This is a genomic window from Microbacterium testaceum (genome assembly GCF_020781835.1).
Classification (GTDB): domain Bacteria; phylum Actinomycetota; class Actinomycetes; order Actinomycetales; family Microbacteriaceae; genus Microbacterium; species Microbacterium testaceum_H.
The window spans coordinates 53,866-281,443 of record NZ_JAJGNJ010000001.1; the positions used below are offsets into that span (position 1 = coordinate 53,866).

At 71.4% G+C, this 227,578-nt stretch carries 206 protein-coding genes, 3 tRNA genes and 2 riboswitches (2 of these 211 running past the window's edge); of the genes, 87 read left to right on the forward strand and 122 right to left on the reverse strand.

Annotation, left to right across the window (positions count from 1 at the left end; all coding sequences use genetic code 11):
- Positions 1-279, forward strand: partial view of a DnaJ family domain-containing protein gene (locus LL239_RS00320; protein ID WP_228161442.1) — the 3' portion only. 282 nt of this gene lie to the left of the window's left edge; only the last 279 of its 561 coding nucleotides appear in the window; its start codon lies off the left edge, out of view; the stop codon is at positions 277-279.
- Positions 280-325: 46 nt separating this feature from the next.
- Here the strand turns inward: LL239_RS00320 and LL239_RS00325 are convergent, their stop codons facing one another.
- Positions 326-1,156, reverse strand: coding sequence for an aldolase/citrate lyase family protein (locus LL239_RS00325; RefSeq protein WP_228161443.1), 831 nt, complete (start codon positions 1,154-1,156; stop codon positions 326-328).
- Complete coding sequence (locus LL239_RS00330; protein ID WP_228161444.1) at positions 1,153-2,601, reverse strand: cation:dicarboxylate symporter family transporter; 1,449 nt, start codon at positions 2,599-2,601, stop codon at positions 1,153-1,155. Before LL239_RS00330 ends, LL239_RS00325 begins: the two co-directional genes overlap by 4 nt.
- A gap of 146 nt (positions 2,602-2,747) precedes the next feature.
- Here LL239_RS00330 and LL239_RS00335 point away from each other — a divergent pair, with 146 nt between their 5' ends.
- A complete protein-coding gene (locus LL239_RS00335; protein WP_228161445.1) occupies positions 2,748-4,340 on the forward strand; it encodes a sensor histidine kinase in 1,593 nt (530 codons plus the stop codon).
- Positions 4,337-5,017: a response regulator gene (locus tag LL239_RS00340; protein WP_228161446.1), complete on the forward strand. Its 681-nt coding sequence runs from the start codon at positions 4,337-4,339 to the stop codon at positions 5,015-5,017. Before LL239_RS00335 ends, LL239_RS00340 begins: the two co-directional genes overlap by 4 nt.
- 16 nt (positions 5,018-5,033) lie before the next feature.
- On the opposite strand, the gene ald is transcribed toward LL239_RS00340, so the two are convergent.
- Positions 5,034-6,119: an alanine dehydrogenase gene (gene ald / locus LL239_RS00345; protein ID WP_228161447.1), complete on the reverse strand. Its 1,086-nt coding sequence runs from the start codon at positions 6,117-6,119 to the stop codon at positions 5,034-5,036.
- A gap of 152 nt (positions 6,120-6,271) precedes the next feature.
- Here ald and LL239_RS00350 point away from each other — a divergent pair, with 152 nt between their 5' ends.
- A complete protein-coding gene (locus tag LL239_RS00350) occupies positions 6,272-6,745 on the forward strand; it encodes an Lrp/AsnC family transcriptional regulator (protein WP_228161448.1) in 474 nt (157 codons plus the stop codon).
- A gap of 65 nt (positions 6,746-6,810) precedes the next feature.
- On the forward strand, positions 6,811-7,734 hold the full coding sequence (locus LL239_RS00355) for a hypothetical protein (RefSeq protein ID WP_228161449.1): 924 nt from the start codon (positions 6,811-6,813) through the stop codon (positions 7,732-7,734).
- 19 nt (positions 7,735-7,753) lie between these two features.
- On the opposite strand, the gene mmuM is transcribed toward LL239_RS00355, so the two are convergent.
- The 4 genes from mmuM to LL239_RS00375 form a co-directional block, all read right to left on the reverse strand.
- On the reverse strand, positions 7,754-8,596 hold the full coding sequence (mmuM, locus tag LL239_RS00360) for a homocysteine S-methyltransferase (RefSeq protein ID WP_228161450.1): 843 nt from the start codon (positions 8,594-8,596) through the stop codon (positions 7,754-7,756).
- Complete coding sequence (locus tag LL239_RS00365; RefSeq protein WP_228161451.1) at positions 8,593-9,102, reverse strand: MarR family winged helix-turn-helix transcriptional regulator; 510 nt, start codon at positions 9,100-9,102, stop codon at positions 8,593-8,595. Before LL239_RS00365 ends, mmuM begins: the two co-directional genes overlap by 4 nt.
- A gap of 142 nt (positions 9,103-9,244) precedes the next feature.
- On the reverse strand, positions 9,245-10,357 hold the full coding sequence (locus LL239_RS00370) for a glycerate kinase family protein (protein WP_228161452.1): 1,113 nt from the start codon (positions 10,355-10,357) through the stop codon (positions 9,245-9,247).
- Between the two features lie 126 nt (positions 10,358-10,483).
- Entirely contained in the window at positions 10,484-11,485 is a 1,002-nt protein-coding gene (locus tag LL239_RS00375; RefSeq protein ID WP_228161453.1) for a LacI family DNA-binding transcriptional regulator, read from the reverse strand.
- Between the two features lie 171 nt (positions 11,486-11,656).
- On the opposite strand from LL239_RS00375, the gene LL239_RS00380 reads away from it, so the two are divergent.
- The 6 genes from LL239_RS00380 (at position 11,657) to LL239_RS00405 (ending at position 19,241) form a co-directional block, all read left to right on the forward strand.
- Positions 11,657-12,943, forward strand: coding sequence for an extracellular solute-binding protein (locus LL239_RS00380; RefSeq protein WP_228161454.1), 1,287 nt, complete (start codon positions 11,657-11,659; stop codon positions 12,941-12,943).
- Between the two features lie 10 nt (positions 12,944-12,953).
- On the forward strand, positions 12,954-13,976 hold the full coding sequence (locus LL239_RS00385; RefSeq protein ID WP_228161455.1) for a carbohydrate ABC transporter permease: 1,023 nt from the start codon (positions 12,954-12,956) through the stop codon (positions 13,974-13,976).
- Positions 13,973-14,857, forward strand: coding sequence for a carbohydrate ABC transporter permease (locus LL239_RS00390; RefSeq protein WP_228161456.1), 885 nt, complete (start codon positions 13,973-13,975; stop codon positions 14,855-14,857). Before LL239_RS00385 ends, LL239_RS00390 begins: the two co-directional genes overlap by 4 nt.
- A gap of 5 nt (positions 14,858-14,862) precedes the next feature.
- The gene (locus LL239_RS00395) at positions 14,863-17,160 is read left to right on the forward strand and encodes a beta-xylosidase/alpha-l-arabinosidase (RefSeq protein ID WP_228161457.1); all 2,298 of its coding nucleotides are present in this window, start codon (positions 14,863-14,865) and stop codon (positions 17,158-17,160) included.
- A 106-nt stretch (positions 17,161-17,266) separates the two neighbouring features.
- Positions 17,267-18,751 carry a deoxyguanosinetriphosphate triphosphohydrolase family protein gene (locus tag LL239_RS00400; RefSeq protein ID WP_228161458.1) on the forward strand — a complete coding sequence of 495 codons (1,485 nt, stop codon included), beginning with the start codon at positions 17,267-17,269 and terminating at the stop codon, positions 18,749-18,751.
- 76 nt (positions 18,752-18,827) lie between these two features.
- Positions 18,828-19,241, forward strand: coding sequence for a hypothetical protein (locus tag LL239_RS00405; RefSeq protein WP_228161459.1), 414 nt, complete (start codon positions 18,828-18,830; stop codon positions 19,239-19,241).
- Between the two features lie 614 nt (positions 19,242-19,855).
- Here the strand turns inward: LL239_RS00405 and araA are convergent.
- The 4 genes from araA to LL239_RS00425 form a co-directional block, all read right to left on the reverse strand.
- On the reverse strand, positions 19,856-21,367 hold the full coding sequence (gene araA, locus LL239_RS00410) for an L-arabinose isomerase (protein WP_228161460.1): 1,512 nt from the start codon (positions 21,365-21,367) through the stop codon (positions 19,856-19,858).
- A 20-nt stretch (positions 21,368-21,387) separates the two neighbouring features.
- On the reverse strand, positions 21,388-22,989 hold the full coding sequence (locus LL239_RS00415) for a xylulokinase (RefSeq protein WP_228161461.1): 1,602 nt from the start codon (positions 22,987-22,989) through the stop codon (positions 21,388-21,390).
- Entirely contained in the window at positions 22,986-23,702 is a 717-nt protein-coding gene (locus LL239_RS00420; protein ID WP_228161462.1) for an L-ribulose-5-phosphate 4-epimerase, read from the reverse strand. The genes LL239_RS00415 and LL239_RS00420 overlap by 4 nt, the downstream gene beginning before the upstream one ends.
- Positions 23,703-23,971: 269 nt before the next feature.
- Complete coding sequence (locus tag LL239_RS00425; RefSeq protein WP_228161463.1) at positions 23,972-24,940, reverse strand: LacI family DNA-binding transcriptional regulator; 969 nt, start codon at positions 24,938-24,940, stop codon at positions 23,972-23,974.
- Positions 24,941-25,006: 66 nt separating this feature from the next.
- Here LL239_RS00425 and LL239_RS00430 point away from each other — a divergent pair, with 66 nt between their 5' ends.
- The gene (locus tag LL239_RS00430; RefSeq protein WP_228161464.1) at positions 25,007-25,825 is read left to right on the forward strand and encodes a hypothetical protein; all 819 of its coding nucleotides are present in this window, start codon (positions 25,007-25,009) and stop codon (positions 25,823-25,825) included.
- Here the strand turns inward: LL239_RS00430 and xylB are convergent.
- The 4 genes from xylB to LL239_RS00450 form a co-directional block, all read right to left on the reverse strand.
- Positions 25,789-27,180, reverse strand: coding sequence for a xylulokinase (xylB, locus tag LL239_RS00435; protein ID WP_228161465.1), 1,392 nt, complete (start codon positions 27,178-27,180; stop codon positions 25,789-25,791). The genes LL239_RS00430 and xylB overlap by 37 nt on opposite strands.
- Before the next feature lie 168 nt (positions 27,181-27,348).
- Entirely contained in the window at positions 27,349-28,536 is a 1,188-nt protein-coding gene (gene xylA / locus LL239_RS00440; protein ID WP_228161466.1) for a xylose isomerase, read from the reverse strand.
- 104 nt (positions 28,537-28,640) lie between these two features.
- A complete protein-coding gene (locus LL239_RS00445) occupies positions 28,641-29,537 on the reverse strand; it encodes an esterase/lipase family protein (protein WP_228161467.1) in 897 nt (298 codons plus the stop codon).
- A gap of 119 nt (positions 29,538-29,656) precedes the next feature.
- Positions 29,657-30,142, reverse strand: a complete 486-nt coding sequence (locus tag LL239_RS00450) for a glutathione peroxidase (RefSeq protein WP_228161468.1) — start codon at positions 30,140-30,142, stop codon at positions 29,657-29,659.
- A 223-nt stretch (positions 30,143-30,365) separates the two neighbouring features.
- Here LL239_RS00450 and LL239_RS00455 point away from each other — a divergent pair, with 223 nt between their 5' ends.
- The 3 genes from LL239_RS00455 (at position 30,366) to LL239_RS00465 (ending at position 34,132) form a co-directional block, all read left to right on the forward strand.
- Positions 30,366-31,496, forward strand: a complete 1,131-nt coding sequence (locus tag LL239_RS00455) for an ROK family transcriptional regulator (RefSeq protein ID WP_228161469.1) — start codon at positions 30,366-30,368, stop codon at positions 31,494-31,496.
- 59 nt (positions 31,497-31,555) lie between these two features.
- The gene (locus LL239_RS00460) at positions 31,556-32,809 is read left to right on the forward strand and encodes a D-arabinono-1,4-lactone oxidase (protein WP_228161470.1); all 1,254 of its coding nucleotides are present in this window, start codon (positions 31,556-31,558) and stop codon (positions 32,807-32,809) included.
- 174 nt (positions 32,810-32,983) lie between these two features.
- Positions 32,984-34,132, forward strand: coding sequence for a nucleotidyltransferase family protein (locus LL239_RS00465; protein WP_228161471.1), 1,149 nt, complete (start codon positions 32,984-32,986; stop codon positions 34,130-34,132).
- 6 nt (positions 34,133-34,138) lie between these two features.
- Here the strand turns inward: LL239_RS00465 and LL239_RS17940 are convergent, their stop codons facing one another.
- Positions 34,139-35,458 carry an O-antigen ligase family protein gene (locus LL239_RS17940; RefSeq protein ID WP_228161472.1) on the reverse strand — a complete coding sequence of 440 codons (1,320 nt, stop codon included), beginning with the start codon at positions 35,456-35,458 and terminating at the stop codon, positions 34,139-34,141.
- 31 nt (positions 35,459-35,489) lie between these two features.
- Here LL239_RS17940 and LL239_RS00475 point away from each other — a divergent pair, with 31 nt between their 5' ends.
- The 8 genes from LL239_RS00475 to LL239_RS00510 all read left to right on the forward strand — a co-directional run bounded on the left by LL239_RS00475 (position 35,490) and on the right by LL239_RS00510 (position 44,762).
- Complete coding sequence (locus tag LL239_RS00475) at positions 35,490-36,929, forward strand: lipopolysaccharide biosynthesis protein (RefSeq protein ID WP_228161473.1); 1,440 nt, start codon at positions 35,490-35,492, stop codon at positions 36,927-36,929.
- Positions 36,930-37,001: 72 nt separating this feature from the next.
- Entirely contained in the window at positions 37,002-37,922 is a 921-nt protein-coding gene (locus LL239_RS00480) for an NAD-dependent epimerase/dehydratase family protein (RefSeq protein ID WP_228161474.1), read from the forward strand.
- The gene (locus LL239_RS00485) at positions 37,919-39,022 is read left to right on the forward strand and encodes a glycosyltransferase family 4 protein (RefSeq protein WP_228161475.1); all 1,104 of its coding nucleotides are present in this window, start codon (positions 37,919-37,921) and stop codon (positions 39,020-39,022) included. Before LL239_RS00480 ends, LL239_RS00485 begins: the two co-directional genes overlap by 4 nt.
- Positions 39,019-40,089 carry a glycosyltransferase family 4 protein gene (locus LL239_RS00490; protein WP_228161476.1) on the forward strand — a complete coding sequence of 357 codons (1,071 nt, stop codon included), beginning with the start codon at positions 39,019-39,021 and terminating at the stop codon, positions 40,087-40,089. The genes LL239_RS00485 and LL239_RS00490 overlap by 4 nt, the downstream gene beginning before the upstream one ends.
- 60 nt (positions 40,090-40,149) lie before the next feature.
- A complete protein-coding gene (locus LL239_RS00495; protein ID WP_228161477.1) occupies positions 40,150-41,052 on the forward strand; it encodes an SDR family oxidoreductase in 903 nt (300 codons plus the stop codon).
- A gap of 267 nt (positions 41,053-41,319) precedes the next feature.
- Positions 41,320-42,699, forward strand: a complete 1,380-nt coding sequence (locus tag LL239_RS00500; RefSeq protein WP_228161478.1) for an alpha/beta fold hydrolase — start codon at positions 41,320-41,322, stop codon at positions 42,697-42,699.
- Entirely contained in the window at positions 42,696-44,240 is a 1,545-nt protein-coding gene (locus LL239_RS00505) for a GMC family oxidoreductase (RefSeq protein ID WP_228161479.1), read from the forward strand. The genes LL239_RS00500 and LL239_RS00505 overlap by 4 nt, the downstream gene beginning before the upstream one ends.
- 177 nt (positions 44,241-44,417) lie before the next feature.
- Positions 44,418-44,762, forward strand: a complete 345-nt coding sequence (locus LL239_RS00510) for a LysR family transcriptional regulator (protein ID WP_228161480.1) — start codon at positions 44,418-44,420, stop codon at positions 44,760-44,762.
- 626 nt (positions 44,763-45,388) lie between these two features.
- On the opposite strand, the gene LL239_RS00515 is transcribed toward LL239_RS00510, so the two are convergent.
- The 4 genes from LL239_RS00515 to LL239_RS00530 all read right to left on the reverse strand — a co-directional run bounded on the left by LL239_RS00515 (position 45,389) and on the right by LL239_RS00530 (position 51,578).
- Positions 45,389-47,029, reverse strand: a complete 1,641-nt coding sequence (locus LL239_RS00515) for an ABC-F family ATP-binding cassette domain-containing protein (protein ID WP_228161481.1) — start codon at positions 47,027-47,029, stop codon at positions 45,389-45,391.
- A 55-nt stretch (positions 47,030-47,084) separates the two neighbouring features.
- Positions 47,085-48,122 carry a class I mannose-6-phosphate isomerase gene (locus LL239_RS00520; RefSeq protein ID WP_228161482.1) on the reverse strand — a complete coding sequence of 346 codons (1,038 nt, stop codon included), beginning with the start codon at positions 48,120-48,122 and terminating at the stop codon, positions 47,085-47,087.
- Between the two features lie 106 nt (positions 48,123-48,228).
- Entirely contained in the window at positions 48,229-50,643 is a 2,415-nt protein-coding gene (locus tag LL239_RS00525) for a glycosyltransferase (protein WP_228161483.1), read from the reverse strand.
- Positions 50,640-51,578, reverse strand: a complete 939-nt coding sequence (locus LL239_RS00530) for a WcbI family polysaccharide biosynthesis putative acetyltransferase (protein WP_228161484.1) — start codon at positions 51,576-51,578, stop codon at positions 50,640-50,642. The genes LL239_RS00525 and LL239_RS00530 overlap by 4 nt, the downstream gene beginning before the upstream one ends.
- Before the next feature lie 149 nt (positions 51,579-51,727).
- On the opposite strand from LL239_RS00530, the gene LL239_RS00535 reads away from it, so the two are divergent.
- The 4 genes from LL239_RS00535 to LL239_RS00550 are packed head-to-tail and all read left to right on the forward strand — an operon-like array spanning position 51,728 to position 55,711.
- Positions 51,728-52,780, forward strand: a complete 1,053-nt coding sequence (locus LL239_RS00535; protein ID WP_228161485.1) for a glycosyltransferase — start codon at positions 51,728-51,730, stop codon at positions 52,778-52,780.
- The gene (locus LL239_RS00540; RefSeq protein WP_228161486.1) at positions 52,777-53,913 is read left to right on the forward strand and encodes a glycosyltransferase; all 1,137 of its coding nucleotides are present in this window, start codon (positions 52,777-52,779) and stop codon (positions 53,911-53,913) included. Before LL239_RS00535 ends, LL239_RS00540 begins: the two co-directional genes overlap by 4 nt.
- Positions 53,910-54,908 carry a glycosyltransferase gene (locus LL239_RS00545; RefSeq protein ID WP_228161487.1) on the forward strand — a complete coding sequence of 333 codons (999 nt, stop codon included), beginning with the start codon at positions 53,910-53,912 and terminating at the stop codon, positions 54,906-54,908. Before LL239_RS00540 ends, LL239_RS00545 begins: the two co-directional genes overlap by 4 nt.
- Complete coding sequence (locus LL239_RS00550) at positions 54,905-55,711, forward strand: galactosyltransferase-related protein (RefSeq protein ID WP_228161488.1); 807 nt, start codon at positions 54,905-54,907, stop codon at positions 55,709-55,711. Before LL239_RS00545 ends, LL239_RS00550 begins: the two co-directional genes overlap by 4 nt.
- A gap of 130 nt (positions 55,712-55,841) precedes the next feature.
- Here LL239_RS00550 and LL239_RS00555 read toward each other — a convergent pair whose 3' ends face one another.
- From LL239_RS00555 to LL239_RS00570, 4 genes are read right to left on the reverse strand one after another with little or no spacing between them, the layout of a single operon-like run.
- Entirely contained in the window at positions 55,842-57,521 is a 1,680-nt protein-coding gene (locus LL239_RS00555) for a glycoside hydrolase family 13 protein (protein WP_228161489.1), read from the reverse strand.
- A 29-nt stretch (positions 57,522-57,550) separates the two neighbouring features.
- Complete coding sequence (locus LL239_RS00560; RefSeq protein ID WP_228161490.1) at positions 57,551-58,468, reverse strand: carbohydrate ABC transporter permease; 918 nt, start codon at positions 58,466-58,468, stop codon at positions 57,551-57,553.
- Entirely contained in the window at positions 58,465-59,379 is a 915-nt protein-coding gene (locus tag LL239_RS00565) for a carbohydrate ABC transporter permease (RefSeq protein WP_228161491.1), read from the reverse strand. The genes LL239_RS00560 and LL239_RS00565 overlap by 4 nt, the downstream gene beginning before the upstream one ends.
- Positions 59,376-60,620, reverse strand: a complete 1,245-nt coding sequence (locus LL239_RS00570) for an ABC transporter substrate-binding protein (RefSeq protein ID WP_267188799.1) — start codon at positions 60,618-60,620, stop codon at positions 59,376-59,378. Before LL239_RS00570 ends, LL239_RS00565 begins: the two co-directional genes overlap by 4 nt.
- A gap of 175 nt (positions 60,621-60,795) precedes the next feature.
- Here LL239_RS00570 and LL239_RS00575 point away from each other — a divergent pair, with 175 nt between their 5' ends.
- The 3 genes from LL239_RS00575 to LL239_RS00585 all read left to right on the forward strand — a co-directional run bounded on the left by LL239_RS00575 (position 60,796) and on the right by LL239_RS00585 (position 64,088).
- Positions 60,796-62,025: an ROK family protein gene (locus LL239_RS00575; RefSeq protein ID WP_228161493.1), complete on the forward strand. Its 1,230-nt coding sequence runs from the start codon at positions 60,796-60,798 to the stop codon at positions 62,023-62,025.
- A 140-nt stretch (positions 62,026-62,165) separates the two neighbouring features.
- A complete protein-coding gene (locus LL239_RS00580; protein WP_228161494.1) occupies positions 62,166-63,455 on the forward strand; it encodes an alpha-amylase family protein in 1,290 nt (429 codons plus the stop codon).
- A gap of 72 nt (positions 63,456-63,527) precedes the next feature.
- Positions 63,528-64,088, forward strand: coding sequence for a flavin reductase family protein (locus LL239_RS00585; RefSeq protein WP_228161495.1), 561 nt, complete (start codon positions 63,528-63,530; stop codon positions 64,086-64,088).
- A gap of 42 nt (positions 64,089-64,130) precedes the next feature.
- Here LL239_RS00585 and LL239_RS00590 read toward each other — a convergent pair whose 3' ends face one another.
- The gene (locus tag LL239_RS00590; protein ID WP_228161496.1) at positions 64,131-65,024 is read right to left on the reverse strand and encodes a DUF808 domain-containing protein; all 894 of its coding nucleotides are present in this window, start codon (positions 65,022-65,024) and stop codon (positions 64,131-64,133) included.
- A 169-nt stretch (positions 65,025-65,193) separates the two neighbouring features.
- Here LL239_RS00590 and LL239_RS00595 point away from each other — a divergent pair, with 169 nt between their 5' ends.
- The 4 genes from LL239_RS00595 (at position 65,194) to LL239_RS00610 (ending at position 67,854) form a co-directional block, all read left to right on the forward strand.
- Entirely contained in the window at positions 65,194-66,168 is a 975-nt protein-coding gene (locus tag LL239_RS00595) for a MauE/DoxX family redox-associated membrane protein (RefSeq protein ID WP_228161497.1), read from the forward strand.
- A gap of 98 nt (positions 66,169-66,266) precedes the next feature.
- Entirely contained in the window at positions 66,267-66,857 is a 591-nt protein-coding gene (locus LL239_RS00600; RefSeq protein WP_228161498.1) for a molybdopterin-dependent oxidoreductase, read from the forward strand.
- Entirely contained in the window at positions 66,854-67,594 is a 741-nt protein-coding gene (locus LL239_RS00605; protein WP_228161499.1) for an FAD-binding oxidoreductase, read from the forward strand. The genes LL239_RS00600 and LL239_RS00605 overlap by 4 nt, the downstream gene beginning before the upstream one ends.
- The gene (locus LL239_RS00610) at positions 67,594-67,854 is read left to right on the forward strand and encodes a DUF6510 family protein (protein WP_228161500.1); all 261 of its coding nucleotides are present in this window, start codon (positions 67,594-67,596) and stop codon (positions 67,852-67,854) included. The genes LL239_RS00605 and LL239_RS00610 overlap by 1 nt, the downstream gene beginning before the upstream one ends.
- A 22-nt stretch (positions 67,855-67,876) precedes the next feature.
- On the opposite strand, the gene LL239_RS00615 is transcribed toward LL239_RS00610, so the two are convergent.
- The 12 genes from LL239_RS00615 to LL239_RS00670 all read right to left on the reverse strand — a co-directional run bounded on the left by LL239_RS00615 (position 67,877) and on the right by LL239_RS00670 (position 80,538).
- Positions 67,877-68,767, reverse strand: coding sequence for an SMP-30/gluconolactonase/LRE family protein (locus tag LL239_RS00615; RefSeq protein WP_228161501.1), 891 nt, complete (start codon positions 68,765-68,767; stop codon positions 67,877-67,879).
- Positions 68,754-69,506, reverse strand: coding sequence for an SDR family NAD(P)-dependent oxidoreductase (locus LL239_RS00620; protein WP_228161502.1), 753 nt, complete (start codon positions 69,504-69,506; stop codon positions 68,754-68,756). The genes LL239_RS00615 and LL239_RS00620 overlap by 14 nt, the downstream gene beginning before the upstream one ends.
- Positions 69,503-70,627, reverse strand: a complete 1,125-nt coding sequence (locus tag LL239_RS00625; RefSeq protein WP_228161503.1) for a zinc-binding dehydrogenase — start codon at positions 70,625-70,627, stop codon at positions 69,503-69,505. The genes LL239_RS00620 and LL239_RS00625 overlap by 4 nt, the downstream gene beginning before the upstream one ends.
- A gap of 16 nt (positions 70,628-70,643) precedes the next feature.
- Positions 70,644-72,371, reverse strand: coding sequence for an IlvD/Edd family dehydratase (locus LL239_RS00630; RefSeq protein WP_228161504.1), 1,728 nt, complete (start codon positions 72,369-72,371; stop codon positions 70,644-70,646).
- The gene (locus LL239_RS00635) at positions 72,368-73,813 is read right to left on the reverse strand and encodes an aldehyde dehydrogenase (NADP(+)) (protein WP_228161505.1); all 1,446 of its coding nucleotides are present in this window, start codon (positions 73,811-73,813) and stop codon (positions 72,368-72,370) included. Before LL239_RS00635 ends, LL239_RS00630 begins: the two co-directional genes overlap by 4 nt.
- 31 nt (positions 73,814-73,844) lie before the next feature.
- Positions 73,845-75,116 carry an endo-1,4-beta-xylanase gene (locus LL239_RS00640; RefSeq protein ID WP_228161506.1) on the reverse strand — a complete coding sequence of 424 codons (1,272 nt, stop codon included), beginning with the start codon at positions 75,114-75,116 and terminating at the stop codon, positions 73,845-73,847.
- Complete coding sequence (locus LL239_RS00645; RefSeq protein WP_228161507.1) at positions 75,109-75,489, reverse strand: tautomerase family protein; 381 nt, start codon at positions 75,487-75,489, stop codon at positions 75,109-75,111. The genes LL239_RS00640 and LL239_RS00645 overlap by 8 nt, the downstream gene beginning before the upstream one ends.
- Entirely contained in the window at positions 75,489-76,562 is a 1,074-nt protein-coding gene (locus LL239_RS00650; RefSeq protein ID WP_228161508.1) for a Gfo/Idh/MocA family protein, read from the reverse strand. Before LL239_RS00650 ends, LL239_RS00645 begins: the two co-directional genes overlap by 1 nt.
- Before the next feature lie 49 nt (positions 76,563-76,611).
- A complete protein-coding gene (locus LL239_RS00655; protein WP_228161509.1) occupies positions 76,612-77,361 on the reverse strand; it encodes an SDR family NAD(P)-dependent oxidoreductase in 750 nt (249 codons plus the stop codon).
- On the reverse strand, positions 77,358-78,146 hold the full coding sequence (locus LL239_RS00660) for a carbohydrate ABC transporter permease (RefSeq protein WP_228161510.1): 789 nt from the start codon (positions 78,144-78,146) through the stop codon (positions 77,358-77,360). Before LL239_RS00660 ends, LL239_RS00655 begins: the two co-directional genes overlap by 4 nt.
- 2 nt (positions 78,147-78,148) lie before the next feature.
- Entirely contained in the window at positions 78,149-79,099 is a 951-nt protein-coding gene (locus LL239_RS00665) for a carbohydrate ABC transporter permease (RefSeq protein ID WP_228161511.1), read from the reverse strand.
- 74 nt (positions 79,100-79,173) lie between these two features.
- On the reverse strand, positions 79,174-80,538 hold the full coding sequence (locus LL239_RS00670) for an extracellular solute-binding protein (protein WP_228161512.1): 1,365 nt from the start codon (positions 80,536-80,538) through the stop codon (positions 79,174-79,176).
- Positions 80,539-80,713: 175 nt separating this feature from the next.
- Between LL239_RS00670 and LL239_RS00675 the strand changes: the two genes are divergently transcribed.
- Complete coding sequence (locus LL239_RS00675; protein ID WP_228161513.1) at positions 80,714-81,721, forward strand: LacI family DNA-binding transcriptional regulator; 1,008 nt, start codon at positions 80,714-80,716, stop codon at positions 81,719-81,721.
- Between the two features lie 264 nt (positions 81,722-81,985).
- Here the strand turns inward: LL239_RS00675 and LL239_RS00680 are convergent, their stop codons facing one another.
- Positions 81,986-82,297, reverse strand: a complete 312-nt coding sequence (locus tag LL239_RS00680; RefSeq protein WP_228161514.1) for a helix-turn-helix domain-containing protein — start codon at positions 82,295-82,297, stop codon at positions 81,986-81,988.
- A gap of 76 nt (positions 82,298-82,373) precedes the next feature.
- Here LL239_RS00680 and LL239_RS00685 point away from each other — a divergent pair, with 76 nt between their 5' ends.
- Entirely contained in the window at positions 82,374-82,574 is a 201-nt protein-coding gene (locus LL239_RS00685) for a helix-turn-helix domain-containing protein (protein WP_228161515.1), read from the forward strand.
- A 228-nt stretch (positions 82,575-82,802) separates the two neighbouring features.
- Entirely contained in the window at positions 82,803-83,603 is an 801-nt protein-coding gene (locus LL239_RS00690; RefSeq protein WP_228161516.1) for a hypothetical protein, read from the forward strand.
- A gap of 268 nt (positions 83,604-83,871) precedes the next feature.
- On the opposite strand, the gene LL239_RS00695 is transcribed toward LL239_RS00690, so the two are convergent.
- From LL239_RS00695 to LL239_RS00750, 13 genes are all read right to left on the reverse strand, one after another.
- On the reverse strand, positions 83,872-84,816 hold the full coding sequence (locus LL239_RS00695; protein WP_228161517.1) for an Abi family protein: 945 nt from the start codon (positions 84,814-84,816) through the stop codon (positions 83,872-83,874).
- A gap of 271 nt (positions 84,817-85,087) precedes the next feature.
- Positions 85,088-85,474, reverse strand: coding sequence for a hypothetical protein (locus tag LL239_RS00700; protein WP_228161518.1), 387 nt, complete (start codon positions 85,472-85,474; stop codon positions 85,088-85,090).
- Positions 85,471-85,923: a hypothetical protein gene (locus LL239_RS00705; RefSeq protein ID WP_228161519.1), complete on the reverse strand. Its 453-nt coding sequence runs from the start codon at positions 85,921-85,923 to the stop codon at positions 85,471-85,473. Before LL239_RS00705 ends, LL239_RS00700 begins: the two co-directional genes overlap by 4 nt.
- A 344-nt stretch (positions 85,924-86,267) precedes the next feature.
- Positions 86,268-87,038, reverse strand: a complete 771-nt coding sequence (locus LL239_RS00710; RefSeq protein WP_228161520.1) for a hypothetical protein — start codon at positions 87,036-87,038, stop codon at positions 86,268-86,270.
- A 16-nt stretch (positions 87,039-87,054) separates the two neighbouring features.
- Entirely contained in the window at positions 87,055-87,204 is a 150-nt protein-coding gene (locus tag LL239_RS00715) for a hypothetical protein (RefSeq protein WP_228161521.1), read from the reverse strand.
- On the reverse strand, positions 87,201-87,458 hold the full coding sequence (locus LL239_RS00720; protein ID WP_228161522.1) for a hypothetical protein: 258 nt from the start codon (positions 87,456-87,458) through the stop codon (positions 87,201-87,203). The genes LL239_RS00715 and LL239_RS00720 overlap by 4 nt, the downstream gene beginning before the upstream one ends.
- Positions 87,459-87,491: 33 nt before the next feature.
- Positions 87,492-87,564: transfer RNA gene (locus tag LL239_RS00725), tRNA-Arg, on the reverse strand.
- A gap of 7 nt (positions 87,565-87,571) precedes the next feature.
- Complete coding sequence (locus tag LL239_RS18115) at positions 87,572-87,838, reverse strand: WhiB family transcriptional regulator (RefSeq protein ID WP_374197600.1); 267 nt, start codon at positions 87,836-87,838, stop codon at positions 87,572-87,574.
- Positions 87,835-87,999, reverse strand: a complete 165-nt coding sequence (locus LL239_RS00730) for a hypothetical protein (RefSeq protein ID WP_228161523.1) — start codon at positions 87,997-87,999, stop codon at positions 87,835-87,837. The genes LL239_RS18115 and LL239_RS00730 overlap by 4 nt, the downstream gene beginning before the upstream one ends.
- Positions 87,996-88,664, reverse strand: coding sequence for a hypothetical protein (locus LL239_RS00735; protein WP_228161524.1), 669 nt, complete (start codon positions 88,662-88,664; stop codon positions 87,996-87,998). Before LL239_RS00735 ends, LL239_RS00730 begins: the two co-directional genes overlap by 4 nt.
- Positions 88,665-88,739: 75 nt before the next feature.
- Entirely contained in the window at positions 88,740-89,231 is a 492-nt protein-coding gene (locus LL239_RS00740) for a hypothetical protein (RefSeq protein WP_228161525.1), read from the reverse strand.
- Entirely contained in the window at positions 89,228-89,581 is a 354-nt protein-coding gene (locus tag LL239_RS00745; RefSeq protein WP_228161526.1) for a hypothetical protein, read from the reverse strand. Before LL239_RS00745 ends, LL239_RS00740 begins: the two co-directional genes overlap by 4 nt.
- Before the next feature lie 92 nt (positions 89,582-89,673).
- On the reverse strand, positions 89,674-89,871 hold the full coding sequence (locus LL239_RS00750) for a helix-turn-helix transcriptional regulator (protein ID WP_228161527.1): 198 nt from the start codon (positions 89,869-89,871) through the stop codon (positions 89,674-89,676).
- Between the two features lie 102 nt (positions 89,872-89,973).
- On the opposite strand from LL239_RS00750, the gene LL239_RS00755 reads away from it, so the two are divergent.
- Together LL239_RS00755 and LL239_RS00760 are read left to right on the forward strand one after the other, a co-directional pair.
- Entirely contained in the window at positions 89,974-90,522 is a 549-nt protein-coding gene (locus LL239_RS00755; RefSeq protein ID WP_228161528.1) for a helix-turn-helix domain-containing protein, read from the forward strand.
- Positions 90,523-91,632, forward strand: coding sequence for a site-specific integrase (locus LL239_RS00760; protein ID WP_228161529.1), 1,110 nt, complete (start codon positions 90,523-90,525; stop codon positions 91,630-91,632).
- A gap of 58 nt (positions 91,633-91,690) precedes the next feature.
- On the opposite strand, the gene LL239_RS00765 is transcribed toward LL239_RS00760, so the two are convergent.
- The 3 genes from LL239_RS00765 to LL239_RS00775 form a co-directional block, all read right to left on the reverse strand.
- Positions 91,691-91,782, reverse strand: a tRNA-Ser gene (locus tag LL239_RS00765).
- A 93-nt stretch (positions 91,783-91,875) separates the two neighbouring features.
- Positions 91,876-93,144: an LCP family protein gene (locus tag LL239_RS00770; RefSeq protein WP_228161530.1), complete on the reverse strand. Its 1,269-nt coding sequence runs from the start codon at positions 93,142-93,144 to the stop codon at positions 91,876-91,878.
- 247 nt (positions 93,145-93,391) lie between these two features.
- Positions 93,392-93,479, reverse strand: a tRNA-Ser gene (locus LL239_RS00775).
- A 160-nt stretch (positions 93,480-93,639) separates the two neighbouring features.
- On the opposite strand from LL239_RS00775, the gene LL239_RS00780 reads away from it, so the two are divergent.
- Complete coding sequence (locus LL239_RS00780; protein ID WP_228161531.1) at positions 93,640-94,893, forward strand: DUF2254 domain-containing protein; 1,254 nt, start codon at positions 93,640-93,642, stop codon at positions 94,891-94,893.
- On the opposite strand, the gene LL239_RS00785 is transcribed toward LL239_RS00780, so the two are convergent.
- Together LL239_RS00785 and serS are read right to left on the reverse strand one after the other, a co-directional pair.
- Positions 94,890-95,789 (reverse strand): HAD family hydrolase, encoded by a 900-nt coding sequence (locus tag LL239_RS00785; protein ID WP_228161532.1) that lies wholly within the window; start codon positions 95,787-95,789, stop codon positions 94,890-94,892. The two genes, LL239_RS00780 and LL239_RS00785, sit on opposite strands and share 4 nt — an antisense overlap.
- Complete coding sequence (gene serS / locus LL239_RS00790) at positions 95,786-97,054, reverse strand: serine--tRNA ligase (protein WP_228161533.1); 1,269 nt, start codon at positions 97,052-97,054, stop codon at positions 95,786-95,788. The genes LL239_RS00785 and serS overlap by 4 nt, the downstream gene beginning before the upstream one ends.
- A 117-nt stretch (positions 97,055-97,171) precedes the next feature.
- Here serS and LL239_RS00795 point away from each other — a divergent pair, with 117 nt between their 5' ends.
- Both LL239_RS00795 and LL239_RS00800 read left to right on the forward strand, forming a co-directional pair.
- Positions 97,172-98,458: a diacylglycerol kinase family protein gene (locus LL239_RS00795; protein WP_228161534.1), complete on the forward strand. Its 1,287-nt coding sequence runs from the start codon at positions 97,172-97,174 to the stop codon at positions 98,456-98,458.
- A gap of 188 nt (positions 98,459-98,646) precedes the next feature.
- Positions 98,647-100,017, forward strand: coding sequence for a cryptochrome/photolyase family protein (locus tag LL239_RS00800; protein ID WP_228161535.1), 1,371 nt, complete (start codon positions 98,647-98,649; stop codon positions 100,015-100,017).
- Positions 100,018-100,072: 55 nt separating this feature from the next.
- On the opposite strand, the gene LL239_RS00805 is transcribed toward LL239_RS00800, so the two are convergent.
- The gene (locus tag LL239_RS00805) at positions 100,073-100,501 is read right to left on the reverse strand and encodes an Asp23/Gls24 family envelope stress response protein (protein WP_228161536.1); all 429 of its coding nucleotides are present in this window, start codon (positions 100,499-100,501) and stop codon (positions 100,073-100,075) included.
- Between the two features lie 122 nt (positions 100,502-100,623).
- The gene (locus LL239_RS00810; protein ID WP_228161537.1) at positions 100,624-100,902 is read right to left on the reverse strand and encodes a hypothetical protein; all 279 of its coding nucleotides are present in this window, start codon (positions 100,900-100,902) and stop codon (positions 100,624-100,626) included.
- Positions 100,903-101,010: 108 nt separating this feature from the next.
- Between LL239_RS00810 and LL239_RS00815 the strand changes: the two genes are divergently transcribed.
- Positions 101,011-102,057 carry an LLM class flavin-dependent oxidoreductase gene (locus LL239_RS00815; protein WP_228161538.1) on the forward strand — a complete coding sequence of 349 codons (1,047 nt, stop codon included), beginning with the start codon at positions 101,011-101,013 and terminating at the stop codon, positions 102,055-102,057.
- Positions 102,058-102,190: 133 nt separating this feature from the next.
- On the opposite strand, the gene pheA is transcribed toward LL239_RS00815, so the two are convergent.
- A complete protein-coding gene (pheA, locus tag LL239_RS00820) occupies positions 102,191-103,153 on the reverse strand; it encodes a prephenate dehydratase (RefSeq protein WP_228161539.1) in 963 nt (320 codons plus the stop codon).
- A 323-nt stretch (positions 103,154-103,476) separates the two neighbouring features.
- Here pheA and LL239_RS00825 point away from each other — a divergent pair, with 323 nt between their 5' ends.
- Both LL239_RS00825 and LL239_RS00830 read left to right on the forward strand, forming a co-directional pair.
- Entirely contained in the window at positions 103,477-105,546 is a 2,070-nt protein-coding gene (locus LL239_RS00825; RefSeq protein WP_228161540.1) for a glycosyltransferase family 2 protein, read from the forward strand.
- A gap of 35 nt (positions 105,547-105,581) precedes the next feature.
- A complete protein-coding gene (locus LL239_RS00830; protein ID WP_228161541.1) occupies positions 105,582-107,111 on the forward strand; it encodes a chitinase in 1,530 nt (509 codons plus the stop codon).
- Here the strand turns inward: LL239_RS00830 and LL239_RS00835 are convergent.
- The 3 genes from LL239_RS00835 to LL239_RS00845 are packed head-to-tail and all read right to left on the reverse strand — an operon-like array spanning position 107,036 to position 110,781.
- Positions 107,036-109,225 (reverse strand): sensor histidine kinase, encoded by a 2,190-nt coding sequence (locus LL239_RS00835; protein ID WP_228161542.1) that lies wholly within the window; start codon positions 109,223-109,225, stop codon positions 107,036-107,038. The genes LL239_RS00830 and LL239_RS00835 overlap by 76 nt on opposite strands.
- Complete coding sequence (locus LL239_RS00840; protein WP_228161543.1) at positions 109,218-109,856, reverse strand: LuxR C-terminal-related transcriptional regulator; 639 nt, start codon at positions 109,854-109,856, stop codon at positions 109,218-109,220. Before LL239_RS00840 ends, LL239_RS00835 begins: the two co-directional genes overlap by 8 nt.
- A gap of 19 nt (positions 109,857-109,875) precedes the next feature.
- Positions 109,876-110,781, reverse strand: coding sequence for an EamA family transporter (locus LL239_RS00845; RefSeq protein ID WP_228161544.1), 906 nt, complete (start codon positions 110,779-110,781; stop codon positions 109,876-109,878).
- Positions 110,782-110,853: 72 nt separating this feature from the next.
- On the opposite strand from LL239_RS00845, the gene LL239_RS00850 reads away from it, so the two are divergent.
- Both LL239_RS00850 and pgm read left to right on the forward strand, forming a co-directional pair.
- Complete coding sequence (locus LL239_RS00850) at positions 110,854-111,771, forward strand: LysR family transcriptional regulator (RefSeq protein WP_228161545.1); 918 nt, start codon at positions 110,854-110,856, stop codon at positions 111,769-111,771.
- 128 nt (positions 111,772-111,899) lie between these two features.
- Entirely contained in the window at positions 111,900-113,546 is a 1,647-nt protein-coding gene (gene pgm, locus LL239_RS00855; RefSeq protein WP_228161546.1) for a phosphoglucomutase (alpha-D-glucose-1,6-bisphosphate-dependent), read from the forward strand.
- Between the two features lie 562 nt (positions 113,547-114,108).
- Here the strand turns inward: pgm and LL239_RS00860 are convergent.
- Both LL239_RS00860 and LL239_RS00865 read right to left on the reverse strand, forming a co-directional pair.
- Entirely contained in the window at positions 114,109-115,149 is a 1,041-nt protein-coding gene (locus LL239_RS00860; RefSeq protein WP_228161547.1) for an NAD(P)-dependent alcohol dehydrogenase, read from the reverse strand.
- A gap of 98 nt (positions 115,150-115,247) precedes the next feature.
- The gene (locus LL239_RS00865) at positions 115,248-116,231 is read right to left on the reverse strand and encodes a LacI family DNA-binding transcriptional regulator (protein WP_228161877.1); all 984 of its coding nucleotides are present in this window, start codon (positions 116,229-116,231) and stop codon (positions 115,248-115,250) included.
- A 174-nt stretch (positions 116,232-116,405) separates the two neighbouring features.
- Here LL239_RS00865 and LL239_RS00870 point away from each other — a divergent pair, with 174 nt between their 5' ends.
- From LL239_RS00870 to LL239_RS00900, 7 genes are all read left to right on the forward strand, one after another.
- Positions 116,406-117,329, forward strand: a complete 924-nt coding sequence (locus LL239_RS00870; RefSeq protein WP_228161548.1) for a carbohydrate ABC transporter permease — start codon at positions 116,406-116,408, stop codon at positions 117,327-117,329.
- Positions 117,326-118,261 (forward strand): carbohydrate ABC transporter permease, encoded by a 936-nt coding sequence (locus LL239_RS00875; RefSeq protein WP_374197601.1) that lies wholly within the window; start codon positions 117,326-117,328, stop codon positions 118,259-118,261. The genes LL239_RS00870 and LL239_RS00875 overlap by 4 nt, the downstream gene beginning before the upstream one ends.
- A gap of 90 nt (positions 118,262-118,351) precedes the next feature.
- Complete coding sequence (locus LL239_RS00880; RefSeq protein WP_228161879.1) at positions 118,352-119,695, forward strand: ABC transporter substrate-binding protein; 1,344 nt, start codon at positions 118,352-118,354, stop codon at positions 119,693-119,695.
- 72 nt (positions 119,696-119,767) lie between these two features.
- Entirely contained in the window at positions 119,768-121,285 is a 1,518-nt protein-coding gene (locus tag LL239_RS00885) for an alpha-N-arabinofuranosidase (RefSeq protein ID WP_228161549.1), read from the forward strand.
- Between the two features lie 13 nt (positions 121,286-121,298).
- Positions 121,299-123,020 carry a glycoside hydrolase family 35 protein gene (locus LL239_RS00890; RefSeq protein ID WP_228161550.1) on the forward strand — a complete coding sequence of 574 codons (1,722 nt, stop codon included), beginning with the start codon at positions 121,299-121,301 and terminating at the stop codon, positions 123,018-123,020.
- Positions 123,021-123,173: 153 nt separating this feature from the next.
- Complete coding sequence (locus LL239_RS00895; RefSeq protein WP_308218554.1) at positions 123,174-123,878, forward strand: pyridoxamine 5'-phosphate oxidase family protein; 705 nt, start codon at positions 123,174-123,176, stop codon at positions 123,876-123,878.
- Positions 123,860-124,171 (forward strand): cupin domain-containing protein, encoded by a 312-nt coding sequence (locus LL239_RS00900; protein ID WP_228161551.1) that lies wholly within the window; start codon positions 123,860-123,862, stop codon positions 124,169-124,171. The genes LL239_RS00895 and LL239_RS00900 overlap by 19 nt, the downstream gene beginning before the upstream one ends.
- Positions 124,172-124,259: 88 nt before the next feature.
- Here the strand turns inward: LL239_RS00900 and LL239_RS00905 are convergent, their stop codons facing one another.
- Complete coding sequence (locus tag LL239_RS00905; protein ID WP_228161552.1) at positions 124,260-125,225, reverse strand: LacI family DNA-binding transcriptional regulator; 966 nt, start codon at positions 125,223-125,225, stop codon at positions 124,260-124,262.
- Between the two features lie 50 nt (positions 125,226-125,275).
- On the opposite strand from LL239_RS00905, the gene galT reads away from it, so the two are divergent.
- The 4 genes from galT (at position 125,276) to LL239_RS00925 (ending at position 130,483) form a co-directional block, all read left to right on the forward strand.
- A complete protein-coding gene (gene galT / locus LL239_RS00910) occupies positions 125,276-126,451 on the forward strand; it encodes a galactose-1-phosphate uridylyltransferase (protein WP_228161553.1) in 1,176 nt (391 codons plus the stop codon).
- Positions 126,448-127,611 (forward strand): galactokinase, encoded by a 1,164-nt coding sequence (galK, locus tag LL239_RS00915; protein WP_228161554.1) that lies wholly within the window; start codon positions 126,448-126,450, stop codon positions 127,609-127,611. The genes galT and galK overlap by 4 nt, the downstream gene beginning before the upstream one ends.
- 467 nt (positions 127,612-128,078) lie before the next feature.
- Positions 128,079-129,029, forward strand: a complete 951-nt coding sequence (locus LL239_RS00920; protein ID WP_228161555.1) for a squalene cyclase — start codon at positions 128,079-128,081, stop codon at positions 129,027-129,029.
- The gene (locus LL239_RS00925; protein ID WP_228161556.1) at positions 129,026-130,483 is read left to right on the forward strand and encodes a carboxylesterase/lipase family protein; all 1,458 of its coding nucleotides are present in this window, start codon (positions 129,026-129,028) and stop codon (positions 130,481-130,483) included. The genes LL239_RS00920 and LL239_RS00925 overlap by 4 nt, the downstream gene beginning before the upstream one ends.
- 131 nt (positions 130,484-130,614) lie before the next feature.
- Here the strand turns inward: LL239_RS00925 and LL239_RS00930 are convergent, their stop codons facing one another.
- From LL239_RS00930 to LL239_RS00955, 6 genes are read right to left on the reverse strand one after another with little or no spacing between them, the layout of a single operon-like run.
- Positions 130,615-131,598, reverse strand: coding sequence for an LLM class F420-dependent oxidoreductase (locus LL239_RS00930; protein WP_228161557.1), 984 nt, complete (start codon positions 131,596-131,598; stop codon positions 130,615-130,617).
- Between the two features lie 5 nt (positions 131,599-131,603).
- Complete coding sequence (locus LL239_RS00935) at positions 131,604-132,986, reverse strand: hypothetical protein (RefSeq protein ID WP_228161558.1); 1,383 nt, start codon at positions 132,984-132,986, stop codon at positions 131,604-131,606.
- Positions 132,987-132,997: 11 nt separating this feature from the next.
- Positions 132,998-134,197, reverse strand: coding sequence for a hypothetical protein (locus LL239_RS00940; RefSeq protein ID WP_228161559.1), 1,200 nt, complete (start codon positions 134,195-134,197; stop codon positions 132,998-133,000).
- Positions 134,194-135,000, reverse strand: coding sequence for a heme ABC transporter ATP-binding protein (locus tag LL239_RS00945; protein ID WP_228161560.1), 807 nt, complete (start codon positions 134,998-135,000; stop codon positions 134,194-134,196). The genes LL239_RS00940 and LL239_RS00945 overlap by 4 nt, the downstream gene beginning before the upstream one ends.
- Entirely contained in the window at positions 134,997-136,124 is a 1,128-nt protein-coding gene (locus LL239_RS00950; RefSeq protein ID WP_374197602.1) for a FecCD family ABC transporter permease, read from the reverse strand. The genes LL239_RS00945 and LL239_RS00950 overlap by 4 nt, the downstream gene beginning before the upstream one ends.
- Positions 136,121-137,218, reverse strand: a complete 1,098-nt coding sequence (locus LL239_RS00955) for a heme/hemin ABC transporter substrate-binding protein (protein ID WP_228161561.1) — start codon at positions 137,216-137,218, stop codon at positions 136,121-136,123. The genes LL239_RS00950 and LL239_RS00955 overlap by 4 nt, the downstream gene beginning before the upstream one ends.
- Before the next feature lie 152 nt (positions 137,219-137,370).
- Here LL239_RS00955 and LL239_RS00960 point away from each other — a divergent pair, with 152 nt between their 5' ends.
- Positions 137,371-139,185: a hypothetical protein gene (locus LL239_RS00960; RefSeq protein ID WP_228161562.1), complete on the forward strand. Its 1,815-nt coding sequence runs from the start codon at positions 137,371-137,373 to the stop codon at positions 139,183-139,185.
- 67 nt (positions 139,186-139,252) lie between these two features.
- Positions 139,253-140,248 (forward strand): DUF916 domain-containing protein, encoded by a 996-nt coding sequence (locus tag LL239_RS00965; RefSeq protein WP_228161563.1) that lies wholly within the window; start codon positions 139,253-139,255, stop codon positions 140,246-140,248.
- Here LL239_RS00965 and LL239_RS00970 read toward each other — a convergent pair.
- The 5 genes from LL239_RS00970 to LL239_RS00990 form a co-directional block, all read right to left on the reverse strand.
- Positions 140,236-140,889 (reverse strand): biliverdin-producing heme oxygenase, encoded by a 654-nt coding sequence (locus LL239_RS00970; protein WP_228161564.1) that lies wholly within the window; start codon positions 140,887-140,889, stop codon positions 140,236-140,238. The two genes, LL239_RS00965 and LL239_RS00970, sit on opposite strands and share 13 nt — an antisense overlap.
- A 49-nt stretch (positions 140,890-140,938) precedes the next feature.
- Complete coding sequence (locus LL239_RS00975) at positions 140,939-141,238, reverse strand: DUF2470 domain-containing protein (RefSeq protein WP_228161565.1); 300 nt, start codon at positions 141,236-141,238, stop codon at positions 140,939-140,941.
- Between the two features lie 108 nt (positions 141,239-141,346).
- On the reverse strand, positions 141,347-142,303 hold the full coding sequence (locus LL239_RS00980) for a DNA-methyltransferase (protein ID WP_228161881.1): 957 nt from the start codon (positions 142,301-142,303) through the stop codon (positions 141,347-141,349).
- A gap of 8 nt (positions 142,304-142,311) precedes the next feature.
- The gene (locus LL239_RS00985) at positions 142,312-143,361 is read right to left on the reverse strand and encodes a lipoate--protein ligase family protein (RefSeq protein ID WP_228161566.1); all 1,050 of its coding nucleotides are present in this window, start codon (positions 143,359-143,361) and stop codon (positions 142,312-142,314) included.
- Between the two features lie 68 nt (positions 143,362-143,429).
- The gene (locus LL239_RS00990) at positions 143,430-144,278 is read right to left on the reverse strand and encodes an alpha/beta fold hydrolase (RefSeq protein WP_228161567.1); all 849 of its coding nucleotides are present in this window, start codon (positions 144,276-144,278) and stop codon (positions 143,430-143,432) included.
- Positions 144,279-144,366: 88 nt separating this feature from the next.
- On the opposite strand from LL239_RS00990, the gene LL239_RS00995 reads away from it, so the two are divergent.
- Positions 144,367-144,828 (forward strand): MarR family winged helix-turn-helix transcriptional regulator, encoded by a 462-nt coding sequence (locus LL239_RS00995; protein WP_228161568.1) that lies wholly within the window; start codon positions 144,367-144,369, stop codon positions 144,826-144,828.
- Positions 144,825-146,210, forward strand: coding sequence for an MFS transporter (locus tag LL239_RS01000; RefSeq protein WP_228161569.1), 1,386 nt, complete (start codon positions 144,825-144,827; stop codon positions 146,208-146,210). Before LL239_RS00995 ends, LL239_RS01000 begins: the two co-directional genes overlap by 4 nt.
- Before the next feature lie 15 nt (positions 146,211-146,225).
- Here the strand turns inward: LL239_RS01000 and LL239_RS17945 are convergent, their stop codons facing one another.
- The 5 genes from LL239_RS17945 to rhaI all read right to left on the reverse strand — a co-directional run bounded on the left by LL239_RS17945 (position 146,226) and on the right by rhaI (position 153,748).
- Positions 146,226-147,659, reverse strand: a complete 1,434-nt coding sequence (locus LL239_RS17945) for a helix-turn-helix transcriptional regulator (protein ID WP_228161570.1) — start codon at positions 147,657-147,659, stop codon at positions 146,226-146,228.
- A 163-nt stretch (positions 147,660-147,822) separates the two neighbouring features.
- Positions 147,823-149,058, reverse strand: coding sequence for an alpha-hydroxy acid oxidase (locus tag LL239_RS01010; RefSeq protein ID WP_228161571.1), 1,236 nt, complete (start codon positions 149,056-149,058; stop codon positions 147,823-147,825).
- A 64-nt stretch (positions 149,059-149,122) separates the two neighbouring features.
- Complete coding sequence (locus LL239_RS01015) at positions 149,123-150,523, reverse strand: rhamnulokinase (RefSeq protein WP_228161572.1); 1,401 nt, start codon at positions 150,521-150,523, stop codon at positions 149,123-149,125.
- Complete coding sequence (locus tag LL239_RS01020; RefSeq protein ID WP_228161573.1) at positions 150,520-152,556, reverse strand: bifunctional aldolase/short-chain dehydrogenase; 2,037 nt, start codon at positions 152,554-152,556, stop codon at positions 150,520-150,522. Before LL239_RS01020 ends, LL239_RS01015 begins: the two co-directional genes overlap by 4 nt.
- A gap of 25 nt (positions 152,557-152,581) precedes the next feature.
- Positions 152,582-153,748: an L-rhamnose isomerase gene (gene rhaI, locus LL239_RS01025; RefSeq protein WP_228161574.1), complete on the reverse strand. Its 1,167-nt coding sequence runs from the start codon at positions 153,746-153,748 to the stop codon at positions 152,582-152,584.
- A 120-nt stretch (positions 153,749-153,868) separates the two neighbouring features.
- On the opposite strand from rhaI, the gene LL239_RS01030 reads away from it, so the two are divergent.
- Complete coding sequence (locus LL239_RS01030) at positions 153,869-154,864, forward strand: LacI family DNA-binding transcriptional regulator (RefSeq protein WP_228161575.1); 996 nt, start codon at positions 153,869-153,871, stop codon at positions 154,862-154,864.
- Between the two features lie 19 nt (positions 154,865-154,883).
- Here LL239_RS01030 and LL239_RS01035 read toward each other — a convergent pair whose 3' ends face one another.
- Genes LL239_RS01035 through LL239_RS01045 form a run of 3 tightly spaced genes read right to left on the reverse strand, consistent with a single transcriptional unit; the run spans position 154,884 to position 158,379 of the window.
- Positions 154,884-155,729, reverse strand: a complete 846-nt coding sequence (locus tag LL239_RS01035; RefSeq protein ID WP_228161576.1) for a transglutaminase family protein — start codon at positions 155,727-155,729, stop codon at positions 154,884-154,886.
- On the reverse strand, positions 155,726-156,658 hold the full coding sequence (locus LL239_RS01040) for an alpha-E domain-containing protein (protein WP_228161577.1): 933 nt from the start codon (positions 156,656-156,658) through the stop codon (positions 155,726-155,728). Before LL239_RS01040 ends, LL239_RS01035 begins: the two co-directional genes overlap by 4 nt.
- Positions 156,652-158,379, reverse strand: coding sequence for a circularly permuted type 2 ATP-grasp protein (locus tag LL239_RS01045; RefSeq protein WP_228161578.1), 1,728 nt, complete (start codon positions 158,377-158,379; stop codon positions 156,652-156,654). Before LL239_RS01045 ends, LL239_RS01040 begins: the two co-directional genes overlap by 7 nt.
- A gap of 104 nt (positions 158,380-158,483) precedes the next feature.
- On the opposite strand from LL239_RS01045, the gene LL239_RS01050 reads away from it, so the two are divergent.
- The gene (locus LL239_RS01050; RefSeq protein ID WP_228161579.1) at positions 158,484-159,707 is read left to right on the forward strand and encodes a carbamoyl-phosphate synthase large subunit; all 1,224 of its coding nucleotides are present in this window, start codon (positions 158,484-158,486) and stop codon (positions 159,705-159,707) included.
- A gap of 85 nt (positions 159,708-159,792) precedes the next feature.
- Here the strand turns inward: LL239_RS01050 and LL239_RS01055 are convergent, their stop codons facing one another.
- From LL239_RS01055 to LL239_RS01080, 6 genes are all read right to left on the reverse strand, one after another.
- On the reverse strand, positions 159,793-160,974 hold the full coding sequence (locus tag LL239_RS01055) for a zinc-dependent alcohol dehydrogenase (protein WP_228161580.1): 1,182 nt from the start codon (positions 160,972-160,974) through the stop codon (positions 159,793-159,795).
- 97 nt (positions 160,975-161,071) lie between these two features.
- Positions 161,072-161,797 carry a glycosyltransferase gene (locus LL239_RS01060; protein ID WP_228161581.1) on the reverse strand — a complete coding sequence of 242 codons (726 nt, stop codon included), beginning with the start codon at positions 161,795-161,797 and terminating at the stop codon, positions 161,072-161,074.
- Positions 161,794-163,203 carry a bifunctional PIG-L family deacetylase/class I SAM-dependent methyltransferase gene (locus tag LL239_RS01065; RefSeq protein WP_228161582.1) on the reverse strand — a complete coding sequence of 470 codons (1,410 nt, stop codon included), beginning with the start codon at positions 163,201-163,203 and terminating at the stop codon, positions 161,794-161,796. Before LL239_RS01065 ends, LL239_RS01060 begins: the two co-directional genes overlap by 4 nt.
- Positions 163,197-164,243 (reverse strand): acyl-CoA dehydrogenase, encoded by a 1,047-nt coding sequence (locus LL239_RS01070; RefSeq protein WP_228161583.1) that lies wholly within the window; start codon positions 164,241-164,243, stop codon positions 163,197-163,199. The genes LL239_RS01065 and LL239_RS01070 overlap by 7 nt, the downstream gene beginning before the upstream one ends.
- Before the next feature lie 107 nt (positions 164,244-164,350).
- A complete protein-coding gene (locus LL239_RS01075) occupies positions 164,351-165,517 on the reverse strand; it encodes an alpha/beta fold hydrolase (protein WP_228161584.1) in 1,167 nt (388 codons plus the stop codon).
- Positions 165,518-165,610: 93 nt separating this feature from the next.
- Complete coding sequence (locus LL239_RS01080; protein WP_228161585.1) at positions 165,611-166,450, reverse strand: helix-turn-helix transcriptional regulator; 840 nt, start codon at positions 166,448-166,450, stop codon at positions 165,611-165,613.
- Between the two features lie 150 nt (positions 166,451-166,600).
- Between LL239_RS01080 and LL239_RS01085 the strand changes: the two genes are divergently transcribed.
- On the forward strand, positions 166,601-167,536 hold the full coding sequence (locus LL239_RS01085) for an SDR family oxidoreductase (RefSeq protein WP_228161586.1): 936 nt from the start codon (positions 166,601-166,603) through the stop codon (positions 167,534-167,536).
- A gap of 6 nt (positions 167,537-167,542) precedes the next feature.
- Here LL239_RS01085 and rocD read toward each other — a convergent pair whose 3' ends face one another.
- Positions 167,543-168,760, reverse strand: coding sequence for an ornithine--oxo-acid transaminase (rocD, locus tag LL239_RS01090; protein WP_228161587.1), 1,218 nt, complete (start codon positions 168,758-168,760; stop codon positions 167,543-167,545).
- Complete coding sequence (ddaH, locus tag LL239_RS01095) at positions 168,757-169,641, reverse strand: dimethylargininase (protein WP_228161588.1); 885 nt, start codon at positions 169,639-169,641, stop codon at positions 168,757-168,759. The genes rocD and ddaH overlap by 4 nt, the downstream gene beginning before the upstream one ends.
- A 289-nt stretch (positions 169,642-169,930) precedes the next feature.
- On the opposite strand from ddaH, the gene LL239_RS01100 reads away from it, so the two are divergent.
- The 3 genes from LL239_RS01100 to mtnB are packed head-to-tail and all read left to right on the forward strand — an operon-like array spanning position 169,931 to position 172,433.
- Complete coding sequence (locus LL239_RS01100; protein WP_228161589.1) at positions 169,931-171,106, forward strand: hypothetical protein; 1,176 nt, start codon at positions 169,931-169,933, stop codon at positions 171,104-171,106.
- Positions 171,103-171,804 (forward strand): acireductone synthase, encoded by a 702-nt coding sequence (mtnC, locus tag LL239_RS01105; protein WP_228161590.1) that lies wholly within the window; start codon positions 171,103-171,105, stop codon positions 171,802-171,804. Before LL239_RS01100 ends, mtnC begins: the two co-directional genes overlap by 4 nt.
- On the forward strand, positions 171,801-172,433 hold the full coding sequence (gene mtnB / locus LL239_RS01110; RefSeq protein WP_228161591.1) for a methylthioribulose 1-phosphate dehydratase: 633 nt from the start codon (positions 171,801-171,803) through the stop codon (positions 172,431-172,433). The genes mtnC and mtnB overlap by 4 nt, the downstream gene beginning before the upstream one ends.
- A gap of 98 nt (positions 172,434-172,531) precedes the next feature.
- On the opposite strand, the gene LL239_RS01115 is transcribed toward mtnB, so the two are convergent.
- Both LL239_RS01115 and LL239_RS01120 read right to left on the reverse strand, forming a co-directional pair.
- A complete protein-coding gene (locus LL239_RS01115; protein WP_228161592.1) occupies positions 172,532-173,917 on the reverse strand; it encodes an FAD-dependent oxidoreductase in 1,386 nt (461 codons plus the stop codon).
- A gap of 9 nt (positions 173,918-173,926) precedes the next feature.
- The gene (locus LL239_RS01120; protein WP_228161593.1) at positions 173,927-174,685 is read right to left on the reverse strand and encodes an aquaporin; all 759 of its coding nucleotides are present in this window, start codon (positions 174,683-174,685) and stop codon (positions 173,927-173,929) included.
- A 46-nt stretch (positions 174,686-174,731) separates the two neighbouring features.
- Between LL239_RS01120 and LL239_RS01125 the strand changes: the two genes are divergently transcribed.
- Positions 174,732-175,406 carry an arsenate reductase/protein-tyrosine-phosphatase family protein gene (locus LL239_RS01125; protein WP_228161594.1) on the forward strand — a complete coding sequence of 225 codons (675 nt, stop codon included), beginning with the start codon at positions 174,732-174,734 and terminating at the stop codon, positions 175,404-175,406.
- Positions 175,407-175,423: 17 nt separating this feature from the next.
- A complete protein-coding gene (locus LL239_RS01130) occupies positions 175,424-175,825 on the forward strand; it encodes an arsenate-mycothiol transferase ArsC (RefSeq protein WP_228161595.1) in 402 nt (133 codons plus the stop codon).
- A 28-nt stretch (positions 175,826-175,853) separates the two neighbouring features.
- Here LL239_RS01130 and mtnK read toward each other — a convergent pair whose 3' ends face one another.
- Genes mtnK through LL239_RS01150 form a run of 4 tightly spaced genes read right to left on the reverse strand, consistent with a single transcriptional unit; the run spans position 175,854 to position 180,740 of the window.
- Positions 175,854-177,050, reverse strand: a complete 1,197-nt coding sequence (gene mtnK / locus LL239_RS01135) for an S-methyl-5-thioribose kinase (RefSeq protein ID WP_228161596.1) — start codon at positions 177,048-177,050, stop codon at positions 175,854-175,856.
- Entirely contained in the window at positions 177,047-178,093 is a 1,047-nt protein-coding gene (locus LL239_RS01140) for an ABC transporter permease (protein ID WP_228161597.1), read from the reverse strand. Before LL239_RS01140 ends, mtnK begins: the two co-directional genes overlap by 4 nt.
- Entirely contained in the window at positions 178,090-179,649 is a 1,560-nt protein-coding gene (locus LL239_RS01145) for a sugar ABC transporter ATP-binding protein (RefSeq protein WP_228161598.1), read from the reverse strand. The genes LL239_RS01140 and LL239_RS01145 overlap by 4 nt, the downstream gene beginning before the upstream one ends.
- Positions 179,646-180,740: a substrate-binding domain-containing protein gene (locus tag LL239_RS01150; RefSeq protein WP_228161599.1), complete on the reverse strand. Its 1,095-nt coding sequence runs from the start codon at positions 180,738-180,740 to the stop codon at positions 179,646-179,648. The genes LL239_RS01145 and LL239_RS01150 overlap by 4 nt, the downstream gene beginning before the upstream one ends.
- Positions 180,741-180,947: 207 nt before the next feature.
- On the opposite strand from LL239_RS01150, the gene LL239_RS01155 reads away from it, so the two are divergent.
- The gene (locus LL239_RS01155) at positions 180,948-181,529 is read left to right on the forward strand and encodes a 1,2-dihydroxy-3-keto-5-methylthiopentene dioxygenase (protein WP_228161600.1); all 582 of its coding nucleotides are present in this window, start codon (positions 180,948-180,950) and stop codon (positions 181,527-181,529) included.
- 88 nt (positions 181,530-181,617) lie between these two features.
- On the opposite strand, the gene arfA is transcribed toward LL239_RS01155, so the two are convergent.
- The gene (gene arfA, locus LL239_RS01160; RefSeq protein ID WP_228161601.1) at positions 181,618-183,135 is read right to left on the reverse strand and encodes an arabinosylfuranosidase ArfA; all 1,518 of its coding nucleotides are present in this window, start codon (positions 183,133-183,135) and stop codon (positions 181,618-181,620) included.
- Between the two features lie 222 nt (positions 183,136-183,357).
- Positions 183,358-186,987, reverse strand: a complete 3,630-nt coding sequence (locus tag LL239_RS01165; RefSeq protein WP_228161602.1) for an aldehyde dehydrogenase family protein — start codon at positions 186,985-186,987, stop codon at positions 183,358-183,360.
- A gap of 209 nt (positions 186,988-187,196) precedes the next feature.
- Between LL239_RS01165 and LL239_RS01170 the strand changes: the two genes are divergently transcribed.
- Together LL239_RS01170 and LL239_RS01175 are read left to right on the forward strand one after the other, a co-directional pair.
- Entirely contained in the window at positions 187,197-188,315 is a 1,119-nt protein-coding gene (locus tag LL239_RS01170; protein WP_228161603.1) for a S1 family peptidase, read from the forward strand.
- Positions 188,316-188,544: 229 nt separating this feature from the next.
- Positions 188,545-189,525, forward strand: coding sequence for an acetylxylan esterase (locus LL239_RS01175; protein WP_228161604.1), 981 nt, complete (start codon positions 188,545-188,547; stop codon positions 189,523-189,525).
- Between the two features lie 57 nt (positions 189,526-189,582).
- Here the strand turns inward: LL239_RS01175 and LL239_RS01180 are convergent, their stop codons facing one another.
- Together LL239_RS01180 and LL239_RS01185 are read right to left on the reverse strand one after the other, a co-directional pair.
- Positions 189,583-190,143, reverse strand: coding sequence for a thioesterase family protein (locus LL239_RS01180; protein WP_228161605.1), 561 nt, complete (start codon positions 190,141-190,143; stop codon positions 189,583-189,585).
- Positions 190,144-190,166: 23 nt separating this feature from the next.
- A complete protein-coding gene (locus LL239_RS01185) occupies positions 190,167-191,066 on the reverse strand; it encodes a DUF817 domain-containing protein (RefSeq protein WP_228161606.1) in 900 nt (299 codons plus the stop codon).
- 107 nt (positions 191,067-191,173) lie between these two features.
- Between LL239_RS01185 and LL239_RS01190 the strand changes: the two genes are divergently transcribed.
- Both LL239_RS01190 and cofE read left to right on the forward strand, forming a co-directional pair.
- Complete coding sequence (locus tag LL239_RS01190) at positions 191,174-191,680, forward strand: GNAT family N-acetyltransferase (protein ID WP_228161607.1); 507 nt, start codon at positions 191,174-191,176, stop codon at positions 191,678-191,680.
- A gap of 1 nt (position 191,681) precedes the next feature.
- Entirely contained in the window at positions 191,682-192,476 is a 795-nt protein-coding gene (gene cofE, locus LL239_RS01195; protein WP_228161608.1) for a coenzyme F420-0:L-glutamate ligase, read from the forward strand.
- Positions 192,477-193,020: 544 nt separating this feature from the next.
- On the opposite strand, the gene LL239_RS01200 is transcribed toward cofE, so the two are convergent.
- The 3 genes from LL239_RS01200 to LL239_RS01210 are packed head-to-tail and all read right to left on the reverse strand — an operon-like array spanning position 193,021 to position 194,905.
- Positions 193,021-193,617, reverse strand: a complete 597-nt coding sequence (locus LL239_RS01200; protein WP_228161609.1) for an energy-coupling factor transporter transmembrane component T — start codon at positions 193,615-193,617, stop codon at positions 193,021-193,023.
- Positions 193,611-194,294: an energy-coupling factor ABC transporter ATP-binding protein gene (locus LL239_RS01205; RefSeq protein WP_228161610.1), complete on the reverse strand. Its 684-nt coding sequence runs from the start codon at positions 194,292-194,294 to the stop codon at positions 193,611-193,613. The genes LL239_RS01200 and LL239_RS01205 overlap by 7 nt, the downstream gene beginning before the upstream one ends.
- Positions 194,291-194,905, reverse strand: coding sequence for a biotin transporter BioY (locus LL239_RS01210; RefSeq protein WP_228161611.1), 615 nt, complete (start codon positions 194,903-194,905; stop codon positions 194,291-194,293). Before LL239_RS01210 ends, LL239_RS01205 begins: the two co-directional genes overlap by 4 nt.
- A 54-nt stretch (positions 194,906-194,959) precedes the next feature.
- Between LL239_RS01210 and LL239_RS01215 the strand changes: the two genes are divergently transcribed.
- A complete protein-coding gene (locus LL239_RS01215) occupies positions 194,960-195,547 on the forward strand; it encodes a TetR/AcrR family transcriptional regulator C-terminal domain-containing protein (RefSeq protein WP_228161612.1) in 588 nt (195 codons plus the stop codon).
- 223 nt (positions 195,548-195,770) lie between these two features.
- Here LL239_RS01215 and LL239_RS01220 read toward each other — a convergent pair whose 3' ends face one another.
- Positions 195,771-196,736 (reverse strand): cytochrome b/b6 domain-containing protein, encoded by a 966-nt coding sequence (locus LL239_RS01220; RefSeq protein WP_228161613.1) that lies wholly within the window; start codon positions 196,734-196,736, stop codon positions 195,771-195,773.
- A gap of 134 nt (positions 196,737-196,870) precedes the next feature.
- Here LL239_RS01220 and LL239_RS01225 point away from each other — a divergent pair, with 134 nt between their 5' ends.
- Complete coding sequence (locus tag LL239_RS01225) at positions 196,871-197,398, forward strand: MarR family winged helix-turn-helix transcriptional regulator (RefSeq protein ID WP_228161614.1); 528 nt, start codon at positions 196,871-196,873, stop codon at positions 197,396-197,398.
- 66 nt (positions 197,399-197,464) lie between these two features.
- On the opposite strand, the gene LL239_RS01230 is transcribed toward LL239_RS01225, so the two are convergent.
- The 3 genes from LL239_RS01230 to LL239_RS01240 form a co-directional block, all read right to left on the reverse strand.
- A complete protein-coding gene (locus LL239_RS01230) occupies positions 197,465-198,268 on the reverse strand; it encodes an enoyl-CoA hydratase-related protein (RefSeq protein ID WP_228161615.1) in 804 nt (267 codons plus the stop codon).
- Between the two features lie 74 nt (positions 198,269-198,342).
- Positions 198,343-199,506, reverse strand: coding sequence for an acyl-CoA dehydrogenase family protein (locus tag LL239_RS01235; RefSeq protein ID WP_228161616.1), 1,164 nt, complete (start codon positions 199,504-199,506; stop codon positions 198,343-198,345).
- An 81-nt stretch (positions 199,507-199,587) separates the two neighbouring features.
- Complete coding sequence (locus tag LL239_RS01240; protein ID WP_228161617.1) at positions 199,588-200,310, reverse strand: VIT1/CCC1 transporter family protein; 723 nt, start codon at positions 200,308-200,310, stop codon at positions 199,588-199,590.
- A gap of 186 nt (positions 200,311-200,496) precedes the next feature.
- Between LL239_RS01240 and LL239_RS01245 the strand changes: the two genes are divergently transcribed.
- Positions 200,497-203,994, forward strand: coding sequence for a choice-of-anchor I family protein (locus LL239_RS01245; protein ID WP_228161618.1), 3,498 nt, complete (start codon positions 200,497-200,499; stop codon positions 203,992-203,994).
- Positions 203,995-204,200: 206 nt separating this feature from the next.
- Here LL239_RS01245 and LL239_RS01250 read toward each other — a convergent pair whose 3' ends face one another.
- A complete protein-coding gene (locus tag LL239_RS01250) occupies positions 204,201-205,385 on the reverse strand; it encodes a thiolase family protein (RefSeq protein ID WP_228161619.1) in 1,185 nt (394 codons plus the stop codon).
- 117 nt (positions 205,386-205,502) lie between these two features.
- On the opposite strand from LL239_RS01250, the gene LL239_RS01255 reads away from it, so the two are divergent.
- Positions 205,503-205,817: a YbjQ family protein gene (locus LL239_RS01255; RefSeq protein WP_128218063.1), complete on the forward strand. Its 315-nt coding sequence runs from the start codon at positions 205,503-205,505 to the stop codon at positions 205,815-205,817.
- Between the two features lie 118 nt (positions 205,818-205,935).
- Here the strand turns inward: LL239_RS01255 and LL239_RS01260 are convergent, their stop codons facing one another.
- On the reverse strand, positions 205,936-206,505 hold the full coding sequence (locus LL239_RS01260) for a TetR/AcrR family transcriptional regulator (RefSeq protein ID WP_228161620.1): 570 nt from the start codon (positions 206,503-206,505) through the stop codon (positions 205,936-205,938).
- 77 nt (positions 206,506-206,582) lie between these two features.
- Between LL239_RS01260 and LL239_RS01265 the strand changes: the two genes are divergently transcribed.
- Positions 206,583-207,557 carry a zinc-binding dehydrogenase gene (locus LL239_RS01265; RefSeq protein ID WP_228161621.1) on the forward strand — a complete coding sequence of 325 codons (975 nt, stop codon included), beginning with the start codon at positions 206,583-206,585 and terminating at the stop codon, positions 207,555-207,557.
- Positions 207,558-207,681: 124 nt separating this feature from the next.
- Here LL239_RS01265 and LL239_RS01270 read toward each other — a convergent pair whose 3' ends face one another.
- From LL239_RS01270 to rlmN, 4 genes are all read right to left on the reverse strand, one after another.
- Positions 207,682-208,146 (reverse strand): NUDIX domain-containing protein, encoded by a 465-nt coding sequence (locus tag LL239_RS01270; protein ID WP_228161622.1) that lies wholly within the window; start codon positions 208,144-208,146, stop codon positions 207,682-207,684.
- On the reverse strand, positions 208,146-209,825 hold the full coding sequence (locus tag LL239_RS01275) for a DUF4407 domain-containing protein (protein WP_228161623.1): 1,680 nt from the start codon (positions 209,823-209,825) through the stop codon (positions 208,146-208,148). The genes LL239_RS01270 and LL239_RS01275 overlap by 1 nt, the downstream gene beginning before the upstream one ends.
- Positions 209,826-209,903: 78 nt before the next feature.
- Positions 209,904-210,917 carry an aldo/keto reductase family protein gene (locus LL239_RS01280; RefSeq protein ID WP_228161624.1) on the reverse strand — a complete coding sequence of 338 codons (1,014 nt, stop codon included), beginning with the start codon at positions 210,915-210,917 and terminating at the stop codon, positions 209,904-209,906.
- A 300-nt stretch (positions 210,918-211,217) separates the two neighbouring features.
- Entirely contained in the window at positions 211,218-212,501 is a 1,284-nt protein-coding gene (gene rlmN / locus LL239_RS01285) for a 23S rRNA (adenine(2503)-C(2))-methyltransferase RlmN (RefSeq protein ID WP_228161625.1), read from the reverse strand.
- A gap of 90 nt (positions 212,502-212,591) precedes the next feature.
- Here rlmN and LL239_RS01290 point away from each other — a divergent pair, with 90 nt between their 5' ends.
- From LL239_RS01290 to LL239_RS01305, 4 genes are all read left to right on the forward strand, one after another.
- On the forward strand, positions 212,592-213,500 hold the full coding sequence (locus LL239_RS01290; RefSeq protein WP_228161626.1) for a PRD domain-containing protein: 909 nt from the start codon (positions 212,592-212,594) through the stop codon (positions 213,498-213,500).
- Positions 213,501-213,691: 191 nt separating this feature from the next.
- On the forward strand, positions 213,692-215,548 hold the full coding sequence (locus LL239_RS01295) for a beta-glucoside-specific PTS transporter subunit IIABC (protein ID WP_228161627.1): 1,857 nt from the start codon (positions 213,692-213,694) through the stop codon (positions 215,546-215,548).
- A gap of 30 nt (positions 215,549-215,578) precedes the next feature.
- The gene (locus LL239_RS01300) at positions 215,579-216,994 is read left to right on the forward strand and encodes a glycoside hydrolase family 1 protein (protein ID WP_228161628.1); all 1,416 of its coding nucleotides are present in this window, start codon (positions 215,579-215,581) and stop codon (positions 216,992-216,994) included.
- Positions 216,995-217,118: 124 nt separating this feature from the next.
- Positions 217,119-217,964 carry a Cof-type HAD-IIB family hydrolase gene (locus LL239_RS01305; protein ID WP_228161629.1) on the forward strand — a complete coding sequence of 282 codons (846 nt, stop codon included), beginning with the start codon at positions 217,119-217,121 and terminating at the stop codon, positions 217,962-217,964.
- A gap of 341 nt (positions 217,965-218,305) precedes the next feature.
- On the opposite strand, the gene LL239_RS01310 is transcribed toward LL239_RS01305, so the two are convergent.
- Genes LL239_RS01310 through LL239_RS01325 form a run of 4 tightly spaced genes read right to left on the reverse strand, consistent with a single transcriptional unit; the run spans position 218,306 to position 221,684 of the window.
- Positions 218,306-219,136 (reverse strand): SDR family oxidoreductase, encoded by an 831-nt coding sequence (locus LL239_RS01310; protein WP_228161630.1) that lies wholly within the window; start codon positions 219,134-219,136, stop codon positions 218,306-218,308.
- A complete protein-coding gene (locus LL239_RS01315; RefSeq protein WP_228161631.1) occupies positions 219,133-219,909 on the reverse strand; it encodes an enoyl-CoA hydratase/isomerase family protein in 777 nt (258 codons plus the stop codon). The genes LL239_RS01310 and LL239_RS01315 overlap by 4 nt, the downstream gene beginning before the upstream one ends.
- A complete protein-coding gene (locus LL239_RS01320; protein WP_228161632.1) occupies positions 219,906-220,667 on the reverse strand; it encodes an SDR family NAD(P)-dependent oxidoreductase in 762 nt (253 codons plus the stop codon). The genes LL239_RS01315 and LL239_RS01320 overlap by 4 nt, the downstream gene beginning before the upstream one ends.
- A 45-nt stretch (positions 220,668-220,712) precedes the next feature.
- Entirely contained in the window at positions 220,713-221,684 is a 972-nt protein-coding gene (locus LL239_RS01325) for a hypothetical protein (RefSeq protein WP_228161633.1), read from the reverse strand.
- A 130-nt stretch (positions 221,685-221,814) separates the two neighbouring features.
- On the opposite strand from LL239_RS01325, the gene LL239_RS01330 reads away from it, so the two are divergent.
- A complete protein-coding gene (locus LL239_RS01330) occupies positions 221,815-222,300 on the forward strand; it encodes a GNAT family N-acetyltransferase (RefSeq protein WP_228161634.1) in 486 nt (161 codons plus the stop codon).
- A 3-nt stretch (positions 222,301-222,303) separates the two neighbouring features.
- On the opposite strand, the gene LL239_RS01335 is transcribed toward LL239_RS01330, so the two are convergent.
- The 3 genes from LL239_RS01335 to LL239_RS01345 form a co-directional block, all read right to left on the reverse strand.
- Entirely contained in the window at positions 222,304-223,059 is a 756-nt protein-coding gene (locus tag LL239_RS01335; protein WP_228161882.1) for an energy-coupling factor transporter transmembrane component T family protein, read from the reverse strand.
- 29 nt (positions 223,060-223,088) lie between these two features.
- Complete coding sequence (locus LL239_RS01340) at positions 223,089-224,540, reverse strand: ABC transporter ATP-binding protein (protein ID WP_228161635.1); 1,452 nt, start codon at positions 224,538-224,540, stop codon at positions 223,089-223,091.
- Complete coding sequence (locus tag LL239_RS01345) at positions 224,540-225,169, reverse strand: ECF transporter S component (RefSeq protein WP_228161636.1); 630 nt, start codon at positions 225,167-225,169, stop codon at positions 224,540-224,542. The genes LL239_RS01340 and LL239_RS01345 overlap by 1 nt, the downstream gene beginning before the upstream one ends.
- Positions 225,162-225,271, reverse strand: a riboswitch (TPP riboswitch). It overlaps the preceding gene by 8 nt.
- A gap of 37 nt (positions 225,272-225,308) precedes the next feature.
- On the opposite strand from LL239_RS01345, the gene LL239_RS01350 reads away from it, so the two are divergent.
- Complete coding sequence (locus tag LL239_RS01350) at positions 225,309-226,796, forward strand: D-alanyl-D-alanine carboxypeptidase family protein (RefSeq protein ID WP_228161637.1); 1,488 nt, start codon at positions 225,309-225,311, stop codon at positions 226,794-226,796.
- Between the two features lie 31 nt (positions 226,797-226,827).
- Positions 226,828-226,919: riboswitch (TPP riboswitch) on the forward strand.
- Positions 226,911-227,578 carry the 5' portion of a hydroxyethylthiazole kinase gene (gene thiM, locus LL239_RS01355; protein ID WP_228161638.1) on the forward strand. 115 nt of this gene lie beyond the right edge of the window, so the window shows 668 of its 783 coding nt (coding positions 1-668); the start codon lies at positions 226,911-226,913; the stop codon falls past the right edge of the window. It overlaps the preceding riboswitch by 9 nt.

Here is a 227,578-nt window from a genome sequence, read left to right on the forward strand (position 1 = left end):
GGTCCGCCCGCGTTGACGCTGCGCGTCGAGCACGCCGAACTCGCCGATCGCATGGACGCGTTCTCGCGCGAGGCGGACGTTCGCGAGGCTCTGGAGGACTTCAACCGTCGCGTCGTCGAGGCCCGCCGACAGCTGCTCGGCGGCCCGCCGGTGGTGACGCCGACGGTCGACGTGGATGCCGAACTGGCGGCGTGGTCCGCCCGTCGCCGCGCGCGCGAGGCTGCGGCCTCGCCGCCGCCGCCCATGCGGCGGCGCCTCCGGTGGTTCCGGTCGCGGTGACCTCCGCCGCACCGCCCCGTGCGCAGCGCGAGGTGGTCCGCCGGGATCAAAGCGTTGCGAGGGCCTCGGCGCGCGAGACGAGCGCGCGGGCACGCGCCAGGGTCGGCGCGTAGGAACCGTCGACGGGGCCGTCGGGCACGGCGGCCAGCGCGGCTCGGGCCGCCTCGACCTCGGCGGCGGTGGGGGTGAAGCCGGCGTGCGCGCCCGGGATCGCGGCATCCCGCAGCGCCAGTGTGCCGGTGAACCCCATCGCCGCCGCATGCTCGGCGGCATCCTGAGCCTGCTCGATCTGCCCGCACGGTCCGTCGATCGGCCCGGGGATGCCGGCCGCCGCCGACGCGACGACCAGCTGCGCCCGCGGCCATGCCAGGGCGATGCGTTCGGCGGACATCCCGGTGTCGCGGCGGAAGTCCCCCGTGCCGAACGCCAGGCGACGTGTCGCGGGGTGCGCGGCGATCGCGGGGGCCGACAGCAGGGCGGCGGCCGACTCGATCATCGCGACGATCGGGATACCCGTCGGGAGGGATGCCGCGACGTGGGCCACATCGGCAGGCCCCGCGCACATGGCCAGGACGACGCCCGCGAGCCGATCGCCCAGCTCTCGGCACAGGGCCAGGTCGGCCTCGCCGTCACGCGTGCCGGCGGCGCTGATGCGCAGCCACGCCGGCGACGCCTCGGCCGCACGGCGGGCGCGCTCGCGCCCCTCGGCCTTGCGTCCGGCCGGCAGCCCGTCCTCGAGGTCGAGCACCAGCACGTCGGCGGCGGTGTCGCCGCCCGCGGCCAGCGGCGAACGCAGCAGCCACGTGCGAGCGACGTCGACGCGCGCGGGGGCGGGGACGGCCGAAGCCGCCCCCGCCGAGAGATGCGTGAGGCTCACGAACGGCTCCGGGCCGCCGCCTCCGCCTCCGCCTGGGCGCGGAAGGCGTTCAAAGCCTGCGTGTCGACCCGGGCGGGTCCGGTGCTCGCCTCGGCCGAGGCCTCCTCCTTGGCATCCGCCGCGGGGGTGGCCGAGTGATCGTGCCCGGTGAGGAGCGTCTCATCGAAGGGGATGCGGCCCGCGAGAACTTCGCCGACGCGCTCCCGGTCGTACTGCTTCGTCCACGCGCCGATGAGCAGGGTCGCCACGGCGTTGCCGGTGAAGTTCGTCACCGCACGGGCCTCGGACATGAAGCGGTCGATGCCGACGATGACGCCGACGCCGTTGACCAGGTCGGGGCGGTAGGCGGAGAGACCGCCGGCCAGGGTCGCCAGGCCCGCACCGGTGACTCCGGCCGCGCCCTTGGACGCGATGATCATGAAGATCAGCAGACCGATCTGCTCCGGGATCGACATGGGCGCGCCCATGGCCGTCGCGATGAACAGCGATGCCATCGTGAGGTAGATCGCCGTGCCGTCGAGGTTGAACGAGTAACCCGTCGGGACGGTGATGCCCACGACGGGCTTGGAGACGCCCAGGTGCTCCATCTTGGCGATCAGGCGGGGCAGCGCGGCCTCGGACGACGAGGTGCCGACGATGAGGAGGTACTCGCGGCCGAGGTACTTCATGAGCGAGAAGATGTTCACCCGGGTGACGACGTAGAGCAGGACGCCCAGGACCACCGCGATGAAGAGGAAGCACGTCAGGTAGAAGGCGCCCATCAGGATGCCGAGACTGATGACCGCGCCGAAGCCGGTCTTGCCGACGACCGCGGCGATGGCACCGAAGGCACCGATCGGGGCGAGCCACAGGATCATGCCGAGGATGCGGAACACGAGCGCCTGGAAGTTGCGGATGCCCTCGACCATGCGCGCGCCGCGCTCGCCCATGCCCTGGAGGGCGAAGCCGACGAGGAGGGCGATGAACAGCACCTGGAGGATGCTGCCGCCGGTGAACGCCGAGAAGAACGTCGTCGGAATGATGCCCAGGATGAAGTCCTGCGTCGTGGTGGCCTCGGGGGCCGCCTCGTACGTCGCACCGGCGATGTTCAGGCCCTCGCCGGGGTGGATGATGTTGCCGACGAGCAGGCCGATGCCGAGGGCGAAGGTCGACATGACGAGGAAGTAGACCAGGGCCAGGCCGCCGATCTTGCCGACCGTCGAGGCCTTCGCGATCGATCCGATGCCGACGACGATCGTGCAGAAGATGACCGGCGCGATCATCATCTTGATGAGGCTGACGAAGCCCTTGCCGAGGGGTTCCAGGGCGGTGGCGAACTGCGGCGCGGTCAGACCGACGACGATGCCGGCGACGACGGCGACGATGACGGCGATGTAGAGCCAGTGGTTGCGGTCGATCTTCCTGCGCGGACGACCGTCGCGCGTGGTACGGAGTGAGAGAGACATCTGCGACTTCCCCTTTTTCCTAACGTCTTCGTTGAGTCCGGCGGGGTCGCCGGCGACGTCCTGACTTTGGCCGAGCGCCGCGTCCGGGGCGATTTGTGGTCGTATTGTTCACGGCAGACCGGAAAGGGCACGGCGTGCGATTGAGCGTGGGCGGACGGCTGGCGATGGTGTCGCTGGGCGTCGTCGTACTGGTCGCGGGCGTGCTCGCGGCACTCATGTCGGCGCAGCTGTCGGAATCCGGACAGCGCCAGGCCCAGCAGGTCACGCGCTCCGTGGCCGAGACCCTCGCGCACGAACCCGAGGTCGCGGCATTGGTGCGCGCCCGCGACTCCGACACCCTGCAGCCGATGGTCGAGGCGATCCTCTCCGACGCCGACCTGTCGTTCGTGACGATCATGACCCCCGACGGCATCCGGCTGACCCACCGCAACCGCTCCGAGATCGGCGAGCCGTACCTGGGCTCGCGGGAGGAGGCGCTCGCCGGGCGCACGTTCACCGAGGTGTACGGCGGCACTCTGGGGCCCTCGGTCCGCACGATCGTCCCGATCCGCGCGGACGGCGCCGACGACGGCGAGATCGTCGGACTCGTCTCCGTCGGAGTCACCCTCACCGCGGTGCAGGCCGATCTCGCCGCGCGCGTGCCCCTCATCGTGGTGGCCGCGGCCGGCATCGTGGGCATCGGCATCCTCGGTGCGCTCTACGTCCGTCGCAGCGCCCGCCGCGTGACCGGGTCGTACACACCGCGCGAACTCGCCCGACTCGTCGAGAGCTACGAGACGGTCCTGCATTCCCTGCGCGAGGGCCTCGTCGTGACCGATGGCGGCGGTCGCATCGTGCTCTACAACGACGAGGCCGCCGACCTCCTCGGTCTCCCGCCCGCCACGCGCGGGCAGGTGAGCCTCGACCCGCGGGGGATCGACATGGATGCCGGGCTCGCCGACGCCATCGCCACGGGTCGGCGGATGGTCGAGGAGACGGTCGTCACCGGAGACCGCGTGCTGCTGGTGAACCAGGAGGAGGCGCGCGACCTGGCGGGGCGTCGCGCCCCCGAGCGCGGACGCGTCATGACCCTGCGCGACCGTTCCGAGCTGCAGGCGCTGCTCGGCGAGCTCGAGGGAGTGCGCACCCTGAGCGAGACCCTCCGGTCGCAGACGCACGAGCACGGCAACCGCCTCCACGCGCTGCTGGCCCTGCTCGAGCTCGGCCGCATCGACGACGCGCGGCAGCTCATCGCGGCATCCACGGAGGGTCGACAGGATCTCGCCGACCGCCTCGTGTCGGGCAACGACGGCGCCGTCGTCGTGGCACTGCTGCTCGGCAAGCTCGACGAGGCCGCGGAGCGCGGCGTCACCCTGGACCTCGATGTCGACGAGCCCACTCCCCCGCTGCCGCTGGCTGCGGCCGAAGCGGTGACGGTGGTGGGCAACCTCGTCGACAACGCGATGGATGCCGCGGCGTCCGGCACCGACGGGCACTGGGTTCGCGTGTCGTTGACGCGCACGGGGCCGGACGTCGCGATCGAGGTCAGCGACAGCGGAGCGGGCTTCGATCCCTCGCTCACGGATCCGTTCGCGTTCGGCGCCTCGACCAAGCCGGCGGCGTCCCCCGGCGGCCGCGGCGTGGGGCTCGCCCTCGTGCGCGACATCGTCGCGGCCCACGGGGGGACCCTCCACGTCACCGGCACACCCACCACCGTGCGCGTCATGCTCCCGGCAGCCGTCGAGGCGGTGACGACATGATCCGGGTCCTCGTCGTGGACGACGACGCCCTCGCCCTCGAGCTGCACACCGCGTACGTGGGGCGCGTCCCCGGGTTCGAGGTCGTCGGCCAGGCCGCGGGGGCCCGCGCCGCGCTCACCGCGATCGCCGACCCCCACCGCCCGATCGACCTCGTGCTGCTGGACATGACCATGCCCGACGGCGGAGGACTCGACGTGGCCCGGCGCGTGCGCGCGATGGGCGCGGGTGTCGACATCATCGCCGTGACGGCGGTGCGGGATGCCGCGACGGTGCGCGCCGCGGTGTCGACCGGCGTCGTGCAGTACCTCATCAAGCCGTTCACGTTCGCCGCGTTCTGCGAGCGCCTGGAGGCGTACCGCACGTACGTCGAGGGACTGGACCGGGCAGCGGGGGACGCCACCCAGTCGGAGGTCGATGCGCTGCTCGGATCGCTGCGCACGGTGGCGCCGTCGCTGCCGAAAGGTCTCAGCGACGAGACGCTGCAGGCCGTCGCCGACCACGTGCGCACGGCACCGGGCGCGGTGTCGTCGACGGAGGTCGGTGAACGCGAGGGCATGTCGCGCGTCACCGCGCGGCGGTACCTCGAGCACCTGGCCGACGCGGGCCGGGTACGCCGTGAGCCGCGCTACGGCGGCCCCGGGCGCCCCGAGATCACCTACGCCTGGGTGCGCGCCTGACGCATCGCAGCCCGCGTCAGAGGTCGAAGGCGGCGCGGACGCCCTCGTTCACCACGACGCCGGCCCGGACGTTCACCCCCTTCGCGAGAGCGGGATCCGCGGATGCCGCGGCCTCCCAGCCGGCGTCGGCGATGCGGGTGATGTACGGGAGCGTGGCGTTGGAGAGGGCGCGCGTGGAGGTGTCGGGCACCGCACCCGGCATGTTCGCGACGCAGTAGTAGAGCGAGTCGTGGACGCGGAAGGTGGGGGCGTCGTGCGTGGTCGGTCGGGAGCCCTCGAAGCAGCCGCCCTGGTCGATCGCGATGTCGACCAGCACCGAGCCGGGCTTCATGGCCGCGACCATGTCGTCGGTGACGAGCTTGGGCGCCGCGGCCCCCGGGATGAGCACGGAGCCGATCACCAGGTCGGCGTCGGCGAGCTGCTCGGCGATCTCGAGACGCGTCGACGCGCGGGTCTGGATCGCGCCGCCGAAGCGTTCCTCGATCAGGCGCAGCTTGGGCAGCGAGATGTCGATGACGGTGACGTGCGCGCCGAGCCCCAGGGCGTTGGCCGCGGCGTGCTCGCCGGCGACACCGCCGCCGATGACGACGACCTTCGCCTTTGGAGTCCCGGGAACGCCACCGGGCAGCAGGCCGCGACCGCCGGACGCGCGCAGCAGGTGGTGCGCGCCCTCGATGATCGACAGGCGCCCGGCGACCTCGCTCATGGGTGCCAGGAGCGGCAGCGCGCGATCCGCGGTCTGCACGGTCTCGTACGCGACGGCCGTCGTCCCCGCGGCCATGAGGGCATCGGTGAGCGGCCGATCCGCCGCCAGGTGCAGGTAGGTGAAGAGCGTGAGGTCGGAGCGGAGGTGCCCGTACTCCGGGGCGATCGGCTCCTTGACCTTGACCAGGAGTTCGGCACGCGCCCAGGTCTCCTCGGCCGAGGCGACGATCTCCGCGCCCGCCGCACGGTACTGCTCGTCGGAGAATCCGCTCCCCTCGCCGGCACCGGCCTGAACCAGGACGTCATGACCGCGGCGGGCGAGCGCGTCGACACCGGCGGGCGTCATCGCGACACGGTTCTCGTTGTTCTTGATCTCGGTGGGCACGGCGATGCGCATCGGTCTCTCCTCGGACTGGTCGTGGCAGGAAGAATCGCAGGAAACAATGTTTCCGCGACGTAACTCCGCAGATCCTTCGGCATGAATCGCGATCGCGGCGGTATCGTCGAGCGTGACGCCCTTCTCTCGATCGTCGAACCGAAGGATCTGCGATGCCCGACGACGACCTGCACCCGCTGGACGCGCGCATCATCGAGCTGCTCTCCGCGGACGCCCGGATGACCAACGCCGCTCTCGCCGACGCTCTCGGGGTCGCTGCCTCCACCGCCCACGCCCGGGTGAGGGGTCTCGTCGAGCGCGGCCTCATCACCGGCTTCCACGCCGCGGTCGACCAGAGCCGGTTGGGCCGCGGACTGCAGGCGATCGTCGGGGTCACCCTCCGGCCCGGGCAGCGGCACGAGAGCATCCGCGCGTTCGCGCAGGAGATCCGGCGGCATCCCGACGTCATCCAGCTGTTCTTCCTCGGCGGCGCGGACGACTTCCTCGTGCACATCGCCGTCGACGACTCCTCGGCCGTACGCCGTTTCGTCGTCGATCAGCTGTCGGCGCGGCACAGCGTGGCATCCACCCGCACGAGCATCATCTTCGAGTACCACCGCAACGCCCTCGCCGCAGATTTCGACTGAACGGCGCGTCCCGGCCGATATGGTGACGTGACCGCGAACCACCGCACCGGCGAGGGGGCAGAGCAGTGTTGCTGACGATCGGGCTCGCCGCGATGTCCATCGGCGTCGCCATCGCCGTCGTGGGCATCGCCCTTCCGAAGGCCTCGGCGCCCGTGCCCTTCACCACTTTCGTCCGGTACGCCACCATGGCGGGGATCTTCTCGATCGGATCGACGGTGATGTATGTCGTGCACCGGTACGACGGCGCGCGACCGGCGTTGGTCGTCGCGGACGCCGGCATGGTGCTCGCCTCCGGCACGATGGCCGTCGCCGTCGCCGCGCTGTCCGTGCGCCGCCGCCGTGCCGCCCTCGGGCTGGTGGCGGCGACCGCGGTCGCGACCGGAGCGTCCACGGCGATCACGAGCGAGGACGTGTCACTCATCGTCAAGGCTGCGATCCTCGCCGTGGTGTGCGGCGTCTGCGCGATCGCTGCCGCCCGCTCCCGCGTGGCACCCCGACGACCCGCACGACTCCTCGCCGTGGCCATGGGAGCGTACGCCGCCTACTCGACGGCCCGCGCCGTGGTGGGCGCGACGACCGGGTGGGTCGGGCCGGTGGGAGCGGTGTTCCGTTCCCTCGAGATCGGCTCCGCGGTCGCCATCCTCATCGTCCTGGCCTGCGGGCTCGCCATCATCCTGTCGCTGCGCTCGTCCGGCCGGACGTCGGACAGCGACACCCGCGAGCTGTCGGTGATCGTGGTCGGCGACGCGCAGCTCGTCGCGAGGGCCTACGGCGTCGATCGCCTGAGATCGCTCGTGAACGAGATGCGGGTGGCGGCCCACGCCCTCGACGATCGCGCCGTCGACGTCCGAAACGGCGTCGCCACCGCGCTGCCGTCGGCGCTCTCCACGCTGGGCGATCAGTTGCAGAACGGCTTCGGCTGGAGCTCCGAGGAGATCGCGCTCCTGGCCGAGCGCACCGCCCCGCGCGGCCGGACCGAGCCCGGCTGACCCGCCATCGGCACCGGGATCACCTGACCGCGGCGGCGATCGCGGCGATGTCGGCAGGGGTCGAGCGGCAGCAGCCGCCCACGAGCCGCGCGCCCGCGGCCACCCACGAGGGGGCGGCCTCGGCCAGCGGCTCCGCGCCGCCGCGCCACCCGCGGGTCGCGGCATCCCACCGCTCCCCCGTGTTGGGGTAAGCCACGAGCGGCACGGCGGGCGCCTCGGCCAGCGCCGGAACGACGCTCGCGGGGCGGCAGCAGTTGACCCCGACGGCGACGACACCTCGAACGGATGCCGCGGTGCGCAGAGCGCCGGCCAGAGCGCCGGGGGCGACGAACCCGGTGCTGTCGGCGGACAGGCTCACGAACGCCGGCACGCCGAGGCCCTCGAGCTCGAGCGCGACCGCCTCGACCTCGAGGGCGGAGGGAAGGGTCTCGACCGCGAGCAGATCGGCGCCGGCGTCGGCGAGGACGGCCAGGCGGCGTCGGTGCAACGCCCGCAGCCGGCCCAGGTCGAGACCGTCGTCGCCCGTGTACTCGCTGCCGTCCGCCCGTAGCGCGCCGACCGGACCGACGGATGCCGCGACCAGCGCCCGGCCCGCCTCACGCGCGAGCGACACCGAGCGCCGCAGGAGCGCGTCGACGTCGGCATCCGGGATCTCGCCGCCGAACCCGACCTGATACGAGGCGGTGATCAGGACATCCGCGCCCGCGGCGGCGAACTCCGCGTGCGCGGCGCGCACCTCGTCGGGGTCGTCGCGCAGGACCCGCGCCGACCAGAGCGAGGACGACACGTCGTTGCCGCGGCTCTCGAGCAGCGTGCCCAGACCCCCGTCCAGAACGAGGGGGCGCGTGACGAGATCGATCACGCCTCGTGGGTCTCGCCGGCGGCGAGGACCCGGAGCACCCGCGCGAGCAGACCCTGGTCGGCGCGGCTGACATCGCGCAGGGCCTCCGCCTCGAGACGGACGAGTTCGGTCATGGCGGCGTCCACGCGCTCGATGCCCTCGGGGGTGATGGCGACGAGGATCGCGCGCCCGTCCGAGGGGTTGGGGCGACGGTTGACGAGGCCGCGGTCGGCGAGCTTGTCGAGGCGGTTCGTCATGGCCGCGCTGCCGATCATGGTCGCCGAGATCAGGCGGGTGGCGCTGAGCTCGGTCCCGGCCCGGCGGAGCACCGCGAGGACGTCGAACTCCCACACCGCGATGTCGGCGCTGGCGAAGGCCCGGGCGCGGAGCTTGGACAGGTGGAACGCGGCGCGACGCAGCCGCGACATCACGTCGAGCGGGGTCAGGTCGACATCGGGCAGCAGCTGCGACCAGGCGTCGATGAGGAGATCGACCTCGTCGTCTTTGCTGCTGGAGACAGGGGACACACCACGACGGTACCGGAGCGGCGGGGCGTGTCGGCCCCGGTCCGGGCGTTTCGGGCCCCGATTGTGGGTTCGGGGCTCGGCATACCCGCCCCGATCTCCGGATCGCGCGACCCGACGGGGACGACTGACCCGCCGCGCGGGATCACCCCCAGCGCCGCGCGAGCTCCGCGCCCGCGGCGGTGAGCCAGCGGCCCGGGTCGCCGAGCGCCGCCCCGGCCGACCCCGCCAGATCGACGAGCGCGACGGCCGCGGCGAAGCCCGACGTGTCGGCATCCGGTGTGATCCGCCCCGCGACGAGTCCCGCGGAACGCCCCTTCGCTCGGGCCAGCGCCCCCACCCGCGCCGGGGCTTTGCCCGTGGCGGAACTGGCGTCGAACGCCCCCTCCCCGGTCACCACGACGTCGGCGGCGGCCACCGCGTCGGCCAGGCCGAGAAGGTCGGCGACCCGCTCGGCGCCCGGGACCAGCTCGGCACCCCAGGCCCGCAGGGCGGCGCCGGTGCCACCGGCCGCTCCCGCGCCGGGCAGGGTGGCGTCGATGCCGAGCAGGGAAGCCGCCCGCGCGAGCGCCGCGTCCGCGTCGGCGATGTCGGCCGGCCCGAGGCCCTTCTGCGGCCCGAAGACCCGCGCCGCACCCGCCGCGCCGGTGAGGGGGCTGCGCACGTCGGTGAGGACGACGGCACCGCCCGGCGGCAGGGCGCGCAGCCCCGAGCGATCGAGGCGCACGGCGGTGCGCAGGCCGCGGAGGCCGGCCACGATGTCGCGGCCCTCGGCATCCGTGATCCGGGCGCCGAGGGCCGTGAGGGCGCCGAACCCGGCATCGGTGGACGCGCTGGATCCGATCGCGAGGACGAGCCGCGAGACGCCGTGGTCGAGCGCCGCCGCGATCGCCTGACCGAACCCGCCGGTACCGGCGTCGAACGGGCGCCGCGCGCCGCCAAGCAGTTCGATTCCCGAGGTCGACGCGAGCTCCACGACCCCGGTGCCGTCCGGCGCGTCCGCCGCGGGAGGGAGCAGGACCCAGGATGCCGCGACCTCCCGGTCGTGCGGACCCGTCACGGTCAGCGGCATCCGTCGCGCGCCGGGCACGGCGCTGAGGAACGAGCGGAGGGTTCCCTCTCCGCCGTCGGCCATCGGCAGCTCCACGATGTCGTCGCCGCCGCGCACGGAGCGCCACCCCGCGGCGAGCGCGGTCGTCGCGTCGGCGGCGGAGATCGACCCCTTGAACCCGTCCGGGGCGAACAGCACGCGCGTCACGCACCGACCCTACTCGGCGACTTTTCACGACAGACGTCGATGGCGCACACCGACGAGTGTCCAGGACACGCCGATACGGACGGCCACGGACGGCGTGTCCTGGACACTCGGCCGGAAGCGAACGCGTCAGCGCGGCGGAGGCGGCGCTGTCGTGGCGCGGATGACCAGGCGCGTGGGCAGCTGTACGTGCGTCTCGGGCAGCTCTTCGCCCGAGAGGAGGGCCAGCACGATGCGCACCGCCTCGGCTCCGAGCCGTTTCATCGGCTGTCGGATGGTCGAGAGGCCGGGCTGGGCACGGGCGGCCTCGGGCACGTCGTCGAAGCCCACGACGGAGAGATCCTCGGGGACGCGCAGGCCTCTTTCGGCCGCGACCTCGATGATCGACAGGGCCGAGAGGTCGTTCGCGGCGAAGACGGCGGTGGGGCGGTCAGGCAGGGCGAGCATCGCGTGCGCGGCCTCGCGGGCGACGTCCTGCTCGTATCGGCCGACGCCGACCAGCGCGGGATCGAACGGGATGCCGGCCGCCGACAGACCCGCGCGGTACCCCGAGGCGCGCGCCACCGCCGACCGCAGGTCCGGGCGACCGGCGATGAAGCCGATGCGGCGGTGGCCGAGTTGCGCGAGGTAGTGCACGGCCTGCTGCGCCCCGGTGTAGCTGTCGGATTCGACCGTGGGCAGGTCGGCACGGCCGGTGTGCGGGTCGACGGCGACGATGGGCACCTCGCTGACGACGTTCACGACCGTGGGCGTCACCAGGATCGCCGCGTCGATGAGCGTGCCGCTCAGACGACTGAGCGAGCGCCGCTCCCATCCCTCGCCGTCGCGGCGAGCACCGGTGTAGGCCAGGAGGTCGTAACCGGTGTCGGAGAGGGCCCCGCCTACTCCCTTGAGGATCTCCGCGGAGAACGGCTCGATGTCCGCCACGAGGACGCCGATGACCCCGGTACGGCGCGCGCGCATGCTGCTCGCCACCAGGCTGGACTCGTAGCCGAGCGCTTCCACGGCGTCGAGCACGCGCGCCACCGTCTCGGGCGACACCCCGTACCGGCCGTTGACGGCCTTGGAGACCGTGGCCACCGACACCCCCGCGGCGGCGGCGACGTCGTGGATGGTCGCGCGTCTGTTCACGCGTCGACACTAGTCGTAGAAATCATTTTCGAAAACGTTTGACGACGCACGCCCCCCGGGTGACACTTCTGGAACTCGGGCCGCACACCCGGGTGTGAACGATCGGCATCGCAGCCGAACACCGGAGCATCCCGTGAGGGACGCACCTCGACGAAGAGAAACGGGAATCACATGAACAAGAGGAAGATCCTCGCCGCCTCGGCCATCGCCGTGGCCGGCACCCTCGCCCTCGGCGGCTGCGCCGGAGGCGGTGGAGGAGAGAACGCCGACGGCAGCGTCACGCTGACGTTCTGGCACAACTCCACCACCGGCGACGGCAAGAAGTACTGGGAAGACACCGCGGCGGCCTTCGAGGAGGCCAACCCCGGCGTGACCATCGAGATCCAGGCCGTGCAGAACGAGGAGATGGACGGCAAGCTCCAGACCGCGCTGAACTCCGGCGACGCCCCCGACATCTTCATGGCACGCGGCGGCGGCAAGCTCGCCGACATCGTCGAGGCCGGCCAGGCGATGGACCTCACCGACAAGATCTCCGACGACGTCAAGACGGCACTCGGCGGGTCGCTCGGTGCCTTCGAGGTCGACGGCAAGAACTACGGCATGCCCGTCGCCGTGCTGCCCTCCGGCATCTTCACCTCGCAGGACCTGCTCACCGCGGCCGGCGTCACCGAGGCCCCCGCCACGATCGAGGACCTCGAGGCCGCCGACGAGAAGATCAAGGCGACCGGCGTCGCCCCGATCGCCGTCGGCGCCAAGGACGCCTGGCCCGCCGCGCACTGGTACTACAACTTCGCCCTGCGCGCCTGCGCCAAGGACGTGCTCGACGCCGCCGCCGAGAGCCGCAACTTCGACGACCCGTGCTGGCTGGAGGCCGGGGAGAACCTGCAGTCGTTCCTGGCGACGGAGCCGTTCAACGAGGGCTTCCTCACCACCGCGGCCCAGCAGGGCGCCGGCTCCTCGGCCGGACTCCTGGCCAACCACCAGGCAGCGATGGAGCTCATGGGCGCCTGGAACCCCGGCGTCATCGCCTCGCTGACCCCCGACCAGCAGCCGCTCGCGGACCTCGGCTGGTTCCCGTTCCCCGAGGTCCCCGGTGGTGACGGCGAGCCCGGCGCCATCATGGGCGGCGTCGACGGCTACTCGTGCTGGGTGAACGCTCCCGAGCAGTGCGCCGACTTCCTCAACTTCATGGTGACCAAGGAGAACCAGGAGTACTACGCCGAGGCGTTCCAGACGATCCCCGCCTCCAGCGAGGCGACGGATGCCGTCACGACCCCCGCTCTGCAGTCGGCCCTGGCCGCCTACACCGACGCCCCCTACGTGTCGGTGTGGCTGGACACCCTGTACGGCCAGAACGTCGGCAACGCGCTGAACGTCGCCGTGGTCGACATGTTCGCCGGCAAGGGCAGCCCGCAGGGCATCGTCGACGCCGTCAACGCGGCCGCGTCGCGCTCCTGAGGATCCGGACATGACCACCGTGCGTCACCCCGTCGCCACCGCGTCGGATGACGCCGCCGGTCGCCGCCTGGCCGAGGAGGGAGCCACCCGCTCCTCCTCGGCCGGGCGGTCGCCCGTGCGGCGGCGCCGCGAGAACTGGCGCATCCGCGGCGAACTCGCGATCCTCCTGGGCCCGGCCCTGGTGGTCTTCGTCTCGTTCGTCATCCTGCCGGTGGCCCTGGCCGCCTTCTACGGCTTCTACAGCTGGTCGGGTTTCGGCACCCCCACCGAGTTCGTCGGGTTCCGCAACTACCTCACGATCGTCACCGACCCCGCCTTCCACGAGGCGCTCGGGCACAACGCCTTCATCGTCATCGGCTCGCTCGTGCTGCAGGGACCGCTGGCTCTCGGACTCGCCCTTCTGCTGAACCGGAAGATGCGCGCGCAATCGCTCATCCGCGTGCTGATCTTCGTGCCCTACGTCATCTCCGAGGTCGTCGTCGGCCTCGGCTGGGGCCTGATGCTCCAGTCCGGCGGTGCGCTCAACGGCGCGCTGGAGAAGATCGGGCTCGGTTCGCTCCGCGCCGACTGGATCTCCGACCCGGCGCTGGCGATCTGGACGCTGCTGATCATCATCACGTGGAAGTACATCGGCTTCGCCGTCATCCTCTTCCTCGCCGGGCTCCAGGGCATCCCCGAGGAGCTCTCCGAAGCAGCGGCGATCGACGGCGCCTCGTTCTGGCAGATCCAGCGCCACATCGTGCTCCCCCTCATGGGTCCCACGATCCGGATCTGGGCGTTCCTGTCGATCATCGGATCGCTCCAGTTGTTCGATCTCGTCTGGATCATCTGGGGTCAGTACGTCGCCTCGACGGCCGGGACGTCGACCATGGCCACCTACATGGTCGCCAACGGTCGAAACGCGGGCAGCTTCGGCTACGGCAGCGCCGTCGCCGTGGTGATGTTCCTGATCTCCCTGTCCGTCGCCCTCATCTACCAGCGCTTCGTGCTCCGTCGTGACACGGCCGGCGCTCTCACGGGAGGCACCAAGTGACCGCCACCGCCACCCTCGTCGCGCCCAAGGCGCCCCGCTCGGCCCGCCGCGCCCCGGTCGGCACCAAGCGCTCGAGCTCGGTCATCGTGGGCTTCGTCGCCCTCCTGCTGATCGGCATGATGCTCGCCCCGGTGGTGTACATCATCCTCGGCGGCTTCCGCTCGAACGCCGAGATCACCGTCGATCCGTCGGGCTTTCCCACCCGGTGGAACTGGGAGAACTACGCCGATGTCCTCGGCAGCGGAGTGTTCTGGGGTCAGGTCGGCAATTCCGCCATCGCCGCGATCGCCACGACGGTGTTCGTCGTGGCGCTGGGCCTGATGGCCGCGTATGCGCTGTCTCGCTACCGTTTCCGCGGACGCGGAGCGGTGTACGCGCTCTTCACCGCCGGGCTCATGTTCCCCATGACGGTCGCCATCACGCCGCTGTACATCCTCGTGCGCAACCTGGGGCTGACGAACTCGTTGACGGGCGTCATCGTGCCGCAGATCGCCTTCGCGCTGCCGCTGACGATCATCATCCTCTCGCCGTTCCTCGCGGCGATCCCGAAGGAGCTGCAGGAGGCCTCGTCGATCGACGGGCTCGGTCGTCTCGGGTTCTTCTGGCGCATGGTGCTGCCGCTGGCCGTTCCCGCGGTCGTGACCGTCGGCATCCTGGCCTTCGTCAACAGTTGGAACTCCTACATGCTGCCGCTGTTCATCCTCAACAACGAGGCCTCCTACACGCTGCCGCTGGGCACGCAGGCCTTCGCTTCCCAGTACTCCGTCGACACCGCTCGCGTGCTCGCATTCACCTCGCTGTCGATGATTCCCGCCCTGCTGTTCTTCAGCGTCTTCGAGCGGCGGATCGTCGGCGGTCTCACCGGCGCCGTGAAGGGCTGATCCACATGACGATCCACAAGACCGATGTCGCCGCGCCCCTGGCCCCCGGCGTCTCGCCCCGGGTGCAGGCGCTCGTGTCCGAGATGACGCTCGACGAGAAGCTCGCGCAGCTCGTGGGCTACTGGGTCGACCAGGGCGACGAGGTCGTCGCCCCCCTGTCCGGCGAGAAGGTGACCTCGACCGGTTACGCCGATGCCACGGTCCACGGCCTGGGTCACCTGACGCGCGTCTACGGCACCCGGCCGGTCGACCCGGTCGAGCGTGCCGCGTGGCTCTGGGGCGAGCAGCGGCGGCTGAAGACCGAGACGCGTCTGGGCATCCCCGCCCTCGTGCACGAGGAGTGCCTCACCGGCTTCGCCGCGTGGAAGGCGGCGACCTTCCCCACCCCGCTCGCGTGGGGCGCGTCGTTCGATCCGGAGACCGTCGAGCTCGTGGCATCCGCGATCGGACGCTCGATGCGCGAGGTCGGAGTGCATCAGGGCCTCGCGCCCGTGCTCGACGTGGTCCGCGACCCGCGGTGGGGACGGGTCGACGAGTGCATCGCGGAAGACCCCTACGTGGTCGGCACCATCGGCACCGCGTACGTCCGCGGCCTGCAGTCCGCCGGGGTGCACGCGACCCTCAAGCACTTCGTGGGGTACTCGGGCTCGCGCGCGGGTCGCAATCACGCCCCCGTGCACGCCGGTCCGCGCGAGTTGCAGGACGTGTTCCTGCCGCCGTTCGAGATGGCCGTGCGCGACGGCGGGGTGCGTTCGGTCATGAACTCCTACGCCGAGATCGACGGCATCCCGGTCGCCGCCTCTCCCGAGCTCCTCACCGATCTTCTGCGCCGCCGGTGGGGCTTTGACGGCACGGTGGTCTCCGACTACTTCGCGGTGGAGTTCCTCCGCTCGATGCACGGGGTCGCGGGCACGCACGGCGAGGCGGCACAGCTCGCCCTCGAGGCCGGGATCGATGTCGAACTCCCCGGCCCCGACGCCTTCCCCCACCTGGCACGGCGGGTGGCATCCGGGGAGCTCCCCGAGGCCGTCATCGACCGGGCCGTCGCGCGCGTGCTGGCCGAGAAGGAGGACCTCGGTCTGCTGGATGCCTCCTTCGACGACGCCCCGACCGCGGTCGACCTCGACGACGCCGAGCACCGGGCGCTGGCATACCGCCTGGCGCTGGAGAGCGCCGTGCTGCTGCGCAACGACGAGGTGCTGCCGCTGTCCACCCCCGGTCGCATCGCCGTGATCGGCCCGAACGGCGACAGCGCCGAGGCCCTCATGGGCTGCTACTCCTTCGCCAACCACGTGCTCGCGCACCACCCCGGCACGCCGATGGGGTTCGAGATCCCCACGGTGCGCGAGGCGCTGTCCGCGCGATTCCCCGACGTCGTCGCCGCGGAGGGATGCACGGTGGAGGGGACGGATGCCGCGGGCATCGCCGCCGCGGTGGAGTTGGCGCGCACGGCAGAGGTCGCCGTGGTCGTCGTCGGGGACCGCGCGGGCCTGTTCGGCCGCGGCACCGTCGGCGAGGGCAACGACGCCGACTCCCTCGAGCTGCCGGGCCTGCAGCGCCGGCTCGTCGAGGAGGTCGTCGCGACCGGAACCCCCGTCGTCATGGTGCTGCTCACCGGACGCCCGTACGCGCTCGGCTGGGCGCTCGACGACCCGTCCGGGCCTGCCGCCGTCGTGCAGGCGTTCTTCCCGGGCGAGGAGGGCGGGCCTGCCCTGGCCGCCCTGCTGGCCGGGGATGCCACGCCCTCGGGTCGACTGCCCGTCTCGCTCCCCCGCTCCGCCGGCGCACAGCCGTACTCGTACCTGCACCCGATCCTCGGCGGTCGCAGCGACGTCACGAGCACCGACCCGACGCCGGTCCGTCCGTTCGGCTTCGGGCTGTCGTACACGACGTTCCGGCGCGAGGACCTGAAGGCGGATGCCGAGGTGCGGGCCGGCGACGCCTTCGCCGCGAGCGTCCGCGTGACCAACACCGGCGAGCGCCGCGGTGCCGACGTCGTGCAGCTGTACGCGCACCGCGCGGTGGCGAGCGTGACCCGACCGGTCGCGCAGCTCGTCGCCTACGCCCGCGTGGAGCTGGAGCCGGGAGAGAGCGCCGAGGTGCGGTTCACGATCCCGGCATCCCGCCTGGCCTTCAGCGACCGGACGCTGCGCCGGGTCGTCGAACCCGGCGAGGTGGAGCTGCGCGTGGGAGCGTCGTGCGCCGAGGTGGACGAGGCCGTGTCGCTGCGCCTGACCGGCCCGACGTACGAGCTGGGCCCCGACGATGCCCGCGTCGTCGCCGTCGAGGTGCGCCGGGCCTGAGGGCGCGAGCCCGCGAGACGTCATCGCGCCGACGGCGGCCCCGCGATGCGGGCGGTGGTCGGCGCGATGCGGTCTCGCGACTGTCGACGGCAGATAGCGTGGACGGATGACGCTCTCCGACGAGCCCACGGCCGCCTCGCGCGTGTACGACGACCGCGACGCCGCCGGTGCCGACCCCTGGTCGATCGACCTCGAGCGCATCCAGTTCTCGCCGTACTTCTCACGCCTCTCGGCGGTGACCCAGGTGGTGTCGCCCTCGATCTCGGGCGCCCCGGTGCACAACCGCCTCACTCACACGCTGAAGGTCAGCGCGATCGCTCGGGTCGTCGCGCTGCAGTTGAACACCCGCGCCGGCGTCGACGTGTGCAACCCGACGGTGGTCGAGGCGGCCGCGTACGCGCACGATCTGGGCCACCCGCCGTTCGGTCACCTCGGGGAGTCGACGCTCGACCGCCTGGCCCGCACCGAGCTGGGACTCACCGACGGGTTCGAGGGCAACGCCCAGACCTACCGGATCCTCGCCGCCCTCGACGTCGTCGAGAACGCGCCCCGCGGGCTGAACCTCACCGCCGCCGTGCGCGCGGCGTCGGCGAAGTACCCGTGGTCGCCGTCGGTGTCCGCGGCCGAGATCGAGCGCATCGGCCCGCCCCGTGGCATCCGTCGCGCTCCTGACGGCGCTTACCGCGTGCACAAGTACTCGGTGTACGACCTGGATGCCGCCGACCTCGACCGGGCGCGTGAGGGCGTGGATGCCGAGCCCCTCCGGCAGACGATCGAGGGCGCCGTCATGGATCTCGCCGACGACATCGCGTACTCGGTGCACGACGTCGACGACTTCTACCGCGCGGGCATCCTCGATCACGCCCCCATCGCGGCGGAGTTCCGGGGCTGGCTCGACGAGGTGATCGAGTGGCGCTCCCGCGAGGACGCCGAGGTGCGCGCCGAGCTCGCGCCCGGCGCGGGGCTCGAGCGGCTCCGCCGGAAGATGCGCCGCGACGACCCGTGGATCGCGGACGATGAGGCGTTCCTCGCTGCGGTCAGCGACGTGGATGCCGAGATGGTCACCGACCTGCTCGCCCGTCCGTTCGACGGGTCGCTGACGGCGGAGCGGCGGCTGGCCGCGTTCACCGACCGCTGGATCCGACGTTTCCAAGAGTCCGCGCAGCTGCGGCCGCTGGACACCCCGAGGTCCGGACCCGTCGCCCTGTCGCCCTCCGCCTGGCACCACGTCGAGGTGCTGAAGTTCGTCCACAAGCGCTTCGTCCTGAGCCGCCCCGACCTGGCGATCCAGCAGCGCGGCATGAGCCGCATCCTCGCGCGATCGGTGCGTGCGCTCGGCGAGTGGCTCGAGGACGACCTCGACCGCTCGCGCACGCCACGGCGTCTGCGCGAGCTCATCGCGCTCGCGCAGGAGCAGTACGCCGCTCTTCCCACCGAACGTCGACCGACGGATGCCGAGGCCGAGGCGCTCGCGCGCTCCCGCGGGATCGTGGACTACGTGGCATCCCTCACCGACGCCCAGGCGTTCACGCTGTCCGAGGCGATCTCGGGCCGCGCGGACCGCCTCTGGTCGCTGGGCCAGCGGCTGTGACGGGCACGGCGTCCCGGGACGCCGAAGGGCTCGGCGATCCTTGCCGCCCCGCGGACGCGCCCCCTACCGTGGGGGGATGAGACGCCGCTGGACCGTCGCCCTCGTCGCCGTCACGGCATCCGTCCTCGCGGGATGCACGGCGGGCGGTCCCACGACGCCCTCCCGGCCGGCGATCTTCGACCGCGCTCAGGTTCCCGCCGACGTCCTCCCGGCGGAGGTCCTCGGGACGGAAGACCCGTCGACGAGCCGGTACGTCGGTGAGGACTCCGCGGGCGACCGCTACTGGGCCGTGTGGGGGCCGGCGGACACCGCGTGCATCGTGCAGCTGCCCGCCACGAAACCGGGGAACTACTTCTCGTTCTGCGGCGGACTGGGCATATCCGGCAGCGACGCGTCGGGCGTCGTCATGGAGTTCGCCTCCGCGCCCCGCCGCCTCGACCCGTCGTCGTCGGAACTGATCGGCGACACTCTGCTCGTGCAGCGGCCGTAGCTGCCCGCGGCGCTGCAGCCCCGAGCCATGCGGCCGACAGCTTCGGCATCCATGTCCCACTTCTTGCAGCCTGCCAGGCCCCGAGGCCGCACACTTCGGGACACGCACCGCCAATAGTGGGACGACAGCCGATGCCGATGCCGGATGCCGACGCCGACGCCGGATGCCGACGCCGATGCCCAATGCCGATGCCGGTTGCCCAATGCCCAATGCCCAATGCCCAATGCCCAATGCCCAATGCCCAAGCATCCATGTCCCACTTATGGCTGGTTAGGGCAGCCTGAGGCGACACCTTTTGGGACACGCACCCGCCACAAGTGGGACGAGGGGGCGACGCCGCACGCCGCGCGCAAAGGGGCGACGCCGCACCGCCGCACCCAAGGGGGCGACGCCGCACAGCCGCACCCGAGGGGGCGACGCCGCACCGCCGCGCGGCACCCCACACGGGACGAATGCCCCGGATCCGCGGTGGCCCACCACCGGCGCGGATCCGGGGCACGGTTCGTGCACCGGGGCGCGCGATGGCAACCCCGGTGCACGAGACGCGCCCCGAACGAGACGCGTACGTGCCGCACCACCCCGGGGCCGGCGAAGGGCAGCCCGGGGCGGCGGGGTCAGATGCCCTGGGCCAGGCGGTAGTACGCCTGGTTCCAGCGCAGTTCGCTCTGGAAGCCGCGGACCGTGGTGTCCTCGTCGATGACGACGAGCTCGGTCTTGGCGATCTCGGCGAAGTCGCGGAACACCTCGATGCCCACGGCCGTCGTCATGACGGTGTGGTGGGCGGCGCCGGCGGCGAGCCAGCACGCGGCCGAGGTCGCGAAGTCCGGCGCGGGCTTCCACACGGCGCGCCCGACGGGGAGCTTCGGCAGGTCGGGGGCCTCGACGTTCTCGACGACGTTCGCGGTGAGGCGGAAGCGGTCGCGCATGTCGCTCAGCGCCACGACGAGCGCGGGTCCGGGGTCGGCGGTGAAGACCAGGCGCACCGGGTCGTCCTTGCCGCCGATGCCGAGCTCGTGGATCTCCAGGCGCGGCTTGGACGTGGTGAGCGAGGGCGAGACCTCGAGCATGTGCGCGCCGAGGATCCGCTCGTTGCCGGGGACGAGGTCGTAGGTGTAGTCCTCCATGAGCGAGGCGCCGCCGGGAAGACCCGCACCCATGACGTTCGCGACGCGCACGAGGATCGCGGTCTTCCAGTCGCCCTCGGCGCCGAAGCCGTAGCCCTCGGCCATGAGGCGCTGCACCGCGAGACCGGGCAGCTGCTTCAGCGCGCCGAGGTCTTCGAACGACGTCGTGAAGGCGCCGAAGCCGCCCTCCTCGAGGAACGACCGCAGACCGAGCTCGATCGCGGCGCCGTCGCGCAGCGACTGGTGGCGCGCGCCGCCGGGGAGGAGCTCGTCCACGACGTCGTAACTGTCGATGTACTCCTGCACGAGCGCGTCGATGTCGGCATCCGTGGCCTGCTCGACGGCCTCGACGAGCTCGTTGACGCCCCACGTGTTGACCTGCACGCCGAAGCGCAGCTCGGCCTCGGTCTTGTCGCCCTCGGTCACGGCGACGAAACGCATGTTGTCACCGAAGCGGGCGAGCTTGAGGGTGCGGGCGGCGGTCCAGCCGGCGGCGGCGCGCTCCCAGTCCTCGATCTGCTGGCGCACGGCGGGGTTCGACACGTGACCGACGACCGTCTTGCGCGCGACGCCCAGGCGCGTCTGGATGTACCCGAACTCGCGGTCGCCGTGGGCGGCCTGGTTGAGGTTCATGAAGTCGAAGTCGATGTCGTTCCACGGCAGCTCGACGTTGGCCTGCGTGTGCAGGTGCAGCAGCGGCTTCTGCAGCGCGTCGAGACCTGCGATCCACATCTTCGCGGGGCTGAACGTGTGCATCCACGCGATGACGCCGATGACGTCGTCGCGGCCGTTCACCTCGAGGGCCATGCGGCGGATGCTGTCGGAGTCTTTCAGCACCGGCTTCCAGACGACTTTCACCGGCAGCCCGGCGAGGCCCTCGACGACGCCCTGCGACTGCTCGGCGACCTGCTTCAGGGTCTCCTCGCCGTAGAGGTTCTGGCTGCCGGTGACGAACCAGACCTCGTAGCCGTCGAGGTCGTTCTTGAGCTTCGTGCGGGTCATGACTGTTCCTTTTCGAGTGATCAGAGGGATGCCACGGCGGCCGCCTCGACGGCGAGTCCGGCGCGGTAGCGGTCGAGGTAGGCCGAGAACCCGGCGACGTCCGCCGGGTCGGGGGCGGCGGTGGTGATCGGGGCGTCGGCGAAGACGGCCTCGGCGAGATACGTGTCCAGGTCGCGGCCCGCGCCGTCGGCGACGTACGCCGCGAGCACGGCCATGCCCCACGCGCCGCCCTCGGAGGCGGTCTCGGCGACGGCGACGGGGGCGTCGAGCGCCGCCGCGAGGAAGCGCTGGGCGACCCCGGCGGTGCGGAACATGCCGCCGTGCGCGTACATCTTGTCGAGGCCGACGCCCTCGCGGTGCAGCACGTCCATGCCGAGCGCGAGCGTCCCGAAGACGCCGTAGAGCTGCGCGCGCATGAAGTTCGGCAGCGTGAGGCGGCTGTCGGGCGTGCGCACGACGAGCGGGCGGCCCTCGTCGAGCCCGGCGATCGGCTCACCGGCGAGGTGGTTGTACGCCAGCAGCCCGCCGGCGTCGGTCTCGCCTTCCAGCGCCGCAGCGAAGAGCGCGGAGTACGTGGCATCCGGGGTCACAGGGGTCCCCGCCGCGGCGGCGAACGCGGTGAACATGTTCGCCCACGCGGCCAGCTCGCTCGCGCCGTTGTTGCAGTGCACCATCGCAACCGCGTCCCCCGACGGGGTCGTGACGAGGTCGAGCTCGTGGTGCACCTCGGTGAGCGGCCGCTCGAGCACGACCATCGCGAAGATGCTCGTGCCGGCACTGACGTTGCCCGTGCGCGGGGCGACCGCGCCGGTCGCGACCATACCGGTCCCGGCGTCGCCCTCGGGAGGGCAGAACGGGATGCCGGGCTGCAGCGTCCCGCTCGGGTCCAGCAGCGCGGCGCCCGCCGTGGTGAGCTCCCCCGCCTGGGCGCCGGCGATCAGCACGCGCGGCAGCAGGTCGACGAGGGGCGGAACGCGTCCGGCCGCGAGGCCGTCGTAGCGCGAGACGAGCTCGGCGTCGTAGTCACGGGTGGCGGAGTCGATGGGGAACATGCCCGAGGCGTCGCCGACGCCGAGCACCTTCTCGCCCGTGAGCTTCCAGTGGACGTACCCGGCGAGCGTGGTGAGGAAGCGGATCTCGGGCACGTGGGGCTCGGCATCCACGACCGCTTGGTGGAGGTGCGCGATCGACCACCGCAGCGGGATGTTCACACCCAGCAACTCGGTGAGCTCGGCCGCGGCGACACCGGTGTTGGTGTTGCGCCACGTGCGGAAGGGGGCGAGCAGCTCCGCGTCGGCGTCGAACGCGAGGTAGCCGTGCATCATCGCCGACACACCCATCGCGGCGAACCGCCCGGGAGCGACGCCGAAACGCTGCCGCACGTCGGCGACGAGGTCGGCGTAGGCGGCCTGGAGGCCCGACCACACGGCATCCAGCGAGTAGGTCCACAGCTTGTCGGCGTAGACGTTCTCCCACTCGTGCGACCCGACCGCGAGCACCTCGGCGTTCGGTCCGATGAGGCACGCCTTGATGCGGGTGGAGCCGAGCTCGATGCCGAGCGACGCGCGGCCTTCGGCGATGACGGATGCGCCGGCAGCGGATACGGGGGTCTGCGTGGTCATCGGCGGTCGTCCGTGCTCTGTCCGTAGACGTTCTGGTAGCGGTTGTAGAGGGCGTCGATCTTGTCCTGCGGGATGGGGATGAGGGGGCCCGCCTCGCGCGCGATGTGCACGGTGCGGGCGACGTCCTCGAGCATGACGGCGGCCTTCACGGCATCCTTCGCGCTCGTCCCGATCGTGAAGGGACCGTGGTTCTGCATGATCACGCCGCGGGAGCGGTGTCCGCGGAGGGTCTCGACGATGCCGCGGCCGATCGAGTCGTCGCCGATGATCGCGAAGGGACCGACGGGGATGGGGCCGCCGAACTCGTCGGCCATGGCCGTGATGACGCAGGGGATCTCTTCGCCCCGGGCCGCCCACGCGACGCCGTAGGTGGAGTGCGTGTGCACGACGCCGCCGACCTCGGGCATGTGGCGGTAGACGTACGCGTGCGCGGCGGTGTCGCTCGAGGGGCTGCGCTCGCTGCCGGGGCTGCCGGGGATGGCGTTGCCGTCGAGGTCGCAGAGGATCATGTTCTCGGGCGCGAGATCGTCGTACGAGACGCCGGACGGCTTGATGACGAACAGGTCGGCACCCGGGACGCGGCCCGAGACGTTGCCGCCGGTCCAGACGATGAGGTTGTAGCGCACGAGCTCGGCGTGCAGTTTCGCGACGTCGGCACGGACGGCGTCGATCGCCTCCTGCACCTCGGGCGTGAACGTGGGAGCGTCGGTCACGCGGGTCTCCTTCGACTCGGTCGGTGGCGGGTTCACTGCCCATGTTACCGGTAACATCCACCGCGCGCGAGGGGCGGATGTCTCGGTTTCCGCACGTCGGCCGTTCCGGGCTCCGGAGTTACTGCCCTCGGCGCCGCTCGCGCCGCGGTTTCCGCCCGGTTGGGTTGTTTTTCTCCGGAGAGCGGCACCGCGCCAGGGCCCGCGGCCGCGCGGCACCGCGGCCGGGCCTGCCGCGCGGCACCGCGCCGGGGCCTGCCGCCGCGCGGAGCTCAGCGCGGCGCGGACGTCGAGGCCCGTGGAACGAGCACCGGCTGCGCCGGGAGCACGGGCTCGTCGCCGAGCACCCGCGCCACGGCCTCGGCGGCCTCGCCCTCGACGTCGAGCCGCACCGTGGTCAGTGCGGGTGTGTAGAAGGCGGCATCCGGGTTGTCGTCGAAGCCGGCCACCGAGACGTCGCCCGGGATCTCGAGCCCGCGCGCGGCGAGCCCGGCCGCGAGTCCGAGGGCCATCTGGTCATTCGCGACCGCGACGGCGGTGGCCCCCGCGTGCACGTACGCGGCGACGGCGTCGGCCGCCGCCGCACCCGACGCGGCACTCCAGTCCCCCGCCACCCGCCCGACGTGCGCGAGTCCGCGACGTTCCATGGCATCGGCGACACCGGCCGCCCGCGCCAGCGCTTCGCGCCAATCGGACGGTCCGGCGACCTCGACGATGCGGCGATGTCCGAGGTCGGCGAGATGCTCCACGACGAGGGCGGCCGCGGCGCGCTGACGGCTGCCGGTCTCGCCGTACAGCGGCACGATCGGAACGTCGTACCCCTCGAGCGGGGTCGCGCCGTGCGCCGCGACGAGCACGATCCCGTCGACGCCCTGGTCGAGCAGATGGCGGACGGCGGCGTCGATGTCGGCGGGGTCGTCCGAGTCGGTGTAAGCGGTCGAGATCCACCGCCCGCGCGCCCGCGCCGCCCGCTCCAGCGCCGCGATGCCCGCCGAAGGTCCGTGCAGGACGGCATCGGATGCCACGACGCCCACGGTGCGCGTGAGGCTCGTGCCCAGCGCCCGGGCGGCGTTGTTGACGCGGTAGTCGAGCGCGGCGACCGCCGCGAGGACCCGTTCGCGGGTGGCATCCCGGATGCCGGGATACCCGTTCAACACCCGCGAGACGGTCTGCGTCGACACGCCGGCGGCGTCGGCCACGTCGCGCATGCCGGTGCGCTTCCCTCCGCCGTCGCCGCTCATGGTCCCTCACAGTAGCGGCGCGCAACCCCCTCGGCCCACGCCGGGCCGACGCGGTGCGATGGTCGCATGACCCCGGCCACCGGCATCCCGAGACCGTCCCGCGCGCCGATCGCCCGCACGATCGGGACGGGCCTGGAGCTCGCGTTCGCGCTCGCGCAGCGTCTGCGTCGCCCGCGGCCAATCCACAGCCGCGGGGTTGTGCTGCGCGGTGAGGTGCGCTGGATCCCGGATGCCGTGCCCGCGGGCATCTCCTGGATCGACGACGCGCCGGCCGACACCCGTGCGGTCCTCGCCCGCGTCTCGCGCTCGCTCGGGCTGCCCGATCCGCTGCCCGACATCCTCGGTCTCGCTCTCCGCGTCGACACGGACGGCGGCGTCGCGGACGTCGAGTTCGCCTCGACCGGGTGGCGCATGCCCCAGCGCTTCGCCCTCCTCCCTCACCGCCGCGCCGAACGCGCGCGCTTCGGCATCCTGCTCCCGTATCGCGGTGATCGCGGCCCCGTGCTGCTAGGGGCGCGCACGGTATCGGGCCGACCTCCCGCGACCGATCCGCGGGCGCTCACCGGCGCCGACGTCGCGACGACGTGGACGCTCGAGCTCTGCCATGCGGCGCCGTGGGGATCGTGGCATCCGTTCGCTCTGATCGACCTTCGGCTCGACCCCGATCCGGACGACCGCGGCCTCCGCTTCGACGCCGTGCGACGCCCGCTGCCCGGCGCGCGGGCCTACGCGTGGGTGCGGGCCGCGCGGCAACCGTCCTACGTCCGCGTCCAGGCCCCCGCCCCACCGCTTCGACGCCCCGCTGGCGCCGAGCCTCGCCGCAGCCAGGGAGCGGGGGAGCGCCGACGCTACTCGCGCGCGCGGAGCGCGGCGACCTCGTCGTAGCGGGCGCGGATGGCGGGGCGGTGATCGGGGTCGACCGCGCGGGTGGTCGCGACGGTCCAGTCCACCGGTCCGCCGGCGAGCACCCCCGCCGCCTGGCGCGCGGCGCCGAGCGCGACGTACTCGCCCGCGGCCGGAACGACGATCTCGGCGTCGAACACCTGCGCCGCGATGCGCGCGACGGCCTCGTTCGCGGCAGCGCCGCCGATGAGCAGCACGCGGCGCACCTCGACGCCCTGGGCCTGGATGGCCTCGAGCCCCACGGCCAGGCCGCTCAGCATGCCCTCGATCGCCGCTCGGGCGAGGGTCGGACGGGTCGTGGATGCCAGGGTCAGGCCCGTCAGCGACGCCTGCGCGTGCGGCAGATTCGGGGTGCGCTCTCCCTCGAACCAGGGCACGAGCACGACGCCGTCGGCGCCCGGCTCGGCCTGGAGCGCGAGGGCACCGAGCTCGTCGTGCGAGACGCCGAGGAGCCCCGCGAACGCGTCGAGGACGCGGGCGGCATTGAGCGTCGCCACGAGCGGCAGGAAACGGCCGGTGGCGTCCGCGAATCCGGCGACCGCGCCCGAGGTGTCGCGCACGACGTGATCGGTGACGGCGAAGACGGTGCCCGACGTTCCGAGCGAGACGACGACGTCGCCGACCCCTGCGCCGAGCCCCAGCGCGGCCCCGGCGTTGTCCCCGGCTCCCGGGCCGACGAGCGCCCCGCCGGGAAGCGTCCCAACGCTCTCCCACGGCCCGAGAACCCGCGGGAGAATCGCGTCGTGCCCGAGCGCGCGCACCAGCAGCTCGCGGTCGTAGCCGTCGGCGCCCCAGTACGCGGTACCCGAGGCGTCCGAACGGTCGGTGGTCAGTTCCGAGAGGTCGGCGTTGCCGGGCCCGAATCCGCGCAGCCGCCACGTGAGCCAGTCGTGCGGCAGCGCGACGGCGGCGACGCGCGCCGCGTTGTCGGGTTCGGCATCCCGCAGCCACCGGAGCTTCGTCGCGGTGAACGAGGCCACGGGCACGACCCCCGTGCGGTCGGCGTACACGTCGGCACCGACCTCGGCGATGAGATCGCGCGCCGCCTGCGCCGAACGGGTGTCGTTCCACAACAGGGCGTCGCGGATGACGCGCCCCTCGGCGTCGAGCGCGACCATGCCGTGCTGCTGGCCCGCGATCGAGACGGCCGCGACGTCGTCGAGTCCACCCGCCTGTGCGATGGCATCCTGCAGAGCGATCCACCACGCCTCGGGGTCGACGGACGTCCCGGCGGGATGTGACGCGCGCCCCTCGCGGATCACCCGCCCCGTCTCGGCGTCGACCACGACGACCTTGCACGACTGCGTCGACGAATCGACCCCCATGACGAGCGCCATGCTCACTCCTTCTGTTCGTGCCGCAGCGGTGCGGCATCCCGTTCAGTGTCCAAGACACGCCGTCTCACGCGAGGGCAATGCGGCGTGTCTTGGACACTCGACGGAAAGAGGAAAGAGGAAAGAGGAAAGAGGGGCCCGGATGCCGTGGCATCCAGGCCCCTCTCGGAATCAGCGTGCGCCGAGCAGGTGCTCGGTGGCGAGCTGCTGCAGACGGACGAAGCCGAAGCCCTTGCCGCCGAGGTACGCGTCGGTGTCGAAGTCCTCGTAGGCCGAGCGGTCGGCGAGGAGGTCGTCGTACGACTCGCCCTCGTCCAGCGTCGGCTGCGCGAGCTCGAGCACCTTGGCGGCCTCGAGCGCCTCCTGCACCTCGGGGTCGGCGCGGAAGGCCGCGGCACGCTCCTTGAGCAGCAGGTAGGTGTTCATGTTCGCCGAGACCGAGTCCCACACGCCGGACTCGTCCTCGGTGCGCGAGGGCTTGTAGTCGAAGTGGCGAGGGCCGTCGTACGCGGGCACGCCACCGGGGCCGCCGTTCTCGAGCAGGTCGACGAGCGCGAACGCGTTGTGCAGGTCGCCGTGGCCGAACACGAGGTCCTGGTCGTACTTGATGCCGCGCTGACCGTTGAGGTCGATGTGGAAGAGCTTGCCGTGGTACAGCGCCTGCGCGATACCGGCGGCGAAGTTGAGCCCCGCCATCTGCTCGTGCCCGACCTCGGGGTTCAGGCCCACGAGCTCGGGGCGCTCGAGCGAGTCGATGAACGCGATCGCGTGGCCGAGCGTGGGCAGCAGGATGTCGCCGCGCGGCTCGTTCGGCTTCGGCTCGATGGCGAAGCGGATGTCGTAGCCCTTGTCGGTGACGTAGTCGCCGAGAAGGTTCACGGCCTCGCGGTAGCGCTCGAGCGCCTGGCGGATGTCCTTGGCGGAGTCGTACTCGGCGCCCTCGCGGCCGCCCCACATGACGAACGTCTTCGCACCGAGCTCGGCGGCGAGGTCGAGGTTGCGCAGGACCTTCCGCAGCGCGAAGCGACGCACCTGGCGGTCGTTGGAGGTGAAGCCGCCGTCCTTGAAGACGGGGGCCGAGAAGAGGTTGGTCGTGACCATCGGCGTGATGATGCCCGTGGCATCCATCGCGCCCTTCAGACGGTCGATCTGGGTCTGCCGCTCGGCGTCGGTCGAGCCGAAGGCGAACAGGTCGTCGTCGTGGAAGGTCAGACCGTAGGCGCCGAGTTCGGCGAGCTTCTCGACGACGTGCACGACATCGAGCGGCTTGCGGGTGGGCCCGCCGAACGGGTCGGTGCCGTTGTATCCGACGGTCCACAGACCGAAGGAGAACTTGTCGTCACGGGTGGGGGTGGGCATTCCTGCTCCTTCGCATGGATGCGCACGGTCGTTCGCCGACGCACGAGGTTTTGTTGGTTCTCACAACATATACCCCGGATGCCGCCGCGTCCAGCCCCCGCGGGTCAGAGCCCGAGCGCCTCGTCGACGACCGCGAACACCTCGGGGTCCCACGTCAGGGCGCGCTCCCACGGGAGGCCGAAGCCTTCGGCGAAGAAGATGCTGTGCACGTGGTCGGGGAACGAGTGCCGCGCCACGTCCGGCAGGACCGTCGCGGGGACCTCGTCGGCGCGCCCGCTCGTCAGCGACACCAGACCGTCGTGCGGCCACAACTGCACCGGCTCGGTTTCCGCGGCGAAGTACCCCGCACCGATCGCCGTGACCGGGATGCCGTCGAGCACCCCGGCCTGCGCGTCGTTCCAGCCGCGCAGGAACCGGCGCGACACCTCGGCGGCGGCGCCCTGCGAGTTCGCGTCGGCATAGGGACGAACCTCCGCGAAGATCTGCAGCGTCGCGGGATCGCCGTGGGCATCGGCCTCGGAGATCTCCCCGTCGAGGAAGTCGCCCAGCACCGAGCCGTCCCACGGCGTGCCGAGGGTCACGAGGCGCTCGACACGGGGGCCGTCGCCGCGCAGCTCGCGGATCGCGGCGCGCGAGAACAGCCCGCCCATCGAGTGACCGACCAGAGCGACGCTCGCCACGCCCTCCTCGGCAGCGAGGTGCCGCAGGAATCCGGCGAGCGCGACTCCGGCGTCGTCGACGTGGCCGACCGCGTTGATCGTCACCTCGGCCGGGAGCACGACCGGCACATCCGAGAAGCCCTGCCACCCGGCATCCTCGTGCACCTCCCCCGCACCGATACGGGCCGGAGCCGTGAAGACCCGGATGCCGCGATCGAGGAAGTGGGAGCGCAGGGCGGTCATCGTGTTGCCCGCCGCGAGCCCCGTCGCCGCGGCGCGCTCGGGATCGGTGTAGGGCGTGACGGCGGCTCCGCCGGAGACGAGGACGACGGCATCGGTCATGGCGCTCAGGATATCCAGCCGCGGCGGCGACTCGCCGCGGGAGCGCGTCAGCGCGGGAGCGCGTCAGCGCCGCCGCGGGCGCGTCAGCGCGGGAGCGCGGGAGCGCCGCCGCGGGAGGGTCAGTGCGGGAGCGCGTCCTCGATCGCGGCGACGACCTCGGGGGCGTCGGGCTGCGTGCGCGGGCTGAAGCGCACGACGCGACCGTCGGGCGAGACGACGAACTTCTCGAAGTTCCACGAGATGCGGCCCGTCTTGCCCTCGGCATCCGGGGTCTGCGTGAGCTCCCGGTAGAGCGGGTGAGCGTGTCGGCCGTTGACCTTGACCTTCTCGGACATGGGGAAGGTCACGCCCCACGTCGCCGAGCAGTATTCGGCGATCTTGTCTTCGTCGCTGAGCTCCTGCAGGAACTGGTTGCTGGGGAAGCCGATCACGGTGAAGCCCCGGTCGGCGTACTTCTTGTGCAGCGCCTCGAGCGCTTCGTACTGGGGCGCGAGCCCGCAGCGGGAGGCGACGTTGACCACGAGCGCCGCTCTGCCCTCGGTGAGGGCGCCGAAGGTGGTCTGCTCGCCGCGAATGGTGGTGACCGGGATGCCGGAGAGGTCCATGTTCTGATCTTCGCACCGGGTGCTCATGCGTGGCGTGGATCGCCCATAAACGCGATTCGCGCGCAGAAACGCGGTGTCGTCGCGTTTCTGCGCGCGCATGGCGTTTATGCCTGCGGCGCGGGCGGCGGCCACCGCTCGGGAACGGCGCGGCCCGCGAGGCACAACACCCACCCCGCCGCCGTGGCACAGTGGTCGGGTGGTCACGGCGAGCAGGGGCGACGGCATGCGTCGCGCGAACCTCGCGCTCGTGCTGCGCACCGTGCACCGCGAGGGTCCGCGCTCGCGCGCCGCTCTCACCGAGGCGACGGGTCTGAACCGCTCGACGATCGCCGACCTGGTGGGCGAGCTCGTCGGCGACGGACTCGTCGTCGAGCGTGCCCCCGACCCGGTCGGACGGGTCGGTCGCCCCTCACCGACGGTGGCCCCCGATCCGCGCGTCGTGGCGATCGGCGTCAACCCCGAGGTGGACGCGCTGGACATCGGCGCCTTCGCCCTGGACGGCACGCCGATGGCGCGCGAGCGCCTCCCTCAGACGCGACTGCTGACACCGGAGCGCACCGCCGAGCTGGTCGGCGAGCGCCTCACCGCCTGGGCCCGGGGGCCCCTGCGCGGCTGCCGCACGGTCGGCGTGGGCGTGGCCGTGCCCGGACCGGTACGCGCCGCCGACGGCCTCGTCCGCACCGCGCCGCACCTGGACTGGACGGATGCCGCGATCGGCGACCTCGTGTCCGATGCCACGGGGCTGCCCGCCCGGGTGGGCAACGATGCCGCGCTCGGCGCGCTGGCCGAGTACCTCTTCGGGGCCGCGAGGGGCGCGCACGACGTCGTCTACCTCAACGGCGGTGCCAGCGGCATCGGTGGTGCCGTCATCGTCGGCGGAGTGCCGCTGGGCGGGGCCGGCGGCTACGCCGGGGAGTTCGGGCAGAACCGGCCGGGCATCGTCGACGCCGCCGATCGCCGCGCCGCCGACGGAGTGCTCGAGGACGAGGTCAGTCGCGCGCGGCTCCTCGCCGCTCTGCGGTTGGAGGCGGCCGACGACGCCGCTCTCGCCGATGCGCTGTCCTCCGCCACCGCCCCCGGGGTACGAGCCGAGACGGAGCGCCAGCGCCGCATCCTGGCGACGGCGCTCGCGAACGCCGCGAACGTCCTCAACCCGGCGGTGATCGTCCTCGGCGGCTTCCTCGCCGCCCTCGCGACGCTCGACCTCGACGGCCTCGACGCCGCCGTGCGCGCCCAGACCATGCCCGCGTGCGCCGAAGACCTCCGCCTGCGCGTGGCGGAGCTCGGCGAGAACCGGCTGCTGGTCGGGGCCGCCGAGGCCGTGTTCGAGGCGGAACTGTTCCCCGCGCCCTGATCACGGCCCGGTCCCAGGCCGGACCGGGAGAGGATGGACCCCGACCCACGGAGGACGCCATGATCCACACTCGCCCCTCCGGCACGAACTGGTCGGGAAACCACCGCTACCGTGCCGCCGAGACCCTGCTGCCCACCGACCTCGGCGACCTCGCCGCGTCGGTCTCGCGCACGCCGTCGATCCGCGTTCAGGCGACGCGGCACACCTTCAACGACATCGGCGACACCGACGCCGCACTGCTCTCGCTCGAGCGCATGCCCACGCGGATCGAGGTCCGGGGCGACCGCGCGCGTGTCGAGGGCCTCGTGACGTTCGCGCAGCTCGCGCCCGTGCTCGAGGCGGAGGGGCGGGCGCTGCACAACCTCGGCTCCCTCCCGCACATCTCGGTCGCCGGTGCCGCCGCGACCGGAACCCACGGTTCCGGAACCGCCAACGGCAACCTCTCCAGCGCCGTGACCGCGGTGGAGATCATGGATGCCGACGGCCACACGCACCGCATCGACGACGCGCACCCGTGGTTCCCGGCGGCGGCCCTGGGTCTCGGCGCGTTCGGGGTCGTCACGGCCGTGGAGCTGCGCACCGTTGCGAGCTACACCGTCACGGCCGAGGCCTACACCGCCGTCCCGTGGGACGCCGTCATCGCCGACCCGCGCCGCCTGTTCGCCAGCGCCCGCAGCGTCAGTGTCTTCACCACGTGGGGCGACCCCGCCCACGACCTGGTCTGGATCAAAGCGACGGATGCCGACACCGAGCCGGGCTACGTGATGGACCTCGGCGGACATCCGATCGGCGCAGAGCTGCACCTCGGTCGGATCCGCACCGTGGGCAACACCACCGAACGCGGAACGCCCGGCCCCTGGCACACGCGCCTCCCCCACTTCCGCGCCGAGGCGCTCCCCAGCGACGGCGACGAGATCCAGTCCGAGTACTTCGTCCCCCTGGATGCCGCGTCCGAAGCCCTGGCGGCGGTGCGGTCGCTGGCATCCGTGGTCGATCCGGTGCTGCTGGTGTCGGAGCTGCGCACGGTCGCGGCCGACGACCTGTGGCTCAGTCCCGCGTATCGGCGCGACGTGCTCGCGATCCACTTCACCTGGCGCAACGACAACGCGGGCGTCGCGGCGGTCCTCCCCGCCGTGGAGGCGGCACTCGCCCCGTTCGATCCGCGCCCGCACTGGGGCAAGGCGTTCACGATGCCCGGCGAGCGGATCCGCGCGACCCTGCCGCGCGCCGAGGCGTTCGTGGCCGCGGCTCGGGAGGCCGACCCGCGCGGGGTGTTCCGCAACGACTTCCTCCGGCGCACGCTCGCGCTGTGATCCCGTCGAACGGAGCCGATGCCCCCGCGCGCCGGTATGAGCAAGCGACGCGCACCGGGCGACCGCTCGGGTGAAGGAGCCGGGCCGGAACCGGTGCGAGGCACGGCATGCGGTCGCCGCCCTCTGTGCGGGGGACCAGAGTGGTCGGCGCCCGTCCCGCACCCGAGAGGCCCCATGACCGCTGCGCCGCCCCCCTCGGTCGGCTGGGTCGCGATCGCCTCCGGCGCTCTCGACGTCGGCGCGTCCGACCTCTTCGCCGACGGCCTGGACATCCTCGTCCTTCCCGCCGAGCCTGGCGAGCCGTTCTGCCTCACCGGCGCCGGCGCTCTCCTCTGGCGCCGGCTGGTGACGCACAGCCCGGTATCGCCGGCGGGCGCCGAGGAGCGGGAGATGCTCGAGGCGATGACCGCGCTCGGCATCGCCTCCGACGATCCGGCGCACCCCGCCCGCATCACGCGGCTGGATCCGCCGGTGCTGTCGTCACCGTTCCACGAACTCGCCTACGCCCTCACCGCCCGGGTCGCCGCAGCCCGCGGCATCCCCTGCGTGTTCGTCAAGGGACCGGCACTGCACCACCAGGGGCTGCGCGAGCGCGAACACTCCGGCGACGTCGACGTGTGGTGCCCGCCCGCCCGGTGGGATGCGCTCGCGGACGCCCTCGCCGCGTGGGGCTGGAGCCGGGAGCCCGACCCGTGGCGTGGCACCTCTGTGCACCACACCGCCACGATGACGCCGGGCGGCTGGGGATGCGAGATCGACGTGCACCGCCGCATCCCGGGTCTCGCCCTCGATGACGCAGAGGCCTTCGACGCCGTCGCGCGTCGCTCCGAGACGGTCGTGTACGCCGGCGTCGAATTGTCGATCCCCCGCGCCGACGTGCACGCGGTGCTGGCTGCCGTCCACGCCGTGCGCCCCGAGATCGGGGCGGGGCCGCGCTCGGCCGTGGCATCGGCGACCGCCGTCGCGCTCCTCGCCGCAGCGGTCGGCAGCGGCGAGCGCGCGTGCGAGCTGGGAGCTGTGCCGGTGCTCGCGACCGAGCTCGCGGGTCTGCTGCCCGCCGACACGATCGCCCGCCATCGTGACGGCCTCCCCCGCGACTGGGCATGGCGCGCCGCACCCGACCGCGTCCGCGCGTACTGGCGAGCCCTGCAGGGCGAGGATCTCCCGAAGCGCATTCGCGTGCTGTGGCGGTTCGTGTGGCCGCCGGATGACATCGCCCTCGCCTCCGCGCGGCACGCGGGCGAGACCGGGCTCTCCCCCGCTCTCGCGCGCTGGCGTCGACTCCGACGGGGACTTTGCAGTCTGAGGCCCGCCTCGCGCTGAGACGGGTCAGGCCCAACGGCCGCGACGCGCGGCGCGGGTCGCCGGAGCCGGGGGCTGCGAGCTCACCTGCTCCCGGTCGAGGCGGTGGCGCGTGGCGAAGACGAACAGCGGTACCAGAGCGGATGCCGAAAGCGGCCCCCACCCCAAGAGAGGGAACGGCGTCTCGGTCGCGCCCATGGCGAGCAGACCGACGACGAAGGCGATGCCGGCGACCGACGACGAGCGGATCGGGTCGGTCACCGAGCCGATGAGGGCGAAGGCGATGACGACGAGCCAGGCCACGAGCACGACGGCACCGCCCTGCACGAGGGTGGTCAGGACGAGATTGTGCGCGTGGCTGGCCGCACTGGAGAGCACCGTGCGCAGCACCGCGTAGTTGTCGGCGTACCAGTGGGCCCCCAGACCGAACAGGCCGTGGTCGCCGAGCGCGTCGCGGTTGTACATCCAGATCGCACCGCGATACGTGAAGGCTTCGGGATCTGTCTCGGCGAAGGGGATGCGGATCACCGCGATGAGCGCACCCACCGCGCCGACGACGCTGACGACGACGAACCCGGCACGCGGGAGCAGGCGCGAGAGCACCACGACCGCGAGCATGGCACCCGCGCCGACCAGCGCGGTGCGCGAGGAACTGAGCAGCAGAGCCCAACCGACCAGGAGGAGAAGCGGCCACCGCACGAACGCGCGGCGCACGAGGAAGATGCACGGTAACGACAGCGCCAGGAACATCCCGAAGGTGTTCGAATGCGTGAAGATCCCCGCCAGCAGCGGGGCACCCGTGAGGGACTTGTCGAACGTGCCGGTCCCCCCGGAGATGACGACCGTCGCGGGTGCCGCGTACATCGCCACGATGGACCCGGCCGCGACGGCACCGGCCACGTAGCCGAGGATCACGAGATCCCCCGGTTTCACCCGCACGCTCACCAGCAGGGCGCCGGCCGCGGCGGTCAGGAACAGGCCGAACGTCGGGGTACGGCCGTGCACGAACTCGTCGGCCGCGAGGACGAGGGCGGGCAGAACGACCAGCAGCAGGCTGGGTCCGGACATCCGCGCGAACAGCACGACGAGCAGAACGGTTGCGGCCGCGACGGCAGGCACCAGCACGCTGCCGACGTCATCGATGGCCGCCACCGCGGGGTTCGTGGCGGTGGTCCCCTCTTTGTAGTGCGAACGGTCGGTGAGCACGGTCTCGATGAGCGGCCCCAGCAGGGAGAAGACGGCCAGCATCAACACCACGACCCGTCGTGCGACCGGGGAGTCCACTAACCCGGCCTCGGATGCCGACGGCACGACGGAGTGCTCGCGGGGACTGGCTAGCGTGCTCACGGCCGACACCGTACAACTCCCGGGGAGCGTGATGACCACGACCACCGTCGTCACGCCCCGACGCCGCGGGGCGGTTCTGCTGCTCGGGGCGCAGTGGGTGCGCTACCTCTCGCAGATCGGCGGGATGATCGTGCTGGCCCGTCTGGTGGGGCCCGCCGAGACCGGCGTCGTCGCCCTGGCGGCGACCCTGGCCGGGTTCGCCGCCGTGCTCGGCGATTTCGGGCTCAGCATGGCGGCGCTGCGGGCCCCGACGCTCACGGACGCCCAGCGCACGACGCTCTTCTGGGCGAACGCCCTCATCGGCGTCCTGGCCACGGGTCTCGTCCTCGCCCTCGCCCCGCCGTTCGCCGCGCTGTTCGGAAATGCGTTCCTCGTGCCGGTGCTCGCGCTGCTGGCCCCGGCTTTCGCGCTGCGCTCGATCAGCGCCCAGTTCCGCGTCGAACTGAACCGATCGGGGCGGCTCGGCCGCCTCGCCGCAGCCGAACTCGCCGGCGACCTCACCGGTCTGGTCGTCGCCATCGTGCTCGCGGTCCTCGGCGGTGGTGCACTCGCCCTCGCCTCGCAGGGCACCGTCGCGGCGGGCATCACGCTCGCGCTCGTCGTGGTTCTGACGCCCTGGCACCCGGGACGCCCCCGCCGCGGATCCGAGATGCGGGGCCTGCTCACTTTCGGCGGCCACACCTTCGTCGTGCACGCGCTGAACTACGCCTCGAGCGTGACCGGCACCCTCGCCGTGGGCACGGTGGCGAACGATCGCGCGGTCGGTCTGTTCAGCCGGGCGACTCAACTGGTGAATCTTCCGATCGACCAGCTCCTCACGCCGCTCACGCGCGTGGTGATCCCTGCGCTGGCGGATGCCGCCGACGCCACGTCGCTCGGACATCGGCTGGCGAGATACCAGACGCAGCTGAGCTACCCCGTCCTGGCCTACCTCAGTCTCTTCGCGGTGACCGCCGAACCAGCCATCCACGTCGTCCTCGGCGGGCGATGGGATGCGGCGGCCGCGTACGTCCCGGTGCTCGCCGTCGGCGCGGTGTTCCAGACCCTCGGCTACCCGCAGTACTGGGCCTTGGTCGCGACGGGACGGTCCGGTCTGCTGCTGTGGTGCGAGTCGATCGGCCGGATCCTCACGATCGTCCTCGTCGTCGCGGCAGCGGGACTCGGGCCCTTCGCGATCGTCGTGGCGATGGCCATCGGACAGGCCGTGCTCTGGGTCGCCGCATTCCTGGCCCTGCCCCGGACGGGGGTGTCGTCCGCCGTCCTGCTGTCCGCGTCCGCGCGCCCCGTGGTGGTGTTCGCGATCGCGGCCGCCGTGGCCGCCGTCGCCGACGCGTCGTTCTTCACCCCGCTCGATGCGATCGGGCGCCTGCTGGCGACCGGCGGCGTGTGGGCGATCGTCGGGGGCGCGGCACTCGGTCTCGTGGCCCGCCGCGACCTCCGATCCCTGTGGGGCGCGATGCGCCGGCGGTGAGCCGCGAGTCCCGCCCCCGACCCGACGAGAAGGCTCCATGGCGCCCACCCCGCGACTCCCGGACGGCCGCTGATGGCCCGCTGCCTCGTGATCGGTGCCAACGGCTTCCTCGGCTCGCGGCTGGCCGACGCGCTCGCGCGGACAGGGCATGAGGTGACCGGCTTCGATCGCTACAGCCGTCGCATCCGCGCCTTCGAGTCGCCCGACGTCGTCCCGCTGAGGGGCGACTTCCTCGACCCCCGCGACGTGGCGGCGGCGGTCTCGGGCGCCGAGTACGTCTTCCACTTCCTCTCGACCACGACACCGGCCAGCGCCGACCGTGAGCCCACCGTCGACCTGCGCACCAACGTCAGCGCGAGCGTCGAGCTGCTGTCGCTGTGCGTCACTGCCGGGGTGCGACGCGTGTTCTTCGCGTCCAGCGGCGGCGCCATCTACGGGCCCCAACCCCGTCGGACGTTCGCGGAGGACGCTCCTGCGCTCCCGGTCTCGCCGTACGGCATCGGCAAGCTCACGATCGAGCGCTACCTCGACTATTACGCCACGACCGCGGGATTGGACTCCGTCGCCCTGCGCATCTCCAACCCCTACGGGCCGCGGGCGACGCCGGCCAAGGGGCAGGGGATCATTCCGATCACCCTCGACCGGCTCCGACGTGGCGAACCTGCGGTGCAGGTGGGTGACGGCTCGATGATCCGCGATTACATCCACGTCGACGATCTCGTCGCCCGGATCCTGCGCATGGTCGAGCGCGCGCCCCGTCACCGCGCCTACAACCTCGGCAGCGGTCGCGGTCACTCCGTCGCCGAGGTGCTCGCCGCCATCCGCGCGGTGGTCGGCCGCGACTTCGAGATCGTTCGCGCACCCCAGCCGGCCACCTTCGTCGACCACGTGGTCCTGGATGTCGCGCGTTTCCGCGACGAGTACGGACCCGCCCGTGACCTGTCCCTCATCGAGGGCATCGCCGACACCTGGACGAGGATGACGACCCGATGACGCGAGTTCTGCACGTGACCGAGGCGATGGGAAGCGGCGTGCTGAGCCTCGTCGACAGCATCAGCCGCCGCCAGGCCGAGGAGGGCGCCGACGTGCAGGTGCTCTTCATGCCCCGACCGGAGACCCCGACCGACGCGGCGCTGCGTGCGCGTTTCGACCGACGGGTGGCTCTGCGGCGCGTGTCGACCGGGTCCCGCCACGGCGACCTGCGTGCACTGTGGCGCGCCGTGTCCCGGACCGCCGGCGAGGTCGACGCGGTCCACGCGCACTCGAGCATCGCGGGCGCCATCGTGCGGCTCGCGATGAATCGGCGGCTCCCCGCCGATCGCGTCTTCTTCTCGCCGCACGGTTTCGCCTTCCTGCGGCTCGACCTGCCCGCACCGGCGCGGCTCGGCATCCGTCGCCTCGAGCGGGCCCTGGCGCGGCGGTCCACCCTCGTCCTCACCTCGCCCTCCGAGTTCGCCGTGGCCTCCGAGGCGCTGCGTCCCGCCCGCGCGCACCTCCTCCAGACCGGCATCCCGTCGGAGTCCGTCTCGCGGCTCCCGCGCGTCGCCGATCCCGCCCGCCGCCCCGTCGTCGCGATGATCGGCCGGCTCGTGCACCAGAAGGCGCCCTGGCGCTTCGCGGCCGCCGCCCGCGCTCTGGGCGCGCGGGCCGACTTCGTCTGGATCGGCGGTGGGTCGCCCGAGGACGAGCGCCGGTGGCTCGGCGACGCACGGGTCCGCGTGACCGGCTGGGTGTCACCGACGGAGCTGTCCGCCCTCATCGACACCGTGGACGTGCTGCTGTTCCCCTCGCTGTGGGAGGGGATGTCGCTCTCCCTCGTCCAGGCGCAGGCCCAGGGCATCCCGGCGGTCGTCTCGGACGTGGTCGGCAACCGCGACAGCGTCGAGGACGGTGTGACCGGATTCGTGTGCGCCGACGACGACGCCTTGATCGCCGCGACGGCGCGCCTGCTCGACGACCCGGGGCTACGGGAACGGATGTCGGCGGCGGCGCTGGACTGGGCGCGCCGCGCGCTCACCGACGACGCGCTGGGCCGGGACTCGCTCGCGGTGTACCGGCTCGCGGCGGAGCGTGCGGGAAGCAGCGCCCGATGATCGTCGTCAACGCCCGGTTCCTCACTCAGCACGTCACCGGCATCCAGCGGTTCGCCGCCGAGATCACCCGGGAACTGCTCACCTTGCGCGCCGACACGGTGCTCGCCGTCCCCCGCGGGCCGATCGACACCCGCGGGCTCGACGCCAGCCGCATCGTGCGCGTGGGACGTCTGAGCGGACACGCGTGGGAGCAGCTCGAATTGCCGTTGTTCGCGCGTGGCCGCGGCGCGGTGCTGCTCGATCTGACGAGCACGGGCCCGGTCTGGTACCGCCCCCAGGTCTCCACGCACCACGACGTCACGTGGCTCCGGCATCCCGACAGCTTCGGTCGGCGCTTCCGAACGCTGTACGCCCTGGTGGTCCCCCGGCTCATCGCGCGCAGCGACCACCTGCTCACCGTCAGCGCGTTCTCCAGGGGCGAGATCTCGGCCCACTTCGGAACCTCGCCCGACAGGTTCACGGTCGTCCCGAACGCCGCCGACGCCCGCTTCCGCCCCTCGGGCGAGGGCGCACCGGCCGCGGATGGACGGTACCTGTTGGCGGTGTCGTCGCCCAACGCGCACAAGAACTTCGGGCGGATGCTGGAAGCCTTCGCCCGCTTCTCGCCCCGGCATCCCGATGTCGAGCTCCGTGTCGTCGGCAGTCAGACGCGCGCGTTCGCCCGGCAGGAGTACGGCGCGCCCGGCGAGCGCGTGCGTTTCCTCGGACGGGTCGGCGACGACGACCTCACCGCCCTGTACCGGGGAGCTCTGGCCTTCGTCTTCCCGTCGCTGTACGAGGGCTTCGGCATCCCTCCCCTCGAAGCGCAGCAGTGCGGATGCCCGGTGATCGCCGCGCGGGCGGCGTCGCTGCCGGAAGTGCTCGGCGACAGCGCGGTGTTCGTCGACCCGTACGACACCGGCGACATCGCCGGCGCGATGGCCCGCGTCGTCGACGATGCGGCGTTGCGGGAGCGCCTGCGGCGCGACGGCCTGCGCAACGCGCGACGCTTCTCATGGCGCACGTCGGCGGAGCTCGTGTCGCGGGTACTCGACGATGTCGCGGCGAGGACTGCCGCCCGAGTATGACGCGACGGCGCGCCCGTCAAGGCCGGGCGCCGCAGGCGGCGCCGTGCCTAACGTCGCCCCATGACCACCGAACGCGACCAGTTCACTTTCGACAACCCCGTCACGCGTTACGCCCGCGTCGAGCCGCCCGTCCAGCATCAGCCGGAACCCGGCGTGCAGGCGGACATGACCCCCGTTCCCGACCTGGGCGAGAAGACCTACCGCGGACTGGGGCGCCTCATCGGACGCAAGGCCCTCATCACCGGAGGAGACTCCGGCATCGGCGGGGCCGTGGCGATCGCGTTCGCGCGCGAGGGCGCCGACGTCGCCATCGTGCACCTGCCCGACGAGCAGCGCGACGCCGATCACGTGCTCGCCCAGATCCGGGATGCCGGCCGCACCGGCGTCTCGATCGCGGCCGACATCACCGACCCCGGTGCGTGCCGCGCTCTCGTCGCCGACGCCGTCGAGGCGCTCGGGGGCCTGGACATCGTGGTGAACAACGCCGGGAAGCAGGTGATGGTCGAGAAGGTCGACGACCTGTCGGACGAGCAGTTCGAGCAGACCTTCCGCACGAACGTGTTCGCGCCGTTCTGGATCACCAAGGCCGCGCTCGCTCACCTTCCCGAAGGCGCCGCGATCATCAACACCGCGTCCCTCGAGGCGTACGTCCCGGCCCCCGACCGGCTGGACTACGCCGCCACCAAGGCAGCGATCAACAACCTGTCCAAAGGCCTCGCGCAGCAGTTGGCCTCGCGCGGCATCCGGGTCAACGTCGTCGCCCCCGGACCGACGTGGTCGGCGCTGCAGGTGAGCCAGGGCGTCTCGGACGAGCAGATGGAGCACTTCGACGACGAGAGCACGTACCAGCGTGCCGGTCAGCCGGCCGAGATCGCGCCGGCCTTCGTGTTCCTGGCCTCGGCGGAGGCCAGCTACGTCTCGGGCGAGACCCTCAACGTCAACGGCGGCATGGTCACGCCGTAGGCCCGGGCCGTGGCATCCACCGGCCCGCACAACTCCGGCGGATTGCGCGAGCCGTCGACCCGGGCCGCCCGTTCACCGGATCTGCCGGAGCTGTGCCCCCGGCACGCGGCCGAGCGGGCACGCCGCCCGCGTGGCACACGCGGTGTCGGCGGACCGACGGAGCGGAACATCGACGCCGCACCGGATCAGCGGCGACACCTCCTTGCGCAAAACGTCCCGGAGCGCAAGCGGCCCGCTCCGACCACCGGTGTAGGAAAACGTGAAGGAATGCCCTCCGACGACGCCATCCCCACGCTGTACCTGCTGCACGCCCTCGGGTCGAGCAGTGGGTCGTTCGACCGGCTCGGTGCGACCCTCGCCGGTCGGGTCGACGTCCAGGGCATCGACCTCCCCGGGTTCGGCTCCGTCCCCGCGGCACCCGACACGTCGCTGGAGGCGACGGTCTCGTACGTGATCGGCATCCTGAACGAACGGGTCCGCGGCCGGTGGATGCTCGGCGGTCACAGCATGGGCGGCAAGGTCGCCACGCTCGTCGCCGCGCGCGTGCTCAGCGGCACCGCGCCCCTCACAGGCCTGGCCGGGATGGTGCTCCTGTCCCCGTCTCCGCCCCGGCCCGAGCCGATGGACGAGGAGCGCCGCACGCGGATGCTGTCGTGGGTCGACCACGGGGCGATCTCGCCACAGGATGCCGAGACCTTCATCGCGCAGAACACGGCGCGCCCGCTCGACCCCGGCGCGCAGAGCGTCGCGCTGCCCGATCTGGCCCGCACGTCCCCGGCCGCGTGGCGCGCATGGCTGGAGACGGGCAGCCGCGTGGATGCACGGGACGAGGTGGGCACGCTGGACCTCCCCGTGCTCGTGCTGGCCGGAGACGACGACGCCGATCTCGGCGCCGCCGCACAACCCGGACTCCTCGCCGGTGTGTACCCGCGGGCCCGGTTCCACACGCTGGCCGACACCGGCCACATGATCCCCCTCGAGCGGGCGGCCGAGACCGCCGCCGCCATCGCCGACTTCGTCGCGGACGAGGTGCTGGCCGGCCCCACGGTGCCCGAGGACTGGGCCCGGCTGATCGCCGGCGACCGCGTGGACCCCCGGACGCGCGGCATCCTGAACCGCCGAGCCGTGCCCGACGACCGCGGGTACGCTCCCCGCGCACTCGATCTCGCGCAGTTGACGCTCCTGCGCGAGATCAGCGACCTCGTCGTGCCGCAGGAGGGCCCCGCGATCGACATCGCCGCGCGCGTGGACGCGCAGCTCGCCGGCGGCGCGGGCGACGGCTGGCGACCCGAGGGCCTTCCGCCGGACCCCGAGGCGTACCGGCGCGGGCTGGACACGCTCGCCGAGGGATGGCCGACCGATCCGGTCGCGCGCGAGGACGTCCTGCGCGCAGCGATCGAGGGGAACGGCCCCGCCGACGGGCCCCTGGATGCCGACCTGCTGGCCGCGTGGCTCGAAGACGTCCGCGTCGACCTCGTGCGGCAGTGGCTGGCGCATCCGGCGAGCATGGCGCGCACCGGGTACGACGGCTTCGCCACGGGCGGCCGCAAACCGCTGCGGGGCTACGTCCATCTCGAGCTCGGGCGGCGCGAGGACTGGGAGCCCGCCGGAGTCGGCGGCACGATCGCGACAGGAGACGCCGCGTGAACCTCGCCGACATGCGCACGCACCCCACCGACGACATCGTCGACGTCGTGGTGGTCGGCACGGGGGCCGGGGGCGCGCCGCTGACGGCCGCACTCGCCCGGCGCGGGCTGTCGGTCGTCGCCCTGGAGGCGGGGCGGAACTTCGACCTCGACGACTTCACCCCGGACGAGACGGAGGCGGTGGAGATCAACTGGATGTCGGAGCGCCTCAGCGGCGGCGGCGACGCCACGGCGTTCGGTCCGAACAACAGCGGCCGGGGCGTCGGCGGCTCGACGTTGCACTGGGGAGCCTTCAGCCCCCGTCCCGACGCGCGCGATCTGCGCCTGCGCAGCGAGACCGGGGAGGGCAGGGACTGGCCCCTCGACCCCGAGGAGCTCCTGTCGTACGTGGCTCGCGTGGAGGGCGACATCGGCGTGTCCGGCCCGATGCCGTACCCGTGGGATGCCGCGCGCGAGTACGCCTACTCCCCACCGGCCCGCAACGCCCCGGCGAACCTCGTCGCCCGCGGGTGCGAGGCCCTCGGCATCCGGTGGGCCGACGCGCCCGCCGCGGTGCTCACCCGCGCACGCCTCCAGGACCATCACGGCGAACGCCGCGCGTGCATCAATTGCGGCGCCTGCCACCAGGGGTGCCGGGTGGATGCCAAGGCCACCACCGCCAACACCTACCTCCCGGCCGCGGTGGCCCACGGAGCCGAGATCCGCAGCGACGCGATGGTGCACGACATCGAGCTCGACGCCGGCGGACACGTCGCCGCGGTCGTCTACCGCCAGAACGGCGTCGACGTGCGCCAGCGGTGCCGTGCGCTCGTGCTCGCGGCCGGCGGCATCGAGACGCCGCGTCTGCTGCTTCACACCGGCATCGCCAACGGCAGCGGACAGGTGGGCCGCAACTTCCTCGCGCACGGCGCGACCCAGGTGTGGGGCCGCTTCGACGAACCCGTCCGCGGCCATCGCGGCTACCCGTCGTCGCTCATCACCGAAGACATGCTGCGCCCCGCCGACGCGGACTTCGTCGGCGGCTACCTCGTGCAGAGCCTCGGTGTCATGCCGCTGACCTTCGCCACGACGCTCGCGCGCGGCGGCGGGCTGTGGGGGCGGGAGCTGATGCAGCGGCTCGATCAGGCGCAGCACATGGCGGGCATCGGCATCAACGGCGAGTGCCTGCCGTCGGACCAGAACCTCCTGGAGCTTTCCGACGAGACCGACGAGTTCGGCATCCCGCGCGCCCGGGTGACCTTCACGGCGGGGCCGAACGAGGCGGCGTTGACACGGCACGCGACGGTGTTCCTGCAGCGGGTGATGGAGGCGGCCGGGGCGCGCGAGACGTTGGTGCTCGCCCGGTCGGCGCACACCGTCGGCACGTGCCGGATGTCCACCGACCCGGCGGACGGGGTGGTGGACGGCGACGGCCGCTCGCACGAGATCCCCAACCTGTGGATCTGCGACAACAGCGTCTTCCCCTCGGCGCTGGCCGCGAACCCCGCGCTGACCATCATGGCGCTGTCGCTGCGTACGGCCGACCGCTTCCTCGCGGCCTGAGGCGTGGCATCCACGGCCGCCGAACGCACACGATCGGGTCGAGCGCACACGTTCGGGACGAGCGCACACGTTCGGGTCGAGCGCACACGTTCGGGACGCCTCCAGCGTGTGCGTTCGACCCGAACGTGTGCGTTGGGCCGCGGCGGGAGGCGGGTGGGGCGGGAGAGAATGGATGCCATGAAGCTCGCGCACCTCGTCCGGTTCGCCGCCCTCGCCGAGGAGCTGCACTTCCCGCGCGCCGCCGAGAAACTCGGCATCCCGCTCGCGTCGCTGTACACCACGGTCGACAAGCTCGAGGAGGAGGTGGGGCAGCCGCTGGTGTCGCGCACCCCTCCCACGCGCCTGACCCCGGCCGGCACCCTGCTGCTCGAGGAGGCCCGCGTCCGCATCGCCGATGCCCCGCCGCAGGCCGCGGCGGCGCCGAAGGCTCGGGGCGGCAAGGCCAAGGCATCCAAGGGCACGGGCCGAGCCCCCATCGTCAAGGGCCAGCCCAAGCCGTACAAGAAGCGCCAGGGGCGCTGACGCGGGCCGCGCCCCGCCGACGCGGCCCAGGCTCACCGACGCGGCCCGGGCCCACCGACGCTGCCCCGACCCGCCGACGCTGCCCCGACCCGCCGACGCGACCCCGGCCCGCCGACGCGACCCCGGCCCGCGGACGCTGCCCAGGCCCGCGCATAAACGCTTTTGGCGCGCAAAAACGCTCTGCCACCGCGTTTACGCGCGCGAATCGCGTTTATGCGTGACACCCCGCCGTGACGCGGCGCCGGCTCACCGACGCGGCCCCGGCCCGCCGACGCGACCCCGGCCCGCGCATAAACGCTTTCGGCGCGCAAAAACGCTCTGCCACCGCGTTTACGCGCGCGAATCGCGTTTATGCGTGACACCCCGCCGTGACGCTGCCCCGGCCCACCGACGCGGCCCCGGCTCACCGACGCGACCCCGGCCCGCGCATAAACGCTCTTGGCGCGCAAAACGCTCTGCCACCGCGTTTATGCGCGCGGATCGCGTTTATGCGTGGCGCCCGCCACCGTGACGCGGCCCCGCGACCCGCGCCCCGACGCCGCCACCGCGGCACAGCGCCCGCGACCCGCGCCCCGGCGCCGCCACCGCGGCACAGCGCCCGCTACCGCGCCCCGGGCGGGCGCGCCCTAGAGCTCCGACACCTGACCGGCCTCGACGCGCCAGTGGCGATCGGTGTGGACGGCGGCCAGCATCCGGCGGTCGTGCGTGACCAGCAGCAGCGTGCCGGTGTAGGACTCCAGAGCCTGCTCGAGCTGCTCGATAGCGGGCAGGTCGAGGTGGTTGGTCGGCTCGTCGAGCACGAGGACGTTGACCCCGCGCGCCTGCAGCAGGGCGAGCCCCGCGCGGGTGCGCTCCCCCGGCGACAGGCCGTCGACGGGCCGCGTGACGTGGTCGGCCTTGAGCCCGAACTTCGCCAGCAGCGTGCGCACGTCCGCCGAGGTCATCTCGGGCACGAGCGCCTCGAACGTCTCCGCCAGCGGGCGCTCCCCCACAAGCAGTGACCGGGCCTGATCGATCTCGCCGACCGCGACGCTGCTTCCGAGGGACGCGCTGCCCTCGTCGGGGACCTGACGGCCCAGGATGCCACGCAGCAGCGTCGTCTTCCCGGCACCGTTCGGCCCGGTGATTCCGATGCGCTCGCCCGCGTTCACCTGCAACGACACCGGTCCGAGCGCGAACGTTCCCTGCCGGAACACCGCCCCGGACAGCGTCGAGACGACCGAGCTCGACCGTGGCGCGGCACCGATCGTGAACTCGAGCTTCCACTCCTTGCGCGGCTCCTCGACCTCGTCGAGCCGGGCGATGCGGCTCTCCATCTGCCGCACCTTCTGGGCCTGCTTCTCGCTGGACTCCATCGACGCCTTGCGGCGGATCTTGTCGTTGTCGGGCGACTTCTTCATCGCGTTGCGCACGCCCTGGCTCGACCACTCGCGCTGCGTGCGCGCACGGGCGACGAGGTCGGCCTTGGTCTCGGCGAACTCCTCGTACTTCTCCCGCGCCTGTCGGCGCAGCGTCGCCCGCTCCTCGAGGTAGGCGTCGTAGCCGCCGCCGTACACGCGATGGGAGTTCTGCGCGAGGTCGAGCTCGAGCACGCGCGTCACCGACCGCGCGAGGAACTCGCGGTCATGGCTCACGAGCACGACCCCGCCGCGCAGGCCCCTCACGAAGGCCTCGAGCCGCTCGAGGCCGTCGAGGTCGAGATCGTTCGTGGGCTCGTCCAGGAGCGCGATGTCGAAGCGCGACAGCAGGAGCGCCGCGAGGCCCACGCGCGCGGCCTGCCCTCCGGAGAGCCCCGTCATCAGCGCCTCCGCGCCGACGTCCAGGCCCAGGTCGGCGAGCACGATCGGCATCCGCTCGTCGAGGTCCGCCGCCCCGCTCGCGAGCCAGCGATCCAGGGCCGTGGCGTAGGCGTCCTCGGCTCCCGCGGCATCCGGGTCGCTCAGAGCCGCCGCCGTGGCATCCATCTCCCTCGTCGCTGCGGCGCAACCGGTGCGCCGTGCGATGTACCCCGCCACCGTCTCGGCCGGCACGCGCTCGTGCTCCTGCGGCAGCCATCCGACGAACGCGTCGGCCGGGGCGAGCGCGATCGTGCCGGCCTGCGGCTCGTCGACCCCGGCGAGGAGCCGCAGGAGCGTCGACTTGCCGGCACCGTTCGCGCCCACCACGCCGATGACGTCACCCGGCGCCACCGTGAGGTCGACCCCCTCGAACAGTGTGCGGTGGCCGTATCCCCCGGCGAGTCCCTGGGTGACGAGCGTGGCGGTCATCCCACGATTCTCCCAGGGCGCGGCGAGCGGTGATCCCGGCCGTCGCCGGGCTCGGCTAGCGCACGCTCCCACCCCGGAGCGTCATCGGCCAGCCCGCACCGGGGGCGGCCACGAGCACCTCGGCGTCACCGGTGAGCCGCCACGCGCCGAACGCATGCGGCACGGCGTACACCTGCCCGCGCTCGATCTCGACGCGTCCGGCATCGGAGACGAGCGCGCCGGATCCCCGGGACACCAGGACGACCGCGAAGCCGGCCTCGTGCGCGGCGGTCTCGCCGCCGGCATCGAACAGGCGGAAGTACGGGTCGGCCGCGGCCGGCAGCAGCGGGCGGAAGCGGGATCCCGCGGGGGTGGTGCCCGCGGTGCTGATCAGCGCATCCACGGCGGCGGCATCCAGCGCGTCGGTGGAGACCGCGGGCATGACGGCGTCGAACCCGAGGTCGAGGTGGGACTCCTCGCGCGTCGACGTCGTCACCGACCACTCCAGCAGGATCGAGAAGTCGGTGGGTTCCTGCACTTCCGCCAGGAAGATGCCCCCGTCGATCGCGTGCACCGTCCCCGCGGGCACGAGCACCCCCATCCCCGGACGCACCACCACGCGGTTCATGTGCGCGAGCATCCACTCGCTGTCCTGCGCGTCGCGGCGACGGTCGAGCTCGTCGCGGTCGACCGGCCGGCTCCAGCCGACGTAGACCGCGCAGTCCTCCTCGGTCTCGAGCACGTACCAGGCCTCGGTCTTGCCGTAGGGGCAGTCGAGGTGGCTCGCGGCGAAACCGCGGTCGGGGTGCACGTGGACGGGGAGACGCTGACGCGCGTCGAGGAGCTTCACCAGGATGCCGAGGTCGGTGGCATCCCGCCCTCCCCGCGCGCCCACCCACGCGGCGCGGTCCGCGGCCACCAGGTCGCGGAGGAACGCGCCGTCACCGGTGACGGCCAGACCGACCCCGTCGGAACCGAAACGGGACACGGTCGAGGCGAGCCACTCCTCGGGCTGGCGGTCGGTGCGGGGTTCGATTCCGCGGAGGGCGGCGATGCGGTCGCCGCCGCGGTAGAAGTGCTGCACCGGATTCGGTGGCAGGAGGACGGGTTTCACCGGGGCTCCGATCGGGCGGGGGATGACGCGGCGACGATGCCGGCCGCTTCCACATCTACACCATGCCCAGCGGGGAGGAGCGGCGGGGCCCGCGCCCGCCCGTCGCTCACACGAACCGGTCGAGACCGCCCCAACCGCCCACCCAGGCCTCGAGGTGCGGTTCGTCGCGCAGGACGTGGACCCCGGATGCCACGATCCCGCCGGTCTCGAACCCGACCTGCGCACCCCACCGCTCCGCGCGACGGCGGGCGCGGCGCGCGCTCGCGGTGCCGACGGGGGTGCCGTCGGCGGCGCGAATCTCGAGCCACCCCTCGTCGCCCTGACCGAGGGCGGCCAACCGGGGCGCGAGATCGTCGGCGACGTCCACCAGAACGGGCCGGTCGAGCCTGCAGATCACGCGCGCGTCCGGAACGATGCCGGCGCGCACGCGCGGATCCGCGGCGAGCGCGCGGCTCGTCGGCGGCGCGTCGAGGATCACGGCCGCGCGGGGGAAGGCGGCCAGCAGCGCATCGACGCACAGGAACACGGCCGGCTCGGGATGCTCGCCCGCCAGATGCACCACGAGGTCGGGCTGAGCAGGCAGCAGGCCGCGCCCGGCGGAGCCGGCGACGGGGATGTCGGCCGCGAGGCGGAGGGTCTGGCGGTTGCCCTCGCGCGCGCGATCGATGTCGCGGCCCGACCAGTCGGGGCCGTCGTGCCACGCCACCGCCTCGGGCACGTGGGCGAGGACGGCGCCGCTCTGCCACGCGCGGTGCACCCACTCCCAGTCCTCGCCGCCATAGGAGGTGTACGTCTCATCGAAGCCGCCGACCTCGTCGAAGAGGGTGCGCGAGCATGCCGACACCGCCCCGATCACGAAGCGGTAGGCGCGGTCGTCGGCGTGCAGGAGGTTCTGCGTACGCGCATACTCCTCGCGCAGCCACCCCGGTTCGGGCAGTTCCCGTTCGGGCCCCGCTACGGCAACGGGGACGTCGGGCGCGAGCCCGGACAGGTCGGCGTGCCGCCGTCGCCCCACCGTGACGGCCTCGGGCAGCAGGGCGGGCAGGCGCGTGAGCGCCCGGACGTATCCCGGTTCGGGGGTGGTGTCGGCATCCAGGAAGCACAGGATGTCACCCGTGCTCGCCGCGACGCCGAGGTTGCGCGCCGCCGCGGCCCGGAAGCCCCGGTCGGCCTGGCGGACGAGCGTGACGCCGTCCGGCACGACCGGCGCGTCGGGCGAGCCGTCGTCCGTGACGACGATCTCGATCCGGTCGCGGGGGTGGTCCTGCCGCGCGAGCGCCGCGAGGGTGCGGGCGAGCTCGTCGGGCTGAGCGTAGTGCGTGACGATGACGCTCACCCGCGGCGGCTCGGGCTCCTTCCCGGCGACGAGATCCCATCGGTTCCCGACGACCCAGCGTGCGCCGTCCGGCGTCGAGTGTCCAAGACACGCCGCACCGGGGTGGGGCTCAACGGCGTGTCTTGGACACTCAACCTGAGGGGCGGGGGCGGAGGCGGGGGCGGGGGCGGGGGCGGGGGCGGGGGGCGTGGGGGCGGGAGTGGGGAGCGTGGGGGTGGGGAGCGCGTGCCACCAGGCCAGGTAGGCGCGGGCGACGTCGGCGGGGCCGACGGGGACGGGACGGATGCCGTGCCAGGTGGCATCCGGGTCGTCCGCCGCCGTGCGCACCGCTGCAGAGAGCTCGGACGGCTCGACGGTCAGGAGCGTCCCGGGCCGCAGCACGTCCATCTCGTCGACGTAGCGGTTGCGGACCGCGATCGGGCGGCGGCCCCACCCGATCCACGACGCCAACGACCCCGACGCGGAGACGTGCCGGTGGGCGATGACGGGGACCGAGACCGCGCGAGCCCGTTGCGCCATCTCGGCGTCGTCGAGCCAGCCGGTCACCTCGACGCCGACGCCCGCGTCGGCGGCGCGGCGGACGAACGCCTCGAGGTCGGCGGCGTGCCCGTCCGATGCGCGCCCGAGGACGGTGAGCCGCCCGATCCCCGCCTCCGCCGCGGCGGCGAGCGCTTCATCGTGCCCCTTCCCGGGGTAGAAGTAGCCGAGTACCCCGACGGTGCCGTCGGGGTGCGGTCGGGCGCCCTCCGCGAACGCGGGCACGGGCAGCGGCACGACCTCGACGGGGCCGTGCCACACGTCCTCCTCCACGAGGAGGGCTCGCTCGTGCGCGCTGTTGACGGCGACGGCGTGCGCGGCGCGCCCGACGGCGGCGTAGAACGCACGGCGCCGCGGGCGATTGCGTTCCCCGTCGGAGGCCTGGGGCACGTCGTGCAGCGTGACGGTCAGCGGATGCCGCTGCGCCAGCGACGTGAGACGCGCGGTCGCCTCCTCGGGCGAGGTGCCCCACAGGCGGTCGGTGACGTGGACGTGCACGGGCGTCCCGCCCGGCAGCCCGGGCAGGTCGTCGGGGGTCACCAGGCGCAGAGCGGGATCGAGCGTCCGCACGTCCTCCGCGACAGCGCGCGCGTACGCGGCGACGCCGTGCGGGCCGGGCGGGGCGAGCAGGACGGGGCGTACGCTCACGCGGCCCGCCAGCGACGAAGAAGCGGCGCGAGGCGCTGCACCGCGGCCGCGACGAACGCGGGGTGCTCGGCGTACCACCGGCGGTGGGCGTCGACCACGACGTCGGCGTCGAGGCGCTCCTCGGAGACGATCCAGTCGCGCCGGGGCTCGGCATCCAGGTCCCACGCCTCGACCACGGCCCGTTCGAGCGGTGCCCGCACCCCGGCGAGGATCGGACGCCCGGGGTCGACCGCGCTGCCGGGGGCGCCGAGCGCGGCGACGATGCGTTCCCCCAGCGGCAGGAACACGGCGTTGCCGGGGTGGTTCACGGTCCGCGCGAGGTCGGCCACGACCGTGTCGTACAGATCGGATGCCACGACGTCGACGCCGAGCTCTTCGCGGCGCCGCAACTCGGCGACGGAGTCCTCGGCCACCGCGCGCACGGCCGCGGTCGGGAGCTCGGCCGCGACGGGGAGTCCCGCGGCTTCGGCGAGGGTGCGCACGTCGTGGTACGCCACGAGCGGCGGGTCCTCCTCGACGCCGGGGACGCGGATCGCGGCCTGGAAGGGGTGGAGTCCGCCGAAGCGCAGCGAGGGCACGACCACGGTCCGCGCGCCCGCCGGCAGCGCGGCGCGCAGCTGCGACGTCCCCAGGGGCAGACCACGGTAGTCATCGCGGATGGGCTGGACGATCAGGAACGCCGCCCCGGCCAGCAGACGGTGGAGGCGTTCGGCATCCGCGGCATCCATCTCGTGCACCGCGGGCACACGCACGCCGGGGTGGCCGTCGTTCGAGACGACGAGGCGGATCGACTCCGCCTGGCAGTTGCCGACGACGACGCCATAGCCCTCGGGGGCGGGGGTGTCGCCGTAGAACTCGGCGTAATGGCGCCGCCGCGCTATCACCGCCGCGGTGTCGTCCGCAAGCGTCCCCGACCCGTCATACCCGCCGCTCATGATGTGAACGTACGCCGTCGCCGCCGTCGCCCGGGAACCGATCGCGCCGACTTGCGGCGGCCCTGGCGATGCGATACGCGACACGACCGCCGCACCCAGGAGGCCCCCCGATCGACACCGCAGCCCCTCGCCGGATCCGGGTCGCCGCCGTGCCCGCCGGTCACCCGTACACCCGGGCCGTCACCGACGAGCGCTTCGTCGACCTCCGGGTCGACCCGCCCCCGCCCGGCGCCGCGCCGGGGCAGTGGTGGCCACCGCAGGTGCTGCTGCCGGCCTGGCTCGAGGAGCACGCCGCCGAGATCGACCTCGTGCACGTGCACTTCGGGAGCGAGTCGTACACGGCCGACGAGCTGGCTGCGACCGTGGAGACACTGCGACGCCTGGGCCTGCCCCTCATCTACACGGTGCACGACCTCGAGAACCCGCAGCTGAGCGACCAGGCCGCGCACCGTGCAGCCCTCGACACGCTGGTGGCGGGCGCTGACGAGCTGACGACACTGACCGCCGCGACCGCGACCGAGGTGGAGCGCGACCACGGCCGCACCAGCACCGTCATCCCCCACCCCACGCTCATCGAGGGGGAGGCCCTCCCCACCGGGCGCGGCCACTCCGCGACCCGGATCGGCGTGCACCTGCGCGACCTGCGCCCCAACATCGACGGCGTCGGCACCACGGCGACCCTCGTCCGCGCCGTCGCCGACCTGCGAGCCCGGGGCACGGACGTCGAAGCGGTGGTGCGCCTGAACGAGAACGTCCGCGACGCCGAGGCCGCGGCATCCATCGAGGCGCTCACGCGCAACGCCGACGGGGTGACGCTCGCGCGATCCGCGCGGCTCGACGACGACGCCCTCGCCGGGTGGCTCGCCGACCTCGACGCGTGCGTGCTGCCGTACGGGCACGGTACGCACTCGGGCTGGGCCGAGCTCTGCTACGACCTCGCCGTCCCCGTCCTCGGCACCCGCGTGGGTCACATCGCCGCGCAGCACCCCGGCGACTTCCACGCCTTCCGTGTCGGCGACCCGGTGTCGCTGGAGCGGGCGATCGTGGAGGCCGCCGCACCGGGCTGGTCCGTCCCGGGCACCGCCGCGCGCGCAGCCGAGGTCGTCCGCCGACGGGCGGAGCGACTCGACGAGCGGGACCGGGTGCGGCAGGCGCACGTCGCGTTGTACCGACGATCGCTGCGGACGGAGCACGCGGCGTGACCCGGGCGCTGAACCGGATGCGCGTGCTCGTGGTGGCGCCCTCGCGGTATCCGCTGCGTCAACCGCACGCGGGAGGTCTCGAGGCGACGGTGTGGGACCGCGTGCGATGGTTGCGCCAGCGTGGGCACGACGTCACCCTCTGCGCCGCGGAGGGGTCGGACTTCCTGGAGGAGTCCCCCCGATTCGCGCTGCCCGCTCCCGAGTGGTCGCGCATCGAGGACGCCTCCGACACGGGGTATCCGGACGGCTATGCCGCGGCCACCGAGGCCGCGCACGAGGTGCTTCTGGAACGCCTGCGTGCCGAGGCGCACCGCTTCGACGTGATCGACAACCACAGCCTGCACCCGGCCCCGATCCGGTGGAGCCGGGATGCCGGCATCCCGGTCGTGACGACGCTGCACACGCCGCCGCTCGATCCCCTCCTCGAAGCGGCCGCCTACGTCCGCGGCAGCGCGCACCGCTTCGTCGCCGTCAGCCAGGCGACCGCGCGCGCGTGGTCGGTGGAGGGCGTCGACGCTTTCGTCTTCCCCAACGGCATCGACACGGAACGTTGGACCCGTGGCCCCGGCGGCTCGCGCTGGGTGTGGTCCGGACGCATCGTCCCCGAGAAGGCGCCGCACCTCGCGATCGAGGCGGCACGGACCGCGGGCGCGGAGATTGTCGTGGCGGGCCGGATCGGCGACGTCGACTACTTCCAGCAGGAGGTCGCCCCGCGCCTGAGCGCCCACGCCCGTTACGTCGGCGCCCTGCACCAGGGCGACCTGTGCCGACTGGTCGGCGCGTCGGCGGTCGCTCTCGTGACGCCGATGTGGGAGGAGCCGTTCGGCCTCGTCATCGCCGAAGCCCTCGTCACCGGGACGCCCGTGGCGGCCTTCGACATCGGCGGGGTCTCCGAGGTGCTCGCCGGGATGCCGGGCACGGCAGCCGTCACCGCCGGCGACGTCACCGCCCTCGCCCACGCCGCCCGCGACCTCGCGCTGCGGGGCGAGCGCGAGCCGCTCACCCGCACGTGGACGCGCCGTGCCGCCGTCCGCGAGCACGCCCTGAGTCGGCGTTACCGCGACGTCGAGCGCGTCCTCGCGCACACGGCGCAGCGGGCGGCGGAGCAGCGGATCCCGGCGGTGTCGTGGTGATCGGCTGGTACGTGCACCACCACGGGTACGGGCACGTCGCCCGCTTCCTCGCCGTGCACCCCCACCTGCGCACACCGGTGCGTGCCTTCTCGTCGCTCCCCCGGCCGGCCGGACTGGGCGCCGAGGTCGAGTGGATCGCGCTCCCCGACGACGCCGACACCGTCGAGCACGACGACGGAACGATCTGCGACCCGCGCGAGGGCGATCCCACGGTGCGCGGTTCGCTGCACTGGGCACCGCACGATCACCCCGGACACCGCGCGCGTCTCACGCGGATCGCGTCGCAGTCGGCGGACCTGCGCGCGATGGTCGTCGACGTCAGCGCCGAGGTCGTGGCCTTCGCCCGGCTGCTGGGGCTGCGCACCCTTGCCGTCACGCAGCCCGGGGAGCGCACCGACGCCGCCCACGCGCTCGCCTACGACCTGGCCGACCGCATCCTCGCCCCGTGGGCGCACGGCGCCGTCCCGGTCGGGGCCCTCTCGACACGCACCGATCGGGTGGTGTGGACCGGCGGCATCTCGCGGTACGACGGAAGGTCGTCCCCGGACGCGGATGCCGAACGTTCGGTGCTCTTCCTCGGCCGGGTCCTCGACGACGAGGTGCGCCGCGAGGCCGAGGAGCGTCTGTCCGCGGCCGGCTGGCGCACGCGCGCGGTCGGGCACGACCCGGACTCCCGCATCGAGGACCCGTGGCCGCTCGTGACCTCGCACACCGTCGTGGTCAGCGCGGCCGGACAGAACAGTGTCGCCGACCTCGCCGCCGCGGGTGCCCGCGCCGTCGTCGTCGCCCAGGACCGCCCCTTCGACGAACAGCGCCACACCGCGTGCGCCCTGCATCGGTGGGGCCTTGCCCGCGTGGCGCCCGAGGACGTCGACGGCGCGGGGATCGTCGCGCTCGTCGAGGCCGCGGCGACCGACGCGCCCGACTGGTCCCAGTGGCAGGTGGCGGGGGCCGCCGAGCGCGCCGCCGAGGCCGTCGAGGCGATGCTGCCGTGAGGGTCGCGGTCCTCACGGTCGCCTCCGCCGCCCGCCGCGCGCACCTCGAGCGCCAGCGCGAGGTCCTCGCCGTCGTCGCCCCCGACGTCGTGCGGGTGGAGGTCTTCCTCGACGAGACGGTGGCGCCCGGCATCCGGGATGCCGGCGTCCGCACGCTCCACGTGCCGCCCGGGCGGCACGGGCTGCGCGTGGGGGCCGGGCGGAACGCCGCGGCCGCGGCCGCGATCGCGGACGGCGCCGAGTTGCTCGTGTTCCTGGACGTGGACTGTCTGCCCGGCCCCGACCTGGTCCCCCGCTATGCGGCTGCCGCGCGCCTGCACCCCGAGGCAGTGCTCGCCGGCCCGGTGACGTACCTCGCGAGCGTGCAACGCCCGGAGACCGACGACCTGCCGCACGTGACCCGCCCGCACGCGGCACGCCCCGCCCTGCCTGCCGGGACGACACGCGCGGCGGAGGCGGGCGAGTACGACCTCTTCTGGTCGCTGTCGTTCGCTGTCACCGCGGCGACCTGGGAGCGCCTCGGCGGCTTCCACGACGCGTACGAGGGCTACGGCGCGGAGGACACCGACCTGGCGTGGACGGCGCGCGCAGCCGGCGTCCCCCTGAGGTGGACGGGCGGGGCGGATGCCTACCACCAGTGGCATCCGGTCTCCTCCCCGCCGTGGCGCCACCTCGACGACATTCTGCGCAACGGCACCACATTCCACCGACGCTGGGGCGTCTGGCCGATGCGCGGGTGGCTCGACGCCTTCGCCGCCGCCGGCGCGGTCGAACGCCGCGGCGACTCCTGGCTGCGCACCTGACCCCGCCCCGCCCGCCCGCCCCGCCCCGCCCCCGCCCCGCCCCCTCAAACGCCGAGTGTCCAAGACACGCCGCATGCCACGAGGGCGATACGGCGTGTCTTGGACACTCACGAACCAGGGATGCCGCGGCCTACGCGCGCAACCAGACCGACGCCTCGCCGGGGAGCGTTCCCGCCTCGACGGGGACGCTCGAGAGGAGCACCTCGCCCGCGGGCAGCGCGATCGGCTCGGTGCCGAAGTTCGTCACCACGATCCAGCCGTCGGGGCGGGCGAAGCCCACCGCGTCCTCACGCCCGAGGTCCAGCCACTCGAGCTGCTCGGCGGTCTGCAGCTCGTGCCGCAGGTCGAGCGCGCGGCGGTACATCGACAGGGTCGACGCGGGGTCGCCGTCCTGGCGGTCGACGGCGTACGCGGCGAACCAGTCGGGCTGCGGCAGATGCGCCGCGGCGTCGCCGAAGCCGAACGCGGGCCCTTCGGCCGTCCACGGCAGGGGCACGCGGCATCCGTCGCGCCCCTGGTCGACACCCGGGCTGCGGAAGAACGTCGGGTCCTGACGCGCGGAGTCGGGGATGTCGGCGACCTCGTGGAGGCCCAGCTCCTCACCCTGATACAGGTAGGCCGACCCGGGCAGCCCCAGGACGAACAGCGCCGCGGCACGGGCCCGCCGCTGCCCGCGCTCGGCATCCAGCGCCGGCTCGGTGCCGCCCGAGAGCAGCCACCGATTGCCGTGTTTGAGCGTCGGGCGCCCGTCGGCGCCGCGCTCGGCGTCGGGAAGGCCGTAGCGCGTGGCGTGGCGGACGACGTCGTGGTTGGAGAGCACCCAGGTCGTCGACGAGCCCGATCGCGCGGCGAGCGCGAGGTTGTCGGTGACGATGCGACGGAACTGGCGCGCGTCGAAATCGGCCTCGAGCAAGTCGAAGTTGAACGCCTGGCCGAGGCTGTCGATGCTGGCGTACAGGGGCACGCGCGAGGGGTGCACCCACGCCTCGGCGACGGCGGTGCGCGGCGGGTCGTAGGAATTGAAGACGGCGCGCCACTCGGCGTACACCTCGTGCACGTCGTCGCGATCGAGGAGCGGGTGGTTCCCGTCCTGCGGCAGCGCCGCGAGCTCGGCGGCCGAGGGCAGCGGTTCGGTGAGGTCCTTGGTGAGCATGTGGGCCACGTCGATGCGGAAGCCGTCCACACCGCGGTCGCTCCAGAAGCGCAGGGTCTTCACGAAGTCGGCGCGCACCTCGGGGTTCGCCCAGTTCAGGTCGGGTTGCGAGACGTCGAAGTTGTGGAAGTACCACTGCCCGTCCGCGACGCGCTCCCACGCCGAACCGCCGAAAACGGACTGCCAGTCCGTCGGCGGCTCGCTGCCGTCGGGCCCGGTCCCCTCGCGGAAGATGTAGCGGTCGCGCGCAGCGGAGCCGCGGCCGGCGGCGAGCGCCTCCTGGAACCAGGCGTGATCGTTCGAGGTGTGGTTGGGCACGATGTCGACGACGACCCGGATGCCGTGGGCGTGCAGCTCTGCGATGAGCTCGTCCATGTCGGCCAGGGACCCCAGGCGCGGGTCGACGTCGCGATAGTCGGCGACGTCGTACCCGCCGTCGGCGAGCGCGGAGGGGTAGAAGGGGCTCAGCCAGATGGCATCCACCCCCAGCTGGGCGAGGTAGGGAACGCGCGAGGTGATGCCGGGGATGTCGCCGAGTCCGTCGCCGTTGCTGTCGGCGAAGCTGCGCGGATACACCTGGTACACCACGGCCTGACGCCACCAGTCGGGGGCGTCGGAGAGCTCGCGGGGGTGCACGGAGGGTGCGGCGGTGGTCACGGAGGGGTCCTTTCGGGTGAGGTGGCGGGTCAGCCCTTGACGGCGCCCTGGGTGACGCCGGCCATCACCCATCGCTGGGTGAAGAGGTAGGCGACGATGGCGGGAGCCATGGCCATGAGGTAGGAGGCGAAGGCGACGTTGTAGTTGTTGCTGAACTGCGTCTGGAACAGGTTCTGCCGCACGGGGAGCGTCTGCAAGGCCGGATCGCTGATGATGAGCGACGGCATCATGAAGTCGTTCCACGCGTACAGGAACGCGAAGATGCCGACGGTGGCGCTCATCGGGGCGAGCAGCGGAAAGATCAGCCGCCAGAACGTCTGCCACGTCGTCGCGCCGTCGATGCGCGCGCTCTCCTCGAGTTCCAGCGGGATCGAGCGGAGGAACGCGGTGAACAGCAGCACGCTGAAACTCAGCTGGAACATCGTGGCGAGGATGATCACGCCGAACGGGTTGTCGAGGCCGACCCGGCCGGTGAGCTGGATCTGCGGCAGCGCCACGACGGGGAACGGGATGAACATCGCCGCGAGCAGGTAGAAGAACGAGTACCGGAAGAGCTTGCGGTCCCAGTTGCGGGCGATCGCGTAGGACGCGAAGGCGGCCAGCACGATCGTCGCGACGACCGTGCCCGCCGTGACGAGCAGCGAGATCGCGAGTCCGACGGGGAACTTCGTCAGGGTCCACGCCTGCACGAATCCGTCGAAGCTGATCGGGGCGGGGAACGAGAAGGCGTTGCCGTCGACGACCTGCGCCCCGCTCTTGAGCGCCATCGTGACGGTGACGTAGAGCGGCAGAAGCACGGTCACGGCGCACAGGACGAGGATCGTCGTCGTCGACCAGCTGATGCGTTCGGTGCCGACGCGGCGGATCCGGCCGCCGGTGCGTCGACGCGAAGGGACGGAGAGTTCTGCCTGCTCGAAAGCGAGCGCGGGCTGGTTCACGGCGGTCATGAGAGGGTGTTCCTTCCGCGGGTCAGCGAGAGCTGCAGGAGCGAGATGACGACGGCGACGATGAAGAAGAGGGCCGCGTTGGCCATCTGGTAGGCGTAGTCGCCGCCGTTGAAACCGAAGATGATCGACATCGCGACGCTGCGGGTCGCGGTGCCGGGACCGCCGTTGGTGAGACCGACGATGATGTCGTAGGCGTTGAGGAATCCCTTGAAGCCGAGGATGACGTTGATGACGACGTACCCGGCGACGAGCGGCAGCGTGATGCGCAGCAGCTGCTGGACCTTGCCGGCCCCATCGAGCCCGGCCGCTTCGTACACGTCGCCGGGCACCGAGAGGAGGCCGGCGATGTAGATCAGGAGCGTCCCCGGAATCGCCTGCCACGCGGTGACGATCACGATCGCCACCCACGCCAGGTCGGGGTTGGCGAGAAGACTGGATTCGAGCCACGGGATGCCGAGGGCGGCCCCCGCCTGAGGGAGGGAGTTGCTGAAGAGGAAGTTGAAGACGAAGGCGATGATGATGCCGGAGATCACCATGGGGATGACGAACACCGTCCGCAGCGCCCTCTTGAAGCGGATCTGGGCGGTGAGGCCGACGGCCAGCAGGAACGCCGCGACGTTGACGACGATCACGGTCGCGACCGAGAAACCGAAGGTGAACAGGTACGCCTGCAGGATCGCCGGGTCGCTGAAGAGCGCGATGTAGTTCGTCAGCCCCGTGAAGTTCCACTCGCCGATGCCGATGGAGTCGGTGAAGCTGAAGAAGATGCCGATGATGCCCGGCACCGTGATCGCCAGCGTGAACAGCACGAGCGTCGGGACGAGGAAGAAGTAGTAGATCGGCTCGACGCGGCGGGTGCTGCGGCGTGCGGCCGCTTTCCCGCCGGTGACGATGGTCGTGGTGGTGGTCATCGCACGTCTCCTTCGGCGGCGGAATCGGTGGTCGACGCGGCGGGCTGCCGGAAGGCCAGGCGTGCCCAGTCCTCGTCCATGGTGGCGAGCGTCCGCTGCGGCGAGGCGCCGAGGATCATCGCCTGGGAATAGTTGAAGACGGGGATCGTCTTGGGCACGAGCACCGACGCGCCCTGGTAGATCCGCCCCTCCTCGTAGTAGGGGATCATCCCCGCCACGCGCGGATCGCTCGGGGCAGGGGCATCCTCGGTCGGCGCGAATCCGAGCTGCGACTCGTTGTAGGCCTCGATGATCTCGGGCTGGTAGAGGTACTCGAGGAAGTCGCGCGCGGCATCCTGATGGCGCGACCCCTCCGGGATGATGGCGGCGAGGTCCATGTTGACGCGGACGGCGAGGTCGTCCGCGTCGTCCGTCATGGGCAGGGGAAAGGTTCCGACCCGCAGATCGGGCGAGGTCTTGGCGATCTCGCCGAGAGCCCACGGCCCCTGCAGGTACATCGCTGCCTGCCCCTGAGCGAATGCGAGATTGCCGTCGCCGTACGCCCGACTGTTGGCATCCGGGTTCGTGTAGGTCGAGGCGAGCTCGGTCATGCGGTCCATCGCCGCGGCGAAGTCCTTCTCGAACGACACGGCCGAGCCCGGGCCGACCGCGTCGCCCTCGGCGGCGAGGGCGTCGAAGAAGTCGATCACGTCGAGGGATCCGCCCACGGCGTAGTCGTACCAGCCCTGGCCGACGGTCCAGTCGTCCTTGAACGTGCCGTAGAACGGCGTCACGCCGTTGGCCTGCAAGGTCTCGGCGGTCTCTCTCAGCTCACCCCATGTGGTGGGCACGTCGAGCCCGAGGTCCTCGAAGATCTGCACGTTGTAGATGACGGACGACGCCATCACCGAGTACGGCAGGGCGCTGGTGCGACCCGCGCAGACGCCGTACTGGTCCATCAGCGGTTGCAGGTCCTCACGGACGGTCGCCGCCGCGTCGGTGTCCGACAGGTCGGTCAGGGCGCAGCGCTGAACGAACCGGGCGACCTCGTAGTTGTAATTGGCGAGCATGATGTCGGGCGGGTTGCCGCGGACGAAGCTCGCCGAGACGACGTCCACACCCGAGGTGTCCATCTCGACGCGGACGCGATCCTGCGAGGCGTTGTAGTCCGCGACCACCTGGTCCATGAACGCCAGGGCCTCACGTTTGCTGAAGGTGAAGCGGATGGTCTCACGACCGTCCGCGGAGCACCCGGCGAGCATCGCTGCCCCCAGCACCGTCACCGCCAGCGCCGCGACACCACGTCGCACCGTTGCCGTCTCCGTCGACACGTTTCCTCCTCGCACCGTTGCGATCTTGAATCGGATATTAAATCTACTCGCCAAATCAATATCGTGAGGGCAGTATTGCATCAGGCACGAGAGGGGTCAAGAACCGATGACGGATGCCACACCCTCGGTGCCCTCGCTCCGACGCCACAGCCTCGACGCCGTGCTCGCCTACGCGTGGGACGCCGAGGTCTTCACCGCGAGCGACGTGATGTCTGCCGTCGCGCTGACGCGGTCGACGACGATCGACGTGATCGACGAACTCGTCGCCCGCGGGCTCCTGGTCGAGCTGCCGAACGCGCGCGCGGTCGGCGAGTACTCCAAGGGGCGCCCGGCTCGGCGCTTCGAGCTGCGCACCGACGCCGCCCTCGTCGTCGGAGTGGATGCCGGCCGCGGGCACGTGACCGCGACGGTCGCGGACCTGCGCGGAACCCCCGTCGCGTCCTCGCGCGTGTCGATCGACCCCGAACGCGACTCCCCCGAACGTCGACGCCGGGCGGCGGAGAAGGTCGTCGAGGCGACGCTCACGCGAGCGCACGCGTCGCGCGACGACCTCGTCGCGATCTGCGTGGGCGTGCCCGCGCCCGTCGATCGCTCGGGCCGCTCCCCCGTGCACCACGACGGCTTCTGGCAGCGGATGAACCCGGACTTCGTCGATACGTTCGCGTCGTGGGCGCCGGTGGTCCGCGTGGAGAACGACGCCTCGCTCGCCGCCGTCGCCGAGCACGCGCAGGGCGCGGCCGTCGGCTACGACGATTTCGTGGCGCTCCTGGCCGGCGAGCGCTTCGGCGCCGGGATCTGGATGGACGGGAGACTCGTGCGGGGCGCGCACGGCGGCGCCGGCGAGACCATCGCGTTCGACCGGGTCGAGGGCGTCGGCAGCGCCTACGGTCTCGCGCCGCGGTGCGTGGATGCCGCTCGCGCGGCGATCGCGGCGGGCACGCTGCCGGCCGGCAGCGTGCTGGCGCAGGTGCCGGCGGACGACCTGGATGCCAAGCAGGTGCTCGACCTCGCCGGCGCCGGCGACCCGGGGGCCCTGGCCGTCGCCGCCGAGGTCGGCGGGCAGCTCGCCATCGTGACGGGCCTGCTCGGCAGCCTGTTCGACGTCCGCAGGGTCGTAATCTCCGGCGCGATCGCCGCCGGCGCGGCGCCGATCATCGACGCGGCCTCCGAGGTCGTCCCGACGACCCTGCACCTCCCTCCGCCCGAGATCGTCGCCTCCCCGTTGGGGGCGGACATCGTCTCGACGGGCGCCGTGGCCGCCGCGATCGAGGCGACCCGCGCGCGCGCGATCGACCTCGCCCCCTTCGCCCTCCCCGCCGAACGGGCGCGGGCCTGACGGTGCTGATCGGCCGGAGCGTCGGGCGCGGCAACGCACCGCGCCACGCGCCTTAGCACGACCGGCGCCTCTCGCCGAGCCGATCCGGCGCGGCGCGCGCGTCGGGTAGCGTCGCCCCGAGCGACCCGCGAAGGAGCACCATGCCGACCTGGCCCGAGCACGTCTTCTGGTGGCACGTCTACCCGCTGGGGTTCGTCGGCGCCCCGATCCGCGACGGCGTCGACCCGAACGCGGCACCCGTGCATCGCCTCGACCGCCTCGAGCCCTGGCTCGATCACGTGATCGAGCTGGGGCTGAACGGCCTGCTCCTCGGTCCGGTCTTCGCATCCGAGACGCACGGATACGACACCGTCGATCACTTCCGCGTCGATCCGCGGCTCGGCGACGACGCCGACATGGACCGGCTCATTTCCGCGGCGAAGGCTCGTGGCATCCGGGTGCTCTTCGACGGCGTCTTCAACCACGTCGGCCGCGCCCATCCTGCGTTCCGGGCGGTGCTCGACGGGGGCGACGCGACGCTGTTCCGCGGTGCATGGGTCGACGGCCGGTTCGAGCCCGAGGTCTTCGAGGGGCACGGCGCTCTCGTGGCGCTGGACCACTCCGCCGACACCACCGTCGACCTCGTCGTCGACGTCATGAGCCACTGGCTCGCGCGCGGAATCGACGGCTGGAGACTGGATGCCGCCTACGCGGTGCCGCCGGAGTTCTGGGCGCGGGTGCTCCCCCGCGTGCGCGAGCGGTTCCCCGAGGCGTGGTTCGTCGGCGAGGTCATCCACGGAGACGGGCCGGCCATCGTGAACGCCTCGACCATGGACTCCCTCACGCAGTACGAGCTGTGGCAGGGGATCTGGCACGGAATCGCCGACGGCAACTTCTTCGAGCTGAGTCACGCGATCGAGCGCCACGACGAGCTGCTCGCGACCTACGTTCCGCAGACGTTCGTCGGCAACCACGACGTCACCCGCATCGCCTCCGCGGTGGGGCCGGACCTCGTCCCGCACGCCCTCGCCGTGCTGTTCGCGGTGGGCGGCACACCGTCGGTGTACGCCGGCGACGAGTTCGGCTGGACCGCCGTGAAGGAGGAGCGGCTCGGCGGCGACGACGCCGTACGGCCGGAGTTCCCCGCGGCCCCGGGTGAGGTGGCCGACGTCGACGAGCGCATCCTCGACGCGCATCGCGCGCTCATCGCGCTGCGTCGGCGGCATCCGTGGCTCTGGCGCGCGCGCACCGACGTGGTCGAGGTGGCCAACGACACGCTCGTCCTGCGCACCGCGGTGGACGCCGAGGCGATCGTTGTGGCTCTGAGTCTCCGGGATGCGCCCGTGTCCCTGCCCGCCGCCGACGCGGCGGCCGTGGTCGCCGGCGACGGCCCCCTCCGGAACGGTCGCGTCGATCTCCCCGCCCGCGGCTGGGCGGTGCTCGAGGGCTGACCCGTCGGTGTGTGTGTCGCCGGGTTTCGCGCTCGGGAGCCGTGCACGCCGACGTGGCATTACCGTCGAGGTATGACTTCCCTCCCGCAGGAGCGATCCGAGAGCACCCCCAGCATCGGCACCGGGGTCACCGCCGACGACTTCAAGCGCGCGTTCCGCGGCCACCCCGGCGGTATCGCCGTCATCACCGCCTACGGCGAGCACGGCCCCGTGGCGCTCACCGCGTCATCGGTGTCGTCGGTCTCGGCCGACCCGCCGCTGCTGATCTTCTCGGTCTCGAGCCTGTCGTCCGCGACGCCCACGATCGTGGCGGCGTCCACGATCGTAGTGCACCTGCTCGACGCCGAGGACATCTCCCTCGCGCGCGCCGGCGCCACGAGCGGCCTCGACCGCTTCGCCGACACCTCGGCCTGGACGCGCCTGTCCACCGGGGAGCCGGTGTACCACGGCGTCCGCGCGTGGCTGCGGTGCGCGGTGGTCAGCCGGATGGATGCCGGCGGCTCGACGGTCATCGCCGCCCAGGCCCTGCAGGTCAACGTCGAGCGCGACCTCGAGCCCGGCGAGACGGGCGCCGCCCTGGTGTATCACAACCGCACGTGGCACCGTCTGGGCGACCACTCGCGCCTCGACTGACACCGCCGGGCCGTCACTGCCCCACGCGATCCGGGTACCGGGTCAGTGCGCGGCATCCGCCTTCTCGTCGCGCGAGAGCACGCGTCGGACGCCGGTGATCACACCGACGATGATCAGGCCGAGGACGAGCCCGAAGACCGCCGAGATCGCGGTGTCGACGATCCACTCCACGACGGGTCCGGCGGCCTCGACGAGGTGCGTGAGGGCGTGCACGAGATCAAGGGGCCCGTGCCACAGGGTCTCGGCGAGATTCGCGACGACCAGGTGGCCGCCGACCCACAGCATCGCGACGGTTCCGACCACGCTGATGACGCGGAAGACGGCGGGCATGGATGCCACGACCCGGGCGCCGAACCGCCGGACCCCCCTCGCCGGGCTCTTCATGAAGCGCAACCCGATGTCGTCGATCTTGACCAGGAGCGCAACGGCACCGTAGACCAGCACCGTCATGCCGAGGCCGATGACCAGCAGCGCCCCGAGCGTCATCCAGATGCTGAAATCCGGGTCGAGGCTCGTCAGCGCGATGAGCATGATCTCCGTGCTGAGGATCAGGTCGGTCCGGACAGCCCCGAACACGAGCTTGCGCTCATCCCGCGGGCCGTCGTCGGCGTGCTCGTGCGACACTCCGAACCACTCGAGCACCTTCTCCGCGCCCTCGAAGCACAGGAATCCGCCACCCACGATGAGGAGGAACGGCAGCACCGCCGGAGCGAAAGCCGTCAGCAGCAACGCGATCGGAATGATGATGACGTACTTGTTGATGATGCTGCCGAGGGCGATCTTCCACACGACGGGCAGCTCGCGGGCCGGGGTGATCCCCTGCACGTACTGAGGCGTCACCGCGGCGTCGTCGATGACGACCCCTGCGGTCTTCGCGCTGGCCTTGAGGGCGGCGCTGAGGATGTCATCGACCACGGCGAGCAGACCGACGGACATACGCGATTCTCCCTGGGTGAACGGCTGGCGCGGGAGCCGCGCACAGTGACGGAGTCGTCAGAGCGACCCTAGCGGCCCCTCGCGACTCTTGGGCCGAGCGCCGCTTCACCCGCCCACCTCCCGGCTCCCTCCGGAAGCGTGTGCGGCGCGCCGGCCCGATCGTGGGCGGATGCTCGCGCTCACCACGCTGCCGTCTCTGATCCTCGCCGTCGTGTTCGCCGTCAGCGGCGTCGGCAAGCTGCTCGACCTCGGCGCAGCGTCGTCCACGCTGCGCGCCCTGCGCATCACCGGTCTGCCGGCCGGCCCCACCGTGGGTGCCGTGGCCGCCGCCGAACTCGTCACCGCACTCGGTCTGCTGCTGGGCGCCGGTCCGACCGCCGTCGCCGCAGCGGCCGGCGCTCTGACACTGACGCTGGTGTTCCTGGCGATCGGAGTGCGTGCACAGGCGCGGGCGTCGACGGACGACTGCGGATGCTTCGGGCGTGTGGCATCCACCCGGGTCGGTCCCGCCATGACGGCGCGCAACGCGGCCCTCTCCGCACTCGCCGCGCTCTCCCTGCTCGGGGCGCTGGAGGAGCCCGCCCTCCCGGCGCTGGCCGTGCGCCTGCTGCTCTCGCCACTGCCGGCGATAGGCGCGCTCCTCAGCGCGGTCGCGGTCGCGGTCGTCGTCGCCTCGCTGCGCCGTCCGGAGGCTCCGAACCGGACAGGAGTCCCGGATGCCGCCCTGATCGCGCCCGAGGGCGAGGTCGTCGTCCCTCGCCAGCGCGCGTTGCGCGGACGCGCCCAGCTGCTGCTGTTCGTGCGGCGCGGATGCAGCGCGTGCGAGAGCCTGATCGATCGGATGACCGGGGACCGGGACCGGCTCGAGACGCTCGTCGACGTGCGGCTGATCGTGGCCGTCGGCGATGGATCGCCGTTGAGCAGCGCCGATGTCGGGCTGCACGCCGATCCGTCGGGCGAGTTCGCCGTGGCCCTCGGGATCCCGGCCGACCGTCCCGCCGGCGTCCTGTTGACCACCTCAGGCGGCCTGCTGCGGCCGATCGCGGTCGGCGGGGAGGAGACCGCGTCCCTGGTCGACACCGTTCTGGCGGCGGCGGCCGACGCCCGAACCCCGCGTTCCGACGAGGATCGTTCGACGCACTGAGAAACGATGGTCCCGGCGATCCGACAATCGTCCCTATCGCGCCTCCGACGACCTGACTAGGGTGAAATCCGTCCGGTTCCGGGAGGAAAGAGGCGCCCATGTCGTTCATCACTCGAGGATTCTCCGGACGCCGCGCCGAGCGCGACCCCCGCCTTCCCCCCGGCCAGACGCTGGTGGGTGACTGGCCGGTGCTGTCGGCCGGGCCCACCCCCGAGATCGACGCGGACGACTGGGAATTCGTCGTCCGTACCGAGAACGGCGACCACCGGTGGAACACCGCGCAACTGCAGGCGCTGGGGATGGAGGACATCACCGTCGACATCCACTGCGTCACGCACTGGACCAAGCTCGACATGCCGTGGCGCGGAGTGTCTCTCGACCGCATCTTCGCCGAGGTCGAGACCGCCCACGACTACGTCATGGCGCACTCCTACGGCGGGTACACCACGAACATCCCGCTGGACGACCTGCTCGACGGCAAGAGCTGGATCGCGTTCGAGGCCGACGGGGAGCCGCTCACGCCTGAACACGGTGGACCGGCGCGCCTGCTCGTTCCGCACCTGTACTTCTGGAAGAGCGCGAAGTGGGTGCGCGGCCTCGTCACGATGCCCGACGACGACCCTGGCTTCTGGGAGCAGAACGGCTACCACCTGCACGGCGACCCATGGCAGGAGGAGCGGTACTGGTGACGCGGCGCCCGACCGCCTGGCACGCCGCGACGGTCGCCGACGTCCGCGCCGAGACTCCGACGGCGAAGCGGATCGAACTCGACGTGCCGACGTGGCCCGGGAACGACGCCGGCGCTCACCTCGACCTGCGCCTGACCGCACCCGACGGCTACCAGGCCTCGCGGTCGTACTCGATCGCGTCGTCGGGCGAAGGCACCCGCGTCCTCCTCGCCGTGGACGAGGTGCCCGAGGGCGAGGTCTCGCCGTTCCTCGTGCACGATCTGCGGGTCGGCGACCAGATCGAGGTGCACGGTCCCTTGGGCGCGTTCTTCGTGTGGACCCCGCGCGCCGAGGAGTCGCCGCGGCCGGTGCAGCTGATCGCCGGCGGCTCGGGCGTCGTGCCGCTGTACGCGATGGCGCAGGCGCACGCGGACGCCGGCGATGCGAGCGAGTTCCGGCTTCTCTATTCGGTGCGTACCCCGGCCGACGTGTTCTTCGCCGACGAGCTGGCGGCGCTGGCAAACTCGGGCGCCGTGGAACTCGACCTCGTGTACACGCGCGCCGCTCCCCCCGAGGCATCCCTCCCTCCCGGCCGGCTGACCCCCGAGCGTCTGCGCGGGGCGGCGGTGCCCGCCGACGAGAACCCCCGCGTGTACGTGTGCGGCCCGACCCCGTTCGTCGAGGCCGTCTCGCGCTGGCTCCTGGATGCCGGGCACCGGCCCGGCGACATCCGCACCGAGCGATTCGGAGGCTCGTGATGGACGTTCTCGACGGCAACGCGCTGGCCGGCCGGTTGGCCGACCTCCTCGGATGGGATGCCACCGATTCGCCCGTCCGCTGCCGGGCGTGCGGAGACGGGGGCGCCGTCGCCCGAGTCGCGGTGTACGTGAGCGCGATGGGCGCCGTGGCCCGCTGCCGCGCGTGCGACGCCGTGCTGTTGACGATGGTGGATGCCGTCGGCGGACGATCGTGGATCGGGATGCCGGGCATCGACGCTCTCGAGGTGCGGCGGGGGTGATCCGGAGCGCCGGTGCTGGCGCTCATCCGCCGAACGGGAACACCGGCGCCCCTCCCACCGCTGCGGGTACGACGAAGACTCGACCGGCGAGGGGCTCGTCGTCCGCCGCGATGCCCTGACGTGAGGTCGTCACATACAGGACCGGGCGGTCGCCACCGCCGAATGCGCACGACGTGGGATTGGTCACGGGCAGCCGCACCACCTGGTCGAGTCGCCCGTCGGAGTCATATCGGTGCACCGCACCGCCGCCCCACATCGCGACCCACAGTCCGCCCTCGTCGTCCAGGGCCATCCCGTCGGGAGCGCCCGGAGCCTCGGCGTCGACCCGCGCGAACACCCGCGAGGCGCCGAACGCGCCGCGATCGGGGTCGTAGTCGTAGGCGCGGATCTCGCGGGTCAGGGTGTCGGCGTGCAGCGCCGTGGTGCCGGCATCCGTCCACACGAGTCCATTCGGGATCGACACCCCCTCGAGCGCGACGTGGACGGAGAGATCGGGCTCGAGACGGTACAGGCGCCCGCCGCCCGGGCGCATGTCGTAGGCCATCGAGCCGCAGAAGAAGCGTCCCGCCGCGTCGCACGCGCCCTCGTTCATCCGCACCGCGGGGTCGTTGAAAGCGCGGATGCGCTGCTGCACGCCGAGGTCGTCGTCGAGCAGCATGAACCCGCGTTCGACCGCGGCGACGAACCCGCCGCCGCGGCGACGCCGGATCACACTCAGCACGTCCGCGACGTGCGTGCGCTCGACGGATGCCACTTCCCCGGCGTCGGCGACGGTGATCAGGTCGCCGGCGAGCATGTCGACGTGGCGCAGGGTGCCGGTCGCAGCATCCCAGAACGCGCCCTCGCCGTGGTCGACCGCGGAATCGCCGATCCAGCGGGCCCCCGACGCAGTCGTGAGGTCAGAGCCATCCACCGTCGACCACCCACTTCTGCGCCGTGCACATCGCCGAGTCGTCGGCGGCCAGCCACAGCACCATCCGCGCCACGTCCGCCGGATACACCTTGTCCTCCAGGCTCTGACTCCGACGGATGTGCTCCTCTGCCTCGGGTGTCACCCAATCGCGCATCTGCCGCGCCGTCATGACCCACCCGGGGATGACGCAGTTGACGCGGATCCGGTCGGGGCCGAGCTCGCGGGCGAGCGTGCGCGTGAGACCCTCGATGCCCGCCTTGGCCGTGATGTATCCGACCAGGTCCTGCAGATCGATGTGGGCGCTGATCGACCCCATGTTGATGATCGAGCCACCGCCCGCCGCCCGCATCATCGGGGCGACCGCCCGCGCGGCGAAGAAGTGGTGACGGAGGTTCACCGCCTGCCGGTCGTCCCAGTAGGCAACGTCCAGCTCGTCGATCGTGTGGCGCAGGTCGTGCGCGGCGTTGTTGACGAGGATCTGCACGGGACCGAGATCGGCGGCGAACCGCGCGACGGCGTCTTCCAGCGCCGGGATGTCGCGCACGTCGCACGGGAGGAACCGCGCGGCCCCGCCCAGTTCCGCGGCGAGGGCCTCAGCCGCCGGCACGTCGATGTCGACGAACCCCACGCGGGCGCCCTGCGCGACGAGCTGGCGGACGATCTCCTCACCGAGGCCGGTCGCACCGCCGCTGACGACCGCCACGCGACCCCGGAGGCTCGGGTAGCTCGCATATGTCATGCCGGAACACCTCCCGGCAGGATCACCGCGCGCCCGACCGCACCGGCGGCGAGCGCGGCGAACGCCTCGTTGACGCCATGGAGCGGGTACCGGGTGCCGATGAGTTCGTCCAGCGGCAGGAGACCGGCGCGGTAGAGCTCGAAGATCGCGGGGAGGTCGAGTGCCGGCACGGACGAGCCGTACAGCGATCCGATGATCTTCTTCTGCCGCTGCACCAGCTCGTTGATCGGCACCTCGAAGGTCTGCCCGACAGCACCGAGCCCGACCGCGACCGCGGTGCCGAGCGGCCGCAGCATCCGGACCGCGGTGGTGAGGGTCTCGGGCCGCCCGACGGCCTCGACGGCCCACGCCACCCCGCCGGGCGCGATCGCGAGCACGTCGTCGACGGGATCGCCCTCCCCCGCGCGTACGGTGTGCGTCGCGCCGAGGCGACGGGCGAGCGCGAGCTTGTCCTCGTCGACGTCGACGGCGATGAGCGGGTGGGCGCCGGAGAGCTTCGCGCCCATGATGGCGGCCAAGCCCACACCGCCCACACCGATCACGACGACGGGCTCGCCCAGGCACCGGCCGATGACGTTGCGCGCGACCCCGACACCGGTGATCACAGCGCAGCCGGCGATGGCGGCGATCTCGGCGGGGATGTCGTCGGGCACGGGCACGACGCTGCGCTCGTGGACGACGACCCGCTCGGCGAAGCTCGACGCCCCGAGCAGGTGGTGCACGGGGCCGTCGGTGTCGCGCATGCGCGTCGTGCCGTCGAGCAGACCGCCGGACTGCGCCTGGATCGCACCCATCTCGCACATGATCGGGGCGCCGACGATGCATTGACGGCATCGCCCGCAGTTCGGGCGCCAGAGCAGCGCGACCCGGTCACCGACGCGGATCGCGCCGCTCGTCCGCTCACCGACCGCCCGCACGCGTCCCGCACCCTCGTGCCCCGGCACCACAGGGAGGGGGCACCGTAGCTCTCCTCGGAGATAGTGCAGGTCGGAGTGACACACTCCGGCGGCCTCGATCTCGACGAGGATCTCCTCCGGACCGGGGCCGGCGAGCTCGATCTGCTCGATCCGCGGCGCTTCGCCGACCTCCCGGAGGACGGCGGCATGGATCAGGGATGACATCGGGGCTCCTTCGGGGTCAGTGGGACTCGCGCATGACGGCCGGTCCGGTCGCCCCGACGAGGAAGTCGAGGTCGGCCCCGGTGTCGGCCTGACCGACGTGCGCGACGTACAGCTGCTCCCACCCGCGCCGCGGGGCGGCATAGGCCTCAGACGCCCCCGCCGCGGGTTCGCGGGCGCCCAGTTCCTCGTCCGAGACCAGCATCCGAAGGCTTCGGGCCGCCACGTCGAGCTCGATCACGTCACCGTCACGCACGAGCGCGAGGGGACCCCCGGCCGCGGCTTCGGGGGCCACGTGCAGCACGACGGTGCCGTACGCGGTCCCGCTCATGCGTCCGTCGCAGATGCGGACCATGTCGCGCACCCCGCGCTCGAGGAGCTTCCGCGGAAGCGGCATGTTCGCCACCTCGGGCATGCCGGGGTAGCCCCGCGGCCCGCACCCGCGCAGCACGAGCACGGAGTTCTCGTCGACGACGAGATCGGGGTCGTCGATGCGTGCACGCATGTCCTCGACGGAGTCGAACACGACGGCGGGACCGCGGTGACGCAGCAGGGCGGGGGTGGCCGCGGCGGGCTTGATGATCGCGCCCGATGGCGCGAGGTTCCCGCGCAGCACGACGATCCCGGCATCCGGGAGAAGGGGTGCGTCCGCGGTGCGGATGACGCTGCGGTCCCAGACCTCGTGCGCGTCGAGCTCGTCGACGAACGGGCGGCCGGCGACGGTGATCGCGGTGGGGTCGAGCCGATCCCGCACCTCCCGCAGGACCGCGAGGTAGCCGCCGGCGCGGAACAGGTCCTCCATGAGGTACGTGCCCGCGGGCTGCAGGTTCACCAAGAGGGGCACACCCTCACCGATCGCGTCGAAGTCGTCGAGGGTCAGGTCGACGCCGAGGCGCCCGGCGATGGCGAGCAGGTGGACGACGGCGTTGGTCGACCCGCCGATCGCGGCGAGCGCGACGATCGCGTTGTGGAACGAGGCCTTCGTCATGACATCCGCGGGGGTCAGTCCCTCGCGCGCGAGCTCGACGATGCGCCGACCGGTCGCGTGCGCGTACTCCAGCAGGCGACTGTCGGGCGCCGGGATGCCGGCGATCCCGGGCAGCGTCATGCCGAGGGCCTCGGCCATGAACGCCATCGTCGAGGCGGTGCCCATCGTGTTGCAGTGACCGCGGCTGCGGATCATCGACGACTCCGTCGAGCGGAAGACGTCGCCCGCCAGACCGCCCGCGCGCACCTCCTCGCTGAGCTTCCACACGTCGGTGCCGCAGCCGAGGGGCGCACCTCGGAACGTGCCGTTGAGCATCGGTCCGCCGGGGACGACGATCGCCGGGATGCCGACCGACGAGGCCGCCATGAGGAGCGCGGGGATCGTCTTGTCGCACCCGCCGAGGAGGACCACCGCGTCGACGGGGTTGGCGCGGAGGAGCTCCTCGGCGGCCATCGCGGCCATGTTGCGCCACAGCATCGCGGTCGTGCGGACGGTCGTCTCGCCGATCGACACCATCGGCAGGTTGTAGGGGATGCCGCCGGCCTCGTACACGCCGTTCTTGACGCTCTGCGCGACCTCGTCGAGGTGAGCGTTGCACGGCGTCAACTCCGACGCGGTGTTGGCGATCGCGATGTTCGGACGTCCGTCGAAGGCGTGGTCCGGCACCCCGCGCCGCATCCATGCGCGGTGGAGATAGGCGTTGCGGTCATCGCCGCCGTAGAACTGGGCGCTGCGCATGCCGCCCTCGGGGTCGGTCATGTCGTTCCTCTCTTCGGCGACGGCAGCACGAGCTCGCCGTCGCGGCGGTGCGGGATACCCGCGAGAGCCTCATCGCGCAGGTCGGCGGGAAGTGCCTCCTCCGGTGCCTGCTGGTACGCCACGGGACGCAGGAACCGGCGGATCGAGGTGGCGCCCACCGAGGTGAACGCGCTCGTGGTCGCGGGCCACGGGCCCCCGTGGTGCTGGCTCCAGGTGACCGCGACGCCCGTGGGCCAGCCGTCGAACACGACGCGCCCGACTCGCTCCTCCAGGGCCGCGACGACCGCGCCGATCGCCTCGCCCGGCTGTGCGTGCAGCGAGCCGGTGAGAGATCCGCCGACCAGCGCGAGAGCGGCGACGACCTCGTCGATCGTGTCGTACTCCACGAGTACCGTGACGGGGCCGAAGCATTCCTCCAGGAGCGCGTCGGACCGCTCGCGGAACGTGCCGATGTCGGTCGCGACGACGACCGCGCTCACCGGAGTGGACTGTTCCGACGTGCGTCCCGCGACGACACGCGCAGCGCCCTCCTCGCGGAGGCGTTCCACGCCGGGCACGAACGCCTCGGCGATGCGATCGGTCAACAGGGTGAAGGCGGGCCGCTCAGCGACGCGCTCACGCAGGCGCGGGTCGTCCGCGGTTCCCCGTGGCACGAAGACCAGTCCCGGCTTGGTGCAGAACTGTCCGCCGCCGAGGGTGAAGGAGGCGACGAGCCCGTCGATGATCGCGTCGCCCCGCGCCGCGATGGCGCCGGGGGTGACGACGACCGGGTTGGTGCTCCCGAGCTCGCCGTAGAACGGGATCGGGTCGGGACGCCGGGCGATCTCGTCCATCAGGCCTTGCGCTCCCGCGAGCGACCCGGTGAAGGCCGCGGCGCGGACGACCGGTGCCCGCACGAGATCCAGGCCCGCCTGGCGACCCTCGACGAGACCGAAAGCTCCCGCCGGCGCGTCCGCGGCGGCGAGCGCGTCGGTCACGATCCGCGCGGTCGCGCGCGACAGCTCCGGGTGCCCGGAGTGGGCCTTCACCACGACGGGACATCCCGCCGCCAGGGCGGCGGCGGTGTCGCCGCCGGCGACCGAGAACGCGAAGGGGAAATTCGACGCCGAGAAGACGGCGACAGTGCCGAGCGGTCGCAGCAGGCGACGCAACTCCGGACGCGGCGGAAGGGCGGCGAGGTCGGCGGCATCGACGATGGCCTCGAGGTACGAGCCCTCCTCGATCACTCCGGCGAACAGGCGCAGCTGCCCGGTCGTGCGGGCGACCTCTCCGCGCAAGCGCTCAGCACCCAGGTGCGTCTCGTGGTCGGCGATCTCGACGAGCGCGTCGGCGTCGGCATCCATCTCGTCCGCGATGGCGCGCAGCCACCCGGCCCGGACCTCGCGGCTCGCCGCGCGCAAGGCCGGGGCCGCGTCGGCGGCGAGGGCGACGATGTCGCTCACCCCGCCGCCGACGCGTGCGAGTTCGGCCGCCTCACCGCGCATCGGGGTCCACCACGATCTCGACCGGGGTGGCATTCGTCAGCTCGACGACAGCGGATGCCGCGCCGCTGTCGACGCGATACCGGCCCGCGAACCCGTCGATCGCGACGATGCCGTCGGCGTCGGCGGTCAGGTCGGTCGGACCCACCCACCACTCGCCGCGGATGAGCGAATGCAGCGCGTCGTACGCGGGCTTGCGGGTGCCGTCGGCGCGGAGCAGCCCGGCCGGTGCACCCAGCCATGCCCCGTGATCGGTGATACCCCAGTACGTGAGCGACTCGACCGCCGGGTGCGCGAGCACCGTGCGGTAGTGGCGCACGATCTCGTCGGCCTGCCGCGCCTCCCCCTCGGGGGTGCTCGGCCACTCGTCGACGAAGTAGTCGTTGAGGTCGACGATCTCCGGGGGCATGATCTCGCCCGAGAGCAGCGTGGTCTCGGTCATCTGCAGCGGCAGGCCGAAGGCCGCGAAGCGCTCCAGGATCTGTGCGATCTGGTCCTCGCCGCGGAAACCCTGGTGCATGTGGGTCTGCACCCCGAGCGCATCGATCTGGATGCCGGCATCCAGGCAGTCCGCGATGAGGCGCTCGTAGTCCGCCGACAGATCGAAGTCGTTGAGCACGAGGCGGGCATCGGGGTTCGCCTCACGGGCGGACTCGAACGCCAGCTTCACCATCTCGACGCGTCCCTTGGACTGCGCCAGGCGCGTCACGGCGTTCTCCTCGGCAGTGAACACGGGCAGGATCACCGCTTCGTTGATGGCATCCCACAGGTCGATCACCCCGGCGAAGTCCGCCACCGTGGTGCGCACGCGATCGCGCAGGACGTCCTCGACCTCGGTGTCGCTGAGATCGAGCAGCCACGACGGCGTGAGGGTGTGCCAGACCAGGGGGTGGCCCTTGATCTGAACGTCGCGCGCGGCGAACCACTCGGCGGTCCGCTTCAGGCGGACCTCGTCGGTCTGACCGCGGCGGGGCTCATAGCCGCGCCAGTAGAAGGGCAGCGTGACCGCGTTGAAGAGCTCGAGGTAGTCGGCGGCGAGCCGCTCGGGATCGAGGGCGAGGGCACCGCCGAAGTGCTCGAGCTCGCGCGCGCCCTCGATGTCGGGCGCACCGGCGATCCACTCGATGAAGTCGAACCCGATGTTGCCGAACCCGAACGCGTGCGCGGTCTGCTCGATCCGGGCGGACACCCCCGCCAGGGGGCGGCCCGCCGGATCGACCAGCCGCACGCGTCCGCCCACACGGCGTTGAGCCAGATCAGACATCGGCGGTCGACTCCCCTCGCGCACCCGGGTACCAGTCCTGGATGGTGTTCTCGGTCACGGCGATGAAGACGTCGTCGGGGCGCACGCCCTCCGCCTCGAGGCGCCGCGCGACGGCACGGAAAGCGCGCGCCTTGGTCTCGTCGTCGTACATGCGCACCATCAGGATGCGGACGTACAGCACGTCGCGACGCTCACCACCCAGATAGTGCGGATCGGCGATGATGTGGTCGGCCGGGAGCGGGTGAATGACCTGGAAACGGTCCTCGATGTCCATGCCCAGACCCTCGGCGAGACCCTGGTGCACCGCCTCGGCATAGGCCAGGCGCTGCGCGACGGGGACGGTCTCGGCGACTTCGATCGTGATGAGGGGCATCAGGCCCATACCTCCTTGGTGACGCGCACGTCGGCGCGGTTGCGGGCGGACTCCTCGATGGCGAGTCCGAGCAGATGGTCCTGGCACGCGTCGGCCAGGGAGTAGGGGCCCTCGGCCTCGTCGCGCGCCCAGCGCCCGGTGAGTTCGAGGAATGAGGCGACGGCGATGTCGTCCTCCGACAGGCGTGTGCCCGCCCAGGGGTTCCGATAGACGATGCGCCCCTCGAAGGCGGCCGAGACGACCTCGTTGCCCTCCAGGTTCATGTCCACCCCGGTGCGGCGATACGTGATGGGGGAGGTCAGCACACCCTCGCCCGACAGGCGCGTGACGGCGTCGTCGACGATCTCGCCGAGCGACCCGCGCACCACGAGGCGACGGGCGAGCAGGGGGTTCCACCACTGGTTGTCGACGAAGTCGTACAGGCCCATGCGGCCGTCGCCGAAGTCGATCGTGCCGATCGTCGTGGTGCGCGGCTGCGGCTGCGGGTTCTCCACCCAGCCGTCGAAGGTCAGCGGGTCCACGAGCGGCGCCGTGAACGTCCGCGCCGAGACGACGGCATCCGCCATTCCCGCGCCGAGGTAGGACCGCATGATCGACGTCGCGTGGTACAGGTGCGTCGAGGCCACCTCGACCGCCGTCGGCTGGCCGATGGCCCCCGACCGCACGACCTCGAGCCGCGCCGCGTGACCCGGCATGAGCATGTACTGCTCGGCGACCTGGACGCGTCCGGAGGCACCGACCGCCGACCACAGCTCGCGCAGGCCGTCGGCCGTCGGGGCCGGCGGGGTCTCGGCCAGAACTTTCACCCCGTGCTCGACGAGCTCGGTCACGACACCGGGCATCGAGGGCCACGACACCGAGGCGATGACGAAGTCGGGTTTCAGCGCGACGACCTCCTCGATCGTGCGGACGACGGGGATCCCCCAACGCTGGGCCATGCGCTCGGCGGCCTCGTCACTGCGGGCGAGGACGCCGACGGCCTCCAGCCGGTCGGGTGCGGCCGCGGCCATGCGGATGTGGAAGTCGGATCGCCAGCCGGTACCGACGACGGCGAAGGTCAAAGGAGTGCTCAAGAGAGGGTCTTTCTTCTCGGGGGATGGAGGGGAAGGCCGGGGGCCACGGTCAGACCTGGCTCATGCCGCCGTCGACGACGAGATCGACGCCGGCCACGAAACTGGATTCGGCGCTGGACAGGAACGCCACCGCGGCGGCGACCTCCTCGGGCCGACCGATCCGGCGCAGCGGGACCATGTCGGCCACCGCTGCAGCCACCGCCTCCGAGCCACCGGTGAACTGGTCGAAGCCCGCCGTCGCCGTCGGGCCGGGACTGACCGCGTTGGCCCGGATGCCGCGCTCGCCCAGCTCTGCCGTCAGCGTGCGGGCGAGCGAGCGGACCGCGGCCTTGGTGGCGTTGTAGACCGCGTGACCCGGGCCGCCGTTGGACCCGGCGATCGAGGAGACCAGCACGATCCGGCCGTGGTCGTTGAGCAGGGGCACGAACCGTTGCACCGTGAAGAACGTCCCGCGGAAATTCAGATCGCTCACGTGATCGAAGGCCTCGGCATCCGTCTCCGCAACGGGGGTCGACGCGACATCGCGGCCCGCGTTGGCGACGAGCACGTCGACCCCGCGGCCCACCGCGCGCACTTCGGCCGCGAGTTCGTCGAGCCCGTCGAGGCTGGCGGCATCCGCCTGCAGGACGCGAACCCGGTCGCCCCACGCCGCACGTGCGTCGGCGATACGGGCGGCGGTCAGGCCCGTCGTTAGCACATCCGCCCCCTCCTCGAGGAAACGTTCCACGACGGCGCGCCCGATGCCCGAGGTGCCGGCCGTGACGACGGCGAACTGTCCGGCGAGCAGACTGCGGGTCACTTCAGCGCTCCCGCCGCGAGGCCGCGCTCGAACGAGCGCTGCAGGAGAAGGTAGGCCGCGATCACCGGCACGGCCGTGATCACCGCCGCTGCGAGCACACCGGTCTGGTCGTTGGTGTACTGGCTCATGAAGAACGTGGGCAACAGCGTCACCACCTGCTTGCTCGGATCGTTGAGCATGAGCAGAGGCAGCAGGTAGGCGTTCCAGCTGTTGATGAGGGTCAGCACCACGATGGCACCGGCGATCGGACGGGTGAGCGGGAGCACGATGTGCCAGAACACGCGGACGACGTTGGCCCCGTCGATGCGCCCCGCCTCCATGAGCTCGTTCGGGATGCCGTTGAAGAAGCTCCGGGCCAGAAGCACGGTGAAGGGCACCTGCAGGGCCGCCAGCGGCAGGATCACCGCGATGAGTTCGTTGTACATGTCGAAGGTCGACGCCGTGACGAACAACGGTGTCAGCAGCACCGCCTCGGGCATCGTCAGCGCAACCAGCAGCAGCCAGAACCAGATCTCCTTGCCCGCGATGCGCAGCTTGGCGAAACCGAAGGCCGCCAGCATCGTGCACACGTAGACCAGCGCGATCGTGGAGGCCGCGATGATGATGCTGTTCGCGAAGTACGTGTGGACGATTCCGGTGGCGAACACCTTGGCGTAGTTGCCCAGGCCCTGCCCGGCGAGCGAGCCCTGCACCATCGCGATCAGAGGGAACAGATACGGCAGGACGATGAGCGTCGCCAGGATTTGCAGGCCCCACCGTGAGGCGCGGGAACGGACGTCGAACACGGTCAGCTCCTCTCGGACTGTCGATTGATCCGGTTCATCAGCAGTCCCGCCCCGATCGCCAGCACGAGCAGGGCGACCGAGATCGCGGCGGCGTAGCCGAAGTGCTTCTCCTGGACCATGGTTTGGAAGATGTAGGTGCCGAGGAACTCGGTGGCGTGGTTGGGTCCGGCCCGCGTCACGAGGTACGGCACGTCGAAGGTCTTCAGCGCGCCGATCACACCGAGCACGGCGAGGGCGACAGCGGTGCCGCGGCACATCGGCCAGACGATCGACCAGAGGGTGCGGACGTTCCCCGAACCGTCGACGCGCGCCGCCTCGAGGATCTCGGGCTCGATCTGGCTCATCGCGGCGTAGAAGAGGATGAACGTCAGCCCCGTCCACTGCCAGATGGTCACGAGCATGACCACGACCATCGCCGTGACGTTGCCGGCCAACCACGGCTGCGTGAGCGACCCCAGTCCGATCGTCGACAGGATGCCGTTGAACGAGCCGTTCGCGTCGAAGATCAGGCGGAAGACCGGGGCCATCGTCGCCGGAGCCAGGACGGTGGGGATGAAGATGATGACCTTGTACACCGGCGCGAGGTGGATGCGCGAGTGCATGATCGCCGCGAAGACGAAGCCGATCACCGTCTGGGCGGTGAACGTGACGACGAAGAAGATCGCGGTGTGCCCGATGGCCCGCCAGAAGATCGGGTCGGCGAACATCGCGACGTAGTTGTCCCCGCCGACGGCTTCCGACGGGCTGAGGATGAAGCCGTTCCAGTCGAGCGTCGAGACGTAGCCGGTGTACCCGATGGAGAAGTAGATCATTCCGACGACCAGCGCGAGCGCCGGCAGGATCCAGGCGAGGCCGCCGGGGTACGGGGACCTCTGCCCGGCGCGGCGCGGAACGCGCCCCGGGCTGCGTCGTGACCGCCCCGCGGTCACGACGGTTTCGGTGAGAGTGCTCATGTGCTCTTCCTTGAGTCGGGCAGGGTCCTTCGTGGGCGGGACAGGTCCCGCCCACGAAGGGATGCGGCGCTGGGCTACTGCGCGTCCACGACGGACTGCAGGCCCGCCAGGGCGTCGTCGATGGTGACGTCGCCGGTGGCGACGCCGATGAGGGCGTCGCGGAAGGCGCTGTTGAGATCGGCGGACACCGTGGCGAACCGCGGCTGCGTCGACGAGGCCGCGACCTCGGTGTACTGCTGCAGCGCTTCGAGCTGGACCTCCGGGTTCACCAGGTCGATCTCGTCCCACTGCGGCTGGATGCCCAGCAGCGACGGGATGTCGTTGAGCGTGTTGGCGACCGTCTGCTGGCCCGCCTCGGTTGTGGTGAGCCACGTGACAAAGGTCTTGGCCGCGGCCTGCTGGTCGGACTGAGCGCTGATCGCCAGGCCGTAGTCGGCATCCCCGAACATGTTGTCGGTCTCCCCGGTGCCGGCGACGTCGGGAAACGGGATCGGGATCATCGTGAACGGCTCGGGGTTGGAGACGCCGGCCGCCTCCATCGCGCCGATCATCGTGTCACGGACGGTGTACTGCGTGTACCAGGTGCCCATCATGACCATCGCGTACTGGCCGGACATGAACGCATTGCTGGCGTCGGGATACTGCTGAAGCCCGACGGCGCCGTCCTGCATGATTCCGTCGTCGAACAGCGACTTCCAGATCTCCATGCCCTCGACGAACGCCGGATCGGTGTAGGAGCGCTCGCCGAGCGAGGCCTCGACGTAGGCGCCGGGCTCGACGTTCTCCATGATCGCCTCGAAGGTGTCCATGTCGAACGCCCACTGTCCCGCGCCCTGCACGAAGCAGCCCTGGCCCGCGGCCTGGAATGCGGCGCAGACCTGCTTCCACTCCTCCAGGGTCGTCGGGGGCGTCAGGCCCTGGGCGTCGAACATGTCCTTGTTGATCCAGAGGCTGCCCGAGTAGACCGAGCCCGCCGAGAGCCCGACGACCTTGTCGTCGACGACGAGGCCTTCGACCCCGGATGCCGACAGCTTGTCGCGCCAATCGGCACCGAGCGCCTCCTCGACGACGGGGGCCAGGTCAATCGCTCCGGCCTGGAAGGTCACGACGCCGCCATTGGCCGAGCCCGGGGCCACGTTGAAGATGTCGGGCCCGTCCGCGGAAGTGATGGCGGGTCCCATCACAGAGTCGTAGTTGTCGATCGGCTTCGAGACGAACTCGACCGTGATGTCGGGGTACTCCTCGTTGAACGCGGCGATCAGCTGGTCGGCGACGGGCTTGTCCGGCGTCCACCCCCACCACACGAGGTCACCCTCGGTTGCGGAGCCGGAGTCGTCGCCTCCCGATCCGCCTCCCGAGCAGGCGACGAGCGACAGCAGGGTGACTCCTGCGACCGCCGTCGCGCCGAGGCGGCGCCAGGACGATGTCTTCTTTGACATGGATTTTCTCCTCTTGTGCTGCAGGGAAGCTCGATCGAGTCGGCCGATCGCGCGTTTTGCATCGCAAGTTTTAGCGAGACTGAAAACAACTTGTTACGCAACTTGCGTATTGGTTATAGTAGATCCGCCGCCGTCCGCGGTCAAGAGGTCCGGCAGTCGGCAAAGGAGGAGGCCCATGTCGCAGCGCACCGCCACGCTCGCGGAGATCGCCCGCGTCGCCGGCGTATCCGTGCCGACGGTCTCCCGCGTTCTCAATGGACGCCCGGGGATCTCCGCGCCGAAGCGCGAGGAGATCGAGAGACTTCTGGAGGAACGCGGGTACGAGCGACGCAAGGCGCGTCGCGAAACTTCTCTGCTCGATTTCGTGATCGTGAGCCTGGAGACGCAGTGGGCGACGGAGCTTCTGCGGGGAGCGCAAGCCGAGGCCGCACGCGCCGGGGCCGACCTCGTCGTCACCGCCACCGAGGGGTCACCGGCGGGCTCACCCGAGTGGCTGCAGCGGGTCGCGGGGCGCGGAACCGACGGGATCGTCATCGTCGTCTCCGAGATCGACCCCGTGGGTCGTGACGAGCTCGCCCGACTGAACGTGCCGGTGGTGCTGGTGGACCCCGTGGGTACCGACACCGAGTCGTTCGTGACGGTGTCGGCCGCCGACTGGTCGGGAGCACGGGATGCCACCGACCACCTGCTCGATCTCGGACACACCCGGATCGGTTTCGTCACCGGGCCGTTGAACCTCGAATGCCACCAGGATCGACTCGACGGCTACATGTCCGCGCTCGGACGCCGTGGCATCACCCCCGATCCGTCCCTCGTGCAGGTCGGCGACTCGCTCATCTCCGGCGGCATCACGTTCGGCGGAAAGCTCCTCGACGCCGCTGAGCGGCCCACCGCGATCATCAGCGGCTCGGACGAGCAGGCCTACGGCATTTACCTGGCGGCGCGCGAACGGGGGCTGAGTGTGCCCGAGGATCTTTCCGTCGTCGGCTTCGACGACGTCGACCTGTGCCGCTGGGTGAACCCGCAGCTCACCACCGTCCATCAGCCGCTGGCCGGCATGGCATCCGAAGCGGCCCGCCTGGCTCTGGCCATGTCGCGCGGTGAGACGATCGCCCACCGACGCGTGCAGCTGTCGGCCGAGCTCGTCGTCCGCGAGTCGACGGCGCCGCCGCGGGCCGTGTAGCCGCCGCCGGCTCACGACAAACGACGAAAGCCCCGGCGAACCGGGGCTTTTCGTGGCGGAGACGGAGGGATTTGAACCCTCGCTTGGATCGTTGACTGCCGCGCGTTCAGGTCAGAAGCCCCGTGATTACGTGGGTCGTGAATCAGGAAGACCGCTCCCCAATTTGGGTTGTGGGCAAAATTTGTTGCTGGTTTGTTGTCACGGACGTAATCCGTCACCAAATGCCGGCAATACCCCCCCCCCCCCCCCCGGCCCGGGGGCGGCTCAGTCCGTGATGCGCTTTGCCTGGCGCGACCGTTGTGATTGCGCAAACGGCTCTGGCGGTCGAGTTAGGTGGTCGAGGACAGCGGAGGTGAGGAACCGCCACTCGCCCCCTACCTTGAAGCCGGGAATGTCGCCGGCTCGCGCGAGACGGTAGATGGTGTCCGGCGACTTTCGCAGCAGTCTCGCGATGTCGGCAACAGTCACCGCGGTCTCATCTATGCAGTTCTGTGTCCTGGTCATCCGGCTACTTTCGCGCGTGCCCGGGCGTGGATCAAGGGCCATGCGGTCTAGCACCTGATCTGCATCGATCACGCACAACATGATCCGCGGTGATAACGCTTCTGATCTGGTTTTTTCGTGCGTGCCCGGGCGTGCTAGCTTGCCGGGCATGACTGGAGAAGTGGAAGACCCTTACAAGTGGAAGCGCGGGTTCAGCCGCGAGCAAGCGGCGGACTACTGCGGGGTGAACTTCTATAAGGTCGCCAACGCGGTGCGAAAGAACGTCCTCCCGGCCGTTCGTAACGGCAGGGACATCATCATCTTCCGCGAGGATCTGGACGCGTGGATGGAGAGCTGGGAACCGGTCTAGACCGGCGCAATGTCTTAGCCGGATCGAACGTTCTGTGGGGCTGTCAACACCCTTGTCCAGCTCTTCGGGTGGTTCGCTGTGGGTAGAGGGCGATGCCCGAGGGTGTCCTTGGTCGACGAGTTCGCGGCGCGCGAGTGGATATTGGTCGGCGACCGTGCTGGGCACGCCCACAGGCGCCCACAAAGATCGCACGAACAGTCGGGGGCAGGCTGCGGCTATCCTCGCGTTATGGATCTGGTGGACGACGAAGCGCACCGGGCGCTCGCCTACATCGATGCCGTCACCAGGTTTGGCTCTCGCTTGAGCGTCCCCGAGCTGCATCGATATCTCGACGGGCCAAATCGACGACGGGGCGGAACCCCGATCGCGATGCGGCAGATTCTCGCCACGTTGCTGGAGTCGATCCGTGACGTTCATTTGGAGACCACTCCCGGCGAAAGCGCTGCTGACTTCCTAAAGCGGGTCGGATGGGTGTCGGTATCGGACGGAGAGGCAGTCACGTTGACTGGGCTCGGACGCGCCATGCTCGCGCACGCTGAGCGGCCCCCTTCGGTGACGGCAAGCGACAATCCCATGGTCGTGCAAATCGATCCAGAAGATCCTGTTGCCTACGTTCGCGTGTTCGAACTGATGTCTACCCATGGCCCGGGCATGCTCATCGACCCATACTTGGATTTCGAGCGCCTGGCCGACCTAGCGGAAATCTCCGAAGTAACGCGCGTGTTGACTTCAGACCGGACAGAACGCAAACGGCTCGAGCACCTTCGTCGCATCCTTCCTGAGGTTCCCAGCATTGCCATTCGCGTCGCGGGGAAGTCCGCCCTTCACGACCGCTTTTTCATGCCTGACCAGGGCCCAGTTTTTGTGTTGGGCTCGAGCCTGAACTCAATATCGAAGCGCCCGGGGGTGATCACTCCGGTAGCCGACGCTCTCGCTTCAGGTGCAATGCGCAATGAGTACGAAGAGCTTTGGAAGCAGGCCGAACCGCTTGAGCCGCAAGGACCTACCGGAGAAAAGCCTGAGCCCTGAAACCCGCGTCAACCCGGACCGGGACGTTACCGAACCGAACCCACGCCCTCACCTTGCGCGGTAGCCACGGGCCGATGGTTAGCGGCACCTCGTCGAGCCGCAGTTCAGCCTTCGTGAGGAACAGCAATTCGCCACCCCGCGCGATCGTCTCGAGCGCCCGATCGTTCATGCGCCGATCTACGGCGTCGGCATAACGCCTGTTCGTTCCCACCCTGGCCGGGTATCCCTTCTCCGGCAATGCTGGCGACACGGCGCGGGGGCGCGAGAATCAGGCGACGGCCGCAGAGAGCAGGGGACGCTTGACTCCTCGCTCGTAGAGCGGATCACGACTCAGCAGGGCGTCCAGATCAGCCAGGAGATGCTTATCTCCTCCGGCTGGGCGCAGAAAAGCAGCCAGGGCTAGCCACGCCACATACATCGACTTCGGCTCGGCATCGGATGAGACGTTCCTATAGATTTTCGGACGCTTTGGAGATGAGGCGGTCGGTCGCATCCACAACCGGGAATGATGAGCGACGAGATTTCTTGTGACGATCACGGAGGTCAGCTGGGTATGAAAGAGGGCATTCGCTACGCCAAAGGCCGAGGCGACCTCCTTCCAAAGCCACCGGTCCGTAGTGCCGTCGTGAACGGGCGCGGTTTCGGTGATGATGCGCTCGAGGGCACCGAGAGTCCAGCCGTCCACGGCCGCCCAGATGGGCAAGGTTTCCATCGCTGCTAATTGATCAGCTTTATCCATGTTCTCTGGACTGTCCTGCCAAACCCGCCCGTGAGCGAGTTCGAAAGCCTCGAAGGTCCCACGCACGAACGGTTCACGTGATCTCAGAATCTGCTCTCGAACAACTTGATGAATTGGACGGGCCTTCGGGTTCATGACCCGGTAGTGCTCAGAGTGGAGGAAGCAGGCGCGTGGCTCATACAGGTCGCAATGACGATCAACAAGAGTCGCACGCAGCCGCCACTCCAATGTCCTCAGTGCGGTGAACAATCGAGTCGAGACCTCATGATCGATCTCGACCATCTTGATGACCCGATCAATCCGGTCGTCGCCATCGATCAGACCTTCACGACGCAACTTGCGGAAGTTTCTCGCGTACCCCAGAAAATAGTGAAAATTCGTCTGGGCGAGAAATGACTCGGCCTCACCGCTGAGGGTTTCGTCCTCAATGTAGCCACGGCGGACCAAGTACTCGACCCGCTGTCGTGGGGTCAAGTACGGACGCGCTTCTACCATCGAAGTACCTGCCCGGAAATGAAAGGGCCCCCGCAGGGCGCTTCAGTGAGAGGCGGCGGGGGGACTGGTGAAAGTAGTCTACAGGAGACGTCGGACACTGGCAAAACCGGCCATCGCACGCGCGTTAGAAATTGCGCCGCCTGGCTACACACGCCTCCCCATGCCCGAATTCTCGTTCCCTCGGCGTTGCGCCTTCCACGCACGGAGATCACCAGGCCGCGGGACAGGGGACATACATCTGGCGGGCCGCTCAGCTCATCGGATCATTGAGCCGGCTGTGGAACGCGTCGCGGTACTCCTGGTCTCGCCACGGCCACAGCACCGCCTCCCCGATCGCGACGCGGGCGACGTAGCCGTCCTCGCGGACTATTAGCGTCCACCCATCGGATGAGTCGCTCTCCTCGGGCGTGAGGTTCCCGTGCAGGTGCGGGGCAGTCGGATCAGTCTCGCTGACGCACCGATACGGGCGGGCCTCAGCCGGCGCCCCCTCGGGGCGGGTGATCTCGAGTCTCCATGTCGGCCACGATCCCTCGATTACACGGAGATTCGGGGCCTCCCCGGTGGTCGGCACACTGTCGACGTCGACCTCCGCCGCGAACGTCGCGCCGCGATACTCGAATTCGTAGCGCTCGGTCACGCCGCACCCCCCTGCGATCGGAGCCACGCTTCCCACGTTGCGGTGAGCTGCGTCCACTCCTCATCGGTGTAGAAGCGGGACACGATGCCCCATCCGCCGCTGATCCGGTACACCTCTCCGCCGTTCACGAAGCCAACACCCGGAATCTCTGCGCCGCCACCAGGGGCGGGCGCAGCGACCATCATCATGGTCGGGCTGCCAGCGCTCTCGGCCGACGTCAGGTTCCCCGCCGGGTGCTCACCGCCGTCAGCAGCGACCGAGCGCACCAGGCGGATGCCGGCAAGCCCGGGAACCGATCCGTCCGGGACGCTCAGGTGCCACGTCTTCCACGGGCCCTCCACAACACGCACATTCGGCGGGTCGGTCGTGGTCGTGTCAGTCGGGCTGGGCGGCTCGATATTCACCGAGAACGGCGCGCCACCGTACTCGAAACGGTAGAGGTCGGTCACAGCGGGGCCGGTCCGGGGAGACGTGTGGCGTGGAGGTTGCCGCTGCTGTCCACGTAAAGGCGGTACCCCCCGTTGTTACACAGTGACTTCCAGATAGCTCGGATGTCTGCGTCCGTGTCGTGGTAGGTGATCTCGGGTGTTTCAGGCATGATGCTCATTCCTTCCGGGTACTGCGAAACGTTTTGAACCTGACTGAGGTCTTTTTCACCTCTCCGGCGACTCTTTGGAGGAAAAGACGCGTGGGGGTGCCCCCGGGGTCCGGAAAAAAAAGACCGGGGAGGGATATCGGCAATACCCGGAGACCTGGCCTGACTCGTGTTGGGGTGACCCCTCCCACCCGCGGATCAGCCACGGGATACGACCGAGTACTTGCCGCGAGCGCGATCGTCGATCTCGCGCTGCATGTTCTCTCGCTCTTCGCGCTCCTGTTCGAGGCGGTCCTTGATGGTTTCAGCGTTTGCGGCGAGATTGATGGTTACGCCCTTGACGATGAGGTCGCTTGGCTTGCGAGCGTAAGTGGTCTTCTCGTAGGTGTTGAGATCCATGTCGCCCATGCGCAGTCGCCAGGGGATGTCGGGGAGTACGCGGGCGAGGCGCTGCATGGCGATCCATCCCTGGTCGATGACGCGAAGTATGCGGTTGCTCTCGATCATGTTGTCGCGTGCGTCGACCGCGACAGCTCCCATGCCGGCGATGCGGGAGAGGTCGTTGATGTCTGCGGTTCCGATGATCTTGTGCGCTTCGGTGAGCGTGGCCCCGGCTTCGTCGGCGGCAGCCTTGAAGGCGGCGAGGATGCCGTTGTGATACTTGGGCAGTAGGTGAATGAGCTTGTTCTCGTGCGCTGTGCTTGCGGCCGAGTCGATGTCCCCTTGGTTGAGGACATTGGCGATTAGGACTCGCAGGATGTCGGGGTCTTCGATGGGGTCTCGGTCCTCGAGGATTGACGTTGCCCACGAGGCCGCGAGTGCCTGGTAGTTGGTGCTTGTCGCGCGCACTTCGAGGACGGCTTGATGGATCTTGTCGGCGTCGTCATTGTGTTTCTGGATTTCGGCGGGGAGCTTGTATCCAGAGGTCTTGATCGCCTCGAAAATTGCGCGCAGGTCGTGGTTTCGCATGGGGGTTGTTCTCCTGTCAGTTGCTGGGGCTGTTGAGGGCGCGGAGCCATTCGCGCTTGTCGAGCGGAGTGGTTTCGTCACCTGTGATCGTGTCTTGGCTGTTGCTGGCGGTGAGGGCTTCGAGAATGGATCTCGAGAACGTGGGCCGACGGCTGTCATCGGTCATTGGTCTTCCTTTCGTTGGATGCGGATAATTACGTGGTCGTGGCGGGCATGAAGTCTGACGTCCCATCCGTCGACTAGCAGCCATGCGATGTCTTGCACGCCCCGATCGGTGAGGTGGCTGGTCTGGTAGTTCCACTTAGGGCCGTCGTCGGCGATGACGAGGTGCTCGTTTCTGGCCCACGGCGGCGTGGGGAATCCCTTGGACGTGAGGTGCTTGATCGGGGATAGGTTGCTGATCGCATGCGGATCGGCCATGCTGTGTCCTCCTCTCCTGGTAGGGGTGTTGCGTCCCCCCGGCAGGACTTGAACCTGCGCGGCGCCGGGTAGAAACCGGGTGCTCTGTCCACTGAGCTACGGGGGGTCGTTGGTTAGGCGGTCGCTTTCTCGCGGGTCTGGCGTGGCGGGTAGGTGCGTCCTCCCCACACGCCGGCCGGTGGTCTGGCGGTGTCCGCGTAGGCGACACAGGCGGGCTTGATGGGGCAGCGGGAGCAGAACGTGGCCGCGAGCTGTAGCGGTTCGTCCCGTTCAAGGTCGATCAGGTCCGCGGTGAACCGGTCGTTTCCGCTGCAGGGTGGCTGGGGGTGGTCGAGCAGGGCTGCGGCGAGTTCCCTGTAGCGGTCGTCTGTGCGGGTCATCCGGTCAACTCGTGTTCGTGGATGGGGAGGGTGATGTCGCGCACCTCAGGCCGGAGCGAGTCGAAATAGGCCAGGCGTTCGCGGGCGAATGCGTGGGGGTCGTTCCAGGCTCGGGAGAGCGCGTCGAAGTTCGCGGGCTTGGGAGCGGGAATCTTGTTCATGAGGCCACGTCCTTTAGTCGCTTGCGGAGTACGGCTTTCGGGTTCTGTGCGTTCGAGATCGGCTGAGCTGTAACGGCCTTGATCTGCAGGTAGCCGTCCCACGGGTCACCCCGTCCGATGCGATATGCCTCGGGGAGCAATTCATCTGGGGAGAGGGGTAGGCGTCGTTCTCGGCAGAGGGTGGCCAGGGCGTTGATCGCGTTTGGCTCGTGGATGTGCGCTAGCAAGTTCCCTTCCCTTCCATTCGTCGCGGGATATCCCGCGAGGTTGCCCGCGAGGTTGCCCGCGAGGTTGCCCGCGAGGTTGGAAGAGTTATCCACAGGGGAGGTCGCGGGATATCCCGCGAAGTGGCTATCTCCATTCCCCGCGGGATATCCCGCGAGGTCGGAGACCATGAGTCGCCACCTTGTGACACGTCCGGGCCTGGGCGGTGACTGCGGTTCGATGAGTCGCTGATCCTGCAACGCGCCCAGAGCATTACGCACGTCGCGCTCTGTCATCCCGCCGACCATGCCCGCGAGAGTCGACACAGAGGGCCAGGCCACGGCATCCGCGTTCGCGAAAGTGGAGAGCGCCACCAACGCGCGGCCGATCGCGTGCCCACCAATCTGCTTCGTCCCATTCGGGTGTCGGCTGAGCGCCCACGTCACGAGGTCATCGCGCATAGGCCACCCCCTTTCGGGCAGGGCAGCACCCCGGGAGAACCCGCGACTCCCGGGGTGCTGGTTATGTGCGCGGCCTCAGTCATCGAGTCCGCGAAGTTCGTCATCCACCCCTGCGCGGCGGCGGATCGGCTTCTCTTCGAGTGCGACGAACGTCGCCGTCTGTCTGTCGTCCACGCCGACGAGAACCCACTTACCGAGGAACGTCAGCCACGACCGGTTCGGTTCGCGGGAGTACCGGACTCGCACACGCTCGCCGACCCGCTGCGCGCACCAGATTGAGCGGCCGCACTTGCCCACGGGGTGCGCGTAGTCGTTCCCGTCGATCGCCCCACGATGTGCCGCTTCGTATCGTCCGACGTGATAGATCGTGCCGAGGGCCGCAGTCAGGACGCCGGACGCGCAGTAGTCGGGAAGTCGCAGCACCGAGCCGCCCATGAATTCGGCGTCGGACGCGATGTGGGATGCGACCTCTTCGGCGCGGGCGGTCATCGTGTCGATCTGTTCCCGGAGGGACAGCAACTCGCCGACACCAGAGACGATCGTGCGAGGGTCCAGGGTGAGCGTCACAGCGTCACCCCCATGTCGGTTGTGGCGGTGCGGATCGCGTCGAGCACGTCACCGAGGTGTCGCGTTTCGATCCAGAATTCTTCGTCGGCGTGGGCTACTCGGACGGACTCCATAGTGGGGCGAACGGTGCCGTCTGCGTGGACGTCGGTCTCCCACACCATGCCGACACGTACGGTGTGCGTCTCTGCGATGGTCGCCTTGTCGTAGATCGAGTAGCCGTCGTCGGGGTTGTCGTAGATGACGCGCTCGTATCCGGGGCGGTCGGACCAGTGCGGAGCCGGCACCAGGGCTTCGGCCTGTTCGCGCGTGACGGGCGCCTGCTCCTGCGATACGATTTCGGTAGCGTTCATCTGGAATCTCTCTCTCATGGGTTCCTTGGCCCCGCACTGTTGGCGCAGTGTCGGGGCCGTTTTCGTTGGTGGATTGGATCGTTCGCGGGCGGTCAGCTCGCGACCGCCGTGCTGGTGCGCTCCGAGGCCTCGAGCCACGCGATGCAGTCGCTCTCGCGGTAGACGACCGTGCGCGGCGTCGGCTTGAGGAACTTCGGGCCACGGCCGGTGAATCTGAGCTGGGCCAGGTTGGAAACCGTCATGCCCGGAATTAGCGCCGCAACCTCTTTCGGACTGAGGTACTTCTCCATCCCGTTCTCCCTTGTGAGTCTCACACCGTTCTGGTGTTGTTGAGAACACTATAAGCGGGTTTAGTGTGGTCACGCAACCCCGTTCTGGATTAGACTGCAGGCATGGCCGTACATGACGAAGAGATCGCGCGCAGACTGCGAACCACGCGAGAGAGCCTGGGGCTTTCACAGGAAGCTCTGGCCGAGCTGATGAGCGTTCGGGGATTTGACTTCCGACAGCAGACGGTCAACAAGATCGAGAACAACCAGCGGCGCCTACTGGCATCCGAGCTAGTGGCATTCGCCGACTCGCTCGGCGTGGGGGTCACCGATCTTCTCGGCCTCGGGTCAGACCGCGGACCGATCGTCGTATCAGGCGCTCGCCTTGAGGAAGCAACGCGCAATCTTCAGCACGCATCTCTGGCGCATGCGCGCGCGATGCTCGGGTTCGCCCTAGCGGCGGATGCCGCAGAAGATCTCCACGCGAACGACGCGTACTACGCAGACGGACCTCTCATTCAGCAGACTCCCGGGTGGGTCGCGACAGCCGATGTCGTGGGCACTCTGGAAGCGACGATGAAAGCGAACCGAAGAGAGATCATGGGAGAACGCGCCCAAAGCGTCATGCGCGCACTCAAGGCAGAGCACGAGCACTTCCACTCGGCGGACTAGATGGGCAGCGTCTACGCGTACCAGAACGCCGCGGGCAAGAGACTCTGGCGTGCGGTGTGGCGTGACCCGCTGAACCAACAGACCTCTAAACGCGGGTTCAAGACGAAGAGCGAGGCTGAGGAATACATCGCGCGTCAGACCGTCGCCAAAGCAGACGGAACGTATGTTGCGAGATCCGCTGCTTCTGCGACCGTTGCGGAGCTGAGCGTGGGGTGGCTGGCGAACAAGCGCGCCCTGCTCAAACCGTCTTCTTACGCGCCCTTGCAAGCGTCCTGGAAGAACTACGTCGAACCGACATGGGGACGCCGCAAGGTCTCGAGCATCCGATACAGCGAGATCGAAACGTGGGTGGCCGGCATCGGCAAAAGTCCGACTGTCGTCGCTCGGGCATACGGCATCCTCGCTGGGATTCTCGACGTCGCGGAGAAAGACCGTCGCATCCTGGCGAACCCGGCGCGCGGCGTTCGACTCCCCCGCAAGGTGTCGAGCCGAGCACGGCGATACCTCACCCACGATGAGCTGTGGGCTGTTGCCGAGACGTCTGGTCGTCCTGCTCTCGTGCTCACCCTCGGTTACTGCGGTCTCCGGTGGGGCGAGTTGGTAGCGCTGCGCGTGTCTGACGTGAACTTCCTACGGGGCCGGATCTCGGTCACGCGAAACGTCGTGGAGGTGCACGGCAAGTTTCACCCTGGAACCCCGAAGACCCACGAATCTCGACAGGTGCCCGTCCCCGCCGCGGTCCTCGCGCACCTGTCCGCCGCGGTCGCGGGAAAGGCTCCCGACGCGCTGATATTCGATGACGGCCACGGCGGCTATATGCGACGCACGCGGGCGTCCTCGGGATCGCGGTCCTGGTGGGTGTCTGCTCTCGCCACAGCGGGCGTGGAACCTCTCGTGCTGCACGATCTACGGCACACCGCGGCGTCACTCGCCGTGTCGGCAGGGGCGAACGTGAAGGCGATTCAGCGGATGCTAGGGCACGCCTCCGCGGCGATGACGTTGGACGTCTACGCCGATCTGTTCGATGACGACCTAGAGGCACTTTCGGCGCGGCTCGATGAGGCTATTGGGGCGCGGGTTGTTGCTGTTTCGTTGCCAGGCGGGGACTGAGGGCAAAGAGAAACGCCCCCGCTACCGCATGATTCTGCGGTTTCAGGGGCGTTGAACGTGGCGGAGACGGAGGGATTTGAACCCTCGGTCCCCTTACGGGGACTCCACCTTAGCAGGGTGGTGCACTAGGCCTGACTATGCGACGTCTCCAGGTGATCGACGCCGAAGCGCGAGCACACCGGTCCATAGTAGCCGCTCGGGGCGTGGCATCCGAATCCGGGATCGGATGCCACGCCCCGAGCGTCAGCGGACGTTTCCGTTCGAGCAGGTGGCCTGCGCGGCGGTCTGACCGGCGATCTCGGACGGCAGCGTGATGACGTTCGACGACGGCTCCGGGCTGGGCGTCGTGCCGTCGGTGGGGGCCGGCGCCTCGGTCTCGGTCGGAGCAGGCGTGACGCTCTCGTCGACGATGACACCGTCGCCGTCGCTGAGCTCGCCCGACAGCTGGATGGGCTGGTTGGCGGCGAGCGCCGCCCACAGGGCATCCGCCGCCTCCTCGTCGGGAACGACGCGGTTGGGGTCGTCCGGGTCGGTGTAGGTGGGGTACTGGACGAACACGATCTCGTCGAAGGGCACGTCCTTGACCGCCATCGCGATCTGCACGAGCGTCAGCGGGTTGGTGAGCGAGGTCGACGGGTCCACGTTGCGCAGGGCCGTCGAGGCGAGCTTGTACAGCGTGGCGGGGTTGGACAGCACCTCCTCGCTGCGCAGCTTCGACGTCAGGCGCGACATGTACTGCTGCTGGTTCGAGATGCGGCCGAGGTCGCCACCGTCGCCGACGCCGTGACGGGTGCGGAGGAACTGCAGAGCGTCGAGCCCCTTGATGGTCCGCATACCCGCGGGCCAGTCGATGCCCGTGTAGGGGTCTTCGATGCCGTTGGCGATACAGACGTCCACGCCACCGATGGCATCCGTGATGTTGATGACTCCGCCGAAGCTGACCTTCGCGGCGAAGGGGATCTGCTGCCCGCTGAGCTCGGAGATCGTCGACACCACGCAGGAGAGCCCGCCGTACATGAAGGCGCTGTTGATCTGCTGCTTCCACATCGCCGAGGTCTCGTTGCCGTCGGAGTCTGTGCACGACGGGATCGGCACCATCAGGTCACGCGGGAACGAGATCACGGTCACCCGGCGCGGGGCGTCCGAGATGTGCACCAGCATGTTGACGTCGTTGAGGTTGCCCTCGGCATCCGGTCCGCTGCAGCGATCGCCGAAGTACTGCGCGAACTCGGGCTCGCACTCGTCGGTGCCGACCATCAGCAGGTTGACCCCACCCTTGAGCTCGCCGAGGTCGGGCGGCACGGCGGGCTGCCCCTGCAGATCGACCGCGTCGGCGGTGAAGCTCGACGACAGGTCGTAGACGGCGTACGCGGTGACCGCAGCGCCGGCCACGAGCACGACAGCCAGGGCGACGGCGAGTCCACGGAAGAGCTGTCTCACGGGGCCGATCGAACGCAGGCGTCCGTGACGCGCGATGGTCCTGCGCCCGCGCGGGGTCGTGGTCTTGCTCACTGGGGTCCTTTCGGGAGGACGGATGCCGCGAGGCGGCGCAGCACGACCTCGACGAAGCGCAGGTCGGACACATTTTAGGGACGAGGTCCTGTGAACTGCGTGAAGGGCGGCGCGGCGTGTGGACGGGTGTCGTCGACGGCGCGCCACCCGGAACCACGCAGCCTGAGGACACGGAACCCGAGCGAGGTGCGACCCCGCTCAGCCGGTCGACGACGAAAGCGGACCCTTGCGGAGCCCGCTTTCGTGGTGGCGGAGGGTGTGGGATTCGAACCCACGGGACATTTCTGCCCACTGGTTTTCAAGACCAGGTCCATCGGCCGCTCGGACAACCCTCCCGACCGCCCGAGTCTACCCAGCCGCGCGCCCGCCCACCGCGAGTGCGCACGATTCGGCCGAGCGCGCGCGGCCTTAATGCCCGAGCGTGGGCGTTCGACCGGGGCGGGAACGTTCGGCAACCCCGCGTCCCCGCGACCGTGGTGCGGATAGCGTCGGGGCATGGCACGCACGAACCGCGGAGCGCTGGCATCCTTCTTTCTCCGTCTCGGGAGGCAGGTGTGGGTGCGCGCGGCCCTCTTCACGATCATCGGCGTGGCGATCGCTCTGCTCGCCGGTTTCGTCGGGCCGCTGCTGCCGTTCAGCGTCGCGATCGACCTGGGGCAGAACGCGGTGGACTCGCTGCTGCAGATCATCGCCACGGCGATGCTCACCGTCAGCACCTTCTCGGTGACGGCGATGGTGACGGCGTTCTCGTCGGCGACGACGACGGCGACGCCCCGGTCCACTCCCCTGCTCATCGCCGATACGACATCGCAGAACGCCGTGTCGACCTTCGTCGGCGCGTTCACGTACTCGCTCGTCGGCATCGTCGCCCTCTCCACGGGCTATTACACCGAGCAGGGGCGGACGATCCTGTTCATCGGGACGCTCGTGGTCATCGCCATCGTCGTGTTCACGCTGTTGCGATGGATCGCGCATCTGTCGACGTTCGGGCGTATGGCCGATGTCATCGACCGCGTCGAGAAGGCCGCGACCACCGCGGTCGAGCAGTATGCGACGTCGCCCACCCTCGGCGCCCGCGCACTGGCGGTCGTGCCGCCCCGGGCCCGTGCGGTGCACGCCGACGAGGTCGGCTATGTGACCCACCTCGACGTCGCTGCGCTCGACCGCCTCGCCGACGCCCACGATCTGCACGTGTACGTCGCGGCCGCGCCGGGACGCATCGCCGATGCCCGCACGCCCCTGGCCCACGTGGTCGGCCGCCTCGACGACGACACCGCGGGCGCCGTCCGCGCGGCGTTCCGCCTCGAACACCACCGCACCTACGAGCAGGATCCGCGTTTCGGCGTCATCGCCCTCGCCGAGATCGGCAGCCGCGCCCTCTCGCCCGCGACGAACGATCCCGGCACGGCCATCGAGGTGATCGCCGCCCTGCAGCGCGTGCTCACCCGGGCGCTCGCCATCGAGCCCGACCCCGAAGTGCGGTTCCCCCGGGTGTCCGTGGCCCCGACCCCCCTCCGCGATCTCATCGCGGACGCCTTCCGTCCCCTCGCCCGCGACGGCGCGGCGGACGTCGAGGTGCAGGTCCGCCTGCAGAAGTGCCTCGCGTCGTTGGCGGCATCCGCACCCCACCGCGCGGAGGAGTTCCGAGACGCCGGCCGCGCCGCGCTCGCGCGTAGTCGCCGCGTGCTGGACCGTGCGGACGCGCGCACGCTGAAGGCAGCGATGCGCGAGGCGTGGGCCGCTGTCTAGAGAGCCCGCAGGATCGCCGCGACGCCGCCCTCGGTGACGGAGAGCCCCACCTCGCCGGCGGCCTCGTGCACCTCAGGCGGACCCTGCTGCATCGCGATCGCGCGGCCGCCGTGCGAGACCGCCCACTGCATCATCTCGATGTCGTTTCGGCCGTCGCCCATGACCAGCACGTTCTCGGGAGCGATGTCGAGCCGCTCGCGCACGAGCTCGAGGGCGGTGGACTTGTTCACACCCTGCGGCGCGATGTCGAGCCACGCCGTCCACCCGATGGCGTACGACACCTGGCTGAGGCCGATGCGCTCCACGAGCTGGAGGAAGTCCTGGTCGGTCTTCTCGGGAGCCACGACGACCACGCGGCACACAGGCTGATGCGAGAGCTCGGCGAAGGCGACCTTGTTGGCGCCCTGCAGGTTCCAGTCGTCGAGGTAGTCGGTGAACAGGCGCTGACCGTCGGGCAGCTCCACGAGGAAGTGCGCGTCTCCCAGGTGCTCGCCCAGCAGCGTCAGCACTTCCGTCGGATCGAACGTCTCGACGTGCGCGCGCTCGTAGTCGGTGGCATCCGCCCCGCCGATCCGGCGCATCACGATGGCTCCGTTCGAGCACACGGCGAACTCGGGATGGATGCCGAGCCTCTCCATCACCGTGCGGGTGCTGTCCCAGCTGCGCCCGGTGGCGAGCATGACCTCGTGCCCGGCGTCCTGCGCCTCGCGCACGGCATCCACGACTCCGGGGCTGAACGATTCGTCCTCGAGCAGCACGGTGCCGTCGATGTCGAGCGCGATGAGCATGCGCCCGAGCGGCGCGTCCTCGGCGATCTCGGCGACGACCTCGGCCGCCTCCTGTGGCGGCGACGCGTCGACGTCTCCGATGCGGGGCAGGGCGGCCTCGTCGGTCACGCGATCGGCTCCATGATCTCGAGTCCGCCGAGGTAGGGACGCAGCACCTCGGGCACCGTCACCGACCCGTCGGCACGCTGGTGGGTCTCCAGCAGCGCCACGATCCAGCGCGTCGTGGCGAGCGTGCCGTTGAGGGTCGCCACCGGCTGCGTCTTCCCGCCGTCGGCCGGACGGAACCGGGTGTCGAGGCGACGCGCCTGGTACGTCGTGCAGTTCGAGGTGCTCGTGAGCTCGCGGTAGGCGTCCTGGGTCGGAACCCAGGCCTCGATGTCGAACTTCCGCGCGGCGCTGGAGCCCAGGTCGCCCGCGGCGACGTCGATCACGCGGTAGGCCAGACCGAGGTCTTGCAGCATGCCCTCCTGCATCGCGACGAGGCGGTCGTGCTCGGCCTCGGCATCCGCGGGGTCGGTGTAGACGAACATCTCCAGCTTGTTGAACTGGTGCACCCGGATGATGCCGCGGGTGTCCTTGCCGTACGAACCGGCCTCGCTGCGGTAGCAGGTGGACCACCCGGCGTAGCGCTTCGCGCCGCGCTCGAGGTCGAGGATCTCGTCCATGTGGTAGCCGGCGAGAGGCACCTCACTGGTTCCGACGAGGTACAGGTCTTCCTTGTCGAGGTGGTAGACCTCGTCGGCGTGCTGGCCGAGGAAGCCCGTGCCGCGCATGACCTCGGGCCGCACGAGCGTCGGCGGGATCATCGGGGTGAACCCGGCCTGGAGCGCGCGGTCGAGCGCGAGCGTCATGAGCGCGAGTTCGAGCCGCGCTCCGATCCCGGTGAGGAAGTAGAAGCGGCTCCCCGACACCTTCGTGCCGCGCTCCATGTCGATCGCGCCGAGCTTCTCGCCGAGGGCGAGGTGGTCCAGCGGCTCGAAGTCGAACGTCGGGATGTCTCCGTGGGTGCGCAGCGTGACGAAGTCGTCCTCACCACCGGCGGGGACACCCTCGAGCACAATGTTCTCGATTCTGGCGAGGGCCTCTTCGGCCGCCTCTTCGGCGACCGTGACCGCGTGCTGCGCGGCCTTGACCTTCTCGCTGAGCTCCTTGGCCTGGGCCACGAGCGTCGGCTTGTCTTCCTTCGCGGCCTGCGCGACCTTCTTGCCGTGAGCGTTCTGGGCGGCGCGCAACTCTTCGAACTCGGTGATGCGCGCCCGGCGCTGCCGATCGGCGGCGACCGCCGCGTCGACCGAGTCGGGCGATTCGCCGCGCGCGATCTGGGAGCGCTTCACCAGTTCGGGATCTTCACGCAGCACAGTCAGGTCGATCACGTGTCCATCCTACGGTCGCCCCTTGCCGCTTCCGACGCCGTGGCGCTCGCGACGACGCCCGTCAACCCCGCGGAAACGCCGGGGCCGAGAAGGGGTTCCGGTCCTATGGTGGACACCATGGCCGACCCCGAAGAACCGCGCGACGACGCGGACGCCCCCGAGCAGGACTCCGCCGTCTCCGGAGAGGCCGCAAAGGACAGGGCGGCCTCGGAAGGGTCGGAGGAGGACTTCCACGACGCGACCCTGAAGGGCGAGGACGACGGCGACACCGTCTCGGACAACCCCGACCCCAAGAGCGCGGCCGAGCCCGACGACGTCATCCGGGAGCCGGAAGACGTCGAACCCGACACGTCGGAGACCGAGTCCGGAGAGGCCAAGCGCGTCTCGCCCGAGGGCGACGACGCCCCCATGGACGCCGAGCCGACGACGAAGAAGCGCGCCGCCCTGGTCTACAACCCGACGAAGGTCGACCCCGAGGTGCTACGTCCCCGTGTGAGCGAGCTCGCCGCCGAGGCCGGTTGGGCGGAGCCGCTGTTCTACGAGACCACCGTCGACGACCTCGGCGACGACGCCACCCGCGCGGCCCTGGAGGAGGACGTGGATGCCGTGCTCGTCGCCGGCGGAGACGGGACCGTCCGCGCCGTGGCCGAGGCGCTGACCTCCACCGGCGTCCCGCTGACGATCGTGCCCAGCGGCACGGGGAATCTGCTCGCGCGCAACCTCAACCTGCCCCTCGATGACGCCGACACGATGATCCGGGCGACCTTCGACGGCAAGGTGCATCCGACGGACACGGGGATCGCCCGCATCCGTCGCGCGGACGGAACCGTCGAGGAGCACGGATTCGTCGTGATGGCGGGGATGGGGCTGGACGCCGCGATGATCCAGAACACCCGTCCCGAGCTGAAGAAGACGGTCGGCTGGGTGGCCTATGTCGACGGCGCCGCGCGCTCGCTCGTGAACGCCAAGCCCTTCCGCGTGATGTACCAGCTGGACGGTCACCGGCTGCACTCCGCGAGGGTGCAGAGCGTGCTGTTCGCCAACTGCGGCGCGCTGCCCGGCGGAGTCGCCCTGATCCCGGATGCCTCGATCGCCGACGGCGTCCTCGACGTCGCCGTCATCCAGCCCACGGGTCCGCTCGGCTGGCTCGGCGTGTGGCGCAAGATCTGGTGGGACAACTCCGTGCTGCGCCGGTTCCGGGCCGGACGTCGGGTGCTCGAACGTCGCCGTGACTCGTCCGTGCGCTACCTGCGGGGCACCGGCATCGAGCTGGCGACCGCGCCGGCGCAGCCGATCGAGCTCGACGGCGACGAGTTCGGCGAGGCGACCCGCATTTACACGCGCATCATCGAAGGCGGTCTGGCCGTCGCCCTGCCCGCCGACCACGACACCTCCGCGCTGTAACCGCCGCACGCCCGCCGGTGCTTCGCACCTCGAGCGCACACGATCCGGTCGAACGCACACGATCGGGGCGTGCGGAACGTGTGCGTTCGGCCCGAACGTGTGATCTCGGCGGGGCACACGACGGCGGGCGATGCGACGCGGTGTGTCAAGCCCGGCGGCGCGCCTCAGCGGCTGGATAGCGTCGGGGCATGGGTTCTCCGTCTCTCGTGTGGTTCCGCGACGATCTGCGGTTGACCGATCACCCCGCGCTGCGCGCCGCGCTCGACCGCGGTGAGCCGATCGTCGGCCTCTACGTCCTCGACGACGAGTCCGACGGGGTGCGTCCCATCGGCGGGGCAGCGAGGTGGTGGTTGCACCACTCGCTGGCATCCCTCGCCGAACGCCTCGGCGACCGCGGCTCGACGCTCGTGCTGCGCCGGGGACGCGCTGCCGAAGTCGTTCCCGCGGTGGTCGCCGAGACCGGAGCGGGGGCGGTCTTCTGGAACCGCAGATACGGCGGTGCGGAGCGCGAGATCGACCGGGGCCTCAAGGAGAAGCTTCGCGGTGACGACGTGACGGTGGCGTCGTTCGCGGCGAACCTGCTGTTCGAACCCTGGACCGTCCGCACGGGCGCCGACAGCCCGTACGGCGTGTACTCGCCGTACCGCCGCGCGGTGGAGAAGATGCCGGCGCCCCGCGCGCCGTTGCCGGAGGCGCGAAGGATCCCGGGGCCCTCGAGCGCGCCGGAGTCCGACGACCTCGACACGTGGGCGCTGCTGCCCACGAAGCCGGATTGGGCGGGGGGCCTGCGGGAGACGTGGGAGCCCGGCGAACCGGCGGCCCTGTCGCGGCTGCGCGAGTTCCTCGACGACGACCTCGGCGACTACGCCTTCTCGCGGGACGCGTTCGCCGGCGGCGCGACATCGAACCTGTCGCCGCGGCTGCGCTGGGGTGAGGTCAGCCCCTATCAGGTCTGGCACGCCACGCTCGAACATCGCGGATCGGGTGCGCACGCCGAGTCGGCGACCGGCTTCCTGTCCGAGATCATCTGGCGCGAGTTCGCCTGGCACGTGCTGTTCCACTCCCCCGACCTCGCCACCGTCAACTGGCGTCGCCAGTACGACGACTTCCCCTGGCCGCGCCTGAATCGCTCGCACCTGGAGAAGTGGCAGCGTGGCGAAACCGGTATCGCGGTCGTGGATGCCGGGATGAAGCAGCTCTGGCACACCGGGGTCATGCACAACCGCGTGCGGATGGTGACGGCATCCTTCCTCACCAAGAACCTGCTGATCGACTGGCGCCTCGGCGAGCAGTGGTTCTGGGACTGCCTGGTGGATGCGGATGCCGCGAACAACCCGTTCAACTGGCAGTGGGTCGCGGGATCGGGGGCGGATGCCGCCCCCTACTTCCGCGTGTTCAACCCGGAGACCCAGCGCGAGAAGTTCGACCCCCACGACGAGTACATCCGACGATGGGCACCCGAGCATCTCGACGGCGGGGCGCCCGAGCCCATGGTGGACCTCAAGCAGACACGCCAACGTGCGCTGGACGCGTACGACCGGGTGCGACACGGCGACTGAGCGGCACGCGGAAAGGGGTGCCGCCCGAAGGCCGCACCCCGTTCCGGGAGTGCCGTCAGCTCACGCGGGAGTCGGTGGCCTCGTCCTCGTCGTCGTCGCCGGGGATGAACACGTCCACGACGGTGACGTTGATCTCGGCGACCTTCATGCCCACGAGCTCGGTGATGGCCTGGTGCACGGCGGCGCGGACGTTCGAGGCCACCCGCTGCAACTGCTCGGGGTAGTCGACCTGGATCGCGATGTCGGCGGCCACCTCGGTCTCGCCGACCTCGACGGACACTCCCTGCGCGTAGTCCTTCGACCCCACCGCCTGGCGGATGTTGCCGATCACGCGGGCCGCTCCGCCGCCGAGAGCGTGCACGCCGGGAACCTCGGCCGCGGCGATACCGGCGACCTTGGCGACGACGGCATCCACGATGACCGTCGACCCGCCGCCCTTCGTGGCCGTGACGGGGGTGGTGGTGACGGTGGTGTTCTCAGCCATTGCGCTTCCTTCCGTGATCTGCGGAACCGGGTGTTCCGCGAAGTCACAGTGAAGACGCACCGCCCCGGCCGTTCGTCACGCGATGTCGACTGGGAGATTCCTGAGCGTCGCCCGTCGCGCGCTCACTCGTCGAAGAATCCGCCGTAGGGCATGTCGGCGTCTCCGTCGTCGCGATCGTCGTAGAGGACGGTCTCGACCGAGAAGGTGACGCTCGTGCGCGGCGAGAACAGAACGCTCACCTCGCGATTCCCCACGACGACGAACGAGACGAACCGCCCCCCGAGGTCCACGGCGTTCTCGATCCTCCTCTTCAGGTCGTCGAGGTCCTGCCCCTGGGCCAGCAAGAAGACGGCGTCGCTGACGGCCATCTGGGTCCGAACCATGGTGTGTGCCCCACTCATGGGGCCGACGCTAGGTCGATACGGAAAGGGCCGGTGAGGGGGTTGCGCGGGATACTCGATCGGAATACCCATCGCATCGCGTGGGTTGACCCGGGGGTGAACGCCGCGATGCCCTCCCTGTCCGTTCTCGACCTCGTCCCCGTGCGCTCCGGCCAGAGCAGTGCGCAGGCGGTGGCCGCCTCGCTCGATCTCGTCGGGCGCGCCGACCGGCTCGGATACCGCCGCTACTGGTTCGCGGAGCACCACAACATGCCCGCCGTCGCCTCCACCGCTCCGCCGGTGCTGATCGCCGCGGCAGCGGCTCGCACCGCGCACATCCGCGTCGGCTCGGGCGGCGTGATGCTTCCGAACCATTCGCCGCTCATCGTGGCCGAGCAGTTCGCTGCGCTCGAGGCCCTGGCTCCGGGTCGTATCGATCTCGGCATCGGACGCGCCCCGGGCAGCGACCCCGTCATCACACAGCTCCTGCACCGCTCGGGGACGACCAGCGACGTCTCGCGCTTCCCCGACCACGTGACCGACATCCTCGCTCTGACGTCACCCGAGGGAGCGACGGTGCGCTTCACCTCCGGCACCGAGTACCAGGTGAAGGCGACACCCCTGGCATCCGGGATGCCGCAGGTCTGGCTCCTCGGGTCGAGCGACTACTCAGCGCAGCTCGCTGCGAGCTTCGGGCTCCCGTACGTCTTCGCCAACCACTTCGCGGGCGAGGGCCTCGAGCACGCTTTGCGGCTGTACCGCGACCAGTTCCAGGCGAACGAGTCGGGCGAGGGACCGCGCACCTTCGTCACCGCCAATGTCGTCGCCGCTCCGACCACCGAGGAGGCGGAGGAGCGCGCTCTCCCGCAGCTGCGCATGATGGCACGGCTGCGCACGAACCGCCCGCTGGTGCCGCTCGAGACGGTCGAACAGGCCAAGGCCGACCCGTTCGACGCGATGGCGGAGTCGATCATGTCCTCCACGCGTGCGAAGTGGTTCATCGGTACCGGCGACGAGGTCCGCGCCCAGCTCACCGCTTTCGCGGAGCGCCATGAGGTCGACGAGATCATGCTCTCGCCCGTCGCCGGGGCGTACGACGGTGAGTCGCTCGAGACGTCGGAGGCTCGGGCGCAGACCCTCGAGCTCGTCGCGGCTCCGGCCGCTGTCGCGGCCTGAGTCCCCGGGGCGGCGGACCGTCGCATCGGACGGCGACCCGTCTCGCGGAGCTCACACCCGACATGCCGAAGAACGTCGCGAACGTGCGGTGTGTCGCCCTCGGACTCCGCGGGACGGCGACGGCGCGACGCGGTCAGGACTCGGGTTCGCCGCTGAGCAGGCCGCGCAGCCAGTCCCGCGCCTCGACGAAGACGTCGTCGGAATACCGCTGCGGGTAGCGCACGATCGCACGGTCGGCGCGAGCGTACGACCCGAGGAAGATCACCTTCGGGCTGAACCGGCGAAGCCCCAGCAGGGCGTCAGCCATGCGTTCGTCGTGCACGTGCCCGTCGGCGTCGATGACGAAGCGGTAGCGACCCAGCGCGTCGCCGATGGGGCGGGATGCCAGCAGGCTCAGGTTGATGCCCCGGGTGGCGAACTGCTCGAGCAGTTCCAGCAGTGCACCGGGGTGGTCTTCGGGCAGCTCGACGATGAGCGAGGTCTTGTCCGCCCCCGTCGGCGGCGCCGGGGCCACGGTGCGACTGACGAGCACGAAGCGCGTCACGGCGTTGGGGTTGTCGCCGATCTCCTCGGCGAGCACCTCGAGATCGTGATGCGCGACGATGCCGGGCGCGGCGATCGCGGCATCCGCCCCGCTCGTGCCGTCGAGGACGCCGAGGGCGCTCGCGACGTTGCTGGCCGCCGGCAGGTGTGCGTGGGCGGGGAGGTGATCGCGGAGCCAGCCGAGGCACTGACCGTAGGCCACGGGGTGCGCCGCCACCAGTGAGACGTCGCCGAGGGTCATCCCCGGCCGGCCGACGAGCACGAAGTTCACCGGCACGAGGTACTCGCCGACGATGCGGAGGCCCGGGACGGTGGCCAGGGCATCCTGCGCCGTCGAGACCCCGCCGTCGACGGAGTTCTCGATCGCGATCATCGCGGCGTCCGAGCGCCCCTCGACCACGTCGGCGAGCGCCTCGCCGACGTTGCGGACGGGGCGCCAGATCTGGTCCCGCGCCTCGGGCACCTGAGCCAGCGCCGCCTCGGTGAACGTTCCGGCCGGGCCCAGGTAGCTGTACGTACGGCGGGCGGACGCGGTGTCGGTGTCGGGCAGCACCGGCTCAGCCTAGTCCTCCCGTCGAAGCAGATGAGATCGGCATCCAAAGAGGGCCAATCGCAGGGTGGAAAGAACCACCGGAATAGGGGGTCGACGCGGCCCCGCGCGCTGCCGCGGTCTTGACACCATGAACCGTGCCCGCCTGCCCCAGGCGGGCACGCCCACCGCCGCGCGCTTCAGCACCGCGCGAGCTAGGAGCCCGATCACCGATGGAACGCGCACGCCCGAGAACTCCGCGTCGACGTCGCCGGCGAGGCCCGCTCGACCCCACGCCCGGCGCCCTGCACCCTCGACCATCGCCGGCCAGCATCGTCCGGTCGCGCGTGGCCCTGGTCGGCACCGTCGGGCTGTGGCTGCTGTACATGACCTCGGTCGTGGTCACCCTCTCGCACGGCGGCGCGCTCACGGATGCCGGCTACCTGATCGGCACCGTCGTCTTCCTCGTCTCGGTGGCCGCGCTGACCTTCTCATCGAGCATGTACCTGCTGGCGCGCGTCGGCGCCTTGCCGCGACTGGCGGCACATCGCCGCGCGCGTCGCGCAGACATCGACGAGCGCTTCGACCGTGACGACCTCAGCGTCCTCGCCCTCCTGCCCTCGTACGGCGAGGATCCTGCCTACGTCCGGATGGCGCTGTGGTCGGTCTCCCTGCAGGAGGTCCCGGGTCTTCGGGTCGTCCTGTTGCTGGACGACCCGCCCAGCGACGCCCCGGAGATCGTCGATCGGCTCGCCCGCACGCGCGCGATCATCGACGAGATCCGTCTCGAGCTGTCCGGGCCTTTGGAGCTCGCACGGGACGCCCTCGATCGCACCGGCACGGATTCCGCCGCCGAAGCGCGCGGCGCCGTCGCCGCGGCGTATCACACGGCGGCGCGATGGATCCGGAGCAGGGCGGACGTCGAGCCGAGGGACGGCCACGTCGAGGAGTTCTTCGTCGAGAGAGTCCTGGGGGCGCTCGCCGACGAGTTGGCCGCGGTCGCGGCCGCTCTCGACGAGGCGGACCATGACGGCGACGAGGCTCTGCCCCCCGCCCGGGTCCGTTCGCTGGCGCACCGCCTCGTGCGGATCTTCAGCGCCGAGGTCGCGGTGTTCGAGCGCAAGCACTTCCGAGAGCCGTCGCACGAGCCGACGAAGGCGGCGAACCTCAACGCCTATCTGGCGCTCGTCGGCGGCGTGCGCGAGCTGCACGACCTCGACGGTGTCCCGCACATCGTCGACGTCCCCGCCTGTGACGTCGTGATCACTCTCGACGCCGACTCGATGCTGTTGCCGGAGTACGCCGCTCGCCTGGTCTATGCCCTGGAGCAGCCGGCCCACGAGCGGGTGGGGGTGATCCAGACCCCGTACTCGGCCTACCGCGGTCGACGAAGCAGCCTCGAACGACTCGCCGGCGCGACGACCGACGTCCAGCACCTCGTGCACCAGGGTCTGACGGCCTTCGACGCCACGTTCTGGGTCGGGGCGAACGCGGTCATCCGCTGGGCCCTGCTCGAAGACCTCCGCGCCGTCGAGACGGTGGACGGTCGCGAGGTGGTCCGATTCATCCGCGGACGCACGGTCATCGAGGACACCGAGTCCAGCATCGACGTCATCGCCAACGGGTGGTCGCTGCTGAACTACCCCGAGCGGTTGAGCTACAGCTCGACCCCGCCCGACTTCGGCACGCTGGCGGTTCAGCGACGTCGGTGGGCGAACGGCGGCCTGCTCGTGCTCCCCGCCCTGTGGCGCACGGCGGCGTCACGGCGCGCATCGGGGCATCCGATGCGGGGTTCCGAGCTCCTGTTGCGCGCCAACTATCTGGGTTCGATCGCCTGGGTGACCACCGCGCTGATCGTGCTGCTGACGGTCGTCCCCCTCAACGGCGAGCTGGTCAGCTTCACGCTGATGCTGATGGCCCTGCCGTACTTCATCGAGATGGCCCACGACCTGCGGGTCCTCGGGTATCGCCGTCGCGACATCTTCGGCGTGTACGGGTTGAACCTGCTCCTCGTCGCCGTGAACATCGCGGGAACGCTGGGATCGATCGCCCAGGCGTTCACGGGTCAGCGCGTCGCGTTCGTCCGCACACCCAAACAGGGCGAGCGGACGCCGGCGGGGGCCCTGCTGATCGTGGCACCGCTCATCATCGCCGGAGGAGCCATGGTGGTGGCCATCCGCTCGATCCAGGGGGGATTGTGGATTCCGGCGGCGTTCGCCGTGTTCACCGCGCTCTGCGTGGGGGCGGCCGTGATCCGGCTCATCGGAATCCGCGCCGCCGTGTCCGATCTGTGGAACGGCTGGCTGGAGTGGATCTGGGTTCCGGTCGAGCGCCGCGCCGTCACCATGACCGAGGCGACGACGCCCGCCTGGCGCCGCGTCCTCGACGACGGTGTGATCGAGCCGGTCCGGGCATGAACGCGCGGCCACGGGGGCGTTTCCGCGGGCGGCGTGTGTCGTGGCTCCGGGTCGCGGCGAGCACCCTCGCGGCGTTGGCGCTCGTCGCGGCCGGCGTCGCAGCCGTCGCTCCGCCGATCTCGCTCCCGCCGGTGGGAACGCCGGTGGACCAGCGGTGGTACGCCGGTTACTACGACGTGACGCTGGACCAGGGCACGGAACTCGCCGACGACGAACTCGCCACGGCGCCCGGTGGGGCGGTCCTCGCCTTCGTCGTCGCCGCCGACGACACCGACTGCACCCCCACCTGGGGGAAGGCCTACACGCTCGACGACGCGGCGACGCGATTCGATCTGGATCGCCGGGTCGAACGGATGCGTCGCGAAGGCCACCCGGTGATGATCTCGTTCGGCGGGGCGATCAATACCGATCTGGCGGTGGCGTGCGCCACATCCGTCGAGACCGCGAAGGCGTACGGCTCGGTCATCGACCGCTACGGGGTCGACACGATCGATCTCGACATCGAGGCCACGACCCTCGCCGATCGCTCGTCGTGGGATCGGCGCGCCCGCGCGATCGCACGGCTGCAGCAGGCGCGGCCCGCGGACGACCCCCTGAACGTCTGGCTGACGCTTCCCGTCGGACCCGACGGCCTGACCCGCCACGGCATCGACCTCGTCGCGGGCATGCTCCGCGCCGGCGTCCAGGTGGCCGGCGTCAACGCCATGACCATGAACTACGGCATCCGAGAACCGAACAACCTCGTCGAGATCTCGGAACGTGCTCTGGATGCCACGGCCTCCCAGCTCCGGGACGTCTGGAAGGACGCCGACCTGGACCTGCCGCCCGGCGGGGTGACCGAGCTGATGGGCGCGACACCCATGATCGGGCTCAACGACGTCCCGTCGGAGGTCTTCACCCTCGACGACGCACGTGCACTCACGGCGTTCGCGAGCGATCGGGGGCTCGCCCGACTCTCGATGTGGTCGATCAACCGCGATCACACCTGCGGGCCGAACCACCCGTTCACGGGGACGGTGTCCACGCAGTGCAGCGGCGTGGATCAGGGCGACGAATCGTTCGCGGATGTGCTGTCGAACGGGTACCTGGGGCGCGCGGAGGATGCGGTCCCGGAGGCCGACTCGCCCGTCATCGAGGACGATCCGAAGACGAGCCCCTACCCGATCTGGAACTCGACCGCGTTCTACTCGCGGGGTGTCAAGGTCGTGTGGCACGGCTCGGTCTACGTGGCGAAGTGGTGGAATCAAGGGGGGACACCGCCCGACGACCCGATGCTCGACACCTCCGCGTCGGCGTGGAGCTACATCGGTCCGGTGCTGGCATCCGATCAGCCCTTCCGGCTGCCCCAACTGCCCGCGGGCACGTATCCGGAGTGGGATGCCGCCACGCTCTACAACCAAGGCGATCGCGTGATGCTCGATGGCACCGGCTACGAGGCCAAGTGGTGGTCACGCGGGCAGAGGCCGGACCGATCGATCCTCGACCACGACTACTCGCCGTGGACGCCGATCGAGGGCACCGCCGGCGAGGATGTCGCCGGCGTGGGAGCCTCCGCCTCCGGGTAGATCGTCAGTCGCCCGTCGGCGACGACGTGGGCGAAGGCGAAACGCCCGGGCGGAAGGATGCGGACGACGACGCGGCGCTGCGCCGTTTCCAGCCGCTCGCGGACGAGCGCCGCGAAATCCGGAGCCCACGTCTCGCCCGGTCCCGGTGCGCCGCCGTCGTCGAGGAGGACGACGTCGACACCGCGCAGACGCGCCTGCATCGCGGCATCCGCGATCCCCCGGCCGTGCAGCCGGCCGGCGCGGTAGCCGTCGCGCAGACGCCCTTCGACGGCCCGCGCCTGTCGGCGGTCCTCGTCGGTGACCGCGCCGACGCGGACGACCCGCTCCAGGAGAGGGCGGGCGTACTCCTCGACCTGCGTGAGGTGTGTCACGAGCTCGGCGTGAGCGGTGGCATCCCAGGCCGTGCGGCGGGCGGCTTCCACGCGCCGCTCTGCTTGGACTTCGGCGGAGCGTCGCAGCCGTCGGAGCATCGCGACGAACACGACGCTGAGGCCCACCATCGTCGCCACGCGGGTGCCGATCCCGAGCATCTGCGGCAGGTCGGCGCGACGTTCGAGCGCATCCAACGCCAGCAGCGCGAGCAGGATGCCGCCTCCGATGAGCGCGATCCCGCCGCGGTCGCGCAGAGCCAGCGTCACCGCGACGAAGGCCGCCGCCGTGACGAACCACGCCGAGCCGTAGCTGATCGGAGCCGGGATGGTGGAGATGCCCAGGGCGACGCAACCGCTCAACAGCATCACGACCGCCAGGGCGCGGAGGCGTGACACCCCCGCGTGCGCCCGCCCCACGACGGCCGTGAGGAGGAAGATGACCGCGAGCATGACCAGCGACACCGCCCCCGCGCCGCCGACCCCTGCCTGGAGCGCTGCGGCCAGCCCGACAGCCGTCTGGGTGACGACGAAGAGGGAACCCACGATGCGCTCGCGCGTGAGCACGGTCCATCCGTCGGGCGCGGACGGAGAGGGGGCGGGTTCGTCGACGGTCCAGTGCAGCCGCACCCGCGTCCCCGCACCGACGGCGCTGTCGACCTCCGCCCGCATCCCCGGAGTCTCGGCCGGCACGCCGAGCACCGTCATGGCCAGCCCGAGACGGTTCGTCTGCACGTGTTCAGGAGCGAAGCCCGGGCCGTCGTCGGCGATCTCGATGCGTCCACCGGTCTCGTCCACGTCGATGCGCACGCGCACGTCGGCACCGGGGGCGTGGCGCTGGGCGTTCTGGAGCGCCTGAGCGGTCGCGGCGACGAGAGCGTCGGTGACCTCCGGCGACCATGCCGGCGCCCCCGGTCGGCGCTCCGCCTCGAGCGTCGCCCCCGCCTCCGCGGCGAGAGCGGTGACGCGCGCCACGAGATCGGACGACGGCGGATGAGCGCGCACCGAGGCGGTCGCGCGCGCCGCCTGGCCGAGCACGGCATCCAGTGTGCCGGGGCTTGCGTCGGCGATTCCGCGCAGTGCCGCCAGCACCTCGTCGTGAACGAAGGCGGCTGCGCGCGATCGGGCCGACAGACGAGCGCGTTCCCCCGCTGCAGCGGCCGCAGCCGCCGCCGCCCGAGCGGCCGCACGATCGACGTGCACGGCGGTGCGCAGGGCGACATCGGCGACCGCGCACGTGGTCACCGCCGAGAGAAGAGCCTGGGTGTCGTTGGCGAGACCGGTGAGCGAGTAGCCGCCGAGGACCGTGCGGGAGAGCACCACCACGACCGTCCAGACGCTGAGGAAGGCCGCCGTCCACCGCCATCCGCCCACGATCAGGATCGCCAACGACGGCGCGGACACCGCGGTGAGAAGCCACGGGATCGTGCCGGGCCTTCCGGGATCCATGACGGCGAAGCCCGCGAAAGGATAGATCAGCACGGCGCCGACGAACGCGACGGCGGCCACCCTGGCGATCCGTCGACCCGCGACGGCCCCCAGGACCGTACCGACGCTGCCGGCCAGGGTCAGTGCGCCGAAAGCCCCGATCATCCACGCCGACCACCATCCGGGGGCGGTCGCCTCGTTGACCGTCGATGCCACGAGCACGGCGACGGTGGCGGAGGCGACGATCGACACCGCGACCGCGAACAGCAGCGCCCGCCTCGTCGCCTCGAGGGCTGCGTCGCCGGCGGGCTCACTCACGGCGGGGCACCGGGAGGAAACCGTCTTCGATGCCGCGACGGTACAGATCGACCTTGCTCGGGGCGGGGCGGCCGAGGCGCTGGTAGACGCCCTTGATCCGGCGGAGGTGGTCGTTCACGGTGTTCTCGCTCACCCAGAGAGCGGCCGCGACCTCGCGCGCCCCCATCCCGGACGCGTACAGCGACAGCACCTCACGCTCGCGTTCGGTCAGAGGCGCGGCGGTGAGGCCCGGGTCGGAGTCGAGCGCGGACGCCCACTCGGTCGTCGGAACATGGTGCCCCTCGGCGGCGTCGAGGATCGCGGCGAGCAGCTCGTCGCCGGGCAATGACTTGCGGGCGATACCGAGGGCGCTTGTGCGGGACGCCTCTCGGACGAGGTACGGGTTCTCAGCCGAGGTGAGCACGAGCACGTGCACTCCCCACCGCCGCAGCGCCTCGACGTTCTCTTGCGGCGTGCTGCCGTCACGCAGACTCAGGTCGAGCAGGACCAGGTCGGCGTCGCGGGCGTGCCGGGTCATCGCGGAGACGGTCTGCTCGTGGCGGGCGAAGGAGAGGTCGGGCGAACCGTCGACCAGGTTGCGCAGAGCCAGGCCGACCAGATCGTGGTCATCGACGACTCCGATGCGTCTCACTGCCCCTCCCGTTCAGACCCTACCCATCCCGCGCATCCGCGGGGGACAGATGACGCAATCGGACACCGACGGTCGTCACCAGGACACCCGCGACCAGCAGCCCGCCGCCGATCGCCTCGGCCGGCGCGGGAACCTGCCCCAGGAGCACGGCCGCGGCGAGCATCGCCACGACGGGAGCGAGCAGCACCCACGGCACGACGGCGGCCGAGGGATTGCGCGCGAGCAGGCCGTTGAAGATCGCGTAGCCGACGAGAGTGCACAGACCGGCGGTGTACAGCGTCGAGAGCGCGGCCGACCACCCGAAAGCGGCGAGACCGGAGGCGATCGCGGTCGGTCCCTCGACGACGAACGCCAGACCCAGCGCGGGCACCGGCACGACGAGCGCCGACCAGACGGTGAGCGACAGCGCACCGAGTCGCCCGCGCCCGGCGACGACCCCCGCGCGGCGGGAGATGACGTTGCCGACGGCCCACGACAGGGCCGCGGCCAGCGCCAGCACCACAGCGAGCGCGGGGGCGTCGCCGCCTCGTCCCAGCGCGACCGCCGCGAGTCCCACGAGCGCGATCGTGACGCCGACCGCCTGCGCGAGCGTGGGGCGCTCCCGCAGGACACCGGCGGCGATCACGACGGTGAACACCGCCTGCGCCTGCAGCAGGAGCGCGGCCAAACCCGGCTGGAGCCCCAGGGCCAGCGAGGTGTAGAGCAGGCCGAACTGTCCGAGGCTCATGAACAGTCCGACGCCGACGATGGTGGCCCAGGATGCGAGCGGGCGCGGCACGACCACGGCGAACGCGGCGACGAGGGCGAATCGGATCGCCACGAACAGCAGCGGCGGGATACCCGGCATGCCCCAGTCGATGACGAGGAAGTTGAATCCCCAGGCGGAGGCCACCCCGGCGGCCAGGATCATGTCGCGTCGACTCACGTCGACAGTCCACCGGCGCAGTCGATGAAGCACCAGCGAATGTTTCTTCCGAGAAAGCGGTAGCGTCGCTTCATGATCGATCTGGATGCCGTGCGATCCTTGCGCACGGTGGCCCACGAGGGCACCGTGTCGGCGGCGGCGGCCGTGCTGGGCTTCACCCCCTCGGCGGTCTCGCAGCAGATCAAGCGACTCGAACGCGAGACAGGGGTCGCATTGCTCGAACGCGTCGGGCGCGGGGTGGCCCTCACCGACGCCGGGACGCAGCTGGTGGCCGGGTCGGCGCCGATCCTCGCCGACCTCGAGCGACTGCGGGCAGACCTGCAGGCCAGCGCTCCCGGCGACGGAAGGATCAGCGGCGAGGTGCGCATCGCCGCGTTCTCGACCGTCGTACGGGGACTGCTCGCGCCCCTGCTGGTCGACCTCGCACGGACGCACCCCGACCTGCGGCTGCTCGTGCGCGAGAGCGAACCGTGGGAGACGGTCGCCCTCATCGCCTCGGGTCAGCGCGACCTCGGGATCGCCCACCAGTGGGGCGGGGTGGCACTCGCGATCCCCGACAACGTCGTGGTCACCCCCTTGTTCACCGACGTCGCCGACGTCATCGTGCACCGCGATCATCCGCTCGCGGCGCGCGATGTCCTGCACCCGCGCGACCTCGCCGACGAGGCCTGGGTCGCCACATTCGAGACGACCATCTGCCGCCAGTGGCTGCGACGCCTGTTCGACGGAGTGCGCAACGCGCCGCGGGTCGTCTACGAGTCGATGGAGTTCGAGAACCACCTCGCGCTCGCCCGCACGGGGGCGGTGGTCGCGCTCGTCCCTCGCCTGGGACGCGCGCCCCTCGGCCCCGACCTCGTCGCCGTCCCGACGATCGAGCCGGCATCCACCCGGGATGTGGTCGCGGTGCATCGCCGTTCACAGGCCGACTCCCCGGCGCTGCGTGCGACGCTGTCCGCTCTCCGCGAGCGCGGCGCACTGCTCGAGCGGTGACCGCGGCCGCAGCACGACGCCGGCGGAGCACCCGGCCGGGCACGGTCTGGGCACATTCGCGGGAGGTTCTGCGCTGCCAATAGGCCCTGGCGTGTGCGCGCGCGCCGTGCAGCGGGCAGACTGTGGGCATGAGCAGTCGCGCAGGACAGCCCGCCGAGGCATCCGATCTCATCGACATCGACGAACTGATCGCCGCCTATTACGACCGCAAACCGGATGCCGCGGTGCCAGAGCAGCGCGTCGCCTTCGGCACGAGCGGCCACCGGGGTTCGTCGCTGAGCACGAGTTTCAACGAGGACCACATCCTCGCCACCACGCAGGCGATCGTCGACTACCGCGCGGCGCAGGGCATCACCGGCCCGCTCTTCCTCGGGCGCGACACCCACGGCCTGTCGCTGCCGGCCGAGCGCAGCGCCATCGAGGTGCTCGTGGCCAACGGCGTCGACGTCCGCGTCGACGCCCGCGACTCGTGGGTGCCGACCCCCGCCCTCAGTCACGCGATCCTCACCTACAACCGCGGACGCGCGACCGACGACCCGGGCCGCGCCGACGGCATCGTCGTCACCCCGTCGCACAACCCGCCCCGCGACGGCGGCTTCAAGTACAACCCGCCGCACGGCGGCCCCGCCGACACCGACGCCACGGGATGGATCGCCGACCGCGCGAACGAGCTCATCGCCGCGGGCCTCACGGGGGTGCAGCGCACGCCCCACGCCGACATCGACCTCGACACCCTCGGCCAGTACGACTTCCGCGACGCGTACGTGCGGGATCTGGCATCCATCATCGACGTCGACGCGATCCGCAGCGCCGGCGTCCGCATCGGCGCCGACCCGCTCGGTGGCGCGTCGGTGGAGTACTGGGCGCTCATCGCCGAGGTGTACGGCCTCGACCTCACCGTCGTGAACCCCGAGGTCGACCCGACCTGGAAGTTCATGACGCTGGACTGGGACGAGAAGATCCGCATGGACCCCTCGTCACCGTCGGCCATGGCCTCGCTCGTCGCCGCACGCGCCGACTACGACATCCTCACGGGCAACGACGCCGACGCCGATCGCCACGGTATCGTCACGCCCGACGCGGGGCTCATGAACCCCAACCACTACCTCGCCGTCGCGATCGACTACCTCTTCTCGCACCGCGAGGGATGGCCGACGGATGCCGCGGTAGGGAAGACCCTCGTGTCGTCGATGATCATCGACAGGGTGGCATCCGCGCTCGGCAAGACGCTGCTGGAGGTCCCGGTCGGGTTCAAGTGGTTCGTTCCCGGCCTCCTCGACGGATCCGTCGCCTTCGGTGGCGAGGAGTCGGCGGGGGCGTCGTTCCTGCGCAAGGACGGCACCGTGTGGACCACCGACAAGGACGGCATCCTGCTCTGTCTTCTCGCCGCGGAGATCCTCGCCGTGACCGGCAAGACGCCCTCGCAGCGATACGCCGAGCTCGAGGCGGAGTTCGGTGCTTCGGCGTACCAGCGCGTCGACGCCCCGGCGACGCCCGCGCAGAAGTCGACGCTGTCGAAGCTGTCGCCGGAGGCCGTGACCGCCACCGAGCTGGCCGGGGAGCCCATCACCGCCAAGCTTTCGCACGCGCCGGGCAACGGCGCCGCGATCGGCGGCCTCAAGGTGCAGACCGAGTCCGCGTGGTTCGCCGCGCGGCCGTCGGGCACCGAGGACGTCTACAAGCTGTACGCCGAGTCGCTCCGCGGCGAGGAGCACCTGCGCGCGGTGCAGGAGGAGGCTCGGGCGGTGGTATCGGCCGCCCTCGGCCAGGCCTGACGCATCCCTCGAAGCGGCGCCGTTCCCCCGGGAGCGGCGCCGCTTCGGTGCGCGGCGGTCCGGGGCGCGCGGCGGTCCGGGGCGGGCGGCGTCCGGGGCGGGCCGGTCCGGGGCGGGCCGGTCCGGTGCGCGCGGCGGTCCGGGGCGCGCCGGCCCCCGGGAGCGGTGCCGCCGCGGCCCTGCGGCGGGGCATAAACGCGATCCGCGCACAGAAACACGGTGACAGCGCGTTTACGCACGGAGATCGCGTTTATGCGTGTCGGGCGGGCGGATGCTGCGGCCCTGCGCCGCGATCACGATGTGCCCGCATGACGCGGTCACCGCGGCCGGGCGGGGCGAGCACCGCCGTCGGGCGGGGCGGTCACCGCGGCCCTGCGGGGCGGTCACCGCGGCCGGGCGGGGCGAGCACCGCCGCCCTGCGGCGACGCATAAACGCGATTCGCGCGCAGAAACACGGTGACAGCGCGTTTATGCGCGCGGATCGCGTTTATGCGTGAGTTGCGGGCGACGGGATGCCACGGCCCCGGCGCTCCGGAGAACGTCGGGGCCGTGGCATCCGGAGTCAGGCGAGGGTCGCGGCGTCGATGACGAAGCGATAGCGCACGTCGCTGGCGAGCACGCGCTCGTACGCCTCGTTGATCTGCTCGGCCGAGATGAGCTCGACCTCGGGCGCGATGCCTTTCTCGGCGCAGAAGTCGAGCATCTCCTGCGTCTCACGGATGCCGCCGATCGACGACCCCGCGAACGATCGCCGGTTCGAGAAGAGCGTGAAGACCTGGATCGGCAGCGGCTCGGGCGGGGCTCCGACGTTCACCATCGTGCCGTCGAGCGTCAGGGTGCCGAGGTACTGCTTGAGGTCGAGCGGTGCACTGACGGTGTTGACGATGAGATCGAACGTGTTCTTCAGCTTGTCGAACGTCTCGGGGTCGCTCGTGGCGTAGTAGTGGTCGGCGCCCATGGCGAGGCCGTCGTCCTTCTTGCTGAGCGTCTGCGAGAGCACCGTGACCTCGGCGCCCATGGCGTGCGCGATCTTCACGGCCATGTGTCCGAGACCGCCCAGTCCGACGATCGCCACCTTCTTGCCGGGACCGGCGTTCCAGTGGTTCAGCGGCGAGTACGTGGTGATACCGGCGCAGAGCAGCGGCGCGGCCTTCTCGTACGGGATCGACTCGGGCACGCACAGCACGAAGTCCTGGTCCACGACGATCTTCTGCGAGTAGCCGCCCTGCGTGACGGTGCCGTCACGGTCGAGGGCACCGTACGTGCCGACGTTGCCGTTGAGGCAGTACTGCTCCTCACCGGCGCGGCAGTTCTCGCATTCGCGGCAGGAGTTGACCATGCAGCCGACGCCGACGCGGTCGCCGACGGAGTACTTCGTCACGTCTGCGCCGACCTCGGCGACCGTGCCGACGATCTCGTGACCCACGGTCAGCGGATAGGGCACCTCGCCCCATTCGCCGCGGATGGTGTGGATGTCGGAGTGGCAGATGCCGGCATAGGCGATGTCGATCAGGACGTCGGCCGGGCCGACCGCGCGCCGCTCGATCGTCGTCGGTTCGAGAGGCGAAGTGGCCGATGACGCGGCGTAGGCGTTGACGTGCATGAAGCTCCTCGGGGAGGTAGTGGGGACCACTCCATCATCCCGCCCGTGACACCGCGCGGGGCGGGGTTGCACGGACGTGCGCGGTGATCCGAACGCGCTCAGACCCGCGGCCCCGTGCTCTCCCGCACGACCAGCGACGTCGGAACGAGGGTGCGGGCGTGCTCGCCGCCGGAACCTTCGATGTCGGCGATGAGGGCGCTCATCGCCTCCTCGCCGACGCGTTCGAAGCGCTGGCGCACGGTCGTCAGCGGCGGCCAGAAGTTCGCCGACTCGGGCATGTCGTCGAAGCCGACCACGCTCACCTGGGCGGGGATCCCGCGCCCCGCCTCGTGCAGCGCGCGGATGACGCCGAGGGCCATCTGGTCGTTCGCCGCGAACACCGCGGTCACCTCCGGATCCTGCGCGAGCGCAGCGCCGATGCGGTGCCCCGACTCGGCGGTCCAGTCGCCGATCTGGACCGGAGGGACCTGGCATCCCCGCCCCTCCAGCGCCTTGCGCCACGCGTCGCGGCGGCGTTCCGCGGCGAAGGACTCGGGCGGGCCCGACACGTGCCACACCGTCTCGTGGCCGAGGTCGAGCAGGTGCTGGGTCGCCAGCCGTGCGCCCTGCGCCTGGTCGTTGTCCACCACCGCGTAGGGGTAGTCGGCGCTGGAGTCCACGACGACGACCGGCAGACCGGACGGGATCGACAGCTCGTTCTCGCCGAGCCGGTGCTTCTCGATCAGGATCACGATGCCGTCGACGGCGTGCTCGCGCAGACGCAGGAAGGCGCCGGAGACGTCGGTCTGCGAGGCCGTCTGGACCGTGATGAGAGTGATGGAGTACCCGGATGCCGCGGCCACCGACGCGAGCGCGTCGAGGGTGCGCGTGTTGCCGTACGAGCTCAGCGAGAACATGATCACGCCGATGCTCCGGAATCGGCCCGAGCGGAGGGCCCGCGCGGCACTGTTGGGGCGGTAGCCGAGGGAGGCCATGGCATCCAGCACGCGCTGGCGAGTCTCAGGATCGACGTTGGCCCGGTCGTTCGCGACCCGGGAGACGGTCTGGCCCGACACCCCGGCCGCGGCGGCCACATCGGCCATCGAGACCTCGCGGCGCCGCCCGCGACCTCGCACCACGGTCGACGCCGTCGCCGTATCGCTCACGTCTGCCCCCTCGGATGTTGACGTTGACATGCTAGCGGGGTCCCGGTTATGTTTACGTCAACATCGCGGTGACTCGACCGGGATGCGCACCGACGAAGAGGCAATCGGACGATGACGACCACCGCGGCACCCCCGCCCGCCCTGCGCTCCCCGCGGCGACGGCGACGCTCCCGAATCGACGACCGCGGCTGGCTGTTCGTCGCCCCGTTCGCGATCGTCTTCGCGCTCGTGTTCCTCGCGCCGCTCGCGTACTCGCTGTACCTGAGCCTCTTCCGCGACCAGCTCGTGGGCGGCAACGCGTTCGTCGGTCTCGCGAACTACATCGCCGCGGTCAACGACCCCAAGTTCTGGGACGGCTTCGGCCGCGTCTCGCTGTTCCTCGTCGTGCAGGTGCCGATCATGCTCGTGCTGGCGCTCGCCGCCGCGCTCGCGATCGACAGCGCACGTCTGCACGCGGCCGGCTTCTACCGCATGGTGATCTTCCTGCCCTACGCCGTCCCAGCCGTCGTGGCCGTGCTCATGTGGGGCTACATCTACGGCGACCAGTTCGGCCTCACGCGCAATCTCAACGACCTGCTCGGCGGCCAGGTCATCCAACCCTTCGTCCCCGAATGGATGCTGGTGTCGATCGGCAACATCGTCACGTGGCAGTTCGTCGGCTACAACATGCTGATCTTCTACTCGTCGCTGAAGACGATCCCCGGCGAGCTCTACGAAGCGGCATCCATCGACGGCGCCGGAGCGTGGCGCACGATCTTCTCGATCAAGATCCCCGCCGTCCGCGGCGCGGTCGTGATCGCGACGATCTTCTCGATCATCGGCAGCTTCCAGCTCTTCAACGAGCCCAACATCCTGAAGCCGCTGGCACCGAACACGATCACGACGTTCTTCACGCCGAACATGTACGCCTACAACCTCTCGTTCGCGGGCCAGCAGTACAACTACGCGGCCACGGTCGCCATCATCATGGGCGTCATCACCGCCGTCATCGCCTACGTCGTGCAGCTGCGCGGCTCTCGTCAGGAGGCGCGATGACCACCGCGACCGCACCCCGCACCGACACCGTGGCCGTGACCACGTCCCGCTCCCGCCCGCGCCGCGGCTTCGCCCGCACCTCGCCGACCCAGGGCAGGAGATCGGTGGTGCTCAGCATCGTCATGGGCCTGTACCTGCTGTACACGCTCGTGCCGCTGTTCTGGCTCGTGATCAACGCGACCAAGACCCAGCCCGACCTGTTCACCACGTTCGGACTCGGCCCGGGCAACAGCTTCGCGCTCTTCGACAACATCGCGCAGACGCTCACCTACCGCGACGGCATCTTCCTGCGCTGGCTCGGCAACACGCTGCTCTACGTCGTCGTCGGCGCGGGCGGCGCCACGCTCCTGGCTACCCTCGCCGGTTACGGCCTGGCCAAGTACAACTTCCGCGGACGCAAGGCCGTGTTCGCCGTCGTGCTCGGCGCGATCGCCGTGCCCGGCACCGCGCTCGCGGTCCCCACATTCCTGCTCTTCAGCCAGCTCGGCCTCACGAACACCCCGTGGGCGATCGTCATCCCGTCGCTCATCAGCCCGTTCGGCCTCTACCTCATCTGGGTGTACGCGACGGATGCCATCCCGACCGAGCTCCTCGAAGCCGCACGCATGGACGGCGCGGGCGAGTTCCGCACGTTCTTCACCATCTCGATCCGGCTGCTCACCCCCGGCATCGTCACGGTGCTCCTGTTCGCGGTCGTCGCGACGTGGAACAACTACTTCCTGCCCCTCATCATGCTCAGCGACCCGGCCTGGTACCCGCTCACCGTCGGCCTGAACCAGTGGAACGCGCAGGCCGTCGACGTCGGCGCGCAGCCGATCTACAACCTCGTGATCACGGGCGCCCTGCTCTCGATCATCCCGATCGTCGCCGCGTTCCTCGTCCTGCAGCGCTTCTGGCAGTCCGGCCTCAGCGCCGGAAGTGTCAAGCAGTGACCCCCGAACTCCTCCCACACCCGGAGCGTCCTGCCCCGGAAACCGCCACACCCATCCACAACAACGAAGTGAAGGAACCCCATGACATTCATGCGCAAGGGCATCGCTGCCCGGCGGGCCGTGTTCGCCGTGGCCGCGACGGCGCTCACCGTCGGAGCGCTCACCGCCTGCTCCGGCGGCAGCGCCGGCGGAGGCAGCAACGGCGGCAGCCCCGACGACATCGAGAAGGCGCTCCAGGAGGGCGGCGAGATCACGTACTGGTCGTGGACGCCGTCCGCCGAGGCGCAGGTCGCGGCTTTCCAGGCGAAGTACCCCAACGTGAAGGTGAACCTCGTCAACGCGGGCACCAACACCGAGGAGTACACCAAGCTGCAGAACGCCATCAAGGCCGGCTCCGGCGCGCCGGACGTCGTGCAGATCGAGTACTACGCCTTCCCGCAGTTCGCCCTGTCCGACTCGCTGCTCGACCTCGCGCCGTACGGCTTCGGCGACCTCGAGAGCGCCTACAGCGCGGGCCCCTGGGGCTCGGTCGACTTCGACGGCAAGATTTACGGCCTCCCGCAGGACTCGGGTCCGATGGCGCTGTTCTACAACAAGTCGGTCTTCGACCAGTACGGCATCGCCGTCCCCACGACGTGGGACGAGTACTACGCGGCAGCGCAGAAGCTGCACGCGGCCGACCCGACGAAGTACATCACCGCCGACACCGGCGACTCGGGCTTCACGACCAGCATGATCTGGCAGGCCGGCGGCACCCCGTTCACGGCCGACGGCACGAACGTCACGATCGACCTGCAGGACGCCGGATCGAAGAAGTTCGCCGACAACTGGAACCGCCTCATCGACGGCGGCCTCCTCTCCGACACCCCCAGCTGGAGCGACGAGTGGTTCAAGGGCCTCGGTGACGGCTCGATCGCGTCGCTCGTGATCGGCGCCTGGATGCCGGGCGTGCTGGAGTCCTCGGTTCCCGACGGCGCGGGCAAGTGGGCCGTCGCCCCGATCCCCACGTACGACGGAAAGGCCGCGACGGCCGAGAACGGCGGCGGCGGTCAGGCCGTGACCAAGCAGAGCAAGAACCCGGCGCTAGCCGCGGGCTTCCTCAAGTGGCTGAACAACGACGAGGAGAGCCTGCAGATCTTCGCCGAGTCGGGCGGTTTCCCCTCGACCACCGCGCAGCTGAGCGACCCCGCTTTCGTCGACAAGGCCTCGGACTATTTCGGCGGCCAGCAGATCAACCAGGTCCTCACGCAGGCCTCGAGCGAGGTCGTGAAGGGCTGGAGCTACCTGCCGTTCCAGGTCTACGCCAACAGCATCTACGGCGACACCGTGGGTCAGGCGTACGCCACCAAGGGCGACCTGAACGAGGGGCTGTCGACCTGGCAGGACCAGCTCGTCCAGTACGGCAACGACCAGGGCTTCACCGTCAACAAGTAAGCCGATGATCGGGGCGGGCCGCGGCGCGAGCACGCGGTCCGCCCCTCCCGTTCCCCGCCAGGAGAGACCCGCATGACCTCCCCCACCCGCATCACGCTCGACCCGCGCCGACCCGGACCCGAGGTGCCGCGCCGTCTGTTCGGCACGTTCGTCGAGCACATGGGACGTTGCGTATACGACGGCATCCATTCGCCCGAGCACGCCACCGCCGACGCGGCCGGTTTCCGCACCGATGTGCTCGACCTGGTGCGCGAGCTCGGGGCGACGGTGGTGCGCTACCCCGGCGGCAACTTCGTCTCGGGCTACCGGTGGGAGGACGGCGTGGGTCCGCGCGCCGAGCGTCCCGTGCGCCTGGATGCCGCGTGGCACAGCACCGAGACCAACCAGGTGGGTCTGCACGAGTTCGCGGAGTGGGCGGAGGCCGCGGGCCTCGAGGTCATGGAGGCGGTCAACCTCGGTACGCGCGGCGTCGCCGAGGCCGCCGACCTGCTGGAGTACGCCAACCACCCCGCTGGCACCGCGCTGAGCGAGCGGCGCCGCGCGAACGGCCGCGATGAGCCCTTCGGCATCCGGCTGTGGTGCCTCGGCAACGAGATGGACGGTCCGTGGCAGATCGGCCACAAGACCGCTGACGAGTACGGGCGCCTCGCCGCCGAGACCGCGCGCATGATGCGCTTCATCGACCCGACCGTCGAGCTCGTTGCCGCCGGCAGCTCCAACCACGAGATGCCCACATTCGGCGGCTGGGAGCGCACGGTGCTGCGGCACACGGCGGGCCTCGTGGACCACATCTCGGTGCACGCCTACTACGAGGAAGACCCGACAGACCCGGGAAGCTTCCTCGCCAGCGGCGCGGCCCTCGACCGGTACATCGGCGAGGTCGCCGACATCATCGACGAGGTCGACGCGCGGACCCCGGGCGGCGACCCCATCGGCATCAGCGTCGACGAGTGGAACGTCTGGAACCAGACGCGCTGGAACGAGGTTGACAAGCCCCGCGTCTTCACGGGCGACTGGCCGGTCGCCCCACGCCTCATCGAGGACGACTACACCGTCACCGACGCCGTCGTGGTCGGCTCGCTTTTGATCACCCTGCTGCGCCGCGCGGACCGCGTCTCGATGGCGAACCTCGCGCAGCTGGTGAACGTCATCGCCCCCATCCGCACGGAGCCCGGCGGCGGACCGGCGTGGCGTCAGACGACGTTCCACCCCTTCCGGCTCACGGCCGAGGCCGCGACCGGGCGAGTCGTCCCGGTCCGGGTTGACGGCGACCGCATCCCGACAGCTCGCCACGGCGACATCGACGCGGTCGACGCGATTGCCACGGTCGACGGCGACGTCGCCCACGTCTTCCTGGCCCACCGTTCGCTGGACGCGGAGGCCGAGGTCGAGCTGTATCTCGGTCCCGCGGCATCCGCCGAGGCCGTCGTCGTCACGATCCCCGAGGGCGGCGACCGGAACACCACCAACTCCGCCGCCGCCGAACCGGTGGCCCCCGCGGGCCTCGCGGTCGAGGTGGCCGATGGCATCCTGCGCTTCACCCTCCCCCCGCTCGCCTGGGCGCGCGTGCGCGTCCAGCTGGCCTCCTGACCCGAGAGAGAACGTGACCACCTTCACCATCGGCGAGACCGACTTCCTGCTGGACGGCGAACCCTTCCAGGTGATCTCCGGGACGCTGCACTACTTCCGTATCCATCCCGACCACTGGGCCGACCGCATCCGCACGGCCAAGGCCATGGGGCTGAACACCATCGAGACCTACGTCGCGTGGAACGCGCACGAGCCCGTGCGCGGCGAATGGGATGCCACGGGCTGGAACGACCTCGGACGCTTCCTCGACCTCGTCGCCACCGAAGGACTGCACGCGATCGTGCGCCCCGGCCCCTACATCTGCGCGGAGTGGCACAACGGCGGACTGCCCGTCTGGTTGACGTCGATGCCCGGTATCGGCCTGCGCCGCTCCGAACCGCAGTACCTCGCTGCCGTCACGGAGTACCTCGAGCGTGTGTATGAGATCGTTGTGCCGCGGCAGATCGACCGGGGCGGCAACGTCGTCCTCGTCCAGATCGAGAACGAGTACGGCGCCTACGGCTCCGACAAGGACTACCTGCGCGAGCTCGTCCGGATCACCCGCGATGCCGGGATCACCGTGCCCCTCACGACGGTGGACCAGCCGATGCCGTGGATGCTCGAGAACGGCAGCCTCCCCGAGCTGCACGTCACCGGCTCGTTCGGCTCGCGCTCGGCCGAGCGGCTCGCAACCCTGCGCGAACATCAGCCCACCGGTCCGCTCATGTGCTCGGAGTTCTGGGACGGGTGGTTCGACTGGTGGGGCAGCATCCACCACACGACCGACCCCGCCGCCTCGGCCCACGACCTCGACGTGCTACTCGCGGCGGGAGCGTCCGTGAACATCTACATGGTGCACGGCGGCACGAACTTCGGCACGACCAACGGCGCGAACGACAAGGGCCGCTTCGACCCGATCGTCACGTCGTACGACTACGACGCCCCGATCGATGAGGCCGGACGCCCGACCGCGAAATTCCATGCGTTCCGCGACGTCATCGCGAAGTACACGTCGGTCCCTGAGCTGGTTCCCACGCCGCGGCCCGCCGCGCCGGCGTTCGAGGTGCCCCTGTCGGGAGAGGGCGACTGGATGCCGGGCATCGACGCGATCGCCATCGCCGACGACCCGCCGAGCTTCGAGCAGCTCGCGCACCTCGGCCCCCTCGTGCGGTACGACGTCGAGCTGCCCGCGTTCTCGGGTCCGGCGGCCCTCGTGTTCGGAGAGGTGCGCGACCTGGCCTGGGTGCACGTCGACGGCACGCCCGTCGGTCGGCTTTCCCGAACGCTGCACGAGCGAGCGTTGACGATCCCCGCGGGTGCGCACCTGACCGTCCTCGTCGAGGATCAGGGCCGCGTGAACTACGCCGACCGCCTCGGCGAAGCGAAGGGACTCATCGGCACCGTCACCCTGAACGGCGCACCCCTCACCGGGTGGACAGCGACCCCCGTCGCCCTCGAGGCCGCGTCCGGTGCGGGGACCGGCTCGGTGGGCCGGGCGCTGCTACGCGGCTCGTTCGAGCTCGACGCCGCCGTCGACCTGTTCCTCGACACCGCCGCGTGGGGCAAGGGCTACGCCTTCGTCAACGGATTCTTCCTCGGCCGGTACTGGAACAACGTGCCGCAGAACACGCTGTACGTGCCCGCTCCGGCCACGCGCGCCGGAGCGAACGAGATCGTGGTGCTCGAGCTGGAGCACGCCGTCGAGGCGGCCGCCCGCTTCGTCGCCGCTCCGTCGCTGGGGCAGCTGGAGGAGTAGTCCGCCGGCGCACCCGGCGCGAGCGCCCGGAACAGGCCGATTCCCCGGATCGGCCTGTCCTCATTACGAGGCTGTGTTCGCGTGGCGTCACCGATGATCACCTCCCCGCGCCCTCTGGGGTGCGCGCCGGGTGAGGAGGGGCAGGATGGGGGCATGACGATGGCTGCGTGGCTCCGGTCCATCCCCTCCCTCACGGGGACCGCGCCCGGACCGGATGCCGATCCCCTCCCAACCGAGCCGGAAGAGTTGTTCGCGCGGTGGATTCGTCAGGCCGTGGACGCGGGCGTCCCGGAGGCGCACGGCGCCACTCTCGCGACGGTCGATGCCGACGGCATCCCGGACGCTCGAACGTTGATCCTCAAGGACCTGACTCCGGACGGATGGGCCTTCGCCGGCCCCCGCACCTCCGCCAAGGCCGCTCAGCTCGGAGCACAGGCCGCTGCGGCGCTGAACTTCTGGTGGCCGGCGGTGCTGCGGGCCGTTCGCGTGCGCGGGCGGGTGGTCGAAGCCCCGGCGGAGGAATCGGCGGCCGATCTCGCCGCGCGCTCCCCCGCCGCGCGAGACGGCATCGCGCCCGGCGAGTGGGTGCTCTGGCGCCTCGTCGCCGACCGGGTGGAGTTCTGGCAGGGGTCCCCCGATCGTAAGCACCTCCGAACGATCTATCGGCGCGAGGGACCGCACTGGCGCCGTTCGGGTGCTCAGGACGACGAGAGGACGGGCGAACGAGCGATTACGAGGTCACCGAGATCGGCGGGCTGGACGATTGGCGCAGCCACTTCGGCGGGTTCGCCCCCTCCCGTTCACGAGACGGGCGCCGCGTCGTCGACCAGGAGCTCACGATGCAGCACATCGGCATGACGGCGAACGCGCTGCGGCCCGGCGAGGAGGCCGGATACTGGCACACGCACACTCGGATCGAGGAGCTGTACGTCGTCCTCGAGGGTCGCGGCCAGATGGGGCTGGACGACGACGTGATCGACGTCGGCCCCGGAAGCGTCGTCCGCGTGGGACAGAACGTCTGGCGCACATGGCGGGCGATGCCCGACGGTGACGGCGAGCTGCGCTGGCTCTGCATTCGCGCGGGAGGAGAGGCGCTTCCGCCCCTTCCCGACGACAGCTCGCGCGACCCCGAACGGCCCATGCCCTGGTAAGCACGGGTTGGGGGCGCGATCGGCGCACCGGGGCGCGAAACGGCCGCCCCGAAGCACGAAAGCCGCCCCGAACCGCGATCCGGAGGGCTCAACCGCCCGAACTGCTCGCGCGCACCACGAGCACGGCGGGCACCGTCGCGGCGCGGGCGGTACCACGCTCGATAGCCGACACCAGCGCCTCGACGACACCGCGGCCGAGGGCGTCGAAGTCCTGGCGCACGGTCGTCAGCGGCGGGCGGAACTCCGCGGCATCCACGATGTCGTCGAAGCCGACGACGGCGACGTCATCGGGCACGCGGCGACCGGCGTCGGCGAGGGCACGGAGCACGCCGAGCGCCATCTGGTCATTGGCGACGAACACCGCGGTCGCGGCGGCGAGCGCGGCCGCGGAGCGATGACCGGATGCCGAGGTCCAGTCGCCCCGGGCCGGCTCGGGCACCGGGGCCCCGACGTCGACGAGCGCCTCACGCCACCCGCGTTCGCGTTCCGCCGCGGCGAACGAACCCGCGGGCCCGGCCAGGTGATGCACGGTCGCATGTCCGAGCCCAAGGAGGTGCTCGGTCGCGGCCCGGGCGCCGCCCGCGTGATCGGTCTGGACGATCGAGAACCGCTCGTCAGGCGGGGAGTCGACGACGACGAGGTGCAGGTCGGCGGGCGGGTCGACGACGCGCGCCAGGTCGGTGGCCTCGTTCAGGACGACGGCACCGTCGACGCCCTGCGATCGCAGGCGGGCGAAGGCGTCGCGGATGCCGCGCTCCCCGACCGTCACCACCGCGAGGGCGTAGTCGCGGGCGGCGGCAGCCTCGGAGATCGCCTGCAGCATGCGGGAGTTGCCGACCGAAGCGAGGGTCGACACGACGAGGCCGATCGTCGATGTCTGCCCGGTACGCAGGGCGCGCGCGGCGCGATGCATGCGGTAGCCGAGATCGGCCATGGCCTTCTCGACGCGGGCCCGGGTGGCCGGGTCGACCCGAGGGCTGCCGTTGGCGACGCGCGACACGGTCTGCGCCGAGACACCGGCCGCGGCAGCCACATCGGCCATCGATACGCGCATGTCAGCCCCCTCGTGTTGACGATACCACGCCCGATATGTAGCGTGTTATCGTGAACACGGACAGCTCCACCGCGGTGACCCTCGGCGCCGGAGTCGTCAAGCGCCCCACGCGCCTGGCCGACGGCCGCGACCTGATCTACTTCGACGACGCCGACAGCAGGCTCGGGTCGGAGCGCTCCGTGGATGCCCGCACCCTCGATCCTCGGCCGAGCACGGCGACGATGCGACAGGACGTGCTCACCGGCGACTGGATCACCGTGGCATCCAATCGCCAGAACCGGGCGTTCCTGCCCCCCGCCCACCTCGACCCGCTGGCACCGCAGACGCCGACGAACCCGTCCGAGATCCCCTCGCTCTACGACGTCGCCGTCTTCGAGAACAAGTCGCCCTCGTTCGGCCCCGCGCTCGACGTCGCCACCGCGGACGCGCCCGCGGCGATCGATCCGCCGCGCGGCGACGACGACCTCGAGCATCTCGGCCTCGGCCGCACGCGCACCTCCGTCGGGCGCTGTGAGGTCGTCTGCTTCAGCCCCGAGCACGAGGGGTCGTTCGGCACACTCTCCCGCACCCGCGCGCGCACCGTCATCGAGGCGTGGGCCGACCGCACGGCCGCGCTGTCGGCGCTCCCCGGCATCCGGCAGGTGTTCCCGTTCGAGAACCGCGGGCAGGAGATCGGCGTCACCCTCCCCCACCCCCACGGGCAGATCTATGCCTACCCCTACATCACCCCGCGGACGCACCGTCTCCTCGACACCGTCTCGCGCACCTCCCCCGACCTGTTCGCGCGCATCCTCGAGTTCGAGGCATCCGGTCCCCGCGTGGTGCTGCGCGGCGAGCACTGGACGGCCTTCGTCCCGTTCGCGGCGCGCTGGCCGATCGAGGTGCACGTGCTGCCGCACCGCCATGTCGCCGACCTCGCCGAGACGACGGATGCCGAGCGCGACGAGCTCGCGCCGTTCTACCTGCGGCTGCTGCGCGGCATCGACGCGCTGTACGACACGCCCACGCCGTACATCGCCGCGTGGCATCAGGCGCCGGTCGGACGCGCGCGCGACAGCGTGCGGCTGAACCTGCAGATCACGTCTCCGCGCCGCGCCGCCGACAAGCTCAAGTACCTCGCCGGTTCCGAAGCCGCCATGGGCGCCTGGATCGGCGACATCGCGCCCGAGTCGCAGGCCGAACGCCTGCGTATCGCCCTCGACACCGTTCCGGAGGTGACGGCATGACCGCCGTCGACGACGCCCGCGCCCTGCTCGCCACCCTGACGGACGCTCCCGCCGTGGGGGTGTGGTCAGCGCCCGGACGCGCCAACCTCATCGGCGAGCACACCGACTACAACGAAGGCTTCGTGCTGCCCTTCGCGATCGCGCAGCGCACCGCCGCCGCCGTCGCCCCGCGCGGCGATGACCTCATCCGCGTGCGGTCGACGTTCGCCGACGGCGCGGTCGAGGTCACGCTCGCCGACCTCGACGCCCGCATCGCCGCCGGGCGTCTCGACTGGGCCGGATACCCGCTGGGGGTCGCGTGGGCGCTGCGCGCCGCGGCTCCGGATGCCACGCCCCGGGGTGTCGACATCGCCCTGGCGTCCGAGGTGCCGGTGGGGGCGGGGCTCTCGTCGTCCGCCGCGATCGAGGGGGCCGTGGCATCCGCTCTCAACGACGTGTGGGAGGCCGGGCTCGACAAGGTCGCGCTCGCCCGCGTGGGCCGCACGGCCGAGAACGACGCGGTCGGCGCCCCCACCGGGATCATGGACCAGATGGCGTCGATGCTCGGCGTGGCCGACGCCGCGACGTTCCTCGACTGCCGGTCGCTCCAGACGCGGCCCGTGGCGCTCGGGTTCGCGGAGGCGGGCCTTTCGATCCTCGTCGTCGACACGCTCGTCGAGCACGCGCACTCCTCCGGCGGCTACCGCGAGCGCCGCGCCTCGTGCGAGAGAGGCGCCGCCGCATTCGGCGTGCCGGCGCTGCGCGACCTCACGGTCGACGACCTGCCCCGCGCCCACGAGATCCTCGACGACGTCACCTTCCGCCGCGTGCGGCACATCGTGACCGAGAACCAGCGCGTCCTGGACACCGTCGCGGCGCTCGATACCGACGGTCCCACCGCGGTCGGCGATCTGCTCACGGCATCGCACGCCTCGATGCGCGACGACTTCGAGATCTCGGTGCCCGAGCTCGACCTCGCCGTCGAGACGACCCTGGCCTCCGGTGCCCTCGGCGCGCGCATGACCGGCGGCGGCTTCGGCGGCGCCGCGATCGCGCTGCTCCCCGCCGAGCTCGAGCACGCGGCGACCGAGGCCGTGCACGCCGCGTTCGCGGCATCCGGTTTCCGCGCCCCGAACGTGTTCACCGTGACCCCCTCCGAGGGCGCCCGCCGCGACGCCTGAGGCGCCGACTGCGCCGCCCGGCCGCGCGGTCGGCGCGCGGGGAGCGGTCCGCGGTGGTCGGTGCGCGGCGTCCGCCGCTCGACGTCGTTCCGGGCAGGCATAAACGCTCGCAGCGCGCATAAACGCTCGCTCCACGTGTTTATGCGGGCTAGGAGCGTTTATGCGTGCGGCACCCGGCGGGCACGGCGCGGCATCCCGGGCGCGGCGGTCGGCAACCGACGCGTGGCGTCCGGTGCGTGGTCGGTGCGCGGCATCCGGCGCCCGGCGTCGTTCCGGGCAGGCATAAACGCTCGCAGCGCGCATAAACGCTCGCTCCACGTGTTTATGCGGGCTAGGAGCGTTTATGCGTGCGGCACCCGGCGGGCACGGCGCGGGCGACGCAGCGGCAGGAGAGCACGCGGGGTTCGCACGGCACGCAACCGCCTTCACCCTGGCAAGACACCGGGACTCGGGCGTACCCTGCCCGGATGACCGACGGCACCGTCCTCGCCTGGCTGCTCGACAGTGACCCCGCGCTGCGCTGGAAGGTCGAGCGCGATCTGCTCCACGCCCCCGAGGAGCAGTGGCAGCAGACCCGCGCGCGCGTGGCCCGCGAGGGTTTCGGCGCGCAGCTCCTCGCGCTCCAGGACGAGGACGGCCGGTTCGCCGGGGGCGCGCACTTCCCCGCCGACTTCCGCCGCGACGAGCCCGGGCAGCCCTGGACCGCCACGTCGTGGTCGCTGATGTCCCTGCGCGAATGGGGCGTGGATGCCAGCGCCCTCCGCCCCGACACCGCGGGGCTGCTCGAGCGCCACGCGCGCTGGGAGTACGAGGACCTTGCGTTCTGGGACGGCGAGGTGGATGCCTGCATCAACGCCTCCACGCTCGCGAACGGTGCGTGGCTCGGGGCCGACGTCCGTGGCATCCGGGACTGGTTCGTCGAGCACCGCCTGCCCGACGGCGGGTGGAACTGCGAGTGGGTGGAGGGCTCGACGCGGTCGTCGTTCCACTCCACGCTGAACTCGATCATCGGGATCCTCGACGACGAGTGGCGCACCGGCGGCACACCGGAATCGCACGACGCGCGCCGCGGCGCCGAGGAGTACCTGCTCGAGCGGCGGCTGCTGTACCGGCTGTCGACCGGCGAGACGCATTCCTGGGCGGATCGTCTGGGCTACCCGTTCCGCTGGCGGTACAGCGCGCTGCGCGCGCTCGACCACTTCCGCGCCGCCGCCCTGCACGACGGAACCTCCCCCGACCCGCGTCTCGCGGACGCGATCGAGCGCGTCCGGGCGGCGCGCGATCCCGACGGCACCTGGCACCAGGCGTACCCTCCCGAGGGCCGGGAGTGGTTCCCCGTCGACGTGCCCGCGGGCGAGCCGTCGCGGTGGCTGACGTTCTTCGCGCTGCGCGTACTGCGCTGGTGGGACGAGGCGTGACGGTCGCCCCCGTCATCGCCACCGCCCGGGGCCGCGTGCGCGGTTTCACCCGGGGAGGGACGGCGGTGTTCCTCGGCATCCCCTTCGCCCAGGCTCCCGTCGGCGCGCGGCGCTTCGCCGCTCCGCAGCCCGTCGAACCGTGGGACGGCGAGCTCGACGCGACGGAGTACGGCGCCACCGCCCAGCGCGGCGACACGGGCATCACGCTCATCCCCGAGCCGAGCATCCCGGGTGACGCCACCTTGAACGTCAACGTCTTCACGCCGGCGGACGCGACTCCGGATGCCGGGCTCCCGGTGCTCGTGTGGATCCACGGCGGGGGCTTCGTGTCGGGGTCGCCCGCGAGCCGGTGGTACGACGGCGACGCGTTCGCGCGCGACGGCGTCGTGACCGTCGTCCTCTCCTATCGGCTCGGGTTCGACGGCTTCGGCGCGATCGAGGGCGCCCCCTCCAACCGTGGGCTGCGCGACCAGATCGCGGCGCTGGAGTGGGTGCGCGACGAGATCCGCGCCTTCGGCGGCGATCCCGCGCGCGTCACGATCGCCGGGCAGTCGGCGGGCGGCGGCTCGGTCCTGGCGCTCTTGGCCTGCCCCGCGGCATCCGGTCTCTTCGCCGGCGCGATGGCCCTCTCGCCCGCGCTGGGTGCGGTCTCGGCGGATGCCGCGCGCCGGTTCGCCGAGCGGGTCGCGACCCTCGCGGGCGTCCACCCGGACCGCGCGGGCTTCGCCTCGCTGCCCGAGGAGAAGCTGCTCGAGCTGCAGCGGCTCGCGCAGAAACCGGAGCGGCGGGCGCGACTGTCGGGTCTTTCCGTGCTGCTGAACGACGGGCTGCCGCTCGGGCCCGTGGTCGACGGCGACCTGCTCCCGCGCTCCCCGCTCGAGGCGCTCGCGGACGGCGCATCCGCGAACGTCCCCTTCGTCGTCGGGGCCACCGACGACGAGTTCACGATGATCACCGCCCGCGCGCGACGGGCGCTGGACCTCGTGCCCGTGCCGCTCGCCCTGGCGCTGCTCGGTCTCGGACGATCCCGGCGTCGCGCCTACCTCGCCCGGTCGCCGCGGCGCGGCGGGGCCGCCCGACTCGGCGGCTACGTCTCCGACCGTGTGATCCGCTCCGTCGTGCTCCGCGCCGCGCGCGCCCGCGGCACCGCCTCGACCTGGCTGTACCGCTTCGCGTGGACCTCCCCCTCGATCGGGCACGCGTGCCACTGCCTCGACGTGCCGTTCTGGTTCGACCACCTCGACGCCGACGGTGTCACCGCGATCGCGGGCGATGCACCGCCCGCCGAACTCGCCGACGCGATGCACGCCGCCGCGGTCCGCTTCGTCCGTGACGGCGACCCGGGCTGGCCCGCGTGGGATGCCGAGACCCGCCGCGCGCGCGTGTTCGGGGGCTCGGCATCCGGTCCCGACGTCGAAACGGACGCCTACGCCGATGTGGCGCCGCTGGTCTGACGCACCAGGGCCCGCCGGGTGTGCCGTCCCGCGGAGTTTCGACACGACACGCCGTCATCCGGGGACGCCGTGCGGCGTGCCGGTGCCGATCTCCGCGCGACGGCCCGGCGGCCACCGGTCCGACGCGGGCCTCAGAGAGCCGGGACGACCTCGCGCTCGAACAGCGCGATCCCCGAGGTGTCGTACGCGGCTTCGGGGAAGTAGTGGATGGCGTAGCCGAGGCCGTGCTCGGCGCGAGTGCGCAGCCGCTCGACGATCTGCTCGGGGGTGCCGAACGCGTCGGATGCACGGTAGTCGGCCTCGATGGCATCCGCCCGCTCGTCGCCCACGTGGGGCCGCAGGCGCGCCACGACCGCAGCGAGACGTTCCTCGGCCTCGGCCTCGGTGGGCGCCACGATCGTGTTGAAGTTCGAGGAGCGCGTGATCTCGCCGAAGTCCCGGCCGAGGGCCTCGCAGTGGTCGCGCAGCACCGCGGACTTGTGGTCGAACTCGTCGAGCGAACCGGCGAAGTTCGTGTACGAGGCGTACTTCGCCGCGACCTTGAGCGTGACCTTCTCACCGCCGCCCGCGATCCAGAGGGGGATGCCGCCCGCCTGCAGCGGCTGCGGCTGCACGATCGCGCCGTCGACCTCGTAGTACTTCCCGGCGAGGGTCGCCGAACCCGTCGTCCAGGCCTGGTGCATGATCTCGACGCCCTCGCGCAGACGCCCGAGACGCTCGGCGATCGGCGGGAAGCCGTAGCCGTACGCGCGCCACTCGTGCTCGTACCAGCCGCCGCCGATGCCCATCTCGGCGCGGCCGCCCGAGATGAGGTCGACCGTGGCGGCGACCTTCGCGAGGTACGCCGGATTGCGGTAGCCCATGCACGTGCACATCTGCCCGAGGCGCACGCGGTCGGTCACGGCGGCGAACGCGGCCATGAGCGTCCAGGCCTCGTGGGTGGCCTCGGCGCTCGGCACCGGGGTGGTGTGGAAGTGGTCGTAGACCCAGATCGAGGACCACGGACCCTCGTCGGCGCTCTGCGCGAGCGCGCTCATCGCGCGCCACTGTTCGGCGGGGTCGATGCCCACCAGATCGAAACGCCAGCCCTGCGGGACGAAGATGCCGAATTCCATGGGCTTCACCCTATGACCGCGCCCCGACATCCGCGCGGGGTTGCGGCCGATCCGCGCCGCGCTGCGCCCGGGGCCCCGGCATCCCATCCGGTGTGCGGCCCCGCATGCGGCGGGCGTGCGGCCCCGCATGCGGCGGGCGTGCGGCCCCGAGCATCCGGCGCGGACCAGCGCGCGACCGGTGCGGTTACGGGACCGCGCCGCCGCTGCCACGGGAGGGCGCGCATCATGCTCAGGACCGCGACGATCCCGAGACTCAGCGCCGCAGCCGATCCGAGCAGCGGAGCGACGACCGCCGGCAGCCCCGCCCGCGCCGGCGGCCCGAGCGCCGCGGCCTGCGGCTGCGTCGTGAGCGGGGCGTTCGCGGCGAAGAACGCGCGAGCGGGTGTCGCCGGGTCCGCGGTCGCCGCCGGGAGCCGAAGGGGGTTGTTCGGCACACCCGCAGCGGCACCGCCGCCGACCGCCGGGGCGGGCGTGTCGACGGGCGCCGCCGCGTCGTAGCTCACGGTGATCGGCGTCGCCGGCTTCGCGGCATCCCGGATGCCACCGGTCGTGAGCCAATACCCCTGCTGACCCGTGAGCCGGTGGAAATCCACGAAGGACTGCGGGAACGAACCCCAGAACGCCGCGTTGGCGTCCGAGCGCGCGACCTGCCCGGTCCCGGAGGTGCTGACCCCGAGATACTCGGGCGTCACGGTGAATCCCCGTGCCGCCGACGAGTCGGCCGAACGGATCTCGGCGAGCACGATCTCGCGCGGCGCGATCGCTGTCCACTGCGTCATGTCCTCCATCGAGGTGCCGTAGCCGCTGGCCGTGCCGGTCAGCCGCCCGTTCCCGGACGCGTCCAGGCTCAGGTGCGGATCGGTCACGCTCCAGTAGGTCATGCCGCCGTAGTAGGCCACCGTGAACGACCCCGACCACCGGATCTCGATCGCGCCGTCGCGACGCTCCCCGACCCCGCCGTCGATGACGACCTGGTTGCCGGTGGTCGTCGTCGTGGATGCCACCGTCACCGTCGCCCCGTCCGGGGCCTGGCACTTCGACTCCCACGTCGCCACGGTCCACCCACCCGCGGCGGTGGGCTTCTCGATGCGGACGCTCCCGTCCTGCGCGCGATAGAGGCCGTCTGCCGCGGTCCAGGCGCGGGACGACCCGGCATCGCCCGCGCGTCCCGCGCTGAGGAAGTTGCATCCGCCCGCGAAGGCGCCCCCACCCGACTCGGCGTTCAGTCCCCACCGCAACTGGGCGTTGGCGATGGCGCCGTCGCCCCCGGCGGGGGGCTCGGTGCTCGGCACGGTGACGATCACGTCGTCGGGTCCGGCGGCGGTCGCGGATGCCGTGCCGCCCGCCGCGACCAGCACGAGGGCGAGCGCGAGCGCCGCACGGATCATCGACGCCGCCCTCATCGGCTCGCCCCCACCGAGACGTCGGGGGCCGCCGCCGCGGGCGCGGAGCCGGGACCTGCCGCAGCACCGGAAGCGAGGTCGGAACCGGGGCCCGCCGCGGGGTCGGAGGCGCCCGCCACGACAGCCGCCGACGCGTCGCCGGCGACTGTCCTCGCACGTCGCGCGCGCCGCGCCCTGCGGGCGCGCACGATCGCGGTGACGATGCTCGCGACCACCAACGCGGCCGACAGCGCGACGCAGGCCAGGAGCAGCACGATGGCCCACGTCGGCACCGCGGGCTCGGTGTCGGTCGCGACCTCCGCGACACCGCCGGTGACCGTCACCTCGGTCTCGGCGACGCCGCCGGAACCGGCACCGCGCAGCGTGACGAGGTGGGTACCGTCGCGGATGTCGCGCGGCACCGGCAGAGCCGCCGCGACCTCTCCCTGAGCGCCGGCGGTGAGGGGACCGACGGCCGTCAGACCGCCGTCGAGCGCGGCGACGACCTGTTCCCCGGGCGTGAAGCCCTGGCCGGTGAAGACGATCGACGAACCGGCCGTGACCGTGGCGGCCTCGACCCCGACCCGGACGGTGCCGGCGGGTGCGGCGGGGGCCGCGGCATCCGGCTCCGCCTCCGACGCGGCCGCGGCGGTGAACGCCACCGGCGTGAAGGACTCGTTGTTGGCGTTCTTGACGCCGTGCGCCCCGATCGTGAGGATGCCGCACGTGACCCGGCGGCAGTCGACCGAGACGACGTTGCCCGCGCGGTCCTGGCTCTCGAACACCGGACCGGGGATGACCATGGTCACCGACCACGAGCCGTCCGCGGCGAGCGTGCCGTTCGCCGCGCTCTCGGTCTCGCTGCCCGGGAACGCCAGGAACCGCTGATAGCCGTGGTTGTCGGCGGACTCCGCGTCAGGGACGTACCGGTAGTCCTCGCCCACGACACCACCGGCGCTGGGACGCCACGAACCGCCCGCGGCGTCGTCGACCCAGCCGAAGAGCACGTAGATCCCGCCGAACCCGTTCGGGATCGATTGGAATCCCGTGCCCGACACGGTGATCTCGGTGGCGTGGTCCTCGGACGCGGTCGCCGTCCCGTCGGGGCCGGTGACCGTCACCGTCCCCGCGGCCCACGCGGGGGCGGCGACGGCCGTGGAGACGGCGACGAGCACGGCGGCCGCGGCGGCGAGAAGAGGGCGGAGCGAGAGGTTCACGGCAGAGGTTCTCCGGGGTCGGCGGATGCGGAAGTCGAGGTGTCGGCGAGCACGAGCAGGGTGCCGCGGGGTCCGTCGACGACGTCGATCGGATGCCGGTACACCCGCGTGAGCAGCTCGGGCTGGAGCACGTCGCGCGGTGGGCCGACCGCCGCGACGCGGCCACCGTCCAGGAGCGCGACCCGGTCGGCGTACGCCGCAGCGAGGCCCAGGTCGTGCAGGACGACGATCGCCGCGCCCCCGGCGTTCACCCGCTGACGGGTGACGGCGAGGACCCGGTGCTGATGCCGGATGTCGAGGCTCACCGTGGGTTCGTCCAGCAGCGCGATGGCGCACTCCTGGGCGACGGAGCGGGCGAACGCCGCGCGGGCACGCTCCCCGCCCGACAGCCCGGTGACGGGACGCTCGGCGAACGCCTCGACCTCGCCCGCCGCCATCGCGTCGGCCACGGCGACGTCGTCGCGCGCGGCGGCGGGATGCCGACGCCACGGCGCCCGTCCCATGCGGACGACGTCGTGCACCGCGAACGGGAACGAGACGTCGTTGCTCTGCGTCAGGACGGAACGCCGCCGCGCCCGCTCCCGGACGGGCCAGGACTCCAGGGCGGCGCCGTCGAGCTCGACAGTCCCGGCCGCGAGGGGACGATCGCCGGCGAGAGCGGCCAACAGCGTCGATTTCCCGGCACCGTTGGGGCCGACGAGCACGAACAGTTCCCCGGCGTGCAGGTCGAGGTCGACCGCGTCGAGCACGCGACGCCCGCCGACCTCGACCGCGATCTCCCGTGCGCGCAGCACCGCCGTCATCCCCATCCCCCCGACCGGCGGCGCGTCCGTCGCAGCAGCCAGAAGAAGAACGGTCCGCCGATCAACGCGGTCAGCATCCCGATCGGCAGTTCGGACCCGGGCACCGCCGTCCGGGCGACGAGGTCGCCGGCGACCAGCAGCACCGCGCCGCCGAGCGCGCTGGCGGGGAGGAGCGCGCGATGCGCGGGGCCGAGCAGCATTCTCATCAGGTGCGGCACGACCAGGCCGACGAACCCGATGATCCCGCAGAAGGCGACGGCGGCGCACGTCAACGCCGCGATGACGACGATCGCGATGACCCGCAGCCGCTCGACGCGCACGCCCAGGTGCTCGGCCTGCCGCTCGCCGAGCGAGAGCAGATCGAGGGGACCGGCCAGGAACAGGCACGCCACGATCCCGGCGACGGCGAGCGGGGCGACGATCGCGAGGTCGTCCCACCGCGTGCCGTTGAGCGACCCGAGCTGCCAGAACACGATCTGCTCGCGCTGCTGCGTCGAGCCGACGTAGGTGAAGAGCGCGATCGCCGCGCCCCCGACGGCGTTGACGGCGATCCCGGTGAGCACGAGCGTCACGACCTCGGTCCGCCCGTCGGTGCGCGCCGAGGCGTACACGATCGCGGTCGCGACCAGTCCTCCGGCGAAGGCCAGCACCGGAAGGGTGAACGGGCCGAGAAAACCGAGTCCGAAGACGATGGATGCCGAGGCTCCCACCGCCGCGCCCGAGGAGATGCCGATGACCCCGGGCTCTGCCAGCGGGTTGCGGAAGACGCCCTGCATGACGACGCCCGCGGTGGCCAGCGCGGCGCCGACGAGCACGGCCATGAGCAGACGCGGCATCCGGACCAGCCACAGCGTGGCTTCGCCGTTGACGTGCTCCATCGCCGCTCCGGGGGGAACCGACAGCGCGCCGAGACCGATCGCGCGGACGCCGGCGTTCCACGCGCGCGCGAACGCCCCCACGACCTGGTCCGGGGGGATCGCGAGCTGACCGCTGCCCGCCGAGACCACGACGAGGACCACCAGCGCCACCACGAGGGCGACGAACACCGCGGGCGCGCGCCGCCGGACCCGCCGGGCCGGGGCGGCGACCCCGGTCGGACGCGTCTCGGCGACGGCGGCGCTCACTCCGTGGCCTCGGGCGCGTAGACCGCGACCGCGAGCGCGTCGAGCACGTCGGCGGATGCCGGGCCGAAGCTCAGCACGGTGGTGTCCGCCATGTCCACGATCCGCCGGTGACGTCCCGCATCGGTCTGGGCGAGGGCGGGCAGGTGCTCGACGAGCCCGTCCACACCGCCGACGGACTCCAGGCCCTTCGTCATGACGAGCACCAGGTCCGGATCGGCGTCGACGAGCGCTTCGTCGGTGATCGGCCGCATCCCGGTCCAGCCGATCTCCCCCGCGACGTCGATGCCTCCGAGCGCCTCGATGAGACTGTCGGCGCCGGACTCCTCGCCGAAGAGGTAGTACACGCCCGACTGTCCGCGGACGTAGAGGAACATCATGCGCAGCTTCTCCGCCGGGTCGGCCGGGGCGACGGCGGCGATCTCGGCGATCTTGTCCTCCACCGCGGCGGTGCTGCGCGCGGCGAGCGCGGCCGCGCGCTGCGGCACGCCGAGCGCGTCACCGACCTGCTGGATGAGCGAGCCGACGGAGTCGAGCGAGCGGTGGGAGTCCACGACCACCACCGGGATGCCGGCATCCCTCATCTGGAGGATGGTGTCCCACGGCCCGAGGCTCGTGTCGGTGAGGATCACGGTGGGTGCGGCGTCGAGGATCGCCTCGGCGTTGAGGTCGTGCCCGTTCTCGGTGACGACGGGCAGGTGCTCGGCCTCGGGGAAGGCGGTGGAGATGTCGCGGGCGACGACGGAATCCCCCAGCCCGAGCTCGAACACGATGCGCGACAGCGACCCGTAGATGTCGAGCGTGAGGATGCGAGAGGTGTCGGTCACGGTGACGGGCGTGCCCTGCGCGTCGGTGACCGTGACCGGCAGCGTCTGGGCTCCGTCGGTGACGGGGACGATGGGCGCGGATGCCGCGACGGCGGTGGAGGGGCCCTCCCACGCGAGCGGGTCGGTCAGGGGAGTCACCTCGGCGAGCGGGGGCGTGGCCGTGCCGCCGTCACCCTCGGCCGTGGCCGCGGGGGAGCATGCGGCGAGAGCGAGGGCCGCGGCGAATGTCAGGGCGAGTGCGGCGAGACCGCGGGCCGGTCGACGTGTCATACAAGGACCTCCAAGTTAGGACAGCCTATCCTTAACATTGCTTGAGATCCGCAATCGTGGTTAGGTAAGCCTAACCTGCCCTCCTGCGCTCGACATTCGGGTGCGGCCGACGTGCGCCGTCGGAACGACCGTGGGCGGAGAAAGGAACTCACGTGGACTCCTCACCCAGACGCCGGTCCCGACCGGCCCTGTTCGCCGCGGCGACGCTCACCGCGGCACTCGCCTTCGGAGGCGCGATCGTCGCCGCCCCCGCTCACGCGGCGACCGCCACCGTGAACGGAGCCGTCTTCCGCTGGGGCATCAACGCCGAGGCGAACTCCGCGGCCTTCGCACCGGGGACCGTCAACCTGCTCTCGGCGGGCATCGTCACCGCGACGTCGGCGTCCGACCGCGTCACCTCCACGAACTGGAAGCAGGAAGACGGCAACGTCGAGATCCTCAAGCTCCAGTCCGACGGCAGTTACGCCGACGCGACGTTCGCGGGCCTGCGGACGGATGCCGCCGGCACGACGATCACGACCGGGAACGGCCTCAACTCGGGACACATCGCCCAGATCAGCGGGGGAACGGGCACTGTCGACGTCGACGCCAACACGGCCGTCATCCAGTGGACGGGCTCGTTCACTTCGGCGTTCTACTCGGGAATGACCCGGTCGTGGATCACCGACCCGAAGCTCACCGTCGCCTCGGACGGCACGGGGACGGTCACCGCGACGCTCGGCGGCTACGGCACCTCGATGGACGACCCGGACAAGTTCGAGAGCCTCACCCCCGTGTCCGATGTCGTCATCGCGACCCTCACGGGCGTCGACGTGACCCCCACCGGGTTCACCGTCACCCCCGACTACCTCGGACGCACCGTCACCGTCCCCGAGGGCTCCGTGGCGCAGGTCACGGGCGGTGCCACCTCCGGCGCGTTCCCCCAGTCGTTCGTCGACTTCCAGATCCTGACCGGCCAGGGGTCGTACTGGTACTCCTCGGGCGGATCTGCCGACGCCCGTAAGGTCGCGAGCCCGCTCTCGATCGCGTACACCGCGACCGCGCCCGCCGGGCCCACCGTGACGGTCTCGAAGACCAGCGGTCTCGCCCAAGGCGAGACCGTGACGGTCAGCGGCAGCGGATTCCTGCCCTCGGGGACCGCCACGAACGGCACGCGCCCGCCGCTGTCGGGGACCTTCAGCGGCACCTACGTGGTGTTCGGCAAGTTCGCCGACGTGTGGAAGCCCTCCGCGGGCGCCACCTCGTCGGCACGCTCGGTGATCGCGCAGAAGTGGGCCGTGCCCGCCGCGAGCATGTCCACCATCGGCGGCACGAACAGCGGCGCGATCGAGCTGAACGCCGACGGCACGTTCTCGGTCGATCTGACCCTGAGCACCACCGAGGCGCAGGATCTGGCCTCGGGCACCTACGGCATCTACACGTACCCCGGCAGCGGCGCGGTCTACGCACCGTTCGAGACGTTCACCCCGATCACCTTCGCGTCCTCGTCGGACGTGATCGTCGACGTCCCCGCGTGGGTCGACAACCCCACCGGCTCGTTCGGCTGGGCGTTCGCCGGAACCTCGCCGGCGAACCTGGGCACCGCCGTCCAGGACGGCGGGAACTTCGTGGCATCCGGTGCGCTCACCGACATCGTCGTGACCGACACCCGTGCCGGCGGGACCGCGCCGTACACGTGGAGCATCTCGGGGCAGGTCGGCGACTTCGAGTCGTCGTCGGGTGACTCCTTCTCGGGCGACCTGCTCGGGTGGACGCCGAAGCTCGTCTCCGCGGGCGCCAGCGTCACCGGTGGCGCCGAAGTCACCTCCACGCGCCTCGGCGGAACCGGCCTCGGCGCGTCCCGCGTGCTGGCCTCGTCGACCTCGGCCGCCAGCGCCACGGTGGGTGCCGACCTCACGCTCGTCATCCCGGGGACGACCCCCGCGGGCGACTACGCGAGCAAGCTCACCATCACCGCACTGCAGTAAGCATCCCCCTCGGGGCCCCGGCGTCCGCCGGGGCCCCTCTTGTCGATCCCCGAACCGAAAGCCGCTCGTGACCGCACTCCCCCGCCTTCCTCGCGTCGCCGTCGGCGCGTTGCTCGCCCTCGCCCTCGCGGCGGCGGCGCCGCCCGCCTTCGCCGAGGACGGCGGCGTCGCGTGGAGCGTGCAGACCGCCGACAACGCCAACGGCACCGGGCGGGCGAACTTCTCGTACGACGTCGACCCCGGCACCGTCCTGGCCGACACGATGCTCGTCGTCAACACGGGCACCGAGCCGCTGCCGCTGACGGTCTACGCCGCCGACGCCTTCACCGCCGCGAGCGGCGAGATCGACGTGCTCGCGGACGGGACGCCCTCCCAGGACGCCGGCACGTGGGTCTCGGTGGGACAGACGTCCATGGAGCTGGCACCGGGGCAGTCCGCCGAGGTGCTGTTCACGATCACGGTTCCCACCGACGCACGCCCCGGCGATCACTCCGCCGGGATCGTGACGTCGCTGGCGAGCCGGGATGCCACGAGCTCACTCTCGGTCGAGCGCCGTCTGGGCACTCGCATCAACCTCCGCGTGTCCGGGGCGCTCGCCCCCGCGGCCGCGATCACCGGCACGACGGTTCGGTACGACGGCTCGTGGAATCCGTTCGAGTCGGGTCGTCTGACCGTGGAGTACTCGCTCGAGAACGTCGGCAACACCCGCCTCACCGGTGTCGAGACCGTCGCGACCTCCGGCGCGGCCGGGCTGCTCGGCGACACGACCGCGCCGACGCAGCTGCCCGAGATCGTCACGGGCTCGACGATCCAGGTGACCCGCGAGGTGCCCGCCTTCTCACTCGGCTGGCTGAGCGGACACGTGACGGTGGTGCCCGAGGGTGTCGGACTCGGCGCCGGGACCGTCGCTCCGGTGACCGCGGACTTCTCGATCGCGGCCGTGCCGCGGAGCCTGTACGGCCTCATCGTGCTCGTGATCGCCGCGGTCGTCACCGTGGTGCTGCTCGCGCGCCGCCGCGGAGCCCGGGAGGCGTCGGAAGCCGATCTCCGTCAGGCCGACTGAGCGGCCTTGGCATCGGCGAGGTCGGCGAACAGCTCCGTGTTGAAGCGGTAGGCGACGAGGACCTCGTCGATCACGCGCTCCTTCTCGTCGTCGTCCCAGGGTGCGGCATCCAGCTTCTCGCGGTAGACGTTCTTGAACTCCTCGGGGTCGGCGATGTCGCCGAAGAGGTAGAAGCCGATCCCGTTGGTCTCGAACCCGAATCGCCGGCGCATGAGGCGGCCGATGAACTGGCCGCCGGAGAGGTCGCCGAGATACCGGGTGTAGTGGTGGGCGACGAATCCCCCGGGCCACGTGGCCGCGACGCGGCGGATCCGGTCCACGTAGGCCCGGGTCGTCGGCAGCGGAGCGACGACCTCGCGCCAGTCCGGACCGATGAGGAAGTCGAGGTCGGCCTCGATCGCGGGCAGGCGCGTGAGCTTGTCACTGAGGAACACGGATGCCACGGGGTCTGCCCGCATCCGCTCCGTGGCCTCCTCGAGCGCGGCGTAGATGAACCAGTGCTGCACGACGAGCGCGACGTAGTCGTCCCGCGTGCCGGCGCCGCTGATGAGGTCGCTCATGAAACCGGCGTGCTCGCTCGCGGAGTGTGCGGTGCGGGAGCGCTCGCGGAGGGCGGCTGAGAAGGAGACGACGTCGCTCATGAGGACATCATACGCAACAGGTTAGGCAACCCTAACCTTGTTTCGTGGATCAGTGCGGGCGCGGCGTGACGCCGAGCCGACGGCAGGCTTCGTCGTAGAGCGCGACGATCTCGCGTCGCACCTCTTGACGCTCCGTGATCGCGCCGCCGAGCCACGGGACGCGCAGCGCACCCCCCTCGACACCGACGGACCACTCACCCGCGTCGCCGTCGAACCCCGTCATCTCGGCCGTCGCGACCGCAGGATCCGGACCGAACGCCCGAGCGATCAGCACGTTGTCGGCCGCGTGATCGGTGTTCATGTGCGCCAGGACGGCGCGGCGCGTCTGCGGGTCGAAATCGTGGGTCATTAGGCAACCCTAACTTCCTCACCGCGTCAGCGTCGTCCGGCGGCCGCGCGCCCTGCGGCGGCGCGGTTCCCACCACTGCTCCCGGCCCCGGAACGGGTTGCGACCGGCTCAGCCGCGGAACGCCGCCTCGGGCAGGCGCGCCCGCATCACGGCGACGGCGTCGGCGTTGTCGTCGATGAGGACGCTGTGCCGGCCCAAGGGGGCGGCGACGGCGCCGAGCGTGCCGCTTCCGGCGAACATGTCCAGGACGCGGTCGCCGGGCCGACTGGAGGCCTGCACCATCCGCCGCAGCACGCCCTCCGGCTTCTGCGTCGGATAGCCCGTCTTCTCGCGGCCCGTGGTCGGCACGATGGTGTGCCACCAGACGTCGGTCGGGAGCTTGCCGCGCGCCGCCTTCTCGGGCGTCACGAGGCCGGGGGCCATGTAGGGCTCCCGGTCGACGGCATCCGAGTCGAAGAAGTACGCGGCCGGGTTCTTCACGTACACCAGGATCGTCTCGTGCTTCGTGGGCCAGCGGCGCCGCGTCTTCGCCCCGTAGTCGTAGGCCCAGATGAGTTCGTTGAGGAACCGCTCGCGCCCGAACAGCGCGTCGCACATGACCTTGGCGTAGTGCACCTCGCGGTAGTCCAGGTGCAGGTACAGCGTGCCGTCGTCGGCGAGCAGCCGCCACGCCTCCTCGAGGCGGGGCTCGAGGAACGCCCAGTAGTCGTCGAACCGGTCGTCGTACGTACGCAGATCGCCACGGAGCCGCGAGTACTCGCGTCCGTGGAAGCCGCGCTGGACGACCGGGGCCGGAGCCGGCTCCTCCTCGCCGGGGAACACGAGCATCGCCGGGTCACGGGGCGGTTCGGATGCCACGACCAGGGGCGCCTCGGCATCCGGGGCCTCGTCGACCGGCGGCGTCCACCGCGCCGACTCGACGGCCTTGGCCCGCGTGCGGCCGGTGTTGAACGGCGGGTCGAGGTAGACGAGTGTGAACGACCCGTCCGGGAGCGTGGGGGTCACGGCGAGATTGTCGGCGTGGTGGATCTCGACGGTGCCGTGGTCGAGGACACCGGTCAGCATCTGCCCGCTCACGGAACGCGCTGCAGCCACGCGTCGGTGGCGAACTTCGAGGCGACGAGCGCCTCGGCCTCGGCGTACTCCTCTTCGGTGACATGCCCCGTGGTGGCACCGTAGAGGGTCGTGAACGTGTCGATGAACCGCTGGATCACGGCATCCCGCGGCAGGCCGGTCTGGCTGCGCAGGGGGTCGACGCGCTTGGCAGCCGAGACGGTGCCCTTGTCGCTGAGCTTCTCGCGGCCGATGCGCAGCACCTCGGTGAGCACCTGGCCGTCCATGTCGTAGCTGAGTGTCGCGTGGTGGAGGACCCCTCCGTTGGCGAGCCGCTTCTGCGCGGCACCGCCGATCTTCCCGTGGGGCCCGGCGATGTCGTTGAGCGGCTGGTACACCGCGTCGATGCCGAGCGAGCGCAGCGCCTGCAGCACCCAGTCGTCGAGGAACGCGTAGGAGTCGGCGAACGTCATACCCGCCACGAGCGAGGCAGGCACGTACAGCGAGTAGGTGACGATGGAGTTGGCGGCCATGAGCATCGCCCCGCCGCCCGAGATGCGGCGGACGACGTCGAAGCCGTGCTTGGCGGCACCCTCGGGGTCGACCTCGTTGCGCAGCGACTGGAACGACCCGATCACGACGGCGTTCTCGTTCCACTCCCACAGGCGCAGCGTGGGCTTGCGCAGACCCGCGCCCACGCGCGCGGTGAGCACTTCGTCCAGCGCGAGGTTCATACGGGGCGAGACGGGCGCGTCGTGGACGACCTCCCACTCGAAGTCGCCCCAGCCCGGCGCCGTGACGAGCGCGCGACGGATCGCCGTGGCCACCGACTCGGGCGTGAAGCCGAGCAGCTGCGCGCCTTCGGGCAGGGCGGCACGGATGGCGGCCGCGATCGTGGGGACGTCCGACTCGACCGGCAGTCCGTTGACGGCCGCGTCGATGTCGTCGAGGGCGTCGTCGGGCTCCAGGAAGAAGTCGCCGGCGAGGTGGAATCCGGCGATGCGACCGTCGCGCTCTTCCAGATCGACGACCACGAGCTTGCCGCCGGGAACCTTGTACTCGCCGTGCATGCCTCCAGCCTACGGCGGCGCACCGAGCTCGATGCCAGGGCCCGCCGCACCGGACGGATGCCGCACCGCTAGGTGCGGGAGGGGAACCGGGCGTCGAGCCAGGCCGACAGGTCGGCGCGCACCTCGGCCTGCTGGGCTTCGGCGAAGATCTCGTGCCGGGCGCCCGGGTAGACGAGGGTCGTGACGTCGGTGAAGCCCGAACGGTTCCGGTATGCGTCGGCCAGCCGGTGCACGCTGCGAGGACCGCCCACGGGGTCGTCGCGCCCCACCATGAGCAGCGTCGGGATGTCGCGCCCGAGATCGCGCCGGGGTCGGCCGAGGAGCTTCACCGTCTCGCGTGGACCGAACAGCCGCAGCAACGGCGTCGAGGTCGTCAAGGGGTCGGCGAGGAAGTCGCGTCCGACCTGGTCGACGCTCGAGAGCCACTCCATGCCCGTGCCGCGCAGGTGCTTCCACCGGGCGTTGAGGTCACCGGAGTTCAGCGCACCGGGCCAGCGCAACGCGGATCCGCTCAGGACGAGGGCGTCATAGGCATCCGGATGCCGGTCCACGAGCATCTGTGCGAGGAACGAGCCCCACGAGTGCCCGAGGAGGATGAGGGGCAGGTCGGGGTGCCTGTCGCGGATGATCTGCGTGAGGGTCCACACGGCGTCGCGCGCCGCACCGAGCCCTCCGGGTCCCAGACGACCGAGCTTGCCATGGTCGCCGTTCCACTGCCTCAGACCCGTGCGGCCGTGCCCACGGTGGTCGTCCGCGTAGACCGTGTAGCCATCGGCGACCAGGGCGTCGATCAGCGCACCATAACGACCGGCGTGCTCGCCCACGCCGTGCAGCAGCTGGACCACCGCCCGCGGCGACTCCGCCTCGTAGACGTCGTAGACGGTGGAGATGCCGTAGGCGTCGACGAACTCGGGCATGCGCCGAGTCTAGGGGCGGGCCCCGGCCGGAAAACGACGGATCCGAACCCTTAGCAAGACTAATGAGATAAGCTAACTATCGAGCACCATGAACGAACGCGTCGACGAATCCCCCCGATCCGACTCGCGTGACGACCTCAGCGCCGCCGCCTCCGAGCTGCGCATGGCCACGTTCCGCCTCGCCCGGCGCCTCCGTGCACAGCGCGCGGTCGACACCATGAGCGACGGCCAGTTCGCGGTGCTCGCCGCTCTCACGGTCCACGGCGAGCACACTCTCGGCCAGCTCGCCGACCGCGAGCGGGTGACGGCCCCGTCCATGAACCGCACGGTGTCGCTCCTCGAGGAGGCGGGATACGTCTCCCGCACCCCCGACGAGGACGATCGCCGCAAGGTGACGATCGCCCTCACGGACGCCGGTCGCCTCGTCGTCGACGAGACCGTCCGGCGCCGTGACGCCTGGCTCGAACAGGCCCTCGCGGCTCTGGACGACGACGAGCGGCGGACCCTGGCGGCAGCGGCCGAGATCATGCGAAAGGTGGCAGACACATGAGTGCGATGTTCCGCTCGTTCTCGGTCTACAACTATCGCGTCTGGTTCATCGGCGCGCTCGTGTCGAACATCGGCGCGTGGATGCAGGCCACGGCACAGAACTGGGTCGTGCTGACCGAGCTCACCCCCGGCGACGCCGCCGCGATGGGCGTGACGATGGCCCTGCAGTTCGCGCCGCCCCTGCTGCTGGTCGGTGTCACGGGATGGGTCGCGGACCGCTTCGACCGCCGCAAGCTCATCATGTGCACGCAGAGCGCGATGCTCGTGCTCGCCGTGACCCTCGGCATCCTGCTCGTGACCGGCGTCATGACCCTGCCGTTGATGTTCGTCTTCGCCCTGGCGCTCGGCGTCATCACCGCGTTCGACAACCCGGCGCGTCAGGCCTTCGTGTCCGACCTCGTCGCGCACGAGAACGCCTCCAACGCCGTCGCCCTCAACGCCGCCTCCTTCAACACCGCACGGCTCATCGGCCCCGCGGTGGCCGGCCTGATGATCGTCGTCGTCGGCACCGGCTGGGTGTTCCTCGCCAACGCCGTCACCTTCCTCGCCATGATCGCGGCCCTGATGCTCATGCGCCCGCACGAGCTCGTCGTCCATCACCGGCGCGGCGGTCCGGCACGGCTGGCCGACGGGTTCCGGTACGTCGCCCAGCGCCCCGACCTCGTGGTGACCTTCGCGATGGTGTTCCTGCTCGGCGCCTTCGGCATGAACTTCCCGATCTTCGCCTCGACGATGGCGTTGGAGTTCGGGCGGGGTGCCGACGGCTTCGGTCTGCTGAGCTCGTTCGTCGCGATCGGTTCCCTCGCCGGCGCACTGCTGGCGGCGCGGCGCGATCGCGCTCGGATGCGCGTGGTGGTCCTCGGCGCCGGCGGCTTCGCCGTGGCATCCACCCTGTCCGTCCTGGCCCCCAGCTACGAGACCTACGCGGCGACCCTCGTCCTCACCGGGTTCTGCGTCGTGACGATGCTCACCACGGCCAACGGTTACGTGCAGACCACGACCGATCCCGCCCTCCGTGGTCGCGTGCTGGCCCTGTACATAGCGATCCTCCTCGGTGGCACGCCCGTGGGCGCCCCGATCGTCGGCTGGGTCGCGGGCGAGTTCGGGCCCCGCGTCGCGATCGGCCTGGCCGCGATCGTGGCGTTCCTCGCGTGCGGGATCGGCGTCGCGTGGACGCTCGCGTCGGGCCGCGTGCATAAGCACGAGACGAAGCGGTTCCGCCTGACCCTCGACGAGACCCGCCCGCTGACCACGATCCCGCCCGAACCCGAGGACTTCAGCGACGAGGTCGCCGGTACGACGCCCATTCCGCTTCCGACCGAGCGTGCGCCCCGTCCCGCGGGGCAGACGCGGCCGGCGCCGCACGCGCGGCCTTCGGCCTGAGCGGCCGCCCCGCCCTTAGACGTAGAAGCCGTGCGCTTCGAGCACGGCGACGGCGGCATCCCGCCCCGAGACCTGCAGCTTCGCGTAGATCGACCGCAGCTGCGACTTGACGGTGTTGGGCGACACGTCGAGCTCGTCCGCGATCTGCGACAGGCTCCGCGGCCCGCGCAGGGCCAGAGCCAGGCGCTCCTCGCGCGGACTGAGGGTGGGCAAGGGGGGACGATGATCTCGCGAGGGAACCTGCGCGAGCATCCCGGCCACGCGTCCGGCGGCCCCGGCGGAGGTCGGATGCCGCGCCGCCAGGCGCTCCAGGAGGCGCTGCAGCTCGGGCCGAGGGAGGGTCAGGTACGGCGTGAGAGACCCGCCGAGACCCTCGGAGAGATAGAACCCCTCGGCGAAGGCGGCGTCGGCGGCCTCGTCGTTCCCGAGGCGGGCGTGGGCGACGGCGCGGCGCAGCAGAAGGGGCGTGAGCGTGCGGACGCAATGCTCGGTACCCATCCGGATGCACGGGTCGGTCGACTCCAGCACCTCCCGCTCCCGTCCCAGGGCGATGAGCGCGGCGGCGCGCTGCATGTCGAAGCACAGCGCGTGCCCCGGCGGTGACACCCGTCCCTCGAGCACAGCGAGGGAGCGGCGCGGTTCGCCGCGCGCCAGCAGCAGGTCGGCGTAGACGCCCTGCGCGAAACCGCGGACCATGGTGTGGCTCGAGTGCGCCCCGGTCCCGCCCGCGAGCGTCGCCACGAGCACCATGCCCTCGTCGTAGTTGCGCCGGGTCAGCGCGCCCATCGCCTCTGCGGCGCGCGCCGAGTACTGCCAGAACGGGTCGGTCGGCGCGCCCTCCCGGAGCTCCTCGGCGGTCGCCTCGAGCGTCTCCGCGTCCAGCGCGGCCGAGGCGACGAGGATCCGGGCCAGGAGGAGGTCGTAGTCCGGGTGCACGGCGTCCCACCCGGACGTGGATGCCAGGTCCTCGCACACGCGCAGGCTCTCCCGGGCCAGCAGATACTCGCCGTTGATGGCGGCGGCGAGACCGCGCACCGCGTGCGCACGGTAGAGGGACACCGCGTCGTCCGCGTACCCGATGGCCGACGACGCGTACGCGCCGGCCTGGCGCGGTCGTCCGGCGGCCGCATAGACCTCGGCGACCGCCGCGAACAGGGTCGAGCGCGTCGCCGCGCTCAGCCTCCCCGGGGCCCGCAGCCGACCGTCTGCGAAGTGCGCGTCGGCGAGGCGCAGCGCGTCGTCGACACGGTCGAGCCGGGAGCGGGCGATCAGCAACGCCTCGAGCGTCTGCGCACTGGCATCCACCCAGAGCCGAGGAGCAGGGCCCGCCTCGATGTCGGCCAGAAAACGCAGGTCGGCCGGATCGGGTGCGGGGGCGATCGGAAGCACCCCCATCGCCACTCGCGCCCCCGCGGCCTTGACGTTCAGCAGAGGGGATGCCTCGGACACCGTGCGCTCCTCATTCCCCGATGCTATGCCAGCCTTGCGCTTGGCGGCCGACGGGAGCGTCGGAACGGGGCCCCGCGCCGATCCCGCGGGGACCGGACATCACGCGGGCCCCGCACCGGCGGCATCGCGCTCGGGCCCGGCAGCGTCCGAGGCGCGTGACCGGCTAGCCGCCGACCGGCACCAGACGCGTGAGCTGGGTGACGTGACGGGGCTCGAGCTCGTCGAGACGCGAGACGCCGAGCAGGGCCATGGTGCGCTCGATCTCGCTGCGCAGGATCGCGATCGCGCGGTCCACGCCCTGGCGACCCCCGGCCATCAGGCCGTAGAGATACGCACGGCCGATGAGCGTGAACCTCGCGCCGAGGGCGACGGATGCCACGATGTCGGCGCCGTTCATGATGCCGGTGTCGACCATGATCGTGGCGTCTTTGCCGACCTCGCGCACGACCTTCGGCAGGAGTCGGAACGGGATCGGAGCCCGGTCGAGTTGGCGGCCGCCGTGGTTGGACAGCACGATGCCGTCGACGCCGAGGTCGACCAGGCGCGCGGCGTCCGCGACGTTCTGCACGCCCTTCACGACGAGCTTGCCCGGCCACATCCCCCGGATGACGTCCAGGTCGTCGTAGCTGATCGTGGGGTCCATGGCGGCGTTCAGCAGCTCGCCGACGGTGCCGCCGGTGGTGCTGAGGGAGGCGAACTCGAGCTTCGGCGTGGTGAGGAAGTCGTACCACCACCAGGGCCGCGGGATGGCGTTGACGATCGTGCCGAGCGTGAGCTGCGGCGGGATCGAGAACCCGTTGCGCTTGTCGCGCAGGCGCGCGCCGGCGACGGGCGTGTCGACGGTGAACATCAGCGTGTCGAACCCCGCCGCGGCGGCACGCTCGACCAGACCGAAGGAGATCTCGCGCTGGCGCATGACGTACAGCTGGAACCAGTTGCGTCCCACGGGATTGGCCGCTTTCACGCCCTCGATCGACGTCGTGCCGAGGGTGGAGAGGGTGAACGGGATGCCGGCGGCCGCGGCCGCGGAGGCCCCGGCGGTCTCACCCTCGGTCTGCATCAGCCGCGTGAAGCCGGTGGGCGCGATACCGAAGGGCAGTGCGGAAGGCCCGCCGAGGATCTCGCACGACGTGTCGACGTTCGCGGCCGGACGCAGGATGTCGGGGTGGAACTCGACGTCCTCGAACGCACGGCGGGCGCGGTCGAGCGAGATCTCGCCCTCGGCAGCGCCGTCGGTGTAGTCGAACGCGGCTTTGGGCGTGCGGCGCTTCGCGATCGTGCGAAGGTCGTCGATCGTCAGCGCGGCGTCGAGGCGGCGCTTGCGTGCATCGAGTTCCGGCTTCTTGAACTGCATGAGCTCGAGGAGCTCGCCGACCTTCGGCAGCTGACGCTGAACCATGGAGTCTCGCTTTCGTGTGGTCTGACCACAGACTACGCCCGGATCCACCGCCCGGGCGCGGCGGTCAGGGGCGGGGGTCGTAGCGGAGGGGAGGGTAGGCGCGAGCGACGCGCGCCCGCAGATCCTCCAGGCTGGCGCCGGCACCGAAGCAGCCGAGCGCGCGGGCCTGGACGAGGACATTGCCGAGCGCCGTGGCTTCGACGGGACCGGCGAGGACCGGAACGCCCGCGCGGTCGGCGGTCGCCCTGCAGAGGAGCGCATTGCGCGCACCGCCACCGACCAGATGGATCACGTCGACCTCACGCGACGCGAGGGCGCCGGCGGTACGCACGGCGCGGGCGAAGGCCTCGGCGATGCTCTCGACGATGATCCGCGCGAACATCGGCCGGAACGAGCGGCTCGGACGATCGCCGCCCAGAAGAGCGGCGATGCGGGCGGGCATGTCGCCCGGAGCCGCGAGCGAGGGGTCGTCGGTGTCGAACAGCCGCGCCGGGGAGGGCACCGAGGCGGCCCGCGCGAGGAGCGCCGGAAGGTCGATCGCGGCACCGTCCTCCTCTTCCCAAGCTCGCACCGTCTCGCTGAGCAGCCACAGCCCGGTGACGTTGTGGAGGAAACGCACCCGTCCGTCGACGCCGCCTTCGTTGGTGAAGCCCGCCGCGCGGGCGGCATCCGTCACGATCGGTTCCGGAAGCTCCAGACCGACCAGTCCCCACGTGCCGCACGAGACGTACGCGGCGCCCGGCGTCGACAGGGGCACGGCGACGACCGCCGACGCGGTGTCGTGCGACCCGACGGCGACGACGGGGACCGCACCCAGCTCGGCCGACGTCGTGCCGATCGTCTCCCCCGGATCCACGAGCGGCGGGAGGACGGATGCCGGCAGGCCGAGCGTCGCGACGAGATCGGCGTCCCACTCCCCCGTGCGCACGTCGAGCAGGCCGGTCGTCGAGGCGTTCGTCCGCTCGGTGACCGCGCGGCCGGTGAGGCGCTGCGCGAACAGGTCGGGGATCAGCAGACTCGTCTCGGCCTCGCCGATCCGCGGGTCGGCCGCGTACTGGTACATCGTCGTGAACGGGAGGAACTGGAGGCCGTTGCGGCGATGGAGCTCCTCGAACGGGACGCTGCCGTGAACGGCCTCGACCCCGTGCGCGGTGCGTGCGTCGCGGTAGTGGAAGGGCTCGGCGAGGAGCTGCCCGTCGCGCAGCAGGCCGTAGTCCACCGCCCACGAGTCGATGCCGATGCTCTCGATCCGCGGCTCACGCCGCATCGCCTCGGCGAGCCCCGCACGCACGTGCGCCCAGAGCGCCTCGATGTCCCAGTGCCACCCGTCCGCGCGCTCGACGGGCCCGTTGGGGAACCGGGACACCTCTTCCAGCTCGAGCGTGGCGTCGCCGACCCGGCCGATCATCACACGACCGCTGGTCGCGCCCAGGTCGACGGCCGCGACGGCCCGTAACGCGGTCACCGCAGGAACGCCGCGGCGACGCCCGAATCCACGGGCACGTGCAGACCGGTGGTGCGCGAGAGCTCGGGCCCGGTGAGGACGTACACCGCGTCGGCGACGTTCTCGGGAACGACCTCGCGCTTGAGGATCGTGCGGTTGGCGTAGAACTGACCGAGCTCCTCCTCCTTGACCCCGTAGGTGGCCGCGCGGTTCGCGCCCCAGCCCGCGGCGAAGATGCCCGAGCCGCGTACGACCCCGTCGGGGTTGATGCCGTTCACGCGCACGCCGTGCTCGCCGAGCTCGACAGCCAGGAGGCGCACCTGGTGCGCCTGGTCGGCCTTGGTCGCCGAGTAGGCGATGTTATTGGGCCCGGCGAAGACGCTGTTCTTCGACGAGATGTAGATGACGTCGCCGCCCATCCCCTGCGCGATCAGGGCCTTCGCCGCCGCCTTCGACACCAGGAACGAGCCCTTGGCCATGACGTCGTGCTGCAGGTCCCAGTCCTTCTCGGTCGTCTCCAGCAGCGGCTTCGACAGCGACAGACCCGCGTTGTTGACGACGAGGTCGATGCCGCCGAACGCGAGCACGGTGGCGTCGATGGCGGACTGCACACCCTCGGCATCCGCCACGTTCGCGGCCACGCCGATGGCGACGTCGGCCGACCCGAGCTCGGCGGCCACGGCCTGCGCCTTCTCGAGGTCGAGGTCGGCGACCACGACGCACGCCCCCTCCGCGGCGAGGCGGGTGGCGATGGCCTTGCCGATCCCGGATGCCGCACCCGTGACGAACGCGATCCGCCCCTGGTGCGTCTTGGGCTTCGGCATCCGCTGGAGCTTGGCCTCCTCGAGCGCCCAGTACTCGATACGGAACTTCTCGGCGTCCGAGATCGGCGCGTAGGTCGACAGCGCCTCGGCACCGCGCATGACGTTGATCGCGTTGACGTAGAACTCGCCCGCGACGCGCGCCGTCTGCTTGTTCGCGCCGTAGGAGAACATCCCGACGCCCGGCACGAGGACGATGAGCGGGTCGGCGCCCCGGATCGCCGGCGAGTCGGCATCCGCGTGCGCGTCGTAGTACGCCTGGTAGTCGGCGCGGTACTCGACGTGCAGCTCCTGCAGCCGCGCGATCGCATCCTCGACGGAGGCGCCCGCGGCCAGGTCGAGGATCAGCGGCGTGACCTTCGTCCTCAGGAAGTGATCGGGGCAGCTCGTGCCCAGCGCGGCGAGGGCGGGCGCCTTCTCGGATGCCAGGAAGTCCAGCACCACGTCGGAGTCGGTGAAGTGGCCGACCATGGGCTTGTCGGTCGAGGCCAGGCCGCGGATCGTCGGGGCCAGAGCCGCCGCCTTCGCACGGCGCTCGGTCGCGGGCAGAGCGGCGAAGCCGGCGCGGACACCGCCGAACGGTTCGGCCGCGCCGTGCTCGTCGATGTACGCCTGGGCGGTGTCGATGATCCACAGGCTGTTGCGCTCGGCCTCCTCCGAGGTGTCGCCCCACGCGGTGATGCCGTGTCCGCCGAGGATCGTACCGATCGCCTGCGGGTTCGCGGCCTTGATCGCCGCGATGTCGAGGCCGAGCTGGAAGCCGGGGCGGCGCCACGGCACCCAGACGACCCTGTCGCCGAAGATCCTCGTCGTCAGGTCCTCCCCGTCGGCCGCGGTGGCGATCACGATGCCCGCGTCGGGGTGGAGGTGATCGACGTGGGCGGCATCGACGAGGCCGTGCATGGCGGTGTCGATGGAGGGGGCCGCTCCCCCCTTCCCGTGAAGGCAGTAGTCGAACGCCGCGACCATCTCGTCCTCGCGTTCGATACCGGGGTAGACGTCGACGAGGGCGCGCATGCGGTCCAGGCGCAGCACCGCGAGCCCCTTCTCGGTGAGGGTCCCGAGATCGCCGCCGGACCCCTTCACCCACAGCAGTTCGACCGGCTCGCCGGTGACGGGATCGATGTCGGTGCCCTTGGCGGAGGTGTTGCCGCCGGCGTAGTTGGTGACTTTCGGGTCGGAACCGAGGCGGTTGCTGCGCGCGATGAGAGCGGCGGCGGTGTGGTTGGTCATGGTGTCTCCTTGTTGCGAGCCGCCGTCAGGCGCCCCATCCGGCCTGGGTGCCGCCGACGCGTTCCTCGGCGATGCGGGACTGATATCCGGATGCCGCGAACGCGGCCATCGGGTCGGCGGGGAGGCCGCGCGAGTCCCGCCACTCGGCCAGGGCCGGGCGCACGTCGGTGTAGAAGGCATCCATGAGAACCGCGTTGGCGGCCAGGACGTCGTTCGCGACCTGGGCCGCGGTCAGGGCGTCGCGGTCGACGAGGAGGGCGCGGGCGGTCATCTCCTGCACGTTGAGCACGGAGCGGATCTGTCCGGGGATCTTGTCCTCGATGTTGTGGCACTGGTCGAGCATGAAGGCGACGTCGGGGTTGTTCAGGCCCCCGCCGCGGACGACCTCGGTGAGGATGCGGAAGAGCTGGAACGGGTCGGCCGCGCCCACGATGAGGTCGTCGTCGGCGTAGAAGCGCGAGTTGAAGTCGAACGACCCGAGCTTGCCGAGCCGCAGGAGCTGCATGACGATGAACTCGATGTTGGTGCCCGGGGCGTGGTGCCCGGTGTCCAGGCACACCATGGCCCTGTCGCCGAGCGCGGCCACCTGCGCGTAGGACGTCCCCCAGTCGGGTACGTCGGTGTGGTAGAACGACGGCTCGAAGAACTTGTACTCCAGGACCAGACGCTGGTTCTCGCCGAGACGCGCATAGATCTGCTGCAAGGAGTCCTGCAGGCGGTCCTGCCGACCGCGCATGTCGTTCTGGCCGGGGTAGTTCGACCCCTCGGCGAGCCAGATCTTCAGATCGCGGGAGCCCGTGGCATCCATCACGTCGATGCAGGCGAGGTGATGGTCGATCGCCTTGCGGCGGATGCGCTCGTCGTGGTGGGTGAGGGCGCCGAACTTGTAGTCCTCGTCCTGGAAGGTGTTCGAGTTGATCGTGCCCAGCTTCACGCCGAGGTCTTCGGCGTGGCGGCGGAGGGCGCCGAAGTCGTCGACGAGGTCCCACGGGATGTGGAGCGCGACGGTCGGGGCCAGAGCCGTCAGACGGTGCACCTGGGCGGCATCCGCGATCTTCTCGAACGGATCGCGCGGGGTTCCCGCGGTCGGGAAGACGCGGAAGCGCGTGCCGGAGTTGCCGAATGCCCAGGACGGCAGTTCGATCGCCTGCCCTTCGAGGGTGGACAGGATCTCGGCGGTGAGGGTGGTCATGGGCGGTCCTTCTCCACGGCGGCGGGGTGTGCAGGATGACTCGAATGAATCGTTTCAGATAATGAATCGTTTCACGACGATAGTGTGGAGGCTCGGATTCGTCAAGCGGAGAGGCACCCGGTGTCAGCGAGCATCAAGGACGTCGCGTCGGCGGCGGGGGTGTCCGTGGGAACCGTCTCGAACGTCCTCAACCGGCCCGAGAAGGTCTCCCCCGCCACGGTCGAGCGCGTGCACGCGGTCATCGGCGAACTCGGTTTCGTCCGCAACGACGCCGCCCGGCAGCTGCGGGCCGGCCAGAGCCGCTCGGTCGGTCTCGTGGTGCTGGACAGCGCCAACCCGTTCTTCGCCGAGGTGGCGCGCGGGGCCGAGGAGCGCGCCGACGCCGCCGGCCTCTCCGTGCTGATCGGCAACAGCGGCCAGCACGGCGCTCGTGAGAACGCCTACCTCGACCTCTTCCGCGAGCAACGCGTCCGAGGCGTCCTGCTGACGCCGAGCGATCCGGCCGCCCCGGCGATCGCGCACGTCGGCATCCCCCTCGTGCTCGTCGACGGCGAGTCCCCCGATGGACGCGTCTCGTCGGTCGCCGTCGACGACGACGAGGGTGGGTACCTCGCCGCGCGGCACCTGCTGGAGCGGGGTCGACGACGCATCGCCTTCGTCGGCGGCCCCCTCGGCGTGCGGCAGGTGGCCGACCGTCTCGAGGGCGCGCGCCGGGCCCTGGCCGAGGTGCCCGAGGCACGGCTGGAGGTGGTGGAGAAGCCGGCGCTGACGGTGTTCGCCGGGCGCCAGGTCGGCGAGGAGTTCGCCGCGCGCCGCCCCGAGGATCGCCCGGATGCCGCCTTCTGCGCCAACGATCTGCTCGCGGTCGGACTTCTTCAGGGGGCGGCGATACTCGGCGCCGTTCAGGTCCCCGCCGATCTGGCGATCATCGGCTACGACGACATCGACTTCGTGCAGTCGACGGTGGTGCCGCTGTCATCGGTGCGGCAACCCGCGCGCGAGATCGGCGCGACCGCGATCGAGCTGCTCCTGGACGCGCTCGCCGATCCCGCCGCCGCGCCTCGGCGCGTCCGATTCCGGCCCGAGCTCGTCGTCCGCGCCTCCACGCGCGGCTGAACCGGCGCGTGCAGGCATATCACGTCTCGCGCGTGATCGTCACCTTGACCTTGAGCTGGCTCTTGCCGGGTCCGGCGTACACGCCGCGCAGCGGCGGGACGTCGTTGTAGTCGCGCCCGCGCCCCACGAGCACGTGGCGGTCGCCGATCTCGATGTTGTTCGTCGGATCGAATCCCTGCCAGTCGCCGGCGAACCACTCGACCCACGCGTGAGATTCGCCCGTGACGGCCTCGCCGACCTCCGCGGAGGGCTTGGGGTGCAGGTAGCCCGAGACGTACCGGGCGGGGATGCCGACCTCGCGCAGGGCACCGAGGGTGATGTGGGCGATGTCCTGGCACACGCCCTTGCGGGCCTCCCACGCGTCCACCGCGGTCGAGTGCACGCCCGTGACGCCCTGCATGTAGTCGATCGCGTCACCCACCGCTTCGGCGATCGCGTGCGCGGCAGGGCCGGGGCGGTCGTGCTGGCCGGCGATCCTGTGCGCCAGCTCGGCCACCTCGGCGTGGGGCATCGTGCGAGGGGTCTGCGTCAGCTGTTCGACCGTCGTGATCGACCGGGACGCCTCCGCGCGGAGTTCCTCCCACGTGATGTCGGCGTGCTCGATGGGCCGCGGGCGCACCTCGACGAGGGAACGCGCCGTGATCGTGAGCGCCGAGTGCGGGGAAAGGACGTCGAACGCCGCGACACGCGTGCCGAAATAGTCGACGTACTGGTTCACCGACGTCGACGGCTCGATGTCGAGCGACGAGCTCAGCACGAACTGGCTGTCGGTCGAGCCGGGCAGCATCCGCGCCTCGTTGTACGAGGCCACGACGTCACCCGGGTAGGCGAACCCGGTCTGGTGCTCGATGCGCAGGCGTTTCACGAGATCTCTCCGATCCACGCCGGCTCGGCCTGCGTCGGGAAGAACCGCGACCGGATGGCCTCGGATGCCTCGCGGGTCACCGTTTGCACGCGCTGCATGTGCTCGGGCAGCTCCGCGAGGATGTCGCTGATCGGGCGGTACTCCAGGTCGTTGCGGATCTGGCCCAGGGCCCGCAGCACCGTGTTGGAGTGGCCGACGCGGTCGGCGCGGGGGTCGATGGCGCTCATGCAGTCCTCGGCGCGCTGGATGGAGTAGATGATCGACCGCGGGAACAGCCGGTCCAGGAGCAGGAACTCGGCGGCGTTGCGGGCGCTCGGCATCCCGCGATACGTGCGCAGGTACGCCTCGTAGGCCCCGCACGAGCGGAGGATGGTCGTCCAGGACGGACCCGAGACCTCGGTGAGCGACCGGGTGGCCAGCAGCCGCGCCGTCATGTCGGTGCGCTCGATGCTGCGACCGAGGGTGAAGAACTGCCACGCCTCATCGCGGTTGGTGGAGGAGTCGACGATCCCGATCGCGAGCGCCGCCCGCTCGCGCACCCACTGGAAGAACTCGTGCACCTTGTCGGTCTGCAGGCGCCGCGGCATCCGGGAGTTCGTGGTGTTGAGGATCTCCCACAGCTCTGTCGAGACGATCTCGCGCGCGCGACGGGCGTTCTCGCGGGCGGCGGTGAGCGAGTACGCGATGCTCGACGGGTTCATGCGGTCCACCGCGAGCCGGGCCAGCACGTCGTCACGCCGGACGCTGTCGACGTTCTCGGGGAACGCCGAACCCATCACGCTCAACAGCGACCGGCACGCCGTGTCCTCGTCGATCCAGGGATCCTCGAGGAGCAGCTGCAGGTGCACGTCGAGGATGCGGGCCGTGCCGTCGGAGCGCTCGATGTAGCGGCCGATCCAGAACAGCGACTCGGCGATACGGCTCAGCACGGGGGCACCTCCCCCGTCTGCTGCTGCTGTTGCTGCTGCTCGGCCTGGGGGCCGTGCTGCACGCCGGCGTCGGCCTGCTGCTGCTGCTCCTGCTGATCGCGGTCGGCGCGCAGGTCGCGCGGTGACGTGGCGGGGGCGGGCTGCCCGTCGTAGACGATCGGGATCGCCTCGGTCACCGCCGCCTGGTCGGCCACGAGCCCGGACACGCCGTTGCCCTGGCCGTACTCCACGTGGGAGGGGGCGGATCCGCCCACGACCCAGGTGTCCTTCGACCCGCCGCCCTGGCTGGAGTTGACCACGAGCTGCCCCTCGGGCAGGGCCACGCGGGTGAGTCCGCCGGGAAGGACCCAGATGTCGTCGCCGTCGTTGACCGCGAACGGGCGGAGGTCGGCGTGGCGCGGGCGCATGCCGTCCTCCACGAGCGTGGGGATCGTGGAGAGCATCACGACGGGCTGGGCGATCCAGCCGCGCGGGTCGGCGAGCAACCGACGCCGGAGCTTCTCGAGCTCCGCGGGCGAGGCATCCGGACCGACGACGAGGCCCTTGCCGCCCGAGCCGTCGACGGGCTTCACGACCAGTTCGTCGAGGCGGTCCAGCACCTCCTCGAGCGCGCCCGGATCCTCCAGGCGCCACGTGTCGACGTTCTTGAGGATCGGCTCCTCGGCGAGGTAGTACCGGATGAGATCGGGCACGTAGGTGTACAGCAGTTTGTCGTCGGCGACGCCGTTGCCCACCGCGTTGGCGATGGTGACGTTCCCCAGGCGCGCGGCGAGCATGAGCCCGGGCGCACCGAGCATCGAATCGGCGCGGAACTGCAGCGGATCGAGGAAGTCGTCGTCGACGCGGCGGTAGATGACGTCGACGCGCTGCGGACCGCGGGTCGTGCGCATGAAGACCTTGCCGCCGATGCACAGCAGATCGCGGCCCTCGACCAGCTCGACGCCCATGAGGCGCGCGAGCAGCGTGTGCTCGAAGTACGCCGAGTTGTAGACGCCAGGGGTGAGCACGACGATGTTCGGGTCGTCGATGCCGGCCGGAGCGGAGGCGCGCAGCGCCGCGAGCAGCTTGTTCGGGTAGTCGCCGACCGGGCGCACCCGCATCGAGACGAACAGCTCCGGCAGCGTCTGCGCCATCACCCGGCGGTTCGAGATCACATAGGACACCCCGGAGGGGACGCGGACGTTGTCTTCGAGCACGCGCATCTCTCCGTGCTCGTCGCGGATGAGATCGATGCCCGAGACCTGGATGCGCACGCCGTTGGCGCTGCGGATGCCCGCCGCCTGGCGATAGAAGTACTGCGACGAGGAGATCAGCCCCGCCGGGAGAATGGCATCGCGCACGCAGTGCTGGTTGCCGTAGGCGTCGTCGAGGAACGCCTCCAGAGCCCGCACCCGCTGCTTCACACCGGCCTCGATGCGCGACCATTCGTCGTAGGCGATGACCCGTGGCACGGCATCCAACGGGAAGGGACGCTCCTCGCCGGCGAAATCGAACGTCACGCCCTGGGCGAGATACGAGCTGGCGAGGGAATCGGTGCGCCCGCGCAGCTCTTCCTGCGTCATCTGCGCCAGCGTCTGGTACAGCTCCCGATACGCCTCGCGCGAGGGCGCGGCGTCTCCCGGGGCGGCCGGGACACCGAACATCTCGTCGTACGCCGGGATGCCGGATACGGTCTTGCGCGGCGCCAACGTGGAGCCGTAACCGTCGAACAGGTCACCCATGCCCCGAGCCTACCCACGCGCGTGTTGCGGAGGTGTTTCCCCCGCCCCGGGGGCGCCATGGCTAGGCTGGCCCGACATCTGCCGCCTCGACAAAGGGTGCCCCTATGCGCGTGCTCGTCACCAGTTCCCGCAACACCTTCGCTCTCGACCTCGTCCGCAAGCTGGGCAGCGTGGGCCACACCGTCTTCGCCAGCGACACGTTCGACGGCGCCGTCGGCAACCACTCGCGTTTTCTCGCCGGCCACCTGGTGACCCCGTCACCGCGGTTCGAGACGGATGCCTTCATCGCCTCGGTGAGCGCCTATGTGCGCGAGCACGACATCGACGTGATCATCCCGACGTTCGAGGAGGTCTTCTACCTCGCCGCCCGGGTCGCCGATCTGCCGGAGGGTGTGGAGCTGTACGCGGGGAGCTTCGCCGACCTCGCGCGCCTGCACGACAAGGCGAGCTTCCAGCGCCTGGCCCAGGATGCCGGGGTGCCCATCCCCGAGACCGTCGTCGTGACCTCTCCCGAGGAGTTGCGCACGGCGATCGAGCGCTTCCCCCGGTACTTCGCCCGCGCGGCGTTCTCGCGCGGTGGCGTCGGGCTGCTGACGAACACGGGGCCGCTGGCGGGCAAGGTGCCGATCGAGGACTGCGTGCCGACGCCGGAGCAGCCCTGGCTCGTGCAGCCGTTCGTCGACGGCCCCATGGTGTGCACCTACAGCGTCGTCGTCGACGGCCGCGTCACCGCCCACACGACCTACAAGGCCGCGGAGCAGTGGGCGCACAGCACCGCGATCGCCTTCGTCGCCGTCGACAGCACCGACACGCTGGCCTACACGCAGCGGATCGTCGAGACCCTCGACCCGTCGTTCACGGGTCAGATCTCGTTCGACTTCGTCGACCACGGCACCGAGGGCACACCGGACTACAAGATCATCGAGTGCAATCCGCGACCGACGAACGGCGTCATCCTGCTCGAGGCCGAGGACGTCTCGCGTGCGATCGAGGGCGCCGTGGATCACACGGTCATCGCCGTCCCCGGCACCGAGCGGCAGATCACGCTCGCCGTCCTCGCCGACGCCTTCACGGAACCGCTCACGCACCTGCCCAAGACCCTCCACGACCTCGTCCACGTGCGCGACGTGGGTGCGGGATGGTGGGACGACGCGGCGATGCTGTGGAGCCCGGCGACCATCGTGCACGGCGCGAAGATCTCGCACGGCGAGCGCAAGGAGGTGCTGGCAGCCCTCGGCGACGACATCGTCTGGAACGGCGAGCCCATCGAGGGCATGAGCCCCACGGATGCCGACGCGCTGGAGGCGGTGCACGCCGGCCGGGTCTGAGCCGCGCGGCCGCGCGAGTGGCCGAGATACGTCGCTGGGAGCCTCCTCCGGCGACGGATCCGGCGGCTCGGCGGCCGCGACCGGGTCAGGCGCCGGGGCGCAGGACGACCTTGATGCAGCCGTCCTCCTTCTTCTGGAACGTCTCGTACAGACCGGGGGCGTCCTCGAGCGGGGCGTGGTGGGTCACGAGGTCCATGACGCCGAGCGGGTCGGCGGGATCCTCCACCAGCGGCAGCAGGTCGTCGATCCACCGCTTGACGTTGCACTGGCCCATACGGAAGTTGATCTGCTTGTCGAACATCGTCTTCATGGGCAGCACGTCGGCCTCACCGGCGTACACGCCGCTGAGCGAGACGGTGCCGCCGCGGCGCACGAGGTCGATCGACGCGTAGACGGCGGCGAGGCGGTCGAGCCCGGCCTTGTCCATCAGCTTCTGCGCGAGAGCGTCCGGGAGCAACCCGACGGCGTTCTGAGCCAGACGGATGCCGCCGTTGCCGTGCGCCTCCATCCCCACGGCATCCACGACGCCGTCGGCCCCGCGTCCCTCGGTGAGGTCCACGAGCTCGTCGACCACGGTGTCGGTGAGGTCGTAGGTGAGCACGCCGTGGCGCTCGGCCATCGCGCGACGCTCGGGCTCGGGCTCGACCGCGAGCACGCGATACCCGAGGTGCACGCCGATGCGCGCCGCGAACTGCCCGACGGGTCCGAGGCCCATGACCGCGAGCGTGCCGCCGTCGGGGACGTTGGCGTACTGCACGCCCTGCCATGCCGTCGGCACGATGTCGCTGAGGAAGAGGTAGCGGTCGTCGGGCAGGTCGTCGCCGACCCGGATGTGGTTGTAGTCGGCCAGGGGAACGCGCAGGTACTCGGCCTGGCCGCCCGGCACCTGGCCGTACAGCTTCGTGTAGCCGAAGAGCGCCGCGCCGCTGCCGTACTCGCGCACCTGCGTCGTCTCGCACTGCGACTGCAGGCCACGGCGACACATGAAGCAGTGCCCGCAGGAGATGTTGAACGGGACGACGACACGATCGCCCACGGCGAGGTTCGTCACGGCCGAGCCGACCTCGACCACGACACCCATCGGTTCGTGGCCGAGCACGTCGCCCTTGTCGATGAAGGGTCCGAACAGTTCGTACAGGTGGAGGTCCGAACCGCAGATCGCGGTCGAGGTGATCTTCACGATCGCATCGGTGGGTTCGAGGATCTGAGGGTCGGGGACCTCCTCGACGCTCACGTCGCGCTTGCCCTGCCAGGTCAGTGCCTTCATCGTCATGCCTCTTTCGATCCGGGGGCGTCCAGTCTGCGGGCAGGCGGTCCGGACGACGGAGGCGGTTGACGAATGGGCGCCGAGGCCCCAAGGTGCCTCAGGCGCCCGGCGCCGCGATGGGCGGGGCGTCGATCCAGGCGTGCACGCGTCGCAGGAACGCGGCGTATCCGGCGGGGGTGCGCCCCACGAATCGCCCCGAGGTCTCCACCTCGTGCACGTCGCTGGCCTGCTCGCGGGCGCCGAGGGCCCGCAACGCGCGGACGAGGGCGACGTCCTCGTGCTCGACGAGATCGGGGATGCCACCGGATTCGGCGTACGCGCTCGCCCGCACACCCAGGTTGGCGCCGTGCACGTTGCCGGGCGGCCGGCCGCGATGGTGCGTCGCGCGCCAGTAGGCGGCGTGGCGGGCGCTGAGGTCGGCGAAGTCGGGGCGCACCGTACCGAGCACCAGGTCGACCCCGGCATCCATCAGATCGAGTTGATGCGTGATCCAGTCGCGCGGCACGACCGTGTCGGCATCCGTCATCGCGACCCAGGTGTCCTCGGGACGGGCGTCGACACGGTCGAGGGCGTACGCGACGCCGACGCGGCGCGCGGTGCCGACGTTGCGCGCCGCGATCTCGATCGTCTCGACGGGCCACCGCCGTGCCTGCGCGAGAGTGGTGTCGGCGCAGGCGTCGAGCACGACGACCACCGTGGCGACCAGCGCCCGGTCGCGCTCGCGCTCGCGCGCCTGGGTCACCGCGCGCGTCACCGACGCGAGGCATCTCCCGATCAGCGCTTCCTCGTCATGGGCGGGGATCACGACCGCGACGGCCTTCACGCCACCAGTCCCGCCTCGGCTGCGACCGAGCGCGCGCCGGGTCGACCGAACACCTCGAGCACGAAGTCCTCCTCCTCGTGCCGCACGAGCCGCACGAGGTCCGGGCGAGCGGCGAGCGCGTCGTGCACGTCGTCGCCGCTGCGGGGGTATTCGGCGACCGGATGCCGCCAGTGACAGGCCACGAGGTGCCCGTCCGCGCTGAGCGAGCCGACGCTCGCCCCCAGGCCGCGGTCGAGGTCGTCCGCTCCCCAGTAGTAGGCCACCTCCGACAGCACGATGAGATCGAATTCGCCCCCCGGCCACTCGGCGGGAAGCATCGCGCGGCGCACCTCGACGTCCTCCCGGCCAGCCAGACGCCGTTGTGCCCGCTCGAGCGCCGCCGGGGCGAGGTCGACGGCGAGCACGCGGTCGCAGCGGTCCGCCAGGTGCGCGGTCACGGCACCGGTCGAGCAGCCGGCCTCGAAAGCCGAGCGGTACCGCCGCCGCGGGAGCGACGCGAGCAACACCGCGCGCTTGCGCTCCTCGTACCAGCGCGAGTCGAAGCCCCATGGGTCGTCGTGCCGGGCGTACATGTCATCGAAGTAGTCCTGGCCGACGGTGCTGACGGAGGGCGCGGCCCCCGCGTCGCCCGGGACCGACGCCGGTTCGGCATCCCCGGTGGGGTCCGGCGCGAAGAACACCTCGGCGTCGCGCGTGAAGTGCGCGCGCATCCCGGCGTGCAGCATCGGCTCGTCGCCCGGCGCCGCCGACAGCGGCCGCACCTGGCTCGCGTGGGCGTCGAGCGCCCGGGCCTTGGCCTCGCGCGCCGCGGTGTCCAGCCCGAGCGCCTCGGCGCGATCCCAGGGCACGTCGTCGGGCCCGCCCCAATGCCACAGCCAGATGGGGAAGGCCCGCGAACGCACGCCGCGCGACGCGCAGACGGCTTCGACGGTCTCGCCGATGACGCGGTGATCGCGGTGCCCGTCGCCGCGCCAGGTGGAGAGCACCAGCACCCGGTCCGCACCCGCCCGGTCGAGCGCACCGTGCACCGCCGCGGCGATGGCGTCCCGGTACCCGTCGGTGCCGCCGTCGGGGAGCCCGAGGAACAGCGGATCCTCGGTGAGGCCGACGACCCGCGCCGCGTCGATCAGCTCGCGGCGCCGCAGCAGCGCCAGGGTCGCGGGACTGTGCGTGGGCGAGTCGGGGTGCGAGCTCTCGCCGTCGGTCACGACCACGAGGTCGATCGCGACACCGCGGGCCGCCGCGGTCGCCAGCACGCCCGCGGCACCGAGCGTCTCGTCGTCCGGGTGCGCCGCCACCACGACGATCCGGTCGACGTCGATGTCGAGCGCGGGGAGCGGCTGGGTCAGCGCCGACGTCCAGACGCTCTCGTCCGTGCCGGGGTCGCGGTGATCGAAGCTCACCATCCCGCGGCCCCCGTCGCCACGTCGCCGCCGATCGTGGCGAGGTCGCGTTCGGCGTGGTGCTGCCGCACGTACACCCGCAGGTCGGCGACGCGCCGGGCGTGCGCCTCATCGGCGACGAGCGGGAGCGGCCCCAGGGCGTGCGCGGCCTCGGCGAGCGTCGTCTCCACCGCGTCGGCCACGACGGTGCGGGCACGAGCGGCGCGCAGACCCTCGGATGCCGACGGGCCGGCCGCGAACACCGTCGCCGTCTCGACGAGCACGGCGCGTGCCGCCCAGAGGGCGACGTCCGCCCGGCCGAGGTGGACCCGGGAGAGCTGGTCGGCGCGATCGGCGCGCGCCGCCTCGGCCAGCGCCGACCGCAGGGGCACCGCCCCACCCCACCAGCACGCCGCCACACCGGCGCCACCGTGCGCGAAGCCGGGGCGACGCAGATACCACCCGGGGTCTCCAACCGGCACGGCGACCGCACCGTCGACGTCGATCGGTGCACTGATCACGCGCTCGAGCCCCCGCGCGTGCCACGGGCCGGTCCGCGCCGTCACCGCCGGGTCGCGCAGGTCGAGGGCGAAGAGTTGCCGCTGCTCGTCGTCGACCCAGGCGGTGACGAGCGCATGCGTGAGGTCCGCGGCGAGCGAGCACCACGGTTTCGTGCCGTGCAGCCGCCACGCCCCGCCCTCCCGCCGTGCACGGAGACGGGTGCCCGGCGCCTCGGCGGCGAAGACTCCCCAGGAGCAGCCGCGCTCGACGGGCACCTCGAATCCGGCCGCGGCGGCCTCGTCGAGGATGCCGAGGGCGTCGAGGTGCGGCTCGAGCACGCGGGCGGCCGCGACGTCGCGGGCGGCGACCGACGCGAGCAGCTCCCACGTCGCCGCCGGCGTGCGGGGTCGCGAGACGCCGACGGCCCACGCGAGCGTGGCGGCGACGTCGGTGCCGAGCCCGACAACGGCATCCGCGCCGGAAAGAGCCGCGCGGACGTCGTCGAGATCGGGGGTGTCGTCGGGCACGAGCAAGGGGAAGGGGGGATGAACGGTGTCGCCCATCCTCCGATTCTTCCGATCCACGCCGGATCCGCCGAGGCTTGACAGCCGGGGCCGATCGCGCCACCGTCCCGCGCCACGAGGTGTCCGCGGGCGGTCGCGACCGTCGATCAGCGACGCGGACGGCGGGCGTGCACCAGCGCGTCGACGCGCGCCAGGGGCAGCAGGATCCGGGGGAACGACGCCGAGAGGCCCGGGCGCGGCAGACGGTCCAGCGCCGCCTCCTCGCCCGGGAGCAGGTCCTGTCGGCCGCGGACGAGACGCCGCGCCGCGTTGAGCAGCGCCATCGGGTGGGTGTCCAGCGCGCTGTGGCCGTTGCGCAGCCGCACGAGGGTGGCATCCGGGGCCGTTCGGGCGACGCGTTCGGCGATCTCGGGCGTGGTCCGCAGGTCCCGATCGCCGGACAGCAGCACGAGCGGCCAGGTGAATCCGGATGCCGCGGCCGCCAGGTCGTACGGCTCCCCCGCGAACGCGGGAAAGCGCGGGGCGAGCGGCGCGTACGTCAGCGCCGGGTCGAGCGGGAGGCCGTCGGGAGGGGCGCCGTAGTGGAGCTCGCGGAAGGCGATCGAGCCCACGACGTCGAACTCGTAGATGCCGGGGATGCGCGCGATCGACGCGTCACGCGTCGCGTAGGCGGCGAGCGCGCGCCAGGCCAGACCCGGGCGGTGCCGCACGAGGGGCCGCACCAGTTCGGGCCCGACGAGCTCCCATGCCGCCCGCACGACGTCGAGCACGACGCGTTCATCGATCCCGTCGTCGACGAGGCGCCGCACGCCGCCGGCGATGTCGTCATCGGCATCCCAGAAGAGCGACCGCAGCCGCGCCCGCTCCCAGGCGAGATCACCGGTGGACTGCAGCGCGGAGTCGAGCAGCATCCCCGCCACGCGATCCGGATGACGGGCCCCGAAGCCCGAAGCGAGGTAGCTGCCGTACGACGAACCGACGACGTGGGCTCGCTCGACGCCCTCGGCGTCGAGCACGGCGGCCAGGTCGTCGAGCACCGCGGTGACCCGCATCGCCTCGGACGGCAGGACGCGTCCGGCCAGGTCGTGGCGCGAGCGGCCGATGCCGCGGTGCTCGACCATGATGACGTCGAGTCCGCCCCCGGTGGCGCGCCGACGCAGTCCCCGGTACGGGAGCACGGATGCGAGCCCCGGCCCGCCCGGGATGATCAGCACCGGCGTCGCGGTGCGCGGTCCCGAACGGACGTAGGTCAGGTCGAACGGCGGCGCGCCGTCCACGGCCGGACGCCGTACCGTCCCCACGTTCTCAGGCATGTCTGCACGTTATCCCCCGCGGCGGCGCGGCGTGCCCGGGAATCACGGTCTCATGCCTCCCGCACGCGACATTCCCCGGCGGCTCACACCTCGTCAGGCGTGGACCCCCGGGCCGAGGACCGCGAGAAGGCGCAGCTTCTCGGCGCTCTCGCTGCCGGGGACGGCGGTGTACACGAGCAGGGAGTGGGAGGTCTCGGGATCGACGAGGGTCTGGCAGTGCAGCTCGAGAGTGCCCACGGCGGGGTGCGCGAACCTCTTGGTCCCGCTCGGCTGCAGTCCCACCTCGTGCGCCGCCCACAGGGCGCGGAACTCCGCGCTGCGCGCGAGCAGGTCCTCGGCGAGGAGGGCGGCCCGCGACCCGGGGCCGCGACGACCCACCACCTCGCGCAGCCCGGCGGCGAAGAGCCGGCCGAGGAACTCGTGCTCGTCGGGCTCGTACAGCGTGCGGGTCGCCGGGTCGGTGAACCAGCGATATCCGATGCTGCGATCGAGCCCGGAGCGTGACGACGCGTCGCCGGTGAGGGCCGCTCCCAACGGCGACTGCCGCAGCGTCTCGCCGAGCTCGGTGACGATCTCGGCGGGGGTGTCGTCGAGTCGATCGAGGATGCGCAGCAGCCCGGGGCTGACGTGCTCCCCGGCGGCGGTGCGCCCGTCGGGTACGTGTCCGGCGAGGCGGAACAGGTGGTCGCGCTCGGCGCGGGTCAGGTGGAACCCCTGCGCGATCGCGGCGAGCATCTGCGGCGACGGCTGCGGGCCGCGCTCGCGTTCCAGCCGCGCGTAGTAGTCGGTCGACATGTGCGCGAGCGCCGCCGCCTCTTCGCGCCGCAGCCCGGGCGTGCGCCGGCGCGGGCCGCGCGGCATCCCCACGTCCTCGGGCTGGAGCGCCTCTCGACGGGTGCGGAGGAAGTCCGCGAGGGCCGGTCGGTCGATCATGCGTCCCTGTCTACCCGCCGGAAGGCCGCCGAGCCAGGACGCGGCGATCCCCCTCTCCGCGTCGCGCGGACCCCGCAGCCGGGGATCGACGGGTCCTGGTTCTGCGCCTGCCCGCGCCGCACGCTGGAGCGAACGAACCGAGGAGACACCATGACCGACACCGACATCCCCCTCCCCTCCCTCGCCGGCCGCCGTGCCGTGCTGACCGGCGGCAGCGACGGCATGGGCCTCGTGATCGCCGAGCGCCTGGCGGCGGCCGGTGCCGAGGTGGTCCTGCCCGTGCGCAACCGCGCGAAGGGCGACCGCGCCGTCCAGACGATCCGCGAACGCGTGCCGGGGGCGCGTCTCGAGCTGGGCGACCTCGACCTGTCGTCGCTGGCGAGCATCGCCGCCTTCGGCGCCGCGCTGCGCGCCGACGGCCGTCCGCTGCACCTGCTGATCAACAACGCGGGCGTGATGACCCCGCCCGAGCGCCAGACCACGGCCGACGGCGTGGAGCTCCAGTTCGGGACGAACCACCTGGGCCACGTCGCTCTCGTCGGCCACCTGTTGCCGCAGCTGCGGGCCGGCGGCGCCCGCGTCGTGACGCAGGTCAGCATCGCGGCCCGCAGCGGACGCATCGACTGGGACGACCTGCAGGCCGAGCGTTCCTACGACGGCCAGCGCGTGTACGCGCAGTCGAAGGTCGCGCTCGGGCTGTTCGCCCGCGAACTCGACCACCGCAGCCGTTCCGGTGACTGGGGGATCACCAGCGTCCTGTCGCACCCCGGCGTCGCCCCGACGAACCTGCTGGCCGCGAGGCCCGAGATCGGGCGGGCGACCGACACCCCCGAGATCCGCACGATCCGCTGGCTGTCGCGCCACGGCATCCTGCTCGGCACGGTCCGTTCGGCCGCGCAGCCGGCCCTGCTGGCCGCGACCACGACGACCCCGCGCAGCGACGTGCTGTACGGTCCGCGTGGACCTCTGCACCTGGGGGGCGCCCCCGCAGCGCACGGCCTGTACCGACCGCTCCGCGACACCGATGAGGCCGCGCGCGTCTGGGAGGAGTCGCGGCGGCTCGCCGGTGTCTCGCTGACGGTGTGACGGCGCTCAGTCCGCCAGCACGCGACGGATCTGCTCGATCGCCCAATCGATCTCGGTGGCCCGGATCGTCAGCGGCGGCGCGATGCGGATCGTCTGGCCGTGGGTGTCCTTCACGAGCACGCCACGGGCCAGGAGCTTCTCCGCGATCTCCCGACCGCGCCCCGCTGCCGGGTCGATGTCGACGCCCGCCCACAGTCCGGCCACGCGTACCGCGGTCACGCCGTGTCCGATGAGCGTGTCCAGCCCCTGCGCGAGGTGGTCGCCCAGCGCCTTCGCGCGGGTCTGGAACTCTCCGGATGCCAGCATCTCGACGACGCGCAGACCCACGGCGCTCGCCAGCGGGTTGCCGCCGAAGGTCGAGCCGTGCTCGCCGGGGCGGATGACCCCGAGCACGTCCTCGTCCGCGACGACCGCCGAGAGGGGCAGGATGCCGCCGCCCAGGGCCTTGCCGAGGAGGTAGACGTCGGGGACGACGCCCTCACGGTCGCACGCGAACGTCTCGCCCACGCGCCCGAGACCGGACTGGATCTCGTCGGCGATGAAGAGCACGTTGTGGGCGGTGCAGATCTCGCGCACCCGGCGCAGGAACCCCTCCGGCGGGATCACGACACCCGCTTCGCCCTGGATCGGCTCGATGAGCACCGCGGCGGTGGTCTCGTCGATCGCCGCGGCGATGGCATCCGCGTCACCGTACGGCACGTGCACGAAGCCCGGCGCGTAGGGACCGAAGTCGTCGTGCGCGACGGGGTCGTCGCTGAAACCGACGATCGTGGTGGTGCGGCCGTGGAAGTTGCCGTCGGCGACGATGATCGTCGCGGCATCCGGGGCGATCCCCTTCGAGCGGTAGCCCCAGGCACGCGCGACCTTGATGCCGGTCTCGACCGCTTCGGCGCCGGTGTTCATCGGCAGCACGAGGTCTTTGCCGCACAGCTGCGCAAGAGCCGTGGCGAAGGGCCCCAGCCGATCGTTGTGGAACGCGCGACTGGTGAGGGTGAGGCGCTCCAGCTGCTCGCGGGCGGCGGCGAGGATCGCCGGGTGGCCGTGGCCGAAGTTCAGGGCCGAGTACGCCGAGAGCAGGTCGAGGTAGCGCTTGCCCTCCACGTCGGTGACCCAGACGCCCTCGGCGCGCGCCGCGACGACCGGGAGCGGGTGGTAGTTGTGTGCGACGTGCGCGCTCTCGGCCGCGATGAGCTGCGCGCCGAGGTCGTCGACGGTGGTGCTCATCGGGTGCCCCCGCGCAGTTCCAGCGTGCAGCACTTGATGCCGCCGCCGCCGAGCAGCAGCTCCGACAGGTCGACCAGGACGGGGGTGTAGCCGCGCTCGCGCAACTGGGCCTCGAAGCCCTTCGCGCGCGGGGAGATGATGACGTTCTTGCCGTCGCTGGCCGAGTTCAGGCCGAACACCGCACCATCGGCATCCGAGACCCGGATGGCATCCGGGTAACGCTCGCGCAGGATCGCCTGGCTGCGCTCGTCGAACGCGTTCGGCAGGTACGCGATGTTGGCCTTCTCGACGCCGCCGGGGCCCTCGACGGGGTCGAGGACAGCGATCGCGGTGTCGAGGTGGTAGAACCGCGGGTCGGTGAGGGTGAGCGAGACGACCTCGCGCGAGAACACCTCGCCCACCTCGCGGTGGCTGTCGCCGGTGGAACGGAAGCCCGTGCCGGCGAGGATCGTGTTCCCCACGAGCAGGAAATCGCCCTCGCCTTCGTTCACCTCGACGGGCTCGGCGACCTCGAAGCCGTTCGCGGCGAACCAGTCGATGAAGGCGGGGGCCTCGGCGGCGCGCTCGCGGAAGCGGAACTTCGGGCCGTACGCCACACCGTCGATGACGAAGCCGCCGTTGGCCGTGTAGACCATGTCGGGCAGGCCCTCGACGGGGTCGATGAGCTCGATCTCGTGGCCGAGCTCCGTGTAGGTGTCGTAGAGGGACTGCCACTGGCGCAGGGCCAGGGCGGTGTCGGTGGGGCGCGACGGCTCCATCCACGGGTTGATGCTGTAGCTGACGGTGAAGTGCTCGGGCCGGCACATGAGGTACCGGCGGTGCTGCTGCACGCGCTCGACCGTCGAGGTCGGGGTGGCGGCGGCGGTGGGGTTCGCGGACATCTCTGCTCCTCGTGAGAAGGTGCGGCGGACGCTGTCCTCGGGCCCGGTGGCCCTTCGACCCGGCGGCGCCGATCGCGCCGTGCGGGGAAAGGTCGGTCCGGGCACGCCGTGGCCATTGTCTCACGCGTGCGCGCGGGCTCGCGAGCCGCCGCGGCACACCCTCAGCGATCCGCACCGGATCAGCGGCATCCATCCGAATCGGACTGAGGTTGCGCGAATCGCGGAGCCACGGCGACGTGGAGCGTCACCGAGACCGTCCGTGTCCGCAGGCCGTGGGAAGATGACGGCGATGTCTGCAACCCTGGAGAACTCCGTCGTCCTCGACGAATCCGCCGGCGTCGTCCGCATCCTCGATCGCCGCGTGTTCCCCGCGCGGGTGGAGTGGGTGGATGCCACGACCCCCGACGAGGTCGCCGCGGCGATCCGCGACATGGTGACCCAGAGCTCCGGGCCCCTGTACGCGGCGAGCGCCGGCATGGGCCTCGCCGCGCTGCAGGCGCGCGGGCTGCCGCTCGGCGAGGCGCGCACGGCGCTCGGGCGCGCCGGCCGGGCCCTCGCCACGGCGCGTCCCACGAACGCCCACCCGCGGGACGCCGTCGCGCGCATCCTCGCCGCGGGTCGCGACGCCGACGACACCGATGCGCTCGTGGCCGCCACCCTCGAGACCGCGGCCGCGGTCGATCGTGACTACCGCGAGGCGAGCCTGCGCCTCGGCCACGCGACGCTGTCGCTGCTGCCGGAGGCGCCGCGCATCCTCACGCACTGCTGGGCCGATGCCTATCTGTTCGGCCTCGTCGCGGCCGCGCGCGAGGCCGGTCGCGAGATCGAATGGGTCGCGACCGAGACACGCCCGTACCTGCAGGGCGCCAGGCTGACCGCGCACTCGCTGCGCGAACTCGATCAGAAGGTCACGCTCATCACCGACGGCATGGCCGCCGCGGCCCTCGCCTCGCCGCGGGGCGTCGGCTCCGGACCCATCGACGCCGTCGTCACCGCGGCCGACCGGGTCGCGTTGGACGGCTCGGTGGTCAACAAGGTGGGAACGCTCGCCCACGCTGCCGCGGCGGCGGCTTTCGGCATCCCCTACTACGCGATGGTCGAGGCGCCCGACCCGGCTGCTCCGACCGGCGCCGACGTCGTGATCGAGGACCGAGACCCGCGCGAGGTGCTCGAGGTGCTCGGGCAGCGCACCGCGAGCCCGCTCGTGACGGACGCCTGGTACCCCGCGTTCGACGTCACGCCGCCGCGACTGGTGACGCGCATCGCCACGAGCCGCGGCACGTTCGACCCCGCCCGGGTGGGCGAGCACTTCGCCGCCGACCCCGCTGCGGTCGCTTCCGATCCCGCCCCGGCGCTCCGCCGCCGACGCTCCCCCGCCGAGCCGGCCCCGGTCGCCGCGACCGTGCAGCCCGACACCGTCGCCTTCCGTCCCGTATCCGCTTCCCCCGACGAAGAACCCCAATGACCGCCATCTCCGCCGACGTCGTCGTTCTCGACATCGAGGGCACCACCAGCGCCGCAGGCTTCATCCTCGGCGACCTGTACGACTACGCCCGTCCGCGCCTGGACGCCGTCCTCGGACGCGACGACGACACGGTCCGGGCCGCCCGCGCCGACGCGATCGCCGAGACGGGGCTGGATGCCGACGCCACCGATGCCGAGGTCGCCGACGCCCTGCGCGAGCTCATGGCCTCCGACGTGAAGTCGACGCCGTTGAAGACGATCCAGGGCATCATCTGGGCAGAGGGCTTCGCCGCGGGCGAGATCCACTCGCAGTTCTTCGCGGACGTGCCGGCGCGACTGCGGGAATGGCACGAGGCCGGCATCCGACTCGCCGTGTACTCGTCAGGCTCGGTCGCGTCGCAGGTGCCGTGGTTCCGACACGCCCCGCAGGGCGATCTCACCCCGCTCGTCGAGGACTTCTTCGACACCGTGAGCGCCGGCCCCAAGAAGGAGTCCGCCTCGTACGACCGCATCGCGGAGGCGCTCGGCGTCGCACCCGAGCGGGCGTTGTTCCTCACCGACCACCCCGACGAGGTCGCCGCGGCGCTGGCCGCGGGGTGGCAGGTCGTCGCGCTCGACCGGGCCGGGGAGCCGTGGCACGGGTCTGCCTTCGCGGCGCCGTCGGTGGCATCCTTCGACGAGATCGAGCTGACCCGGTGACCCTCCCGCACCCCGACCGTGTGCGCGCGGCGGGCGCCGCGCTGGCCGCCGAGGCCTCGCGGTTCTCGAGCTACGGGTGGATGCGCGGGACATCCGGCAACCTGTCGGTCGTGGTCGACCGCGATCCGCTCGTGCTCGCCGTCACCGCCTCGGGCCTGGACAAGTCCGAGTTGACCGATCGCGACGTCGTGCTCATCGGCGCCGACGGAACGGCTCTGGACCCCGCGGACACCCGCCCCCCGTCCGCCGAGGCCGGGCTGCACGCGCACATCGCCGCACGGACGGGTGCCGGTGCGGTGTTCCACGTGCACGCGTTCGACGCCGTGGTCGCCGGACATCGATGGCCCGGGGGCGTCGAGATCCGCGATATGGAGATGCTCAAGGGCATCGGCCATCGCGCGCATGACGAGACCGTGACGATCCCGGTCATCGCCAACGACCAGGACATGACCGTCGAAGCCGCCCGCTTCGACCGGGTGTACCGACCCGCGACCGCCGAGGTCCCCGAGGTGCCCGCGCTCATCGTCGCGAGCCACGGCATGTACGCCTGGGGCGCCGATGTTCCCGCCGCGCGCCGTCACCTCGAGATCGCCGAGTGGCTGCTGCGCTTCGCGGTCGCGACGCGCTGACGTCCCGGCACCCGGCCCGCGCCGCTCCCCGCTCCCACCTCGCGATGAACGCGGGGAGCGGGGGTCGACGGCGGTGACCCCCGGCGCGGAGCCGCGCGCTAGCGGGTGAGCGTCAGCGCGCGGGCCTCGCGCTCCCACGCCTGCGTCGCCATCTGCACGGCGTCCCACGGCGAGCCCAACGGCGGCGTGTACGACAGGTCGAGGTCGCTCATCTCGGCCACCGTCATGCCGTGGTGCAGAGCCGCGGCGTAGGTGTCGACGCGCTTGGAGATCTCCGCGCCGCGCGTGCCGACGAGCTGGGCGCCCAGCAGTCGCCCGTCGCGGGTGTCTCCCGTGACCCGGATGCTGATCGGGGTGGCGCCCGGGTAGTAGCGCTTGTGGTCGTCCGCGATCGCCGTGTGGCTGTGCGGTGCGTAGCCCGCGGCCACCGCCTCGTGGTCGCGCAGGCCGGTGCGCGCGGCGACGACGTCGAACACCTTCACGACCTGCGTGCCGAGGCTGCCCGCGAACCGGGCGTCGCCGCCGATCGCGTTCTCGCCGGCGACGCGGCCCTGCTTGTGCGAGGTGGTCCCGAGCGGCAGATACGTGACGCCGAGGAGACGGTGGTGGGTGACCACGCCGTCGCCGGCCGCCCATACGTTCGGCAGCCCCGTGCGCATCTGCTCGTCGACGACGACCGCCCCGCCGGCGCCGGTCGAGGCCCCCGCCGCGGTGAGCAGCTCGGTGTTGGGGCGGACGCCCACGACCACCAGCACGAGGTCGGCGGTGTACGTGACGGGCTCGCCGTGGTGCGTGCCGGTGATGGTGAGGCGGCCGCCCTCGCGGGCGACAGAGGCCACGCGGGTGTCGGTGCGGACGTCGACGCCGTGCCGGGTGAGCTCGTCGTGGACGAGGGAGCCGAGCTCGGGGTCCAGGGTGGACAGCACCTCCGGGCCGCGCTGCAGCTGGGTGACGTGGAGCCCCCGGACGGTGAGGGCCTCGGCCATCTCGAGACCGACGTACCCGGCGCCGACGATGATCGCGCTCTGGGGCTCGCGCTCGTCGAGGTAGCGCTCCAGCGCGAAGGTGTCGCCCATCGAGTGCAGGAGGTGCACGCCGTCGTCGGGTCCGAGCTCGTCGAGCCCCGCGATGCCGGCGGTCGCGGGCGAGGCCCCGGTCCCGACCATGAGCGCGTCGTAGGGAATGGTCGACTCGGTGCCGTCCGCGGCGCGCACGGCGAGCGTCTGGCCGGCGACGTCGATGCCGGTGGCGAGGGTGTCCAGGCGCAGCGTCATGCCCGTGGCCTCGAGGTCGGCGTGGGTGCGGTGCGCCAGGGACTGCCACGGCTGCACCTCCCGAGAGAAGAAGTACGGGATGCCGCAGATGGAGAAGTTCGGGTACGCGTCGGCGACCACGACCGTGACGTCGACGGAGGGGTCGAGCTCACGGGCGCGCAGCGCGGTGGAGATGCCGGCGTCGCTTCCGCCGATGGCAACGAGGTGCATGAGGACCTTTCAGGATCGGGATTCGAGGTGCACGGGGGTCACGACCTCGCCCGCGGTGCGGGCGGCGGTCGGATAGAACACGACCACGAGCGCGAGCCCGAGGGCGGCGCCGGCGAACTGGGCGAGGATGAACGGGGGCACGGCCGCGGGCGCGATGCCGGCGAAGGTGTCGGTGAACGCCCGGGCGATCGTCACCGCCGGGTTGGCGAACGAGGTGGAGCTGGTGAACCAGTACGCCGCACCGATGTAGGCCCCCACCGCGGCCGCGGTGGTGACCCCGCTCGAGGTGCGGGCGAGGGCGAAGATCAGGAGCACGAGTCCCGCGGTGGCCACCACTTCTCCCACCAGGTGGCCGCCGGTGGCGCGCTCGTTCGCCGAGAAGGCGGGCGCGACATCGAACATCACGCCGGCGAGGAGCGTCCCGGCGGTGCCGCCGAGGATCTGCGCGGCGATGTAGGGACCGAGGTCGCGCAGCGGCAGGCCGGTGCCCGACCGGCGCCCGAGCACCCCGTCGGCGATCGACACCACGGGGTTCAGGTGCGCTCCGGAGACCGGCCCGAGCATGAGGATGATCACGGCCAGACCGAGAGCGGTGGCCAGGCTGTTCTCGAGGAGCTGCAGCCCGACATCGTCCGGCGACAGGCGCTGCGCGGCGATGCCGGATCCGACGACCACCGTGACAAGCAGCCCCGTGCCGACGAACTCCGCCACCACCCGGCGGAGCAGGTGGGGACGACGGGGTACGGAGGCGGATGCGGTGGGGGTCACGGGCTCATCTTGACCCGCGGCATATGGTTCAGTCAATATTGAGGCAATGAACGTTGAGAGAAATTCGGACCCCGAGGGCCGCGCGGCCCGGCACGCCGCGCTCGGCGACCCGTCGCGCCTGCGGATCGTCGACCTCCTCACCCTCGGCGATCTCTCCCCGTCGGAGATCCGCGCGAGCCTCGGTCTCCCGTCCAACCTCGTCGCGCACCATCTCAACGTCCTGGAATCGGTGGGGATGGTGGAGCGCTCCCGATCCGAAGCCGACCGTCGGCGCAGCTACGTCCGCCTGACGGAGGCGGCGCTGACCGGGCTCACCCCCGGGCGCACGGAGCGCGCGCGGCGCGTGGTCTTCGTGTGCACCGCCAACTCGGCGCGGTCGCAGCTCGCGGCGGCCCTGTGGGCGACGCACAGCTCGATCCCCGCCGCCTCGGGAGGCACCCACCCCGCCGACCGGATCGCCCCGGGCGCGGTCGCGACCGCCGAACGACACGCCCTCACCCTTCCCGCCGGGGCACCGCAGCGACTCGACGCCGTGCTGACCGGGTCCGACTTCGTCATCACCGTGTGCGACACCGCGCACGAGGAGATCGGGGTCACCGGCGACCTGCACTGGTCGATCCCCGACCCTGTCCGCGCCGGCACAGACGACGCGTTCGATTCGGCCTACATCGAGCTGGAGCGCCGCATCAGCGAGCTCGCCCCCCGACTCACCGACCACTGACACCCGAAGGAACCCCCGTGAGCGCCACCCCCGTCCCCACCGTCCTGTTCGTCTGCCAGCACAACGCCGGTCGCTCCCAGCTGGGCGCCGCTCTCCTCGAGCATCTGGCGGCCGACCGCTTCACGGCCACCTCCGCGGGCCTCTCGCCCGCCGTCGAGGTGAACCCCGCCGTGGCTGCGACCGTCGCCGAACTGGGGATGGACATCACCGACCGCATCCCCCGTCACGTCACGGAGGACGACCTCGAGACCGCCGACGTGGTCGTGCTGATGAAGCCCGGCCTCGCGCTCCCCTCGACCCCTCGCGGCGAGGTGCTGGAGTGGTCGTTCCCCAACCCGGAGTCCTGGGATGCCGAGGCGGTGCGGCCCCTGCGGGAAGCGGTGTCCGAGAAGATCCGGAGCACACTGCTCGCCCGCTGACCCGGGGCGGTCGAGAGCGGGCGTTGCCTCAGGCGAGGGTCGCGAGCGTGCGAGCGGTGAGCGTCCGCGGGTCGGCGTCCTCCCGCCGAGCGGTCCCGAGCGTCCGTGCCGCCCGCAGCACGAAGCGGGCGGCCCGCGCACGCTCCTCCTCGGGCAGCGTCTGGATGTCGGCGACCTTCGAGAACCCGACGATGCGCCGCACGGCCTTCGCCGCGCCGTAGATCGCCGCATCCGACCGGGTCCGCGCCAGCGTGTGCTCGAGCACGTCGTCGCCGTAGACCCGCGGATCGACGCGCTCGGGCCACCGACGGCGGAACTCGGCTTCGAACGCGTCGACGAGCTCGACCGGCAGGCTCAGCAGCGTCTCGGCATCCGCGGTCCGACCGATCACCTGGGCGCGGGCAGCGGCGATGATGAGGTTCGCCCACACGGCCCCGAGGTCGAAGCCGGTGGGACCGTACGTACCGAACTCGGAGTCGAACGCCCGCACCGACTCCCCCTCGGCGCGGACGAACACCGAACCCGTGTGCAGATCGCCGTGCAGCAGGCTCTGCGTGCTCTCCTGGAACCGCTGCTTGGCCAGGCCGATCTCGCGCACGAACGCCGCATCGGCGCGGAGCTCCCGCACGTCGTCGTCGTTCGCGGGCAGCCAGCCGTTGTGCTCGTGGTCCACGTACGGCTCGGTGAACACCAGGTCCTCGGTGATCTCGCTCAGCTCGGGGTTGGTCGCGGCGGCGATCGCGCGCCGACGCTCCGGACCCGGCGTCCCGAAGACGCTCGTGGCGAAGCCGACGGCGCCCACGTACGCGCCGAGGTGCGCCGCGGCGTACGTGTGCAGTCGGCCGGCATTGAGCTCGCCGCGCCACACGGCGTGGTCGCTGAGGTCCTCGATCGACAGCGCGAGGGCCTCGGCGTCGAAGCCGTGGAACGCGGGCACGTGCGCCGGGTCGATCCGTTCGTGCACCCCGAGGACGACGGCTTCGCGCGCCGCACGCTCACGCGTCAGCGGCCACGACGGGTCGACGCGCACGTGCGGCAGCGACTGCTTCACGACGACGCCGTTGCCCGCGGCATCCTTCACGATGAAGACCAGATTGAGGTTGCCGTCGCCGACCTCGTCGACCGAGACGATGGATGCCGGGTCCACCGGCCCCGACAGGTGCGGCCGCGCAGCCAGGTACGCGGGGACCGTCTCGACGGTCAGCTGATCGGTGAGGAGAGTCATGATGCGGTGGTGCTCCCGGCGACGATGGTGGTCTTGCGACGGCGGAACGTGAAGCTGAACAGCAGGGCCACGAGCAGCACGAGGCCCTTCCCGAAGTCCTGGATGTAGTACGGCAGACCCATCATCGAGAACCCGGTGACCATCACGGCCACCAGGACCGCGCCCAACGCCGTGCCCCACGCGTTCGGACGCCCGATCCCCAGCACCGAGACGCCCACCAGCGCGACGGCCACGGCGTCCAGCAGCAGGCTGTTGCCGGCCGACACGTCGCCCTGACCGATGCGGGCCGCGAGCACGAGACCCGCGATCGAGGCCAGGATGCCACAGCCGATGTAGGCCGCGGCCCGGTAGGCGCGGACGCGCACACCGGCGAGCCGCGCCGCCTCCGGGTTGGAGCCGACGGCGGCGAGCGCGCGCCCCCAGCGGGTGCGGTCGAGGACGAACCAGAGCACGACGGTGAGCCCCAGGAACAGCACCACGGGAACCGAGACCGGGCCGATGAACCCGCGGTCGAACCACAGGAAGTCCGGTGTGAAGCGGCCGGGTGCCGTGGTGCCGTCGGCGAGGGTCATCTGCGACGAGATGGACTTCCCGTCGACGATGATGAGCTTCAGCCCCACGACCGTGAACATCGTGGCCAGCGTCGCGAGCAGGTCGGGGATGCGCGCGAAGACGATGAGCGCGGCGTTGATGGCGCCGATGAGTGCGCCCGAGAGCAGGACGACGCCGACGGCGATGCCGCCGACCTGGTTCGCGATCACCATGGTCCACGCCGCGATCGACACCGCGAATCCGGCGTTCGCTCCCACGGAGAGGTCGAGGCCGCCCACGGTCATCGCGAGAGTCACCCCGAGACCGGCGATGCCGATCGGAGCGATGTACTTCAGCATCCCGACGAGGTTCTCGCCACTGGCGAACGCCGGCTGAGTCACGGCGAAGAAGACGATGAGCAGCACGGTGACGGCGACGAAGCCCCACTTCGCGACGGCATCCACGATCCGGGAGCCGACGCCGGGGCGTGCGGGCGCGGAGACGGAGGTCATGCGGTTTCCTTCCGGTGGCCGGGGTCGTCCAGCAGGGCGGCGACGATGCGCGCGCGGTCGAGCACGCCGGCGGGGGTGTCCAGGACGATGCGCCCCGAGACGAGGACGACGATGCGGTCGGCGACGTCGAGGATCTCGTCGACGTCGCTGGAGAGCACGAGCACCGCGGCCCCCTCTGCCGCGCGCTCGCGGGCGGCGTCCCCGATGCGGCGGCGCGCACCGATGTCGACGCCGCGGAACGGTTCGTCGAGCACGGCCAGGCGCGGTCCGGTGCGCAGCCAGCGTCCCACCACGACCTTCTGCTGATTTCCACCGGACAGGTCGTCGACGCGAGTGTCGGCCGAGGGCGCCACGACGCCGTAGGCGTCGATCACCTCATCGGCGGCGGCGCGCTCGCGGGCCGGGGAGACGACGCCCCACCGCGAGATCTGCCGCAGGACCGGCAGGCCCACCGTGCGACCGATCGACCAGCCGGGCTGGATCCCCTGGCGCTGACGGTCCTCGGGAACGAGGACGACCCCGGCCGCCTTTGCCACCGCGGGCGATGCGGGCCGGTAGGGCGCACCGTCGAGCCGGAGTCGGGCGGTTCCGGCGGGACGGACCCCCGCGAGGAGTTCGGCGAGCTCGGTCTTGCCGGCGCCGAGCAGACCCAGGATGCCGGTCACCTGCCCCGCGGCCACCTCGAGGCTCAGCGGCTCGCTCCCGGGCAGCAGCACGGCGCCGTCGACCGACAGCACCTCCGCACCCGCGGGCAGCGGCTCGACGATGTGCTGCTGCAGCTCGGTGGGGATGCCCAGCATCGCCTCCAGGGCGGCGCCCCAGTCGAACGGACGACCGGCGTCGAGCTCGAGGCGACCATCGCGAAGGACGACGATGCGGTCGGCGAGCCGCTCGATCTCGCCGAACCGGTGGCTGACGAACAGGATCGACAGGCCCTCGTCGCGCAGCACGCGCAGCACGGCGAAGAGGCGATCGGCCTCCGCCGCCGTGAGCGCCGACGTGGGCTCGTCCAGGATCAGCAGGCGGGGGGTCGAGCGCAGGGCCCTGGCCAGCACGAGCAGCTGGGCGTCGGAGGTGCCCAGCCGCGCGGCATCCGCTCTCAGGACCTCGTCGGACCACGACAATCCGAGGCGCTCGAGGGCCGCCCGCGCCACGCGCTCGGACGCGGCGCGGCGGACGAGGCGGTGGCCGCCGGCGGCGAGGTCGGTGAGGGCGAGGTTGTCGGCGACGCTCAGGCCCGGGACGATCCCGTCGGCGATCCGCTGGTGCACCGTCTCGATGCCGGCGCGGCGGGCGCGGGCGGGAGAGGTGAGGCGCAGGTCGTCGCCCGCGACCGCGATGTGCCCGGTGTACCCCGCGTTGGCCCCCGACATCGCGCCGATGAGTGTCGACTTGCCGGCGCCGTTCGTGCCCAGCAACGCCGTGATGCTGCCCGGGTGCAGGTCGAGCGAGACGTCGCGGAGGACCTGGTTGGTGCCGAAACGCACGCCGACGCCGCTCAGGCGGACGACGGGGACGTCGTCCGCCGGAGCGGCGTGCGAGAGCGGTGAGGTCATCCGGAGACGGCGGGCAGCCAGTCGGCGATCACGGTGTCGTCCAGCAGCAGCGACGGCTCGGCCTCACGCAGCTGCGACACGTTGGTGATGCCCTTCTCGATCAGGAAGTCGCGGGTGATCGTGACCGCCGGGAACTGCACCGCATCCTCGGTGAGCTCCCCGGCGAGCTTCAGGGCGAGCGCGCGCACGACGCCGGCGCCCACGGCCGACGGATCGGTCGCGCTGGTGGCCACCCACGGGCTGCCGTCGGCGATCATGACCTCGATGTCGGCGTTGGAGATGTCGATGCCGTAGACCTTGACCTCGTCCTGCAGGTTGTTCTGCACGACGGCCTGGACGACGCCCTTCGTGATCTCGTCGTACGGGGCGAAGATCGCCTGCACCCCCGGGTTCGCCTTGAGCGCGGCGTCCACGAGCGGGATGTTGTCGGTCGCGGTGGACTCGGTCACCTTGCCGGTGAAGAAGAGCTCGTCGAGACCGTTCTCGGCGACGACCTCGTCCCAGACCTTCTTGCGGCGGTCCAGCGGAGCGTAGCCCTCGGCGCTGACCAGTCCGACCTTCGCGCCCTGCCCGTTGTCGGCCACGAGCTGGTCGAGCACACCCTGCGCCATCGACGCATCCGACTGCGAAGTCACGACGACACCGTCGGTGTTCTCCAGCGCCAGGTCGTACACGACGACCGGGATGCCGGCATCCACCGCTTCGCGCACACGCGGCTCGATCGTGTCCGTCTGACCGTGGTCGACGATGATCGCATCGGGGGCCGCGGCGATCGCCTGCTCGAGGTCCGAGGCCTGCTTCGCGTTGTCGTTGCGAGCGTCGTAGACCGTGAGGTCGATGTTGATCGCGGCGGCCTGGGCCTTGGCGCCCGCGGTCCACGCGGTGAAGTAGTCGCCGGCACCCGACTGCTGCACGAGCGCGACCTTGAGCGGTTCGCCGTCGAACGGGGCGGGAAGGTTCTCGGCCTTCTGCACGGGGGCTGCGGAGGCGGCCGGGGCAGCGGTGTTCTGCTGCGCGCAGCCGGTGAGGGCGAGGGCGGCGATGCCGACGGTGGCGACGACGGCGGCCCAGCGGTGGGAGCGAACGGACACGGGGTTCCCCTTCGGAAGAGGTCGGGTGCAAAGGGCCGCGGCGGATGCTGTGGTGCGGCGGCCGTCGAGCAGTCAAGCAGTGGTGCCCCGCGCCGACGGATCGAGGTTGCGCTTTGTTACGGGGCACCACGTCGAGAACGCCCACGAGGACCGGGGCGGGCGAGACAATCGGATCGTCCCGACCGCATTCGTCCGAGAGGAGGAGCCGTGACGCTCCTGACCGTCTGGAAAGAGACCGACCCGAGCACGCCCGTGCTCGAGACCACCGACGAGGCTGAGATCCGCGCGGCCCTCGCCGAGCTCGGCGCCCGCTTCTCCCGCTGGGAGGTCAAGGACGTGCCCGCCGGCGCGTCGCAGGACGAGGTGCTCGCGCTGTATTCGGCCGAGATCGACGAGGTCAAGGAACGCGAGGGGTACACGCTCGTCGACGTGGTCGCACTCGACCCCGCGCAGGCCGACTACGACGACCTGAAGACGCCGTTCCGCCAGAAGTTCCTGTCCGAGCACAAGCACGACGACGACGAGGACCGCTACTTCGCCCAGGGCGCCGGCGTGTTCTACCTGCACGCGAACGACAAGGTGCACGCGGTGTACTGCGAGGCGGGAGACCTCATCTCGGTGCCCGCCAACACCACGCACTGGTTCGACATGGGCACCGCCCCGCACTACGTGAGCGTGCGCTTCTTCCACGACGACGACGGCTGGGTCGGCCACTTCACGGGCAGCCCGATCGCCGAGTCGTTCGCGACGTTCGACGAGCTGCACGCGCGCCGGGCTCAGCTGGTCTGACGCCGGCAGCGCCCGGGTTCGGGGCGCGATCCTTCGTCCGGGGTGCGATCCCACCGCGCCCGGCGGAGGATCGCGCCCCGGACCTGTTTCAGCCGACGCGCCGCAGCGCGAGCGCCGCCCAGGCGATCGGCGGCAGGGTCGCGTGCAGGACACCGTCCTCGATGCGCACTCCCTCGAGCGGGCGGGTCCGCACGCGATCGGGGTGCTCGAGGGTGTTGCGCGCGTACGGGTCGCCGTCGTGCAGGAGGTGCGTCTCGACGAGCTCCACCGCGCCGAGGCCGCTGACGTCGACCGCGACCTCGATCGGCTCCACCCGCCCGCGGTGCACCAGGAACAGCGCGGCGGCGCCCGTCTCGGCGTCGTGGGTGGCGACGGCATCCACCGCCGGGACCGCCCCGTACTTCGCCGTGTCGATCGCGCCGGCCTCGACCTGCACGCGCAGGGCCTCGCCCCGGGCGAGACGGGACGTGATCGAGAACGGGTAGAACGTCGTCTGACGCCACGACGGGCCGCCGGGCTCGGTCATGATCGGCGCGATCACGTTGACGAGCTGGGCCAGAGAGGCGGATGCCACGCGGTCGGCGTGCTTGAGCAGCGAGATCAGGAGGCTGCCGAAGACCACGGCATCCACCGCCGAGTAGACGTCCTCCAGCAGGCGCGGGGCGACGGGCCAGTCGTCGATCGCCGTGGGCTTCTCCGATGCCACACGGTCCATGTACCAGACGTTCCACTCGTCGAACGAGATGTCGATCCTCTTGCTGCTGCCGCGCACCGCGCCGACGTGGTCGGCGGTCGCGACCACGGTGTCGATGAAGTGGTCGGTGTCGACCGAGGACGCCAGGAACGAATCGATGTCGCCGTCGTGCTCCTGGTAGTAGGCGTGGCACGAGATCATGTCGACGTCGTCGTACGCGTGCGTGAGCACGATGCGCTCCCATTCGCCGAACGTGGGCATCTGCGCGCCCGAGGACCCGCACACGACGAGCTCGATCGTCGGGTCGAGCTGTCGCATCCCCTTCGCCGTCCGCGCGGCGAGCGTGCCGTAGTCGTCGGCGGAGCGGTGGCCGAGCTGCCACGGTCCGTCCATCTCGTTGCCCAGGCACCACACGCGCACGTCGAACGGCGCCTCGCGGCCGTTGTCGATGCGCCGTTGCGACAGGGTCGTGCCGCGGGGGATATTGCTGTACTCGAGGAGGTCGATCGCCTCGAGGGTTCCGCGCGTGCCGAGGTTCACCGCGAGCATCAGCTCACTGCCGGCCTTGTCGAGCCAGTCGACGAACTCGTGCAGACCCACCTCGTTCGTCTCGGTGGAGTGCCACGCGAGGTCGAGGCGGCGCGGGCGTTGGTCGCGCGGCCCGACGCTGTCCTCCCAGCGGAACCCCGAGACGAAGTTGCCGCCGGGGTAGCGGATCATCGAGACGCCGAGCTCGCGCACGAGCTCGAGCACGTCCGTGCGGAACCCCTGCTCGTCGGCCTCGGGGTGCGAGGGTTCGTAGATGCCGTCGTAGACGTGGCGTCCGAGGTGCTCGACGAAGCCGCCGAAGAGGCGGCGCCGTACGGCCCCGATGGGGAAGCGGGCGTCGACGGTCAAACGGGCGGTGGTCATCGTTGCTCCTCCGGTCGTTCTCGACGGTACCCGCGGCGGCGCCCGCGGTAAAACGTTTTCGAAACGGACGGGGCTCGCGTGCCGCGCCGAACGCACACGATCGGGTCGAGCGCATACGCAACGGACGCTCGGAACGTGTGCGCTCGACCGGAACGTGTGCGCTCGACCGGAACGCGCTCGACCGGAACGTGTGCGCTCGACCGGAACGCGGACGGCGGCGCGTCAGATGACCTCGGCGCTCCAGGCATCGGGGCGGCCGAAACGGAACGCCTCGATGGACACCGCCTGCTCGCGCAGGAACGGCAGCAGCTCGATGCGACCCGCCGTCGTGACCTCGCCCGCGTACACGGTGAGCGCGGGATCGCCTCCGATCGTCTCGGCCAGCGCCGCACGCAGGGTCTCGACCGACGCCGACGTGCCGACCAGGCGCACGCGCGAGGCGCGGGGTCCGGCGGGCGCGACATCGACGGGGACGCCCTCGGCGTCCCTCTCGGCATCCGGCATCCCACCGGCCATCCGCTGCAGCCACTCGGCATCCGTCTCGACCGAGACGGGCACGCCGCTCTCGCCGAGGAGGTGCCGGACGTCGGCGGGAAGCCCCACGGGGGTGCTCAGGCCGAAACGCGAACCGGACCGAACCGCCGCGACGAGAACGCGGAGCACCGCCTGCCACGGGGCGTCACCGGTGGCGCGCACGGCCACGTCGACGGGGCGATACCGCAGCAGGTTGCGTTCGAGGCCGAGGCGCGAGGCGTCCTTCACCCGCCCGAACTCGCGGTCCCACGCGACGGCGTCCGACAGCGCCCCGCGTCGCAGCCACTCGAACGCGGCGTAGTCGAGCGTCGGCTGGGCCGCCTCGATCAGCGTCGAGATACGCGTGTCGAGGCCCCGCAGGTGCAGCGTCGACGACGCGGGACCGCCCGACGACGGCCGCCACGATCCGAGCGCCACGAGACGGTTGGGGCCGCCCGACATCGCACCGGGTCCGATGCCCGCAGCACCCCAGCCACCGAGCGGCTCGCGCTGGACGACCGCGCCCGTGGTCGAGCGGTTCACCCGCAGCACGGCTGCCTCGACCGTGTCGAGCCACAGGTCGAGCTCGGCGGCGTCGCGGGTGTGCAGCCCCGCGACGAAGCCCGAGCCGACGAGGTTCTGCAACTCGATCGCCCGCGACAGGGTCGGAGCGTGCAGGATGCCGAGCACCGGTGCCGCGACGGCGGTGCGGGTGAGGTGCGACCCGGCGTGCACGCCCGTGCGCACGCCCGGCGTCCAGAAGCGGCCCGCCGTCTCGGGTCCGAGGTCGAGTTCGCGCGGCTCGACGAGCCAGCGCTCCCCGTCGGCGAGGACGGTCAGCGCGCGGCGCACGTCGCCGGTCGGCTCCTCGACGAGTGGGCCGATGTCGGACAGCGGGTCGTCGGCCGGTCCGACCCGCAGCGACTCCACGGCATCCTTCACCTGTGCCAGGAACCGCGGCGAGCGTCCCGCAGCGCCGACGAGGATCACGAGCGACGACGCGGTCGCGGCCTGACCCGCGCGCGCGAAGGCGCCCTCGACGATGTCGGCGACCGCGCGATCGAGGTCGGCCGACGGCGTCACGATCACCGCGTTGCGGCCGGCCGTCAGCGCCTGCATCGGCAGGTCGGGACGCCAGGCGACGAAACGCTCGGCGGTCGCCCGTGCACCCGACAACAGAACGCGGTCGACACCCGGGTGGACGATGAGGGCGCGACCGGAGGCGTCCTCATTGAGGTCGACGTAGGCGAGCACATCTCGCGGCACCCCTGCCGCCCACAGGGCCTCGGCCACGACCGCCCCGGCGCGACGGGCCCGGGGCGACGGCGTCAGCACCACGCCGGAGCCCGCGGCGAGCGCGGCGAGCGTCTCGGCCGCGCACAGACCCACCGAGGAGTTCCAGCGGGGGGCGACGACGGTGACCCGATCCGGCACGAACACGGCACCGGCGACCCGGTCGAGCTCCTTCGCGGTGGCCGCGTAGTAGGCCGCGGCGTCGACGGCGGTGTCCACCTCGGCGTCCGCCTCGGTCAAGAGCGCTCCGCCTTCCGAGGCGAGCACCTCGACGAGTTCCGCCCGCCGTTCGGCGAGAGCGCGGGATGCCGTCTCGATCACGGCGGCGCGGTCGATCGCTGCCCGCCCTCCCCACTCGTCCGCGGCCTCGCGCACCCGGGCGATCACCGCGTCCAAGCCCGCCTCGTCGTCGACGCGGCCCGCGGCGGCCGTGGCATCCCCGGCCGTGGAGCCCGAGACGGCGGCGAGCACGTCGTGCGCCCAGGCGCGGTCCTCGGGCACGCTCGGATCGGTGGCGGCGGTGTTGCGGAAGCCCGGCGCCGCCCCCGCGAGCTCGGTCGTCTCGCGGACCGAGAACACCGCGGTGTCGACGAACGCCTGGCCGCCGAAGAGCATCTGCTGCACGTCCGGACCCAGCGCCGAGGTGTCGCCGGGTGCGGCGTCACGGGCGATACCGAGCACCGCTTGCGTGAGCCCGGGCTCGGCGTCGTCGTCCGCGGCGGGTTCACGCAGGATCGGCGGCCTGGGCGCCACCCGGCGCTGTGGCGCGCGCGGCGGAGCCGGCGTCGCCTCGGGCGTCGCGAGCGCCGCCGTCACGCGAGCCTCGGTGTCGACGTCGGTCGGTGCCAGGCGCTGCGCGACGCGCGCGGCGAGGGCGGCCACGACCGCGTCGGCGTCGTCGGGGTGCACCACGGGCGCCGTCACGACGCGCGCCTCTCCCCCGCTCCCGCCGACACCGAGCGGCGTCGCGAGGTCGATGGGCGCGTCGGCGGACTCGGCGAGCGTGCGCACGACCGCCGCCCGCACCGGGTCGCCCGTGGCGAACTCGACCCGCAGACCCTCGACGGCACGGCGTCCGAGCGCTTCGCGAACGGTCGCGACGGTGAGGGCGTCCAGATCGGCGGTCGCGGCGACCGCGGGCGCGGGCCACCCGTGACGCGCGGCGCGCAGCGCATCGTCCGTGAGGGGCACGGAGTCGTCGAGGCGCACCGCGAGCGGTGCGGCACCGTCGGCGACCCGCACGCGGGCCCACGCGGCCAGTTCCCGCAGGGCGCCCAGCGTCTCGGGCACGGCGACGGGCAGCTCGATGCCGACGGGTGCGTTCCGCAGTCGCGACTCCTCGCCGACGCGCGCGAGCACGGCGATCGTCAGGTCGAGGTCGTCGCGCCCCTCGGCGACGAGAGTGACGCAGGTGCCCGTTGACGCGGCATCCAGAAGGAGGGGCAGCAGCCGCTCGGCGGCGTGCTCGACATCGGCCTCGAACGCCCATCCCGACAGCCCCGTGACCACCTCGCGCACCGCGACCGACACGCGCTCCACGTCGTCCCGGGCAGCGAGGGCCCGGATGCCGTCGAGCCGGTGCCGCGCGGCGGTCGACCCGAGTACGGGCGGCGCGACGAGCCGCACGTCCGGCATGGCCGCGTCGGCGCGGAGGGCTGCCAGGGCCGGACCGAGGTGGTCGCCGCGCGCATCGAGGAAGAGCGACGAGAGCACGTCGGCGAGGGCGCGGCGCGCGAGCGGCACGGCGGGCGTCGGCAGGACGGGGGCGATGGCTCCACCGAGCTGGACGGCACCGCGCAGCATCCACGACAGGCCGTCGGGCACCTCCCCCGCGAGCCGGTGCAGCGCCGCGGCGGGGGCCGTCGTCCCCACCGGCCGCAGCACGCCGTCGGCGGCGGCCGCGAGGAAGCCGGCGGAGCGCGGTGACGCGAGGGGCGACGACGACGTCGCCGCGGCCGCGGCGAACGCCGCGACGTGCGCGAGGGCGCGTTCGACGGCGTCGCCGGAGAGCAGGGAACCGTGCGTCTGCGGGTCGTTCTCGCTCATGCTCCACAGCCTAGGCAGGGCGGTCGCCGTCCACCCGCGGCCCGCCGGTCGCCCCTCGAACTGGGCGCGGCGGGTGACCGGGACATCACCGCCGGAAGGAGGGACCGCCGGCAGAAAACTATACACATGCTTCGTTTTCTGGCCCGGTCGTGCTTTCATGTGCGTGGGTACCCAACCATTTATCCCCCCTGGATGGAAGGCCACTCCCCGTGAACCGCATATCGAAAGCGGCCGTCGGCATCGCTGCCCTCGGCCTGTTCCTGACGACCTCGGCCGCCGCCCCGGCGCTGGCCCAGTCGCCCGCACCCGATGCCGCCGTCGACGGCGTCGACGCCCGACTCCTCGAGGCGATGGCGCATGATCTCGGCACCGACGTGGACGGCGCGAAGGAGGTGCTGCGCTTCCAGGCCGACGCGATCGGCACCGCCGCCGACGCCGCCGCCGCGACGGGCGACGCGTTCGCGGGCACCTGGCTCGACGAGGCCACGCGCACCGTCTACGCCGCCGTGACGGACGACGAAGCCCGCGCCGCCGTCACGCGAGCCGGTGCCGTGCCCGTTCCCGCCGCGCATTCGCTCGCCGACCTCGAGTCCCTGAGCGCACGGATCGCCTCCGCCGAGGTGCCCGACGTCGTCCCGTCGTGGTGGATCGACGTCGCGTCCAACGACGTCGTCGTCGACGTCGTCACCGGCGGGGAGCAGGTCGCGGCCGACTTCGTCGCGTCGCTCGGGGCCCCCGCCGATGCAGTGCGTCTCGAGACCGATGTCGCCGCTCCCGAGACGTTCGACACGATCCGCGGCGGCGTGGCGTACTACATCAACGACGCCGGCCGCTGCTCGGTCGGCTTCGCCGTGCAGGGCGGCTTCGTGACCGCGGGGCATTGCGGTGTCGCCGGTGACCGCACCACCTACGGCACGTTCCAGGGCTCCTCGTTCCCGGGCAACGACTACGCCTGGGTGGCCACTCCGAGCCACACCCCGGTCGGCCAGGTCGTCGACTACGCAGGCGGGACCGTCGCCGTGAAGGGATCCACTCCGGCCGCCGTCGGTGCGACCGTCTGCCGCTCGGGTTCGACCACCGGATGGCACTGCGGTCAGGTCCAGGCGTACAACTCCACCGTGCGCTACGCCGAAGGATCGGTGTCCGGCCTCATCCGCACCTCGGTCTGCGCCGAGCCCGGGGACTCCGGCGGCTCGCTCCTGGCGGGCAATCAGGCACAGGGCGTGACATCGGGCGGTTCGGGCGACTGCTCGACCGGTGGAACCACCTACTTCCAGCCGGTCAACGAGATCCTCCAGGCCTACGGGCTGCAACTGCTCACCAGCTGATCCAGGATGCCGAGAAGCCCCGGTCGCGCATCGCGCGGCCGGGGCTTCCGCCTCTCCCCGACCGGCCGGCCGGGGCGCCGCACCGCTCGGGCGAGGCCCCGCGGGGCGAAGACGGGCGCGGGAGGGGCGGCGCGGGACGACGTCGGCATGTTTCACCGATCTCGCGTCCGAGCGCACCGGGGTGGCCCGCGTTCGCTACTGTCGATTCGCCCCGACCCTGGAGACCCTCATGGCTCAGACCTTCACCGACATGCCGCTCGAGCTGCTGCGCGAGTATCGTCCGGCGCTGCCCGAGCCCGAGGGCCTGGATGCCTTCTGGGCCGACACGGTGGAAGAGGCCCGCGCCGCCGCCCGCCCCGCGACGCTCACGCCGGTGGACGGCCCGGTCCGCGCGTTGGCGGTGCACGATCTGACATTCACCGGCTTCGCCGGCGACGAGATCCGCGGATGGGTCGTGCGCCCGCACGGCGACGACCCTCTGCCGGCGGTCGTCGAGTTCATCGGGTACGGCGGCGGTCGGGGCCTGCCCGGCGACAAGATCGCCTGGGCGGCCGCCGGATACGTCCACGTCATCATGGACACCCGCGGCCAGGGCTCGGGCTGGAGCATCGGAGACACCCCCGACCCCCACGGATCCACCGCCGCCTACCCGGGCGTCATGACCCGCGGCATCCACGACCCGCGCGAGTACTACTACCGCCGCCTCTACACGGACGCGGCACGCCTGATCGACGTCGTGCGCGAGCTCCCCGGAGTGGATGCCACCCGCATCGCGGTCACCGGGGGCAGCCAGGGCGGCGCCCTGTCGATCGCGGCCGCCGCGCTGGGCGGAGACGCCGTCGCCGCGGTGATGCCCGACGTGCCGTTCCTGTGCGACATCCCGAATGCGATCGTCCGCACCCCCTCGGCGCCGTTCACCGAGGTCACGCGCTGGCTGTCGATCCACCGCGACGACACCGCGGCGGCGCTGCACACCCTGTCGCACGTGGACGGGGCGATCCTCGCCCGGCGCATCCACGCCCCGGCGTTCTTCTCGGTCGCGCTGATGGATGACATCGTGCTCCCGTCGGGGGTGTTCGCGGCCTTCCACGCCCTGGCATCCGAGGACGCGGCGATCGAGGTGTACCCGTACAACGGTCACGAGGGCGGCGGCACGCGTCACTGGGCCCGTCAGGTCGCCTGGCTGGATGCCCGTTTCGGCGTGAGCTGAGGCGGGCGCGGCGCCTGTCGTCCGGCAGCGACGACGCCGACAGCCGCACCCCGCCGGTCAGCGCCAGTCGCTGGGCGCGGGGCGCCGCGTCGACGGCAGCGCCGAGGCCGCCGCCCACTCGTGCACCCACGGCTCGACGTCGGGCACGCCCTCGGGCCGACCCACCGCCGCGAACAGCTCGTCGTGGGGCACCGTCCCGCCGGAGCGACGCAGGATGCGGGCCCGGATGACGGCGCGCGCGAAGATCTCGCCGTTCACGACGGCGCGGTGCTCGAGGTAGACGGCGCGATCGTCGTGCCCGAGCAGGCGGGTCTCGAGATCGAACCGCTGCCACAGCTCCAGCGAACGGCGGAACGTGATCGTCTCGGCGGCGACGACGGCGTACCACCCGTGCGATGCCATCGCCCCGGCGATCCCGGTGCGCGTGAGAAGGTCCCACCGCCCCAGATCGAACAGCGACAGATATCGACCGTTGTTGAGGTGGCGGAGCAGGTCGATGTCGGTGGGCAGGACGCGCAGTCGCATCCGCCCGATGCTGTTCGGGTCGACGGGGCCTTCGCGGCGCAGCCGGCGCCGCGCGCGGAGGAGGACCAGGAGGGTGCGCCACAGGACGTTCACGACGGGCGAGCGTAGTGATCTCCCTACGAACCGGCGACTCCTTTGTGGACAGCGGACAATGTCGACGCGTCCGGCTCGCGCGGCGGGTACACCCAGGTCACCAGCACGACCGAGACGATCATCAGCAGGAACCACGACGACAGCTTCGACACGTCCACCGGATGCCATCCGGCCACCTGCGTCGGATACAGCCACGCGCCGGCGTACGTCGCGATGTTCTCGGCGAGCCAGATGAACACCGCGACCCCCGCGAACGCGAGGAGCAGCGGCATCCGGAACGTTCCGCGGAAGAATCGGAAGTGCATCCTCGTGCGCCACCACAGCACCACGACAGCCGCCAGGAGCACCCAGCGGAGGTCGACGATCCAGTGGTGGGTGAAGAAGTTCGCGTAGATCGCCGCGGCCACGACGGCCGTGATCCAGCGCTGCGGGTAGCGCGAGAACCGCAGGTCGAAGAGGCGGTACACGCGCACCATGTAGCTTCCGACCGCGGCATACATGAACCCGCTGTACAGGGGCACGCCGCCGAGCCGCAGCACGCCCTCCGGCGCGTACATCCACGACCCGACGTCGGTCTTGAACAGCTCCATCACCGTGCCGACCACGTGGAACAGCACGACGACCCGCAGCTCGCGGAGGGTCTCGAGCCGCCCGGCGACCATCGCGACCTGGATCACGACCGCCGCGATCGTCAGGGCGTCGTTGCGCGCCAGCGGTGCGTCCACCGGGTACCAGAGCTTGGCCGCGAGGACCACCGCGAGGAACGTCGCACCGAACACGCACGCCCACGCCTGCTTGAGCACGAAGACGGCCAGCTCGACGAGGCGAGCCCGCGTCCCGGTGGCCGGCGCGGACCGCAGCAGCCTGTTCGCGAGGGCATCGATCCGCGCCTCCACCGACGTGAGGGCGGGACGCGCGGACATGCCCGGATCGTGGCACGCGAGTCTGGCAGGATGCCGGGGCCATAGCGCATCGCACGGCCCCCTGCATCCGATTTCACCGTCGCACGACGGCCGCGTAGAGTCGCGCCATGAATGCGGAGACCCGAGCCGACACCGTCGTCCGTCCGGTGCGCGATGTGGATGCCGAGGCCCTCGGTCGTGTGCACGCGACGTGCTGGCACGAGACCTACGACCACCTCATCAGCAGGGCCGCGCTCGAAGCGGTGTCCCCCAAGCGCATGGCCGAGCTCTGGACCCACTGGGCCTCCCAGGGCGAGGACTACCGCATGCGGGCCGCGCTCGTCGACGGCGAGATCGTCGGCTTCGTCGGATCCGGCCCGGCCCGCGATGACGACGCCCCGCGCCCGCGCGAGCTGTACTTCATCTACCTGCTCGATCAGTTCCACGGAACCGGCATCGGTCAGCAGCTCTTCGACGCCGCCGTCGAAGAGGGCGAAGGCCTGTACCTGTGGGTCGCGGACGACAACCCCCGCGCGCACCGCTTCTACACGCGCAACGGGTTCACGCTCGACGGGGCGACCCAGGTGCAGCCGTTCCTCGGTGAGGAGCTCACCGAGGTCCGCTTCGTCCGCTGACGTGCTGCAGATCTGGGCCCTTCCCGGCATCGGGGAGATCGCGCCGGGCACCGACCTCGTCGCGGTGATCAGGGCCGCGGTCGACGCCGATCCGCGCGAGGGATCCGGCCTGCGGGATGGCGACATCGTCGTGGTGACCAGCAAGATCGTCTCGAAGGCCGAGGGCCGGATCCTGCACGCCGACGACCGCGAGGACGCGATCACACGCGAGACCGTGCGTCTGGTGGCATCCCGGACCTCGCCCGCGGGCCACGTGACCCGCATCGTCGAGAACCGGCTCGGCATCGTCTCGGCTGCGGCGGGAGTCGACGCGAGCAACACCCCCGAGGGCACCGTGCTCCTCCTGCCCGAGGATCCCGACGCCTCGGCGCGCGCGCTCGCGGCGGGCCTGCGGGATGCCACCGGTGCCCGCGTGGGCGTGCTGATCACCGACACGCTCGGCCGCGCGTGGCGAGAGGGGCAGACCGACCACGCGATCGGAGCCGCGGGCGTGCGCGTGTTCGAGGACCTGCGCGGAACGACGGATGCCGAGGGCCGCCCGCTCGTCGTCACGCTGCCGTGCGTGGCCGACGAGATCGCCGCGGCCACGGACCTCGTCAAGGGCAAGGCCGCGCGCCTGCCCGTCGCCGTGGTGCGCGGGCGCGCCGATCTCGTCGGCGACCTCGATCTGCCCGGCGCGCGCTCGATCGTGCGACCCGCGGAGCGCGACATGTTCGCCCTCGGCTCCGACGAGGCCTACGCCGCCGGGTTCGCGGCGGGCCGCACCGCCGCCGACGACACCGCCGCCGACGGGTAGACCCCTCGTCCCACTTATGGCGGGTGCGTGTCCCACATTGTGCTGCCTGAGGGGGCTGCACACAGCAACAAGTGGGACAAGGTCCGCGCGCGACACACACTCGCACGTGACCGCCGCGCGAGGTCGCCCGGGCGGGGACACCCTCGTCCCACTTATGGCGGGTGCGTGTCCCACATTCTGCTGCCTGAGGAGGCTGCACACAGCAACAAGTGGGACAAGGTTCGCGCGCGCTACACATTCGCACGTGACCGCCGCGCGAGGTCACCCCGGCGGGGACACCCTCGTCCCACTTATGGCGGGTGCGTGTCCCACATTGTGCTGCCTGAGGAGGCTGCACACAGCAAAAAGTGGGACAAGGTCCGCGCTCTACACATTCGCATGTGACCGCGCGAGGTCACCCCGGCGGGGAGACCCCTCGTCCCACTTATGGCGGGTGCGTGTCCCACATTGTGCTGCCTGAGGAGGCTGCACACAGCAACAAGTGGGACAAGGCTCGTCAGCGCGGGGCGGTGCGGACGTCAGCGCCCCGCATCCGCAGGGGAGGTCAGCGGATGCCGCGGGCGGCCAGCGCCTCGCCGAGCTGATCGGCGTGGCGCAGCGACAGCACGACGAACGGCACGATCCCGGCGCGCAGCGACGGGCGCGCGCCCCGTGCCCGCTGGGCCTCGCGTACCTCGGCGGCCAGCCGCGCGAGGACCGGGATCGTGGTGATCGTCACGGCGAGCAGGAGCGCGGCGCGCTCGGCATCCATCCCGATTCTTCGCAGCGGGCCGAAGCCACGCTCGAGGGCGTCGAGCATGTCGTCCACCCGCGTGGTGAGCGGCAGGAGCGCAGCGACGAGCAGGGCGGCCGCGACGCGCGCCGTGTTGGCCAGCGCGGGCTCGGGGCCGAGGAAGATGAGCTGACCGATCGCGGTGATCGCGATGATCCAGCGCAGGCCCCAGAGGTGACGCCCCAACTCCCGCAGGCCCACGCCCGCGACGACGTAGGCGGCGACGACCGCCGCCGCGCACACCGCCGCGACCCACGCCGCCGTCGGCAGCGCGGCGAGACCGATCGCGGCGACGGCGACCAGGAGCATCTTCGGTCCCGCGGGCATACGATGCAGAATCCCGGCACCCGGGCGGTACAGGCTCAGCACACCAGTGCCCGCTCGTACGCGTCGACGACCTCGGATGCCGCGCCCGCGGCGCTCACACCCCCGTCGGCGAACAGCACGGCGGCCTCGCAGCGCCGCGCGAGGGCGAGGTCATGGGTGACGACCACGAGCGCGTGCCCGGAGTCGGCGAGCAGATGCCCGGCGACGCGGCGGGCGTTGCGCGCATCGAGGTAAGCCGTGGGCTCATCGGCGACGACGAGGTCGGGCTCGCGCACGAAAGCGCCGCACAGCGCCAGCAGCTGCTTCTGACCTCCCGACAGATCGTGCGCGGACCGCTCGGCGAAGTCCGCGAGGCCGAAACGTTCCAGGGCCCGGGCCACCCGCTCGTCCCGCTGCGTCTTCGGCAGCCGCTCGGCCCTCAGCGAGAAACCGACGTCGTCGGCGACGACGGGCATGACGATCTGGGCGTCGGGATTGCTCAGCACGAGAGCCACGCGGCGGCGATGCTCGGCGGCATCCTCGTCGGGGTCGAGACCCCTTACCCGCACGTCGCCGCTGTCACGGCGGACGAGACCGGCGATCACGCGAGCGAACGTCGACTTGCCCGAACCGTTGTCACCGATCACCGCGATCGTGCGCGCGTCGAGGTCGAGGCTCACACCGCGGAGCACCTCCCGGCCGTCGAGCCGGACCCCCAGGTCGCGGCAGTGCAGGATCACGCGGCGACGGGGGCCGGCTCCGCGGCGGACACCGAGCGCCACGAGCGACGGAACCCGCGAGGGTAAGCGCGCACGAGCAGTCTCACCACGATCGTGGCGATGACGGCCTTGAGCAGGTCGCCGGGAAGGAAGATCAGGCTCGTCAGCGCGGTCTCCCCCAGCGGGAGGCGGGTCACGAGACTCTGCACGGGGATGCCGAGCGCGTAGATCGCGACGACCCCTCCGGCGATCATCGCGATCGCGGTGCGCCACCACACGGGGCGGCGGTTGCCGGCGTGGACGATGAGGCCGATGACGATCGCTCCCAGGATCCAGCCGAGCGCGTAGCCCGCGGTCGGACCGAGGAAGATCGCGAAACCGCCGCGCCCGCCGGCCAACAGCGGAAGCCCGACGGCGACGAGGGCCAGCAGGATCGTCACCGACAGGGCACCGAGCCACGGACCGAGAATGGCGCCGGCGAGCATGACGCCCAGGGTCTGGGCCGTGATCGGGACGCCGCCGAAGACGGGGAAGCTTCCCGGCAGGCCGAGCACCGCGATGAGCGCCGCGAAGACGGCGACGCGCGCGAGGTCCGTGGCATCCGGAGAGCGATAACGGGAGGGAGTGCTCATGTCGATCCTTACCTGAACAGCGTTCACCTGAACGGCGTTCACTATACTCGGATCGTGACTCCTCCCGGACGCGCTCGCGGCCACTCGGCCGACGACGTCGCGCGTGCCGCGCTGCGGATCCTCGACGACGACGGTCTCGCCGACCTGACCATGCGTCGCCTGGCGACGCGCCTCGACGTCCAGCCGAGCGCCCTGTACTGGCACTTCCCCAACAAGCAGACGCTGCTGGCCGAGCTCTCCGACCGCATCGTGGGACAGGCACCCTCCCTGCTGCGCGGGAGCGGGGTCGCCGCCGAAGCGCGTGCCCTCCGCGATGCCCTCCTGGCCTATCGCGACGGTGCCGAGGTGGTCTCGAGCACGCTCGCGCTCGGTCTCGGTGCGTCCACCGCCCTCGATCGACTGACCGCCGCCGTGGTCGCCGAGGGCTTCTCTCCGGAGGTCGCGGGCCGCACGGCGACCACCCTGCTGCATTTCGTCCTGGGCCATGTCTGGCACGAGCAGCAGCGCCTGCAGTACGACAGCGTCGGCGTCGTCGCCCCCGGTGCCGCGCACCTTCCCGACGCCGACTTCGCCTTCGGTGTCGACCTCATCCATCGGGGCCTGCAGGCGATGGCATCCGCCCCGACGGCCACGACCCCGTAGTCCGTTCGCGGAACGCGGGGCTGCGAGCGAGCCGTCCCGCGGAACACTCCCCCGACACGCCGGCCACCCGCAGCCCCGACCGGCGCGTCATCCCCGATCTCCGCAGGACGGCACACATCCCGGCAGCCACACCCGGGCAGCCCACACCCCGGCAGCCCACCCCCGGGTCGCCCACACCCGGGCCGCCCGCACCCGGGCTGCACACCCCGCCGGCCGCGGCGCGTCAGCGCTGCTTCACGTCGCCGAACAGCCGCGCGATCGGGATGAGCAACGACGGGCGGGCGGCGATCCACGCGGCGGCCATGGCCAGCAGGGATGCCGCGAACAGCAGCAGTCCGGTCGGGTCGGACGCGAAGGCGTCGGGGTCGACCGATCCTCGTGCGGCGTACATGTGGTTCAGGTTGCGCAGCGCGCCCGTCGCGAGCACGAGGAACACGTGCACGGCGATGAAGGCGACGAAGAAGAGCATGACGGGGAAGTGGATGCGGCGCGCCCACTCCGCGGGGAACAGGCGGTTCAGACGCTCCGCCTCCCGCGGCCACACCCCCGACAGCCGGACACCGGTGACGATCGCCAGGGGTGCCGCCACGAAGGTGATCGCGAAGTACGACAGCTGCTGCAGGCTGTTGTAGTTCACCCATCCGTTCTCGGTCGGCCAGTCCAGTGCGGCGTACTGCAGCGCCGCGGACACCGCGTTCGGGAACACGTCCCACGACGTCGGGACGATCCGCATCCACTGCCCCGTCGCGAACAGCAGCACGATGTACACCACGCCGTTGGCGATCCACAGCACGTCGATGGCCTGGTGGAACCACAGCGCGAGGCTGATGCGGCGCCGCTTGTTCCCCCGTGGCGACCAGAACGCGTCCGGCCGCTTCTCGCGGCGGAACTGCAGTCCCGAGCGGATGACCAGCAGCAGGAACAGGCTGTTGAGGAAGTGCTGCCACCCGAGCCACGCGGGGATGCCGAGGGGCGCGGCCTCGGGCAAGGGGTACGTCCCGGAGTAGCTGACGAGGAACTCCCGGACCGGACCGAGCGACACCAGCACCCGTGCGATCAGCACCACGAAGACGGCGAGGACCAGCGCCGCCGCGCCCAGGAGCAGCACGGATCCGACCCATTGCGCGGGCGAGAGCTCGCCGAACACGCGCGACGACCCGCGGTGCGGGGTGCGGGGTGTGGACGCCATCTACTTCTCTGGGCTGGAGCGAGGACCGACCTCCGACGATACCGAAACCGGCCGCCGCCCGACCGCGTGCGGCGCGCGTGTGATCGCCGGAGGGGGTGGTGGTAGCGCGATACCGTGAGGCGGGAGGAGGACGGATGCCCCGACGCCTACCGGTCGACCCGATCGCCGAGGCCAAGCGCCAGTGGCTCGCGCACGGGTGGGACGACTCCGCCGACGGCATGACCGTGGTGACGTCGGTGATCCGCGCGCACCAGTTGCTCATGGCATCCATCGAGCGCGCCCTGAAGCCGCTCGACCTGACGTTCTCACGCTTCGAGATGCTGCGGCTGCTCGCCTTCACCCGGGAGGGCCGGATGCCGATGACCAGCGCGATCGCGCGGCTGCAGGTGCACCCGACCAGCGTCACCAACACCGTCGAGCGGCTCGCCCGCGACGGACTGCTCGCGCGCGAACCGCATCCCACCGACGGGCGCGCGGCCCTTCTGGTGCTGACGGATGCCGGGCGCCGACGCGTCGACGAAGCCACGGCGGCGCTGAACGTGGTGTTCCGCGACCCCGGCCTGTCACCCGAGGACGCGACCGAACTGGTGCGGATCATCGCGCGCTTCCGCAGGAACGCGGGAGACTTCGCCGACCCGCCGCCGACGCCCGACCCGCTGTGAGACCGGCGCCGGCGCGGCGTTCCGGCCCGGCGCGGCCGGCACCGCGTCCCGCCGGGCGCGGCCGGCTCAGCGGTGGGCGAAGTTCGGCGACCGCTTCTCGCGGAACGCGGCCATGCCCTCCTTCTGGTCGGCGGTGTCGAACAGCGCCGCGAACGCCTGACGCTCGAAGCGCACGCCCTCGGCGAGGGTCGACTCCAGCGCGACATCGAGCGCCGCCTTCGCCGCGTACAGCGCCGGCAGAGGCTTCTCGGCGATCGTCCGCGCCACCGCCTCCGCCTCGTCGAGGAGATCGGCGGCGGGGACGATCCGCGAGACGAGTCCGGCGCGCTCAGCCTCGGCCGCGTCGATCATGCGGCCGGTGAGCACCATCTCGGCGGCCTTGTAGTACCCGAGCGCCCGCACGAGTCGCTGCGTTCCGCCCATGCCGGGGATGACCCCGAGCTGGATCTCGGGCTGGCCGAACTTCGCCCGATCGGAGGCCAGGATGACGTCGCACATCAGCGCGAGCTCGCATCCGCCGCCGAGGGCGTAGCCCGAGACCGCCGCGATCACCGGGGTGCGCACCGCGGCGAAGCGGCTCCACGCGCCGAAGTGGTCGGTCAGCATCATCTCGAGCCCCGACTTGCCCTCCATCTCCTTGATGTCGGCTCCCGCCGCGAACGCCTTCTCGGACCCGGTGATGACGATCGCCCCGACGTCGGGAGCGTCGTCGAACGCCGTCGCCGCGGCGACCACCTCGACCATCGACCGCGTGTTCAGAGCGTTCAGCGCCTCGGGCCGGTCGAGGGTGATCCACCCCACCCGCCCGCGCTGCTCGACCCGGATCGTCTCGTATGCGGCGCTGCGGTCGCCGGTGTGCTCGTCGTTCATGTCACTCCCGTCGTGATCGGTGGGCTTCCCCGGCATCGTCGCATGCATTCCCGACATCGCCGAGGGGGTTCCGGTCAGGCGGCCAGGACGCTCCGCCCCACGATGAGCCGCATGATCTCGTTGGTGCCCTCCAGGATCTGGTGCACGCGCAGGTCGCGAACGACCTTCTCGATGCCGTAGTCGTGCAGGTACCCGTACCCGCCGTGCAACTGCAGCGCCTCGTTCGCGACGCGGAAGCCGGTGTCGGTCGCGAAGCGTTTGGCCATGGCGCACCGGGTCGGCGCGTCGGGGGCCTTGGCATCCAGGTGTTCCGCCGCCGAGTGCACGAGCAGTCGCGCAGCCTCCAGCTCGGTGGCCATGTCGGCGACGGAGAAGACGACCGACTGCCTCTCGGCGAGCGGGTCGCCGAACGTGAAGCGCTCGTGCACGTAGGCGATGGCGCGCTCCATCGCCCAGCGGGCACCGCCGAGCGAGCATGCGGCGATGTTGAGGCGTCCGCCGTTGAGCGCCGCCATCGCGATCCCGAAGCCGCGCCCCTCGCCGCCGAGCAGGTTCGCGACGGGCACGCGCACCTCATCGAGCACGACCTGCCGGGTGGGCTGGGCGTTCCAGCCCATCTTCTTCTCGTTCGGCCCGAACGACAGCCCCGCGGAGTCGGCGGGCACGAGGAACGCACTGATCCCCCGCGCACCCGGCTCGCCGGTGCGCGCCATGACCACATAGACGGATGCCTCGCCGGCGCCCGAGATGAACTGCTTCACGCCCGTGAGCACGTACGTGTCGCCGTGCCGGATGGCCGATGTGGTGATCGCGGCCGCATCCGACCCCGCCCCGGGCTCGGTGAGGCAGTAGGCGCCGAGCTGCTGCATCGAGACCAGTCCCGGCAGCCACCGGTCGCGCTGCGCGTCGTCGCCGTAGGCGTCGATCATCCACGCGACCATGTTGTGGATCGTCACGTACGCGGTGAGCGTCGGGTCGCCGACGGCGAGCTCCTCGAAGATCTCGACGGCGAACCGGCGGGGGAAGCCCGCGCCGCCGGAGTCCTCGCGCACGCACACGCCGCCCAGTCCCAACTCGCCGGCGCGACGCAGCACGTCGCGCGGGAAGTGCTTCGCGGCATCCCATTCCAGGGCGTGCGGGGTCAGCTCGGTCGCGGCGAACTCGCGGACGGCGTCGAGGATGGCGGCGCGGTCGTCGGCGGTCAGGGCGTCGAGCGCGGGGGCAGGGGTGGCGTCCATGCGGCTCTCCTTCTCGGCGACGTCGTCGTCGCGAGAGCAATTTTAGTTGGACGTCCTTGTAATTGCGAGGAAGTCGAAGGATCAGCCGGCCGCGACCCCGAACAGCGCCCCGACCGCGTATGTCGCGCCCAGCGCGAGCGCACCGCCGACCACCGTCCGCACGATCGCCCGGCCGCGCCGCGCCCCGCCGATCCAGGCGGCCAGATACCCGGTGATCGCCAGGGCGACCAGCACCGCGACGAAGGTCAGCGGCACGCGCACCTCGATGGGCGCGAGCAGGATCGTCAGCATCGGCAGGATCGCGCCGACCGTGAACGCCACCGCCGAGGCGAACGCCGCAGCCCACGGACTCACCACGTCGTCGGCGTCGATGTTGAGCTCGACGGCGAGGTGGGCCTTCAAAGCATTGGATGCCGTGAGTTCGGTCGCGACGCGCGTCGCGGTGTCGCGGCTGAGCCCCTGCGCCTCGTACAGCCCGACGAGCTCGGTGAACTCGGCATCCGGGTCCTCCGCCAGCTCGCGCCGCTCCTTCTGGATGAGCGCGTGCTCGCTGTCGCGCTGGCTCGACACCGACACGTACTCACCGAGCGCCATCGAGATCGCGCCGCCGACGAGCGCGGCGAGACCGGCGATCAGGACCGGTGCCACCTCGCTCGTCGCGCCGGCGACACCCACGACGACGGCCGCGGTCGAGACGATGCCGTCGTTCGCGCCGAGGACGCCGGCGCGCAGCCAGTTCAGGCGCTGCGCGAGTCCCTGTCGGTGCGGCTCATCGGGATGGGTTCCGGCGGGCGAATCGGTCACGCGGCCAGTTTAGTCCTGCGTTGAGCGCCCTTCTCGCGCGGTGAGCCGCGGGGTGAGGTCGCGGCGCACGCCACCCCGTCCCTTCCCGCTCCGTTCACCCTGGCGTCACCGCCGGTCGGCACAGTGAAGGCGACCGACGCCCCCGCGTCGGTCGTGTCATCCCCACCCGACACCCCGAGGACACGCATGCCTTCGACCTTCCTGCGCCGTGCCGTCGCCTTCACCGCGACGTCGGCGGCCGTCTGCGCGCTCGCGCTGACCGGATCGACCGCGGCCTCGGCCGCCATCGTCGCCGATCCCGTCCGTGACAGCGCCCCCGACACCTCCCTCGCACTGCGGGCGATCGGCTCGTACGAGACGGGCGTCTTCGACGCCTCGGCCGCCGAGATCGTGCACGCCTACAAAGACCGCCTGTTCGTCGTGAACGCGCAGGCCGGCGCCGTCGAGGTGCTCGACAACAGTGACCCGAGCTCCCCGACCGCGCTGTACACGATCACCGGTACCGGCGTGGCGAACTCGCTCGCCGTCCGCGCGGACGGCCTGGGCGTGGTCGCGCTCGAGGCCGAGGACAAGACCGCGCCCGGTCGACTGGTGTTCTTCGACGCCGACGCCGACACCGCGACCATCCTGGGCGAGGTGACCGTCGGCGCACTCCCCGACATGGTCACCTTGAGCGAAGACGGCGCTTTCGCCGTCGTCGCCAACGAGGGCGAGCCCGCCGACGACTTCTCCACCGACCCCGAGGGCTCCATCGGCGTGGTGGCGCTTCCCGGCGACAAGGCCGCTCCGGCGCAGGAGGCCGTCCGCACCGCCGGGTTCGCCGACTTCGAGGGGGGCGCACTCGACGCCGACGTCCGTGTGTTCGGACCCGACGTGGCAGCCCCCGACCAGGGCGACGCGCCCCTGGCATCCAACCGTGTCAGCCGCAACCTCGAGCCCGAGTACATCGCCGTCTCCGGCGGCACGGCCTACGCGGCGCTGCAGGAAGCCAACGCCATCGCCGAGATCGACCTCGCCTCGGCGACCGTCACGGACATCTGGTCGCTCGGGTTCAAGGACTACGGCACCGAGACGCTGGACGCGAGCGATCGCGACCCGAAGGACGCGCCCACCTACAACGAGAAGAGCCACCCCGGCCTGTTTGGCATGTACATGCCCGACGGCATCCAGGCCTACGAGGTGGGAGGGAAGACCTACCTCGTCACCGCCAACGAGGGCGACGGGCGCGAATGGGGCGACTTCACCGACACCGCACGCGCGAAGGACCTGGGATCCGACGGGCTCGCTCCCGTCTGCGACGACAGCGCCCTCGCCGACGAGCTCGACGACGCCGACCTCGGTCGCCTCAATGTCGCGACCGACATGGGCCTGAACGACGACGGCACCTGCTACACCGAGCTGTACACGTTCGGTGGTCGCGGGTTCTCGGTGTGGGATGCCGAGACGGGCACGCAGGTGTTCGACTCCGGCTCCGCGTTCGAAGAGATCACGCAAGCGGCGAACCCCGAGTTCTTCAACTCCAACCACTCCGAGTCCAACCTCGAGGGCCGCAGCGACGACAAGGGCCCCGAGCCCGAGGGCCTCGCGCTCGGCGTCGTCGACGGACGCACCTACGCCTTCATCGGTCTCGAGCGTGTGGGCGGTGTCATGACCTACGACATCACCGACCCCGCCGCGCCGACGTACGCCTCCTACCTCAACAACCGCGACTTCTCGGTCTCGATGGAGGACGACGTGACCGGCGACGAGGCGACCGACCGCGAGCTGCTCTCGCGCGCCGGTGACCTCGGCCCCGAGGGCGTGGAGTTCATTCCCGCCGAGACGTCCCCGAACGGCCGCCCGCTCCTGGCCGTCGGCAACGAGGTCTCGGGAACCACGACGCTCTTCGCGCTCGAGGACCCGAACGTGGCGGACATCGACATCCTCACGATCAACGACTTCCACGGCCGTCTGGAAGCCGGATCACAGGGCGAGGCCGGGGCGGCCGTGATCGCGGGCGCCGTCAAGGCCACCGAGGCGCAGAACCCGAACACCCTGTTCGTGTCCGCGGGCGACAACATCGGCGCCTCGACTTTCACGTCGCTGATCCAGCAGGACAGCCCCACGATCGACACCCTCGTCGCCGCGGGACTCGACGTCTCCGCCGTGGGCAACCACGAGTTCGACCGCGGCTTCGCCGACCTCACCGACCGCGTGCTCGCCGAGTACGGCGGGGGCCAGTTCGGTCTCGGTGCCAACGTCTACAAGAAGGGCACGAAGGAGCCCGTGCTCGACGAGTACGCGATCGAAGAGGTCGACGGCGTGCGCGTGGCCTTCATCGGCACCGTCACCCCCGACACCGCCACGATGGTCGACCCCGCCGGTATCGCCGGCATCGAGTTCGGCGACCAGCTCGAGGCTGCCGACCGCGTGGCCGACGAGATCACCGCGGGCGACCTTGCCGACGTGATCGTCCTGCTCACGCACTCGGGCGCCGCCACCTCGAACGACTGCGCGGACGTCGCAGCCGACCGGGCGGGCTTCGGCGCGCTGGCCACGGACGCCTCGCCGGCGATCGACGCCATCGTCTCGGCCCACACGCACCAGACGTACGCGTGCGACCTTCCCATCGCCGGCACCGATCGCACCCGCCCCGTGATCCAGGCGTCGGAGTACGGCAAGGCCATGGGTCGGCTGTCGCTGCGCTACGACAAGCGCACCGACGAGCTGGCATCCATCGAGGCCGTCACCTTCCCGCTCGCCAACGCCTTCCCCGCGGATGCCGCGATCCAGGCCATGGTCGACGGGTACGTCGCCGAAGCCGACGTCATCGGCGCGGAGCCGGTCGGCACGGTCAGCGCCGACATCCTGCGCGGAGGCACCCCCTCGGGAGCCGACCGCGGTGTGGAGTCGTCGATGGGCAACTGGGTCGCCGACGTGTACCTCTGGGCGACCTCGCAGAACCCCGCCTACGGAGGCACCCCGGCGCAGATCGCGCTGATGAACCCCGGCGGGCTGCGCGCCGACCTGCTCAAGGGCGACGACGGAGTGGTGACCTACAAGGAGGCCGCTCTCGTGCAGCCGTTCGCCAACACCCTCGTCACGGTGACCCTCACCGGCGCGCAGATCCGCGACATCCTGAACCAGCAGTGGAAGGCCACGGGTGACCGTCCGAAGCTGCACCTGGGCGTCTCGGAGGGCTTCAGCTACGAGTACACGCAGGACGCGACCAACCCCCGCGTCGGCTCCGTCGTGTCGATGACGTACAACGGCCGGACGGTCGCCGCGACCGACACGTTCACCGTGGTCACCAACTCGTTCCTCGCGAATGGCGGTGACGGGTTCCCGACGTTCGCGGAGGGCACCGATCGCACCGACACGGGCCAGATCGACCTGGATGCCACGCTCGCGTACTTCCGCGCGGTGCCGGTGGTCGACCCGGCCCCGACCGGTCGTGCGATCGTCTCCACCGGCACCACGCCCGGTGGCGACGACAGCGGGCAGCCGGGCACCGAGCAGCCGGGCACCGAGCAGCCGGGCACCGGCTCTTCGGGCAGCACCGGCACGTCGCCCTCGAGCGCGCAAGCGGGCAGCGCCCTGGCGACCACGGGGGCCCAGGCCCCGTGGGGCCTGGCTCTGGCGGGGGCGCTCCTCCTGGTCGGGGGCGGTCTCGCCTTCGCCCTGCGCGGTCGCCGCACGGTCTGACCCCGCACGCACGAACGGCCTCCACCCCTCACCGGGTGGGGGCCGTTCGGCATCCCGCATCCCCTCCTCTGCCGAGCCGTCACGCGGAGTCACTCGCCGACACGCCGCCCCACGACCCCACCGGCCGACGTGTCGCACCCGAACTCCGCCCGACGGCGCCCGGGCGCGGCGCCCGACCACCGCACGACGGCACGGCCGCGGGCCGCTCAGTACCTCCGCAGCAGTGCCGCCAGGGCCTGTCCACCGCCGATGCACATCGTCACGACGGCGTACTCGAGGTCGCGGCGCCGCAGATCGAGGGCGGCGCGAACGGTGAGGATCGCACCGGTCGCACCGACGGGATGCCCGAGCGCGATGGCGCCGCCGTACGGGTTGACCTTCTCGGGGTCGAGGCCCGCGTCGCGGATCACCGCCACGGCCTGCGCCGCGAACGCCTCGTTCAGTTCGATCACGTCGACATCGGCCGGGGCGAGCCCCGTCTGCTCCCACAGCCGCTGCAGCGCGAGGACCGGGGCGTACCCCATGATCTCGGGGTCGACCCCCGCCGTCGTGACGGCCTCGAGGGTCGCGAGGCCCGTGAGCCCGCGCTCGCGCACGTCCTCCTCCCGCATCAGCACGGTCGCGGCGGCACCGTCGTTGATCCCGGACGAGTTGCCGGCGGTGACCGTTCCGTCACGCTCGAACGCCGGCCTCAGCCCCGCCAGCACCTCGAGGGTCGTCCCGGGCCGTGGGTGCTCGTCCACCGACACCTCGAGCGGCCGCTTCCCGCCGGTCGTCACGGGGACGATCTCCTCCGCGAACGCCGCACGACTGGCATCCAGAGCCGCCCTCCGCTGACTCTCGACGGCGAAGGCGTCCTGCTCCTCGCGCGACACGGAGTACCGGGATGCCACGGTCTCGGCGGTCGTACCCATGTGGCGGCCGCTGAACGGGTCGGTGAGGATCGCGAGCGTGCCGTCGAGGAGCGTGCGGTCACCGAGGCGGGTGTTGCCGCGGGAGCCGTAGTCGAGGAACGGCGTGCGGGACATGCTCTCGTCGCCGCCGGCGACCACGACGTCGACGCCGCCCCAGCGCAGTTCCTGCGCGCCGGACCAGATGGCCTGCAGCCCCGACCCGCACAGGCGGTTCACCGTGAACGCGGGGACGCGTGTGGCGAGCCCCGCCGCGAGCGCGACGCGGCGGGCGTTGTAGGCATCGGGGCCGTTCTGCGCGATACAGCCCATGATGACCTCGTCGACCGCCTCCTTCGGCACACCTGCCCGCTCGAGTGCGGCGGTCACCGCCACCGCGCCGAGCTCGTGCGCGTCGATGCTCGACAGCGTGCCGCCGAACGATCCGATCGGGGTGCGGGCACCGGAGACCAGGACGATGCGGGAAGCGGTCGATGCCATGCGGACCTCCGAGAGGGATGGGGATGACAGCATTGTGCCCGCGAGAGCCCTGTCCCGGGGCTTTCCGATGCGGACGCACACTGGCGCGGGGGGATGACGCGCTGCCAGACTGACCGCATGCTCGTCACGACCATGAACGATGTCCCCGGCCGCCAGATCGTCGAGGTCTACGGGGAGGTGACCGGTCTGACGGTGCGCGCCCGCAACATCGGCGTGCAGTTCGGCGCAGGGCTGAAGTCGATCTTCGGCGGTGAGCTGGAGGGCCTCACCAAGCAGTTGCAGGAGAGCCGCGACGAGGCCAAGCAGCGCCTCATCGAGCAGGCGGAGGCCCTGGGCGCGGATGCCGTCATCGCGATGCGCTTCGACACCAGCGAGGTCGCGCAGAACTTCCAGGAAGTCGTCGCCTACGGCACTGCCGTGAAACTCGGCTGACCCGCCGGAGCACCGCCGCGCCCGTCACGGCGCCCATCCGCCCCGTTCCCGCCCCCGTCGCTCCTTCGCTCACCGACACGGAACAGGATGCCGGGCAGCCGGGGCGCGGCCCGACGCGTCAGCGCCACGATTCCAGGGTCGTGGCGACGGATGCCAGCGTCGCCACGGCCGCGTCACGATCGGCGCGGGCGAGGGTGAGTGCCGCCACGACGAGCGACGCGCACACGGCCGACAGGGCGTCCACGGCATCCGACGCGAGATCGGGACGGCGGTCGGCGACGGCGGCGCGGATGGCGGCCCGCATCTCGGCGGCGTAGCCCGAGACGAGGGCGCGCACGTCGTCGTCATCGGAGGCGAGCGGCGACGAGCCGGCGTTGAGCAGCAAGCAGCCAAAGCGCGCGCGGGGGCTGTCCGCCGCGATGGCGGCGCTCATCTCATCGACGTACGCCTCGAGGGCGCCGGGGTCTCCGCCGCCCAGGGGACGCAGGCGCGCGCGGACGATGTCATCGAGGTAGGCGGCCAGCACGGCATCGAAGAGCCCCCGCTTGCTGCCGAAGGCGTTGTAGATGCTGGAGCGTGTGAGACCGGTCGACTCCTCGAGCTCGGCGATGCCGGTCTCGGCGTATCCGCGCCGCCAGAACACGTCGCGCGCGGCGTCGACGACCTCGCGGCGGTCGAAGGTCGGCATCCTGCCCATGGGTGTCCTTCTCTCCGGTACAGGACTATATTAGACCGATCGTTACAAAATGACCATGGAGGAAACCCATGCGCGCGATCGTGCACCCCCGCTTCGGCGAACCGGCCGACGTTCTCGACGTCGAAGAACTCGACACCCCCGAGCCCGGCCCCGGCCAGGTGCGGCTGCGAATCCTCCTCTCGCCGATCCACAACCACGACCTGTGGACGATCCGCGGCGACTACGGCTACAAGCCCGAGCTCCCCGCCCGCGCCGGAACCGAGGCGGTCGGCGTCATCGACGCGGTCGGCGAGGGTGTCGAGGGGCTCGAGGTGGGCCACCGTGTCGCCACTGGCGGCACCTTCGGCGTGTGGGCCGAGTACGTCCTGGCCCCGGCCGCGGGCCTCATCCCCGTCGCCGAGGGACTGCCCGATGAGATCGCGGCACAGCTGGTGTCGATGCCCTTCAGCGCCATCAGCCTCCTCCACTCGCTCGATCTGAAGCCGGGCGACTGGATCGTGCAGAACACCGCCAACGGCGCGGTGGGGCGCATGGTCGCGCAGATCGCGAAGGCCCGTGGCATCCATGTCCTGGGGCTGGTTCGTCGACAAAGCGCCGTCGACGAGCTGGCTCAGCAGGGGATCGGAGACGTCGTGTCGACCGACGCCCCCGACTGGCGCGAGAAGGCCCTCGCGATCGTCGACGGCGCGCGCGTGGTCGCCGGCGTCGACTCGGTCGGCGGGACGGCGGCGGACGACGTGCTGTCGCTGCTGTCCGAGAACGGCACGCTCGTCATCTTCGGCTCGATGGGCGCCGGGAAGCTCGAGCTCTCGACCGGCGACATCATCTTCCGTCAGATCACCGTGAAGGGTTTCTGGGGCAGCGTCGTCAGCAAGACGATGGATGCCGAGACCCGCGGCGCCCTGTTCGGCGAGCTGTCCCGTTACCTCTCCGACGGCACCGTCACCCTCCCGGTCGCGGCGACGTTCGCCCTCGACGACATCCGTGAGGCCGTGACCGCGAGCCTGTCGCCGCGCGTGGGCAAGGTGCTCCTGCGCCCGTAAGGCCCGGGGCGTCCGCCCCTTCGCTCGAGTGTCCAAGACACGCCGTTGCTGCCCACCCGCACGCGGCGTGTCTTGGACACTCGGCGTTTTGGGGCGTGGGCGGCGCGAGCGGCGCGGGCGGACCTCAGGCGAGCAGGCGCTCCAGCGCATCCAGGACGGGGCGCTGTCCCTTCACGAGCCGGTCGCGGGCGGTGTCCACGTCCGTCCACTCGGCGCGGTCGACCTCGGGGAACGACGCCGTGCGACCGGACCGCGGCGGCCACTCCATCTCGAACTCGCCGAACACGAACCCGGATGCCTCGAATCCTGCGCCGTCGCCGGCGAAGACGATGAGCTTCTTCGCGGACGACGCGGCGAAGGTACCCAGCTCGACCCACTCCCCCGTCGGGGGCTCGACGCCGAGCTCCTCGCGGAACTCACGCCGCGCGGCATCCTGGGGCTCTTCCGCTCCCGGCTCGAACTCTCCCTTGGGGATCGACCAGGCGCCCGCATCCTTGCGCGCCCAGAACGGCCCGCCCATGTGCGCGACGAACACCTCGAGCGCGGGATGCCGCCGGTACAGCAGCAGTCCCGCACTCCAGGCGACCATCAGGCGCCTGCCGGCACGCGCACGGCTTCGTCGGCGATCACGTCCGCGCGCTTGCGGAACGTGCGCGCCGTGACGCGATCGAGGGCGATCTGACCGCGCATGCGCTCGGCCTTCTCGTACAGCGACGGACCGCCGAAGCCGGTGAGCACCTTCACGAGCACCGGCAACAGCTCGATCATGAAGAACAGCGCGGCGATGAGCCAGTGCGCCCACCGCAGCGTCGGCTCGCGCTCCGAGAGCCGCTCGAGCGCGGAGATCTGGCTGAGCAGCCCCACGGCCCCGGCGTTACCGTCGGCGACGGACGCGGCGCGATCGTTGTAGGCCGTCAGCGCTGCCTCGTACTGGGCTCGCGCCGCCGGGAGCTGGTCCTGCGCCTGCTGCTTGTTCTGGTCGGCCGACGCGGCTGCGGCCTCGGCACCGGCCGAGTTCGCCGCCGCGAGCTCCGTCTGGGCCTGCTGCAGCTGAGCCGACAGGGCGTCGTACGCCGACTGCGCCTGTGCGAGCTGGGCCTGGGCGGCATCCGAACTCGCCCCGTCACCCGCGACCCCGGTGCAGCCGGGGACTTCGCCGGCACCCTGGCCGGTCAGCTCGCACTGGTACACCGCACGCGCCTGATCGATGACCGCCTGCTGTGCGGCGAGCTGCTGCGTCAGCTGGTCGACGGTCTGCTGCGCGGCCGCGGCCTCCGCCGACGTCGACGAGGTCCCGGCCACGATGCCCGTCGCGGCCTGGTTCTCCAGCGCCGCGACCTGCGCGCTCGCGGCATCCAGGGCCGGCTTCTCGGGGCCGTTCGCCACGGCATCCTGGTCGCTCAGGGCCTGCGTGACGTTGGTCGAGTTCACTTCGCGGTTGATGTCGTTCTGGAAGACCTGCAGGACGAGCGGCTCGGCGACGACGATGCCGATGAGCGCCGCCATGATCACGCGCGGGAAGGCCAGGCCCAGCAACCGGAAGATGTTCGTGGTCGATCGCATCGTCGAGGTGAGGAAGCGGTCGAGGTTGAAGATGATCAGGCCCCACACCAGCGCGAGAGGGATCGCGAGGAAGATGCTGACCCGCACACCCGTGAGCAGCGCGAACATCATCGACAGCCCGGAGACGAGCGCCGTCCCGGCGAGCACCAGGAACATCTGCACGAAGCGCGGAACCTCTTCGGGCACTTCGTCGAGCACGTCGTTGTCGGCACCGCCGAGCACCGCCATGCGCCGCACGAGCGACAGGCTGGGACGACGGGGGTCGGCACGCCGCAGGCGCGGCGGACGGGGATCGGATGCCACGGGCGCGGGGAACGGCGCCGCCTCGGGCAGCACGGGCTCGGGTTCCGCGGACTCGGGTTCCGCGGACTCGGTCTCGGCCCCGGAAGGCTCGGCCCCGGTCTCGGCCCCGGAAGGCTCGGCCTCGTCGCGGGCGAGAGGCGCGGGCTCCGGTTCCGGCCCGGCGACGAACGGGTCGGGCTCCGGCCACACGAACGGAGCGGTGTCGTCGTCACCGGCGGGCGGCGCACCCCAGGGCTCGGTGGGGTCGGCAGGGGTCACGTCATCAGCTGAGGTGGAGCCGGCTTCGTCACGCTGCTGGGCGAGGATGTCGTCGAGGTACTGGGGCTCGCGCTCATCGTCCGTCGTGAACTCGATGCGGCCATCGGATCCGAAGCGACCCGGCCGGTGAGCGGAAAAGGACATTCGCACAGGGTACGACGCCGATCCTGCGCTCTCCTGAGCGGGTCCTGAGCCGTTGCCCAGGCCCCGCTCAGGGGTGGATCAGACCAGACGCTTCTTGGGCGAGACCTCGTACGTGTTCTCGGCGTCGGAGAACACGGCGTCGCCGAGCGCCGTGTCGATCGCGGCGAGAGTGTCGGCATCGAGCGTCACACCCGAGGCCTTGACGGTGTCGGCGAGCTGCTCGGGACGCGAGGCGCCCACGAGCGCGGCGGCGATGTTCGGGTTCTGCAGCACCCACGCGATCGCCATCTGCGGCATGCTCAGCCCTGCCTCGTCGGCGATCGGCTTGAGGCGCTGGACGGCCTCGAGCACGTCGTCGCGCAGGAACCGCTTGATGAAGGTCGCCCCGCTCTTCTCGTCGGTCGCGCGCGAGCCGTCGGGAACGGGCTGGCCCGGAAGGTACTTGCCGCTGAGCACGCCCTGCGCCATGGGCGACCACACGATCTGTGAGATGCCGAGCTCTTCGCTGGTCGGCACGACCTTGCCCTCGATCACGCGCCACAGCATCGAGTACTGGGGCTGGTTCGAGATCAGCTGGATGCCGAGCTGCTTCGCGAGCGCGTGACCTTCGCGCAGCTGCTCCGCGGTCCACTCGGACACACCGATGTAGAGCGCCTTGCCCTGGCGGACGATGTCGGCGAAGGCCTGGAAGGTCTCTTCGATCGGCGTTTCGTAGTCGAAGCGGTGGGCCTGGTAGAGGTCGACGTAGTCGGTGCCCAGACGCTTCAGCGAGCCGTTGATCGACTCCATGATGTGCTTGCGGCTCAGGCCCGTGTCGTTAGGACCCTGCGGACCGGTCGGGAAGTACACCTTCGTGAAGATCTCGAGCGACTCGCGTCGCTGGCCCTCGAGGGCTTTGCCGAGGACGACCTCCGCCGCCGTGTTGGCGTACGTGTCGGCGGTGTCGAACGTCGTGATGCCCGCATCGAGGGCGGCGTGCACCGTCTTGATCGCGGCATCGTCACCGACCTGCGAACCGTGGGTCACCCAGTTGCCGAGGGTGATCTCCGAGATCTTGAATCCACTGTTGCCGAGGTAGCGATAACCGACCATGGGTCAACGCTATCGGCGGCATCCGACATCGGGGCCGTCGCCCGCGTCCCGGTTAGCCCGACGCCCGCATCCCGCTACGCATAAACACGATTGGCGCACATAAACGCGCCGAGAACGCGTTTCTGCACGTGGATCGCGTTTATGCGCGGCAGATCGCCTTCGGGCGTGCGAGATGCGCTCGCCGCGCGGCCCTCCTCCCGCGACGTGACGGGCATCAACCCACCGGCGTCTCCGCCGCGGCACGCATCACCGGCGACTCCGCCGCGGCGCGCATCACCGGCGTCTCCGCCACGACGGGCATCAGCCCACGGGCGTCTCCGCCGCGGCGGCCTCGTCTTCCTCGGTCGCGACGAGCTGTCCGCACGCGCCGTCGATCTCTTTGCCGCGGGTGTCGCGAAGGGTCGTCGGGATGCCGGCGTCGTTGAGGCGTCGGACGAATTCGTTCTGCACCGGCACCTCGGACGCCGTCCAGATCGACCCGGGCGTCGGGTTCAGCGGGATGGGGTTGACGTGCACCCAGCCGCGTCCGCGGGCGTTGAGCTTCTCGGCCAGCAGATCGGCACGCCAGGCGTGGTCGTTCATGTCTTTGATCAGGGCATATTCGATCGAGACGCGGCGTCCGGTCTTGTCGAAGTAGGCGCGGGCGGCATCCAGGGCCTCGTCGACCTTCCAGCGCGAGTTGACCGGGATCAGCTCGTCGCGCAGGCCGTCGTCGGGCGCGTGCAGCGACAGGGCGAACGTCACCGGGATGTCTTCGTTCGACAGCTTCGTGATCGCCGGGACGAGACCCACCGTCGACACCGTGATGCCGCGCGCGCTCATGCCCAGACCGTGCTCCTTGTCGACCATCACGCGCACGGCCTGCATGAGACGGGCGTAGTTCGCCAGGGGCTCCCCCATGCCCATGAAGACGATGTTCGTCACGCGCTCGTCCTCATGGCCGACCTTGCGCGGGTCGCCGAGTCCGCCCGCACGGATGAGCGCGTTGGCGCGCACCACCTGGTCGACGATCTCGGCGGCCGACATGTTGCGCGTGAGGCCCGCCTGCCCGGTCGCGCAGAACGGGCAGTTCATCCCGCACCCGGCCTGGCTGGACACGCACAGCGTGATCCGCCCCGGGTAGCGCATGAGCACCGACTCGACGAGCGCACCGTCGTGCAGCTTCCACAGGAACTTGATCGTGTCACCGCGGTCGGTCTCGAGTCGGCGCACCTCGGTCAGCAGCGGCGGCAGCAGCCCCGCGACGAGCTCGTCGCGACCGGCTGCCGGAAGGTCCGTCATCGCGGCTGCGTCGGAGGTGTAGTGCGTGAAGTAGTGCTTCTCGAGCTGCTTCGCGCGGAAGCCGGGGAGGCCGAGTTCCTTCACCTTCGCCACGCGTTCCTCGGCCGTGAGGTCGGCCAGATGGACGGGCGGCTTGCCGCGCTTGGGACTGGCGAACTGCAGCAGCGGACGGCCGGTGGCATCCTTCTGCTGCTGCCATCCTTCCGTCTTCGGGCGCACCTGTCGGATGCCGGTGTCGGCCGGGGCCCCCGCGGGACGCACCTGCCGGGGCTCGGTCTCGCGCACGGGGGTCTGATCGGTCATAGGTTCCAGGGTACCGGCGGCCACCTGCGCCCCGGCTGGGCGCGGCTTCGCGCTGCCGCAGGGCGCGGCGGCAGCCCTAAACTGCATGCCATGCCCGGTGCCGGTGACGTCTCCCTCCCGCCCGGCGGCGTGCAGAAGCTGCTGAACAACAACGTCGTCGTGGCGATCGACGCCGATGGCCGCGAGCGGGTGCTGATGGGCCGCGGCATCGGGTTCCAGCTGAAGCACGACGGGCGCATCGACCCCGCGAAGGTCGAGAAGACCTTCGTGCTCGACCAGGCGAGCGACACCGCGCACGCGCGGAAGCTGCTCACCGACGCACCGTACGCGCTCGTGCAGGCCGTACTGCGAGCGGTCGACGAGGCCGAGCGGCAGCTGGGCCGCGACCTCGGCCGCCGGTTCCCCCTCGCCGTCATCGACCACGTGCACTACGTCGTGGAGCGACTGGACCAGGGGATCCGCATCCCCGGAACCTCGATGCCGGAGCTGCGCATCCTCCACCCCGAGGAGTCCCGGGTCGCCGAGCACATGGCCGCCTCGATCGCCGCCTCCCTCGATCGCGAGCTCCCGCCGGAGGAGGGCGTCTTCCTCACGATGCACCTGCTCAACGCCACCCGCGACGAGCCGAACGGCACCGCCGCGCTGCTCTTCCGACGGGTGCAGCACGTCGTACGGACGGTCGAAACGGGCCTGGGCACCGCGCTCGACACCGACAGCGCGGACTTCGCCCGGTTCATCCTGCACGTGCGCTTCCTCCTGCAGCGCCTCGTCGACCGGACCATGCTCGCCAGCGGCGACTCGTCGTTCTTCGAGTTCGCCAAGCACCGCTATCCGCGGTCGTACGGCATCGCCGAGGCGGTGAAGGCGTACGTGCTCGCGGCCACCGGATCAGCGCTCACCGATGAAGAGGTGCTGTACATGATCGTCCACGTCGAACGACTCGCGACGAGCATGGGCCGCGGATCCGACGGTGACACGGTCCCCGCGCCGGTGCTATAGTCGCCGACGCAGGCGTCACACCCTGCCGACGAATCTGGATTGTTACCGCGCGAGCGGGCAAGACCTGAACTCACATCGCTGACGAGCGATGAACGGGTTCGGGTCTTTTTTATTGCCCGAAACTCTCCGGATCGTCGACCACAGAACATTCGACAGGCCGCATCGATGCGGTGAAAGGCAGGCGGATTCCGATGGCGGATCACGCGAAGACGGCGGCGGGGGTTCTCGCCGGTGTCGGTGGAGAAAACAACGTCCACTCCCTCGTGCACTGCGCGACGAGGCTCCGATTCGTCCTGAAGGACGAGGGCAAAGCGGATGCCACGGCCATCCGCGCCGTCCCGGGCGTCATCACGACGGCCCAGGCGGGCGGCCAGTACCAGGTCGTCATCGGCAACGACGTCCCCGACGTCTACGCCGCGATCCAGTCGCAGACGAAGCTCGGCGGCGCGGGTTCCGACGGCGCCGACGAGGGCCCCAAGGGCAACCTCTTCAACCGCTTCATCAAGATGATCTCCGCGATCTTCACGCCGATCCTGTGGGCCCTCGCGGGCACCGGCCTGCTGAAGGCGTTCCTCGCCGCAGCGGTCACGTTCGGCTGGATCGACGCGACCACCACGACGTACACGATCCTCAACGCCCTCTCCGACGCCCTGATCAACTTCCTCCCGATGGCCCTCGCCATAACTGCGGCGCGGTACTTCAAGGCATCCGAGTTCACCTCGTTCGCGATCGCGGGCGCGCTCGTCTATCCGACGATCACGGCGTTGAACGGCCAGCCGGACATCACGTTCTTCGGCATCCCCGTGACGATGGTCAGCTACGTCTCGAGCGTCATCCCGATCATCGTGATCGTGTGGCTGCAGAGCTACGCCGAGCGCTTCCTGCTGAAGGTGCTCCCCGGCGCCGTGCGCCGCTTCCTCACCCCGATGATCGTCGTGTTCGTCGCCGTCCCCCTCGTCTTCCTCGCGATCGGCCCCCTCTCGAGCCTCATCGGCGGGGGCCTCGCCACCGCGATCGGGTGGGTCTTCCAGACGGTGCCGTGGCTCGGCGGCGCGATCATGGGCGGCCTGTGGCGGGTCTTCGTGATCTTCGGTCTGCACTGGGGCCTCGTGCCGCTGTTCCAGCTCGAACTGCAGACCACCGGACAGATGCTGCTCCTCGGACCCGTCTTCGCCGCGGTGCTCGCGCAAGCGGCCGCCGTCGCCGGCGTGCTCGTGCGCACGCGGAACAGGAACCTGCGCTCGCTCGCGGCTCCCGCGACCCTGTCGGGCTTCCTCGCCGGGATCACCGAGCCCGCGATCTACGGCATCAACCTGCCGCTCAAGCGCCCCTTCGCCTTCGGCATCGTCGGCGGTGCGCTCGGTGGCGCGATCATCGCGATGGGCGGGGTCTTCTCGACCGCGTTCGTCGTCCCCTCGGGCCTCGCGCTGACCGCGCTGCTCGGCAACGGCAACATGCTCATGCTCGGTATCGGCCTGGCGGTCGCGATCCTCGTCCCGTTCCTGCTCGTCGTGCTCGTCGGCTTCACGGACCCGGTGGACTCCACGGCTCCTGCCGCCACCGCCGCGACCGACACCGTCGTGCTGAACCCGGTCGACGGCACCGTCGTCGCCCTCGGGGAGGTTCCGGATGCCGCCTTCGCCGACGGCTCGCTCGGCCAGGGCGTCGCGATCCGTCCCACCTCCGGCGCGGTGTACGCCCCGTTCGACGCGACCGTGGTCGCGGCCTTCCCCACGGGACACGCGATCGGACTGCGCGGCGTCGACGGCGTCGAACTGCTCATCCACGTCGGACTGGACACCGTGAAGCTCGGCGGCGAGCACTTCTCGCTGAAGGTCTCCTCGGGCCAGGAGGTGAAGGCCGGTGACCTCCTGCTGGAGTTCGACGGCGACGCGATCGAGCGCGCCGGCTACGACCTGATCACTCCGGTCATCGTGACCAACGGCGACCTCTACCCCGACGTCGCCGACGTGGCATCCGGTCCGCTCTCGCATGGCGAGCCGCTGTTCCGTGCCGTGTCCGTCGACACCCTCACCTCCGCCCGCTGACGCGGGCCGCACCACCCAGGAGACACATCCATGACGACCACCTCCTTCCCCGACGGCTTCCTCTGGGGCGGCGCGACCGCTGCCAACCAGATCGAGGGGGCGTTCGACGAGGACGGCAAGGGACTCTCGGTGCAGGACGTGATGCCCCGCGGCATCTCGGGCCCGCGCACCGAGCGCCCCACCCCCGACAACCTCAAGCTCGTCGGCATCGATCACTATCACCGCTACGCCGAGGACATCGCCCTGTTCGCCGAGATGGGCTTCTCGGTGTACCGCTTCTCGATCGCGTGGAGCCGCATCTTCCCGAACGGCGACGAGACCGAGCCGAACGAGGCCGGCCTGGCCTTCTACGACCGCCTCCTCGACGAGCTCGACAAACACGGCATCCAACCGCTCGTGACGATCTCGCACTACGAGACGCCGCTGCACCTGGCGGAGGCGTACGGCGGCTGGACCAACCGCGCCTTGATCGGCTTCTACGAACGCTACGCCCGCACGCTGTTCGAGCGCTTCGGCAGCCGCGTGAAGTACTGGCTGACGTTCAACGAGATCAACTCGCTGTTACACGCGCCGTTCATGAGCGGCGGCATTCCGATCCCCGAGGGCGGCGTCCCCCGCCGGGAGTTGTACCAGGCGATGCACCACGAGCTGGTGGCATCCGCCCGCGCTACGCGCATCGCGCGCGAGGTCGCCCCCGAGGCCAAGGTCGGCTGCATGGTGCTGTCGATGCCGATCTACCCGCTGACGCCGTCGCCCGCGGACGCTCTCGCGGTGATGGATGCCGACCACGGCAACCTCGTCTACGGCGATGTCCACACGCGCGGCGAGTACCCCGGCTACTTCTTGCGGCGCCTCCGCGAGCAGGGGATCGCGCTCGACATCACCGATGAGGACCGCGACGACCTGCGGAACACCGTCGACTTCGTCTCGTTCAGCTACTACATGAGCGTCGCCGAGACCGCCGACCCCGAGAAGCGGGCCGCGGGCGAGGGGAACATCATGGGCGGCGTGCCGAACCCGACGCTGCCGGCCAGCGAGTGGGGCTGGCAGATCGACCCGGTGGGGCTGCGCCTCGTGCTCAACCAATTCTGGGACCGCTGGCAGAAGCCGCTGTTCATCGTCGAGAACGGTCTGGGCGCCCGCGATCAGCTCGTCGAGGTCGACGGCGAGAAGACGGTCGTGGACGACTACCGCATCGCCTATCTCAACGACCACCTGGCCCAGGTCGGCGAGGCGCTCGAGGACGGCGTCGACGTGCTCGGGTACACCTCGTGGGGCTGCATCGACATCGTCAGCGCCAGCACGGCGCAGCTGAGCAAGCGGTACGGTTTCATCTACGTCGACCGCAACGACGACGGCTCCGGTTCGCTCGATCGCTACCGGAAGAAGTCGTTCCACTGGTATGCCGACGTCATCCGGACCAACGGCGCGTCCCTGACCCGCTGATCCCCCAACGATCGGGGCGGCCCCCGGGGGGACAACCCCGGGCCCCCCCAGGGGGGGGGCCCAGAACCCCCTCGCCATCCCCGACCCGGGCTGCACAGCCCGGGGCCGCCCCTGTGGAGTGCACATGACCCGCATCGCCTTCCTCGACGTGGACGGCACGATCCTCGAGCACGGCTCGGTGATCGCCCCGTCCACGGTGACCGCCATCCGTCAGGCCCGCGCGAACGGACACCTCGTGTGGCTGTGCACGGGCCGCGCCGAGGGCGACATCCACCCCGAGGTGAAGGCGATCGGTTTCGACGGCGCGATCAGCAACGGCGGTGCGTACGCCTCGCGCGACGGCGAACTGCTCGTGCAGCACCCCATGCGCCGCGACGACGTGGCGGCGATGGAGGAGTACTTCGACGTCCACGGCATCCAGTACTTCCTCCAGACGCACGAAGCGGTGTTCGCCTCCCCCGGAATCGAGCCGGTGATGCGCGAATACGTCCGCGAGCGCCTGACCCGGCGCGCGGCGGAGATCGCCGCGCTCGGGCTCGACATCGAGCCGACCACCTCGATCCCGCGTGCCCGCCCCCTGTCCGAGGTCGATCGCGACCGCGTCGCCAAGGCCGTGTTCATCAGCCCCGCGCTCGACACCGTCGCGCACGCCGCCGTCGAACTCGGCGAGCGGTTCCACGTCATCCCGGGCTCCATCCCGCTGCCGGGCGGCTCCAACGGCGAGATCGGACTCAGCGGCGTCACCAAGGGATCGGCGATCGTCGAGGTGCTCGAACTGCTCGGAATCGACGCGGCGGATGCCATCGGCATCGGCGACTCCTGGAACGACGTGGAGATGTTCCAGGTCGTCGGCACCCCCGTCGCGATGGGCAACGCCGTGCCCGAGCTGCAGCGCCTCGCCGGCCGAGTGACGACCGCGGTGCTGGATGACGGCGTGCACAACGCTTTCACGGAGCTCGGCCTGATCTGACCCGAGCCTCGCCGCGCCGCCGCGCGTCAGCCGGCGTTGGCCCGGCGCGCGCTCGGCGCCCGCCCGGCTCCCGAGCGGGCGTGCGCGCGGCTCCCGAGCACGCATAAACGCGATCCGCGCGCATAAACGCGTGCGCAGCGCGTTTATGCGCGCGGATCGCGTTTATGCCATGTGCGCGCGGCGGCCCACGGCGCCATCGCGCGCGCCGCGGCCCAGCGCTCGCGCGCACGACGGCCCAGCATCGCGCGCGCCGTGGCCCAGCGTCCGCGCGCACGGCCGGCCCAGCGCGCGAGCCAGCGCGCGCCAGCGCGGGCGAGTGCGCCGCTACCGACCCGCCGGTGTCAGTCCAAAAAGATGTCGGGATACAGCGCCGCATCGGGGGTGCCGGGCACCGCGGCGTAGCCGGAGAAGTCCGTGACACCCGCGGCCTCGAGGACGTCCTCGACGATCAGCGTCCGTCCGGTCAGCTCGCGCGACGGGGAGGTCAGCACCTCGTACGCGGCGTCGGCGTAGATCTCGGGCGTGCGCGAGACGGCCATGAGCCGGTCGCCACCGATGACGTTCTGCACCGCCGCCGTCGCGATCGTCGTCCGCGGCCACAGCGTGTTCGCCGCGATCCCTTCGCCGGCGAACTCCTCCGCCATCCCGAGCGTCACCATCGTCATGCCGAACTTCGCCAGGCTGTAGCCGGTGTGCGCGCCCAGCCATCTCGGCGTGACGTTCAGCGGCGGCGAGAGCGAGAGGATGTGGGGGTTGGCGGCATCCTTCAGCTGCGGGATCGCCGCCCGCGAGAGCAGGAACGTTCCGCGCACGTTGACGTCCTGCATGAGGTCGTACTTCTTCGTCGCAAGATCCAGCGAACCCGACAGGTCGATGACGCTGGCGTTGTTCACCACGATGTCGACGCCGCCGAACTCCCCGACCGTGCGGAGGACGGCCTCGGTGATCGACTCCTCGTCGCGGACGTCGCCGACGATCGGCAGAGCGCGTCCGCCCGCGGCGCGGATCGCCTCGGCCGCGGTGTGCACGGTGCCCTCGAGCTTCGGGTGCGGAGTGTCGGTCTTGGCCAGCAGGGCGACGTTGGCCCCGTCGCGCGCGGCGCGCAGCGCGATCGCGAGACCGATGCCGCGGCTGCCGCCCGACATGAGGATCGTCTTCCCGGCGAGCGTCATGGGCGTCCTTTCGCAGAGGCGGCGGCGAAGGCGGCGATTCGCGCCCGAGCCTCCGGGGTGTCGAAGGCCGCGCCGATCGTGGCGGCCTCGTCGGCGAGGTTCTCGGCGAACCCGCGCCCGGAGCCGACGCGTACGAGCCGCGTGGCCTGACCGAACGCCGCGGCCGCGCCCTCCAGCCAGAACCGGGCGATCTCCTCGACCCGCGCCGTCAGATCCGTGGATGCCACGACCTCGGCGACGAGACCCCAGTCCCGGGCCTCCGTGGCGTCGAGCATGCGGTCCTGCAACAGCAGCTGCAGCGCGCGGCGCTGGCCGATCGCGGCCGGCAGCAGCGTCGAGACGCCGAGGTCGGGGGTGAGCCCGATGTTGGCGTACCGGCTGACGAAGCGGGCGTTCTCGCCGGCCACGACGTAGTCGGCGGTCAGCATGAGCCCCAGACCGCCGCCGGCGACCGCGCCCTGAACGGCGGCGACCATCGGCAGCGGCGCCTCGACGAACGTGCGGATGCCGTCATGGATGACCGCCGCCGTCTCCGTCACCACGGCACCCGAGGCGCCGCTGGTCGCCATGGCCACGACGTCACCGCCGGCGCAGAACGCGGGGCCCGTGGCATCCAGGATCACCGCCCCCACCGACGGGTCCGAGGTCACCTCGTGCGCGACCTCGCGCCAGCGGCGGGCCATCGGGAAGTCCATCGCGTTGAGCGAGGCGGGGCGGTCGAAGGTGACGCGCGCGAGGCCGCCGTCGACGCGGAGCCGGATGCCGTCGGTCATTTCGGCGCCATCCGGATCGCGCCGTCGAGGCGAATGGTCTCGCCGTTCAGATAACCGTTGTCGACGATCGTCAGCACGAGCCGCGCGTACTCGTCGGGGGCGCCGAGCCGCGAGGGGTACGGCACCTGCTGACCGAGCGAGTCCTGCGCGGCCTGCGGCAGCCCCTTGAGCATGGGCGTCTCCATGATGCCGGGGGCGATGGTGACGACCCGGATGCCGTGTCGGGCGAGCTCGCGGGCGATCGGCAGGGTCATCGCGTGCACGCCGCCCTTGCTGGCGGAGTACGCCGGCTGGCCGATCTGCCCGTCGAAGGCCGCGACGCTGGCGGTGTTGACGATGACGCCGCGGTCGCCGCTCCCGCTCGGCTCCTGCGCGGCCATGAGCGCGGCGGTCTGCGCGATCACGTTGTACGTGCCGACGAGATTGATGCGGACGAGCCGCTCGAAGTCGCCGAGCGGCGTCGGCCGTAAGTCACGGTCGAGGACCTTCGCCGGCGGGGCGATGCCCGCGCAGTTCACGACGACCCGCAGCGGGGACACCGCGGCGGCGGACGCGGCGGCGGCGGCGACCTGCTCGGCATCCGTGACATCCGCCGCGGCGAAGGCGCCGCCGATCTCGTCCGCGGCCTCGGCCCCGGTCGACGAGGGCAGGTCGACGATCGTCACGCGCGCGCCGACGGCGGCGAGGCGGCGGGCTGTGGCGAGTCCGAGCCCCGAGGCGCCACCGGTGACGAGGGCGGATGCACCCGTGATGTCCATGCGTTCTCCTTCGAAGCAGAAACCGAGTGTCACTCTACCCGGGACTCAGGTTCGGCGTGAGCGCACCCACGACCACGCGCGCGGACCCACCGGGTGGGTTCGCAGCGCAGCGGTGGCCGCGCCGTCGGCCAGGAGAGCGATCTCGTCCTCGCTCCAGCCCCGGGTCGCCCGCAGCCGGTCCGACAGCACGGCGACGGCCTGCGGCACGGACACCTCGACGCCGCGCGGCACATCGGCGGCGGCAGGATCGACCGACCGCCCCACCGACCGGAGGTCGCTGACAAGAGCACGGACCCGATCCGCTCCGTAGGCGGCGGATGCCAGACGCCAGTCGCCGACGACGACGATCGATCCCGAGACCGGGCGGGACGAGGGTTGACCGTTCCGGCTGCGCTCCGTCCGCAGTTGCAGCACCGCCACGCCGACGGCCAGCACGACGACCGAGCCGACGACGGTGGCGGGCACGAAGGAGAAGCCGATACGGTACGGCGGCGAGCCCCAACCGGTCACGATCGCGAAGCCGAGGCGCAACGCCGAGAACACGCCGTAGCCGCCGGCGGCGAGGGCGATCGTGCGGATCGGCCCCCATGGCTCGGCGGGCGATCGCGCCGCGGCCCACGCGCACACGCCACTGGCGATGGTCAGCACCGCCACCTTCACACCGAGCGATCCGGGCAGCGGGACGAGACTGGTCACGACACCCACGCCGATCGACACGACGAACGCCGCGACCGAGGGCCAGAGCACGCGACCTCCCCCGAGGGCGTGCACCGCGACGAACAGCAGGAACGGCACCAGCACCATGCACGTGTCGCCCACGGCGAGGCACGGCTGGCCACCCCCGTGTTCGTAGGCGATATAGAGGATGCTCGCCCCCACGGCCGCGATGCCGGCAGCCTCGGCGAATCGGAGGAACAGCGCGGAGGGGTCCGAGCTCCGCAGGAGCGGCACGGCCACGACCAGGACCGCGGCCACGACCGCGACGCTGATCCCGAGGAACACGAACAGCGGCCCCATTGGCACCCCTCTCCGGCCCTGACCGCGATGGGACGCGACGGCGCGGCCTTCAGCGTAGCCCGCGCCGTCGCCGCGGGCGTCGCGTTCACCGCATTGTTAGCCCCGGTCATCGTGCGCCTAGGCTCGAGGGATGGATTTCCACCTCCAGCGCGTCGATGTCGACGACCCGCGGGCGGTCGAGTTGCGCGGCATCCTGGATGCCGATCTCGACGAGCGGTACCGGGAGGCCGACGCCGATGATCCGCCCGGCATGGCGGAGGAGCGAGCGGAGGCCCTGGCCGTGCACGCCGACCAGGTCGTCGCGACCTTCCTCGCGGTGGATGCCGACGGCACCGCGCTCGGCCACGTGATGCTGCGGCGCCTGGACGAGGAGTGGGAGCTGAAGCGCCTGATCGTGACGGCCACCGCGAGGCGCCGCGGCGTCGGGCGCGCGCTGACGGACGCGGTGGTCGCGCGCGCCGCGGAGGGGGGCGCCCGTCGGGTGATCCTCCAGAGCGGGCGGATGCAGCCCGAGTCGCTCGCGCTGTACGTCGCGGCGGGGTTCACTCCCATCCCGGTCTACGAGCCCTACATCGCCACGATGCCGGAGTCCCTGTGCTTCGAGCGGGTGCTCTGACCCTCATCCGCCCACGAAGCGGAACGTCCCCGTCGCGACGGCGACGGTGAGCGCGACGCCGATCAGCACCACCGCGCCGACGAGGGCCCCCGCATCGCGCGGGTGCAGGCGCGAGGGTCGCGACCACGTGCGGTCGATGTCTGCGCCGAAGCCGCGCGCCTCCATCGCCGTGGACAGGGTGGTCCCGCGGCGCACCGCGAAGACGAGGAGCACGAACGCCATCGACAGGAATCGGCGCAGGGCACCGCGATCGCCGAGTCCGCGCGCCCGCCGGGCGAGTGTCATGGTCCGCCAGTCCTCGACGAACAGCCCCACGGTGCGGGCACCGGCGAGGACGCCCAGCACGAACCTGCTCGGCAGCTTCGCGACCTGCGCGAGGGCGTCGGCCAGCTCGGTCGGATCGGTGCGACCGAACAGCAGGATCGTGGGCAGACCGAGGGCGAGCACGCGCAGCATGACCGCGAGCGCCAGCGCGATCGAGTCGTCGCTGATCGTGGCGAACAGGAACCGGCCGTACACGGTGCCGCCGGGCCGGGCGTAGAGCAGCATGCTGAGCCCGGCGACCGGCGCGAAGACGACCACGGGAACGAGACGGCGCAGGATCGTGGCGACGGCGAGCCCGGTCAGGGGTATGCACAGCAGCTCGAGCACGATGGCCACCGACGCGCTGACGGGATCGAGGGTGGCGAACAGCGGGACCGAGAGCACGAGGGCGATGAGGATCTTCGTGACCGGGTTGACCCCGTCCAGCCACGACATCGTGCGCTCGCTCCGCGCGGTCGTCGCGGTCACGCCGCACCCCCCAGGGTGATGCGATGCTGCCCCAGGTGACGCACGACGTCGGCGTCGTGCGTGACGGCCACGACGGAGCGTCCGCGCTGGATCTCGCGCTGCAGCAGTCCCACCAGCTCGCCCCAGCCTCGGCGGTCCTGACCGAACGTCGGCTCGTCGAGCACGATCACCGCCGGCGAGGAGGCCAGGACCGTCGCCACCGACAGGCGGCGCTTCTGCCCGCCGGAGAGGGTGAACGGGTGGGCTTCGGCGAGGGATGCCAGATCGAGCCGTTCGAGCAGTTCGTCGACGATCGCGTCGACCTCGGCCGTCGGCATCCGTAGCGCCCGAGGTCCGACGGCGAGCTCCTCGCGCAGCGTCGGGGCGAGGAACTGATGCTCGGGTTCCTGGAACACCGTGCCGATGCGGGTGAGCAGGTCGGTGGACCGCCAGCGCGACGGGCGCCGCACCCCCCTCGCCGCCAGGCCCGGGGCGGAGACCACCTCGCCGTCGATCTCGGAAAGCAGCCCGGCGAGGGTGAGGGCGAGGGTCGACTTCCCCGCGCCGTTCGGGCCCGTGATCACCGTGCCCGCGCCCTCCGGGATCACCAGGTCCTCGGCCGTGAGCACCGGCGTCCGGCGCTCGCGACCGATCGTGAGCCCGGATGCCGAGAGCACGGCATCCGCCGTGGAGGATGCCGGGGCGAGCACGGGCAGGTCGACAGGGTGCCCCGGGACCCACACGCCGGCCGCCGCGAGCGCCGCACCGTGGGCGGCGAACACCGCGGCCGGCGGTCCATCGGCCAGCAGTCCCCCGCCGGGCGCGAGCACGATCACGCGCGTGACGAGGTCGGCCCACACAGCGGTGCGGTGCTCGATCAGCACGAGGGTGGTCTCCCCCTGAGCCAGGACGCGCTCGACGGCGGCGCGCACCTCGCCCACCCCGTCGGGATCGAGGTTGGCGGTCGGCTCGTCGAGCAGGAGCAGTCCCGGGCGCATGGCGAGCACACCGGCGAGCGCGAGCCGCTGCTTCTGCCCGCCGGACAGCGCCGCCGTACGCCGCTCGAGCGGCACGTCCAGACCCACGGATGCCAGGGCCTCCGCGACCCGGACGGGGATCAGGTCCGGGGGCACACCGAGGTTCTCGCAGCCGAACGCGACGTCGTCGCCGACCTTGGACAGCACGACACCGGCCTCGGGGTCCTGCAGGACGAGGCCGATGCGACCGCGCTGCCCCTCGGGAGCCTGCCCGTCCACGAGGATGCGGCCGGTGGCCTCGCCTTCGTCACTGCCGCCGAGCAGGCCCGCGAGTCCGGCCAGCAGCGTCGACTTGCCGGCGCCGGAGGCACCGAGGAGGAGCACCCGCTCGCCCGGTTCGATCGTCAGGTCGACGTCGCGGGTGGCCGGCAGCCGGCGACCGGCGTAGCGCCATCCCCACCCGTCGACCTCGACGCGCGCCGGGTGCGGCATCAGACCTCTCGTCGGCGTTCGCGTCCCGCGGCGAACCGGCTCAACGCCCCCGTGGCGGCGAGGGCGCGCACGAGGAGCCACCCGACGACGCCGCCCAGCACCGCGCCGGAGACGAGGAGCGTCCCGAGGTAGAGCAGGTTGAACTCGGCCGTCTTGACGATGTTGCCCGTGAAGAATTCCAGCACCCAGGCGCCGACGCCCGCGCCCGCGCCCGCGAGCATCGCGACCGGGAGCGAGAAGCGGAGGTAGAGGAAGGCGAGGAAGATCAGTTCGGCGCCGAGGCCCTGCGCGAGGCCCGAGTAGATCGTGCTGATGCCCCAGACGTTGCCGATGAGGGCGGAGACGACGGCGGCGACGAGCTCGACCAGCAGCGCGGCTCCGGGCTTGCGGATCACGAGTCCGCCGACGACACCGCCGAGCAGCCAGATGCCGACGGCGATGCCGCCGAGGCCGGGCGTGAGGCCGTCCATCGCGACGAACCAGAGCCCCCCGACGGTGTTCCAGGCCCAGAACACCAGGCCGATCGCGACGCCGAGCACGGCGGCGACCACGATGTCGACGACGCGCCACCGGAAACGGCCGGTCGTGGCGACGGCCGGGGCCGTCCGGGCAGACGTGGACGTGTGCATGTTCTCTCCTCCCTGCGCCGGCATGATCCGGATCAGGTTCGACGGTCGAAGCGTGGGTCGCTTCCTCTCAGCCCGGCTCACCGGACTCCCGTGGTTGTGGTTCCCGAGTATAGGCCGGTCGCCGGGGTAGCGTGGGCGGGTGCACGACCAGACCCCGGCCACGAGGCGAGAGCCGCGTGACGGGGTCGATCCCGAGCCCGAGGAGCCCACGGCGCCGGCGGAGCCCGCGGCGGAGGAGCTCGCGGGATCGGCATCGGCGTCGGCCGAGGCCGCAGGATCCGAGCGCGTCCTCATCGGCGCACCGGTCGCCCTCACGTGGGTCGACCCCGCGGCCGCCGCCGCACCGCGACCGGCGCCGGAGTTCGCGCTCACCCCGACCGGTCCACGCTCTCCCGACCTCCTCGCCGGACGCCGCCGTCGAGCGCTGCGGCCCGGCACGGTCGTCCCGCCCCTGCTCCTGCTGCTCCTCGTCGCCGTCTACGCGGCCGTCACGCTGCTGTGGCCTCTGAACGCCCTACCGCCGCGCGTCGTGCCGCTCGTCGTGCAGCCCACCGCCGCTCCCGCCGCCGCTCCCGCGTGGCCCGCGCAGGGCGAGGCCGCGGTCGCGGTGCAGGGCATGCCCGGAGTGCTGTCCTCCGCGGACGCGCCGGAGTCGATCGCGAGCATCACCAAGGTCGTCACAGCGCTGCTCGTGCTCGAGCGACTCCCGCTCGCGCCCGGCGAGCAGGGCCCGACGTACGCGTTCACCCAGGCCGACAGCGACGACTACTGGCAGTACCGCGCCCGTGGCGAGTCCTCCCTCGACGTCCCCGTCGACGGAACCCTCACCGAGCTGCAGATGCTGCAGGGCATGCTCATCGCCTCGGCGAACAACTACGCCCAGCGACTGGCATCCGATCTCTGGTCCTCCGATGCCGACTTCGCCGCGGCCGCCGAGCGCTACCTCGCCGACCGCGGCATCCAGGGCATCACGATCGTCAACCCCACCGGCATCGAGGAGGGCAACACCGCCACCCCCGCGGCCCTCATCGCCCTCGCCCAGAAAGCGCTGCAGAACCCCGTGATCGCCGAGATCGTGCGCACGCCCGAGCTGACGCTCCCCGGCGCGGGATCGTTCCGCAACGGCAACCCGCTGCTCGCCGACCCCGGCGTCGTGGGCATCAAGACCGGGACGCTGGATGCCTGGAACCTTCTCTCGGCGAAGGACCTCACGGTGGGCGGGACCACCGTCCGCGTCTACGCCGCGGTGCTCGGACAGCCGGGGCCCGACTCGCGCGACCAGGCGAGTCGCGACCTCTACACGCGCATGGCCGAGGAGGTGCAGCTGCGCACGTCCGTGCCGGCGGGGACCGTGGTCGGCAAGGTCTCGACGCTGTGGGGCGAGGACGTCTCCCTCGTCACCGCCGAGGACGCGCAAAACGTGCTGTGGAACGGCGCGAGCGCGACGCCCGGCACCTCGTTCACGCTCGGAGAGGCGCGCGATGCGGGCGAGACCGTCGGCGAGCTGGTCACCACCGGTCCGCTCGACGCCGCCACGGTCGACGTGCAGCTGCGAAGCGACATCGAGCCGCCGAGCCCCTGGTGGCGGCTGACGCATCCGCTCGATCTCCTGGGCCTGAACGACTGACGGACGCGGCGGACGCCTGTGCTACGGTCGCCGCAGTGACACGGGGTGCCCCACGGGGCTGAGAACACACCCGTCGAACCTGATCTAGTTCGTACTAGCGAAGGGATGTCGCGAATGGTCGTTCGCACGTCGTCGTCTCCGTCCACCGCCCTCGCCGACCTGCGGGACTCGCCACCGCTGGTGCAGTGCATCACCAACGCCGTGGTGACCAACTTCACCGCCAACGCGCTGCTCGCCCTCGGGGCCTCACCGGCGATGTGCGACATCCCGGGCGAGGCCGGCATGTTCGCCGATCTCGCCGGAGGCGTCCTGGTGAACCTCGGCACGCCGACCGCCGAACAGCGTGACGCGGCCCGGGAGGCCGTCGCCGCGGGCACGCCGTGGGTGCTCGACCCGGTCGCCGTGGGTGCGCTGCCGGTGCGCACCGCCCTGGCCCGAGAGCTCCTGGATGCGCGGCCCGCCATCGTGCGCGGCAACGCCTCCGAGATCCTCGCCCTGGCCGGAGCGGGGGCCGGGGGCCGGGGAGTCGACTCGACCGACACGCCCCACGACGCCCTCGACGCGGCCCGGGCCCTGGCCGCACGGACCGGCGGAACGGTGGCCGTCTCGGGCGCGGTGGATCTGATCGTGGATGCCGAGCGCACCACGCACGTGGCCGGGGGCAGCGTCCTGCTCACCCGCGTCACCGGCGGCGGGTGCGCCCTGGGCGCGGCGATGGCGGCGCTGCTCGCGGTCACCGACGCAGGCACCGCCGCGACGACCGCGAGCGTGATCTGGGCGGT

Excerpts from the sequence above, each read along its gene's own strand:
- LL239_RS00330 (WP_228161444.1), bottom strand. The coding sequence starts at position 2,601 with ATGTCTCTCTCACTCCGTACCACGCGCGACGGTCGTCCGCGCAGGAAG.
- LL239_RS00340 (WP_228161446.1), top strand. The coding sequence starts at position 4,337 with ATGATCCGGGTCCTCGTCGTGGACGACGACGCCCTCGCCCTCGAGCTG.
- ald (WP_228161447.1), bottom strand. The coding sequence starts at position 6,119 with ATGCGCATCGCCGTGCCCACCGAGATCAAGAACAACGAGAACCGTGTC.
- LL239_RS00350 (WP_228161448.1), top strand. The coding sequence starts at position 6,272 with ATGCCCGACGACGACCTGCACCCGCTGGACGCGCGCATCATCGAGCTG.
- LL239_RS00380 (WP_228161454.1), top strand. The coding sequence starts at position 11,657 with ATGAACAAGAGGAAGATCCTCGCCGCCTCGGCCATCGCCGTGGCCGGC.
- LL239_RS00385 (WP_228161455.1), top strand. The coding sequence starts at position 12,954 with ATGACCACCGTGCGTCACCCCGTCGCCACCGCGTCGGATGACGCCGCC.
- LL239_RS00395 (WP_228161457.1), top strand. The coding sequence starts at position 14,863 with ATGACGATCCACAAGACCGATGTCGCCGCGCCCCTGGCCCCCGGCGTC.
- LL239_RS00400 (WP_228161458.1), top strand. The coding sequence starts at position 17,267 with ATGACGCTCTCCGACGAGCCCACGGCCGCCTCGCGCGTGTACGACGAC.
- LL239_RS00405 (WP_228161459.1), top strand. The coding sequence starts at position 18,828 with ATGAGACGCCGCTGGACCGTCGCCCTCGTCGCCGTCACGGCATCCGTC.
- araA (WP_228161460.1), bottom strand. The coding sequence starts at position 21,367 with ATGACCCGCACGAAGCTCAAGAACGACCTCGACGGCTACGAGGTCTGG.
- LL239_RS00415 (WP_228161461.1), bottom strand. The coding sequence starts at position 22,989 with ATGACCACGCAGACCCCCGTATCCGCTGCCGGCGCATCCGTCATCGCC.
- LL239_RS00425 (WP_228161463.1), bottom strand. The coding sequence starts at position 24,940 with ATGAGCGGCGACGGCGGAGGGAAGCGCACCGGCATGCGCGACGTGGCC.
- LL239_RS00430 (WP_228161464.1), top strand. The coding sequence starts at position 25,007 with ATGACCCCGGCCACCGGCATCCCGAGACCGTCCCGCGCGCCGATCGCC.
- xylB (WP_228161465.1), bottom strand. The coding sequence starts at position 27,180 with ATGGCGCTCGTCATGGGGGTCGATTCGTCGACGCAGTCGTGCAAGGTC.
- xylA (WP_228161466.1), bottom strand. The coding sequence starts at position 28,536 with ATGCCCACCCCCACCCGTGACGACAAGTTCTCCTTCGGTCTGTGGACC.
- LL239_RS00445 (WP_228161467.1), bottom strand. The coding sequence starts at position 29,537 with ATGACCGATGCCGTCGTCCTCGTCTCCGGCGGAGCCGCCGTCACGCCC.
- LL239_RS00450 (WP_228161468.1), bottom strand. The coding sequence starts at position 30,142 with ATGGACCTCTCCGGCATCCCGGTCACCACCATTCGCGGCGAGCAGACC.
- LL239_RS00455 (WP_228161469.1), top strand. The coding sequence starts at position 30,366 with ATGCGTCGCGCGAACCTCGCGCTCGTGCTGCGCACCGTGCACCGCGAG.
- LL239_RS00460 (WP_228161470.1), top strand. The coding sequence starts at position 31,556 with ATGATCCACACTCGCCCCTCCGGCACGAACTGGTCGGGAAACCACCGC.
- LL239_RS00465 (WP_228161471.1), top strand. The coding sequence starts at position 32,984 with ATGACCGCTGCGCCGCCCCCCTCGGTCGGCTGGGTCGCGATCGCCTCC.
- LL239_RS00475 (WP_228161473.1), top strand. The coding sequence starts at position 35,490 with ATGACCACGACCACCGTCGTCACGCCCCGACGCCGCGGGGCGGTTCTG.
- LL239_RS00480 (WP_228161474.1), top strand. The coding sequence starts at position 37,002 with ATGGCCCGCTGCCTCGTGATCGGTGCCAACGGCTTCCTCGGCTCGCGG.
- LL239_RS00485 (WP_228161475.1), top strand. The coding sequence starts at position 37,919 with ATGACGCGAGTTCTGCACGTGACCGAGGCGATGGGAAGCGGCGTGCTG.
- LL239_RS00490 (WP_228161476.1), top strand. The coding sequence starts at position 39,019 with ATGATCGTCGTCAACGCCCGGTTCCTCACTCAGCACGTCACCGGCATC.
- LL239_RS00495 (WP_228161477.1), top strand. The coding sequence starts at position 40,150 with ATGACCACCGAACGCGACCAGTTCACTTTCGACAACCCCGTCACGCGT.
- LL239_RS00500 (WP_228161478.1), top strand. The coding sequence starts at position 41,320 with ATGCCCTCCGACGACGCCATCCCCACGCTGTACCTGCTGCACGCCCTC.
- LL239_RS00510 (WP_228161480.1), top strand. The coding sequence starts at position 44,418 with ATGAAGCTCGCGCACCTCGTCCGGTTCGCCGCCCTCGCCGAGGAGCTG.
- LL239_RS00515 (WP_228161481.1), bottom strand. The coding sequence starts at position 47,029 with ATGACCGCCACGCTCGTCACCCAGGGACTCGCCGGGGGATACGGCCAC.
- LL239_RS00530 (WP_228161484.1), bottom strand. The coding sequence starts at position 51,578 with ATGAGCGGCGGGTATGACGGGTCGGGGACGCTTGCGGACGACACCGCG.
- LL239_RS00560 (WP_228161490.1), bottom strand. The coding sequence starts at position 58,468 with ATGACCGCCGTGAACCAGCCCGCGCTCGCTTTCGAGCAGGCAGAACTC.
- LL239_RS00565 (WP_228161491.1), bottom strand. The coding sequence starts at position 59,379 with ATGACCACCACCACGACCATCGTCACCGGCGGGAAAGCGGCCGCACGC.
- LL239_RS00570 (WP_267188799.1), bottom strand. The coding sequence starts at position 60,620 with ATGCTCGCCGGGTGCTCCGCGGACGGTCGTGAGACCATCCGCTTCACC.
- LL239_RS00575 (WP_228161493.1), top strand. The coding sequence starts at position 60,796 with ATGACGGATGCCACACCCTCGGTGCCCTCGCTCCGACGCCACAGCCTC.
- LL239_RS00580 (WP_228161494.1), top strand. The coding sequence starts at position 62,166 with ATGCCGACCTGGCCCGAGCACGTCTTCTGGTGGCACGTCTACCCGCTG.
- LL239_RS00585 (WP_228161495.1), top strand. The coding sequence starts at position 63,528 with ATGACTTCCCTCCCGCAGGAGCGATCCGAGAGCACCCCCAGCATCGGC.
- LL239_RS00590 (WP_228161496.1), bottom strand. The coding sequence starts at position 65,024 with ATGTCCGTCGGTCTGCTCGCCGTGGTCGATGACATCCTCAGCGCCGCC.
- LL239_RS00595 (WP_228161497.1), top strand. The coding sequence starts at position 65,194 with ATGCTCGCGCTCACCACGCTGCCGTCTCTGATCCTCGCCGTCGTGTTC.
- LL239_RS00600 (WP_228161498.1), top strand. The coding sequence starts at position 66,267 with ATGTCGTTCATCACTCGAGGATTCTCCGGACGCCGCGCCGAGCGCGAC.
- LL239_RS00610 (WP_228161500.1), top strand. The coding sequence starts at position 67,594 with ATGGACGTTCTCGACGGCAACGCGCTGGCCGGCCGGTTGGCCGACCTC.
- LL239_RS00620 (WP_228161502.1), bottom strand. The coding sequence starts at position 69,506 with ATGACATATGCGAGCTACCCGAGCCTCCGGGGTCGCGTGGCGGTCGTC.
- LL239_RS00625 (WP_228161503.1), bottom strand. The coding sequence starts at position 70,627 with ATGTCATCCCTGATCCATGCCGCCGTCCTCCGGGAGGTCGGCGAAGCG.
- LL239_RS00630 (WP_228161504.1), bottom strand. The coding sequence starts at position 72,371 with ATGACCGACCCCGAGGGCGGCATGCGCAGCGCCCAGTTCTACGGCGGC.
- LL239_RS00640 (WP_228161506.1), bottom strand. The coding sequence starts at position 75,116 with ATGTCTGATCTGGCTCAACGCCGTGTGGGCGGACGCGTGCGGCTGGTC.
- LL239_RS00645 (WP_228161507.1), bottom strand. The coding sequence starts at position 75,489 with ATGCCCCTCATCACGATCGAAGTCGCCGAGACCGTCCCCGTCGCGCAG.
- LL239_RS00665 (WP_228161511.1), bottom strand. The coding sequence starts at position 79,099 with ATGAGCACTCTCACCGAAACCGTCGTGACCGCGGGGCGGTCACGACGC.
- LL239_RS00670 (WP_228161512.1), bottom strand. The coding sequence starts at position 80,538 with ATGTCAAAGAAGACATCGTCCTGGCGCCGCCTCGGCGCGACGGCGGTC.
- LL239_RS00675 (WP_228161513.1), top strand. The coding sequence starts at position 80,714 with ATGTCGCAGCGCACCGCCACGCTCGCGGAGATCGCCCGCGTCGCCGGC.
- LL239_RS00685 (WP_228161515.1), top strand. The coding sequence starts at position 82,374 with ATGACTGGAGAAGTGGAAGACCCTTACAAGTGGAAGCGCGGGTTCAGC.
- LL239_RS00690 (WP_228161516.1), top strand. The coding sequence starts at position 82,803 with ATGGATCTGGTGGACGACGAAGCGCACCGGGCGCTCGCCTACATCGAT.
- LL239_RS00710 (WP_228161520.1), bottom strand. The coding sequence starts at position 87,038 with ATGCGAAACCACGACCTGCGCGCAATTTTCGAGGCGATCAAGACCTCT.
- LL239_RS00715 (WP_228161521.1), bottom strand. The coding sequence starts at position 87,204 with ATGACCGATGACAGCCGTCGGCCCACGTTCTCGAGATCCATTCTCGAA.
- LL239_RS00720 (WP_228161522.1), bottom strand. The coding sequence starts at position 87,458 with ATGGCCGATCCGCATGCGATCAGCAACCTATCCCCGATCAAGCACCTC.
- LL239_RS18115 (WP_374197600.1), bottom strand. The coding sequence starts at position 87,838 with ATGACCCGCACAGACGACCGCTACAGGGAACTCGCCGCAGCCCTGCTC.
- LL239_RS00730 (WP_228161523.1), bottom strand. The coding sequence starts at position 87,999 with ATGAACAAGATTCCCGCTCCCAAGCCCGCGAACTTCGACGCGCTCTCC.
- LL239_RS00735 (WP_228161524.1), bottom strand. The coding sequence starts at position 88,664 with ATGCGCGATGACCTCGTGACGTGGGCGCTCAGCCGACACCCGAATGGG.
- LL239_RS00745 (WP_228161526.1), bottom strand. The coding sequence starts at position 89,581 with ATGAACGCTACCGAAATCGTATCGCAGGAGCAGGCGCCCGTCACGCGC.
- LL239_RS00750 (WP_228161527.1), bottom strand. The coding sequence starts at position 89,871 with ATGGAGAAGTACCTCAGTCCGAAAGAGGTTGCGGCGCTAATTCCGGGC.
- LL239_RS00755 (WP_228161528.1), top strand. The coding sequence starts at position 89,974 with ATGGCCGTACATGACGAAGAGATCGCGCGCAGACTGCGAACCACGCGA.
- LL239_RS00760 (WP_228161529.1), top strand. The coding sequence starts at position 90,523 with ATGGGCAGCGTCTACGCGTACCAGAACGCCGCGGGCAAGAGACTCTGG.
- LL239_RS00780 (WP_228161531.1), top strand. The coding sequence starts at position 93,640 with ATGGCACGCACGAACCGCGGAGCGCTGGCATCCTTCTTTCTCCGTCTC.
- LL239_RS00795 (WP_228161534.1), top strand. The coding sequence starts at position 97,172 with ATGGCCGACCCCGAAGAACCGCGCGACGACGCGGACGCCCCCGAGCAG.
- LL239_RS00800 (WP_228161535.1), top strand. The coding sequence starts at position 98,647 with ATGGGTTCTCCGTCTCTCGTGTGGTTCCGCGACGATCTGCGGTTGACC.
- LL239_RS00805 (WP_228161536.1), bottom strand. The coding sequence starts at position 100,501 with ATGGCTGAGAACACCACCGTCACCACCACCCCCGTCACGGCCACGAAG.
- LL239_RS00810 (WP_228161537.1), bottom strand. The coding sequence starts at position 100,902 with ATGAGTGGGGCACACACCATGGTTCGGACCCAGATGGCCGTCAGCGAC.
- LL239_RS00815 (WP_228161538.1), top strand. The coding sequence starts at position 101,011 with ATGCCCTCCCTGTCCGTTCTCGACCTCGTCCCCGTGCGCTCCGGCCAG.
- LL239_RS00850 (WP_228161545.1), top strand. The coding sequence starts at position 110,854 with ATGATCGATCTGGATGCCGTGCGATCCTTGCGCACGGTGGCCCACGAG.
- pgm (WP_228161546.1), top strand. The coding sequence starts at position 111,900 with ATGAGCAGTCGCGCAGGACAGCCCGCCGAGGCATCCGATCTCATCGAC.
- LL239_RS00860 (WP_228161547.1), bottom strand. The coding sequence starts at position 115,149 with ATGCACGTCAACGCCTACGCCGCGTCATCGGCCACTTCGCCTCTCGAA.
- LL239_RS00865 (WP_228161877.1), bottom strand. The coding sequence starts at position 116,231 with ATGGCCGATGTGGCCGCCGCGGCCGGGGTGTCGGGCCAGACCGTCTCC.
- LL239_RS00870 (WP_228161548.1), top strand. The coding sequence starts at position 116,406 with ATGACGACCACCGCGGCACCCCCGCCCGCCCTGCGCTCCCCGCGGCGA.
- LL239_RS00875 (WP_374197601.1), top strand. The coding sequence starts at position 117,326 with ATGACCACCGCGACCGCACCCCGCACCGACACCGTGGCCGTGACCACG.
- LL239_RS00880 (WP_228161879.1), top strand. The coding sequence starts at position 118,352 with ATGCGCAAGGGCATCGCTGCCCGGCGGGCCGTGTTCGCCGTGGCCGCG.
- LL239_RS00885 (WP_228161549.1), top strand. The coding sequence starts at position 119,768 with ATGACCTCCCCCACCCGCATCACGCTCGACCCGCGCCGACCCGGACCC.
- LL239_RS00895 (WP_308218554.1), top strand. The coding sequence starts at position 123,174 with ATGACGATGGCTGCGTGGCTCCGGTCCATCCCCTCCCTCACGGGGACC.
- LL239_RS00900 (WP_228161551.1), top strand. The coding sequence starts at position 123,860 with ATGCAGCACATCGGCATGACGGCGAACGCGCTGCGGCCCGGCGAGGAG.
- LL239_RS00905 (WP_228161552.1), bottom strand. The coding sequence starts at position 125,225 with ATGCGCGTATCGATGGCCGATGTGGCTGCCGCGGCCGGTGTCTCGGCG.
- galK (WP_228161554.1), top strand. The coding sequence starts at position 126,448 with ATGACCGCCGTCGACGACGCCCGCGCCCTGCTCGCCACCCTGACGGAC.
- LL239_RS00920 (WP_228161555.1), top strand. The coding sequence starts at position 128,079 with ATGACCGACGGCACCGTCCTCGCCTGGCTGCTCGACAGTGACCCCGCG.
- LL239_RS00930 (WP_228161557.1), bottom strand. The coding sequence starts at position 131,598 with ATGGAATTCGGCATCTTCGTCCCGCAGGGCTGGCGTTTCGATCTGGTG.
- LL239_RS00935 (WP_228161558.1), bottom strand. The coding sequence starts at position 132,986 with ATGATCCGTGCGGCGCTCGCGCTCGCCCTCGTGCTGGTCGCGGCGGGC.
- LL239_RS00945 (WP_228161560.1), bottom strand. The coding sequence starts at position 135,000 with ATGACGGCGGTGCTGCGCGCACGGGAGATCGCGGTCGAGGTCGGCGGG.
- LL239_RS00955 (WP_228161561.1), bottom strand. The coding sequence starts at position 137,218 with ATGACACGTCGACCGGCCCGCGGTCTCGCCGCACTCGCCCTGACATTC.
- LL239_RS00970 (WP_228161564.1), bottom strand. The coding sequence starts at position 140,889 with ATGAGCGACGTCGTCTCCTTCTCAGCCGCCCTCCGCGAGCGCTCCCGC.
- LL239_RS00975 (WP_228161565.1), bottom strand. The coding sequence starts at position 141,238 with ATGACCCACGATTTCGACCCGCAGACGCGCCGCGCCGTCCTGGCGCAC.
- LL239_RS00980 (WP_228161881.1), bottom strand. The coding sequence starts at position 142,303 with ATGCTGACCGGTGTCCTCGACCACGGCACCGTCGAGATCCACCACGCC.
- LL239_RS00985 (WP_228161566.1), bottom strand. The coding sequence starts at position 143,361 with ATGCACGGCGAGTACAAGGTTCCCGGCGGCAAGCTCGTGGTCGTCGAT.
- LL239_RS00990 (WP_228161567.1), bottom strand. The coding sequence starts at position 144,278 with ATGCCCGAGTTCGTCGACGCCTACGGCATCTCCACCGTCTACGACGTC.
- LL239_RS00995 (WP_228161568.1), top strand. The coding sequence starts at position 144,367 with ATGAACGAACGCGTCGACGAATCCCCCCGATCCGACTCGCGTGACGAC.
- LL239_RS01000 (WP_228161569.1), top strand. The coding sequence starts at position 144,825 with ATGAGTGCGATGTTCCGCTCGTTCTCGGTCTACAACTATCGCGTCTGG.
- LL239_RS01010 (WP_228161571.1), bottom strand. The coding sequence starts at position 149,058 with ATGGTTCAGCGTCAGCTGCCGAAGGTCGGCGAGCTCCTCGAGCTCATG.
- LL239_RS01020 (WP_228161573.1), bottom strand. The coding sequence starts at position 152,556 with ATGACCAACCACACCGCCGCCGCTCTCATCGCGCGCAGCAACCGCCTC.
- rhaI (WP_228161574.1), bottom strand. The coding sequence starts at position 153,748 with ATGACCACCCTCACCGCCGAGATCCTGTCCACCCTCGAAGGGCAGGCG.
- LL239_RS01045 (WP_228161578.1), bottom strand. The coding sequence starts at position 158,379 with ATGGGTGACCTGTTCGACGGTTACGGCTCCACGTTGGCGCCGCGCAAG.
- LL239_RS01050 (WP_228161579.1), top strand. The coding sequence starts at position 158,484 with ATGCGCGTGCTCGTCACCAGTTCCCGCAACACCTTCGCTCTCGACCTC.
- LL239_RS01055 (WP_228161580.1), bottom strand. The coding sequence starts at position 160,974 with ATGAAGGCACTGACCTGGCAGGGCAAGCGCGACGTGAGCGTCGAGGAG.
- LL239_RS01065 (WP_228161582.1), bottom strand. The coding sequence starts at position 163,203 with ATGGTGAGCTTCGATCACCGCGACCCCGGCACGGACGAGAGCGTCTGG.
- LL239_RS01070 (WP_228161583.1), bottom strand. The coding sequence starts at position 164,243 with ATGGGCGACACCGTTCATCCCCCCTTCCCCTTGCTCGTGCCCGACGAC.
- LL239_RS01075 (WP_228161584.1), bottom strand. The coding sequence starts at position 165,517 with ATGCCTGAGAACGTGGGGACGGTACGGCGTCCGGCCGTGGACGGCGCG.
- LL239_RS01080 (WP_228161585.1), bottom strand. The coding sequence starts at position 166,450 with ATGATCGACCGACCGGCCCTCGCGGACTTCCTCCGCACCCGTCGAGAG.
- LL239_RS01085 (WP_228161586.1), top strand. The coding sequence starts at position 166,601 with ATGACCGACACCGACATCCCCCTCCCCTCCCTCGCCGGCCGCCGTGCC.
- rocD (WP_228161587.1), bottom strand. The coding sequence starts at position 168,760 with ATGAGCACCACCGTCGACGACCTCGGCGCGCAGCTCATCGCGGCCGAG.
- ddaH (WP_228161588.1), bottom strand. The coding sequence starts at position 169,641 with ATGTCCGCGAACCCCACCGCCGCCGCCACCCCGACCTCGACGGTCGAG.
- LL239_RS01100 (WP_228161589.1), top strand. The coding sequence starts at position 169,931 with ATGTCTGCAACCCTGGAGAACTCCGTCGTCCTCGACGAATCCGCCGGC.
- mtnC (WP_228161590.1), top strand. The coding sequence starts at position 171,103 with ATGACCGCCATCTCCGCCGACGTCGTCGTTCTCGACATCGAGGGCACC.
- LL239_RS01115 (WP_228161592.1), bottom strand. The coding sequence starts at position 173,917 with ATGCACCTCGTTGCCATCGGCGGAAGCGACGCCGGCATCTCCACCGCG.
- LL239_RS01125 (WP_228161594.1), top strand. The coding sequence starts at position 174,732 with ATGAACGTTGAGAGAAATTCGGACCCCGAGGGCCGCGCGGCCCGGCAC.
- mtnK (WP_228161596.1), bottom strand. The coding sequence starts at position 177,050 with ATGACTCTCCTCACCGATCAGCTGACCGTCGAGACGGTCCCCGCGTAC.
- LL239_RS01140 (WP_228161597.1), bottom strand. The coding sequence starts at position 178,093 with ATGACCTCCGTCTCCGCGCCCGCACGCCCCGGCGTCGGCTCCCGGATC.
- LL239_RS01145 (WP_228161598.1), bottom strand. The coding sequence starts at position 179,649 with ATGACCTCACCGCTCTCGCACGCCGCTCCGGCGGACGACGTCCCCGTC.
- arfA (WP_228161601.1), bottom strand. The coding sequence starts at position 183,135 with ATGACCACCGCCCGTTTGACCGTCGACGCCCGCTTCCCCATCGGGGCC.
- LL239_RS01165 (WP_228161602.1), bottom strand. The coding sequence starts at position 186,987 with ATGAGCGAGAACGACCCGCAGACGCACGGTTCCCTGCTCTCCGGCGAC.
- LL239_RS01175 (WP_228161604.1), top strand. The coding sequence starts at position 188,545 with ATGGCTCAGACCTTCACCGACATGCCGCTCGAGCTGCTGCGCGAGTAT.
- LL239_RS01185 (WP_228161606.1), bottom strand. The coding sequence starts at position 191,066 with ATGTCCGCGCGTCCCGCCCTCACGTCGGTGGAGGCGCGGATCGATGCC.
- LL239_RS01190 (WP_228161607.1), top strand. The coding sequence starts at position 191,174 with ATGAATGCGGAGACCCGAGCCGACACCGTCGTCCGTCCGGTGCGCGAT.
- LL239_RS01210 (WP_228161611.1), bottom strand. The coding sequence starts at position 194,905 with ATGAGCACTCCCTCCCGTTATCGCTCTCCGGATGCCACGGACCTCGCG.
- LL239_RS01220 (WP_228161613.1), bottom strand. The coding sequence starts at position 196,736 with ATGGCGTCCACACCCCGCACCCCGCACCGCGGGTCGTCGCGCGTGTTC.
- LL239_RS01225 (WP_228161614.1), top strand. The coding sequence starts at position 196,871 with ATGCCCCGACGCCTACCGGTCGACCCGATCGCCGAGGCCAAGCGCCAG.
- LL239_RS01230 (WP_228161615.1), bottom strand. The coding sequence starts at position 198,268 with ATGAACGACGAGCACACCGGCGACCGCAGCGCCGCATACGAGACGATC.
- LL239_RS01235 (WP_228161616.1), bottom strand. The coding sequence starts at position 199,506 with ATGGACGCCACCCCTGCCCCCGCGCTCGACGCCCTGACCGCCGACGAC.
- LL239_RS01245 (WP_228161618.1), top strand. The coding sequence starts at position 200,497 with ATGCCTTCGACCTTCCTGCGCCGTGCCGTCGCCTTCACCGCGACGTCG.
- LL239_RS01250 (WP_228161619.1), bottom strand. The coding sequence starts at position 205,385 with ATGGCATCGACCGCTTCCCGCATCGTCCTGGTCTCCGGTGCCCGCACC.
- LL239_RS01255 (WP_128218063.1), top strand. The coding sequence starts at position 205,503 with ATGCTCGTCACGACCATGAACGATGTCCCCGGCCGCCAGATCGTCGAG.
- LL239_RS01260 (WP_228161620.1), bottom strand. The coding sequence starts at position 206,505 with ATGCCGACCTTCGACCGCCGCGAGGTCGTCGACGCCGCGCGCGACGTG.
- LL239_RS01265 (WP_228161621.1), top strand. The coding sequence starts at position 206,583 with ATGCGCGCGATCGTGCACCCCCGCTTCGGCGAACCGGCCGACGTTCTC.
- LL239_RS01270 (WP_228161622.1), bottom strand. The coding sequence starts at position 208,146 with ATGGTCGCCTGGAGTGCGGGACTGCTGCTGTACCGGCGGCATCCCGCG.
- LL239_RS01275 (WP_228161623.1), bottom strand. The coding sequence starts at position 209,825 with ATGTCCTTTTCCGCTCACCGGCCGGGTCGCTTCGGATCCGATGGCCGC.
- LL239_RS01280 (WP_228161624.1), bottom strand. The coding sequence starts at position 210,917 with ATGGTCGGTTATCGCTACCTCGGCAACAGTGGATTCAAGATCTCGGAG.
- rlmN (WP_228161625.1), bottom strand. The coding sequence starts at position 212,501 with ATGACCGATCAGACCCCCGTGCGCGAGACCGAGCCCCGGCAGGTGCGT.
- LL239_RS01290 (WP_228161626.1), top strand. The coding sequence starts at position 212,592 with ATGCCCGGTGCCGGTGACGTCTCCCTCCCGCCCGGCGGCGTGCAGAAG.
- LL239_RS01295 (WP_228161627.1), top strand. The coding sequence starts at position 213,692 with ATGGCGGATCACGCGAAGACGGCGGCGGGGGTTCTCGCCGGTGTCGGT.
- LL239_RS01300 (WP_228161628.1), top strand. The coding sequence starts at position 215,579 with ATGACGACCACCTCCTTCCCCGACGGCTTCCTCTGGGGCGGCGCGACC.
- LL239_RS01305 (WP_228161629.1), top strand. The coding sequence starts at position 217,119 with ATGACCCGCATCGCCTTCCTCGACGTGGACGGCACGATCCTCGAGCAC.
- LL239_RS01310 (WP_228161630.1), bottom strand. The coding sequence starts at position 219,136 with ATGACGCTCGCCGGGAAGACGATCCTCATGTCGGGCGGCAGCCGCGGC.
- LL239_RS01315 (WP_228161631.1), bottom strand. The coding sequence starts at position 219,909 with ATGACCGACGGCATCCGGCTCCGCGTCGACGGCGGCCTCGCGCGCGTC.
- LL239_RS01320 (WP_228161632.1), bottom strand. The coding sequence starts at position 220,667 with ATGGACATCACGGGTGCATCCGCCCTCGTCACCGGTGGCGCCTCGGGG.
- LL239_RS01325 (WP_228161633.1), bottom strand. The coding sequence starts at position 221,684 with ATGGGGCCGCTGTTCGTGTTCCTCGGGATCAGCGTCGCGGTCGTGGCC.
- LL239_RS01330 (WP_228161634.1), top strand. The coding sequence starts at position 221,815 with ATGGATTTCCACCTCCAGCGCGTCGATGTCGACGACCCGCGGGCGGTC.
- LL239_RS01335 (WP_228161882.1), bottom strand. The coding sequence starts at position 223,059 with ATGTCGTGGCTGGACGGGGTCAACCCGGTCACGAAGATCCTCATCGCC.
- LL239_RS01340 (WP_228161635.1), bottom strand. The coding sequence starts at position 224,540 with ATGCCGCACCCGGCGCGCGTCGAGGTCGACGGGTGGGGATGGCGCTAC.
- LL239_RS01345 (WP_228161636.1), bottom strand. The coding sequence starts at position 225,169 with ATGCACACGTCCACGTCTGCCCGGACGGCCCCGGCCGTCGCCACGACC.